This window comes from Nocardiopsis sediminis (genome assembly GCF_042650565.1).
Classification (GTDB): domain Bacteria; phylum Actinomycetota; class Actinomycetes; order Streptosporangiales; family Streptosporangiaceae; genus Nocardiopsis_B; species Nocardiopsis_B sediminis.
Map to the genome: position 1 here is coordinate 262,032 of NZ_JBHSBH010000012.1, position 169,719 is coordinate 431,750.

The following is a 169,719-nucleotide window of genomic DNA, read 5'->3' on the forward strand; positions in this document are numbered from 1 at the left end:
CGCGCTCGCCCCCTCTGCGAGTCGCGCGGGGCCGGCCGGCCGCCTGCACCGGGCCCCGCCCCCTCGACGGGGCCGCGCAGTGCCGGCGGCGTTCTGGGGAACGGGTCGCTCACCCGTCCACGGGACACCCCACGTCGTTCAGGAAGGCCAGCGCGGCGCGGTGGGAGCCGGGCAGCAGCGCGCTCCACAGCTCGGCGGCGTGCTCACGGGCCAGGGTGGCGCGCAGGCCCAGCAGGCGGACGTCGAGGCCGGCCGAGGCCGGCGCCAGCACCGCCACCCGGCTGCGGCTCAGGAGCGCGATCGTCTCCCCGCGGTGGAAGAACCGGCGCAGTTCGTGGCCGAGCACGATCATCCGCGCGGTGCGCCGCCACGGGTCGAGCCGGCGGTCGAGTGCGATCAGGATCAGCCGGTGGCTCGCCGACGGCGGCAGCGACGGCCCGGCCGCCTGGTAGAGCTCGCCCAGCCGGGCCCGCAGGTAGGCGGCGGTGGACAGGCCCGTCAGCGGGTCCTGGCAGTCGTCGTGCGCATGTCCGGCCTCGACCCAGCCCTCGGCGAGGGCCTTCACCAGCGGCATCGGCGGGGCCGGCCAGCGGAGCACGTCGGACAGGGCGGCGAAGTCGTCCAGCGCCGCGCCGATCCCCACCCCGGAGCGGGCCCGGGACCGGCCGAACCGGGCGCACGCGGGCGACATGTCCGCGCCCGAGACCGCCGCCGCGCACACCGCGTCGACGGCAGGGGCCCACCAGTCGTCCGGCGGCTCCCAGCCGGTGTCCCGGCTCCGGCGGCACCACGCCTCGCGCAGCCGGCGGCCGGCCCTCACACCGCTCAGCAGCTCCGCGCCGCCCGTGTCGGATCCGCCCATCGCCTCGCTCCCTCCGTTGCCGTGCCCGCGCCGGGGCCATCGGGCGGACCCGCGCCCCCGTGGAGCGGGCCCGTATCCCGATGCCGTCACCCATTCACGGACTTGGGTGGCGGCTATGACACGAGTGCGAGATATTTTTTTTCGGGATGTTCCCGGAGTGGGACCGCGGGCGGGCCGGACGGCCGCGTCCGCCGGGGGCCGGGACACCGCCGAGGGGCTCCGCCGATGGCCGGCGGGGCGCACAGAGAGGAGGCGGGAGCCGCCATCAGCGGGGGAGGACAGGGGATGAGTGATCCCCAGAATGAGCACGCAGAGCTACTGATCGGTGACGACGAGCTGTTGAGCGCCGTCCGGGCCGGGGAGACCGGGGCGTTCGCCACCCTCTACGAGCGGCACGACGCCGCGGCGCGCGGGCTCGCCCGCCAGCTGGTGCGCGGCGACAGCGAGGTCGACGACGTCGTCGCCGAAGCCTTCACCCGCGTCCTGAGCGTCGTCATGCGCGGCGGCGGCCCCCGCGACGGGTTCCGCCCCTACCTGCTGACCGCGCTGCGGCATGTGGCCTACGACCGCGCCCGCGGCGAGAAGCGCCACGTCGTCACCGACGACATGGAGCGCTTCGACGCCGGGGAGCCCTTCGTCGACCCCGTTCTCGCGGGCCTGGAGCGGTCGCTGATCGCCCAGGCGTTCCTCTCCCTGCCCGAGCGGTGGCAGGCCGTCCTGTGGCACACCGAGATCGAGGGCGTGCGCCCCTCAGAGGTGGCGCCGATGTTCGGCATGAGCGCCAACGGCGTGGCCGCGCTCGCCTACCGCGCCCGCGAGGGCCTGCGCGAGGCCTACCTCAAGATGCACATCTCCGGCGGCGCGCCCGAGGGCTGCCGCCCCGCTCTGCGGCTGCTGGGCTCCTTCGTGCGCGGGGGCCTGGCCAAGCGCGACACCGCGGTGGTCGACACCCACCTCGACCAGTGCTCCGACTGCCGCGAGGTCTACGCCGAACTCATGGACGTCAACGTCGGCCTGCGCGGGATCGTCCTGCCGCTGGTCGCGGGCCCCGCTGCCGCCGCCTACCTCGCCGCCCTGCCCTCGGGGGCGCTGGCGGGCGGCTGGTGGGGGCGCATGTCCAAAAGCCAGCAGCAGGGCGCGGCGGCGGCCACCGCCGCCACCGTCGTCGCCGCGGCGGTCGCACTGGCCCTGGTCAGCGAGGAGGAGGCGCTGCGCCCCCCACTGGGCGACCCGCCCCCGGCCGCCGCGCCGCCGCAGGACCCCGCGCCGCCCGGCGCCGCACCGGCGCCGCCCGGCGGCCAAGACCCGGCCGACCCGCCGTTCGTCCCGGCCCCCGACGAGCCGGTGGTCATCCCGCCGCCCCAGGACCCCGACGACCCCGATGCCCCGCCCGCGCCGGTGATCCCCGGCCTCCCCGCCTTCGCGGCCCGCATCGACCCCGTGGGGGCGCTCGTGCCCGGGCGGCCCGGCATCGTCGTCCTCACCGTCGAGAACCGCGGCGACTCCGCCCCCGATGACGTCGTGGCCGACATCACCCTGCCCCGCGGCGTCCACCTCGACCAGGCCGGCCGCGCCGGGAACGCGGCGCCGGCCGAGCCCGGCGGGGGCGGATGGAGCTGTTCGGCCACCGGCGAGGGCGGCGAATGCGTCCGGGCCGGGCTGGACGCCGGAGCGAACGTCACCGAGTACCTGGAGGTCACCGTCGCTTCCGGCGCCGCCGCGGGCGACCCGCCCAGCGTCCGGGTCACCTCCGGCGACACCGCCGCGTCGGCGTCGGGCACCCGCGGGGTCGACCCCGACGGCACGCCCGCGCGCTACGCCACCGCCGGGCCCGTGCGCGTCGAGACCGCGGGCAACGCCCTGCTGACCTGCGTCGAGCCCGATGACCACGACCACCATCCGAGATGGCCCTGGTGGCCCCCGCACGGCGACCGCGGCGCGGCGCCGTCCGTCCCTGGTGCCGCCGCCGCAGCGGCCGTGTCCCCCACGGGGGCGGCCGGGGTCCCCGGGGTGTCCAGTGCCGCCGACGACCAGCGGGCGCCCTCCGCTGCGGGGGCCGACCTGCCGGACGGGCCGTTCCCGGTGCCGTCCCCCGGAACGGAGCCTGAGACGCCGCCCCTCCCGTCCACCCCGCCGGTGCCCCCCGTTCCGGAGGAGCCGTCCGCCCCCGCCGATCCCACACCGGAACCCTCGGAGCCCCCGGAGCCCGAGCCGTCCGAGGACGCCGAGGCACCGGAGCCGCCGCCCGACGACACCGGGGGCGGGTGCGCCGAGGCGCAGCAGCGCGAGGGCGACCGCCGCGACAACGACCTCTGGGACATGCAGCCGATCGACCTCGACGACGACCCCGCCACCGCCATGTCGAGCTCGGCGGTGTGGAACCTGCCCGAGGGGGGCGAGGTGCGCTGGGCGGGCCTCTACTTCTCCGGGGCCGGCGACCCCGGTGCGGCCTCGGCGCTGCTGCGCGGCCCGGGGGCGGCGGGCTACACCGAGGTCGCCGCCGATGAGGTCGACACCGTCCACTTGCCCGGGTACTCGGCCTACCAGGCCTTCGCCGATGTCACCGAGCTCGTGCGGGAGCACGGCGGCGGCCAGTGGTGGGCCGCCGACATCCCCGCCGAGACCGGGGTCGGCACATACGCGGGCTGGAGCCTCGTCACCGTCGTCGAGGACCCCGGCGCGACCTACAGCCAGGCCATGGTGCTCGACACCGCCGAGACCGTCTTCCAGGACCCCCAGGGGCTGCGGCTGCCGCTGGCCGGGCTGCTCCCGGCGTCGGTGCCCGCCACGGTCGACGCCGTCGCCTGGGAGGGCGACGCCGACCTGAGCGGCGACCGGGTCGAGCTGAACGGCGACCCGCTCACCCCGGAGGACGGCGACCGCGACCCGGACAACGCCTTCACGGGGTCGGCCCGCGGGGCGGTGGGGCCCCCGATGGCGTTCGGCACCGATGTCGTCCGCTTCTCCGCCGTGCTGCCGCGCGACCCCGAACTGCGGCTCACGTCGCGGGGTGACGCGTATCTCGCGGGGGTGGTCGCGGTGACCGCCCCGATGCGGACTTGAACAAGAGCAAGGGCAAGAGAGGGACCATGTCGCGACCCGGCCCGGCGGCCCGGTGCCGAACGGGCCGGACCGGGTCGCGACCGGCTCCGAGGGAACCGAATGGGGCGCCGGACGTGTCCGACTGGGTGGCGAATACCCCCAGCGGAACGGGTTTCGGTCCTCTGACCGGCGGCAATTCGTAGCCGCCTCCCGACCCTGCGTATCGGGAGCGGCACGCAAACCGCCACAGACTTGGCTAGGCTGTGGCGCGGCCTGTCTATATGGCCGAGTGCCGATCGCTGGAAAGTCCCGGTGCGAAACCCCCGCCCGGGTTACCAGGAGAATGGGAAGGGGCGGTGTCGCGTGGATCGCTGCGCGCTGTTCGTAGACGCCGGCTACCTCCTCGCCGACGGCGCGATGGCTGTGCACGGAACCCGCAATCGCGATTCCGTGTCATGGGATTACGCGGGACTCCTACAGCTCCTGAACGAAGTCGCACGCGATCGCACGGGCCTCCCGTTGCTGCGGTGCTACTGGTACGAGGCGACGGCCGACGGCCGCCGCACACAGGAGCAGGACGGCATAGCCGACATCCCCGGCATCAAATTCCGAGCCGCGCGTATCCGTCCGGGCAGACGGGAGGGCGTCGAGAGCTACGTCCAACGGGATCTCACCACCCTCGCGGGCACCGGCGTGCTCTGCGAGGCCGTCCTCGTCAGCGGTGACGAGGACATGGCCCAGGTCGTGGCCGACGTGCAGGACCTCGGGGTCCGCGTCACTGTCGTGCACATCTCGGTCGAGGGCAACTGGACCATCTCGCGTTCGCTGCGCCGCGAATGCGACGACCTCATCGAGATCGGGGCGGGTCACCTGCGCCCCTACGTCAACCTCCTCTCGGGCGCCGGCGGCTCGGCCGACGACACCGGAGAGACCACCACCCCTCTAGGCAACGGCCGGGCACGCACGGGCCCCGAGGTCTCCCGGCAGCCGGTGACCGCCCACCCCTCGTCCCCGCGGGTGGAACCCGCCGGGTCGTCGTCGGGCGGGCTGGAGGCCATGTTCGCCGGGACCGGCGCCCAGCCGGCCATGACCGGCAGCGCCATGGACCAGCTCCGTGCCATGCGCCAGACCCTGGCCCAGCAGCGCGGGGGCGACCACCTGGCGCCGCAGGGCGCGGGCGGCGTCGACACCCCGCGCTCGGGCAACAGCGGGCCCATCGACGTCAACGGGTTCCCGGCGGTCGGCCCGGCGCCGCCACCGGCCCCCACCACGGGCGCGCACACCAGCATGGCGGGCAACCCGCCCACCGGTGCGCACACCAGCATGGCGGCGAACCCGCCCAACGGCGCCAACGCGGGCTACGCCCTGCCCAGCACAGGCCAGGACCCCGGCATGGCCGGCCCGCAGGGCGGCTACGGCGCACCGCCGCAGCAGCAGCCGCGGCCGCCACAGCCACCGCCGCCGCACCAGCAGCCGGCCCTCCCGGTCGCCGGATCGCACCGCGACCCGATGATGGGCGGGGGCAACCAGTACGAGCGCGAGGCACCACCGGCCCGGAGTGCCCCGCCTCCGGCACCGGAACCGCGCTACGGCGGCAACACCGGAGCGAACCCCGGGTTCGGAGGTAACACCGGCCCAAACCCTATTTTTGGGGTCAGTACGGGAACTGAGTCCCGCTTCGGCACCCCCGCCGAAGCACCCACGGACTCACGACCCGGTACTGGCCCCCGCCCCGACCAACGGGTCCAGCACGGGCCCTACACCAACCCCACCCGCACCGTCGGGTACGTCCCCCCGGGATCATCGGGCGCGCGCACGATCGACGACGCCGTGAATGTCGCGCGCCAGGAAGGGAACGACTTCGCGGAGTCCATCGCTCGCGACGCCCCGGCCCTGTGGCTGGAGGCGGTGCTCGTACGCCGGCCCCGCATGCCCTCCGATCTGGAGGCACGCCTGCTCCAGGGGTCGGCGCTGCCGATCGACTTCCTGCTGCGCGACGAAGTCCGCGACGCCCTGCGGCAGGGCTTCTGGAACGCGCTCGAACGCGCACGGAGCTGATGACCGGGTGTGGCGGAGCGATGAGGACCTAGGGAGGGTGCCGGTGACCCGCGTGACGACGGCCGATCTCGACCGGCTGGAATTCCGGGCGGTGCAGTCCGGTGACCATGTCGAGGTCGCGGCGGAGCTCCTCCGCCTGGCCAACCGGGTCGACTCCGACAGCGAGATCTCGCGCGCCGAGCTCTTCGTGCGCGCGGGCGAGCAGTGGGAGATGGCGCAGGAGTTCGAGCGCGCGTCGGCCGCCTACCAGCGGGCGATCGATGACGGCGGCGTGACCATCATCGACGCCCGCGCGCTCCAGGCGGGCGCGCTGTTCGAGCTCGACCTCGCCGACACCGCCTACGCCCAGCTGGAGCGGTTGCGCTCGGAGGGCCCGCGCAACCTGCCCACCTACATCCACATCGCCGAGACCCTCCAGGCGTACGGCGACCTCAAGGGCGCCCACGTCTGGGCCACCCTGGGGGTCGAGCGGTTCCGCCACCAGGACGTCTCGCCCTATGTGCACGACCTCCTCATGGAGCTGCTGCGCACCCGCTACCGGATCCGCGTCGACCTCGGCTTCGAGGAGGACGCCCTGGACCGCCTGATCGACGGCTGAGCGCCGCCGTGGCGGCCTGCCCGCCCGCTTCGTACGGCGGATCGGGCGGTTTTCGTGCTGCGCGGATGCGGACCGGTGCTCCCGCCCTGGGTGGGCTTCGCTTAGCACACGACCGATCATCCTGTCATCCGCGAAACGGCGTGACACACGCTCATATTGCGGTGTTCGACGTCGGGTGCCACTAGATGTAGTATCGCTCGCGCTGGTGGTTCACCGGGGCGCCTCCCCGGTGAGGCAAGAGGGAACCCGGTGCGAATCCGGGACTGCCCCGCAGCGGTGAGCGGGAACGACCGCCGTCAACGAGCACTGGGCGCTGAGCGTCCGGGAAGCGACGGCCAGTAGGCCCGGGCCGGATCCGGCCCACGGCGCCCGCGAGTCCGAAGACCTGCCACCGGTGTGCGCGCACGGCGCGCACTCGCAACGGGGCCTCGAGGGTGGGCCGCCGCGGATCAGGGACCCCTGCCACGGGAACGTCGTGGCCGCCCCCTGCCTGCGTGCCCCCCGACAGCGCCCGGCCGGTTCACGTCTACCTGGTTGGAGCCACGCATGACCCTCGACACCGATACCGCCCCGCTGGGCGCGGCGCCCGCGCCCACTGTGTCGACCGCGTCGGCGGGGGCCGACCCCCTCCCGCGGGCCGCGTCGGTGGTGCGCGAGGCGTGCGCCGGGCTCGCGGGCGTTTCGGCCGAGACCGTCCTGGCGGAGGCCCGGCGCACCGTCTACCCGGGGATCCGCGCCGACGAGCTGGAGCTCGCGCTCATCATGGCGGCCCGCGCCTTCGTCGAGGCCGACCCCGACCACTCCTATGTCGCCGCCCGCCTGCTGCTGGACAAGCTCCGCCGCGAAGCCCTGACCTTCCTCGCGGGGCGGCCCGACGAGGCCGGCCAGTCGCAGATGGCCGGCCGCTACGCGGACTACCTCGCCGACTACGTCGCCCGCGGCATCCGGCTGGAGCAGCTCGACCCCGAACTGGCGTCCTTCGACCTCGCCCGCCTGGGCGCCGCCCTGCGCCCCGAGCGCGACCTGGACTTCACCTTCCTCGGCCTCCAGACCCTCTACGACCGCTACTTCCTGCACAGCGACGGCACCCGATACGAACTGCCGCAGGCGTTCTTCATGCGCGTGGCAATGGGCCTGGCCCTGCGCGAGGACGACCGCGAGGCGCGGGCCATCGAGTTCTACGAGCTGCTGTCGTCGTTCGACTTCATGTGCTCCACGCCCACCCTGTTCAACTCCGGCACCCGCCGCGCCCAGCTGTCGTCGTGCTTCCTGACCACCGCCGGCGACGACCTCCAGTCGATCTTCCACGGGATCAGCAACAACGCCCTGCTCTCCAAGTACTCCGGCGGCCTGGGCAACGACTGGACCCCGGTCCGCGGCATCGGCGCCCACATCAAGGGCACCAACGGCAAGAGCCAGGGCGTGGTCCCCTTCCTCAAGATCGCCAACGACACCGCTGTAGCGGTCAACCAAGGGGGCCGGCGAAAGGGCGCGGTGTGCGCGTACCTGGAGACGTGGCACATCGACATCGAGGAGTTCCTCGACCTGCGCAAGAACACCGGTGACGACCGGCGGCGCACGCACGACATGAACACCGCCAACTGGGTGCCCGACCTGTTCCTGCAACGGGTCGAGGCCGGGGGCGAGTGGACGCTGTTCTCGCCCGATGAGGTGCCCGACCTGCACGACCTCTACGGCGCGGAGTTCGCCGCCGCCTACACCGCCTACGAGAAGGCCGCCGACGCCGGCGAGATCCGGGTGTGGCGGCGGGTGCCCGCCGTCGACCTGTGGCGGCGCATGCTCACCATGCTCTTCGAGACCGGCCACCCCTGGATCACGTTCAAGGACCCCTGCAACCTGCGCTCGCCGCAGCAGCACGCCGGCGTGGTGCACTCGTCCAACCTGTGCACCGAGATCACGCTGAACACCGGCGCCGACGAGGTGGCGGTGTGCAACCTGGGCTCGGTCAACCTGGCCCGCCACACCACCGCCGACGGGCTGGACGCCGAGCGGCTGCGCCGCACCGTCCGCACGGCGGTGCGGATGCTCGACAACGTGATCGACGTGAACTTCTACACGATCCCCGAGGCCGAGCGCGCCAACCTGCGGCACCGCCCCGTGGGCCTGGGCCTGATGGGCTTCCAGGACGCGCTGTTCCGGCTGCGGCTGCCCATGGCGTCGCAGGGCGCGGTGGACTTCGCCGACCGGAGCATGGAGCTGATCTCCTACCACGCCATCGAGGCGTCGGTGGAGCTGGCGGCGGAACGGGGCGCCTACGCGTCGTTCGCGGGCTCGCTGTGGAGCCGGGGCGTCCTGCCGATCGACTCCCTGGACCTGCTGGCGCAGGCGCGCGGCGGCGACATCGAGGTCGACACCACGGCCCGGCTCGACTGGGCCGGCCTGCGCGAGCGCGTGCGCACCGTGGGGATGCGCAACTCCAACGTCATGGCGATCGCGCCGACCGCCACCATCGCCAACATCACCGGGGTCGGGCAGTCGATCGAGCCGATCTACCGCAACCTCTACGTCAAGTCGAACATGTCGGGCGACTTCACCGTGGTCAACCCCTACCTGGTCCGCGACCTCAAGGAGCGGGGGCTGTGGGATGACGACATGGTGGCCCGGCTCAAGCTGCACGACGGCAGCCTGGGCGCCATCGAACGGGTCCCGGCCGACCTGCGCGAGCTGTACGCGACCGCGTTCGAGATCGACCCGTCGTGGCTGGTCGACGCGGCGTCGCGGAGGCAGAAGTGGATCGACCAGGCGCAGTCGCTGAACCTCTATATGGCGGCGCCCAGCGGCCGCAAGCTCGACGAGCTGTACCGCCGCGCCTGGCGCAAGGGCCTCAAGACCACGTACTACCTGCGCTCGCAGAGCGCCACGCACGTGGAGAAGAGCACCCTGAAGGGGACCGACGGCAGGCTGAACGCCGTGGCGGCGGGCCCGGCCGCGGCGCCGCCCGCGGCCGCTCAGGTCGCGGCCCCCGCTGCGGCGCCGGAGATCGATCCGGACGCGGGCGCCGCCTGCTCGATCGACGACCCCGGCTGCGAGGCCTGCCAGTAGCGCCGCCCGCGCCGCCCCCGGGCTCCGCCCGCGGGGCGGTCCGCCCGACGCATGCCGGGCGTCCCTCCGGCTCGCCCATCGAACAGTGCACACCCGACAAGGACCGGATCCGAAGCCATGACCAGTGTTCTCGAACCCGCCACCGGCGGTCTCGGCGCGATCGAGCGCGACGCCGCCCGCGTCAGCGTCGACGACAAGGCGATGATCAACGCGCGCGCCGACGTCAACCAGCTCCTTCCGCTCAAGTACCGCTGGGCCTGGGACAAGTACCTCGCGGGCTGCAACAACCACTGGATGCCCACCGAGGTCGCCATGCAGGCCGACATCGCGCTGTGGAAGTCCCGCGACGGCCTCACCGACGACGAGCGCCTGATGCTCAAGCGCAACCTCGGCTTCTTCGCCACGGCGGAGTCGCTGGTGGCCAACAACATCGTGCTGGCGGTCTACCGGCGGCTCACCAACCCCGAGTGCCGCCAGTACCTGCTGCGGCAGGCGTTCGAGGAGGCGGTGCACACCCACACCTTCCAGTACATCTGCGAGAGCCTCGGCCTGGACGAGGGCGAGCTGTTCAACATGTACCGGGAGATCCCGTCCATCACCGAGAAGGACGCCTGGGCGCTGAAGTACACCCGCAACCTGGAGGACCCCGCGTTCACGACCGGGACCCCGGAGGCCGACCAGGCGTTCCTGCGCGACCTGGTGGCGTTCTACGTGGTGTTCGAGGGCATGTGGTTCTACACCGGGTTCGCGCAGATCCTCTCGCTGGGCCGGCGCAACAAGATGGTCGGCATCGCCGAGCAGTACCAGTACATCCTGCGCGACGAGTCGATCCACCTGAACTTCGGGATCGACGTCATCAACCAGATCAAGATCGAGAACCCCCACCTGTGGAGCGAGGACTTCCAGGCCGAGGTGCGCACCATGCTCACCGAGGCGTGCGCGCTGGAGGTGGCCTACGGCCGCGAGACCATGCCCCGCGGCATCCTCGGCCTCAACGGGGAGCTGTGCGAGCAGTACATGCGCTTCATCACCGACCGCCGCGCCGAGCAGATCGGCCTGGCCCCGATCTTCGGTGAGACCGAGAACCCGTTCCCGTGGATGTCGGAGATGATGGATCTGAAGAAGGAGAAGAACTTCTTTGAAACGCGGGTGATCGAGTACCAGTCCGGCAGCGGGCTCGACTGGGACTGACCCGCGGGCGCCGCAGGGCACCGGGGCGGTGGGGTGCGGGTGCGCCCCGCCGGCCGGTGCCCGCCGAGCGATACGCGGCCGGTGTGTGTCCGATCGGTTGCGACTGTCTATCGTGTCGTTCCGGTGATCGGCGCGCTCTGGCGCGTGACCGGAGCGACCGGTAGAACGGATGTCATGTCGGCGTATAGAAAACAACCCGCCGCCTGGACCCGGATCGACGTTGCGGAAGGGCTCGGCCTCGGCGCGCTCATCGCGGAGACCGACGGGTACCGCCTGGAGGCGAGCGAGACCGTCGCCGACCCCCGAGAACGGTACGCCTGCCGTTTCACCGTCCGTACCGACCTCGCGTGGACGACCCGCTGCACACGGGTGGAGTCCGTGTCCGAGCGCGGCGTGCACACGCTCGAGCTGGCGAGCGCGGGCGGCAAGTGGACCATGGACGGCAAGCGGCTCCACGACCTCGACGGCTGCGTGGACGTCGATGTCGCCGCCACACCGCTGACCAACACCCTGCCGATCCGCCGCCTGGGCCTGCGCCCCGGGGAGTTCCGCGACATCGCGGTGGCCTGGATCGACGTGCCCAGCCTGCGGGTGAACCGGGTCGTGCAGCGCTACACGCGGTTGTCGTCGGCGGAAGGCCGCGAGCGCTACGAGTACCGAGACCCCACCTACGGGGCGTTCGAGCTGACGGTCGACCGCGAGGGCGTGGTGGTCGACTACGAAGGGCTCGCCCGGCGCCTGCGCTGACCCCGGCTCCGGTGCCCCGGCCGCGGCGCGCCGCGGAGCGGGCGCGATAATCCCAGACGTCCGCGAGACGGAAGGGGACCCACCGTGGCCGGAGACGACCCGCAGACCGCCCGCAGCGAGATCATCCGCGAACTGGAGGTGCCGCCCGCCTTCGATGTGCGCGACGAGATCGACCGGCGGACCGCCTTCCTCGCCGACCGGCTCGGGGAGAGCGGCGCCACCGCCCTGATCCTCGGCATCAGCGGCGGGGTGGATTCGATGACCACGGGCCGGCTGTGCCGGCTGGCGGTCGACCGCGTGCGGGCGGGCGGCGGGACCGCGGAGTACATCGCCATGCGGCTGCCCTACCGGGTGCAGCACGACGAGGCCGACGCCGCCCGGGCGGCGGAGTTCACCGCCCCCGACCGCCTCCTGACGGTCGACGTGGCGCCCGCCGCCGACGCCGCGGCCGATGCCCTCGCCGCCGCCGGGATGGCGTACGTGAGCGCGGAGTCGCAGGATTTCGTGCTGGGCAACATCAAGGCGCGGCAGCGCATGATCGCCCAGTACGCGGTGGCCGGCGGCGTGCGCGGACTGGTGGTCGGCACCGACCACGCCGCCGAGGCGGTGACGGGGTTCTTCACCAAGTTCGGCGACGGCGCCGCCGACCTGGTGCCGCTGACGGGGCTGACCAAGCGGCGGGTGCGCGCGATCGCACGCGAGCTCGGCGCCCCCGACGACCTGGTGCACAAGACCCCGACGGCCGACCTGGAGAGCCTGGCGCCCGGCCGGCCCGACGAGGCCGCGCTCGGGGTCACCTACGACGAGATCGACGACTTCCTCGAAGGGCTGCCGGTGGAGGAGCGCGTGCTGACCACCCTGGTGGCCCGCTACCGCGCCACGGCCCACAAGAGGGCGCTGCCGATCGCGCCGTGAGCGCCGCCCGCCGCCGCTCCGTCGGCCCGCATGCTCCGGCGGCCGGGCCGTGGACCGGCGCCGTGCAAGGAGCAGGAGCAGGCGGGCGGCCCGCCTGAAGCGGCGCCGCGGCGCGCTCAGCCGGTCCACAGGGCGCCGCCGGGGCCGCCGACCGGCCGGTTCGGGGTGGCCGGGGTCGACAGGAGCCCGCGGATGTAGTCGGCGAAGCCGCCGGGATCGACCTCCTCGATCACGGTGGCGTTGGCGGGCAGGCCGTGGACGCCCCAGGACATGGCGGAGTAGCCGCGGGTGAGCTCGCCGGCGGTCTCGATGTCGACGTGGTAGGCGCCGCTGCGCCGGACCAGCCCGGGGTGGAGCAGCACGGCGGTGGTCAGGGAGTCGGGATGGGTGGTGCCGTCGATGCCGACGCTGCGGTCGAACTCCAGGGTCGCCGCGCACACCCGGGTGAAGAAGTCCGCCAGGGGTGTGCCGACCGCCGCGATCTCGGCCAGGAGGGACGGGCCGAAGACGGCGTCGCGCAGGGTGAGGGGGTCCCAGGGGACGACGGTGACGGCGAATCCGGCGGCGAAGACCGCCTTGGCCGCCTCGGGGTCGACGTAGAAGTTGAATTCGGCGGCCGCGGTGATGTTGCCGCGCCCGTTGTTGGAGCCGCCCATCACGTACAGCGCCTTGACGTTGCCCGGGAACGCCGGGTCCTTGGCCACCGCGGCGGCGATGTTGGTGAGCGGCCCGATGGCCACGATGGACAGCTCGCCCGGGCGTTCGGCGGCCATCCGCACCAGGGCATCGACGGCGTGCTCCGGATCAGGGGCGTGGCCGGTGTGGTCCACGGTGAGCCCGCCTGCGCCGTCGCCGTGGACGTTCTCGGCGCCCACCCACGGCCGGACCAGGGGGCGGCGGCAGCCGGCGTGGACGGGCACCTCCCCGAGCCGCCCGGCGACGTTGAGGGTGAGGAAGGCGTTGTGCACCTGCCGCCCGAACCCGACGTTCCCGGCGACCATGGTGATGGCGCGCAGGTCGGCGGCGGGGTCGAGCAGCCCGGCGAGCAGGGCGACGCAGTCGTCCTGGGCGGTGTCGGTGTCGATGATCAGGGGGATCGGGGGGACGGTCATGGGGCTCCTCCTGCACGGTCCGGCTCCCGGGCCGGCCGGGCGGTTCCGCAGGGTCGCGGGTGGGTGCGTCACCATCATGCCGGGACGCGACCGCCGCGCGCCGGGAGGAATTCGCGCCTGTGGACAACCCGTGTGACCGGTGAGAGGGGGAGCAGGGGGATCGTGCGCCGGCGGGCGGGCACGCACCACGACGGGTCACGCACCCGCCCGCCGGCCCCGGGGGGTCAGCCCGCGGTGCCGAGCAGCCCGTCGACCACGGGGAACCAGGTATCGGCGATCTTGCGGTCGCCCGCCGCGTTGGGGTGAACGCCGTCGTAGGTGTCGGTATCGGTCTCGAAGCCGGTCCACTGGTCGGCGACCACGACCGGCGACCGGTCGGTGCTCTGCTCCGCGGCCCAGGCCGGGATGGCGGCGTTGAGATCCTGCACGCCCTGCGCGCACGTGCCGCAGCTGCGCGCGGAGTCCATCGGGATGATCTGCGCGACGGCGATGCGCATGCCGGGGTTGGCCGCCCGCATCTGGGCGACGAGGGTGGTGTAGGCGTCCAGGATCGTCGCCGTGGGGATGCCGCTCCAGACGTCGTTGGTGCCGAAATGCACCATGACGACGTCGGGGTCGGTCGCCTCCAGCCAGCCGGTGAGCAGCCCCTGCTGCGCGACGTTGGTGACGAGGAGGCCGGGGTGCCCCTCGTTGTCGCCGTCGTGGTCGACCCCGCAGCCCTGGGGCCCTTGGGTGCCGACGAAGTCGATGGAGGTGCGGCCCGCCTGCTGGAGGTCGTTCCACAGCAGCGCGCGCCAGCAGCCGGGCGACCCGGTGATGGAGTCGCCCAGCGGCATGATGCGGGTCGCCTCGGCGGTGGCGGGTGCCGGGGCCGGGGCGACGGGCTCGGCGGCGGCGGGGGCGGGTGCGGCGAGCGCGCCGATCAGGGCGGCGCAGAGGGCGACCGGCGCGCCCAGGGCTCGGACGGCGCGGATGGGGGATGGGGGCATGGGCGTGGCTCCTCACGCACGGTCCGGAACCGTCCCGGCGGGGGCTCGGGAACGGTGTGGGAGCGCTCCCATTTCAGGTGAAGGTAACCCGCCCGGAACCGGTTGTAAAGACGCGTCCGCCCCGCGGGCCGCCGCGGGCTCAGGGGTGGGGGAGCCGGCGCCGTCCGTCCGAGTGCTCCTCGGGGGTCGCCGGCCGGCACGCCGCACCGCAGCCGTCGTCACGCCGGTGCATGCGGCGCAGTTCGACCAGCGCGCTCAACGGCGACGGGCCCGTCCGCCGCCCCGCCGGTTCCGGCCGGGCGCCCTCGCCGTCGAGGACGGCCTCGGTGGTGTCGAGCACCGCGTGCACGAACCGCCCGCGTGCCTGGCGCGACCGCCACACCAGCAGCCCCGCGGAATCGGGGGTGCCCACGCCGCCGTGGACGTCGGGGAACAGGTAGATCGAAATGTCGACGTCCGTACCCTGCCGGTCGAGTACCCAGCGGAACTCCACCGGCTCGCTGCGGAAGAAGAACCTCTCCCCGGGTAACGGGCCGTAGAGCCCGCAGAGGCCGTGCAGGATGTCGGTGATGGCGTCGGTCGGGCGGTCGGCGACGAACGCCGCGTCGGCCGCGGCGTCGCCGACGGTACAGACGGCCCCGGTCTGCTCCCGGAGTTCCCAGCCGAACGAGAAGTCGTCGGCCGTGCCCGCCGTCTGCTCGGCGAAGTCCACGTTCGAACCTCCCGGGGCAAGGGAATGGTCACGGAGTGCTAGTGCGAGCATGACGGACTGCGCTGGAGCGAACAAGGGGCGGCCGCGCATCGGTTGCACGGGCGACCCGTGGTGCGCAGGGGGCGCGCCCGCCGCGCCCGGGTGCGCGCGGGCCGGGAACGCCGACGGGGAGGGCGGTTCCGGCCGCCGCGGAGCCGCCGCGCAATGGGGACGCGGCCGACGGGCCGGCGTCCTGGCGCAGGTGAGCGGGGGCGTTCCGGTCCTCCGTGAACGCCCCCGGCGGCCGATACCGTCACGCCCGACTCGTCCCGGGCCGTGGCACATCGGCACAACGAGGGGGTGTGCGCGTCGTCGATCGGCTGTGCCGTTTCATTGGTCACGCTCGCCTCCTCGCTCCGCTCCAGCGGTTCCACGAAAGGGCCTCCGGCAATCGCCGTCCCCAGGCTTCGCAGAGGGCGGCCGGCACCCCTCGAGCAGCAGGGATTCCAGGGGACACGGCAACGGGCCCGGCATCCGATGCGGTGCGCCGGATCCGGCCGCGATCGCGCAGTGGCCGGTTCCGGCGCGTCCGGCGGCGCGTCAGGGCCGGTCCGTCGCCTTCTCCGCGGAGAAGGGCGGTGACCCCCCGGACAAAAGGGGCATCACGTCGCGGCCGGACGCCGTTCGGCCCTACAAGATCGGGCGTCTTGCCCGTATGGTTGCCGTCGTGGCGGCTTTCTCCTTTGACGGCTGGTGGTATCCGTGGGGCAGAACGGACCGGATCGCCGCCCACACGCCCGAGACCGGCACCCGGACGAGCGGGGCGCCGGACTCGGTGACCGTCCGGATCCTCCCTCTGCGCCGTACCGCGGCGGAGAGCGAGCGCGTGAAGGTGGTGGCCCGGAATGGGTGACCGGCAGGAGCACGTCGAGCACGCCGACAGCGGCATCTACACCGTCAAATCCGGCCGCGCCTTCCCCGGGGTGGCCACCGAATGCCGGGAGGCGCGGCTATGGGCCCGCGACCTGCTCCGGCCCTTTCCCGATGTGGCCGACGCCGTGGAACTGGTCGTGAGCGAGTTCTTCGGCAACGCCATCGTCCACTCGGCCTCGGGGGAGCCCGGCGGCGAGGTCTTCGTCAGCATCGTCGGCCTGGTCGGCGGACCGCTCCACTTGGAGGTCATCGACCAGGGGCCGCGGCGCGACCGGCCGCGCAGCACCGCCCGGGTCCTCTCACCCGACCTCCGCCGCCGCGACGGCCGCGGGCTCTTCCTGGCGGCCGCGCTCACCAAGGAGTGGGGGCGCCTGCCCGCCGAGGGCGGCCCGGGCTATGAGCGGCGCGGCTACACCAGCATCTTCGTGGCGGGACCGGAACAGCCACAGGGCGACTACATGGGCCCCATGATCACCTGGGCCGACTTCATGACCGTTCACAACCGGCGGCGCCGCGACTGAGACGGCCGGAGCGGATCGGGCCGCCCGGTCACCGGCGCTGCCAGGACGCCGAGCCGTCGGCGGAGAGCAGGGAGATCGCCTGGGGGAGCGAGGCAAGGTGGCCGACCCCGGTCCGCGCGCGGACCGCGCCCCAGCCGGGGCCCGCCGTGAGCAGCCGGCTCCGCTGGCGCGCCGTTGTCTGCGCGCGGTGCGCCGCGGCCAGGCAGGCGAGGTCGGCGGTCTCGGGCGTCTGGCACCAGACCACCACCGCCGAAGGCGCCGTCCGTTCGATGGTGGCGACGGTCGCGGCGACCGGGGTGGCCGCGCCGAGCATGCGCCAGTGGACACCGTTCTCGCTGAGCGCCGCGGCCAGCGCCTCCAGGGCCAGCGTGTGCTGCTCGTCGGGGGTGCAGACGAGCAGCACCGAGCGCTGCATCGGCTCGTGGTCGTAGGACGCGCGCGGCCGCAGCGACCGCCGCAGCACCGACGACACGCTCCACGTCAGCAGGTGCTCCACCTCGATGTTGCGCCGGGTGCCCTCCCACTTCAGGCCCATCCCCACGAGCAGCGGCATGGCCAGGTCCTGCCAGGCGGCGACCGCCCCGCGGGTCCGGAACGCCTCCTCCAGCAGGACCTCCACGGTGTCGGCGTCCATCCGCACGGCGGCGCGCGCGATCCCTTGCAGGGTGGGGCCGGACCGGCCCAGTGGAAGGGTGTTGCCGCCGCCCGGGTTGGTGGCGCGCGACGACGGCCGCGGCTGGGGGATGCGTGCGCTGTCGGACCCGTTGCCGGCCAGGGCGTGTTCGGCGGCGTCGGCGGGGGCGACGCCCTCGGCCACCAGCCGGCACATCACGCGGAGCCGGTCCAGGGAGGCGGCGGAGTAGCGGCGGTGGCCGCCCCGGGTGCGCTCATCGGGGCCGATGCCGTAGCGCCGGTCCCAGCTGCGCAGCGTCGTCGGTGCGACCCCGAGGAGGTGGGCGACGGCGGAGGGCGGCAGTAGTGGTTCGTCCATCGCTCCCCAATCGGTGCGGTCCGGTGCGACTCGTGCCGCACGTCCGGCCGCAGGAAGGTGGTGGTCCTCCCCAGCGAGTGCGGAGGACGCCGAGCGGTCCGGCACCGCGGGTGCCGGCGGGCACGGGGGTCGCCCCGCTGCCCGGTGGGCGCACCGGCCCCGCACGGTCGCGCGCGGTGGGCGGGCGCCTCGCCGCCGATTCGGGCCCCCGGGCGCGGGCACGGCCGTCCCGGCCGCCCCGGGCCGTCACACCGCGCCGTTCCGGCGCCGCGGGACGTCCCGCCTCGACACCCAGAAGTGTCGCTGGAGCGGGCCGCCGGTGTCAGCGATTTCGCCGAATCCATGGCACCCGTGCCGGTCGCGGGTGAAAGCGAGTCCGGACGCCCGGGGCGCACTGTCCGGCTGCCCGGGAGGATCTCCCGTTCCGATCCCGGCCGGAGGGGTGCCGTCGCCGTGGGAGACGCGACCTTCCTGCCACCGGCCCCGCGGGGTTCCAGGGGTCCGAAAAACCGCTGGGCGCCTTTCCCGCGCCGTGCTACGGTGTGCGCGATCGGAGCCGGACGACCGGATGTGAGAGGGAGGTGAGGTCGATGACCGCCGTGAAGGCCGCCGCTGTGCGCCGCTCCCGGACCGACCTCACGTCCCGGACCCCGGTCTGACCCCCGTGTTCGTCGCTCCGCCATGAGGCGGAGGACCGCCGTGTCTCGCCGGGGCCCCTTCCTTCAAGGTGCCTCACGTTGCAATCACCAGCCAATGGCCCTGACCGCCCCTCCGATGGAAACCTGTCCCGTTACGGGTGGACGGCCGATCTCGCCGCCGCCTTCTCCCCCTACCGCGACACCGGCCTGATCCCGGCCCGCATCGTGCGGGTCGACCGTGGCCGGTGCGACACGGTGACCGGGCACGGCGCGGTGCGCGCCGGAACCTCGGCACTGCACGCACCCGAACCGCTCCTCGCCCCGTGCACGGGCGACTGGGCCGCCCTGCGCCCCGGCCCGGAACCGGAGCTGGCCGCCCTGCTTCCGCGGAGCAGCGCGATCGTGCGCTCCTCCGCCTCGCGCTCCTCACACGGCCAGGCACTGGCCGCCAACATCGACACCGTCGTCGTCACCGTCTCGCTGGCCATCCCGCTGGACGCCGGACGGCTGGAACGGCTGATGGCCCTCGCGTGGGACAGCGGCGCCCGCCCGGTCGTCGCCCTCACCAAGGCGGACCTGGCCGCCAACGCCGACGCGGTCCGCGCCGAGGCCGGGCTGCTGGCCCCGGGCGCGGAGATCGTGACCACGAGCGGAGCCGACGGCCAGGGCGTGGACGTCCTGACCGCGCTGCTGAGCGGCACCACCGTGCTGATCGGCCCGTCCGGGGCGGGCAAGTCCACCCTTGCCAACGCGCTGCTCGGCGAAGACCTCCTCGCCACCGGCGAGGTGCGGGAACGCGACGGCAAAGGCCGCCACACCACCGTCCGCCGCGAGCTGCTGCCCCTGCCCGGGGGCGGCGTCCTCATCGACACCCCCGGCCTTCGGGGAATCGGGCTCCACGACGCCGCCGACGGCCTGGAGCAGGTCTTCGGTGAGATCGAGGAGCTCGCCCGAGACTGCCGCTTCGGCGACTGCGCCCACGACAGCGAGCCCGGCTGCGCCGTCCAAGCGGCGATCCTGGCGGGCGAGCTGCCCCGGCGCCGCCTGGACAGCTACCGCAAGCTGCAACGCGAGAACGCCTGGGCGGCCTCGCGCAACGACGCCCGCAAGCGCGCGGAGCGCGTCGACCGCCAGAAGGCGATCACCCGCCACCAGCGGGCGATCTACCGGTTCCGCGGCCCGCGGCCATGAGCGCGCACCCCACGCCGCCCGCGCCCCGCGGCGGCGCCCGAAGCCTGCCTTCCCGACGGCTCCCGGAAGGAGCACCCACCACAGTGGACACCACCCCGGAAGAGACGACCACCGACCCCCTCATGGCGGCCCTCTTCGCCCTTGCCCGGGGCCTGCCCCGGCAGGGGCCCGGCTCCGATGCGACCACCCGCCGCCTGCTGGCCATGGCGGGACCGCTTCCGCCGCAGCCCCGCGTCCTGGACGTCGGCTGCGGTCCGGGACGCTCGGCACTGGTCCTGGCGGAGGAGGCGGGAGCCGAGGTCACCGCCCTCGACCTGCATGGGCCGTTCCTCCGCGAACTGGACCGCGCCGCCGTAACCCGGGGGCTGGACCACCGCATCCGCACGGTCCGGGGATCGATGGCCGACCTGCCCTTCGCCGACGGCGGCTTCGACCTCGTCTGGGCGGAGGGCTCCGCTTACAACATCGGGTTCGATGCCGCACTGGCGTCCTGGCGGCGGCTGCTCGCGCCCGGCGGGGCGCTGGTCGTCACCGAGTGCGAGTGGGCGACCGACGCTCCCTCGGCCCCGGCGCGGGCGTTCTGGGACGGCGTGTACCGGCTGCGCACCGGGGAGGAGAACACCGCCGCGGCGCGTTCGGCCGGGTACACGGTCACGGGGCGCTACCCGCTCCCGGACAGCGACTGGTTCGACGAGTACTACACACCGCTGTCCGAACGCGCCGACGCGGCCGACCCGACCGCCCCGGCCATGCCCGAAGCGGTCGCCGCCACCCGCCGGGAGATCGCCATGCGCCGTGAACACGGCACCGACTACCAGTACACCGGCTACGTCCTTCGTCCGTAGGGAAGGAAGCGCGCCGTCACCGCAGAGCGGTGACGGCGCGCACGCTCCAGACCGCCAGGCCGGCCGCGGCGACGGATGCGCCGCCCAACCAGAGGACGCCCGGCAGGGCCGTGGCGTCGACGATCACGCCGCCCGCGAATGCACCCAGGCCGATCGCGAGGTTGAACATCGACACCCACAGCGCCGATGCGGCCTCCACCGCCTGCGGCGCGGCCTTGATCATCCACGTTTGCAGGCTGACCGACACCCCGCCGAACACCAGGCCCCAGACGATGAGCAAGGTGATACCGCCGGGGGCGGTCAGGCCCAGCAGCGGGAAGAGCAGGATCGCGGCCGCCAGCGCACCGACGATGACCAGCACCGTGCGATGCAGGCGTCGGGCCACCGCCGCACCGGCGATGAAGTTGCCGGCGATGCCGGCCAGACCGAACCCGAACAGGAGCGGCCCGATGAGCCGGCCGTCGACCCCGGACATGTCCTGGAGCACGGGGCTCACGAAGGTGTAGGCGGCGAAGTGGCCGGTCACGATCGCGAACGTCGCGAGGATGCCGGCCCGCACGCCCGGGTTGCGGAACTGATCGGCCAGTTGCCGCGGGCCGACCGGCTGGGAGGCGGCCAGCGGCGGAAGCACGCTCAGCAGGGCGATCAGTACGACGAACGCGAGACCGCTCAGCGCTCCGAACGCGATGCGCCAGTCGGCGAGGTCGCCGAGTACCGTGCCGATCGGCACGCCCAGCACGTTCGCGGCTCCGACACCGCCGAAGATGACCGCGGTGGCCCGCGGCACGTGCGCCGGGGCCACCAGCCGCACGGCGAGACCGCCGGCAACGGCCCAGAACCCGCCGATCGCCCCCCCGACCAGCGCGCGTGACGCCATCAGCACGGGGAAGTTCGGCGCAAGGGCCGAGCCCACGTTGGCGATGGTCATGAGGCCCATCAACCCGACGAGCAGCAGCCTCCGGTCCATCTTGCCGACGAGCACCGGGACGATCGGCGCCGCGAGCCCGGCGACGATGCTGGTCACCGTGACCATCAGCCCGGCCATGCCGACGGAGACCGTCAGCGCCGACCCGACGTCGGTCAGCAGCCCGATCGGTAGTTGCTCGGCGGTCACCAGCAGAAACGTGCCGAAGGTGACTGCGGCGACCGCAAGCCACCGGCTCGGGTGCCGTGTCTCCGTCGGCGTCGTGGGTTCGGTGGTCGTCACTGGTCGATCTCCCGTTCGTCCGTTTGGGAGCGATCGCTCCCAAATATGGGCACACTAGTATGGGAGCGATCGCTCCACAACTCGGCTAGGATGTGGCCCATGGCACGACCGCGGGGATTCGACGCACAGAAGGCGCTGGCCAAGGCGACCGACGTGTTCTGGCGCCTGGGCTACCACGCCACCTCGGTCCGCGACCTGGGCGCGGAACTCCGGCTCACGCCCAGCAGCCTCTACCGGACGTTCAGCGACAAGCACGCCCTGTTCCTGCGCGCGCTCGACCACTATCGGGCGACCGACTCCGCCCAAGCGGAGGAGCGGCTGAGCGGCCGCGGCCCTTGCCGCGAGGTACTGCGGACCTGGCTGCTGTGGCTGGTCAGCGGAGGGGACGACGACGAGGCCCGCCGAGGCTGCTTCGTGGTCAACACGGCCACCGAACTGGGCACCACCGATCCGGACGTGCAGCGACGAACGGAGGCCGCGTTCGACGTGACCCGTCAGGCGATCGCCGGGGTCCTGCGCCGCGGCTGCCGCGACGGGGAGCTTCCGGCCGATCTCGACATCGATGCCGCAGTGGAACTGCTCTTCACCACCGTCCTCGGGCTGCGCGTCCGAGAGCGAGCCGGCCACGACCCCGCCCGGCTGGCCGCGGCGATCGACGCCGCCATCCGATCCCTCGGTCCGGCCCCCGATTCCACCCGCTCACCGTGAGCGCATCCGGCGCACCGCGCGCTGGAGATCTCGACGACGCCCCCCTCGCCAAGCCGGACGACCCGTTCCCGCCGCCCGGGTCCCAATGGAGCCGAGCCCGTGCCTGAAGCCTGCGCATCGTGAATACACGGCCGGCCATGGCCGGCCGACTCACCCGTGGTTCAGGCGTTCGAGCCGGCCGGGGGTGGTGCGGGCGGGAACGGGCCGCCTCTCGGCCACCGGTGAGGCGGCGGTCGCGGTGCGCCGGAACTCGCTCGGGTTGACGCCCCGGACGCGTTTGAACGCCGCGCTGAACCCGAACGCGTCGGAGTAGCCGACGGTGCGGGCGACGTCCGCGATCGTCGCGGCCCCCTGCTCGACCAGCAGGTCCGCTGCGAGCGTCATGCGCCAGCGGGTGAGGTAGGTCAGGGGCGGTTCGCCGACCAGGTCGGCGAACCGCTTGGCCAGCGTCGAACGCGACACCCCGGTGCGCTCGGCCAGCGAGGCGACCGTCCACCGTGCCGCCGGGTCGGCGTGCAGCAGGCGCAGCGCGTCGCCGACCACCGGGTCCCGCTGGGCGGCCCACCAGGCCGGGGGCTCGCCGCCGGGCCGGTCGAACCACTCGCGCAGCGTGCAGACCAGCATCCAGTCCAGCAGCCGGTCGAGGACCACCTGCTGGCCCGGAGTGTCGAGGTCGACCTCGGCTGCGACGTGGTCCAGCACGGCGTCGGCCGTGCCCCCGGCGCCCACGCGCAGCACGACGGGCAGAGCGTCGAGCAGCCGGCGGCTGATCTCGCCGCGCACCGGATAGGCGCCGACGATCAGGGTCGTCGCACCGCGGCCGCCCCCTGCGTCCTCGCCGCAGTCGTTCCAGCCGCGCCGGTGCCGGGTCCCGCCCTGCTCGGGCACCGCGCAGTCCTCGCCGCACGGGATCGGTTCGGCCCGGGTGCCGACCTCGTCGACGAACGTGAACGTCTCAGGGCCGCGCACGACGATCGTCTCGCGGGCGCGAAGCGGCTCGGGCGGACGGTGCTCGGGCACGATCCAGCCGGCCCCGTTGAGGACGGTGCATAGGGTCAGCGGCGCGCCGTCCACGAAGTGCAGGGCCCAGGGCGGGGACAGGGTCGAACTGCCGAACAACGAGCCGTGGGCCCGCACCCCGCGGATCAGGTCACTGAAAGCGTCCACGCCGGCCAGGTTAGACGAATGCACAGGCGATCCGGCTTCCTGCCTATGGGATTGTCCGAACCGGCCGTGTTCAATCGGGGGCATGAGCAACGACACCACTCTCGTCCTCGGCGCGACCGGCAAGACCGGCCGGCGGGTCGCCGCCCGGTTGCGGATGCGCGGCACACCGGTGCGTGCCGCCTCCCGATCGAGCCGGACCCGGTTCGACTGGTCCGACCCCGGCGGCTGGGACGCGGCCCTGCGGGGGATCGCCGTCGCCTACGTGGTGGCCCCGAGTGTGCCGGGCCCGGTGCACGAGTTCGTGGCCCGGGCGGAGGCCGCCGGCGTGCAGCGGCTGGTCCTGCTGTCCGGGCGCGGCGCCGACACCTGGGGCGACTCCACGTTCGGGCTGGACATGCGCTCGGCCGAGGACGCCGTGCGCGGCTCGGCGCTGGAGTGGACCGTCCTGCGGCCGTCGAACTTCGCCCAGAACTTCGACGAGGACGTCTTCCACGCCCCGCTGGTCGCGGGGGAACTGGCACTCCCCGCCGATGCGGTCCCCGAGCCGTTCATCGACGTGGACGACGTCGCCGACGCCGCGGCAACGGTGCTGACCGAGGCCGGCCGGCACGCCGGGCGGGTCTACGAGCTGACCGGGCCGCGCGCGCTCACCTTCGGCGAGGCCGTCGACCTGATCTCCCGGGCATCCGGGCGGCCCATCGCTTACCGGAAGGTCTCCCCCGCCGAGTACGCCGCGACGCTGGTGGAGCAGGGATTGGGCGAGGACGACGCCCACCACGTCGCCGAGATGTTCGTGTTGATGGAACGAGGCCTGATCGCCGCGACAACGGACGACCTCGCCGCCCTCCTGGGACGGGCACCCCGGACCTTCGAGGACTACGTCGCGCGGGTCGCCGCGGCGGGGGCCTGGCAGAAATAAGCACCGACGCCGATTCGCCGACCGCCGCCGACCAGGCCCGTCCGGTGATCCACCCCGAGACCGTCCGTCGTCACCTGCATTGATGCGTGGGTGAACGACCGCCGAACGACGAAGGCCAGGTCCCCGGAATGTCCGGGCTGACCTGGCCTCTAATTCTTTGGAGCGGATGACGGGAATCGAACCCGCGCTATCAGCTTGGGAAGCTGAAGTTCTGCCATTGAACTACATCCGCGTGGCGGGCCGCTGAGGCCGCTTACCGACGAGCACAGTCTAGCGGACGCCCGGCGTGGTGGCTAACCGGTTTGTGGGTGGGGGACGTGGGGGTGGGGTTGCAGCAGGTAGGTTCTGGAGCGTGCTGCTCTCCGATCGCGATATCAGGTCCGAAATCGAGTCCGGGCGGGTCAAGATCGACCCCTATGATCCCGGGCTCATCCAGCCGTCGAGTATCGACGTGCGGCTCGACCGTTACTTCCGGGTCTTCGAGAACCACAAGTACCCCCACATCGACCCCGCGGTCGAGCAGCCTGATCTGACGCGGCTGGTCGAGGGCGACGGCGACGAGCCGTTCATCCTGCACCCGGGGGAGTTCGTGCTGGCGTCCACCTATGAGGTGGTGACGCTGCCCGACGACATCGCCAGCCGGCTGGAGGGCAAGAGCTCGCTGGGGCGCCTGGGGCTGCTCACGCACTCCACGGCCGGGTTCATCGACCCCGGGTTCTCGGGGCACGTCACGCTGGAGCTGTCGAATGTCGCGACGCTGCCGATGAAGCTGTACCCGGGGATGAAGATCGGCCAGCTGTGCATGTTCCGGCTGACCTCGCCCACGGAGACGCCGTACGGGTCGTCGCGGTACGGCTCGCGGTACCAGGACCAGCGGGGTCCCACGCCGTCGCGGTCGTACCTGAACTTCTCTCGCACGGAGGTGTGACCCCCACCCTCAGGGCAGTGTCCCCGCCGAGCCCCTCTCGGCAGCGCCCCCCGGCAGCTCTCGCCGCGCCCGCACCCGGCGGCGGCCGTCCGGCTCAGCCGTAGTAGCCCTGGGGGCCGCCGTAGGCGCCGGCGATGGGGCGGGGCTTTTCGCGTCCCGGGAGGATCCAGGCGGCCGCGAGTCCGCCGATGAAGCCGAACAGGTGGGCCTGCCACGAGATCCCGGACGCCTGCGGCAGTACGCCCCAGATGAGGGTGCCGTAGAAGAGGACCACGCAGATCATGATCACGATGTCGACGGTCTTGCGCTCGACGATTCCCCGCAGCACGGTGTAGCCGAAGTACCCGAAGATCAGCCCGCTGGCCCCGACGGTGAGGGTGCCCGGGCCGGAGAACAGCCAGACGCCGACCCCGCTGACCATCATGACGATCGCGGTGGTCCACATGAACCGGCTCAGCCCGCTGAACGCCACCAGGCAGCCCAGGACCAGGAACGGGACCGAGTTGCCGATCAGGTGGTTGAAGTCGGCGTGCATGAAGGGGGCGGTGGCGACGCTCCACAGGTTGTCCATGGTCCACGACCACAGGCCGAAGGTCCGGTCGAGGGCCCCGGCGAGCACGGTGTCGATGATCTCGAGCACCCACATCGCGGCCAGCATCGCGGCGACCGTGAAGAAGCCGACCATCCGTGAATGTGTCACCCCTCCGACTGTAGGCGAGCGGCCGAAGGCCGACATAAAGCGCCCCGGAGCCGCCCGCGGGGGTGGTCACTCTCCTCGCATGTGGATCTTCGCTGTGTAGCCGTCATGAGCTGGCGCATTGCAGATTTAGTGGCGCAGGTCACTTTCTTGATGACAGTGATGTAAATCACAAATGCTTGCGCGCAAGGTCCTGATATGCGGGTTGCACGTTCGCTTTCGCGTTTTGGGATGTTTAAACGCGTTACCTCGCCGTGACCTCTCTCAGGTGGTCGCCCAGCTTTCCTCGATAAGGTTCCTATCACCATAAATAGGACTAAACGACCAGAGCGGTCATGGGATCGCGCGCCGCCATCCCCTTCGCGGACGCCCGCACGATGCCGCGCGGCCCCCGCCGCTCTCCGGTTCCGTTCGTGTCCCGCGCAAGCGGGGAACGGGGGAGGCCGCCCCGCAGAGGGCCGGCCGCAGAGCCCAGCGCGTCGGGATGGACAGAGCTGAAGAGGAGACCGTGCCAGCAGTACGCGCAAACAAGCTTTACAAGGTGTTCGGCAAGCGTTCCGCCAAAGCGGTGGACCTGCTCTCCGACGGCCGGCACCGCGATGAGATCCGGCAGCTGAACGTCACCGCCGCCGTCATCGACGTCTCCTTCGAGGTGCGGCCGGGCGAGATCTTCGTGGTCATGGGCCTCTCGGGCTCGGGCAAGTCGACGCTCATCCGCATGCTCAACGGGCTGCTCGCCCCGACGGCGGGCCGCGTCGAGATCGACGGGACCGACATCACCGGGCTGTCCAAGTCGGGCCTGAGGAGCCTCCGCAGCCAAAAGATCAGCATGGTCTTCCAGCACTTCGCGCTGTTCCCGCACCGCACGGTGCTGGACAACGCCGCCTACGGCCTGGAGGTCCGCGGCGTGCCGCGCGACGAGCGGCTGGAGAAGGCCCGCCACTCGCTGAGCCTGGTCGGCCTGGAGGGCTGGGAGGCCAAGGTCCCCGGCCAGCTCTCGGGCGGCATGCAGCAGCGCGTCGGCCTGGCGCGGGCGCTCGCCGCCGACACCGACATCATCCTGATGGACGAGGCGTTCAGCGCGCTCGACCCGCTGATCCGCCGCGACATGCAGTCCCAGCTCCTGGAGCTCCAGGAGACCCTGGGCAAGACCATCATCTTCATCACGCACGACCTCAACGAGGCCATGCGGCTGGGCGACCGCATCTGCGTGCTGCGCGACGGGCGCGTGGCCCAGATCGGCACCGCCGAGGAGATCCTGAACGACCCGGCCAACGACTACGTCGCCCAGTTCGTGGAGGACGTCGACCGCACCCGGGTGCTCACCGCCTCCTCGGTCATGGAGCCGCCCATCCCGGTGATCGACCCGTCGCACGGGCCGCGGACCGCGCTGCGCACCATGCGGGAGAACCAGACGCCGTCGGCGTTCGTGGTCCGCCGCAACCGCAGGCTCGTCGGCGCCGTGCGCGAGGGCGTCATCGGCCAGGCGGTGCGCAACGGGGTCACGGAGCTCGACGGGCTGATCGACGCCGACATCGAGCGGGTCCACCCCGACACCGCGGTGGCCGATCTCTTCGCCCAGGCGGCCGAGAGCCCCTACCCGCTGGCGGTCGTGGACGACGACGAACGCCTGGTCGGGGTCATCCCCCGGGTGACGCTGCTGGCGGCCCTGGCCCCCGGGTCCAACGGCACCGCCGATTCCACTTCCACCGGCGACGCCGACACCGCCGATGCCGCCGGCAACGGTGACGCGGCGGAGAGCGTCGCAGCGGAGGCCGCCGACGCCCCCGCCGACGACACCGCCGCCACCCCCGGGAGCGACGCCGTGCCCGCCGCGGCCGACGAGGAAGGGGGGCGGCGGTGAACCCCACGCTTTTCGCGATCACCGTGCCCCGCGTCCCCGTGGGCACCGCCTTCGACTCCGCTATCGAGTGGCTGCGCACCAACTTGCAGCCGGTCTTCGCCTTCATCGGCATGATCATCGAGGCCTGCGTCGAATCCCTGTCCGACCTGTTCAGCGCCACCTCCGCGACCCAGTTCACCCTGGTCGCCGCGGCGATCGTGGCCGGCGGCCTGCTGGCCCGCGGGGTCCACCGCCCCGTGTACATCGCGGTGGGAGTCTGGGCGGTCCTCTACATCGCGGAGCTGGCCGGCGGCGTGGCCGCCGCGATCATCAGCTCGCTGCCCGCCCCGCTGTTCCTGTGGGCGATGAACCTGTTCGGCTCGGAGTACGTCTACCCGCCGCTGGTCCTGGCCCTGGTGCTGTTCGCCGCTCTAGTGGCCATCGGCGCCGCGAAGGTCCGCGACCGGCGCCAGTGGGCGCTGTCCGGCGGGACGGCGGCGATCCTGCTGTTCGTCCTCGTGGCGCACTTCATCGCCGACGTGCAGCTGTCGCTGCTGGTCGCCCCGCTGCTGTCGATCCTCGCGCTGGTGGTGGCGGGCTGGCGGGTCTCACTGTTCAGCCTGCTGGGCTTCCTGCTCATCATCAGCATGGACAAGTGGGACAACGCGATGAGCAGCCTCGCGCTGATCCTCGTCGCGACGGCGGTCGCCGTGGTGATCTCGCTGCCGATCGGCGTGCTGGCCGCCTACAACAACCGGGTCAGCGCCGTGCTCAAGCCCCTGCTGGACTTCATGCAGACGCTCCCGGCGTTCGTCTACCTGCTGCCGGCGATCGCGTTCTTCAGCATCGGCGCGGTCCCGGGCGTGATCGCCACGGTCATCTTCGCGATGCCGCCCGGCGTGCGCCTGACCGAGCTGGGCATCCGCCAGGTCGACAAGGAGCTCGTGGAGGCGGGCGAGGCGTTCGGCGCCCCCGACCTCCAGATCCTGCGGCGGATCCAGCTGCCGCTGGCGCTGGCCACGATCATGGCCGGCATCAACCAGGTGATCATGCTCAGCCTGTCCATGGTCGTCATCGCCGGCATGGTCGGCGCGGGGGGCCTGGGCAACGACGTCTACATCGGCATCGCCCAGGGCAACGTCCCCGTCGGCTTCGAGGGCGGGGTCGCCGTCGTCATCCTGGCGATCTTCCTCGACCGGCTCACCGGCGCCGTCACGCGGTTCTCCCCTGCTGCCCGCGCGCAGCGCACCGCCGCCTGACCGCCGCCCGACCGCACCCCAACCCCCTGTATCCCCGGCCGGTCCCGCGCCGGCCGGGGAACGGAATTCACCCGCACGAACAAGGAGGAGTCGGACGTGAGCGACACCATGCGTTCCACGAGGATCTTCGGAATCGGGGCCGCCGCGGTGTCCCTGACCCTGCTCGCCGGTGCCTGCGGCAGCGGCGGGGGCGTCGCAACGGGCCCCGAGGAGGGTGAGGGCGAGGGCCAGGAGATCACCATCGGCCTCATCCCCTGGGAAGAGGACATCGCCGTCACCCACCTGTGGAAGGCGGTGCTGGAGGAGAAGGGCTACACGGTCAACATCGAGAACGTCGACGTGGCCCCGATGTACGAGGGCACCGCCAACGGCGACATCGACCTCTTCCTCGACACCTGGCTGCCGATCACCCACGCCGACTACTGGGAGGAGTACGGCGACCGCCTGGAGGACCTCGGCACCTGGAACGACAACGCCAGCCTCCAGCTGACGGTGCCCTCCTACGTCGAGGACATCAACAGCATCGAGGACCTCAAGGGCAACGCCGACATGTTCGACGGCCAGATCATCGGCATCGAGTCGGGCTCGGGCCTGGTGCAGACCACCAAGGACTCCGCGATCCCCGCCTACGACCTGGGCGACGAGTACGAGCTCGTCGAGTCCTCGACGCCGGCGATGCTCCAGGAGCTGGAGACCGCCATCGCCGACGAGAAGCCGATCGTCGTCACGCTGTGGCGCCCGCACATCGAGTACTCCAAGTACGACCTGAAGGACCTCGAGGACCCCGAGGGCGCCATGGGCGAGGCGGAGAGCATCCACATGGTGGGCCGCGAGGGCTTCGGCGAGGACTTCGCCGAGCTGAACGGCTGGCTGGGGAACTTCACGCTCGACGACGACCAGCTCCAGGCGCTGGAGACCGCGGTCCTCATCGACCACGAGGGCGACGAGGACGCCGGTGCCCGCGCGTGGCTGGCCGAGAACCCCGACTTCCTCTCCGAGGTCATGGGCGACGACGCCGAAGGGCTGGAGTTCGCCTCCTAAGGCCCGCATACCGATCGACGGCGATGGCCCCTCGCGCACGTGCGCAAGGGGCCATCGCCGTCAACGGGGCCGGCCGGTCCTTTGCGGCGGACCGGCGCGGGACCGGTCAGGCCGGGCCGGAGCCGGATGTCAGCGAGCGGTCGCGCGGCGGGATGCCCGCGGCGCTCATGAAGGCGTCGACCTTGGCGGGCGAGGTGCGCCGGGTCAGCGGCAGGTAGGGGCGGTTGGCGTGGCGGCCCTCCACCGAGGGGAAGATCCGCGGGCGGCCGGTGGTGTCGCACAGCCCCAGCGACCGGGTGCGGCCCGGTAGCACGTAGTAGGAGCCGACGTCGGCGAACGGGATGCGCACGATGTAGCGCCCGCGCGTGTAGCGGAACTCGTCGTCCTCGACCTCCAGGACGGGCACGGCGAGCCGGTACCCGTGCCAGGCCAGCGCCGCCCCGCCGAGGACGAGGAGGAGGCCGGGCAGCAGGTTCACCCAAGATGTCGGGGCCGGCGCGATCACCGCGATGCCCGCCGCGGCAAGGACCCCTCCGGCCCACAGTTCCCCCTGTTTACGGCCCATCGGGCAGATCAAGCGAACCGTTTCGGACACGGGTATGCCTCTCTCACGGAGCATTACGGGGGGTGTGGCTATCGCCGAACGAACCCTATCTCTTCGGAAGGGGGCCCAACGGCGGAACCGGCCAGGATTCGGCTTCCGATCCGCATTCTTTTCGGAGCGCGCAATCCCCTGCCCTGAAGGCGATGCGGGACGCGAGGAGGTCCACGGCGAGACCCCCGCGCGCGGCGGGACGGCGGCCGGACCGCCGCGGCGGACGGGCCGGCTCCGCCGGGCCCGATCCCGGGCCCGATCCGGTTCACCGCGGCGGCCGAAAACGGAGGATCTGGGTTCCCGGAACACATCACGATTCCGGCACCGCCGGCGGCGGGCGCCGCCGATCCCGTGAGTGTGACCACGGGCATTACGGAGGGTGCCGTTTCGACCTGCGAGAACACGCTCCGTTGACGGAACGGCCGGGTATGACCGCATGCGGCCAAAGTCCGGCGGGTCTGGTGCGCTCTGAGAGGATCCCCAGGTTTCGGGGGACCCCATAATGATGCGTTGTGATGACCGAGTGCGCGATCTACAGCGCGAACCGACGCGACCCGGTCGAGGGCGACATCAGCGACTCCCTCGACGCGGCGCTGCTCCAGGACGACAAGGCCTTCTGCTGGATCGACCTGCACGAGCCCACCGGTGCCGAGTTCGAGCTGGCGACCAGCGAGCTGGACCTGCACCCCTTGGCGGTCGAGGACGCCCTCACCGCCCACCAGCGCCCGAAGCTGGAGCGCTACGGCAAGGTCGTGCTGGTCGTCCTCAAGGCCCTCTCCTACGACCCCGAGATGCGCGACGTCACCAGCGGCGAGATCCTGGTCTTCCTGGGCCGCAACTTCGTGGTCACGGTCCGCCACGGCGACGTCGACCCGCTCACCCCCGTGCGCCGCAAGTTCGAGGCCGACCCCGAGATGCGGGCGTTCGGGGCGCCGGTGGTGCTGTACGGCGTCCTCGACGCGGTGGTCGACGAGTACATCGAGATCGCCGACCAGGTCCAGGAGGCGATCACCGAGCTGGAGGAGCAGGTCTTCCTCTCGGGCGGCGCCTCGCCGGGCGAGATCTACGCGCTCAAGCGCGAGGTCCTGGAGATGCACAATGCGACGGAGCCGCTGCTCCCGGTGGTGCGCGCGGTCGCCTCAGGTGACATCGTGCGGGTCAGCGAGGAGGCGGCGCCGTTCTTCCGCGACGTCCAGGACCACGCCATCCAGGTCAGCGGCAAGATCGCGGCGATGAACGACCTGCTCCCGCAGGTGATGTCGGCCTACCTCGCGCAGGTGGGGGTGCAGCAGGCCGAGGACTCCCGCAAGATCGCCGCCTGGGCCGCGATCATCATGGGGCCGACCCTGATCGCCGGGGTATACGGCATGAACTTCGAGTCCATGCCGGAGCTCCACACGGCCTACGGCTATCCGTTCGCCGTCGGCATGATGGTGGTCGTGTGCGTGGTGCTGTTCATCGTGTTCAAGCGCACCAAGTGGCTGTGAGGCAGGGGCCGCGCTCCGCGGGCCGCTCCCGGTGACGCGGCCCGGTTCGCGGCCCCTGCCGGCCTACCACTCGTCCTCGAACCACCCCTCGGGGGCGGGGTCGGACGGCAGCGGCCGCGGGTCCTGGTGGCGCCGCGCGGTGCACTCGCGGAACGGCCCGGTGTCGCCCATGAGGTAGGACATCTGGTAGTCCAGGTGGTCCCGGTACCACACCGCCATCCCGGTCCCGGGCTCCCAGCGCAGCACCTCCCACGCGTGCCACAGGGCGTGGAAGCGCGACACCGCCTCGGGGTGGCGCCACCACTCCTTGCACCACCGGAACTGCCCGCCCTCGGGGCGGGAGTACATCGGCAGGAAGCGGTAGGTGACGAACTCGCCGACGTTCTTGAAGACGGGCTTGTCCTCGTCGTCGTCCCCGGGAACGTCCACGATGCGGTCGTCCGCGCCGTCCGCGCCGTCCGCGCCGTCCGCGCCCGCCGGGCCGTCCACGCCGTCCTCGTCCGCCGGGTCGACCCCGCGGTCCTCGCTGGTGGCGGTCATCGTCTCTGGCGTCCTCTCCTCGTCGTCGATCGGTCCGTCGTCCGGCTCCGCGCTCACAGGGTCGTGCGCCGTTCGTTGTGCCGGGCGGCCACGCGCTCCTCGGCGGTCCGGGTGTTCGCCTTGTACTTGCCGCCCAGGCTCGCCAGGCCCTCGGCGAGGTCGGGCGCCCCGGGGCGGGCGTAGTCGGCGCCGGTGACCACCTTCGCCGGGAGGTCCGCCCCCGAGTCGACGGCGTCCACGAGCTCCCGCCTGGCCTCGGCCCCGCGGCCGGCGGACCCGGCGGTGCGCCGCGCCCCGGCGTCCGCTGTGGTCCGGGCGTCCGCGGCGGGCTCCGGCGGCGGGACGTACATGGAATCCGCGGCGAAGGGGTGGCCGGTCGAGCAGCGGGACACCTCGGTGAACGCCTCCACGGGCGTTCTCCCCGACTCCACCAGGCGGGTGTACTCGGCGCCGATCGCAGGGTTGGCCCCGGCGAGGTGGCCCTCGAACCGGTCGAGCGCCGTCGCCGCCGGCTCCGCCAGCGCCGTGGGGGCGCCGTTCTTGTGGCCGGTGTGCGTGGACCAGGAGTCCACGAGGTCGCGGATCCGGCCCTCGTCGAGGTCGCGCAGCCCCTCGGGGGTGAGGATCCGGGCCCAGTGCTCGGCGATGTTGAGCGGGCGGCTGCCGGGCGGCGGCCCCTCGATGTGGATCGACGCGCCCTCCACCGCGCTGATCCGGTCGTGGGCGCCGGAGTCCAGGTCCAGGTGGCCGTTGCGCAGGCCGGCGTCGACGAGTTCGCGGGTGTAGCGCTCGAAGACCAGGGGCTCCCACGTGAGGACCAGCGGCTCGATGCGCCGCCGCGCGTCTGCCGCCTCCGGCTCCAGTGAGGCGACGGAGCTGATCCAGGCGGCGTTGAGGTGGTCCAGCTGCTGGGCGGTGGGCGCGGTCGCGGGGTCCCAGCCCGCGAAGTCCCGCCACCCGCCCTGCGGTGGCCCGGCGAGCCCCACCTGATCGGGGGTGCCGACCGCCGGGTTGTGGTGGGCGTGGCGCCACGCGTCCTCGAACGACCCGGAGAACCCGAGGCCGGACGTCCACTCCTGCGACAGGCGGTCGATCAGCGCCTCCTGGCGCTTGACGTCGCGCAGCGCCGTCGCAACGTCATCAGGGCCGATCGAGCTGAGGACCGCGGTGATCGCGCGCGCCCCCTCCGGCCCGGCGACGTGGGCCTTGACGTCGTCCGGGACGTCGGGGTGGCGGGCGACGGCGAGCCGGACGGCCTCGGTCAGAGCGGGATCGGCCGCCTCGGCGCGGGCGGTGCGCACGACGGCGATGTGCACGTGGTGGCGCGGCCGCGGGTTGAAGACGTGCACGATCTGGCCGCCCTCGGAGGCGGTGCGCGCGGCCCTGTTGCGCAGGGCCCGCGCCAGCAGCGCCGCCGTCGCCAGGACCGCCATGCGCCCGATGGACGGCCCCACGCGCTTGCTCACCCGGGAATTGCCGCGCAGGAACGTCATCAGTGCCTCGACGACGGCCTCGCCGATCACCGACGGGGTCTGCTGCACCCGGTCGGCGACGGGGTTGCCCAGGCTGCCCCGCATGTGGGGGTCGAGCGCGGCAGCGGCGCGGTTCACCCGGTCGGCCATGGCCGACCGGTCCAATGGCGCTTGTGTGTCGGTCATGTCCCTCTCGCTTGCTGTCGGCGGCCGGGACCGCCGGCGGTGCCGTGCCGGACACGGGCCGGCGGCGGGCCGCGGCGCCCCGGATGAACGGGGGGTCAGGCGCCGTGGGCCTGCGAATACCTGCGCCGGGCCCCTTCGGTGACCGACTTCTCGGACTCCTTGATGGCCGCGCTGACCTCGGCGACGTCGGCGCCGGTGTACCAGGGGCACATCTTCAGCAGGGTCGCCTGGGCGGCGGTGGCGAAGAGCAGCGCCTCGCCCTTGCCGATCTTGCGGATGTCGGCGCCCTCCATGATCTCTTGGCGGCGGAGCTGCACCGAGTGGTTGCCCTTGCCGTCGCCGTAGCTGAACGACGTCGTGGAGACGTCGTGCTGGCCGATGAGCTTGGACAGCGCCTCCACGATCTTGTGGTCGTCGAGGCCGGCGCCGAAGAGCTTGACGGTCGCCGCCGACCACATGGCCTCCATCCCGTTCTCGGTCCAGACCCGCACCCCCTGGCGGTAGCTCTGGAGGATGGTGACCGGGACGATGCCGCGCGAGCCCAGGTGGGAGTAGAGGTCGGGGAGGTCGGCGATCTTGCAGATGTTGGCCGCCTCGTCCAGCACGGCGACCAGCGGCGGGTCGAGCCGGCCGCCCATCCCCTCGGACGCCTCCTCGGCGGCGATGAAGATGGCGTCGGTCATCGCGGCGATGAGCGGCGCCGCGGCCGAGCGCGACTTGCTGAGCAGGTGCAGCGTCTGCCGGGAGACCACGAAGTCGCGGGGGTCGAACTCGTCGACTCCGGTGCCCTCCGGCGGGGTGACCCAGCCCATGATCTCGGGGTCGTCCAGGCAGCGGGCCGCGGTGCGGGCGGTGGTGTAGATGCCGTCCCGCGTCTCGCTCACGATGTTCTGGGTCTCGCGGAGCGCTTCGGCGTAGGCGATGAAGCCGTGGTCGAACAGGATCTCGATCGGCCGCGGCTGCTTGGCGTCGTGCAGCCACTCCCCGACCTGCTCCATGGACTCCTCGGCGAGCGCGGCGGCGAGCATCAGCTGCGAGATCAGCGCCTTCGCGGCGGGACCCCACATGTCCTTCTTGGAGTCCTCGTCGTCGATGGTCAGGACGAAGTGGCTGGCCAGCCGGTAGGCGTCCTCGACGGTGCGGACGTGGCGCAGCGGGTTCCACCAGAAGGTCTGCGGCTGGTGGGTGATGCTGCCGGGGTCGAACAGCCAGACGCGCTCGCCGGTGCGCCGCTCCCGGATCTTGGCGGTGGCCGCCCACACGTCGCCCTTGTTGCTGGTGGCCAGCGCCGGCCCGGGGGCGTTGAGGACGTAGGGGATGGCCAGGGCGGTGGTCTTGCCGGCGCGCGGGGCCATGTAGGCGAGGACGGTGTCCTCCCACGACGCGAACAGCCGTGCGCCGGTCCGGCCCTGGGGCAGCTTGAGGTCGCCGAGCGTCAGCCCGACGTCGCGCTCCTCCAGCGCCTTGGGCTGCTCGCCGGCCAGGCTGGTCCTGCGCAGCCGCACCGCCTTCTCGGCGGCCTCGGGGCGGGCCAGCTCCGCGACGTCGGAGTTGCCCAGGTTGAGCGCCGCCACCGGGTCGCCCTCGTCCCCGAGCCGTCTGCGGACGATGCGGAACCCCCGGACGCCCGCGTAGCCGATTCCGCCCGCCAGCACAGCGGCGAACAGGACGACCAGGGGCGTGGGCGTCCCCGGCCACGCGCTCCCGGTGTTACCGGTGACGAGCCAGAGGGCCCACCGCGCCCCGAACGGGGCCACCTCACCCGGGGTGACCAGGGACGCGAGCCAGGCGGCCACCCACATCAGGAAGACCACGCCGACGATTCCCCACATGGCGAGCACCACGAGCAGCGGGGGTGTGCCCGCCGCCATGGCCCCGCCCCGGGGCTGGAACTTGTTCGTCTTGAGCGCCAACGCCCTCACGCCCTCCGGATCGCCTGGTCGGTGTCGTACAGGTCGAACTCGTCGCCGGTCAGCGTCATCTGCACGGGGATCCCGAGCCGTTCGGCGCCGGTCTTGATCAGGTAGCGGCCGCGGCCGGGGTGCAGGGTGCCCGGCTGCCAGGAGTCGGGGGACGACCACGACGACACCAGCCCCGATTCGGGCTCGGTCAGCGGGGTGATCTGGTTGACCCGCGCCAGCTCGCGCGGTGGCAGCCCGGCCAGGATCATGATCGCGGAGCGGTCGACGAAGCCGCGCGCCTTGGCCCGGTCCTCCTCGTTGGCCAGCGCCTCCAGGTCGCTCAGCGAGTGGGTGACCATGACCGAGGCCATGCCCTTGCTGCGGTTGAGCCGGGTCAGGGAGTCGGCGTACTCCACCAGCCCGGGCGCGCCGCGCAGCGCGCGCCACAGCTCGTCCATCACCCCGATGTAGGAGCGCGGCCGCATGACGCCGTGCTCGGCCAGCATCGCTGCCGCGTCGACCATGCCGAACCCGTAGCTCCACGTGCACAGCATCGCCGCGGTCAGCAGCTTGTCGCCGGCGGCGCCGACCCGGGAGATGTCGACGCTGACCCCGGGCGCCTCCAGGTCGATCGGGTTGGTCGTGGGGCCGTCGAAGACCCCGGCGAGCGACCCCGTGCACAGCAGCCGCAGGGTGAACACCAGGTCGTCGACCCGCTCGTCGTAGCGGCCGTCGTCGTCGGCGCGGGCCAGGGAGCGCAGGCCGTCGGGCCCCTCCTCGATCACCTGGAGCACGTCGACAACGGTGGGCTGGCGGTAGCCGCCGAGGCGCTCGTCCAGCAGGTCGACCGCAGCGCCCAGCACGACCTCCTCGGCGTTGGTGATGCGGTCCTCGCGGATCAGCGTGCACAGCGCCATCAGCAGTGAGATGCGCCGCGAGCGCACCTCCCACCGCAGCTGCTCGCGGTCGGCGGGCGCCAGGTGCGCCAGGGTGGAGCCCAGCGGCCCTGCGTCGAGGGGGTTGATGCGGTCCAGCCCGCGGCCGATCCGGACGACCTGCCCGCCGAGGTACTGGATCAGGCTGGTGTAGTCGGGCTTGGTGTCGCCGAGGATGATGGCCTGCGTGCCGAACGCCACCGACCCGGTGACCAGGCGCTTGACCAGCGTGGACTTCCCCGTTCCGGGCTGGCCGAGCACGAAGCACCCCGGGTTGGTGACCAGCCCGGCGCGCAGCCAGGCCAGCGGGTCCAGGCACACCACCTCACCGGACAGCAGGTCGCGGCCGATCGGGGTGCCGATGGCCGGCGGCTTGCTGCTGGTGACGAACGGGAACAGGCCGCACGCCTGGGCGGTGGTGGCCTGGTACTCCGGAACCGGCGGGATGTTCACCGACGCCCCGCCGCCGCGGTGCGCCCACCCCATGAGCGGCGGCAGCGCCTCGCGCACGTCCATGTCGTAAGAGCTTTCGGCCCCGCCGCCGGGGCCCACGCCGCCGGGGCGTCCCGCGGCCCCCTTGCGGGCCTCGCGGGCGGCGGCGCGGTCGGCCTTGGCGCGGGCGCGGCGCTCCTTGCGCCCGGCGCGCCCGGAGCGCGGGTCGGTCGTGGTTTCGTTGCTGGTGCGGACCATTCCGGCTCCTGGTCGTCAGTTGCGCTGGGCGAGGAAGGGCGGGCACACCCCGAGCGGGAGGGTGGTGGCGAACGCGACGTCCTGGCTGCCCCAGGCCCGGCGCAGCCGGATGCGCGAGGTCTCGGCGGAGGACTCGGTGTGCGAGACCGCGCGGTCGAGCTCCTCGGGGTCGTCGACGGTGACCGACGCGTACAGGCTCATCTGCACCAGGCCGGCGCCCATGGTCTCCTCCTGGGCGGCCTGGCGCGCGTAGACGAGGTCCTGGTTGTCGCGCGCGCTGACCCGGTGCCGCAGGCGGGCCGACATCTCGCTCTTGTACTGCGCGGCGGTGTTCTGGCTTTCGAGCGCGCGCGCCGCGGACGCGGCGGGCCAGGGGCGGAACAGCAGCGTCGTCCGCTTGGTCCACCGGGTGGGCGTGAGCAGCTGCGACAGGACGGTGCTGGTGACGTGGGTGCGCGGCGCCTGCTGCCAGATCCACGCGACGCTGGCCCCGCTGTCGTGGACGTAGTGGTCGTGCATGGCCTCGGCGCCGACCGGGGTGGCCTCGGACCAGTTGGCGGTCTCGATGCCGCCCTCGCCGCCCTCGAGCATCCGCGACATGGTGCCGCGCGACGCCGGGTCGAACGCGCTGCGGACGGTGGCGACCAGCTGCTCGGGGGTGGCCCGGCCGACGACGCTGACCCCGCACCCGCCCAGGCCCGCCTCGATCTGGTTGAGGAAGTTGTTCACCTCTGCGGCGGCCTCCATCCGGCCCTTGGGGGCGGTGGGGAAGCGGCGCGGGTCGAAGGTGACGGCGATCCGGGTCTCGATCTGCGCGCTCACCGCGGGCGCGAGCGCCACGAGGTCGCCCAGGATGCGGCGGGCCGGCTCGGGGGAGGCGGGGTCGACGGCCGCCGTGATCTGGTCGCGCAGGGTCGCGCCGGGGTCGGGGCTCGACTCGACGGTGACGGTGATCCACGGCACCCAGGGCATGTAGCCGAGACCGGCCAGCCAGTTGTGCCAGTTGGCGACCCAGGTGTCGACGTCGCCCTCCTCGGCCAGCCACACCGAGTTGGAGGAGACCAGGATCGTGGCCGTCATGTGGCCCAGCCGCCGGTTCCAGGCGAGGCCGAACCGGCCGCCGCGCCCGTCCTCGGCGGAGAGGAGGGTGATGGGCGCGAGCACTCCGGGCAGCTGGAAGGCGCGGGGGTGCTCGGTGAGCACGCCCGCGCGGTAGCGGGTGCGGCCGCGCACGGTCGCCCACCACCAGCGGATGCGGGTCAGCGCGAAGCTGAGCAGCGACTGGCCCTGGACCGGGACCAGCGCCAGCCCGAAGACCACCACCAGTGGCGGGACGAGGTAGGCGGCGTAGCGCTGGTCGATCGAGGCGACCACCATCAGCACGACGAGGCAGCCCAGCAGCACCATCGTCGAGGTGAAGCCGAGCCCGAGCAGGCCGATGCTGCGCTTGCGGCGCCATCCGCCATAGGTTCGCTGTGCCATTTCCGGGTCCTCTCCGCGCTAGATCGCGCCGTGCGGGTGGTCATCGGGGCCGGGGCCCGCACCGGTGGGCGGGGCGGGCTCGCTGCCCGCGGCCCCGTCGGGCGCGGGAGCATCGGCGGCCACCTCGGGTGCGGGTGCGGCGCCGCCGCCGGCCGGAGCCGCCCCGGACGGGTGCGGCGCCGGGGACCCCCCTCCGCCGCCACTGCCTCCGCCGCCTCCCGGAGCGGGGCCGCCGCTGCGGGAGGCGGTCCCGCTGTGGCCGCCCGCCGGGGCCGCGCCCGACGGCGCCGGGGAGCCCGGGCCGGCGCCCTGCCCCGGTGAGGGGGCCGCCCCGGTCCCGCGGCCGCCGGCCGGGGCCGCTCCCGCGGGCGCCTGGCCACCGGGACCGCCGTACCCCGTGCCCGGGGCGGATCCGGTGCCGTGCGACGCAGCGGGGGCCGCGCCCGACGGCGCCGGAGCGCCGCCGCCCCCACCGGCACCACCGCCGCCGACGCCGCCCATGCCCATGTAGGAGGTTCCGGGGCCGCCCGGAGCGGAGCCGCCTGCACCGGTTCCGCCCGCGCCTGCTCCGGGGCCGCCGGGCTGGGCCGCACCGCTGGGCTGCGCGCCCGGGCCGGTGCCCGTCGGCATGCCTGCGCCGCCCGTGCCGTCGCCGAAGCCCCCCGGTCGGCCCGCGCCCGACGGCACGGCCCCGTTGCCGGGCCCCGCGGTGACGGTGGACCCGCCGCCTCCCGGGTAGGACGCGGCGGAGGCGCCCCAGCCGCCGGGCTGTGCGGCGCCGGCGGGCTGGACCGTCCCGGTGGGCCGGGCCGTGCCGGACTGTGCGCCCGGACCGGTGCCGGCGCCGTTGCCGTCCTGCGCTCCCGGGCCGGACCGTCCCGCCTCGGTCAGCGGCGAGCCGCCGGGCGCGCCCGTTCCGCTGGCCGACGCGCCCGTTCCGCTTCCGCTCTGGCCACCTCCCTGACCGCCGCCCGAGGCTCCCGGAAGCGAACCGCCGGGACCCGCCCCGGAGCCGCCCCCCAGGCCGCCTCCGGAACCGCCCCCGGTGATGCCTCCCGCGCCCCCGGACGCCGAGGCGCCCATGGCCGCCGCCGCTCCGCCGCCCGATGCCGCCATGGTCGCGGCGGGCAGCCCCTGGCTCACCGCGGCCGCGCGGTTGGCCGCGCCCGAGGTGTGCGCAGCGTTGCCGGCGCCGAAGAACCCGCCGCGGCCGCCTCCGCCACCGCCGCCTCCGCCACCGCCGCCTCCCCCTCCGCTGCCGCCTCCGCCACCGCCGCTGCCCGCTCCGGCCCCGAAGGCCACCGCGCCGCCAGTGAGCTTCGAGGCGACCGTGCCCAGCAGGCTCCACAGCATCGGCAGGGCACCCGTGGCGATGAGGATCAGAGCGACCCCCAGGAAGTACTGGAAGATCCCGTCCGGATCCTGGCGGGGCTCGGTGTAGAACACGAACCCCAGGGCGTAGATGAGCACGATGACGGGCTGGTAGAGGATCGACCCGATCAGCCACCCCATGACCTTGGAGAAGATGGTCGTGCCCGGTCCCGGCAGCATCGCGGCGCTCGCCGCGAGCGGCAGCACGGCGGCGCAGATGTAGATCACGCCCTGCGTGTAGTAGAGCGCCACGATCTGGATGGTCGCGCCGACGACGAGGGCGATCCCGATGATCACGCCGATGAGCAGCCGGAACGGGCCGGTCAGGAAGGCGCCCTCGGGGATGCTCATGAGGTCGGTGGCGAGGGCCTCGCCGAAGTCCGCCGCCACGCCTTCGTCGAGGAGGTAGCGCGCCAGCCCTTTGCTGAAGTCCACGAGCCCCTGGAGGATGAAGATCCCCGCGAAGGTCGTGAACACGAGCATCAGCAACCCTTTGACGGTGTCCATCATCGGGTCGAGGCGGCGGTACCAGAGCAGCCGGATCGCGGCCACCATCAGCCCGGCCGTCGCGAGCAGCGTCACGACCGGGAACACGAGGTCCTGGAACGCCGAAATTCCCTCGCTGGCCCCCAGGTCCGTGGTGTTGTCCACCGCGGGGTTCTCCCAGAGGATCCAGAAAATCCCTTCGATCGCGGGCGCGATCAACTCGCCCACGTCTTCGTGTATGTCCTCTAGGGCCATCGTGCTTCCTGATCGTGAAGCCGGCGCCGTCGGGCGCGGGCGCAATTCACCGGAAAAGGGGGAGGGGGATCCGGGGGAATTCGCGGAACGCGTGCTGCGGGAATCGTGGCGAACCCGGGGCCGGCGCTAGACGGGCCGGGAGTCGTCGGTCGGGCCGTCCGAGGGGTCGCCGGTGTCCCGCGGGCTGGGCTCGGGCACGTTCTCCTCGAGGTAGACCTGCCAGACGGACTGCTCCTCCTCGACCTCGGCGCCGCTGAACAGCAGGGCGACGAGCGGAGCCGCCACCAGGAGCAGGACGATCCCCAGGGTGACCCACGGGAGTTCGCCCATGCCGCGCGCGGCGATCCACGGGTCCCCGGTGAAGTTCGCCTGGATCATCTTGCCCGCGATGATCAGGATCGCGATGATCGCGATCACCACGCCCAGGCCCATGATCCAGCCGAGGAGGGTGTTCCCGCACGTGTCCCACGTGTCCTCCGATACGTCGGCCGGGCACGCGCGCGCGGCCAGGCCGAGCGCCGCTTGGATGTTCATGGAGCCACCTGCCGGATCGCGGTCTGCGGGATCATCTGCGGGATCAAATGGGGACGATCCCCGGATCCCCTGGTGAGGGCGGTGCGATCAGCATCATCACGACCGAGGCCGCGATCAGCATGAGGCAGATCCCCAGCAGGGTCCACACCAGGCCGCTGACCCCGTCGGCGGCGAGGTCGGCCCGCCCGCCCCTGGCGGCCACGATCTTGGCCGCGCAGTACAGCACCCCGAGCACGCCCACGACGGCGATGATGCCGCGCCCCCACGCGAGCAGCTGCTCGATGGGCGGGATGACCTCCGAGGGGAGCTGCGGATCGGGGTTCCAGACCACGGCGGCCCGGAGCCCCGCGGCCGCCTCGGCAGCCTGCGTGAAGGCGCTCATCACCGGCATCGATGCGTTCAGTACGTCCAATTCCCCCGCCTCGGCGCCGTCAGATGTCGGCCCCGGTGGCGCCGGGCAGCAGCAGCATGATCAGCGGTCCGGCGATCAGCATCAGCGAGATCCCCAGGACGGTCCAGACGAGGCCGCCCACACCCTCGGCCGCGAGGTCGGAGCGGCCGAACTTGCCGACCGCCATCTTGCCCGCGCAGAACAGGACGCCGACGATGCCGACGACCACGACCACGCCCCGCCCCCAGGAGAAGAGGGTATTGATGGAGTCGACCGCGCCATTGGGGATCTGGACGCCGTTGTCCCAGTCGTAATCGCTGTTGAGCGCCGTATTGAAAATCGTGACCATCGACAATTGGGCTTTGGTGAATCCGGCGAGTAGCAGGCTCATGGACATCCCCTCTTCATTCTGTTCGGTGGGTGCCGCGCGGTTCGCCGTCCGGCCGCGCGTCGCGGATCTCCGCCAAGGCGCGTTCGGCTTTCCTGGGGAGCCGGATTTTGTCCAGGTCCGCGGTATCGGCGTATCTGAGGGCCGCGATGAACGGGAAGCGGACGATCCGGCGCGCCCGGTCCTCGATGAGGCGCAGGCGGACGCTGGCCTCGCGCGGTTCGGGGCCCGATCCGTCGGCCACGACGGTCAGGCAGGCGACCGTCGCCCCGGCGTCGACGACCGCGGTCACGGCCTCGACCGCCCTGGCGACCGCGGGGGCGCTGTCGCGGGACACCAGGATGAGCGGGCGGCCGAACGTCTCGATGCGCTCCAGCCCCGGCGCGTGGCCGCCGAGTTCCCACGGAGTCCCCAGGAGCGCCGCGAGCGTGCTGGTCCCCGCGCCGCCGTGGCAGCCCAGCAGCACGGCGTCGGAGGCGGGGCGCTGCTCCGGCGCCCCGGTCGCACCATCGCGGATATCCGGGTCCCGGGTGAGGCGTCGGCCGAATGCCACGACCATGACGGTCACCTCCTCGGGTAGGCGCGTAGCGCCGTGAATGGGACAGAGTGTTAACGGCCGATTTCGGTAAGTGCCGAATCGGTGCTCCTGGGCAATGCGTATTAGAAGATAGACCTGGATGGGGTCGTTTCCGTCCGTTCCCGAGAGAGAAGAAGTGGCCGGATCCGGCCACTTTTGTTTGGTACCGAAATGGAACGGGACGGGGTTGTCCAGGGGTCGAATGCGATGCCCGAGCCGTCACCCCGGCGGGCACGGAATGCGACCGTCCACCCTTTTCGGTGCGACGTACGCCCTCGTCAGCCGCCCGCGCCCGTTGAGGAGACTTTCGGCCGGCGGCGGATGATCCGAGGAAAGGCGAGCGTGCACGATTTCAACGACACCCCGAAGAAGGCCGTCCTTCTCATCGCCGCCATCGCCATCGTCGCGCTGACCGTGGGTTTCGCCGTGGTACGGCTGTCGGACGACCGCGCCGGACCGGCGGCTTCGCCACCGGGGGAGGAGGGGGCGGGCGACACCGACGTCGCGGCGCTGCTCCCCCACTCGGAGGAGGAGCTCCAGGACGCCGTCGCGGTCGCGGACGACTTCGCAGCGGCCTACTTCGGCGGGTCCGGGGACAGCGCGGACGATCTCGCGGGCCTGGCCACCCCGGAGTACGCCGACCTGCTGGCCGCCGAGGGAGCCGTTCCGCCTGCGGAGGGGGCGCCGTCGCCCCAGGGCGGCGGCGCGGGGAGCGCCGCCGAGACGACCGGCATCCGCGACCTCGCGGAGGGCAGCGTCACCTGCATCGTGCGCGTCGGCACGGCCTCCGGCGACGGCGGTGAGCAGCCCCGCGAGTACGCGGTGGGGCTCACCCTGACCGGCGACGGGTGGCGGGTCAACGGGGTCCAGGACGCGGCACTCGGCGACCCGGGGGCCGCGTGAGAGGCCGCGGCGCCGGGCCCGGCCCGGCCCGCGCACCCGGCCCCGCGCCCGCGCGCGCATGGCGCGCCGCGTGGGCGCGCCTGCGCCGCGCCCGCCTCGGCGACCTGGGGCGCAACGCGCTCTCCTACAGCGTGGCCACGTCCCTGTTCATGGGGTCGACCCTGGTCGTGGTGAGCGGGGAGGAGGTCTTCGACTACCTCGGCCTCTCGGGAGGGGGCGGCGGCTCGGGCGGCTGCGCCACCTCGCTGGGCGGGTACACCGGGGGCGCGGACGCCGACTCGATCCCGGAGAACTTCCTGGAGTACGCCCGGGACGCCGGGGAGCGGTTCGACGTGCCGTGGGAGGTCGTCGCGGGGCTGTCCTGGCGGGAGACCAACCACGGCCGCATCCCCGACACCGCGGCCTACGGCGGCCTGGGCCGGCTCCCGACCGGGATCGTGTACGGAACCGCGAACCCCGCGGGGGCCGCGGGCCCGCTCCAGTTCGGCATCAAGCACCCCGAGACCGGCGCGACCGGCGGGCCGCTCGGCGACGCCAGCAACACGTGGGGCGGGGAGGCCGACCAGCCCGCGGGCGAGCGCACGGCCGCGCCCGGCGCCAACGGGCAGTGGTTCGGGATCGACGGAAACGACGACGGCCGGGTCAACGTCTGGGACCCCGCCGACGCCGTCCACTCCGCGGCGGGGTTCCTCCGCCACTGGATGGACCAGGGCCGCAGCCTCGAATGGGCGGTCGGCCGCTACCACGGTTCGGGTGTGGGCGGCGCCTACCAGGTGGCGGTCAGCGCGAAGGCCGCGCAGTACCGCAGCGGGGACTTCACCGTGGCGCCCCCCAACGGGGTGAAGGGCGACTGCGCCGACCCGGCGGTGAACGGCACCGCCGTCGACAAGGCCATCGAGTACGCCCGCGACCAGGTCGGCAAGCCCTACATCTGGGGCGGCAACGGCCCGGCGGGATACGACTGCTCGGGGCTGCTGTGGCGGGCCTACGAGGCGGCAGGCCTGCCGGCCGAGCACCTCGCCACCCGCTGGACCACGCGCACCCTGTTCGCCATGGACGCTGCCCAGGAGATCACCCTGGACCAGGCCCGGCCCGGCGACCTGATCCTCTCCGGCCGCGGCGGCGACGGCATGCCGTCGCACGTGTCCATGGTCACCGGGCGCCAGGGCGGCCGGCTCACGGTGGTCGAGGCCTACAGCTCCGATGTGCCCCGCGCCGACCAGATCCACGAGCACGAGTTCGATGCCGGCCGGTGGCCGCAGTCGGAGATCCGCAAGGTCATCCGGGTCTCCCACCTCTTCCCCGCCGATGCGGGATCCGGAACAGCAACGCAGCCCACGTAGCGGCCAACGGTCCCGGCGGCCGGGGCAACGGACGACCCCCATTCACACGAGAAGGAGGCAGCGACATGCGGGACCTGCTGGCGCCCGGCCGCGAACGGGTCGTGATCGCGGTCGTCGCGGTCGTGGTGGCGGTGTTCGCCGCGGTCGCCCTGGCGCGGCTGGCCGGCGGGCGGGAGGAGCCGCCCGCCGCCCCCGCCGGACCGGGCGCGACGTCGATGGCCGAGCTGCTGCCCGTCTCCGACGCGGAGTTCCAGGACGCGCTGGCGGTCGCGGCCGAGCACGGGCGGGCCATCGGGACGTTCGACCCGGCGGAGCCGGAGGACGCCTACGCCGACCGCATCGCCGAGACCGCGGACCCGCAGTACGCGGACGTGATCGCCGCCGAGGGTTCGGCCGCCCGGGAGGCGGCGGGCCGGCTGTCCGAGTGGGGCCGCCCGACAACGGGGGAGGCCCAGGCCGTCGAGGCCGTCGCGGTGGGCGCCGAGACGATCACCTTCGAGCTCGCTCTGCGCGCCGAGGACGCGGGAACGGGCGGGCGGGAGCCCCTGGAACTGGGGGCCTTCCACGTCTCGCTCTACCGGGCGGGCGGCGAGTGGCGCGTCGTCGGGGTCACCGACACCCGCGACATCGCATCCATGCAGGGAGAGGGGCGCATCTGACATGCGACGGTTCCGCTTCCCCCGCCTTTCCCGGCCCGGCGACGCCGGGCGCATGGGGCTGGGCGGAGGGATGGCGCTCTCCGCCGCGGCACTGTTCGCCCTGGTCACCGGGGTACAGGCGGCCGACACCTACGGCGCGGGGACCGGGGGCGGCGCCTCGGGAGCGCGCTCGGGCGACATCGCCTACCAGGCGAGCGACATCACGCCCGGCGGCGCAATGGTGCCCTGCGGGCCGGTCGGCCAGACCACCGAGCTGACCTGCAAGGCCTACGAGAGCATCGTCGCGAACTTCCCGGAGTTCGACCGCCCGGACTTCCGCGGCTGCTACCGGGCGGGCCCGCCCGACCACGGCACCGGGCAGGCGTGCGACCTCATGACCAACGTCAAGGGAACCCGGGGCACCGAGGCCGAGAACGCCGTCGGCGACGAGCTCGCCCGCTGGCTGATGACGCACCACGAGCAGATGGGCGTCAAGTACGTCATCTGGCGGCAGCGGATCTGGAACCCGACGGCCGGCGACGCTCCGTGCCCCGACGAGTCCACCGTCGGGTCGGCGCCGCCGACGTGCTGGCGGGCGATGGGCGACCGCGGCAGCAACACCCAGAACCACTACGACCACGTGCACGTCTCGTTCCGCTACTGAGGCGGGATGGACGCCCGGCCCCGCACCGAAGAAGGGGGCGGGGGCGGGGCATGGGAGACGACCGACGACTACGGGGAAGTGACAGGGAGGACCAGGAATGCCCTTACCACTCATCGGCATCGGGATCGGCATCGCCGCAAGGTTCGCCGTCTCGGCGGGGGCCAGGCTGCTCGTCAGGGAAGGCGCGAAGCAGGCCGGGAAGCAGGTCGGCAAGGAGCTGCTCAAGAAGGGCGCCAAGGAGGTGGGGGAGGAGGCCGCGAGCACCGCTGCCGAGCGGTTCGCCGGCGGCGCCTTCGACATGCTGGCCGGTGGCGGCGACACGAAGGGGCTCGCCGGTCCGTCGAAGGGGAGCGGCGGCCTGCTGGGCGGTCTGGGCGGGCTGACCGGCGGCTTGGGCGGGCTCCTCGGGCTCGACGCCGTCGCCGGGCTGTTCACCGCGGCGATCAAGGCCCTCGCGTCGGCCGCCGGGAAGAAGGGGGGCCGCGGCGGGAGCGACAACGGGGAGGTCACCCAGGCGGCGTTCCGGCCGATCGCCCCGGCCACCAGCGGCGACGACAAGAACCCTGCGGCGCGCAGGGACGGCGTCCTGACGGCGTGACCCCGCGGATCCGAACCCGGCGGGGCCGACACCGGCCTGCGACCAGCATGTGAAAGGAGTACACCGTGGCCACAGCGGCACAGTCAGCGAGGTCCATCCTCGAAGAGTTCGACCTGCCCAGCCGGCGCGAGGGCCGGGAGCGCGACGCCTACGCCGACGCCTTCCAGGGCATCGGCGGGGGCAAAGGGGAGATCGAGCCGGCCAACGGCGAGATCGTCCAGGTCAAGGGCAAGGGCGGGCTGGGAGGAGGCAAGCCCCGCAAGGACGCGCCCGACGTCCCGGACGGCAACGGCCGCAACCGCAAGGACGGGAACGGCAACGACCGCCGCCGGGAGTTCGATCTGGACCTCGACAACGGGCAGCAGGACTCCCAGGGTCAGGGACAGTCCGGCTCCAACGGCCTGGCCCTCGCCTGGGACAGCCCCCTCAAGCTCGTGGACGGCCTGGTCAGCGCGTCGTCGCCCGACGGCGGGAGCGCACCCGAACGCCCGGCCTACGGGATGACGATCGGTCACAAGTCGCGCAGAGTGGCCCGCACCTGACCTGGGTGCCGGTGCCCGGGGCCCCCGCCGTGGAGAGGCGGGTGCCCCGGGCCCGCTCCGCCCGTTCGGCTACGCCTCGGCGAACCGGCTGGTGCAGATGTTCTGCGACGAGGCCACCTCGTCCACGCTGAGGACGGCCACGACGGTGAAGCAGTAGTCGAACGCCGGGTTGAGCCCGGTGATCTCGACCTGAGTGCCCAGCGCCTCGGCCTCGGCCATGGTCGCGGGGGTGGTTCCGACCGGGCCGCCCACGATGTGGAACGACGCCCGGCCTTGCGTATTGTCGGTCCACGAGAGGGTCACCGTGTCCAGGGTGTCCGCCTGGATCCGCACGCCTGTGGGCGCCCACCGCGGGTTCTCCGCCGCAGCGGGCGGCACCCCGGAGGAGGGCGACGGCCCCTCGGCGGTCGTCTCGGCGACGGGAGGCTCGCCGGCCCGCGGCGCACTCCACCAGGCCACCGCCAGCGCAACGGCCCCGAGAACGGCGATGACCAGGCTCGCGGCCAGGACAGCGGTCAACACCACCCGCCCGAGCCCGCTGCCGGCGGAGTCGCCGACCGCGGTGGAGGCGCCCTCGGCAGAGGGCGAGGCCGCGGCGGCAGAGAGCGAGTCAGCGGCGGCACCCACGCTCGCCACCTGCGGGGAGAGCCCGGCATCCGCTCCGGCCACCCGAGGGGACACCTCGCGGGGTCCGGCCTCCGCGGTACCGGTCGCCTCGCCTAGGTCGTCGTCGGTAGGCGTCGCATCGGCCGCGCGGTCGTCGCCTCCGCCATGAGCCGCCGAAGTGCGCCCGGTGTCCGGGCGGCTCGGTGCCGCCGTATCGGCGCGCGGGCCGCCCGGGTCGGACAGCGAGCCGAAGGCCCCGGCCGGCGCAGGTCCGTCGCCGCTGGAGAGCGCCGGCGAGAGAGCCGTACCCGGACCCTGCGGAGCGGCGGTCCCGATCCCGGCGGCCGCCGCGTCGACTGTGCGTTCCGCCCCCGCGCGATCGGTCGTGGGGGCGGCGAGCTGCCGATCGACCGGGGCGCCATCGGCGCCCGCCTCCCTCCCGTCCACCCGTGCGTCGCGAGAGCTTGCCGGGCCATGGTCGGCTTCGGGGGAGGCCGATGCAGGGGCCGGTGGGGTGGGCAGCGTTGCTTCTGCTCGGTCGTCGTCGAGTCCGTGGTCCATGCCCATGCCGCCAGAAGGGGCGGCCGGGCCGGTGACGCTCAGCGGGGGGGCGTCCTGCACAGGGGCGGGCGCATCCGCCGCATGGGCGCCGTCGTTCGTCGGGGAGGCCGTCGCCGGGGCGGCCGGGTCCGGAGCGGGCCACGGCGCGGCCGGGGGCTCGTGGCCGGGACGAGGGCCGAGCGGTGCTTCGCTGGGGAGCGGGTCCTCGTGTTGCGTGGTGGGGTCGCTGACGGCGGCGCCCTCGTCGGCAACGGGGTCAGGCCCGACGCGAGGCCAGGCGGTCGGTTCCGCGGAGCCGGAGAACGCCGAGGCAGTCCCCCCGATCACCGTCGTGTCGGCGACTCCCTCGCTCGCGCCGTCCACGCCCTCCACGAGGAAGTCCGCGGGTACGTCCACGGGACTGGGAGCCGAGGGCATTGCGCCCGCTTCCGCGGCCACGGAAGCGTCGGCGTCCGCGTAGGCGGATGCTGCGGCGGATCCCTCTCCCGAATCGGGCGTCGACGCATCGCTGTCGTAGGTCGCCTCCGCGATGGGCGGCTCTTCGGCCATGGGCGCGGCGACCGGCTCGTCGGCGCCTTCCGGGGCGACGGGCGCCGGGGACGTCCACTCGGCCATCGGGGCGCCGGTGGCCTCGGCGGTCGCGCCGTCTTCCCTGCCGGGATCTTCGCGTGCATCCCCGTGGAGGCGCCTGTCAAGGATGGCGTCCGCACTTGGCGTGGCCCCGATGAACCCGCCAGTTTCGGTCGCCTCCGGGCGACCCGTTCCGTCGGCGGCGTCCAGGTCTGCGAGTGCCCGGGCGAAGGAGCCCGCGTCGGCCGGGCGGTTCCGGGGGTTCCGGTCCATGGCCCGGCGCAGGAGCCGGTCCAGCGCGTGCGGCATCGCTGGGCCGGTGGCCTCGGTGGTGGCGCCGTCCGCGGCGCCGGTTGTGAATGCGGCGACGGTCCCGGCCTGGTCGAGGTCGCCACCCTTGCCCGCCGCGTCGCCGGTGGCGACCGCACCTGGGCCGCCGTTGCCGGGCGCGTGCCCGGTGAGCAGTGTCCACATCGTGGACGCCAGCCGGTAGACGTCCGACCGCGGTGTCGCCAGGCCGTTGTCGAACGCCTCCGGTGGGAGGTGTGCGGTGGCCGCCTCGTCGAGGACGAGCGGGGGGAACGGCTTTCCCGAGCGCAGGGCGGGGACGCGGGGCGGCGCGAGTTCGGCGGCGCCGCCGCGGAACAGCAGCGTCCCCGGAGCGATGCCGTTGTGCACCAGCCCCGCTTCGTGCAGCGGCTCCAGTTCGACCGCGACCGCCAGGCCGGCCGCCACGACGCGCTCAGCCGGAAGCGCCCCATGGCTCTCCAGCAGCGCACCGAGGGAATCAGGCCGCTCATCCCGGATGACGAGGTGGGGAACCGGAGCCTCAGAGGCGCCGCGCGGCATGCGGACCAGCACCGATCCGCCCGTCGCCTCCGCCCGCGCCCGGTAGAGGTCCATGCCCGCAGTCCGCCGCAGCAGCTCCGTGATGCGGTATCCGGGGACGTCGGGCGTGTCCCGACCGGCTGTCATCGTCTCCCCCCTTCAGAGGTCCCGCCCACTGGTCACGCTCGCCTTCTCACTCTGCTGCTTCAACGGCCCCGCGGACGGGGCCTTCGGCTAGAGGCGGCGCCGCCTCCGCTCGCTCGTCGGCTCGCCGTTCCGCAGCGGCCGCGGGTCCAGCCACCACGTCCAGCGCCGGATCCTGCCCTGGCCTGCTCGAAGGTCGCGAACGAAGGCGCGGACCTCCTCCGCCGCTTTGACGGCGGCCTCGTCGGTGACGTTCCCCGCCGCGCCGAACGCCACGGCGTTGACGGAACGGTGCAGGTAGCGCAGCCGCCGGGCGCCCCCACCGGTCGGGTCCGCCTGCGCCGCCGACTTGACCACGTCGGTTACGGTGGCACCGTTGCCCGGGCCCGTTCCCGCCAGCGCGAGTGCCTCGCGGAGCTCCTGCCAGGCGCCGAGCACGGAGTCGGGAGCGGGCCGCCCCGGAGCCAGCCGGCGCCGGGATCGGCCCAGGCGCAGGGCGGCGACGATCACCACCGCCAGCACGACCAGGGCCGCCGCGACACCCGCCACCAGCGCAGGCGCGACCGCCCCGCTGTCATCGGGCCGGACGGGGGAGGCGATGTCGTGCGGTGCGCTCTCGGGCTCCTCGGAGACGGGGCCCGGCCCGTCCTCCGTCCCCGCGGGCGCGGAAGGCTCGCCCGGGTCGCCGCCCCCCTCGCGTCCCCCGGGCGTGACGTCGAACGGCACCCAGCCCACGCCGTCGAAGTAGACCTCGCCCCAGGCGATGGCGTCGCCGGTGGCCACGGTGAACTCGCCGTCTGCGCTCTGCGTCCCGGAGTCGAAGCCGACGGCGACGCGGCTCGGCAGCCCGGCCGCGCGCGCGAGGACCGCGAACGCGCTGGCGAACTGCTCGGAGGTCCCGCCACCGCCCTGCTGACCCGGTTCGACCAGCAGGCGTCCGAGGTCGGCGAGCCCGTGCCCGCCGGGTGCCTCCGGATCGAAGGTGTAGCCGGTGCGCAGGTACCGTGCCAGGCTCACCGCGTGCTCGTAGGGGGTCCCCGAGGCGGTCGCCCCATCGACGACGGCGTCCATCTGGGGCGAAAGCTCGCCGGGCAGGTACCGGTAGCGGTCGAAGCCCGGGTCCGAGGGCGGCCGCAGGTCCGCCAGCTCCTCCGGACGCCAGTGCGCGACGTCGCCGCTGACCTCGTAGCTCAACCCCGTTATCTCCCCGTCGAGGGCGATGGCGGTCCCCGACGCCGGGTCGTAGCCCGCGCCGGGCAGGCCGAGGGACCGGGGCGAGCCCACCACGGGCAGCCACGGTCCCGGGAGCGCGTCGATGTCGACCGTCGCCGTCTGCCTGCTCGCGTTCGGCGGGGCGGGATCGGGGTCCGGCAGCAGGCGGCCCGTTGTGCTGTAGGCGGCCTCGGGCTGCCAGGTCGTGCCGGTGAAGTCGGCGAGCGCGACCCAGCGCAGCCGCACGACCCGGTTGCTGCGCACCGTCAGCAGGCGGGTATCGGGGTTGGCCGCCCAGACGGACAGGTACCCGAGCGGGCTGCGTGCGTCGAGGGGCGCGACGGCGGGAACGGCGCCGCTCTGGGGGTCGTAGGGGTCGGCCCGCCACGCGGAGAGGACCGGCGGCGCCGCGGTGGCGACGAGCGCCGCTGCGGCGCCGCAGGCGGCGAGGCGGACGGCCCATCCCCGCCCGCTCACGGTCTCGCGGGAGCGCGTATCCGGTGCGACCCGCACGCCGCTGGTCTCGACGGCGGCGGTGGGGCCGGCGGCCGACGACACCGCCAGCAGGAGTGCATCGGAGCACAGCAGGACCGCCGCGGCCGCGACGCCCGACGGTGGGGCCCCATTCACGGCGGCGGCTCCTGTCAGCAGCACCAGGCCGGGGAGCAGCGCCGCGTGGATACGGCCGGACGCGCAGGCCAGGGCTCCGGCGGCGCCGCCGAGCCAGGTCGCCAGCGCCGGGAAGGCCAGGGTGTCGACCATGACCGGGATCGGTGGCGGGCTGCTCAGGATCCGGCCCCCGGACAGCGGGATGGCCCGGAGCGCGTCGGCGATGGGGCCGCCGGCGGAGCCCGGCGCCCACGCCGCGAGGGCGACCATCCCCAGCAGCGCCATCGGCGTCCCGGCCAGGAGCGCGGCGAAGGAGGAGACGCGCGAGCGCAGCAGCAGGGTCAGCGCCACGCTCGCCGCCGCGGCGAGGAACAACACCGTTCCGGCCCCGAGCGGGGAGGCGTAGGCCGACGCCATGGCGACCCCGCCCGCAGCGACCGACCCGGCGAGCGCCGCACCGGCGACGAGCGGCTCCATGCGGCGGACGGCTGGAGCGGGCAGGGTGGGCGGCGAGGCGGCAGGCCCGGACCTCCGAAGGGTCAGCGTCTCCATGGCGCCTCGTCCCGTGTGCGGGCGATGGGCGCGGCGGCATCCGCGCGCACCGGTCGGTTCGTCGCGGTGGATCCCGTGAGCGTGGCGTGGGCGGTGAAGGTTTCCATGGCGCGGGCGGACCGGGGTTCAGGGCTCCTGAGGGTCAGTGTGTCCATGGGGCCTCGTCCCACGTGTGGGTGAACTCCGCTGCGGTTGGAGCCGACACCACGGTCACTCCGGGCCGGGGTTCGGGGTGAGGGTGGGGGCCCACCAGGGCGGCCACGAGGTGTGTGCCGTGGCCGCCCAGGGCCGCGAACCTCTGGAGTTCGCCGCTGGTGAGTGTGGGGCCGACGAGGACGGTCGCGCCGCCGGCGGGTCCGTGGGGCAGGGAGTGCAGGGCGGCGTCCAGGTTCGCGCCGGAGGTGGGGGAGGCGGCCGCCAGCAGGTCGAGCAGGGCGGGCAGCCCCGACCGGTCGTCGGCGTGGGCGCCGCTCACGAGTGCGAGGGAGCACGGCACACCGGTGTGTACTGCGGTCGCCAGGATGCAGGCCGCGGCCTCGGCCGCCGCGTCGAGCCTTTCGGCGGCGTCGGTGACATCGGCGGTGTTGGCGGCACCGGCGGAAATGTGAGCCTCAGCGGCACCGACGGCCTCAGCGGCATCCGATGTGCCGGCGGCCTCGGCCGCCTCGGCGGCATCGGGCCCGTTGTGGTCGTCCCGGTCGTCGAGGAGGACGGTGATCCGTGACTCGGCCGTGTCGGCGTACTCGCGCACCAGGAGCCGGTCGTGCCGGGCCGTGCTGCGCCAGTGGATGTGCCGGAGGTCGTCTCCGGGGACGTAGCCGCGCAGCGACCGGAAGGTGAGGGTTCCGGTGCGCCCGTTGTCCAGGGCCGCGTCGGGCGCCGCCGCGTGCCGGGCGGGCAGTGCGCGCAGGAGCCGCCAGCGTGGGTGGACGGTGAGGCGGGTGACCGCCCCCTTCGGCCCTCCCGCCGACGCCAGCCCGAAGGGGTCGGTGCGCTCGACCCGGAGGGGGCCCAGCTCGACCACGCCCCGCCGGGACGCTTCGACGCGGTAGGCGGCGTGTACCCGTCCGGCGGCCGCGGGCGCCCCCGCTGAAGGGGTCAGGCCGAGCCACCGCTCGTCGCCGCCCGCGTGCACGCGCTCCCGCAGCAGGAGCGCCCCGCGGCCGGCGCCCTCCACGGTCACCCGCACCGCGACCTCGGTCCCGGCGCCGGTACGTGCCACGGGCAGCGAACGCCGCACCGATGCGTCCGCAGCGGGGCGGCCGATACGGACGGCCGCCGTGGCGGCCGCGACGGCGGCCAGCGCGACCGCGCCCACGAGCGCGATCTCGCGGTAGCCCAGGAGGACCCCGGCGACGAGCAGCGGCAGCCCCGCCGCGGCCACCAGCAGGCCCCGTTTCGTCGGCATCACCACCCCCAGGCGGTGGTGGCCGCCCGGGGCGGCGCGGCGCGCATCAGCGGCTCACCGCCTGCTCCGGCTGCGGGGCGGGCGCCGCGGCGGCCACCTCGGCGAGGATCCCGGCCTCCGAACGCCCGCTCACCAGGGAGTCGGGGGTCAGGACGAGGCGGTGCGCCCACACCGGGGCCACCAGGGCGTCGACGTCCTCGGGGATGACGAACGCGCGCCCCCGGGAGAGCGCGTACGCGCGCGCGGCGTGGGCGAGCGCCGCTGTCGCGCGCGGGGATACGCCGAGCCGCAGGTGGGGGTGGTTCCGCGTGGCGCGCGCCAGGGTGAGGATGTAGCCGTAGAGGGAGTCGGCGACGTGGACGCGCCGCACGGCGTCGCGGACGGCCGCCAGCGCAGCGGCGTCGGCCACGGGCGCCAGGCTCTCGGGCGCGGGCAGGGAGGTCCCCCGCATGATCGCCATCTCGGCCGCTTCGTCGGGGTAGCCGAGTGAGAGCCGGAGCAGGAAGCGGTCGAGCTGCGCCTCGGGCAGCCGGAAGGTCCCGCTCGACTCCACCGGGTTCTGGGTGGCGACGATGAGGAAGGGGTCGGGCACGCTGTAGCGCACGCCGTCGACCGTGACGAGCCGCTCCTCCATCACCTCCAGCAGGGCGGACTGGGTCTTGGGCGCCGCGCGGTTGATCTCGTCGGCGACGACGACGTTGGCGAAGATCGGGCCCGGATGGAACTCGAACTCGCGGCTGGCCTGGTTGAAGACGTTCACCCCGGTGAGGTCGGACGGCAGCAGGTCGGGGGTGAACTGCACGCGGCGGTGGTCGCCGCCGACGCTCGCGGCGAGGGACCGGGCGAGCCGGGTCTTGCCCACGCCCGGGACGTCCTCGACCAGGATGTGGCCCTCGCTCACCAGCGCCACCACCGCCAGGTGCACGGTGCCTGCCGCGCCGGCGACCGCGGAGCCGATGGCGGCGGTGAGGCGGCCGATGAGTGCGCCGTGGTCCGCCGCCTCGGTGGTCGACAGGGTGGGCCCCGCCGCGCCCCTGGAATCGGCGCCGGCGTCGATGGTCGTCACTGGTGATCCCCTTCCGGCCGTGCGCTGTGGCGCACGGGCCGCTCGGCGCCGTCCTCGCAGACGATCCCGGTCCGGTCGCCGGTGAGGCCGGTGCGGCCCGCGGCGTCGGAGGCCTGGACGGTGAAGGAATGGCACCGGCCGCCTCCGCCCTGGAAGACGGCGGTCTGGAACTCTTCGCGGTCGATGGTCACGGGTTCGCCGTGCGGCACGGTCACCTGCTGGAGCCCCGACCCCGCCGGGGACACCAGGTAGTTCGCCGCCCCCGCCACCGGCCGCCAGTACACGGCGATGGTGCCGTCGTCGCGGACCTCGGCCCACGCCCGGTCCGGGGCGTCGAGGTAGGGCAGGGTCACGGCCGGGGCCGCGGCCGCCGTGCTCTGGGCGCCGCCCTCGGTCCGGGCGGCGACGGCGAGCGTGTAGGTCCCGCCCGGTTCGAGCCCGCTCACGGTGATCGAGGTCGCCGAGGTCGCGCGGTAGACCGTGATCCGGCTCCCGCCGGTCGCCGTGTCCGGGACCGCGCCCGTCACGGCGTAGTCGTGGGCGCCGGGCGCGGCGCTCCACGACAGCAGCGCCGACCCGGCGCCGGTGACCGCGACGTCGACGTCCTCCGGGGTCGGCGGCGCCTGCTCGCCGGCCACGACCGCTTCGGAGACGGCCGCGGCACCGTAGCCGTGGGCGTTGGCGGCCTGGACGCGGAAGCTGACGGCGACGCCCTCGGGCAGGCCGTCGATGACCGTGCCGGTGCTGTCGCCGGACACCGTGGTGCTCCCGCCCTCCCAGCTCACCGCGTAGCCGGTGATGGGCGAGGCGGAGTACGCGGGCTGCCACGCGACCGCCACCCGGTCGCCCTCCACGGACGCGGTGACCGGGAGCGGGGCGCCGGGCACCGGGCCGAGGCCCGCCGTGCCACTGGAGCCGGCCGGGGTGCCCGTGCCGGCGGAGCCCGTCCCGGGCACGGGGAGGGGGAGGTCGCCGGGGCCGGTTCCGGGCGGCGGGCCGGAGGGCTCGGGCAGCGCGGGCTCCACGGGGCCCTCGGGCTCGGTTCCGGGGTCCAGATCGGGCGGGATCGCGGGGCGCCCGGGCTCCTCCTCGGGCTCGTCCGCCGCGCCGTCCTGCGGACCCGCCGGCGGGCTTGCGCCGTCGCCGGGTTCCGCCTGCGGCCCCTGCCCCTCGGGCTGCCCGTTCTCGGGCGCACCCGACGGCGGACCGCCGGGTCCCGGGGGCGGCGCGTACTTGTCGATCTCGACGGCCTCCCCGGAGGGGCCGATGACGAGGGCGGCGCCCGACCCGGGGGAGTTGACGAACAGGTGGCCCTCGCGCGCCTCCAGGCCGATGGGGCCCTCGCCGCCGGGGACCTCCAGCGGGTCGGTCTCGGCGCCGTCGGCGCCGAACACGCGGACCCGGTCGTCGCCGCCCGGCAGGTAGACGCGGCCCTCGTAGGGGACCGCGATGCCGGAGCCGATCCCCTCGGCCGGCAGCGCCGCGACCCCGTCGCCGTCATGGGGGCCGGGGAGGGTGAGGACCGTATCGGCACCGGGCACCGTCACGGCGACCAGCCCGCCGGGCATCGTCGGCGGGACCACGGCATCGGACAGGTCGACCGGGGAGGCGACCTCGGCCGTCCGGCCGCCGCGCACCTCGGTGATGGTGTCGTCGGACCGGTTCACCACCAAGGGGCCCTGGTCGCGCACCGTGAGCACGACGTCGTCGGCGGGGTCGGCGACGCCGATCGAGGTGTCGGCGCGAGCGGCGCCATCGGCCGTCCGGATGCCGGTGACGGTCCCCTGGCCGGGGGCGCCGACCCAGAACGTGCCCTGCGCGTCGAAGCCGCCGCCGACCAGCGGCGCGGGCAGCTTCAGCGCCTCTCCCGTCGCGGTGAAGGTCGCGGGGTCGATCGCCCGCACCTCCCCCTCGCGCCGGTCGACGATGATGCCGCGGTCGCCGTCGAGGAAGACGCCGTGGTCGTCGTCCGGGGCGAGGTCGAGCCGCCCGGAGAACGCCATGTCGCTCAGGTCGATCGACGTCATGCGCCCGGTGTCGAGGTCGTGCAGGATGAGGTGGTCGTCGGTCTGGGTGATCTCGACGCTGTTGCCCGCCGATTCCGGGACCTCGGTGGTCAGGTCCACCCGGCCGTCGTCGGCGTCGATCCGCGACAGCTCGCCCACCGGGCTGCTCCACAGCCACACCTGGCCGTCGGAGAGCCGCACCGCGCCGCCGAGTGCGCCCGCCCCGAAGAGCGTGCACGCGAGTGCGAGGGAAAGGGTCGCGATCGTGGTCGTGGAGGCGGTTCTGCGAATTGCAGCGAGCGCCGAGGCGATACGACCGCGCATTGTTCCCCCTCCATGACTCGGCAGCATGCGCCACGGCATGACGACGGTTCGGTGCGGCCGGGTTCGCGCGTGCGCGGCCGAAGGACAGGGAGAGCGATTCCGCGGATGCGGCGCACCGTGTCTGCGGGGAACCCTTGGGGGAGGCGTGTCCTGGGGCCCGGCCGACGGATATCAGATCTTCTCACGGCATTGTGCGGACGGGCACGCCGGTCGGCGGCGGGCCGCATGTGGCCAACGGCGGCCCCCGGCCTTTTCCTGCGAATGTGACGAAGAGTGCCGCCGGAAATACGGTCGCCATTCTTCCGTTCACGTTTCGCCGGTCGCCCGGGGCCCATTTCGCGCGTCCGGGACGCGGGAGGGCGCGTCCGGGGGACGTCGACGAGGGCCCCAAGACGGCTCCCTTCAGGTCCCCGGGTCTTGGCCCGCAGCGGGGTGGTGCCCGCACCACGGCCGAAGCACATCCGCGGACCCTGGCGGCCGCTCCACCCGCCTCCGTACCGTCGTGGCCATGGAGAACGCGCCGACGCCCCGCCCTCACTCTCCGGGCCCGCGCGCCTTCCGCGCCCTCTGCTTCGCCGCCGTCCTGGCGACAGCGGGTGTACTGGCGTCCGCGTTCGTCACCGCCGCCGAGTCCGTCTGCGCCGACCGCGTTGTGCCGCCGCTATCAGCGGCGGCACCACTGGACGGGGCCGTGACGGGGAGGTCCGGCGGTTCCCCGGTGGAGGAGCAGATCAGGACCCCTCCGTGGCCGCCCCGGTGGGGCGGCGGTGGGTGAGGGCCCGCACGCAGGCCGTGCCCGCCATGGTGGCGAGGAGCATCGGAACGGCCCCCTCGACCACCGCGTAGGAGAGCATCCAGGCAGCGGTGCTGTCGAGCGCCGACGGCAGGGTGGCGGCGGCATCGCTCACCATCAGCGGCCAGAGGAAGGCCACGTAGAACGGCACGGCGACCAGCGCCGACCGTCCGGGTGAGGGGACACCGAGCAGCCGCAGCCCGGCCCAGGCCAGCAGCGAGCCGACGACCGGCTGCGCGGCCAGCGCCAGCATGCCCAGCCCGATGTTCGCGCCGACCACGCCAGGCGCGGGGGGCGTCAGCCACACGCCGGCCTGCACGGCCAGAAGGGCGAACAGGCCCGCGGCGCCGCCGGCGACCGCGGCGCGCATCAGCAGGCGGACGAAAGAGGGAGAGGAGGGGGATCCGTCGCGATTCGTCATGCCTCGATCCTCGCCCCGCCGCCGTCCGCGTGCCTGAGCACGCGTACTCATTTCCGCCCGCGAACGTCCGCCGGGCCGCCGCGGCGCCCCGGAGCGACACCACGCGGCGAAAACAGCACCATCCGGCAGCGATGGCTTAGAGTCAGGACAAAGCCACGGAGGGTGTGAAGTGGGTTTCAGGGGGAGGGCTTCCGCGTCCGCGCGGTCCGGAGGACACGCCGAACCCGCAGCAGCCCCCGAACACCCTGTGCACCGCGGGCCGCGGCTGCGCCGCGCGATCCCGCCCCTGCTGACGTGGGCACTGTCCCTCCTCGCACTGCTGTGCGCCCTGCGCGCGCTCCTCCCGGGGCTGCGCGATGCCACGCTGCCACTGGCCGCCGGCGTCGAGCTCGTGGTGGTGCCGGTGCCCGGCAACCTCGCCTACGCGTTGTTTCTTGCGCTCCTCGCCGGAGCCCTGGCCCGGCGCAAGCGCCCGGCGTTCTGGATCGTCGTCGCCTACCTTTCCGTCAACATCCTGGCCGACCTGCTGTACCTGGTCGGAGTGCTCACGGTGCTGCGTCCCGGGCCGCGCCCGCCCTGGGGAGAGGCGCTGCTGTGGACCGTGCCGAGCATGGCGGGCACCGGCCTTCTCCTCGCCGCGCTGCTGCTGGCCCGCGACGAGTTCCGCGCCCGCGTCCAGCGGGCCTCCGCGCGCCGGGCGCTGGGCGTGCTCGTGGCCGGGCTGGCCATCGGGACCGGCCTCGGCTACGCGCTCGTCGCGGCCTTCCCCGGCACCCTCGCGCCCGGCCCCGACCAGTTCACCTGGGCCGCCGAACGCGTCCTCGGCGGCGCGTTCCGGCTCTCCATCCGGCGCACCGGCAGCGCACCCGGCTGGGTGAACCTCGCGCTCGGCCTGTTCGGGGCGCTCGCCCTGTTCGCCGCCGTGGTCACACTGCTGCGCTCCCAGCGCCGCCAGGCCGCCATGGGCGCGGACGACGAGGCGCGCGTCCGGGCCCTTCTCGACCGCCATGGGGAGCGCGACTCCCTCGGCTACTTCGCCACCCGCCGCGACAAGTCCGTCCGGTTCTCGCACAGCGGCAAGGCGGCGGTGGCCTACCGGGTCGTGGCCGGCACGAGCCTGGCCGGCGGCGACCCGATCGGGGACCCCGAGGCGTGGCCCGCCGCCGTCCGGGCCTGGCTGGAGGAGGCGCGGGCGCACGCGTGGACGCCCGCCGTGATGGGCACCGGCGAGACCGGCGCCCGCTGCTACGCGCGTGCCGGGCTCCGGGCGCTCCACCTCGGCGACGAGGCGGTCCTGCACGTCGCGGACTTCACGCTGGACGGCCGGGCCATGCGCGTGGTGCGCCAGGCGGTGCACCGGGTGGAGCGCGCCGGGTACACGGTGCGCGTGCGCCGGCACGGCGACATCGAGCCCGAGGAGATGCGCTACATCATGGACCGGGCCGCCGCCTGGCGCGACACCGAGACCGAGCGCGGGTTCTCCATGGCCCTGGGCCGCCTCGGCGACCCCGCCGACGGCCGGTGCGTCCTGGCGGAGGCGCTGACCGGCGACGGCCGCCTCGCCGGCATCCTGTCCTTCGCGCCCTGGGGAGCCTCCGGGCTCTCCCTCGACCTCATGCGCCGCGACCGCACCGCCGACAACGGGCTGGTGGAGTTCATGGTGGCCCACCTGATGCGCGCCGCGCCCCGGCTGGGCGTGAGCCGGGTCTCGCTCAACTTCGCTGTGTTCCGGTCGGCGTTCGAGGAGGGGGCGCGCATCGGCGCCGGCCCGGTGCTGCGCGCGTGGCGCCGGCTGCTGCTCTTCCTGTCCCGGTGGTGGCAGCTGGAGGCGATGTACCGGTCCAACGTGAAGTTCCGCCCGGAGTGGGTGCCGCGCTTCGTCTGCTTCGACGAGGCCCGCGACCTGCCCACGGTGGCGCTCGCCTCCGGGATCGCCGAGGGGTTCGTGCCGAGCCCGGGGGACCTGCTGCGCCGCGGCGAGCCGCGCCCCGCCCCGGCGGGCCGGGAGCGCGCGGCGGGCCCCGGCGGGGAGCGGCCCGCCCCACCCCCGGAGGGGGTGGCGCCTCCGGCGCCCGAGGGGGCGGTCGCGGAGGGGGAGGGGGTCCGGCCGCCCGAGCAGACCCGGGTACGGCTGGCCAAGGCCGACGCGATGCGCGCGGCCGGCCGCGACCCCTACCCGGCCGCGTTCCCGCGCACCGACACCTGCGCGGCCGTGCGCGGGCGCCACGCCGGGCTCGGCCCCGACGAATGCACCGGCGACGAAGTGGCGGTCGCCGGACGGGTCACCCTCGTCCGCGACCACGGAGGGGTCTGCTTCGCCACCCTCACCGACGGCAGCGGCGACCTCCAGCTGCTCCTCACCGCCGAGGGCCTGGGCCCGGCCGGGATGCGCCGGTGGCGCGGCGAGGTCGACCTCGGCGACCACGTCGGCGTGCGCGGCCAGGTGGTCACCAGCCGGCACGGCGAAGTGTCCGTGGCGGCGCGCACGTGGACGCTGACCGCCAAGTGCCTGCACCCGCTGCCGGCGAAACGGCGGGATCGGCGCGGCCCCTGGGCGCACGGCCACCGCCCCATCGACCTCGTGCTCACGCCCGACACGATGGCGCTGCTGCACGCGCGAAGCGCCGTGACCGCCGCCCTGCGCGCCTCGCTCACGGAGCGCGGCTTCCTGGAGGTCGAGACGCCCGTCCTGCACCGCGTGCACGGCGGCGCGAACGCCCGCCCGTTCACCACCCACCTCAACGCCTACGACCTCGACCTGTACCTGCGCATCGCGCCCGAGCTGTACCTGAAGCGCCTCTGCGTGGGCGGCCTGGAACGGGTCTTCGAGGTCGGCCGCTGCTTCCGCAACGAGGGGGTCTCGCCCCGCCACCACCCCGAGTTCACCATGGTGGAGGCCTACCAGGCCTACGCCGGCCACGACGACGCGCGCCGGCTCGCGGCGGACCTGGTGCGGGAGGCGGCCACCGCCGTGCACGGCACCCCGATGCTGCTGTGGCGCCACCCGGACGGGCCGGCGACGGAGGTCGACATCGGCGGCGCCTGGCCGGTCACGGGCGTGCACGCCGCGGTGTCGGCGGCGGTGGACGAGGAGGTCACCCCGGACACGCCCCTGCGGCGGCTGCGCGAGCTCGCCGGGCGCCACGACGTGGCCCTGCCCCCCGCACCCGGCGGTGGCGAGCGGACAGGAGGGGGAGCTCCGGGCGAACGAGCGGGGGCAGAGCGGGACGAGGGCACGGAGCCGGGCCGTGACGAGGCGCTGGTCGCGCTGTACGAGCGGCTGGTCGAGGCGCGCACCACGGCGCCGACGTTCTACACCGGCTTCCCCGCTGAGGCCTCCCCCCTGGCCCGGCGCGACCGCACCGATCCGCGGCTGGCCGAGCGCTGGGACCTCGTGGTGTTCGGGATGGAGATCGGCACCGGCTATTCCGAGCAGAACGATCCCGTGGAGCAGCGCCGCCGGCTCACCGAGCAGTCGCTCGCGGCGGCGGCCGGGGACCCCGAGGCGATGGAGCTGGACGAGGCGTTCCTGCGCGACCTGGAGTACGCGATGCCCCCGACCGGCGGGCTCGGGCTGGGGGTGGACCGGCTGGTCATGGCGGTCACGGGCCGGACCATCCGCGAGACGCTGCCGTTCGCCCCGGCCCGGCCGGGCACGACGTGACGCCGTCGCGGCGTCCGCCGGACGACCCCTCACCCGGGCCCGGCCGGCGGACGGGCCGGCGCCGGTCGCGCCGCCGGAAGGCGGGTTCAGCCGTCGTCCCGGGCGAGGGCGATCGCGCCCGACGGGCACACCTGGGCGGCCCGGCGCACCGCGTCGGCGGCCCGCGCCGGCGGGGCGGGGTCCAGCAGCACCACGGTGCCGTCCGCGTCGTCCTGGTCGAACACGTCGGGGGCGGTCAGGACGCACATGCCCGCGCCGATGCAGCGCCGGCGGTCCACAGCGGGCTTCACCGGTCGCCGCCGTCCCACGTGACCGGGAGCCGGTGCACGCCGTAGATGTCGGAATCGGTGCGCAGCGGCACGTCCCCGGCCGCGACGGCCAGGCGCAGCGCCGGGAAGCGGACGGCCAGCGCGGGCAGCGCGACCCCCATCTCCACGCGCGCCAGCTGCTGGCCGAGGCACTGGTGGATCCCATGCCCGAAGGACACGTGCCCGCTCGCGTTCCGGCGCAGGTCGAGGACGTCGGGGTCGGGGAACTTCGCGGGGTCGCGGTTGGCGGCCATGACCGAAACGGCGACCGCGTCGCCGGCCGCGATCCGGTGGCCGTCCAGCTCGACGTCCTCCAGCGCCACCCGCACCCCGGTGTGGGCGACGCTCAGGTAGCGCAGCAGCTCCTCCACCGCCCGGCCGGCGATGCCGGGGTCGGTGCGCAGGGCGGCGAACTGGGCGGGGTGGCAGAGCAGGGCGAACGCGCCCAGCGCGATCATGTTGGCGGTGGTGTCGAGCCCCGCGCTCAGCAGCAGCGCCCCGATGACGGCGAGCTCCTCGTCGGTCAGATCGGTGGTCGTGAGGTCGCTGAGCAGGTCGTCGGTCGGCGCGGAGCGCTTGGCCGACACCAGCTCGCCCAGATACGCCTGGACCGCCCCGAAGGCGGCGTAGCCCTCCTCCGGCGTGGCGTTGTTGTCGTTCATCGTCGTCGCGTGGTCCTGGAAGGACGCGCGGTCGGCGGCGGGCACCCCGAGCAGTTCGCAGATGACCAGCGCGGGGATCGGCTGGGCGTAGGCCTGCACCAGGTCCGCGGTCGGGCCCTGCCGTTCCAGGGCGTCGAGGTGCTCGGCGGTGATCTCCTCGACGCGGGCGGTGAGCCGGCGCATCCGGCGGACGGTGAACGCGCCGGTGAGCAGGCGCCGGTAGCGGGTGTGATCGGGCGCGTCCATGTTGATGAACATGCCGGGCGGCGCGGGCGGGACCGGCCCAGTGGCGGCCGTTCCCGGTATCGGGGAGCGCATGAGCTCCTGCCGTGAGCTGAACCGCCGGTCGGCGATGACGGCGCGGACGACGGCGTGTCCGGTCGCCAGCCAGCCGACGTGCCCGTCGGCGAAGGTCAGCCGGCTCAGGGGCTGCCGCTCGCGCAGGCGTCCCAGCTCCTCGGGCGGGTCGAAGGGGCGGCCCGCGGGGCGCTCTGTGGGCAGGGGCGGTGCGGTCTCGGGGAGCGTCGCGGTGGTATCGGCGGGCTGGCCGGGGACGTTGGGGGCCGGTCGGTCGGGCACGGTGTCCTCCTTGCGAGGGGCGAGGGGTGGGTGACAAGGGGGCGGGGAAGCGCCGTCGCGCCGCCGCGGGCGAACACCGCGTGCTCACGCATGGCGTCCTTATGGCGCCATAATGACATCACAATGACGTCGATACAAGATGATGTGGCGCCAAGGTGGCGTCGAGCGATGGAGTGCGGCGGCCCGAGCGGAGGCGCGCAGGCCACCCGGTCCGGGCTCGCGGGCCGAATCACGGAAAGTGACGATTCGGCCGCGCTCGGTGTGGTGAACCGCTAGGGTTCGACCCGGGAAACGCCGTTGCCCCGCCTTCCGCCGTGCGATCCACGACCCGCCCCCTCCCCGTCGCGCCCCCGTCCCGCAACCATCACGAGGCCGACCAGCAATGACCGACACATCCACGAGCGGACCGACCACCCACACCATCAGGCCCTGGGCCGCGCTGGCCGCCCTTTCCATGGGCCTGTTCATGATCGTGGTGGACACCTCGATCGTCTCCGTGGCCGTACCGGCCATGGTCAGCGGCCTGCACACTGGTCTGAACGCGGTCGTCTGGGTGACCAGCGCCTACCTGCTCACCTACGCCGTGCTCATGCTGCTGACCAGCCGCCTCGGCGACCGCTACGGGCCCAAACGGGTGTTCGTCGCCGGGCTCGCGGTCTTCACCGCCGCGTCCCTGGCCTGCGCCCTCTCGGCGACCGTCGAGATGCTGATCGCCGCCCGCGTGGCGCAGGGCGTGGGCGCGGCCCTGCTGACCCCCCAGACCCTGAGCCTCATCGGCCACCTGTTCTCCGACCGCGACCGCGGCCGGGCGATGGGCATCCTGGGCGCGGCCTCCGGTCTGGCCACCGTCACCGGCCCCCTCCTGGGCGGGGTCCTGGTGGAGGTCCTCACATGGCAGTGGATCTTCTACGTGGACGTCCTCTTCGGCCTCATCGCGCTCGCCCTGAGCCTGCGCGTGATCCCCGACTGGCGGCCGGGTCACGCGCGCCGCTTCGACGCGCCGGGCATCCTGCTTTCGGGGGCCGGGCTGCTGCTGATCGTGTTCGGCGTCCAGAACGGGGAGCGCTACCACTGGGGTGCGTTCCTCGGGCCGATCACCGTCGTGGAGGCCATCGGCGCCGGCGCCGCACTGCTCGTCGCCTTCGTCGCCTGGCAGCGCGTCAACCGCAACGAGCCCCTGGTGCCCCTGCGGGTCTTCGGCGACCGGAACTTCTCCGCGGGCACCCTCACCACAGCGGCGCTCGGCTTCGCGCTGACCGGCATGTTCCTGCCGCTGGTCATCTACCTCCAGTCCGCGCTCGGCCTGTCGCCCACCCAGACCGGCCTGCTCGCCGCGCCGATGGCGCTGGTGTCCGGCCTGCTGGGGCCGGTCATCGGCCGCCTCATGGACCGGGTCGACGGCAAGTACCTGGTGATGTCCGGCCTCGCCGGCATGGCGCTGGGCCTGGGCATCATCGACCTCCAGGCCCGCGCGGACATCCCGCCCGCGCACCTCGTCCCGGGGCTGCTGGTGATCGGGGCCGGGATGGGCTCCGTCCTCGTCTCCGTGAACACCGTCGCCATGGGATCGGTCCGGCCCGAGCTGCGGGGCGCCGCCTCCGGCGTCTTCTTCACCGCCCGCCAGATGGGTGCGGTCGTGGGCAGCGCCTCCATCGGCGTCCTGCTCCAGGCACGGATCGCCGCCTCCGTCGCCGACGCCGCCGAGACCGCGGCCGGGCGCCTGCCCGCCGCCCACCGGCAGGAATTCCTGGCGCACATGCGGCTGGCCGCCGAGGCCGGCCCGGGAAACACCGGGCCCGGCACCGGCGCCCCCCTGCACCTGCCCGCGCACCTGGCCCGCCAGGGGCAGTTCCTCGCGGAGCAGGCGCTGCGCGGCGGCCTCACCCAGGCGGTGCGCGAGACCCTCCTCGCGCTGATCGCCATGCTGCTCCTGGGGCTGGTGGCGGCGGCCGCCATGCGCCGCGCCGACCCGCGCCCGGACACCCCGGAACCGGCCGCCGAGCGGGTCGCCGACACCCGGTAGCGGCGCCGGGGGTCATCGGCGCCGGGCTCGGAACGGCGAGCCGACGAGCGAACGGAGGCGGCGCTGCCCCTTGGCCGAAGGCCCGACTCGCGGGGCCGTTGGAGCAGAGTGAGGAGGCGAGCGTGACCTGAGGAGGGGCGCCCGCCGGGCGGAAGGGCGGGCCGTGCCGCGAATGTCGGTTCGCACGCATACCCTTTCCGCGGATCCAGGGGTGATCGGCTCCCCCACCGTCGGCCCCTGCCCCGGACCCCCCTTCTGAGTTTGGAGCCCCATGGAAGACAACGCCCCTGCTCTCGCCTTCCTCACCGAGACGCAGCGCGCCGGAGCGGGAGAGTGGACGCCGGACCGCCGGCTGGTCCTCCGCTTCGAGCCGGGCTCCGCCGTGCCCCTCGCCCAGCTCGGCTGGCGCGACCCCGACGGCGCCGAGTCCGTCGTCGGGTTCGACCCCGGCATGACCACGTTCACGGGCACGCGGATCGCCGCGGACGGCACCTTCTCCGCGTGGCGGGGCCGGCTGGCGGAGCGGCTCACCGACCGCCCCGGCCACCGGTTCCGGGTCGACGGCGGCGAGGGGGCGCACGACGACCTGCGCCTGCTGATCGAGGACGGCGGCGGGCCCGCCGTCCGGGCCACCTGGGCCGACCGCGAGGGGGGCGGCGGCGCGATCGTCCTGCGCACGACCGACCCGGGGTCCGCGGGCGAGGTCACCCGGAAGGTGCGTGAAGTGGAGGCGGACGACGAGTTCAGGGCGAACGGCGAGGTCGCCGTCAACCTGCTCGACGCGACCCACGACAAGTGGCTCTCCCGCCTGGACACCGACCGGCTCGAGTTCACCATGGCCGAACCCGTCCGCGTCCGGCGCTACGTCCTGGTCTCCGCCAACGACTTCTCCGACCGCGACCCCCGGGACTGGGTGCTCAAGGGGTCGGCGGACGGCCGGACGTGGGTCACGCTCGACACCCGCGCCGGCGAGTTCTTCCCCGAGCGGCACTTCGCCCGCGACTACCACGTCACGGGCTCCGCCGCGGACACGCCCTACCCGCATCTGCGCCTGGAGATCACCGGCAACCACGGCGCCCATGAGATCCAGCTCGAGCGCGTCCGGTTCTTCTCCGAGGGCCGCACCTACGAGGCGTTCACCGGGCACCGCTACGCGGCGGGCGGGGCGTCGTCGCCGTACGCGGGGGTCGCGGGCGGCTCCGCGTCCGGCGCGCCGGGCACCGTCGAGGACTGGCGCTCCTTTCTGGCCGAGTACAGCGCCGACATGCTGCGCGTCCTGAACGAGGACGAGCTCGGCCACACCACCGAGGAGCAGGGATCGGCCCCCTGGCTGGGCTACGACGGCGCCACCGAGGAGCGGATCGCGGACCTGGAGATGCGGCTCGGCCTCCGGCTGCCGCCCAGCTACCGCTCGTTCCTCGCCGCGTCCGACGGCTGGGCGAAGATCGGCCCGTTCATGTACGAGCTGCGCTCCACCGCCACCGTCGGCTGGCTGGACGACCTCCGGGACGAAGCCGTGTACGACGAGGCGAACATGAAGGACGACGGGCTGGTCGGACCCCTGCTGCTGGTCTCCGGCGAGGGCGACGCCCAGGACTGGCTGCTGGACGCGGGGGACGTCTCCCCGGACGGCGAGTGGGCCGCCCGCGTGTGGGCCACCTGGTTCCCCGGGCCGGCCGAGCGCTACGCGTCGTTCGCGGACCTCGTCGCCGCCGAACGCGCCTCGTTCGAGAGACTGAGCGGGGCGAACGGGAGCCCGGTACGCGCGGCAGGCGCGGAGGAGCTCCTCGCCCAGGGGCGCCGGGCGGCGCTGAAGGGCCGGGTCGACGACGCGCTGGACGCCTTCCGGCGGGCCGAGGAGAAGGGGTCCGGCGCCGCCGCGTACCTGAAGGCGGTGCTCTCGGCCTTCCTCGACGTCCGCACCGCCCACCGCAGGCTCCCCGGCCTGCTGCACCGGCCCCACGTGGTGGCCGAGGTGGGCATGGAGCAGATCACCTCCGAGGCGGTCCCGCTCTTCCTGCGCAGCGCCGGCCTGGACGAACCCGGCGGTGCGGCCCAGGCGGTCCGCGCCCTCGGCCGGACCGTCCCCGGTCTCCGGGTGCCGTCGACCGGTCCGGAGTGGGACAGGTGGATCGCCGATCACCCGGCGCCGGAGCCGCCCGCTTTCGAGCGCGCCCTCGGCAGGGCGCGGGAGCTGGCGTCCCGCGATGACACGGACGGCGCCTGGGCCGTCATCGAGGAGGCGCTGCCCGCGTGGTACCCGGTGTCGCCGAACCGCATCGCCCCGGTGGTGCTGCTCACCGACCCCGTTCTGCGCCGGGTGGTCACCCCCCGCCGCGCGCGCGAGGCGGTGTTCACCCCGAGGGGCGCGCACGCGTCCGCCTGAGTGCAGGACGGGCGGCCCGGCCGGGTGGCCTTCTCTCCGACCGGGTCGCTCACACGGTCTCGACGCTTTGACCGTCGTCGGGCACCCAGCGCAGGACGTCCCCGGGCTGGCAGTCCAGCACGCGGCAGATCGCGTCGAGGGTGGTGAACCGCACCGCCTTGGCGCGGCCGTTCTTCAGCACGGCGATGTTGGCGGGGGTGATCCCCACGGCCTCGGCGAACTCGCCGACCGACATGTTGCGCCGGGCGAGGTGGACGTCGAGGTCGACGATGATCGCCATCAGACCACCTCGGCCATTTCGGTCTGGAGGTCCATGGCCTTGCGCAGTAGACCGCGCATAAGGAAGAGCAGCATCGCCACGGCCGCCCCCGTGCCGGTCAGCACGACAGCGGTGCCCATCGCCCCGACCGCCCCCATGGCGCCGTTGGCTGAAGGGACGTCGCCCACGGTGAGGTGCACGGCGACCCCGGCCGTGAGCAGCGTCGCCACCAGGGTGGCCCCGATGATGACGTCGACCCAGAGGAAGGCCTTGGGGGTGAAGACCGCATCGCGCCGGAAGACGGCGAGCAGCATCCAGACCCCGACGAGGGCCACCTGGACGCAGGCGACGCCGAGGATCGACAGCGTTATATAGGACGTGGCGTAGGGGGCGTACGGGGGGAAGAGGGCGACCTGCTCGGCCGCCGCGCCCGGGATGACCACGAACTGGCCGAAGAAGCCGATGAGGATCGCCAGGACGGCGGCGCTGCGGAGAAGGAAGATGAAGAATCGATCCATGTATCGATTATCAATAGATACCGATCGAAAATCAATAGGCCGGGGGTGATCGTCCGGGATGTGAGCGGCCGCACGCTCCCCGCCTGGGGAGGCGCGCGGCGGGGGATCGCGGGGGTGCGCTCCGGGGGCACCGTCCCCCTCGTGCGGGCACCGCCGGCCGGCGGCCCGGCGGGTCCGCTACGACGCGGCCTGCGCGATGGCCTGGGCGTGGAGGCGCAGTGCCGACCGCATGAACCACCGCATCACGCGGTTGGCGAAGCGTCCCTTCAGGGCGGTGGGCCAGTCCTTGCGCAGGTGCAGCCGCGTGTGGCCCCCGATCGGCTCGATGACGATCCGGATCGTGTGGCGTGCGCCGGGGGCCTCTTTCTCCCACGTGACCTCACGGCCCGCGACACTGTGCGCGATCCGCTCCCGGGTCGTCCCGTCCCGGCGGATCACCTCCACGGCACCGTCGTCGAGCAGCCGTGACGATTCGATGCCCGGGTCCCATTCGGCCCGGCGCGCGGGATCGCCGACAAGGTCCCAGACCCGCTCGGCCGACACGGGCGCCTCAACGATGTAGGCGGCGTGGTCCCACCCCTCGGCCGACGGTTCGTGGATGCCGGCAGTGCCGCCGGAGGGGCCGCCGTCCACCGCGGGCGGTGCCGGCGTCCCCGGAGCCTCCGGCGTCTCGGCCGGTCCGTCGAGGTCGCGGCGGATGCGGTCGGTGTCCGCGCCGAGCCGGTCCAGCAGCCGTCGTATCCGGCCGCCCTCGTCGTCGATCATCGCCGCGAGCAGGGCCCGGTCGCCGCCGGACCACGGGCAGTCCAAGGCGAGCTCCGCCAGGCGGGGGCCGAGCGGCAGCGATACGAACACGTGCACGGCGGACGAGCCGGGGGAGGCCGGCGGCAGGGGCGCGTCGACCCCCAGCAGGGCCAGATCCTCCCGGAAGAGGTCGTCGATCGCCGCGCGCGCCTCGGTCAGGGTCACCCCGGCGTCCATGAGCAGCCGGGCGCCGGGGCCGCCGTTGACGAGTATCCCCAGCAGCAGATGCTCGAAGCCGACTTCGGTGTGGCCCATGCGCATCGCTTCGCCGCTGGCCAGGCCCTCGATCTCGGCACGTTCGAAGCCCCCGCCGCGGGAGGCCGGTCTCGTCGGCGGGTTCGTCATCTCTGACCTCTTTCGGTCGTCTCGATGTGGCGTAGGCGTTTCGCATATTTCTTGTGGACGGCCTGGCGGGTCACCCCGAGCGCGGCGGCGATCGTGGACCACGATTCGCCCGACCGCAGCGCCTGCTCGACCTGGCGCATCTCCAACGAGTCGACCAGCGTGCGCAGGGAGGCGACGGCCCGCAGGCCGTCGACGGGTGTCGACGTGTCCGACGCCGTGGCCGCCAACTGGACCGCATCCATGGCGTCAACCTAGGTTGCGCGGCCGTCCGGTGTCAACCCGGGTTGCGCGGGTGCCGAGGAGGTCCTGGTCGTACCCGAGGGCGAAGCCCGATGGGGCTGCGCGAGCGCGGCCTCGAGTCCCGAGGCCGCGGCCCGCAGCCGGCGCGCCACCTCGTCCACCCGGGTCACCAGCCGGGACGTCGGTCCGGAGATGTTGACGACCGCGATGAGGTCACCCGCGGGGCCCCGGACCGGGACACCGACCGAGGTCAGACCGATCTCCACCTCCTCGCTGGCGACCGTGTGGCCGCGTTCCCGTTCCGCGTGCAGCCGGTCCAGCAGCTCGTTCAGGTCACGCGGGGCGGCGAGGCCATGGGCCGGGGCGAGCAGGTCGTCGGCGGTGAGGGCCGCCACCAGGTCGTCGTCGGAGTCGAACAGCAGCGCGCGGCCGGAGGCGGTGCAGTGCATGGGCGAGCTGCGCCCCACCCAGCCACCGGCGCGCAGTGACTGGGCCGATTCCTCGCGTAGCACCGTCAACGAGCGGTTACCCCGCTGGACCGACAGGAGCGCGACCTCGCCGGTGCGGGCCACCGCGTTGCGCAGCACCGGGCGGGCGGCGCGCAGCAGCGCCGCATCACCGGCGCCCGCCGCGAGCACGAGCAGCGACCAGCCGAGCCGGTAGCTCCGGGTCTCCGGATCCTGTTCGACCAGCCCGCCGCGTTCGAGCGCGTGCAGCATCCGGGAGACCTGGCTGCGCTCACGGCCGACGATGCGGGCGAGGTCGCTGACCCGGTGGCTGCTCCCCGCGCCTCCCTCGCCGAACGCGAGGAGCAGTGCGGCGACCCGTTCGGCGGACGTCTGCATAACGGCCTCCCTTCGAAAATTCGTTGTCAGGACAGCAACACCGTATCCGTCATCGAGATGTCTTCCCAGCTCAAAAGAGCATCCCGGTTGCTCTGACGACAACTTCCTTGTAGATCGGTGATCTGGGTCGCACACTTCCAGAATCCGCGGACACCGCACCACCACGGCACTTTCACAGGGAGTGTGAGCGATCCATGACCACCGACTCCGACACGACGATTTCCCCTTCCGCAGAGCCGCTCTACGGGCTCCAGACCGAGCTGGGGGTCCGCAACTTCCCGCTCCGGGGCCGGACCTTCGGCGATCTGCCGCCGTTCGTCCGCAACTACGCGCTGGTCAAACTCGCCGCCGCCCGCGTCAACCACGAGCACGGGGTGCTCGATGAGGCGCGCCGGGATGCGATCGTCGCCGCCTGCCGGGAGATCGCCGACGGTGCCCACGCCGGCCAGTTCCCGACCCCGCTGGTCCACGGCGGCGGCGGCACGACCGCGAACATGAACGTCAACGAGGTCATCGCCGCCCGTGCGTCCGCGATCGCCGGGATCGTCGTGCACCCCAACGACCACGTCAACGCCTCGCAGTCCACCAACGACAGCTACCCGACGGCGATGGCGCTGACGGTGCGGGAGCTGGTCGGCGCACCGGCCGCGGCGCTGCGCGAGCTGGCCGCCGCGTTCGACCGCAAGGCCGGGGAGTTCGCCGATACGCCGCACCTGGGCCGTACCTGTTTGCAGGATGCCGTCAGCCTGACCGCGGGCGACAGCCACCGCGGGCACGCCGCCGCCATCCGCCGGGCCGCCGACGGTCTTGAGGCCGCGGCGTCCGCGCTGCGCGAGGTGCCCATCGGCGCGACCGCCGTCGGCACCGGGATCGGCGCCCCGGACGGCTTCGGCGAGCACGTCGCCGCCGAGCTGGCGGCGCTGACCGGGCTGCCGGTCACCGCGGCCGCGAACCGCTTCGACGCACTGTCCCACATGGACGTCTACGCCGCGATCGCCGCGGCCGGCTCGCGGGCCGCGATCACCATGGCCAAGATCGCCGCGGACGTCCGGCTGCTGTCGTCGGGCCCCCAGGGCGGGTTCGGCGACCTCACCATCCCGGCCGTGCAGGCCGGATCGTCGATCATGCCGGCGAAGGTCAACCCGGTGATCCCCGAATACGTCATGCAGCTGAGCCACCGCGTCCGCGGCCAGGCGCTCACCGTCGACTGCGCCGTGGCCGATGGCGAACTCGAGCTGAACGTGATGGAGCCGGTGGTCGTCGACGCCCTCACCACGATCTTCGACGACCTCACCGCCGCCGCCGAGACCTTCGCCCGCCGTTGTATCAACGGCCTCGCCTGGGACGGCCCGCACCGCGAACGCAACCTGGCCGGAGCACTGGACCAGTGGGTCGAACTCGCGGCCACCGATGGCTACGAGAACGCCACCACCCGCCTGCGCGGCACCGACGCCACCAGCGGGGTGACGCGGCCATGAGCGAGTCGACGCGGCGCCACGCCGGCGCCACAGCGGTCGCCTACGAGGACGCCCCCCTGACGGGCTTCCACCTGCGCGTCACCATCGCCGGGACCGGGGGCCAGTTCTCCGACGGGTTCATCCTGGGCATCATCGGCATCGTCATCGCCTCGGCCACCACCGCCCTGGGCCTGACCCCGCTGTGGATCGGCCTGCTCGGCGCCGCCACCCTGACCGGCCTGTTCGCCGGCGCCGTCATCGCCGGGCCGATCGCCGACCGCATCGGCCGACGCCAGATCTTCGCATGGGACATGCTGATCTTCGCGGGGCTCTCCGCCGCGCAGTTCTTCGTCGAGACCCCGGCCCAGCTCCTCATCCTGCGCCTGCTGCTCGGCCTCGTCCTCGGCGCCGACTACGTGGTCAGCAAGTCCCTGGTCACCGAACACGCGCCGCGCCGCTTCCGGGGCCGGCTGATGAGCCTGCTCGCCGTGGCCTGGGCGGCCGGCTACGTCTTCGCCTACCTCGTCGGCTTCCTGCTCTCGGGCGCGGGCGACGACGCCTGGCGCTACATGCTGGCCCTCAGCGCGCTCCCCGCACTGCTCATACTCGGCTTCCGGCTCGGCGTACCCGAAGCCCCACTGTGGCTGTCCAGGCGCGGCCGCGACGACGAGGCCGCCGCCATCATCCGCAGGCACCTCGGCGACGGCGTGCGGCCACCGGCCCGCGCCGAGGCCGCGCCCAAGCGCGGCGTGCGGGCGCTGTTCGGCCCGGAGTACCGCAAGCGGACAGCGGTCGGCGCGCTGTTCTACGTCTGCCAGGTCATCCCGTTCTTCGCCCTCGGCACCTTCTCACCGCAGGTCATGGAGGCCCTCGGAGTCACCGGCGAGCTGGGCGCCGGCGCGCTCTACAACGCGTTCATCCTCGTCGGCGCGATCGTCGGCCTGCTGGTCATCGACCGGATCTCCCGGCGCTCCTTCCTGATCGGCACCTTCCTGGCCGGCGGTGTCCTGCTGGCGGGGCTGACGCTCCTGGCCGACCTGTCACCGGTGCTCGCGGTCGTGCTGTTCGCCGCGTTCGCGTTCGTCCTCGCGGCGGCGGTGAACCTGGAGTTCGTCTATCCGCCGGAGTTGTTCCCGACCGATCTGCGCGCGTCCGGTGTCGGCATCGCCGTCGCGGCCAGCCGGATCGGGTCGGCCGGCAGCACCTTCCTGCTGCCGGTGGTGGCCGACGGCTACGGCATGACCACCGCCCTCGCCGGCTGCGTGGTCGTGCTGCTCATCGGCGCGCTGGTCTGCTGGGCCTGGGCACCGGAGACCAGCGCCGAGACGCTCGGCTCAGAGTAGGCGGGGCCTCAGGGGATCGAACCCGCTCCCTGCGACCCCGCGATCCCGCGGTGTGGGTGTGGCCGGCATAGGGAGATCGAGGGATGTCGGTGGTAACCGTGGGTTAACCGTGGGTCTGGCTGTATTGGTCCCGGTCGCAGCGGCCTGCTGTGGCCGCCCCGGCGGAGCGGCCGCCGGGGCGAGCCCTTGAGGAAGGGAACCCTCCATGTCACGGTTCATGCGCAGAGTCGCCACGGTCGTCATCGGCGCGGGCATCATGTTCGGCGGGGCCAGCGCCGCCGCGTTCGCCGATACCGCGGACGTGCCGGAGAACCCGCCGGGTGTTCCGGGCGGCGTGCCCGGCGGCCCGGCGCACCCGGGCGAGCCCTGGGAGCCGGTGCCCGGTGAGCCCTGGCAGCCCGTTGAGCCGGGTGAGCCCTGGCAGCCGGTCGAGCCCGGTCAGCCCATCGATCCCGAGCCTGGCCAGCCCGTGGAGCCGATCGAGCCCGGCGAGCCCGTTGAGCCCGGCCAGCCCTGGGAGCCGGTCGAGCCCGTCGAGTAGCGACGTTCGGCAGCCTCTGCGGTCGCCTTGAGGGCCTGCCGCCGTCGCCCGCCCATGGCCCGCGGGGCCGGGACCGCCCCGGCCCCCGGGCCGACCGCTCATCGGGCTTCGTCTGACCTGTGAGTTCGTGGTAGGGCCCCAGGGGATCGAACCCTGAACCCGCGGATTAAAAGTCCATTTGATAAATGCCATCGACTGTCGTTCTGTGATGCCGCGTACCGACCTCCCACTGGATGGGTGATTCTTAGTGCCGTCGAATCCCGCCGAATGACCGTAACGTCCGGAACTAACGAGCACCGACGGAGCACGCGGCGCGGTTTCGAAGGCGTCGCCGACGGGACCTTCTTGGGGTGATCACACTTCCCATAGTCGAATGCCACGCGACGAAGGCTTGAATCTCCTTGGGGTCGGATGACTATCGGGAAGGCACTCGACGCACCGACTTCGGCTGCGGTCCCACAGGGAAAAACCTGTCTGAGTTTCGCAGTAAGGATGGCATCAGAATACCGGGGTGCGATCATTCCAGCGCCCACTCTGATGAGACGGCCGTCGTCTCCACATCCTTTGCAGAGTTCTACACCAATGTCGCCACTCTGCTGGAACCCTCGCAATCATATTCCCCATAGGATTCACGCTGAGCAAGCGAAGGAGGAGAATTGTGATGCTGCTTGGCTTACGTACACAGATCGCGGACACGTGCGCACAGACCGCGGACACGATGTGGCTGCGAACTTGTCTTGGCGGTTCCTTATCACGCGCTTGTTAGCGTGCGTCGAAAATACCTTCCACGTTGAGGAACAACATCATGCGAGTGAAGACATCTATTCGGACCGCGCTGGTCGCTTCGGTCGTGGCGGCGCTCGGCGCCGGCGGTTTCGTCAGCCCGGCGGGCGCGATCACCGGTGGCGAGGAGACGGCGGCGCCCGAGTCGTGGGCCGTGTCGCTGCAGGGCGCCGACGGACATTACTGCGGGGGCACGCTGGTCGCGCCGGAGTGGGTGCTGACGGCTGGGCATTGTTCGCTCAAGCCTGACGACAATAGCCCGTGGGTCCCGGAGAGGATGGTGATCGGGAATCTGAGCATCTCCGAGGGCGGGACGGTCGCGCACGCAGAGGCGGTGTATCCGCATCCGACGGCGGAGTTCACCAAGGACGAGAACGGCAACCCCCGCTTTTCGGGCACGGACCTTGGGCTGATCAAGCTCACCGAGCCGGTGGCCGAGAGGCCGGCGCCGCTGAACGAGCACACACCGGACGTGGCCACGGACATGCGGCTACTGGGGTGGGGTTACGCCGGTGACGACGAGAACGGTGAGCCCATCATGCCGGATCGGCTGCGCGAGGTCGTCCTGCCGGTCGTCAAGAGCGGCGGAGACTCGGACAAGATCGGCTTCCAGGACCCGGACGGACGCGGTGCCGGCGCCGGCGACTCCGGCGGCCCTGGTGTTGTCCGCGTCGCGGACTCCTGGGTGCTGGCGGGCGTGGCCTCGAGTGCCGGACGAGACGGACAGGGGGTGACGCACTCGAACTACACCGACGTCGCCAGGCACGTCGACTGGATCAGATCGGTGATCCAGGCCGGCTGAGTCCGTGAACTCGCCAAGCATTCTCGGCCGCGTTCTCCCCGCGCGAGCGGGGGTGTTCCGCTCTGTCGGTGACGGGTGAAATGTGGTTCTGGATCACTTATGGTGCCGAGCAACGGAGCGTGACCGAACCCGCGATCATGAGCGGTCGTGGGTGACGCTCTCCTCCAAGACCTCTGGTTCCACCACGCCGACGGCGTCGCGCTGGACACCATCACCATCACGACCGCGTGACCATCCATGCAGCCACGACCTCGGCCAGGGCAGACTGTCCGTCCTGCGCGGTCTTCCCGACACCGGGCATGCCGGCGACCTCTGCCATCACCACGCTTCCGCCCTGGTCACGGGATGCATTGCCGGGATCCAGGGTCACCAGTAACGCGGCGAGGTCGTCGTGGCGACCGACGAGGACGCGTGGTGGGGCGGGCAGGGTGTGCGACGCCGCGGGGGTCGCGGCTTCACGGGGGTGGACATGGATCGTGAGCCCATCGCGGACGATCCCGGCCTGTACGACCGTTCCATCGACGTCGCCGTCGACCGTGTTGGCCACGTCTTTCGCCCGCCGGGGGCCGTCATCGCGGGGGCTCATATGGGAAACAACGAGGTCTGGGGTGGCGAAAACGCGCTGGCGATGCACGCATTTGAGCTCGTTGGATCGGGTCGATGTGTTGGCATCACCCTGCCGGTCGCGGTATTTACCGCATCCCAATCCACAGGAGGGTGGACTCCGGCGAGGATCGACATGACGGCCGTTATGCCCACCGTTCGCCCCCTCTGATTCGGTGTCGGTGGATCCCGCGGCGTTGGAACGTGGACCGCACTGACCTGCGGTGGCGACGGAGGTGGAACTTAAGAGCACATGCGGAGCACCAAGGGGAGAAAACGCATGATCAACACCTCGGTCAAACGGGGGTCTGACCTGCGAGTTCGTGGTGGGCCCCCAGGGGATCGAACCCTGAACCCGCGGATTAAAAGTCCGCTGCTCTGCCAGTTGAGCTAAGGGCCCGCGAAGGTTCCAGGGAAGCCTGGGGATACTTCGCCGCGGCGAGTCTACCGGAGTGGCCGGGTGGTTGCACGGCGCAGGGATGCCTGGGGAGAGGTGGGTGTGGGGCCCCTGTGGTGGGTGGTGGGGCGGGGGTGAGGCGGTCGTCAGGGTCGGGGTCAGGGGTGGGCCAGGGGCGTTCCCGATGGGAAAGGGGGCGTGGGGCGGGCAGGCTGGAGGTATGAACGAGAACTTCGGCAAGAAGAGCCTCCGTCGCAGCAACAGCCAGCGGATCCTGACCGGTGTCTGCGGCGGGATCGGCGAGTACGTCGGCGTCGATGCCAACCTCGTGCGGCTGGCGTTCGCGGTCTTCACCCTCCTGGGCGGGAGCGGGGTCCTGCTGTACGTCATCGCGTGGCTGGTCATGCCCGAGGGCACCACGGGGACGTCGCTGGTCGAGCACATCATCCGGAACTTTCAAGGCAAGAAGTCGAACCTATGATCAAGGAGGCGAACCCATGATGTGGTCGCTGAGAGCCAGGCCGGGGTATGTGCCGCGACGACCCCCCAACGGCCGTTGCGAGACCGGTGGAGGGCCGAATGGGGGGCCTGAGGCCGCCGGTCAGGAACCTTCCGCCTCGACGGGCGACGCCGGTGCGTCGGCCCCTCCTGCGGGCAAGCGGTCCGACCGCTGATCCCTCGGACCCGCGGTGTCCTCGGGAGCGGCCTCCGGAGGGGCGGCGGGGGCGTGCATGAGGGCGATGGTCCCCGCGGACAGCCGGGACCATGGGACCGCCAGCGCGAGGGCGCCGGCGATGCCGAGGACCCCCGCCGCGGTCACCACCATGTGGGTTCCGGCGGTCTCGGCGAGCAGGCTCGCCAGGGCGATGCCGATGCCCTGGGCCGCCTGGAGGCCCGCGGCGACCAGGCCGAACGCCAGGCCGCGTCCCTCGGAGGGGACGCAGAGCACGAATGCGGCGTTGGCCACGATCTGGTAGGACGCGGTCATCCCGGAGAACGCGAGCAGCGCCACCATCACCCACAGCGGCGGATGCAGGAACCATGCGAGCAGGGGCACCGACGCCGCCACCGCCAGCGGGCCGAGGAGCCGGATGCGGGTGCCGGGGGAGATCAGCCGGGTGAGGACGAAACCGCCCACGACGGCCCCCATGGACGGCCCCGCCATGATGAGCCCGGCCGCCATCGGGCCGCCGCCGACCTCGGCGGCGAGCGGGTTGGCCAGGCCGTAGGGGACCATGTAGAAGCCCGCGAGCCAGGCCAGCAGGCCGAGGGTGCGCAGCCGGGAGTCGCCGAACACCAGGCGGGTGCCGTCGCGCGTGACCTCCCAGAGCGTGGGGCGTTCCCCCCGCTCGCCGGTGGGCGCCGGCCGCGACCGCACCCCCAAGACGATGATCAGCGCGGAGACCACGAAGGTCAGGCCGTTGTACATGACCGCCGGGTTGGGGCCGATGGCGGCGACGACCCAGCCGCCCGCGACCAGCCCGACCAGCGTGCCCGCCTGCGAGGTGATGTTGATGATCGCCGATGCGGCGATGAAGCGCTCCCCCTGCACGATCTCGGTCATGAGCGCGGCGCGCGCCGCGCTGAACGGCACCATGGGCAGGATCGAGCAGAACAGCAGGGTCCAGATCGCCCAGAGCGGGAGCCCGGGGATCCCGATGCAGGCCACCAGCGCCGCCCGCACGAGGTCGCTGACGATGAGGACGCGGCGGCGCGGCAGGATGTCGGCCAGCCCTGAGAGCAGGGGGCCGGCGATGATCTGCGGCAGGAAGGTCAGCGCCATGGTGACGCCGGCGACCAGCGCCGACGCGGTCTGCTGGAAGACCAGCACGGTGACGGCGACGCTGAGGAGGTAGTTGCCGGTCATGGACAGCGCGTGGGCCAGCCACAGGGACTGGAACTCGCGCATGCGCACGACGTCGCGGTAGCCGCGCCGCCAATCGGAAGCGGGGGCGGGCTCGGGATCGGGGCCGGTGGAGGCCCCTGGGGGCTCGGCGGGGTCGGTGTCGTCGGCGGCCCCCCGGGGGAGCGGGGCGACCTGTCCGCGGTTCTGCGAGGGGACGTGGATCTTGCGGCTGCCCGTGCGCGGATCACCCACCCGGCAACTCCCTTACTGGTGTGCACTGGCGCGGCGCGCAGTGGTGTCACTCTCGGTTGTTGTCTGATGACCTACCGTTCCTGATGGAGGGTGTGCTTCGCAAGCGGTTTGGTGAATTTCGTGTCTGATTCGTTGCAGATGGCCTGCATAAGCCGCAGATCGGCCTAACGGGACGTCATGTCACTTCTCGGTATCCGGTGACGATTCCATCCGCCGCGGCAACGACGCCCGCCTCGTTCTGGCACGTCCGAAGTCGGCGGACCGTCAGGACCAGCCCAGTTCGTGCAGCCGGTCGTCGCTGATCCCGAAGTGGTGTGCGATTTCGTGCACGACCGTAATCCGGACCTCTTCTACCACGTCATCGGGTGTCTCGCAGATCGCGCAGATCTCCCGCCAATAGATGAAGATCTGGTCCGGGAGGACCCCCGCGTAGCCGTCTCCCCGCTCGGTCAGGGGGATGCCCTCGTACAGGCCGAGCAGCCCCGGCTCGGGCGGGTCCTCGGCCACGGTGATCACCACGTTGTCCATGAGCCCGGTGAGGTCGGCGGGGATGGAGTCGAGCGCATCGCCGACCAACTCCTCGAAGCGCCTGCGCGAGAGTTCGACCACGCCTCGTATTCTCCGTCATCCCCGCTCCCGCCCGGCGACCGCCCCGCGCCCCGCGGCCGCACGCCCCGTCCCACGTGCGACGAGGCTCTGCGCCCACGCCTCCGGTGTCCTCCACTCGGCACGTTGGGAGCGCCGGGAGCCCGGGCATGATGAAGGCGTGTTCTCTCGCATGAGATCCGCACTGGCCGTCGATCCCCGCCACCTGGCGGCCCGGATCGCGCGCCTGCGCGAGGGCCGCGCCTGGCGGGTCGCGGTGGTGGCCGCCGTTGCGCTGCTGGGCGGATGGCTCGGCCTGGCACTGGGCGGCCAGGTGCTCACCCCCATCGGGCCGGCGGATGTCAGGCTCAGCGTGAGCCCGACCCTGCACGGCGAGACCGTCCTGGACGTGTCCCCGCTGGGCCGTCTCGCATTCGACACCCACCGTGCCCCGCTCCGGTTCGAGGCGGCGATCTCCGAGATCCGGCTGTCGGCGGCCGAGGAGATGTTCGAGAACCCCGAGGCCATCGACCTGATGGCCGACCGGATCGGAGCGGAGGTCCGCTCCGGGGTCATCCGCCTCTTCGCGCAGGCCGCCGTCGCCGCCGTGCTCGGGGCGGCCCTGATGGCGCTGGTGGTGTTCCGGAGCTGGCGGCGCGCGGGCTGGAGCGCGCTGACCGCCCTGCTCACCCTGGCCGCCGCCGGAGGCGTGACGGTGGCGACGTTCAACCCCGGCGCGATCGCCGAGCCCCGCTATTCGGGGCTGCTGGCCGGCGCGCCCCAGGTCGTCGGCAGCGCCGAGGACGTGATCAGCCGCTTCTCCGAGTACCGCGAGCAACTGGCCGGCCTGGTCGGCAACGTCTCACAGATCTACGAGGCGACGTCCGACCTTCCGGTCTACGACGACGACGGCTCGACGATCCGCGTGCTGCACGTCTCCGACATCCACCTCAACCCGGCGTCGTGGAACGTCATCCGGTCGCTCCAGGAGCAGTTCCGGGTGGACCTGATCGTTGATTCCGGCGACCTGACCGACCGCGGCAGCGCCGCCGAGGACGTGTTCGCCGACGACATCGCGCGCCTCGGCGTCCCCTATGTGTGGGTGCGCGGCAACCACGACTCCATGGGCACGCAGCGTGCCGTCGAGGCGCAGCCCAACGCGATCGTCCTCGACGGCGGGACCGCCGAGGTCGAGGGCATCACCTTCTACGGGGCGGGCGACCCCCGCTTCACCCCCGACCGGACCCGCGACGACCCCGACACCGCCGAGGTCGCCGCCCTCGGCGCGGAGCAGGCGGCCTCGCTCGACGACGCCGATCCGCCGGTCGACGTCGCCGTCCTGCACGACTCCGTCCAGGCCGGCGCGTTCAGCGGGCACACCCCTCTGGTGCTCACCGGGCACGGGCACGAGCGGAGCACGGAGATCGACGGCGCCGGGACCCGCTTCATCGTGCAGGGCTCCACCGGCGGAGCCGGCCTGCGGGGGCTGGACGAGGACTCAGGCGGACCGACGCCCTACGAGGCGTCGGTGCTCTACTTCGACGCCGAGACCAAGCGGTTGCAGGCCTGGGACGACATCACGCTCGGCGGCCTGGGGCTGACATCGGCCCAGATCGAGCGGCACATCGAGCCGGAACCCGACCGCGACGTCACCCCGCCCACCGCCCCGCCGGGCACGCCCGCCACACCGGGAACGGCGACCCCCGGCACGCCGACCGACGGCCCCTCGCCGCCGTGACCTCCCCGGGACCGGCGGGGCGGCCAAACCGCTTTGGCACTGTGGGGAAATCTCCCCTATGCTTGTGCCGTCCCCGACGGCATGACGAAGCGGGAAAAGGCGACTCGTTCGTCGTCGAGGCCCCCATCGTCTAGTGGCCTAGGACGCCGCCCTTTCAAGGCGGTAACGCCGGTTCGAATCCGGTTGGGGGTACGGCTCCGGTCCGAGTACTGTCGGCCATCTGGCAGAATGAGGCCCGGAGAACGGAGCGCGGATCACCCGGAACCACCGGAAACCCCGCGCATCCCGTCCACAACAGAATCATGGTCCTGTGGAGCAGCTAGGAGTGCTCGCCACCCTGTCAAGGTGGAGGCCGCGGGTTCAAATCCCGTCAGGACCGCCCCTCATCACACCCACGGGTGTGCCCGGGGCCAGGTAGCTCAGTCGGTACGAGCGTCCGCCTGAAAAGCGGAAGGTCGGCGGTTCGACCCCGCCCCTGGCCACTTTCCACCTCTGTCCAGCGGAGACGCGTAGGCAAGTTCGCTTGCTAGCGTCGCCACAATGCTGGAACAGAGGAAAACTATGGGATCCTCCCAGCGCGCTCCGCGCGCCCCCAAGAACCTCGATGCCGGGGTCCTCGGGGCTCACATCGCCTCCTTCGAACTCCACCTCCACGCGGAGAAGAAGTCCGACAAGACGGTCCGCACCTACCGTGAGGCCGCCCAGTGGATGGCCGCCGCTCATCTGCTCCCCGAGCCGACCATGGTGCCCGCCACCGGTGGTGACGAGCCCGCCGGACTTGGCTGCGGCAAGGACGACTGGGCCGACGTCACCCGCGACGACATCCGCCGCTGGATCGTCTGGCTCCTCGACACCTACAGCGACTCCTACGCCAACAACCAGTTCCGCGCGCTCCAGCAGTTCTGGAAGTGGTGGGCGCAGGAGGAAGACCTCCCCAACCACGCGCGTGCGCGTCAAGCACAAGGAGGCCCGGCGTCCCCTGCTCTGGCTGGGCATCCGGAACCGGCCCCCGATGACGCCCAACGGGATCTATCAGATGGTGGCGCGTCGAGGTAAGGAGTGCGGCGTCGAGGTCCACCCGCACAAGTTCCGGCACAACTTCTCCCACGCCTGGCTGAACCGCAAGGGTTCGGAGGGAGACCTCAAGGAACTCAACGGCTGGTCGTCCGACCAGATGTTGCGCCGCTACGGGCGGTCGGCCGCGGGAGCACGGGCTCGCCGCCACTACGACCAGATCATGGACGGCGCGTAGGTGGCAGGGCAGCTCGCGCCAGTCTGATTTGCGTTGCGCAGGCCCGGCGGGAGGACTCCGCCTCTCGCCGGGCCGGAAGCGCCTAGTTCGCCGCGCAGCAGCTCTTTTCGGGCGTCGCGGGGATGGAGTCGTCAACGGCGGTCGTTGGGGGCTTGCCCTTCTGGTCGCTGTCGCTCGTGACCACGTAGACCTCCCACGGCTCCCTGCCGGGGCCGTGGACCCACACCTTGTCCTGCACGGCGTAGCAGCAGGAGGTGTCGTTCTCCTCGAACGTGGCCAATCCCGCCTCCTTGAGCCGGTCGGTGGCGGCGTCGACCTGAACGGTGCTATCCACCTCGACGCCGAGGTGGTCGAGGCGGGTGTCCTGGCCGGGCTCGCCTTCGATCAGCACGAGCTTCATCGGAGGCTCGGTGACGGCGAAGTTGGCGTATCCGGGGCGGCGCTTGGCGGGCTCGACGCCGAACAGCTTCGAGTAGAAGACGACGGATCCTTCCAGGTCGGCGACGTTCAGGGCGAGTTGGACACGGGACATCGGGGGTCTCCTCGATCCGTTGTATCGATGTTCGTCGATACAACGTTGCGCACTGGATCGAAGTTTGTCAACATAGACGCATGTCGAAACAAGAGATCGGGATGCCCGGTTCGGACGGCACGGTCCAAGGCTGCTGTCCGGGGCTGCTGACGGCGCCGCTGGATGAGGACCAGGCCGTTGAGCTGGCGCGGGTGTTCAAGGCGCTGGGCGATCCGGTGCGGCTGCGGCTGCTGTCGATGATCGCGTCCCGCGCCGGGGGTGAGGTGTGCGTGTGCGACCTGACGCCCGCCTTCGACCTGTCACAGCCGACCGTCTCCCACCACCTGAAGCTGCTGCGCGAGGCAGGGCTGATCGCCTCCGAGCGGCGCGGGACGTGGGTGTACTACCGGCTGCTCCCGGAGATGACCGACCGCCTCGCCGGGATCCTGACCCGCCCCGCCGGGGCGCCGGTCGGCTCACCCGCCGGATCCCAGGCGTGACCGCCCCGACGACACGGGCCGCTCCGGCGGTCACCGGGCGGCTGGGGACGCTGGACCGGTTCCTGACGGTGTGGATCCTGGTGGCCATGGCGGTCGGGCTGGCGCTGGGTCGGCTGGTCCCGGGGCTCGGTGAGCTGCTGGCAGGGGTCGGTGTCGCCGGGGTCTCGCTGCCGATCGCCCTGGGCCTGCTGGTGATGATGTACCCGGCGCTGGCCAAGGTCCGCTACGACCGGCTGGGGGCGGTCACCGGTGACCGGCGGCTGCTGGTGGCCTCCCTGGCCGTGAACTGGGTGGCCGGGCCGGCGGTGATGTTCGCGCTGGCGTGGCTGCTGCTGCCCGACCTGCCGGAGTACCGGACCGGGCTGATCATCGTGGGGCTGGCCCGCTGTATCGCCATGGTGATCATCTGGAACGACCTGGCGTGCGGCGACCGGGAGGCGGCGGCCGTGCTGGTCGCGCTGAACTCGCTGTTCCAGGTGGTGGCCTTCGCCCTGCTGGGCTGGTTCTACCTGGCGGTGCTGCCGGGCTGGCTCGGGTGGGAACAGGCCGCCCTGGACGTGTCGGTGGCCCAGATCGCCGGGTCGGTGCTGGTGTTCCTCGGTGTGCCGCTGCTGGCCGGATACCTCACCCGCCACTTCGGCGAGAAGGCACGCGGGCGCGCCTGGTACGAGACCCGGTTCCTGCCCCGTATCGGGCCGGTCGCGCTGTATGGTCTGCTGTTCACCATCGTGGTGCTCTTCGCCCTCCAAGGGGAGGCGATCACGTCACGGCCGCTGGACGTCGCCCGCATCGCCCTGCCCCTGCTGGCCTACTTCCTCATCATGTGGGCGGGCTCGCTGGCCCTGGGCCGGGCGCTGGGGATGGGCTACCCCCGGTCGGTGACGCTGGCGTTCACCGCAGCGGGCAACAACTTCGAACTCGCGATCGCGGTGGCCATCGCCACCTTCGGCGCGGCCTCCGGCCAAGCGCTGGCCGGGGTGGTGGGCCCGCTGATCGAGGTCCCCGTGCTCATCGGCCTGGTGCATGTCGCACTGGCCGCCCGCCGCTTCTTCCCGGAAAGGCCCACTGCTGATGTCTGAGTCCATGCCGTCGGTGCTGTTCGTGTGCGTGCACAACGCAGGCCGCTCGCAGATGGCCGCCGCCTTCCTCACCCACCTGGTCGGCGACCGCGTCGAGGTACGCTCGGCGGGCTCGGCGCCGGCGGAGACGGTCAACCCCGCCGTCGTGGAAGCGATGGCCGAAGTCGGCATCGATCTCTCAGACGCGACGCCGAAGGTCCTGACCACGGAAGCCGTGCAGACGTCGGACGTGGTGATCACGATGGGATGCGGGGACGCCTGCCCGTTCTTCCCCGGCAAGCGCTACCTCGACTGGGAACTGCCCGACCCGGCCGGCAAGGGGGTGGAGGCCGTGCGCCCTATCCGCGACGAGATCCGCAGCCGGATCACCGCACTGGTGGCCGAACTCCTGCCGACGGCAAGGTAAGACCTCATCCCGACCCGGGCCATCACTGTGGCGCGATCCGATCGACACCTTCAGATGGGGAGTAGACCGGTCCCCAAACACTCCCCGAACGGGCCGCCAGGTGAGTCGGTTGCACGACCGTGTCGCCGCGGTTCGCGATGCTCTCGTCTCCCGTAGCAGCACACCGGAAGTGCGGGAATTCGCCGAGCAGGCGGATGCCGAACTCGGCCTCGGGGTGTGATCTCCTAGGGGCGATAGTGCCGTCCCCGAGGGAGCCGCTGCATGCGCTGGACCGTCCACTCCGAGGAGCAGCTCTACCGAGACCGGTGGCTGGACATCCGCGTCGCCGATGTGGAGATCACCGGCGGGCGGCACCTGGAGCACCGCCTCATCCGGTCGGCGCCGGGCGCCGGCGCCGTCGTCATGGACGACAAGGACCGGGTCCTGCTGGAGTGGCGGCACCGGTTCATCACCGGCACCTGGGGCTACGAGATCCCGATCGGCGGTATCCACGACGGCGAAGACCCCGCGGTCGCTGCCGCGCGCGAAGTCGAAGAGGAGACTGGGTGGCGCCCGGGTCCGCTCCGGCCGCTGATCTACGCCCAGCCATCCAGCGGCATCAGCGACAGCGAGCACCACATCTTCTTCGCCGACTCCGCCGAACACGTCGGCGCCCCGTCCGAGGACTGGGAAGCCGAGCGCATCGAGTGGGTCCCGCTCACGAGCGTGCCCGAGCTCGTGCGCAAGCGCGAACTGGTGTCCGGCACCTCCATGAACGCGCTGCTATACCTCGCCACCGCCGGACGGCCGTCCGCCGGGTAGGACCTTGCACCGCGCGTTGTGAGGGCGCTCTGCAATCGAAGTCAGGTTGTCCGCGGACAATGGAGTGGGCCCGAGGCTGCCTGATGACCTGTGCGCGCCTGATTCAGTTGGCAAAGCGCGCCTTCGCCTGAGCGTAGGCCTTGATTGTGCTGTAGGCGACGGCGGCTCGTGCTCGTCCATCAAACCGGCCCAGATCTCCTCTGCGGTGCGGGAGAAGCCACCCGGGTTGCTCGGCGGTTGTCTGAGGCCACATCCGATCCGGAGCGGTGCCCAGAACCGGACACGGCGAGGACAGGCCGCACACGATAGGACCACCCTGGGGTCCGTAAGAGCGCAATCTCCGCGAGGTAAGAGAGATGAGGGTCTCCATGGGCGACCAGCCCACCCGGCCGACGCCGCCGAGGATCAGGAATGCCCTGCTCGTGCTCGTAATCCAGGTGGTCTACAGTGTCGCCGTCGGATTGCTGATCCTGGCCGACATCGCCGTGCGTATCGATCATCACCAGGAGGTCGGTCTCGTGCCCGGCGTCCTGATAGGTATCTCCGTCATCCTGGCGGCCGCGCTGGCCCTTTGCGCAGTCTTCATGCGCAAGCGGTTCGACGATGCCAGGAGCGCCGTTTTCTTGGTGGAGAGCCTGGCCATACCGGCGGGGCTGGCCGTCCTACTGCTCACCGGTATGGGCTTGGGTGCACTGCCTGGGCTGATGCTCCCCATCGCGGTCATGTTCTCGCTGAGAGGGGACGAAGCCGACCAGTGGTTTGACCGGTAGTTCCGTGTGGTGCAGAACCGTGGCCGCCAGCGGGTGGGTGAAGAGAACAGGTTGGGGCTCAGAGTCCCACCCACTGGCCTACACGCGGTCGGCAAATAGGCATGCAGGTCCTCCTCACCGGCGGGGGACTCGCGGTCAACGTTCCGGCAACTGATCGACGAAATCATCAGGGTTGTAACGGCGGAAGCTCGTGGCTATCGTTCCATCCACATTCCGCCTATAGCGTTCCCGCTCGGATGCGACGTGGAAAGACGCTGGTGGCTACACCGCTCAGGCTGTTAGACCTGAAAAGCGGAAGGTCGGCGGTTCGACCCCGCCCCTGGCCACATCTGATTGCGAATGAAAGCCCCGTGACCTGCCTTGACAGGCCACGGGGCTTAGTCGTTCCCCGATACTCCGGTGGCGCTCAGCGGATGGCTGCGGCGAATATGCGTCCACGTGGGGTCGCGGCGCGGGCCCACGTGGCGGGGTCAGGCGTCCTCGGGGGCGGCGCGGCGGGTGAGGCGTTCGTGGCGTTGGCGGGCGGCCTGGGCGGTGCCGAGGCCGAGGCCGAAGGCGATCTCGTGCCAGGTCATACCGCGGCCCTTGGCCATGTGCAGGAGGCCGGCCTCCATCTGGTCGAATTCGCCGCGCGCCCACGGCACCAGCGTGAGGGCGGCGGTGAGGTCGCTCCGGTCGACCGGGGGCTCGTCGTCCTCGGGCAGGGCGCTGCCCGCTGCGAGGTCGGCGATGCGGCGGACCGCGTCGAAGGGTTCCATGGGCATCCGGCGCTCGTCCCAGCGGGTGCGGTGGTCGCCGGTGGCGTGCCGTTCGGTGATGCGCATGAGCGCCTCGTAGCTGCGGAGGCGGCGCGCGTCCTGGGGGTCGGGCCGGGTGAAGGGATCGCTCTGCGAGTCGTTTCGCGGGTCGGTCTGCGGGTCGTCCTGCGAGGCGTTCTGCTCGTTCTGTGAGGCGTTCCGCTCGTTCTGCGGGTTCTCGGGCATGTCTCGATGATGGGTCTTGAACAGATCGTTGTCAACATAATGATGTGAACGCTCTGTTGAAGACTACGGCGTGGAATGTCCTGGAACCCCCCTTTCGCGGGGCGGGGGAGTCGTTTACAGTCAGGGGCCGGTTACGAAGCGCGGTCAGCGGTGGGGTTCTGCGTATTGGAAAGCGCTTACCTTGACCGCCGTGCCGCGCGGGTATCGACCGGCGACAACACGACCGACACGAGCAAGAAGAGGTGATCACGTGATCATCAGCGAGAAGAGGGATCCCCGCCGCCGTGCGGCCTGGACCCGGCGCACAACAGCGGTCGCCGCGGGCGTCGCTCTGGCCTCCGGCGCCCTGGCCGCCCCGGCTGCGGCCGACGCCCCGGTCGCACCCCTTGCCGCACCCCTGGCCGAGACGTGCGAGGCGTTCGGCACCATCGACCAGGGGTCCTACTGGATCAACAACAACCTCTGGGGCCAGGACGCCGGCACCGGGTCGCAGTGCATCGAGGACACTTTCACCGACGGCGACACCATCGGCTGGCGTACCGAGTGGCAGTGGGAGGGCGGGCCCTCCTCGGTCAAGTCGTTCTCCAGCTCGGTGCTCGGGTGGCACTGGGGCTGGCGCAACAGCGACACCGGCCTGCCCGTGCAGCTCTCCGCCGGCACCTCCATCCCCAGCTCGTGGGAGTACGACGTCCAGCCCGACGACCCGGGGACGATGAACGTCGCCTACGACCTCTGGCTGCACGAGATCCCGAACCCCGGATCCACGGACGACCCCACCGACGAGATCATGATCTGGCCCTACACGTCCGGCGGCGCCGGCCCCATCGGCCAGCGGATCGACACCGTTACCGTCGACGGCCAGGAGTGGGACCTCTACCAGGGCCAGATCCCCGACGCCTGGAACGTCTACTCCTTCGTGCGCACCTCCAACACCGAGTCGCTGGACATCGACATCGCGTCCTTCACCGGCCACCTGGTCGACCGCGGGCTCCTCGCCGAGACCAAGTACCTGTCGAGCGTGCAGGCCGGAACCGAGGTCTTCACCGGGCAGGGCGCCCTGGAGACGCTCTCCTACAGCGCCGTCGTCGGCTGAGCCGACGGCGCATCCGCTGTCCCCCCACCCCTTCCCCGTTCACCACCCCCCACATCCCCACCCCCTGATCCCTCCCCACCCCACGCCCCTGATCCCCGTCCCCACGACCGCCCCGCCCGCCCGGCCCCCGCGCGGGCGGGCGCCCGTTCCCGCAGGCGGAGGCCCCGGGCCGCGGAAAACCGTTCGCGTCCGGACCGTGACGGCGGGCATAGTGGCCTCCCATGGGCCACATCGATGTCGCCGGGGTGGGCTACCGGCTCCCCGACGGCCGCATGCTGCTGGACGACGTCTCCTTCCGCATCGGGGAGGGGATGAAGGCCGTGCTGGTCGGGGCCAACGGCAGCGGCAAGACGACCCTGCTGCGGGTGGTCGCCGGCGACGAGCCGCCGTTCGAGGGCGCCGTGACCCGCAGCGGCAGGATCGGGGTCATGCGCCAGTTCATCGGCTCCCACGCCGCCTCCGCCGCCGAGGGCGGGGCCGACGGCGTCTCCGCCCCGCTATCGGCCGACTCCTGCGTCCGCGACCTGCTCGTCTCGGTGGCGGCGCCCCGGGTGCGCGCCGCGGCGCGGGAACTCGACGCCGCCGAACTCGTGATGATGGAGCGCGACGACGAGGCCGCCCAGCTCCGCTACGCCCAAGCGCTGTCGGACTGGGCCGACGCCGGCGGCTACGACGCCGAGGTGCTGTGGGACGTGTGCACCGTCGCCGCGCTCGGGGTGCCGTTCACCGCCGCCCAGTACCGCGAGCTGGGCACGCTCTCCGGAGGCGAACAGAAGCGGCTCGCCCTGGAGGCCCTGCTGCGCGGCCCCGACGACGTGCTCCTGCTCGACGAGCCCGACAACTACCTGGACGTCCCCGGCAAGCAGTGGCTGGAGGAGCAGCTGCGGGCCACCGCGAAGACGGTGCTGTTCATCAGCCACGACCGGGAGCTGATCGCCGCTACCGCCAGCCATCTCATCACCCTGGAGGGCGGCGCGGGCGCCGGGAATTCCGCGTGGGTGCACGGCGGCGGCTACGCCGGATACCACGCCGCCCGCGAGGACCGCCATGCCCGCTTCGCGGAGCTGCGCCGCCGCTGGGACGAGCGCCACAAGAGCCTGCGCGAGCTGGTCCGCAACCTGCGGCAGAAGGCCGCCTACAACGACGGCATGTCCAGCCGCTACCAGGCGGCGCTCACCCGCCTGCGCAGGTTCGAGGACGCCGGGCCGCCGCCCGAGCCGCCGCGCGCGCAGGCGATCACCATGCGGCTGCGTGGCGGGCGCACCGGCGTCCGCGCCCTCACCTGCCGTGACCTGGAGCTGACCGGCCTCATGCGCCCCTTCACCGCCGAGGTGTTCTACGGCGAGCGGATCGGGGTCCTGGGCTCCAACGGGTCGGGGAAGTCCCACTTCCTGCGGCTGCTGGCCGACCCCTCCGGGGTCGCCCACAGCGGGGAGGCGAAGCTCGGCGCGCGCGTGGTCCCCGGCCACTTCGCCCAGACCCACCACCACCCCGAATGGACGGGGCGGACGCTGGCGGCGATCCTCGCCGAGGAGTACGCCCTGCCCCTTGAGCGCTCGGCGCCCGTTCTCCAGCGCTACGAACTAGTGCACCAGCGCGACCAGCGGTTCGAGACGCTCTCGGGCGGGCAGCAGGCGCGCTTCCAGATCGTGCTGCTGGAGCTGTCGGGCGCCACGATGCTGCTGCTGGACGAGCCCACCGACAACCTCGACGTCGACTCCGCCGATGCCCTGGAGACGGCGCTGGAGTCCTTCGAGGGCACGGTGCTCTCCGTCACCCACGACCGCTGGTTCGCCCGCTCGTTCGACCGCTTCCTGGTGTTCGGTGCGGAGGGGGACGTCTACGTCTCGGACACCCCGGTGTGGGACGAGGGCCGCGTCCGCCGCGATCGGACGTGATCCCCGGGGACGGTGCCCGGTTCCCGTCCGGCGGCGGCCCCGCTGTCCGGATGGACGGAGTGCTCGGCGGAGCCGCTAGAGTTGAAGCAGCGGACGGCGATCCCGTCCGTGTCAAGGTCCTGTGGAGCAGCTAGGAGTGCTCGCCACCCTGTCAAGGTGGAGGCCGCGGGTTCAAATCCCGTCAGGACCGCCCCTCACCACCACCGCCCGGAGCCCCATGGCCCCGGGTTTCTTCATGCCCGGCCCGATCCGCCGGTCTCGCGCGGCGAAGGAGGCGAGCGCCGTGGCCTACCGCTACGCCACCGAGCGGGCCGACCACTCCGACCTCGCGAGCGGATGCGTGCTCCGGTCGGCACCCGGTCGCCCCGGCTTCCCCGTGCGCCTGGCCGGTGAGCTGTTCCAGCGCGCGGCCGCCCATGCGGGGCAGGGCCCCATTGCGCTGTGGGACCCGTGCTGCGGCAGCGGGCACCTGGTGACCGCGGTCGGCCTGCTGCACCGCGACCGGCTGTCCCGGATCCTGGCCACCGATACCGACGACGCCGCCGTGGGCCTGGCCGCACGCAACCTGGACCTGCTGACCTCCGAGGGGCTGGCCGCCCGCGAACGGGAGCTGCGCGCCGACGCCGAGCGGTTCGGCAGGCCGTCCTTCCTGGACCGGGCCGCGGCCGCCCGCCGGCTCTCCGGCCGCCTGGCCGCGATGGGCGGCGACCTGCCCTGCGCCGTGCGCACCGGCGACGCCTTCGCCCCGGAGCCGCCCGGCCGGGTGGACGTGGTGCTCACGGACGTGCCCTACGGCGACCTCAGCCACTGGTCGGGCCGACTCCCTGAGGGCGACCCCGTGTCGGCGCTGCTGCGGTCGCTGGCCGCGGTCCTGCCCGGCGGTGCGGTCATCGCCGTGACCGCCCGTACCCGCAAGGTCCCGGTACCCGCCGGCGTCGCCGCCCTGGAGCGGATGCGCGCCGGCAATCGCGCGGCGGTCCTGGTCCGCGCGGGCGATCTGCACGGCTGAGACGGGGGCGGGCACACGCCGCGTGCCCCGGCGTTCAGCGGCCGCCGTCGAGCCGGGGGTCGGGCAGCGCCTCGGTGCCGACCGTGTTGGCGGTGACGGTCAGCCGCCAGACATCCTCCGGCTCCTCGCCAACGGCGTCGATGGCGCCGTCGAGAATGTGGTCGAAGGTGAAGTGCCGGAACGCTCCGGGGTAGTCGCGGCCGGGGACCGGTGCGGCGAGTTCGTGCTCGACGGCGGCCCCGGGCTTGAGGAACGTGTCGATGAGGTAGGCCATCCATGCGACGGCGCCGTAGAACTTCTCGGCCTCGTTCCACGTGATGGCGCCACCGTCACCGGTGGGCTCCCACTTGCACCACAGAGCGGGCTGGCCATCGGGCGGCCTGTTGTGGTCGAGGACATCGGGCTCCAGGGCCATGCCGGCGTGGCCGCCGCCGTCCACGTAGTACGGGCCCCGGGTGCGGTGCATCCGGCGGGTTCCGGCGAACCGCCGCAGGTAGGCGATCTCATGGATGTTGAGGGGCGGGTGCACGGCGACCCGGCCGGTGAACTCCGTCTCGTAGCCCATTCGAGGCCCTTTCCGGTAGGGGGCATCGGTGCCGAGAACGGCCGCAACCGTACACGGCCCCTCCGACGGTGTGGCGGGGCCGTGATCGCGGGCGCCGCCGGTAATGTGGCGTCGGGACGGTGACCTGCCGGTTTCCCGGCCGTTGTGCCGCGCCGGAGGCGGCGGCCGACCGGGCGGAGGGACGCCGAGAGGAGGGGGCGACCGCATGGAGTTCTTCCCCGCGATGCCGTTGGCGGAGTGGAGCGACACCAAGCGGACCCTGCACCGCTTCTTGCAGATCGTCGGCAAGATCCGCCTGGCGTCGAGTCCGCGCCGCAACCACTGGTGGCACGTGCCCTTCCACCTGACCGGCACCGGCCTGACGACCCGCCCCATGGGCCGGGTCGATGGAAACCCGATCTTCACCATCGACTTCGACCTGGTCGGCCACCGGCTGGTGGCCAGCTCGGTCGACGGCCGCACCGCGTCGTTCCCCGTGCAGGGCCACAGTGTCTCCTCGTTCTACCGGGAGGTTCTGGGCACCCTCGAAGGGATCGGCGTGCACGCGCGTATCGAGATCCCGCGCCCCTACGACCTCCCCGATTCCGGGAGCACCTTCGTCGAGGACACCGAGCACACCGTCTACGACACCGCGGCCGTCACGCGCTACTGGCAGGTGCTGTCGCAGGTCAACCTGGTGATGGAGGAGTTCGCGGCGCGCTTCTCGGGCAAGACCAGCCCGGTGCACCATTTCTGGCACACCCTCGACATCGCCGTGACCCGGTTCTCCGATACCCCGGTGAGCCAGCCGCGCGAGGCCGGCCCGCTGATCCGCGAGGCTTACTCGCGCGAGGCGATCAGCTTCGGGTTCTGGTTCGGCGACGACACCGTCCCCGAGCCCGCGTTCTACTCCTACACCGTGCCCGAGCCCGACGGCCTCACCGGCCGCCCGCTGCCCGACGGCGCCGAATGGGCCACCGGCGGCAGCGGCCACCTCGCGCTGCTGCGCTACGAACGGGTACGCCAGGAGGCCGACCGCGCCGGTGCCGTCCTCGCCTTCTACGAGGCGGCCTACCGCGCCGGGGCGGAGCTGCGGGGGTGGCCGGTCGACGCGCTGGCCTGCGCCGACGGCGTGACCGACCCGTTCCGCCGCAAGGGGGGGCCGTGGACCTGACGATCACCGACGTCCCGTCGGCCAAGCGCTTCGAGGCCCGCGACGGCGATGCACTGGCCGGCTTCGCCGTCTACATCCCCACGGATGAGATGATCGTCTTCACCCACACCGAGGTCCCGCCGTCCTACGCGGGCCAGGGCGTCGGAGGGGCCTTGGTGCGCGGCGCGCTGGACGACGTGCGCGATCGGGGCCTGGCCGTGCTCCCCCTGTGCCCGTTCGTCAAGGCGTGGATCGGGCGCCACCCCGACTACGCGGACCTGGTGTATTCGGCGCCGGAGAGCCGCGTGAGCGACTGAGCGGGCATCGGCTCCCCTCACTCTTCAGCGACCGTGCGGTGACAGGTAACGTAGCGTTGCGAATCGGTGCCTTTTCGGCAACTTCGCCCCCCGTCGTCGCCGCGACCTGCGTCTCGGGGGTAGGGTCGCGCGTCGGCATTCCGCCGGAGCAAAGGAGCACCACGGGCCGTGGAACGACTCGACGCATGGGCCAACCAGATGGTCCTCACGTTCACCGACTTTTACTGGCAATGGCTACTCATCCCCTTCTTGACGATCTTGAGCATCTATTTCACCGTGCGGCTGGGCGGTGTCCAGTTCCGCCTGATCCCGGAGATGTTCCGGATCATGCGTGACGCCCCCGGGACGGCCGAGGACGGCAAGAAGGCGATCTCCTCTTTCCAGGCCTTCTCCATCTCGGCCGCCGCCCGGATCGGCACCGGCAACGTGGTCGGTGTGGCCGGCGCCATCGCCGTCGGCGGGCCGGGCGCGGTCCTATGGATGTGGCTCATGGCGATGCTGCTGGGCGCCGCGAGCTTCGTGGAGTCCACACTCGCCCAGCTCTACAAGGTCCGCGACAAGCAGAGCTTCCGCGGCGGCCCCGCCTTCTACATGCAGCACGGCCTGGGCAAGCGGTGGATGGGCGCCATCTTCGCCGTCACGATCACCGTGACCTTCGGGTTCGTGTTCAACGCCGTGCAGTCCAACACGATCTCCACCGCCATCGCCGGGTCGGTCGAGGCGACCGGCGCGACCGCCCCCGGCTGGCTGGCGCCGCTGGTCGGTGCGGTGCTGGTGGCGGTCTCGGCGGCGGTGGTCTTCGGCGGCGTGCGCCGGATCGCGCGCGTGTCGGAGCTGCTGGTGCCGGTCATGGCGCTGTCCTACATCCTCATGGGCATCGTCGTGGTCGCGCTGAATGTGGACCAGATCCCCAATGTGCTCGCCCAGATCGTGACGGGCGGGCTGGGCCTGCGTGAATTCGCGGGTGCGGCGCTGGGCACCGCGATCATCCAGGGCGCCCGGCGCGGCATGTTCTCCAACGAGGCCGGGCTCGGCTCGGCGCCCAACGCCGGTGCCACGGCGACGGTCACCCACCCGGTCAAGCAGGGCCTGGTGCAGACGCTGGGGGTCTACTTCGACACCCTCGTGGTGTGCTCGGTGACCGCGTTCATCATCCTGGTCAACGACCCGGTCTACGGCGAGGGCCGCGGGCCCGCGCTCACCCAGGACGCGCTGGAGGCGAGCCTCGGCACCTGGTCGCTGCACCTGCTGACGGCGGTGCTGCTGATGCTGTGCTACAGCTCGGTGCTGGGCAACTACTTCTACGGCGAGAACAACGTCGGCTTCCTCAGCCGCAGCACCGGGGTCATGACCGGCTTCAAGGTCGTCTTCCTGGGTGCGGTGTTCTTCGGCTCCATCGGGACCGTCGACATCGTGTGGAACCTCGCCGACACCACCATGGGGTTCATGGCGCTGATCAACCTGCTCGCACTCGCGCCGTTGAGCGGGGTGGTGGTCGCGCTGCTCAAGGACTACGTGGCCCAGCGCAAGCAGGGGATCGACCCGGTGTTCACCCGCGACCGGCTGCCCCAGCTGACCGGGGTGCAGTGCTGGGAGCCCGAGCCCCAGGTCCGCGACGACTCCGTGACCGACAAGGTCTGAGTCCCCGGGCCCGGTGAGCCGCACGCTCCGGGCCTGGTGATGCGGGCGGGTCCGCCGACACTCCGGTGCCGGCGGACCCGCCCGTCGTCGTTCCCGGACCGTGCGCGGTGCGTGTCCGGATCCGGTCGTTCGTCACGAGTTGCCCCGCGGGCCGCCGAAGCGGTGATCTCCGGTGATCGTCTGCGGGTAGGCTCTGCCGACGCCGACCCCCTGCATGTGGAATGGATGGAGCCTGCCCGGTGACCCTGCGAGAACGTGTCCGGGGCGTGGTCGAAGCGCGCTGGTTCCAGACGGCCATCATCTCCCTCATCCTCGTCAACGGGATGATCCTCGGGCTGGAGACCTCCCCCGCGATCATGGCCCGGCACGGGGAGACGCTGCACGGCATCGACCTGCTGGTGCTCGCGGTGTTCGTGGTGGAGCTCGGGCTGCGGATCTTCGCCCACCGGGGCTCCTTCTTCCGCGACCCGTGGGGCTGGTTCGACCTGGTGATCGTCGGCATCGCCCTGCTCCCGGCGTCGGGCCCCTTCGCCGTGCTGCGGGTCCTGCGCGTGCTGCGCGTGCTGCGCCTGCTGTCGGTCATCCCGACCCTGCGGCACGTGGTGACCGGGCTCTTCAAGGCGCTGCCGGGCATGGCGTCGATCTCCCTGCTGGTCGCGCTCCTGCTCTACGTGGCGGCCGTCATGGCCACCAACCTGTTCCGGGCGAGCGCGCCCGAGTACTTCGGCGACATCCTCACCGCGCTGTTCACGCTGTTCCAGATCATGACCGGCGACAGCTGGGGCGAGATCGCGCACACCGTGATGGCGGAGCAGCCGACCGCGTGGGTGTTCTTCGTGGTGTTCATCCTCCTCTCGACGTTCGTCGCGCTGAACCTGTTCATCGCGGTGGCGGTCGAGGCGCTGGAGCACGACAAGGACGGCAGCACCGAGGCGCCGTCGGCCGAGGGCGATGCGGTACTGGCGGAGCTGCGCGCCCTCCGCTCGGAGATCGCGGAGTTGCGGCGGGACACCGCGGTGGCACGGGAGCCGGAGACCGCCGGGGGAACGGTGCCGGCGCGCGACGGCGCCTAGGGTCCGGATATATCCGGCAGGTGACCCATAGCGGCACAGACGGGTGCAAGATGCCCGAGCGAAGGGTGCCGCAGCGCGCGGTGAGTCGCTAGTGTGCTAGGTCACAACCGAGTCCTGTGTCCGAGGGGGTCAGATGACCATCGTCTCGATCGAGCCCGCCACCCCGGATCGGTGGGACGACCTGGAGCGGCTGTTCGGGCGGACCGGAGCCTACGGCCATTGCTGGTGCGCGTACTTCCGCCGCCGCGCGAAGGACTTCACCGCCAGCGTGTCCTGCGCCCCCGCAGAGCGGGGCACCGGCAACCGTGAGGAGCTGCGCCGGCTGACCCTGGAGGGCCGGGTCCCCGGGCTGCTGGCCTACGAGGACGGGCGGCCGTGCGGGTGGGTCTCCGTCGCGCCGCGCGACGACTACGTCCGCCTGTCGCGGTCTCGGTCGCTGCGCCCGGCCGACCCCGACGAGCCCGGCGTGTGGTCGGTCGTGTGCTTCTGGCTGCCCCCGCGCCGCCGCCGTAAGGGGCTGGGAGCCCAGCTCCTCGACGCCGCTGTGGAGTACGCGCGCGACGGCGGCGGCCGGGTGCTGGAGGCCTATCCCGTCGACACCGCGGGCGGGCGCGCCCCCAGCGCCGAGGTCTACACCGGGACCGTGCGCATGTTCCAGAAGGCCGGCTTCTCCTGCTCCGCCCACCCCGCCAGCGGCCGCCCCATCGCCCGCCTGCCCCTCAAGGCCGACTAGCTCGGACCCCTTCGGCGGGCCGGAACCGGTGCCGCAGCGCAGGACGCCCCCGTCGGCCGGATCGTGCCGGCCGACGGGGGCGTCCCCCCGTTATGAAGATCCCTGGGATCAGCGGGTGGAGACGGCCCCGCCTTCGAGCTCCGCGTACCCGGTCTCCTCCTCGTGGTCGGAGAGACCGAACCCGTGGGGGGCGTAGCCCACGTTGAAGGTGTCGCTGGAGTGGTAGCCCGCCTTCCCCTGTCAGGCGGCGGCGTCGACGTCGGCGGAGGCGGTGCCCGCCATGCCGATCAGAGCGGGGACGATGATTGCGGAACCGAGGAGGACGCGCTTCATGTTCTGCATTTCGATCCTTTGCGCTTGTGATGCGAGGGAATTTCGCTGCTGCTTCTCGCTCCGGTGCGATCACTTCTTAACGAGGTGAAGCCTGTGCGGGCCCTGCACGGTGGAAGATCTCGCCACCTGCGGCCGCCCCCAATCACGAACCCGGAAGTGATCCAGGTCACCCGGCGTGCGATTCGGTGGAATAAGGGCGAAAGGCGCTCCCGACTGGTGCAATATCTGGCGACAAAATGCCTTCTGTTCCGCTTGCTGCACGGAGATTTCCCCCGTTTTTCAGGCGGCAGAATAGGTGATTTCCAATCGTGGCCGAATTCGGTCGCTCGGGTGCTTTCCCGGCATGGCCCGGCTGGGGTGGGTCCGGCCCCGGCGGCGGGCGGCTCGGCGTTGCATACCCCATGGGGGTATGGTAATCCTGATGGTGCCGCTGGATGCGGGGCCCGCCCGCAGCGGGCGGCGACGGGCGTGCACAGCGCCGTCGCGAACGAGCACACGAGGAGGCGGATATGTCCGTCGGTACGAGCACGGTCTACGAGGTCGAGGGCATGACCTGCGGGCACTGCGCCCAGTCGGTGAGCCGTGAGGTCGGCGCGGTGCCCGGGGTCAGCGGCGTCGACGTCGACGTCGCGACCGGCCGGGTCACCGTGACCGGTGACGGCCCGGTGGACGCCGCGCTGGTCCGCGCGGCCGTCGACGAGGCCGGCTACACGGTGAAGGGCTGAGCGCGAAGACCCCGGGTGCGGCCCCCCAGGTATGACGACGGCCCCCGCTGCGGCGGGGGCCGTCGCCGCGTTTCGGACGTCCGCGGGGGGCGCACGGTGCGGTGGACGCTGAGTGGCCGTCCGGTTGCGGCACTCCTTTCCCGGTGCGGGCGAACGCGCTAGGGTTTCGACCCGGACATCCCGTCCCGCACGGGTTTCGGTGACCCCGGACCGGGCGGTGGCGCCGATCCGGCTGCCCGAACGCCCACCATCCCCCCGTCCACTTCCCGCCTTCGACCGCCGATGATGAGCGAGGAACGATCCGAGTGACCACCCCTCCATGCCCGTATGCCGCGCTGTACGAGCCCGAATTCCACGCCGACCCTCACACCGTCAACGAGCGGCTGCGCAAGGAGTACGGCCCCGTCATCCCCGTCGAGCTGGAGCCCGGGGTGCGGGGCTGGTCGGTGATCGACTACGCGACGCTGATCGCCTGGTGCCGCGATACCCGCACCTTCAGCCGCGACTCCCGCCGCTGGCGTGACTGGCGCGAGGGCAGGGTCGCCGACGGCTCCGGGACGCTCGGCATGATGATGCGCCGTCCCAACGTGCTCTTCGCCGACGGCGCCGAGCACCAGCGGCTGCGTCGCGCCGTCACCGACAGCCTCGCGGCGATGGACGCCACGGCACTGACCGAGGTCGCGCGGGCCTCGGCGAATCAGCTCGTCGACGCCTTCTGCGAGCGCGGCGAGGCCGAGATCCTGGAGGACTACGCCCGGCTGCTCCCGTTCCTGGTGATCAACCACCTCTTCGGGTTCGAGGAGGAGAACGCCCGGCGCTTCGCGGTCGCGATGCGCGACCTGTTCGACGGGATCGACGTCGAACGGTCCAACGCGGAGCTGGAACGCGTGGCCTCCGCCGAGATCACCCGCAAGCGCAGGCAGCCCGGCAAGGACGTCACCACCGGCCTGCTGGAGCACCGCGCGGAGCTGGCCGACGAAGAGATCCTCCAGCACCTCGTGCTCATCGTGGGTGCGGGCAACGAGCCCACCGCCAACCTCATCGCCAACGCCATGCGCATCCTGCTGACCGACCGCGACCTCGGCGACGACGTCGCCGGGTCGCGCACGAGCATCGAGGACGCGGTCGACCGCGTGCTGTGGACCGACTCCCCGTTGACCAACTACCCCGTCATGTACCCGACCTCCGATATCCCCCTGGCCAACGGACAGGAGATCAAGGAGGGCGAGCCCGTCATGCTCGGCTATGCCGCCGCCAACAGGAGCGTGGCCCATGAGTACGCCGAGAGCATGGGTTCCGCGCCCAACCGCGCGCACCTTGCGTTCGGCGTGGGGCCGCACCGCTGCCCTGCCCAGGACACCGCGATCATGATCGCGACCACGGGCTTGCGCACCCTCCTGCGCCGCCTCCCCGGGCTGCGGCTCGCCGTGGCGCCCGACGAGCTGGAGTGGCGGGTGTCGATCTTCGCCCGGTCGCTGACCCGGCTCCCGGTCGCGTTCGATCCCCAAGCCCCCCTCGAGGAAGGAACGCCGTGGAAACAGTCACCCTCGTCCCCGGAGACCTCCACCGCCAGTCCGGACACCTCCGCGCCCTCGGGCCGGTCGTCCCTGTCGAACTTCCTGGCCAGGTTGATGCGTGGGCGGTGACGCACCACTCGGCGGTCATGGAGGTGCTCACGCACCCCGCGGTCAAGAAGAACCCCAAGCACTGGCGGGCGTGGCGCAACGGCGAGATCCCGCCGGACTGGCAGCTCATCTCGTGGGTGGCCAACGAGAACATGCTCGCCCGCGACGATGAGGACCACACGCGGCTGCGCAAGCTCGTCTCCAAGGCGTTCACCCCGCGGCGGGTCGAGAAGATGCGCGCGCGGATCGAGGAGATCGTCGACGGCCTGATCGACCGCATGGCCGACACCGTCGCGGCGGGCGGCAACGAGGTCGGGCTGAAGGAGGCGCTGGCGCTGCCGCTCCCGCTGACGGTCACCGGCGACCTCTTCGGGGTCGAGGGCGACGACCGTCGCGCCGACCTCCAGCGCCTCATCTTCAACGTCTTCGACCAGTCCATCACCCCCGAGGTCGCGCTCGCCACCCACATGGAGATGCAGCGGTTCCTCGGCGATCTGGTGGCGCGCAAGCGCGCGGAGCCCGGCGACGACATGACCTCCGCCCTTATCCTGGCCCGCGATGAGGAGGACCGGCTCAGCGAATCCGAGCTGGTGTGGACGCTCATCCTCATCATCGGCGCCGGGTTCGAGACCACGATGAACCTCATCGTCAACGCGGTGCGGGCGCTGCTGACCCACCCCGACCAGCTCCGCCTGGTGCTCGACGGCACGCACACGTGGAGCGACGTCATCGAGGAGACCCTGCGCTGGAACACCTCGATCCACAACATCCCGCTCCGCTACGCGGCCGAGGACCTCGACGTCCAGGGGACGGTCATCAGGGAGGGCGACGCGATCCTGGTGTCCTACGGGGCGGCCGGGCGCGACCCGGGCGAGCACGGCGACACCGCCCACCTGTTCGACATCACGCGCGAGGACAAGACCCACGTCGCGTTCTCGCACGGCGCCCACTACTGCCTCGGGGCCAGCCTGGCCCGCATGCAGATCGGGATCGCCCTGCCCAAGCTGTGGGAGCGTTTCCCCGGCCTGGCCCTCGCCCCCGCGGAGACGGAGGACATCCCCTCCATCGTCTCCAGCGGCCTCACCGAGCTGCCGGTCCTCCTCAAGGGCTGAGCACGGCGGCATCGCCCGCAGCGCGCCGAAGGGCTCCGTGGACGGTACGTCCACGGAGCCCTTCGACGCACCGGGGGAACGGACACGGAAAGGCGGCCCCCGGGGACGGACCGGGGGCCGCCACCCGGCGGCGGGCTAGGCCGAGACGCGCTCGGCCGTGCCGCCGCCGGCGTCCGCCCGATGCAGGCCCTCGATCCAGTCGATGACCTGGTCGGCGGTGGAGGTGACGGGGGCGTCGGTGGTGTCGAGCAGCGTCATCGGGGGCGCCATCTCGTGGGCGGTCTCCCGGATCCAGGCGGTGTAGTCGAGCATCTCCGCGATGCGTGGCTCGTCCCACTGCCGCCAGGCCGGCCGGGCGCGCAGCCGTGCGGCGAGCACCTCGGGATCGCACATCAGCGCCAGGTAGCGGATGTCGGAGAACAACGAGCGCTCGGGCAGGCGCTCGAACTCGGGCGGCACGACGGTCCCGCAGAGCACGACCGGGCGGCCGTTCTGCTGGATCATCGACGCCATGCGCAGCCACGTCGAGCGGAACAGCCGGTGCTCGCCGTCGTGGTCGTCGCGCAGGCCGGCGGTCCACAGCAGGTCCTGCTCCAGCACGACGAAGCGGTCGGCGAGGCGCTGGAGCAGCAGGTGCGCCACGGTGGACTTGCCGGTGCCGCTGGGACCGGTGACGCAGTACAGCGGAAGCCGCCGGAAGGGGCGCCGGTGGCCGCACTCGGTGCAGCGGACCACCGGCACTGCGGGCTCCACGACGGGCTCATCGGTGCGCGCCCCGCAGCGCGCGCAGATCAACAGGTTCACAGGGATCCACCGGGATCAGTCGAAGAGGTTCTCCAGGAAGCTCTTGCGGCGTCGGTAGGGGCGGGGGGAGTCGGAGTAGCCGCCGCGGTAGGGGCGGGGGGAGTCGTGGTGGCCGCCGTGGAACGGCCCCGGGGAGTCGCTGCGCCCCCGGTAGCCGCGGGGGGAGTCGGCGTGCGGCCGGCCCCCGCCGTAGGCGGGCGGAGCCGCCGGGGCGCCGTAGTGGCGCTGTTCGGCGCGCAGGATCTGCTCAAGCTCCCCATGGTCGAGGAAGATCCCGCGGCAGTGGGTGCACTGCTCCAAGTGGATCCCCATGCGGTCAAAGGTCGTCATCTGGCTTTGGCACTTTGGGCACATCACGGCGTCATCGTATTCGGCCTCCTGCTGTGCTCCGGGTAAAAACCGTGCGACTCCCGGTGGAGGCCCGATGCCGTCGCCACCGGCCGGGGCGGCCCCGCCCTCGGGCACCCGGCGGCCCGGGACCGCTTCCCGCGGGACGGGGCCGCTTCAGGCCAGCCGGATGAGGAATGTTTCACGCCATCCGGGGTACACCACACCGTTTCGGTGTCGGTGCAGATCAGTGTGGGCCCAGTGGGACCCGTGCCGTCCGGCGCGGCCCCCCGGGGAGCCGGTTCCGGCGCCTCGTGCCGGCCGCGTGCTCATAAAATCGCGTGGGTGGCCCGGACTCGCGGGTGCCGCCCCCACCCGATCTGAGGAACCCTCACGCATGAGCACTGAGCAATCTGAGCCCGGTCGGCTGCTCGCCCGGCGCTATCGGCTGACCGAGCCGATCGGCGAAGGCGGCATGGGCCGGGTCTGGCAGGGTGCCGACGAGCTGTTGGACCGCCCGGTCGCCATCAAGGAGCTCAGCATCCCGCCGCACCTCCCGCAGCACGAGATCGACGTGCTGCGCACCCGGATGCTGCGCGAGGCCCACAGCGCCGCCCAGCTCAGCCACCCCAGCATCATCACGGTCTACGACGTCGTCGAGACCGACGACCGGCCGTGGATCGTCATGGAGCTGGTGCGCGGGCCCTCACTGGGCGACATCCTCAAGCGCGACGGCACGATGGCGCCCGAGCGCGCCGCCACGATCGGGCTCCAGGTGGCGGCGGCCCTGGCCGTGGCCCACGACCGCGGGATCGTGCACCGCGACATCAAGCCGGGCAACGTCCTCATCGCGGGCAAGCGCGCGGTGCTCACCGACTTCGGGATCGCCCGCGTCGAGGGCACCACCAACCTCACCCGCACCGGTCTGCTCGTGGGGTCGCCGGGCTACCTCGCCCCGGAACAGGCGCACGGCAGGAAGGCGACCCCGGCCACCGACATGTGGTCGCTGGGGGTCACCCTCTACCAGGCGGTGCAGGGGGTGACCCCCTTCGGCCGCGACACACCGGTCGCCACGCTCACCGCGATCGTGACCGAGGACGTCCCGCCTCCTGACGCCGCCGGTCCGCTGCGCCCGCTGCTGGAGCGGCTGCTCGACAAGGAGCCCGGCAACCGGCCCACGGTCCACGAGGCCGCGCGGATGCTGCACGAGGTGTCGGCCGCGGCGGCCCCGGCGGGCAAGAAGAAGCCGGCGAAGGCCAAGAAGGAGAAGAAGGAGCGCAAGGAGCGGGCGGCCGCGCCCGCACCGCCCCCCGGTCCCGGCCCCGAGGCCGGCGCCGCAGCGGCGCCGCCCGCCCCGCCGCAGCCGCCCGCCGGCGCCGCCCCGGCCGGGGCCCCGGCCCAGGGCCGATCCGGTGGGCAGGGCAGGTCCATCGCCCCCGTGGTCATCGCCGTCGTGCTCGCGCTGGCCCTCGCCGTCGGGGTCGGCTTCTGGCTGGGGGCCAACGGGGGCACCGAGGCCGAGCCGACCGGGTCCGAGGTCGCGGGCGACCCCGGCGCGGGGCAGGCCGGCGCCTCCCCGAGCCCGTCGGCGGAGGAGGAGGCGGCGGACGCCGGATCCGGCGACGGGGAGGAGGACGCGGAGGACGATGCCCCCGCGACCGCCCGCTACGAGGACGAGACCGGGTTCGCCCTCGACCTCCCCGACGGCTGGGAGCTCGACCGGCGCGAGGGCACCAGCGTGTTCTTCGACGTCCCCGGCGGCGGCTATCTACAGATCGACCAGACCGACCAGCCCGCGGGCAACGCCAAGGACGACTGGGAGCGCCAGGAGGGCGCGATCTCCGGCAACTTCGCCGGCTACGACCTCGAGGGCATCGACGAACTCGACGAGGACTACCTCGACCGCTACATCAGCGCCGCCGACTGGGAGTTCACCTACGACGGCTCCGACGGCCGCATGCACGCGGTCAACCGCGCCTTCCACACCGAGGAGAAGGGCTACGCCCTGTTCCTGGTGTCCCCGGAGGCCGAATGGGACCGCAACCGCGCCCTCCTCGACCCCATGACCGAGTCCTTCGAGCCCGCTTCCTGAGCCGGCGGCCCCGCCCGCTCCGGCCCCCCTACTTCAGCAGCTGGCGGGCCATCACCAGGCGCTGGATCTGGTTGGTGCCCTCGTAGATCTGGGTGATCTTGGCGTCGCGCATCATGCGCTCCAAGGGGAAGTCCTTGACGTAGCCGGCGCCGCCGAGGAGCTGGACGGCGTCGGTGGTGATCTCCATGGCGGCGTCGGAGGCGTAGCACTTGGCGGCGGCGCCGAAGAACGCCAGGTCGGCGTCGCCCCGCTCGGACTTGGCCGCGGCGGCGTAGACCATCTGGCGGGCGGTCTCCAGCTTCATCGCCATATCGGCGAGCATGAACTGGACGCCCTGGAAGTCGGCGATGGCCTTGCCGAACTGCTTGCGCTCCTTGACGTAGGCGAGCGCGTGGTCCAGCGCGCCCTGCGCGATGCCGACCGCCTGCGCCCCGATGGTGACGCGGGTGTGGTCCAGCGTGCGCAGCGCGATCTTGAGGCCCTGGCCGACCTCGCCGACGATGCGGTCGCCGGGGATGCGCACGTCGTCGAAGAACAGCTCGCGGGTGGGCGAGCCCTTGATGCCGAGCTTGCGCTCGGGCTCGCCGAGGGTGAAGCCCTCGTCGTCGTCATGGACGACGAACGCGGTGACGTTGCCGCCGCGCGGGCCGTCGGGGTCGGTGACGGCCATGACGGTGTAGTAGCGGCTGACCCCGGCGTTGGTGATCCACGACTTCTGCCCGTTGAGGATCCAGCCGTCGCCGTCGGCCACCGCCTGGGTGCGCATGCTCGCGGTGTCGGACCCGGCCTCGCGCTCGGACAGGCCGTAGGAGAACAGCGCCTCGCCGCGCGCGACCGGCGGCAGGTAGCGGCGCTTGACGTCGTCGGAGGCGGCGAGGATGAGCGGCATCGTGCCGAGCTTGTTGACCGCGGGGATCAGCGACGACGACGCGCACACGCGGGCGACTTCCTCGATGATGATGCAGGTGGCCAGCGCGTCGGCGCCCACGCCCTCGTACTCCTCGGCGATGTGCGCGGCGTGGAAGTCGGTGGCCCGGAGGGCGTCGTAGGCGGCCTGGGGGAAGGCGCTCTCGGCGTCGGTGGCGGCCGCGTGGGGGGCGATCTTGTCGTCGGCGACGGCGCGTACCGCTGCGCGCAGCTCTTCGTGGTCGTCGGTGGTGGTGAACAGGTCGAAGTCGCTCATGTCGCCCTTCTCTCCGATCGTGGCACTTCGTGCCTTTGTGTGGCATCTCGTGTCACCCTCTAGGGTCAGGGTAGATGGTCGGGGTGGATGTGCGCACGGGTACGGGTGCAGTTCACCGTGGCCGGTATGGGACGGACGAGTCATGGAGGTGGTCGTGGGGCAGACGGTCAAGGCCGAGCGGGGCAGAACGGTCATGCCCGCGCGCGGCGCGGTGGTCGCGGCGGCGGTTCGGCTGTTCACCGAGCAGGGGTATGAGGCCACCACGATGGAGGACATCGCGGCGGCCGCGGGCGTGAGTCGGCGCAGCCTCTTCCGCCACTTCGGCTCCAAGGAGGACGTGCTCTTCGCCGAGCACGACGTGCGGCTGGAGACGGTCGTCCGCTACCTGGAGGCGGCCCCCGGCGACGAGCCGGTGGCCACCGTGCGGGCCGCGGCGCGGATGGTCTTCCAGGGATACGTGTCGGCGCCCGAGACCACCGTTCCCCGCTTCCACCTGGTGCGCACCGTGCCGCGGCTGCGCGACCGGGAGATCGCCATGACCGCCCGCTACCAGGCCGCGTTCACCCACTACCTGACGCGCGGGCAGACCGAGGGCGACCGCGTGCTGGTCGGCGAGGCGGTCGCGGCGGCCGTCATAGCGGCGCACAACCACGTGCTCCGCTCGTGGCTGCGCGACCCCGGCCGCCCGGTGCCGTGGGCGCGGTTCGACCGCGCCATGGAGCTCGTCACCCGGTCGCTCGCCGCCGAACTGCGCGATCCCGGCGCCGAGCGGTCCGAGGCGGCCGTGCTCGTCGCGGTCTACCCGTCCGCGCTGAGCGGCGGCGACGTCCTGCGCCGCGTGCGCGAGGCGTTGGGGGAGGACGCGGACTAGCGTCGCGCCGGCCGGTTTCCCCGGGGCCGCTACCGGCTCCCCGGGGGGCCGCATCCAGCGGGTACGTGACGCCGCGGCCCCTCTGCTGGGGTAGATTCGGCGGGGGAGGCGCAGGTGCGCCTTCTTCGGCATGCGCGCAGACGCCCACCGCCGTGACAGCCGCGCGCCCCAGGCGCCGGACCCGATGAGGACGAGGGCCCACCCCCGGGGTGGGCGAGGAGACGGTACGCCGTGAGTGTGACAGCGGACAACGCCACGCAGAAGGCCCCGGAGGTCGCCGCCGAGGCCGCGCGGCGGCGCACGTTCGCGGTGATCTCCCACCCCGACGCCGGCAAGTCGACGCTGACCGAGGCGCTCGCGCTGCACGCCGCCGCGATCACCTCCGCGGGCGCGGTGCACGGCAAGGGCGACCGCCGCGGCGTCACCTCCGACTGGATGGAGATGGAGCAGGCGCGCGGCATCTCCATCACCTCCGCCGCGCTGCGCATCGACTACGACGGCCGCGTCCTCAACCTGCTCGACACCCCCGGCCACGCCGACTTCTCCGAGGACACCTACCGGGTGCTCTCGGCGGTGGACTGCGCGATCATGCTGCTCGACTCCGCCAAGGGCCTGGAGCCGCAGACCCTGAAGCTGTTCGACGTGTGCCGGGCCCGCCGGATGCCGGTGATCACCTTCGTCAACAAGTGGGACCGGCCCGGGCGGGAACCGCTCGAACTGCTGGACGAGATCGAGCAGCGCATCGGTCTGCGCCCCACCCCCATGAACTGGCCGGTGGGCATCGCCGGGGACTTCCGCGGGCTGATCGACCGCTCCGACGGCGACGGCTACACCAAGTTCCACCGCACCCCGGGCGGCGCCACCAAGGCCGTCGAGGAGCGGCTCACCGACGAGCAGGCCGCCGCGGCCGAGGACACCGCCTGGGAGCAGGCGCGCGAGGAGATCGAGCTGCTCGGCGAGATCGGCGCCGACTTCGACGAGGAGTCGTTCCGCGCCGGGGAGTCCTCGCCGGTGCTGTTCGGGGCCGCGCTGCCCAACTTCGGGATCTCCCAGCTCCTGGAGACCCTGGTGCGGCTCGCCCCGGCGCCGGCCGCGCAGCCCGACGCCAAGGGCGAGCCCCGGCCCATCACCGCCCCGTTCGCCGGCCAGGTCTTCAAGATGCAGGCCAACATGGACAAGGCGCACCGCGACCGCATGGCCTTCGTCCGGGTCGGCTCCGGCCGGTTCGACCGCGGCATGGTCCTGACCCACGCGGCCACCGGCCGCCCGTTCGCCACCAAGTACACCCAGGCGGTGTTCGGCAGCGAGCGGAGCACGATCGAGACCGCCTACCCCGGCGACGTGATCGCCCTCATCAACGCGCAGGCGCTGAGCGTGGGGGACACCCTCTACGACGGCCCCCGCGTGGAGTTCCCGCCGATCCCCAGCTTCGCCCCCGAGCACTTCGCTGTGGCGCGCGCGGTGGACGCCGGGCGCTACAAGCAGTTCCAGCGCGGCATCTCCCAGCTCGACAGCGAGGGGGTGGTGCAGGTGCTGTCCTCCGATGTGCGCGGGGAGCAGGCGCCGGTGCTGGCGGCGGTGGGGCCCCTCCAGTTCGATGTGGTCAAGCACCGCATGGAGCACGAGTTCCGGGCGCCGATCGAGCTGTCGCACCTGGACTACTCGCTGGCGCGCCGCACCGACGCGGCCTCGGCCCCGGTCCTGCACGGGCTCTCCGGCGGGGAGGTCCTCACCCGCCGTTCCGACGGCGAGCTGCTCATGCTCGTGCACAACAAGTGGCGCCTGCGCGTCATCGAGCGCGACCACCCCGATCTCGTCCTCGAACCACTGCTGGCGGGCGGCGTGGAGGCCGCAGAATAACGTTCCCGACGGGGCCGCGACTTCTCTGCTGAGGTCGCGGCCCTTCGTGTTCGCCTTGGGCGAATTTCTCCGCCGCGGTCCGATGGCGACCCGCTGTGTCAGGGCGTGACCTGCGGTGACGAGACCGTGGTCATGTGTCCGTTTTGTGAACGAGCACACCTCGCGTCACAGAGAAAAACCGTCAAAGTTTATGTCATGCTAAAACGAAGACGCAGTTCCTAGTGTGTCGCATGTCACCTGTTCGCGAATGCGTGACAATTGTATGATTTTGCTTCACTGGAGTTTAATGGAATCTGAACAGATTCACTGGTTCACCGGAACCCGGCACAAAGCCCGCGGGCTTTTCCCTGATTCCCCGCACCTCCGCCTGGAAAGGTTGGCTCGGGCATGAGCGACGACGGCAAACAGAGCACGGTAGAGCTGCGGTACGAGGGCGGAACCCAACCGCTGCCGCTGCTCACCGGCACCGAGGGTGAGCACGCCTTCGAGGTCAAGACCCTGCTGGCCGCGACCGGCACGACCACCCTGGATCCCGGGTTCGCCAACACCGCCGCCTGTCAGTCGAAGATCACCTTTATCGACGGCGAGGCCGGCATTCTCCGCTATCGCGGATACCCCATCCAGGAGCTCGCCGCCGGAAGCTCCTTCCTGGAGGTCGCCTACCTCGTCATCCACGGCGAACTCCCCGAGCCCGGCCAGCTGAAGGAATTCTCCGAGCAGCTCCGGGCCAACGCCGCGCTGCCGCCCGAGCTGCGCGCCATGCTCGACGCCTTCCCGCGCAACGCCCACCCCATGACCCTGCTCGCCAGCGCGGTCAACACGCTGGGCGCCTTCTACGCCGACTCCACCGACCCCGGCGACTCCGAGCAGGTCGACCGCGCCACGATGCTGCTGCTGGCCAAGGTCCCCACCATCGCCGCGCACATCTACCGCAACTCCATCGGCGAGGAGCCCGTCGCCCCCGACGAGTCCCTCGACTACGTCGAGAACTTCCTGCGCATGACCTTCGGCGAGCTCAGCGGCGAGGCCGATCTCGACTCGCTGTTCGTCAAGGCGCTCGACCTGCTGCTCATCCTGCACGCCGACCACGAGCAGAACTGCTCCACCGCCACCGTCCGCGTCGTCGGCTCCTCCCAGGCGAGCCTGTACGGCAGCGTCTCGGCCGGGATCAACGCCCTGTTCGGCCCGCTGCACGGCGGCGCGAACCAGGCCGTCCTGGAGATGCTGGAGGAGATCCGCGGCCTCGGCGGCGATGTCGACGCGTTCCTCGACAAGGTCAAGGACAAGCAGAGCAAGACCCGCCTCATGGGGTTCGGCCACCGCGTCTACAAGAACTTCGACCCGCGCAGCAAGGAGATCAAGGGCCTCGCCGCGCAGATCCTGGACCGCCAGGAGAACCCCGACGAGCTCTTCGAGCTCGCACTCAAGCTCGAGGGCAAGGCGCTCGCCGACCCCTACTTCACCGACCGTAAGCTCTACCCGAACGTCGACTTCTACAGCGGCGTCATCTACCGGGCCATGGGCTTCCCCACGAACATGTTCACCGTGCTCTTCGCGATCGGCCGGCTGCCCGGCTGGATCGCGCACTGGCGTGAGCAGCGCCTCGACCCCGCCGCGCGCATCGCGCGCCCGCGCCAGCTCTACGTCGGCCACGCTCAGCGGGCCTACCCCGGTAGCGCCTGACCACAGGGCACCACTCACCCGGCACCGGACGGCGGCCGGGGCGCGGAGACTTCCGCGTCCCGGCCGCCGTCCGTCTGTTTTGCACCAGGTCCGGGTAACGCTTTGACCTGGTCGATCATCGAGACCACCGTCACGGGGCAGGCGTGTAGGTGATCCGTCGACGATCGGGGAAGACATGCTCGACTACCTGGTGCGCCACTGGTGGGTGCTCATCCTGCGAGGGGCGATCGCCATCGTGTTCGGCCTGCTGGCCGTTGTCTGGCCCGCGATCACGCTGGTCGTGCTCGCGATCCTGTTCGGCTTCTACGCCCTGGTGGACGGGGCCATGGCCGGCGTGGCGGCGTTCCGGGCCGGCGACGGCAGCCGCGGCCCGCTGGTCGTCGAGGCCGTGCTCGGGGTGCTCTTCGGCATCGTCGCCCTGCTCTGGCCGGGGTTCACCGTACTGGCGCTGGCCCTGGTCATCGGCGCATGGGCGGTGGTGACGGGGGTTTTCGAGGTAGCCGCCGCCGTGCGGCTGCGCAAGGAACTCGCCCACGAATGGCTCTACGTCGTCAGCGGCGTGCTCTCCATCGCGTTCGGCATCGTGATCTGGTTCATCCCGGGCGTGGGCCTGGCGGCCGTCGCGCTGCTCATCGGGGTGTACGCGATCCTGTTCGGCGCGGTGCTGATCGCGCTGGGCCTGCGCGTGCGCGCGGAGGGGCGCAACCGCGGCATCATCGCCTGACCGTCCCCGCCCCCAGGCCCGCCCCTGCGGGTAGAGTCGCCGCGAAGCGCGGACCGCGGGGAGGGGAGGCCATGAAACGCCTGGCGACCCGGCCCACGGGCACCGCGGCCGACATCGTCCTCGCCGCGGCGGTGGGCGTCGCGCAGATCCTGGCCGAGTTCCCGGCGGCCTGGTTCAGTGGTGCACCGCTGTCGGTGCCCGGTTTCGCGTTCCTGGCCGCCGGAGCGGCGTCGCTGGCGGTCCTGAGCCGGCTGCCCATGCTCACCGCGCTGGCCGTGGGGGTGTGCACCCCGCTCTACTACATCTTCGGCCAGGCCGACGGATGGGCGGCGTGGCTGATGTTCGTCGTCGCCGTGGTCCGGCTGGGCGCCACCCGGCACCGCGCCTCGGCGATCACCGCCACCGTCGTGGTGCTGGCGGTCATCGCCGCCGGCGAGACGGTCCAGTTCGAGCCCGCACGCGCCTTCTACGTCGTCGGCTGGGTGCTGGTCGTGCTCGCCGCCGGCGAGATCGCCCGAAACCGCAGCGCCTACCTGCACGAGGTCGAGCGACGGGCCGCCGAGGCCGAGCGGGGCCGCGAGGAAGAGGCCCGGCGCCGCGCCACCGAGGAGCGGCTGCGCATCGCGCGCGAGCTCCACGACGTCATCGCGCACAACATCTCCCTGATCAACGTGCAGGCCGGGGCCGCCGCCCATGGCCGAGACCCCGATCAGGCCTTCGCCGCGCTCGACGCGATCAAGCGGGCGAGCAAGGACACGCTGCGCGAACTGCGCGGCACCCTCGGCGTGCTCCGCCAGGTGGACGATGCCGCGGCACCGTTGGCGCCGCCGGCCTCGCTGGCCCGGGTGGGCGACCTTGCCGCGCAGACCACCGAGGCCGGGCTCCCCGTCCGGCTGCGCGAGGAGGGCGACGCCGTCCCGCTGCCGGCCCCGGTCGACCTCGCCGCCTACCGGATCGTGCAGGAGGCGCTCACCAACGCGCGGCGGCACGCCGTGGCCTCCCGGGCGGAGGTGACGGTCGCCTACGGCCCCCACGGCGTGTCCGTCCAGGTCGACGACGACGGCCGCGCCACCCCGGGCGCCGCGGCGGCCCCCGAGGGCAACGGCCTGCGGGGCATGCGCGAGCGCGCCACCGCCCTCGGCGGCGACTTCCACGCCGGCCCCCGCCCCGAAGGCGGCTTCCGCGTCCGGGCCGTGCTCCCGGCTCCGGCGGACGACGGCGACCGGATCAAGGATCCCTCGGCCCCCTCCTGAGCCGCCGGAGCGCGCCGCGAGGACGGATCGCCGGGCCGGGAGCGGGCCGTCCGGATGCGGACGAGCGGAGCCGCGGGCCGCACCGGGCGAGCGCCGCCACCCGGTGTAGGCGCCGCGCTACCGGATCGCCCGGTGTCGCAGGGATTTCATGGCCGGACACGGCCGAAGACCGCCCCTCCCCTTGTGACCGCATCCGCGTGGTATGAGACTTTTCCCGTGGCGGGACCCGGCGGACGCTCCGATCCGCCCGCGGGACCAGTGCGGCGCATGAGGGGTGATGCGGCCAGTGCGGAACACTCTGGCGGCGAGTGGGCCGCCCGCGCGCCCGCAAGACGGCCGTGCCGCCCTCCGGTGTGCGGGGCGCGGCCGCGCCGTGCCCGGCCGGGCCTGCGCCGTGCGCGGCGGGGTGCCCCGATGAACCCCTGCACCGACCCGGGCTGCCCGGGCACCGTCGACGGCGGCTACTGCGATGTGTGCGGCATGGCCCCGGCCGGCTCCGAGAGCGTCACCCCGCTCAGCCCGCACGGCTTCGCGCCCACCGGCCCCGAATGGGGCGGCGCCGGGCGCTACGCGTGGAGCGCGCGCACGGACCGGTCGGTGCCCTCCGGCCGCGGCGGCCGCGACCCCTGGACCGCCTCCGAGCCCTCGGTGTGGGACGGCGTGTCCGGGCCGTCCGGCGTCTCCCACGTGTCGGGCCTGACCGGCCTGGGGATCTCCGGCATCATCGACGACGACGCCGCGGCGCGTCTGTTCCAGGACGCTCACGGGGGCGTGGACCACCCCGGGGACCGGGCGGACTCGGCGACCCCCGGCCCCCGCTCCGGCGGCCCCACGGGGCCGCGGACCACCAGCGGCCCGTCGGACCGCAGCCGCCGCTCGCCGTCCTCCGCGCGCGGGATGCTGGGCCTGGGCATGGTGCAGGTACCGCCCGTGCCCTACCGCGACCCCGAGACCGCGGTCATGGCCGACCCGGTCGTCGCGGAGAAGAACCGCTTCTGCGGGCGGTGTAACGCCCGCGTGGGCCGCTCGCGCCGAGGGCGGCCGGGCCGCACCGAGGGGTACTGCCGGACCTGCCGGGCGCCGTACTCCTTCACCCCCAAGCTGAAGAAGGGCGACCTGGTCGCCGGCCAGTACGAGGTCCTCGGCTGCCTGGCGCACGGCGGGCTCGGCTGGATCTACCTGGCGCGCGACCACAACGTCAGCGACCGGTGGGTGGTCCTCAAGGGGCTGCTCAACAGCGGCGACGCGGAAGCGCACAAGACCGCGACCGCCGAGCGGGCGTTCCTCGCCGAGGTGGAGCACCCCAACATCGTCAAGATCTACAACTTCGTCCAGCACCCCGACCCGCGCACCGGCATCCCCGCCGGGCACATCGTCATGGAGTACGTGGGCGGGAAGTCGCTGCGCGACCTGATCGTGGAGCGCCGCCGGCAGGGCGCCGGCGACGAGGCGCTGCCGGTCGAGCAGGTGATCGCCTACGGGCTGGAGATCCTGCGGGCGCTGGGCTACCTCCACCACCGGGGGCTGCTCTACTGCGACTTCAAACCCGACAACGTGATCCAGAGCGAGGAGCAGATCAAGCTCATCGACCTCGGCGCGGTCCGCCGCATGGACGACACGGTCACCTCGGTCTACACCACCCCGGGCTATCGGGTGCCCGAGAGTGAGCTGCGCGGGCCCGGCCCCTCCGTCAGCTCCGACCTGTACTCGGTCGGGCGGTCGCTGGCGGTGCTCAGCCTCGGCCACGCGTTCATCCGTGAGCACCCCCACAGCCTCCCCGAGGAGACCGACGAGCCGGTCCTGCGGCGCTACGAGTCCTACCACCGCCTGCTGTGCCGCGCGACCCACCCGTTCCCCGACCTGCGCTTCCACCTCGCCGCCGACATGGCCGAGCAGCTCACCGGCGTGCTGCGCGAAGTGCTGTCCGACATCCACGGCCGCCCGCACCCGGCGGCGTCGGGGCTGTTCGGCCCCGAGCACTTCCGCGTCGGGGTCATCACCCCCACCGGCCCGGTCGACGGTACCGACCGGCTGCTCCGGCGCCCCGACCCCGCGGTGGTGGCCGCCGCGCTCCCCGTCCCCCTCGTCGACCCCCAGGACCAGGCGGCCCAGCTGCTCGCGGGGCTCTCCTCGGTGCACCCCGAGGAGCTGGTCGCGACCCTGGAAGCGGTCGCCGACCCCAGCCCTGAGACCCGGCTCATGCTCGCCCGGGCGCTCATCACGCTGGGGCGCCCCGAGGCCGCCATCGCCCCATTGGAGGCGTACGGCGTCGACGCCCCCGGCGACTGGCGGATCTTCTGGTACCGGGCACTGACGGCGCTGAGCATCGGGGACCACGCCGAGGCGCACGACAGGTTCGACGAACTGTTCGGGCACCTGCCCGGCGAGGCCGCGCCCCGGCTGGGCCTGGCGGCGGCCTGTGAGGGCTCCGGGCTGCTCGACGCCGCCGCCCGCCACTACCGCGCCGTCTGGTACACCGACCACTCCTACGTCAGCGCCGCGTTCGGGCTGGCGCGGACCCGGCTGGCCCAGGGCGACCGGGCCGGCGCCGTCGACGTGCTCGACACCGTCCCCGACCGCTCCAGCCTCTACCTGACCGCACAGATGGCCGCGGTGGCGGCCCGGGTGGCCGCGCCCGACCCGGGCGAGCTGGAGGAGGAGGCCATCGTCGACGCCGGGGCCCGGCTGGACCGGCTCGGCCTGCGGGGCGAGTCCGGCGACCGGCTGGCGACCCGGGTACTCGAGGCCGCACTGGGCTGGATGCTGGCCGGGCGGTCCCCGGCGGCCGCCACGACCCTGCTGGGCGACCGGCTGACGGAGGCCGGCCTGCGCGGCAACCTGGAGCGCACCTACCGCGCCCTGGCCCGGGTAACGGTCGACGGCGGCGCCCGCCACGGTTTCGTCGACCAGGCCAACGCCGTGCGCCCGAGGACCTGGACATGACCGCCCCCGACGCCGACGACGGCGACCTCCCTCTGCGCCCCGGGCCCTCTCCTGAGCCCAGGCCGGCGCCCGAGCTTCGGGCAGCGTCCGAGTCCCGGGCAGCGTCCGGATCCCAGCCGCCGTCGGGCCGCGGCTCCGGCCCGCCCGCCGCACGCCGAGCGGGCGCGGGACCGGCAGGGACCCCGCGGAAGGCCCCCGGCCCGGCCGGCCGCACGGGAGCCGGCCCATCGGCGGCGCGCCGCAGGAACGACGACAACGGCTCACCGGACCGCACCGCACCCCGCCCCGCCGACACCCCCGCGACGGCGGGCGACGGCGGCCGGCCCTGCGCGCACTGCGGCCGCACGACGACCGGCGACGGGCCCGACTGCGCGGCGGCCCACCCGGCCCCGGGGGACGGCGAGACCCAGGGGCGTGGCCGAGACCATGCTGACGTGCCGGGGCAGGCACCCGAGTGTCCCCGGTGCGGCGCCGCGGTCGCCACAGGCCGTTGCCGCCGCTGCGGGCTGCGCCGGCCTGAGAAGCGCGACCACGTCGAGGTGGCCTCGTGTACCGCTGGGGGAGTGAGCGACCGCGGCCTGCGGCACAGCCGCAACGAGGACGCCATGGTGCTCCTCGCCCCCGGCGCGACCGCCCCGGCGCCGGTCGCGCCCGTCCCCGGCTCGGCCCCGCAGGCTCCTTCGGCACCGGTCTCCCCGGACCGGGGCGCCTCAGCGCCGACCGGAACGGCGGCGTGCGGCGGGAAGGCGGCCCCCGCCCCGGCCGCCGCGACGTCCGCCGACCCTGCGACGGCCGGCGAGGAGGCGGGACCGGGTCCGCAGGTCACGCGCGCCGTCCCACACGGCTCCGCGGCCGTTCCGGACGGCTCCGCCGCCGGCCCGGCGGAAGGTTCCCTCGGCCCGGACGGCGCCGCCTCCGCTCGTTCCACGGTGCGTCCGTCCGGTCCGCAGGCCGTCGTCGCCGTCGTGTGCGACGGCGTCTCCACTTCCCCGCGACCGCATGAGGCGTCGCGGGTCGCGGCCGATGTCGGCGCCGCCGTGCTCGCGGACGGCCTCGCCGCCGGCGGCTCGGCGCGCGACTCCACCGAAGAGGCGATGCGCAGCGCCGCGGCCGCGGTGTCCGGGCTCGCCGATTCCGGTCCGGAGGCGCCGGCGTGCACGTTCGTCTCCGCGGTGGTCCCCGCCGACGGCGGGCCGATCACCCTGGGCTGGATCGGCGACAGCCGGGCCTACTGGCTGGCCGCCCCCGGGGCGGGCAGCCGCTCGACGCTGCTGACCCGGGACGACTCGTGGGGGGAGGCCATGGTCGCGATGGACGTCATGACCCCCGCGCAGGCGCGGGCGTCGGTCCACGCCCACGCGCTCACCGCATGGATGGGCGCCGACTTCGGCCCCGTCGACGGCCACCTGGAGACCGTCGAGGTCCGGGGCCCGGGCGCGCTCCTGCTGTGCAGCGACGGCCTGTGGAACTACCTCCCCCAGGCGCACGCCCTCGCCGCCGCGGTCCCCGGCGCCGCCGACGACCCCCTGGAGGCGGCCCGCACCTTCATCCGCTTCGCCCTCGACAGCGGAGGCGGCGACAACATCACCGCGGTCGTGATCGCGGTCCCCGCCGGTCGCCGCGAACCCCCCTCCGTGGAGGCCCCCTGATGCCGCCGTCCCACGCGACCGACCGCCGGCGCCGTCGCCCGCCGCCGGCCTCACCCGCCCCACCGGCGCCGGCGAAGCCCGGGCGGCCCGGTCGCGGCCGGGGCACGGTCGGCCCTGCTCTTCGCCCCTGCCGTCTCCTCAGGGCGGTGGGACGCGTCGCCGCGGCGCACTCGGGCGGGGCGTCATCCGAGGGAGGGCCGCGGCCGTGCGCGGTCGCGACCGGCGCGATCCACCGGCCGTGGCACAGGGCGCGTGCGGCTCGGCCCGGGGGGCCGGGGGGCGACGGCGGCCTCCGGACGCCAGCCGCCCATCGCACGCAGGCCGTGCGCGGGCCGTGTCCCACCACCCGCCGTGCGGTCCGAGAGCGGGTGCCATGACGGGTGACATCGGGGCGCCGGAGTTCTCGGTGCGGGTCGATCAGAATCGGTTCCTGCCCCTAGGCGGGACGGACGTGCACGCGGTCGTGGAGGTCGCGGCGGCCGGGGTGCCGGACCGCCGGCCGCGTGACGGTGACGGGTCGGACGGGCTCGCGCTGGTGCCGACCGCGCCGGATGCCGCCGAGGTCGTCATCATCGACACCTCCGCATCCATGCGTGGCGAGAAGATCGCCGCGGCCCGGCGTGCCGCCGTTGCGGCGGTCGCCGCGCTGCGCGAGGGGGTGCTGTTCGCGATCGTCGCCGGCAGCGGCGACGCCGCCATGGTCTACCCCGGCGAACGCCGCCTCGTGGCCGCCACCCCCCGCACCCGCGCCGCGGCGGCCCGCGCGGTCGGCGGGCTGGCCGCCGGAGGCGGGACCCGCATGGGCGTCTGGCTGCGCGCGGCCGGTGAGCTGTTCGCCGCGCCGGACACCCCCGCTCTGCGCCACGCGATCCTGATCACCGACGGCCTCGACAACGAACTCCCCGGCGGTCTCGACGAGGCGCTGAAGGAGGTCGCGGGCCGCTTCGTCTGCGACTGCCGCGGCGTGGGCACCTCGTGGAGCGTCGACGAGCTGCGCCGGATCTCCTCGGCCCTCATGGGCGGCATGGGCATCATCGCCGACCCCGCCGACATGGCGGCCGACGTGCGCGCCATGACCGAGGCCGCCATGGGCAAGACCGTCGCCGACGTGGCGCTGCGGCTGTGGATCCCGCAGGCGGCGCAGGTCCGCTTCATCCGCCAGGTCGCGCCCGCCGTGCAGGACCTGCGGCGCATCGGCCGCGGGCCGCAGGTCGCCGACTACCCGCTCGGCGCCTGGGGCGACGAGGCGCGCGACTACCACGTGTGCGTCGCCGTGCCGCCCGGCACGCCCGGGCGCCGGATGCGCGCCGGGTGGGTGCGCGTGGTCGCCGGGGAGCGCGTCCTGGCGTCGGGCGACATCCTCGCCGAATGGACCGCCGACGGCGACCGCTCGGCCCGGATCGACGCCCGCGTCGCGCACTACACCGGCCAGACCCGGCTCGCCCGCGCTGTCCGGGAGGGGCTGGACGCCCGCAGGAGGGGCGACACCGACACCGCGACCGCCCGGCTGGGCCGGGCGGTCGCCCTGGCGCATGCCTTCGGCAACGAGGCCACGGCGGCGCTGCTGCGAAAGGTGGTCGACGTCGTCGACCCCGAGACCGGGACCGTCCGGCTGCGTTCGTCGGTCGCGGAGGTCGACGAGATGACGCTCGACACCGATTCCACCCGGACCGTGCGCACGCGCACGGCCGATCCAGCGGAGGGCTAGACCGCCGAAGGAAGGGCCCACCATGCCGACCTGCTGCCCGGCCGGGCACGACTCGGCCACCGACCGATTCTGCGCCGTCTGCGGCATCCGGATGCCCGCGCCGGCCGCGCGGCTCCACCTGCCCGGCCGGCGGACGCCGCCCGCTCCGGGCGGAGCCGATGAGCGGCCCTGCCCGGAGTGCGGCACCGGACGCGACGGACGCTACTGCGAGGAGTGCGGCTTCGACTTCACCGAGCTCGACACGACCGTCGCCTCCTCGCTCGGCGCGCCCGCGCCCGCCCACCACCTCGTCCGCGTACCGGCGCAGGTGAGCGGCGGCGCCCTTGGGACCGTACCGCCACCCGGCCGCCTCCGCGGCGGCCGGCCGCGCCGTCCGGGCGGCGGCGACCCCGAGGGCAGAGCGGGCCCGGCCGGCGTCTGGCGTGCCGTGATCGGCGCCGATCCGGCTTATTATCAGGCCCTGGCCGACCGCGGCGTACTCGATCCCGCCGCGATCCGCTTCCCCGCACACCCGGGGCTGCGGCGGCTCCCGCTCAACAAGAAGCGCATCCACGTGGGGCGGCGCAGCGCCGCGCGCGGCATCGTCCCCGACATCGACCTCGGAGTCCCCCCGGAGGACCCCGCTGTCTCACACCTGCATGCCATGCTGCTGGCCGTACCCGACGGCGGCTGGGTACTGCTCGACCTGGGCTCGACGAATGGGACCACCGTCAATGGGACCGGCGATCCGATCGCACACGACGCAGCGGTGCCGCTGCACGACGGCGACCGCATCTACGTGGGTGCGTGGACGGTCATCACTCTCCAGAAGGGCTGACCCGCGATGATCAGCGGAGCGACCGGCGGCCCGGCCGTCGCCGATGTGCCCGCTCCCCCCGGGGGGCGCATCGCCCGCTCCTTCCGGCGCCGGCGCATCCTGCGCCGGCTGCGCGGCCCGTACGGCACCCGTGTGCGGATCTGGCTGCTGACGGCCCTGTGCCTGGCGTCGGTGGGTGCGCTGTTCACGGTCACCACGGTGGCGATCTCCCAGGCGCGCGAGGGCTTCCAGGTCATCGGGCACGGCGCCGGACCCAAGGTGGCGGCCACCGCCGACCTGTACTTCGCCCTCAGCGACATGGACGCCCAGGTCGCCAACATCCTGCTGATGGGCGACGAGCACACCCTCGGGGAGGGCCGCGACGCATCGGTGCGCCGCTACGAGCTGCGCCGCGACGAGGCCAACTCCGCCCTGCTGCACGCGGCCCAACTCGCCGGAGGCGACCCCGCCGAGCAGCGGACCGTCCGGGAGGTCCTCAACGGCATGGGCGACTACGAGCAGCTCGTCGCCGAGGCGCGCCTGCTCAACGACGAGGCGGGCTCCGGCCCGGGCCAGCCCACCGCCGGCGTCGTGGACACCTACCGTCAGGCGACCGACCTCATGCGCCTGGAGCTGCTGCCCAAGGCCTACAACCTGACCCTGGAGAGCGGGGCGACCGTCCGGACCACCTACGAGGAACGGCGCTCCGACATCCGGCTGGGCCCGCTGTGGGTCGCGATCTCGGGCACGGTGGCGGTCGGTTCGCTGGTGGCCCTCCAGCTGTTCCTGCGCGCCCGGTTCCGCCGCCGCTACAACCCGGCGCTGGCCGCGGCGACGGTGGGCGTGCTCGCCCTGGTCGGGCTGGCCACCGGGATGCTCCAGAACCAGGCGGAGCAGTTGCGCACGGCCAAGGAGGACGGCCTCGACTCCGTCATCGCGCTGTCGAGCGCCCAGGCGATCAGCACCGGGATGAACGCCGACCAGAGCCGCTGGCTGCTCGACCCCGAGCGCGCCGACACCTATGCCCAGAGCTTCTTCGAGGACGCGCAGACGGTCCTCTACGTCGAGGGACCGGGTGGCGTGGTCCCCGGCGACCTGCTGGCCTACGACAGCGAGGTGGGCGCGCTGGTCGCCGACCGGTCCGGCTACCGGGGCCGGATCCTCGGCTTCCTCGGCGACGAGCTGGACAATACCCGCCTCGACGGTCAGGCGGAGGCGCAGGGCGAGGTGCTGCGCGCCTACGACGGCTTCCTGCGGGCCGACCGCGAGATGCGCGCCATCGCGGGGGACGGGCGGCGGCGCGCGGCCGTCAGCGCCCACATGGGCGGGACGGGGTCGGTCGAGGACGCGTTCGACCGCTACGAGGAGTCGCTGATCAACCTCACCAGCCTGCACCGGGCCACCTTCGACAACGCGGTGAACGCGGGCGACCGCGGGCGGGCCGGGTGGGACGTGCTGCTGCCCGCGTCGACCCTGGCCTTCGCCGTGCTCATCCTCGCCGGTGTCCGCCCGCGCCTGGCCGAGTACCGGTGACCGGCGGGCCGGCCCCCGGTCACCGAGGCGGACCGGCCCCGGAAACGCTCGACGACGCCCCATGACACCGGACCGACCCGATCAACCCGCACAACCCGATCAACCCGGACGACGACCGGACGACCGGACGATGAGGAGACGAGGAGACGGCGATGCGGTTGCGTGATCTCGCACTTCCCCTGGCCGCGGTCCTGGCGGTGTGCTCCTGCACGGGGGCGCTCGGCGAGACCCGGTCGCTGCTGTCCCGCGAGACCCTGCGGATCGGGGTCAAGGCCGACCAGCCGAGCCTGGGCCTGCGCGAGGCCGACGGCTCCTTCACCGGGTTCGACGTGGACGTCGCGCTCGACGTCGCCGACCGGCTCGGCGTCGAGCGCGAGGACGTCGAGTTCGTCCCGCTGACCTCGGCGCAGCGCGAGGAATACCTGATCGAGGGCAGGGTGGACCTGGTCGTGGCCACGTACTCCATCACCCCCGCCCGCAAGACCGAGGTGACCTTCGCCGGCCCCTACTACGTCGCCCACCAGGACATCCTGGTCCGCGCCGAGGAGACGTCGATCGACGACGTCCGCGACCTGGAGGGCCGGCGCCTGTGCCAGGGCGAGGGGTCCAACTCCGCCGACCGGGTCATCGAGGAGCGGGGGATCGGCGCCCGCCTCGTTGAGGCGCCGAGCTACAGCGAGTGCGTGTCCATGCTCGCCGAGGGCGAGGCGGACGCGGTGACGACCGACGACCTCATCCTCGCCGGGTTCCTGCTCCAGAACCGGTCCGCCTTCAAGCTCGTCCAAGCGCCGTTCACCGACGAGAGGTACGGGATCGGCGTCGCCGAGGAGGACGTGTCGGGCTGCGAGGCCGTCAACCGCGCCCTCACCGACATGTACCAGGACGGCACCGCCGAGCGGCTGCTGACCACGTGGTTCGGCGACACCGGGCTGGACATCGTGACCAGCGTCCCGCAGTTCGAAGGCTGTTCCTAGCCCGATGCACCGCACCGGCGTCCGCGGTCCGGGGGCCGCTCCCGAGCCGGTGCGCCGCGGTTCCGCGGCCGCTCCCGAGCCGGTGCGCCGCCCCCGCCCACGGCCCGTGCGGGGCCCGGGCGGGCGGGCCGGCTTCGCCACACGGAACGAAAGGGTGGTATACGAACGTCGGTATGGGGGACACCCCGATGAAGGGAGACCGCTCGGGTGACGATCGTGGAGTTCCTGTTTGCGCGCTTGGACGAGGACGAGCGGGCGGCGCACGCGGCGTCATCTGCCACCGGCGGCCCCTCCCGGGCCCGCGCCGACGTCGACGCCAAGCGGCGGATCGTGCGCGGCTACGTGGTGGCGCATGAGGCGTGCATGAACGGCCTGGGCGCGCACGGCCGCTCCGCCGCCCCGCCCCCGGCCGACGCCTGGGCGGCCCTGCACGCCTGGCGCCGCGCGCTGGAGCACTTGGCGGCGGTCTACGAGACCCACCCCGACTACGAGGAGTCCTGGAGAGGGTGAGCGCCGGCGCGCGCCTCCCGGCACCGGTGTACCGTCGGCGCGGCGGGGCGGGCCCGCGCACCGTCAGAGGTTCAGGGCCTCCACCGCGAGGACGTAGCCCTCGTTGTAGGTGGGGAACTGGGCGATCCCGTCGGTGAGGCGGTCGACCGGGATGGCCTCGCGTACCGCGAGAGCGGCCGTGTGGATGACCTCTCCGGCCAGTGGGGCGACCGCCCAGGCGCCGATCAGTACGCGGCGCTCGCGGTCGGCGAGGACGCCCATGTGGCCCTCGGGCTCGGTGGCGTAGGTCCAGGGGCGGGCCAGTGTCGCGGCCAGGTCGACCTCGGCGGTGATGAAGTCGATTTCGCGCTCGCGCGCCTGGTCCTCGGTGAGGCCGACGACGGCGATCTCGGGGTCGCTGAACACCACCCGGGGCACGGCCGTGTAGTCGGCCACCCGGTCGCGGCCCAGGATGTTGTCGGCGACCACCCGACCCTGGTATTTCGCGACGTGGGTGAAGAGCGCGACACCGGTGACGTCGCCGACCGCCCACAGCCCCTCCGCCACGCGGCACCGCTCGTCCACGGCCAGCCCGCGGGCGCCCACCTCCACGCCCGCCTCCTCCAGCCCCAGGCCCTCGGTGCGCGGGCGGCGGCCGGTGGCCAGCAGCACCACGTCGGCGGCGATCCGGGCGCCGTCGTCCAGCTCCACCACGCTGTCGGTGCCCTCGCGGAAGAACCGCCGCGGCTCGCTCCCCGTTCGGACGTCCACGCCGTCGCGGGTGAGCAGGGCGGCGGTCAGCGCGCCGATGCGCGGGTCCTCGCGGTTCATCAGGAACGGGCCGCGCTGGAGCAGCGTCACCCGGGTGCCCATGCGGGCCAGGAACTGGCCCAGCTCCACGCCCACCGCGCTGCCGCCGACCACCACCGCCCGCGCGGGGATCTCGGCCAGGGTGGTGGCCTCGCGGTTGGTCCACACCGTGACCTCCTCCAGGCCCGGAACCGGGGGCCGGATCGGGGAGGAGCCGGTGGCCACGATGACGTCGCCGGCGGTGAGCACCGCGTCCCCGGCCTCGACCCGCCACGGGTCGCGGCCGGTGATCCGCGCGGAGCCCTTGACGACCGTCACGCCGGTGCTCCGGTAGCCCTCGACCTGCGCCGAATCGTCGAGGTGGCGGATCATGGTGTCGCGGTGGGCGCGCATGGCCTGCCAGTCGGGCTGCGGCGCCGAGAGCCCGGCGACCGCCGCGGCCTCGGCGCGGACCTCCGGCGGGCGCAGCAGCGTCTTGGAGGGGATGCAGGCCCAGTAGGCGCACTCCCCGCCGACCAGCTCCCGTTCGACCACGGCGACCCGTTTGCCCGCCGCGGCCAGCCGCGACGCCGCGACCTCGCCCCCCGGACCCATGCCGATCACGATCGCGTCGTAGTGCCCGTCCATGCGGCCTCCCCTTCCTCGACGGTGCGCGGCGCCGGTGCCGCGCCGCCCGGACATCGTCGCGGCCGGCTCCGCCACGGCGCCAGGTCCTTGCTACGCCACCCCGCCCTCGGGGACACCGCGACGCGCCGACCCTACGCCCCCGGGCTCGGTTCGCCCGGCCCGGCGCCGCCTCAGGGGGTCAGGACCACCTTCCCGGTCGTCTCGCGGTTCTCCAGGGCGGCGTGGGCCCGCGCGGCGTCCTTGAGGGGGAACGCGGTGACGGGCGGGACGAGGCGGCCCGCCGCCAGCTCGGCCAGCGCCCGGGTCTCCAGCGCCCGCATGCCGCCGGCGCGGCGCACGATGTGCGGGCCGATCCCCCAGATGGCGGTGAGCCCGCGTTCGGCGAGGTCGGCGGTTGTGACCTGAGTGGGCGCCCCGGCCGAGGCGGAGTAGCCGTGCAGCACGAGCCGCCCGCCGCCGCCGAGCAGCCCCAGGACGGCCGCGCCGGTCGCGCCGCCCACCCCGTCGAAGGCCACCGTCACCTCGCGGTCGCCGAGCCCGGCGCGGACCCGCGCCGGCCAGTCGCCGTCGCGGTAGTCGACCGCGATGTCCGCGCCGAGCCGCCGCGCGAGCGCGGTCTTGGCGGCGCCGCCCGCCAGGGCCACCACGGTCGCCCCGATGGCGTGCGCGGCCTGGACCGACAGGCTGCCCATGCCGCCCGCCGCCGCCGTCACCAGCACCACGTCGTCGGGGCGCAGCGCGGCCAGGTCGAGCATGCCGATCGTCGTGCGCCCGGTGCCGATCATGGCGACCGCGGTGTCGGCCGCCACATGGCCGGGCAGCTCGTGCAGCGACGCGGCCTCCGCCACCACCTGCTCGGCGTAGCCGCCGGCCCCGGCGGGACCCAGGTGCACGACGACCCTGCGGCCCGCCCACCCCGGGTCGGTGCCGGGCCCCACCGCGCCGACCACGCCCGCGACCTCCCGCCCGGGGGTCGTGGGCAGGCTGGGAGCGGGGAAGGGGCCGCCGACGGGCCCTTGGCGCAGCCGGGTGTCGACGACGTGCACGCCGCTCGCGGCCACGTCGACCCGTACCTGCCCCTCGCCGGGGACGGGGTCGGGGACCTCCTCGTACAGCAGGTTCTCCGCCGGTCCGAATTCGTACAGCCGGATCGCGTGCACGGCCGACCTCCTGGTCGTCGGGCGGGCCGCCGCCCTACCGCGTGCGGCGATCCGCGCGGGTGGCGTTCGTCGTCGACAACGCTAGAACCTCGACCAATGTCGAGGTCAAGGCGCCGCCGCCTGGTATCCGCCGCCGGGTATCCGCAGCGGGCCGCCGGGTTCGCGCGCGCCGCGCCGCCGCGCCCGGCGCCGGAGGCCCGGGACGGCTACGCTGCCGCTGTCGTCCCCTGCGCGGCGGCGGATGCGCGGCCGGCCCGGCCGCCGCGGCAGCCCGGCCCGGAGACCGGGGGCGCCCGGCCCGCGGCGCCGGGCGCCCGCTGCACGCCCTGCGGCCCCGGGAGACGACGACCGTGCCAAGCGCCCGCGATGAACGAGGAGCGAACCCCATGCCCGACACGACCGCCGAGGAACACCAGCGCCTGGACGGGCGCCCCGAGTGGTCGGCGCTCGCCGAACATCGGGACCGGCTCGGCGACATCCACCTGCGCGACCTGTTCTCGGCCGACCCCGACCGCGCCCGCCGCTACACCGTCCAGGTCGGCGACCTGCACCTGGACTACTCCAAGCACCTCGTCACCGACGAGACGCTGCGGCTGCTGCGCGACCTGGCCGCCGCCGCCGACGTCGAGGGCCTGCGCGACGCCATGTTCCGCGGCGAGCGGATCAACACCACCGAGGGCCGCGCGGTCCTGCACACCGCCCTGCGCGCCCCGGCGGACGCGGTGGTCAAGGTCGACGGGCACGACGTGGTCCCCGATGTGCACGCGGTGCTGGAGCGGATGGCCGGCTTCGCCGACCGCGTGCGGTCGGGGGAGTGGCGGGGCTACACCGGCGAGCCGATCTCCGCGGTGGTCAACATCGGCATCGGCGGCTCGGACCTGGGCCCGGCGATGGCCTACGAGGCGCTGCGCCCCTTCACCCGCAACGGGCCCGACACCCGGTTCGTGTCCAACGTCGACGGCTCCGACCTGCACGAAGCCCTGCGCGACCTCGACCCCGCCACCACGCTGTTCGTCGTCGCGTCCAAGACCTTCGGCACCATCGAGACCATCACCAACGCGACCTCGGCGCGGGAGTGGCTGCTGTCCGGGCTCGGCGGGGACCCCGCTGCGGTGGCGTCCCACTTCGTCGCCGTGTCCACCAACGCCGAGAAGGTCGCCCGGTTCGGCATCGACACGGCGAACATGTTCGAGTTCTGGGACTGGGTGGGCGGCCGCTACTCCTACGACTCCGCTATCGGGCTGTCGCTGATGATCGCCATCGGCCCGGCGCGGTTCCGCGAGATGCTCGACGGGTTCCGCCTCGTCGACCAGCACTTCCGCACCGCCCCGCTGGAGGAGAACGCGCCGGTCCTGCTGGCCCTGCTGGGGATCTGGTACGGCGAATTCCACGATGCGCAGTCGCACGCGGTGCTGCCCTACAGCCACTACCTCTCGCGCTTCACCGCCTATCTCCAGCAGCTCGACATGGAGTCCAACGGCAAGTCGGTCGACCGCGAAGGGCGCCCGGTGGGCTGGGAGACCGGGCCGGTCGTGTGGGGCACACCGGGCACCAACGGCCAGCACGCCTACTTCCAGCTGCTCCACCAGGGCACCAAGCTGGTGCCCGCCGACCTCATCGGGTTCGCCCGGCCCGGGGCGGAGCTGGCGCCGGGGCTGGCCGCCCAGCACGACCTGCTCATGGCCAACATGTTCGCGCAGGGGCAGGCGCTGGCGTTCGGCAAGACCGCCGACGAGGTCGAGGCCGAGGGCGTGCCCGTGGACCAGGTGCCGCACCGCACCTTCCGCGGCGACCGGCCGACCACGACCGTCCTCGCCCCGGAGCTGACCCCGTCGGTGCTGGGGCAGCTCATCGCGCTGTACGAGCACAAGGTGTTCGTGCAGGGCGCGGTGTGGGACATCGACTCCTTCGACCAGTGGGGCGTGGAGCTGGGCAAGGCGCTGGCCACCCGGATCGAGCCGGCCCTCAGCGCGGGCGCCCTCGTCCCGGGGCTGGACGCCTCGACCGCCGAACTGGTCCGCCACTACCGCTCCCTGCGCGGCCGCTGACCGGACACGCACGCGCTGACGGTCCCGCCGCCCGGAGAGCGGGCGGCGGGACCGTGGTGCCGGCCGGCTCGGGGAGGCGCCCCGCATGGCCCGCGGAGGAGGGGCGGGCGGAATGTTGTTCAATTTTCAACTGTTCACTAGGGTGCAGGCACGGACCCGGCTGGACAGGAGACCGACATGGACGTGCGTCCCTCAGGCATCCACCACGTCACGGCGATCGCGAGCGACCCCCAGGCCAACGCCGACTTCTACCTGAACGCTCTGGGCATGCGGCTGGTCAAGAAGACCGTCAACTTCGACTCCCCCGAGACCTACCACCTCTACTACGGCGACCGGGCGGGCAACCCCGGCACCATCATGACGTTCTTCCCCTGGCCGGGGTCGCCCAAGGGCCGGCTCGGCGCGGGCCAGGCCACCACCACGTCTTTCAGCGTCCCGGAAGGCTCGCTGGGGTGGTGGCAGCGGCACCTCGCCGCCCTCGGCGTGGAGGCGACCCGGCCCGCCGAGCGCCTCCAGGAGGACGTGCTCACCCTGCGCGACCCCGACGGCCTCGTCCTCGAACTGGTCGCCGCCGCCGACACCCACGACACCGACCCCTGGGACGGCGGCGCGGTGCCCGTCGAACACGCCATCCGCGGCATCCGCGCCGTGACCCTCACCGAGCACGACCCCGAGGACACCGCCGCCATGCTCAACGGGCGCCTCGGCTTCCGGCTCGCCGCAGAGGAGGGCGACCGCCTCCGGTTCCACACCGGCGAAGCGGCGGCCGGCGTGGGCACCGTCGTCGACGTCCTCGCCGCCCCCGGTGCCGACCGCGGGCTGGTCGCGGCCGGCACCGTCCACCACGTCGCCTACCGCGCCCCCGACCGGCCCACCCAGGACGGCTGGCGCCGCACCCTGGCCGACGACGGCATCGACGTGACCGAGATCCGCGACCGCTCCTACTTCACCTCGATCTACTTCCGCGAGCCCGGCGGCGTGCTGCTGGAGATCGCGACCGACGGGCCCGGGTTCGACTACGACGAGCCGCTGCTCCGGCTGGGGCGCGACCTGCGCCTCCCGCCGTGGCTGGAGCCCGACCGCGCCGAGATCGAGGCCCGCCTGCCCGGCCTCGTGGTCCCCGAAGCCGCGCGGGACGGGGCGTGACAGCGGTGAGCGGCGGGCCCGATGCGGCCGCGCGCACCGCGTCGCGACGGCCCGCCGCCCGGCGGGAGCGCTCGGTGAACCGAAGTACGATGACCCCCATGGACGGGGTCAGGTGGCTCGATGCGGACGAACAGCGGACCTGGCGGAGCTTTCTCCGCGCGAACTCGCAGATCGAGCAGGAACTCGACCGCGACCTCCAGGAGCGCAACGGCCTGACCCTGGTCGAGTACGGCATCCTGGTCAGCCTCTCCGAGGCCGAGGGGCGGCGGATGCGCATGCGCGGCCTGGCCGACAGCGTGATCGTGTCCAAGAGCCGCCTGTCGCACCAGATCGCCCGGCTGGAGCAGGCCGGACACGTCCGCCGCGAGACCTGCGCGGAGGACCGCCGCGGCTCCTGGGCCGTGCTCACCGACAAGGGCGCCCGCGTGCTGGCCGAGGCCGCCACGGGGCACGTCACCAAGGTGCGGGCCCGGCTCTTCGACCGCCTCACCCCGGAGCAGTCCGCCGCGCTCGGCGAGATCATGAGCGCACTGGAAGTCGGCGCGCTCGAACCCCGGCCCTGACCCTGACCGCCTGCCCGGCGGCGGCCGGGCGGGTCAGGGCGTGCGGCCGGTGAAGGCGAGGAACCGGTCCTGTTCCGAGGCATCGTCGGGCACCGGCGCCTCGGGCCCGAAGACGCCCGGCGACCGCACCACGTCGCCGACTCCCTGGAAGAGGGCGTGGAACCTGCGGACCTGGTCGGCCGGAAGCGTCTCGTCCTGCCCGGTGGCGCGGGCGATGTCCCAGCCGTGCACGAGCAGGTCGACGCCGAGGAAGCGGTCGACGGTGTCGGCCACGTTCGTCCGGCCGAGGTACCCGTCGTATTCGGCATCGGCGCGTGCGGGGTCCTCCAGCAGCGCCTGCATGGCGTCGCGGGCCTCGGCCCACGCGCCCCGGGGGTCGTCGTCGGCCGACCGGGTCAGGTCCAGCTTGACCCCGGCGTGGCCGGGCATGTTGACGTGGTTGTCCAGCATGTGGCGCAGGACGTCGCGCGCGGTCCAGCCCTCGCACGGCGACGGGTCGTCCCACCGGTCGTCGGGCACGGCCTGGACGCGCCGGGTGAACTCTGCGGAGAGGGCGCGGTAGCGCTCGGAGATCTCGGTCATGGGCCCATGATCACCCCTTGCCGCGGCGGCTGTCGTGTACGGATCGGACATCTTCTCCACACCCTGTGGACTGCGGATATCCGCGTCTCTCGCATGCGCGTTCAACGGCCGACAAGTTCGCTCGGGCTCGACCCGGCGATGGTGCGGCAGTCGCGCGACAGGTGCGACTGGTCGGTGTAGCCCGCTGCGGCGGCGAGCCGCGCGAGGTCCACCGGGGCCGCGGGGTGGCGGGCGATCCGCAGGAACCGCTGGAGGCGCAGGATCCGCCGCAGGGTCGCCGGGCCGTAGCCGAAGGCCGCCGTGCAGCGGCGGTGCAGCTGGCGCTCGCTGAGCCCGGTGGCGGCGGCCAGGCCGGCGACCGTCGTGGCGGGGTCGCGGGACAGCGCGCGGGCCACCGCCATCGTGGCGTCGTCCTGCCGCGGTGCCCCGGCCAGCCAGCCGCGGACGTGCTCCTCCAGGATCCCGGCGCGCGCTTCGGGCGCGGCGTCGCCGAGCCGTTCCGACAGCAGGCGCTGCGCGCGGCCGCCGAGCGCGTCCTCCAGGGGGATCCGGCGGTCGCGGACTCCGGCGGTGTCGAACCCCAGGACGGCCCCGGCCCGGCCGGGGCGGAACCGGACGCCCACCGCCTCGGTGCCCCGCGGCAGCCGGAAGGACCATGCCGCGGTCTCGGGGCCGCACACCACGACCCTGCCGTTGTCGATCCAGAGGACGTCGACGCAGCCGTCGGGGACCAGGCGGTGGGTGCCCTCGATGCGCGCCGTCCAGCCGGTCACCAGGTCCGGCGCCAGATCGGGGGCGACCGGCGACGGCGAGTACCAGGTCATGGGCCCATTTTAGGTCCCCGCCCGAGGTTCTTCCCGGGCGGCCGGAACCGGCCGATGCCGTGCTGAGCGGGGGTGCGGCGTCGGTGCGCACCGGCCGGTGGCCCACACTGGACCCCAGCGCACAGTCACCGCACCCCCCGAGAGGCACCGGGAGCGTACATGGCCCAACCGCACACCGACGACGCCGGCCCGGCCGGACCGCGCCTGCTGGCACTGAGCGACCTGCACGTGTCGCACGCCGAGAACCGGGAGATCGTGGAGGCGCTGCAACCGGGGACGCCGGAGGACTGGCTGATCGTGGCCGGCGACGTCGCCGAGACCGTCGCCGACATCGAGTCGACGCTGCGCCTGCTCCGCGGCCGCTTCGCCGAGGTGGTGTGGGTCCCCGGCAACCACGACCTGTGGACGGTCCGCCACGACGACGTGCGGCTGCGCGGGGTCGAGCGCTACGAGCACCTCGTGGCGCGGTGCCGGGAGATCGGGGTGCACACCCCGGAGGATCCCTTCCCCGTCTGGGAGGGGGCCGGCGGGCCGGTGACCGTCGCCCCGCTCTTCACCCTCTACGACTACTCGTTCCACCCGCCGGGGACCGACAACAAGGAGGACGGGCTGGCCTACGCGCACGGAACGGGGGTGGTGTGCACCGACGAGTTCCTGCTGCACCCCGACCCCTACCCGACCCGCGAGGCGTGGTGCGCGGCCCGGATCGACTACAGCGAGCGCCGGCTGTCGGAGGTGAGCGGGCCGACGGTGCTGGTCGACCACTACCCCCTGGTGCGCCACCCGACCGACATCCTGCGGTATCCGGAGTTCGCCCAATGGTGCGGCACCGTGCGCACCGCCGACTGGCACACCAAGTACGACGCCGTGGCCGTGGTCTACGGTCACCTGCACATCCCGCGGATCACCCACCAGGACGGGGTGCGGTTCCAGGAGGTGTCCCTGGGCTACCCCCGCGAGTGGCGCCGCCGGCCGGCCCCGCAGTACCGCATCCACACGGTCCTGCCCGCCTCCTGACCGCGGGACCGGTGCCCCGACGGCCGTGGCCGGCCGGCGCCACTGCGCCGGCCGGCCACGGGGGACGGCAAAGGGAAGGGCTCGGCTACGTGCCCGATCCGCCGCCGTCACCGCCGCCGGAGCCCCCGGGGTCGCCACCCGCAGAGGAGGCGTCGGAGCCGCCGGCACCGCCGTCGTCCGGGGGCGGACCCGCCGGGGCACCCGCGGCAGGGGCGGCGGGGGCGCCCGGAGTGGCCGCGACCCGGTTCATGTTCGAGTTGCGGTAGGAGAACGCGAAGTACACGACCAGGCCGATCACCAGCCAGATCCCGAACCGCAGCCAGGTGTGCCAGCCCAGGAAGCTGATCAGCCACAGCGAGAACACGACACCGATCAGCGGCACGACGGGCATGCCCGGGGTGCGGAACGTGCGGGGCAGATCCGGGCGCTTGTAGCGGAGCACGATCACCGCGATGCAGACGACGACGAACGCCGACAGGATGCCGATGTTGGTCAGCTCCGCGACCTCGATGATCGGGAAGAACCCGGCCAGGACCGCCGACAGCACGCCCGCGATCCAGGTGACGCGGACCGGCACGTGGTGCTTGCGGTCGGTCTTGGCGAACCACTTGGGCAGCAGGCCGTCGCGGCTCATCGCGAACCACACGCGGGTCGCACCGAGCATGAAGGTGAACATCACCGTGAGGATGCTCAGCACGGCGCCGATGGCGATGACGTTGGCCAGCCAGCCCAGCCCCACCGAAGCGAACGCCGCCGAGAACCCGGCGGTGGGGTCGATCTCGGTGTAGTTCTGCATGCCGGTGAGCACCAGCGACGCCAGGACGTACAGCACCATCGAGATGACCAGCGAGTAGATGATCGCCTTGGGCATGTGCCGCTGGGCGTCCTTGGACTCCTCGGCGGCCGTGCTCATGGCGTCATAGCCGAACACCGCGAAGAAGACGAGTGCCGCACCCGAGAGCGTCCCGCCCACGCCGAACGGGAAGAACGGGTCGTAGTTGGCGGTGTCGATGAAGAAAACGCCGACCACGACGATCACCCCGACGATCGCGACCTTGAGCACCACGAACGCGGTCTCGAACCGGGCGGCGTTCTTCACGCCCCGGGTGAGCAGGAACGCGATGCCCAGGCACAGCAGGACGGCGAACAGGTTCACCTTGTAGCTGCCGTCGGGCACGCCCTCGGGTTCGGTGCCCGGGGCGCCGGACATCCACAGAGGGAGCTCCAGGCCGATCCCGCTCAGGAAGAAGTCGAAGTAGCCGGAGATCCCGATGGCCACAACGGAGACGATCGCGATGTACTCCAGCAGGAGGTCCCATCCGATGAACCAGCCGACGATCTCGCCCAGCACCATGTAGCCGTAGGTGTAGGCGGACCCGGCACGCGGGATGAGCCCGGCGAACTCGGCGTAGGAGAACGCGGCGGCGGCGCTGGCGACGCCCGCGATCAGGAAGGAGAACAGGACCGCGGGGCCGGCCGTCTCGTTGGCGACCGCGCCGGCCAGGGAGAACACACCGGCGCCGATGATGGCGCCGACGCCGATCGCCGTGAGCTGCCACAGGCCGAGGGCCTTGGCGAGGCCGCCGCCCTCGGTCTGCTCTTCGACGCTGTCGATCGGCTTGCGCCGGAATACACCCCTTCCAGGGCTGAGACTCTGCTGACCGGATGCCATATCGATTCCTACCTGCCTGTCACATGGGCGGGGGTGCATGGGACGGCTCCCCGGGGGCGGGCGGTCCGCGGGGCTCACGGGGCTTGTTCGTGCGGCTCCTATCGCCCCCGTGTTCACGGGAGAACCAACCGCCCGCGGCGCCCTGTTCACCGGAAAAGTGCCGACCGTCACTGTTTTCCCCGCACCGTACGCCTGCGAAGGTCGAGATGAGCTGTTCCATTCCACTACAGTTCGGGAACGCCGTTGTCCGATCGGACGAAGAACAACGCCCCGGAGTCGTGTGACTCCGGGGCGTTGTGCGTGCTAGAGGGGGTCGTGGGGATGCCGGGGCCGGGTCCTGCCCACCGTGGCATCCGCGGCTCGCGGCCTGGTCGGACGCCGCTCGGGCGACCTGCGGCGTGCGCGGTGCGCTGCGCCGTCCGGGAGGGTTCGCCGCCCTTGAAGGAAGGATAACGGCGCGTTCCGCGGGCGTTCGGTGCGGAGGGGTGCCTGGTCCGAGCGGTAACCGATTCGATGCTCGTCGTATCTATACTAAAAAGGTAGGTTTAATCTACTATCGGACCGAGGGCCCCGGCCCACCGGTACCGGCCGGACCCTCCGACCCCATCCCCCACCTGCGGCGACGGTGTCGCCGGACGCGAGGTCACGATGAGTACGGACGGCAGCGGCCCCGAGGCCGCCCCGAAGAAGCGCAGGGCCGTGCCCCACGGAATCGGCGAGGACTGGGCGGCGACCATCGTCGGCCTCGTCCTCCTCCTGGTCTCCCTTGTCGGCGTCATCCCCGAAGGGCTGGTGCCCTGATGGCCGACGACACCACCACCCCCGACCCCACCCCTTCCTCCGAGCCCACGCCTTCCACCGGCCCCGCCCCGTCCCCCGCCCCCGGCGCCGGAACCGCCTGGGCGTGGGCGGCGGCCGGCGTCCTGATCGTCCTCGTCCTGGCCGCCGTGACCCGCTACCTGGAGACGGCGGTCCCCGAGGCCACGGCGGGCACCCCGCTGGGCGGGTTCGCCGAGGCCGTCGAGTACCCGGTCTACGCGATCATCCTCGGCCTCCTCGGCAACCTCGCGCTGTCCCTCGGCGGCCTGCGGGACCGGCTCGCGGGGGGCTTCCGCACCGAGTTCTTCATCAAGACGGGCCTGGTGCTGCTCGGCTCCACCGTGCTGTTCGACGTGATCATCCGCGCGGCCGGCCCCTCCATCGTCCAGTCGCTCGCGCTGGTGACCCTCGTCTTCCTGTCCACCTGGTGGATCGGCGGCCGGTTCGGGCTCGACGACCGGCTGCGCGCCCTCATCGCCTCGGCGGTGTCCATCTGCGGCGTGAGCGCGGCGATCGCGGCAGCGGGGTCGGTCCAGGCGAAGAAGGAGCAGCTGGCCTACACCGCCAGCCTGGTGATCCTCTTCGCGGTCCCGTCGATCTTCCTGCTGCCCTGGCTGGTCGGCGTCCTGGGCCTCACGGGCCCGCAGGCGGGCGCCTGGATCGGCGGCAACATCGACACGACCGCGGCGGTCGCCGCGGCGGGCGCGATCGTCGGCGAGGAGGCCCTCCAGATCGCCACCATCGTGAAGTCCACCCAGAACGTCCTGATGGGCGTGGTCGCCGTGGCCCTCACGGCCTACTTCACCTTCCGCGTCGCCCCGGCCGAGCAGGCCGCGGCGGGCACCCCGGGCACCGAAGTGCCGGACCGCCCCGGCCTGCGCACGCTCTGGGACCGCTTCCCGAAGTTCGTCCTCGGCTTCCTGGCGGCGTCGGTCATCGCCACGGTCTGGGCGAGCACGACCGGCGCAGCCGGCGAGCCCGGCCTGGAGACGGCCCGCGCCCTGCGGGACTGGTTCCTCATCGCCGCGTTCACCAGCATCGGCCTGGAGTTCCGGGCGGGCTCCCTGAAGGAGGCGGGCTGGCGCCCCATCGGCGTCTTCGCGATCGCGACGGTCATCAACCTGGCGCTTGGCCTCCTCCTCGCGATCCTCCTCTTCGCCGATTTTGCCGTATGACCCCCCCGAGCCCTCGCCGCCGTGCCCGGCCCGAACCCCCTGGGGCCGGGCGCGGTGCCTCCCCCTCGTTCAGGAGAAGGTCTCCCAGCCCCGGCCCGTGAAGGGCGTGAAGCCGGGTGGGGCCACCCCGTGAAACCGGACGAGTAGCCGGAGGTTGGGCGGCGCGTCGGGCCGAACGGGGGGAGGGCGTACGAACTCCGGCTCCCTCAGAGTTTGCCTTCCATGAGGACGGTGCGATGCCCCCCGAGCGCGCGTGAGAGACCTTCGAGGAAGCCGGGGCTGAAGTCGGGCCAGTCCCAGAACTCGAAACCGAGATACCCGAAGGCGAAGTAGTCATCCGACCAGGTCCACGCAGTCAGGTCACCAGGGCGCCGACAATGCGGGCAGGCGACTGCCGCGCTGCCTGTGTCGCTCCAGTCGCTGATGGCCTCACTGAAGGGTTCCCACGCACCCTCGATCTCCTCCAGCCGGTCGGTGTAGAAATCCGCCCGACCGGCACAATGGGGGCACACGGCGAACCTGGGTTCGCCCTGGCCGCAGTTGAATACGGTGCGGCCGGTCTCGACCCTGAGTCCGTCGCTGGGCTCCCAGTCCTCCTGACCGACCGCCTTGGCCCAGGAGGGACCGGGCGGATGCCCCGACGGCGCCCCGAGAACACAGTCGGTGAGCTCGGCCCGAACTATCCCCTCCCTGACCAGCCAGTCGAGTCCGCTGTCTGCCAGGGTCCGGGCGTCCGCATGCGTGGCGTCGAGATCGACGACGGTCTGGAAATAGTTCCCCATGAGGCAACGGTAGGAGTAGCCACCGACAGCCCGTCACTCACGACTTCGACGCCTACCGGTCCTTCACATCCCCGAATGTCCGGGCCGGCCCGGGGTGCCATGCGTAGGCCGCGACTGAACTCGGCCCAGAATGCTCACCGGCTGAAGCGGCTCCTCCACCTGTAGTGAACGGCCTACCGGCAACTGCTACTGGGGCTTACCGACGCCCGATCGATCGCCCATGCCGGGTCGTCCAGGCCGTCCTCACCCTCCACCTCACCTGCTCAAGCTGAGGTTGGAAAAGGCTCAAGGTTCTGAGCAGGTCCACTGGGTAGTGCCCTCTTCTCACGTGTCGGCCCGCTGCGGTGGTCCGCAGGACCGGGTCTAGGGTGAAACGAGAGGACCGGCCTGTACAGGGAAGGGGACCCCGATGCGCCGCGGTCTACAGATCGTCGTCGCCGTCTTGGCGTTCATCCCCATCGGCACCGGTCTCACCGACGTCCTGCTGGGCCCGTCCATGATCCTCGGCGGGGGTGAGGTCACGCCGAGCGTCGACAGCGCCTTCCGCTTCAACGCCGTCTTCTGGTTCGCCGCAGGCGTGGCCGCGCTGTGGATGGTCCCGCGCATCGAACGAGTGACCACCGAGTTCCGTCTGCTCTTCGGGCTGATCTTCCTCGGCGGGTTCGCCCGGCTGCTGTCGGTCGCCGTGGCCGGCTGGCCGCACCCCGTCTTCGTCGGCGCACTCGTGCTGGAACTCGTCGGTATGCCGCTGCTCATCCTCGCCCAAGGCCGCGTCGCTCGCTCCGCCGCCGATGCCGCCGCCGGTGCCGCGGGCGGCACCGGCGGCGCTTCCGGCGGAGCGGTGTCCGCTGGCTGAGCCCGCGGACACCGCGCACGGCGGAGGGCGGGGCGCCGGGCCATCGCCCGCTGCTCGCCCCCGATGGTGTGTCGTGGCTCAGCCCGCTTCGACGTGGCGAAGAAGGCCCTTGACCTCATAGGCCTGCCGCACGGCGTTGAACAGGGTGTCCAGCTCGCCGCGGACCTTGGAGAACCCGATGGCGCCGCCGGAGATCCCGGTGTTGCCCAGCGAGATGGACGCGGTGACGCTCTGGTCGGGGTTGGCCTGGAGGCCGAGGCTGTACTTGTAGTGGACGGCCAGGGCGCCCAGCAGCATCGCCTTGGCCTTGCTGCCCTTCTCGGCGAGACCCGAAGTGGGGCTCTCCCAGGAGAAGCGGTAGCCGTGCTGCCCGAGCACGTCCAGCAGCACGGTCCGGGCGTCCTCGATATCGCCGGACAGGTGGAATTTCGCGAATTCGGCCATGATCTCTTCTGCTCCCAGTGGGGTGGGGCTCACGGATTGGGGGGCGCGGCTGGACGCGCTGCCACTCGCCCGTATAGGCGTGTGACGAGGGGAAAGATACACGCGACCCCGGATATCGCAACATCCTTAATTCCCATCCCGCGCCGTCCGAATTCGCACTCCCCGCAAAAGCGGTCGTCGGCGGGCGGAGACGGTCACCTACCGGGGGAATCGGTGGCCGTCATCGGCCAAACGGGAACGGGGAGGACGACAAGATCAGCAGAGCGGTCGCGGCACCGTCGCCGAGCGCGAAGACCCCGACCACGGCGCAGGCATGGTGCGCCAGCCGCGGAAGCCGCCGGACGGCGCGGCGGAGCCGCGACGGTCGCCGCATCCGGGTATGGAAGCGGTCATCGGCGTGAGTGGGCCAGTAGTCGCCGGGCCGGTGCCGCCCCGCGGCGATGGCGCGCAGCTCGGCCACGTTGGGACGGGTAACGGCCCGCGCGTCTCGCTGCGGCGATGACGTCGATGATGTGGAACGGAGCGACGACGTCGACGGAGGCAAGGGCGAAGGCAAGATCTCGGGCCTCTTCCTGGAAGAGCTCGCAGATGTCGCCGTCTACCAAGAAGCCATGGCACGGCTGCTCCGGGTAGCGTTGAATCCGTCCGAATCGGTCGATTTCATCGACCGGATCAGCAAGGAGCTGCCGTGATCCGCAAAGACGACCAGTGGCGAACGTCCAGCTACAGCGCAGGAAACGGCAACTGCGTCGAGGTGGCTGACGGCGTTGGCGCCTCCGCCGTGCGGGATTCTCAGAATCGGGGAGTCGGCGTGCTCACCTTCGGGACATCGGAATGGCGCGCGTTCCTAGAGGCCGTCCGGCGGGACGCGTTCTGACCTGGGTTCCGACTCGGGGTGGTGGCGCGGTCGCGGTGGGTCGTCCATGATGGGCTGCCGTGGGCGGAAATGAGATTTCGGGCGGGGCCGACGGCATCACCGTGCAGGCGGGCAAGGTCGAGGGCGACGTGGTCATCCATGCCTTCCGTCCGGCCATCGTCCCGCGGCAGCTGGAGGCGGCCGCGAAGCGGTTCGTGGACCGGGTGGCGGAACGCCGCCGGCTCGATGCGTTCCGGGCGGCGGCCGACAACGACGGTGCCCCGGCCGTTGTGGTGCTGCGCGGGCTGCCGGGGGTCGGCAAGACGGCGCTCGCCCTGAAGTGGCTCCACGAGATCCTCGGCGACTACGCCGACGGACAGCTCCACCTGCCGATCGGCGAGAACGGCCTCGGTGGGGCGCCGGACGCCGAGCGGATCCTCGACCTCCTCCTCCACGACCTCGGTGCGGACGACACCGTTGCGGCGACCCGCGACTTCGACGCCAAGGCGCGGCTCTTCCGGTCCATGACCGCCGACCGCCGCCTCATCGTCCTCTTGGACGACGCGGTGAGCGCCGCCCAGGTGGAGCCGGTCCTGCGCGGCGGATCGCGCGCACTGGTCGTCATCACGAGCACCCGCCGCCTCAACGAGCTCACCCTCGACGAGGCCGACGCCCTGGACGTCGTCCCCATGGACGACACGGCCATCGCCGAGCTGCTGACCGCTGTACTCCCGAAGCGCTGCACCCGAGCGGCATCCGCGGAGGACATCCGGCGCCTGGCGGGGACATGCCACGGATTTCCGCAGCTCGCGCGCATGGCCGCGCGTACGCTGAGTAATGACCCTGAGGAGACGGTCGGGCGGCTCGCCGCACGCATGGACCAGGCCGGTCGGGAGGCCGATGCGATGGACGACGCCGCACGCGGCCCCTCGCTGAGGGGCGAGATCGACGCCTTCGTCCGCAACCTCTCGCCCGCCGCCGCACACCTGTACCGGCTGCTCGGCCTGCACCCCACCGCCGAGTTCGACCGCTGGGCCGCCACCGCCGCCCTCGGCGGCGACGCCGCGGCCGCCCGCAGCGGGCTCACCGAGCTGTGGCGCAACGGCCTGGTGGACCACATCGACGGCACCGGCACCGGAGACGCCGACCTCGGCGACGGTGCCGCCGACATCGACGACAGGGCCGACACCGACGGCCGGTACCGCATGGCCGAGGTCGTCCGCGACCACGCCCGTTCCGGCGCCCACTCCGATATCGGCGCCGACGACGCGCTCGCCGTCCGCCAGGGCTACATCGCCTACTACGTGGCCGGTGCGATCGCCGCCGGCGCCCGGGGAACGCGGCGCTGGATGACGGCGGTCCAGCGCGACGACGCCCCGGACCTGCCGGACATGCCCACCGCGGACGCGGCGTGGATGTGGATGCGCCGGAACCTCGCCGCCATCCTCGCCGTCGCGGAGTGGGCGCAGGACGCCGAGGACCACGACCCCGTGTGGCGGATCGCCGAGGCGTCCGACGGCTTCCTCCGCGAGCACGGCCGCTACACCGACCGGACCGCGCTGATGGAGATGGGGATCCGGTCGGCACAGGCGGCGGGCAACGCGGCCGCCGAGGCGCGCCTGCGCAACCAGCTCGGGCTCACCCTGGTCGAACTCGGGCGCTACGCGGAGGCGGCCGAGGAGTTCTCCCTGGCGCTGTCGCTCTCCGAAGGGCCGGGCGACGGCCGCGGCCAGGCCGCCGCCCTGGAGTGCCTCGGCATCGCCGCGCAGCGGGCGGGCGACGACGAGGCCGCGCTGGGCTACTTCGACCGCGCGCGCCCCTTCAAGGAGGCCATGGGGCGTCCCCAGGCGATGGCGATCCTGGCCCTGTTGCGTTCGCGCTCGCTGATCTCCCTCGGCCGCGGCGGCGAAGCGCTGGACCCCCTCGCCGGCGCCATCGACACCTTCCGCACCGAGGACGACGCGGGCGGATGGGACGTGGTGAACGAGGCGAAGGCGCTCCTGGAGCGCGGTCGCGCCCTCGACGGAACGGGGGAGCCGGAGCAGGCCCGGATCGCGCTCCGCCGCGCGCTGGACATCTTCGCCGAACGAGCTCTGGCCTACTGGCAGGGCCGCGTGCGCGAGGCGCTGGCCCGCGTGGAGCGCGCGGACCCGCAGTCCGACGACGGCGCCGCCTACCGGGAGCACCGGGACGCCGCACGGGACCTCTACCGCGGGATCGGCAACGACGCGGAGGCGGAGCGGGTGGAGCGCGAACTTCCCGGCGAGTGAGATGCGGATGGCACCCTGCTCGCCGGGAAGTCCTCAGCTCCTCAGATCATCATTACTCGTACTCGGTGATCGACTCGGCGATTCCGTCGACGATCTCGACCGAGGCGAGGACGACGTTCCCGTTCGCGAGCGTGGCGTCGAACTCGTCGAAGTCGCACGTGACATCCCCGGTGTCGGGGTCTTGGACGCCGTCGGCGCAGGCGTAGATGCCGGCGGTGATCTGCGTGCTCTCCGCAACGTAGAAGGCCGTGCCGTCGACGATGTACTCGCCCGGGGCCACGTACTCCAACTCGCCCTCAGCGCTTCCGGTGAACCCTTCGGTCCCCTCCGCGGCCTCGTCGCCGCCCTCGGCGGGCGCCTCGGGGGCGGCGGGTGCACTGGCGTCCTGGTCACTGTCCGCGTCGGGCTCAGTGTTGGGGGTGCCCTCTTCGGTGCCGCTGTTCGCATCCGTCTGCGCAGGCTCCTCCGACGACACCGCGGTGAACATGCCCTGGGCCGAGCACCCCACAGAGCCGGCGGCCACCAGGCCGAAGGTCGCGAGGGCCAGGACGGTGGAACGGACGTCGCGCTTCATTATGTCATCTCTTTTCGCGAAAAGGGGTGCGGAATGGCGGGGATGTGGGGTCGGCCGTTGCTCGGAACGGGATTTACAAGAATGATGCGATCGCACGCGTGACTGACGTGGAACGGGTCTCTGGAACTACCGGATGCGGACCATTCCTGTCGGTGTTGTGCGTGCTTCTTGAGAACCTTTATGTGCACTCCGATGCCGGATGGGGCGTTCCGGTTCTATGGGTCGAGGAGATTTTTTTCGGAAGACGGGGCCGGACCCGTCCCCGGGCCTTGAACCTCCCGTTGCGTGAGGTCCTAGCGTTGCCCTCGTGATCGGGAACGACGACAGCGGACGCCGGTGGAGCATCGGCGAGGTCGCGCGGGCGAGCAGGCTGACCGTGCGCACGCTGCACCACTACGACGAGATCGGCCTGGTGCGCGCGAGCGAGCGCACGGCCTCCGGGCACCGGCGCTACACCGGCGACGACCTGCGGCGGCTGTACCGGGTCCGCGCACTGCGGTCCCTCGGCCTGTCGCTGGACGAGATCGACGGGGCGCTCACGGGCGCGCCCGACGATCCGGCGGCGGTGCGCGACCTGCTGGCCGCTCAGCTGCGCGGGCTGCGGGACCAGGCCCGGCGGCTCGACCTGCTTCAGCGGCAGATCAGCGGGCTGCTGGAGCAGGTCGGCACCGGCTCGATGCCCGATCCGGACCGGTTCATGACGACGTTGGAGATGATGTCGGTGTTCGAAAGCACGTTCACGCCGGAGGAGCGGGAGCGGCTGGCCGAGCGCAGAGCCGCGCTCGGGGCCGGGGCCGTCGAAGCGGCGAAGACCGAGTGGGCGGGGCTGGTCGAGGAGCTGCTGCGGCACCTCGGGGACGGCACGCCCGTGGACGACCCGCGGGTGCAGGACCTCGTCGCCCGCTGGGACGCCCTGGGGGGCCGCTTCCACGGCGGCGACGACCGGACCGCCGCGGCGGCGCGGGAGATGTGGGCCGCCAACAGCGAGGAGCTGGGGCGGAACCTGCCGTGGCCCACGGACCGGCTGCGCGATCTCGTCCGCTACCTGGAGCAGGCCCGGAACGCCCGGTGACCGCGTCGCGGTCGCGCCGGCGGGCCGCCGGCAGCGGGGTCACCCGGGCTCGACGCGGAAGACGACGTCCGCCGTCGCGCCCGCCGTGATCGTGAGGCGTTCGCGGCGGGCGTCCAGGGCGGTGGCGCGGCCGGGGCCGGTGAGCCGGTGGTAGAGCACGGCCACCAGCAGGGCGGGGTCGAAACCGGGGACAGGCTCCTCGATGGTGACCACCGCGCGCTCGCCCGAACGCAGGTGCAGGACGCAGCGCCCGGCGTCGTAGGAGGCGGCGATCCGCGCCCCGAGGTGGTGGTGGAAGACGTCCCGGTACCAGTCCCCGTTGGCGGGGTCACCGTCGCCGGGCGGGTCCGCGGCCGGGCGGACGACGGCGTCGGCCAGCCTCGCCAGGCGCGCGTCGGCTTCGTCCGCCCAGGCCATGAGGAACCCGGCGTCGTCCCCGGGCCCCGGCCGGTCCAGCACCGCGGCGGGCAGCCGCCTGATCCGGACCGCCGGGGCCGTTTCCGCCGTTTCCGCCGATCCCGCGGATGAGGCCCGCGCCCCGCCCGGGCCGCGCACCTCCGTCACGGTCGTCCACAGGGCCGGGTGGCGCGGACCGGGCAGGGGAACGGGGGCGGGGACCGCGGCCACCTGCGGCGGGGCCTCGGGCTCGGGAACGGACATCAGCGCGTACATCGTCCGGCGCAGCAGGGCGAGCGAGCGCCCCGGACGCGAGGTCACCCACCGGGAGGCGACGCCGGTGGTCCGTTCCGCCGCCTCGTCGGCCTCCCCCAGGAGGGCACCGATCGGGCGCCGCGGATCGAACGGGACCGCTGCCGCGCCCAGCAGCGCGATCGGGGACTCCGCGGCGACGTCGGCCAGGCCCGCCTGCTCCAGGACGACCGGCCGGCCCAGCGCGGCGGCGTAGTACGCGACCGACCCGTGGTCGCCGATGACGGCGTCCGCGGCGACCACCGCCGCCCGCCACCCCTCCTCCGGCGGGATGAGGATGAGCCCCGCGCGCCGGGCGTCGGCGAGCCAGGCCCTGACCTGCCCGGGGCCGTGGCCGTGCCACACGTTGGGGTGGAGGGCCAGCGCGATGCGGAACTCGTCGCGGGGCAGCGTCGCCAGCAGCCGGCGCGCGAGGAGCGGATGGCGGCCGAAGAGGGAGGCGCGGCCCCAGGTGGAGCTGAGCAGCAGCAGCCGCTGACCGGCCGTCAGGCCGAGGTCGCGGCGGTAGCGGGCGCGGTGGGGGAGGCTCGCGGTGAGGCGGTCGAAGCAGGGGTCGCCCGCGACGACGGCCGCGGGAATCGCCTCGGGGCAGTCGGCGGCCAGGCGCCTGGCCTGTTCGTCGTGGGAGAGGACGATCGCGGAGGGGATCAGCTCACCATTGTGCAGCAGCCATTCCGGGGAGAGGCCGAAGACGGGCCGGGCGGGGTTTTCCTCCGCGCCGCTTCCCGATTCTCCATTTTCCGGTTTCCGGTTTCCGGTTTCCGGTTTTAAGAACTTATTGTAGCCCATTCCATGGGGAAGTCGGACTAATGGTGCACGCACCCGGTGCAGCTCTCCGCCCAGGCTGGTGGTGATGGCGAGGTCGAATTCCCGGCCCACCGCGTCCTCCCAGTCGAGGACGAGCCGGCCGGTCCGGTGCAGGAATTCCTCGACCCCGTGGGTGAAGATCGATGAGCGCGTCCAGGTCACGACGGTCTGCACGCGCGGGTCGGAGTCCAGCGCCTCCAGGACGTCGAGCATCCGCGTCGCCGAGGTGACGTTGTGCACGATCGCCAGCACACGAAGGCCGGCGGCGACCGTCCGCCACTTCTCGGCGAATGCACTGACCCTCTCCGCCGAGGCGGCCGGTCCCGATGTCGGCGCACCACTGAGGGGATCGTTCGTCACAATCGACGAACTCTACCCAAGCCCCGATGAACGGCCGCTTTCACCCCCGAACCGGACGGCCGATCGGGGCTCGGCCACACCGGGGGCGACGGCCTATGCGCCGCCGGGGAAGGGGAAGCAGAGGTGGCCGCCGATCCGGAGCGGGCGTCCCGGCGGGAGCGGCGGCTCCAGCGGTTCGTCCAGCGGGATGCCCGACCAGTCGATGCGCAACGGCCCGTCCTCGGGCTCTTCGGGTATCCGCGCGTTCAGGTCGTACTCGGCGACGGGGCGCCCCGGCCGGTGGATCTGGAGGAGCAGTTCCCCCTCCTGGCCCTCCAGATCCTCCCCCGTCACGAGGGAGTCGAGCTCGCGGTCGACGTGGGCGCGTGCATCGGCGGCGGACGCGAACAGCGAGGACCCGCTGTCCGAGTCGTTGTTGGAGATCATGTGGCAGTCGCGGACCAGGGCGAATCCGTGGCGTCCGCGGCTCATCGGATCCGGCGACGGCCGCTTCTTGGGCGCGGCCTTCAGATACCTGAGGCACGACAGGGCGCACCTGTCTCCCGGATCCCTGTGCAGCGCCTCCCGGTAGGCCGCCACGGCACCGTCGCGGTCGCCCGACCAGGTGAGCGCGTGCCCCAGGTACAGCGGCACGAGGGGGTCGTGCGGGTCGGCGTCCAGCGCCTCCCGCGCGGTCCGGACCGCCTCGTCGGCGAGCGGACGGCTCACACCCTTCGCGTCGTAGCGCTCCATCCCGCCGAGGAGCGTGCCGTCGTTGTCGTCGAAATCGCACGCGACGTCGAAGAGCACGGTGTGCCGCAGGGCGAACGTCGCGGCCACCGCGCGCAGGACGGCGATCGTGGCGGCGGCCTCCGCGTCGCCGGATAGGGCCGCCTCCGCCTCGTCGCAGCAGCGCCGCGCCCCGGCGAGCAGCCCGGGGTTCTCCCGTTCGCCGTCGACGTGCCTGAGCCGGCAATCGACATCGGCGAGGAGGCGATCGGCCCGTGCCAGCCCGGTGTCCGGCCCCTGTGCGCTCATGGGGCCGCACCCTACAGCGGCCACGGGGAACGCCCCGGTCCGCCCGCCGGTTACGAGAGATCGAGATTTCGTGGCGTGCCGGATCGTCGGATGAGAGGTGCCCCTGTGCCCATCGTCCGCTGACCGAGGCCGACGCGGGTCCGGGGAACCGGGCACGGTGCATCTAGACTCCGCACGGTGCACGCAGGCTCGGAGATCCCCCACACCCCCGCCGTCCCCCTCGTCGGTGCCGCCGACGCCCTCACCCCCCGGGTGCGCGGCTGGCTCGGCCGGCGGACCTATGCCGGAGCGGACTGGGACGCCGCCCGGATCCGCCCGCTGAAAGGCGACCTGCGCGTCAGCGTGGTGCTGCCCGCGCGCAATGAAGCGGCCACCATCGGGGGCATCGTCGCCGCGATCGCGGACACCCTCACCGGCGGGCCCCACCCCGTTGTCGACGAGATCCTGGTCGTCGACTCCCACAGCGACGACGCCACCGCGGCCGTCGCCCGCGCCGCCGGGGCCGTCGTCGCCCACCAGGACGCGATCAGGCCCGACCTGCCGCCCTCGCTCGGCAAGGGCGACGCGCTGTGGAAGTCGCTGTTCGCCGTCACCGGCGACATCGTGGTCTTCCTCGACGCCGACGTGCGCGACTTCACCCCCGGCTACGTGACCGGACTCCTGGGCCCGCTGCTGGCCGACACCGGACTGGCCTACGTCAAAGGCTTCTACGACCGGCCCGCCGATCCCGCCGGCGCCGCGGGCCGGGCGGGCGGCGGGCGGGTGACCGAACTGGTGGCCCGGCCGCTGCTGAACCTGCTCGCCCCCGACCTCGCGGGGTTCGTCCAGCCGCTGGCCGGGGAGGCCGCGGGCCGGGCCGACGTCCTGCGGCGGGTTCCCTTCGCGGCCGGCTACGGCGTGGAGATCGGGCTGCTGCTGGACCTGTACGCGCTGGTGGGCCTGGACCGGCTGGCGCAGGTGGACCTGGGGGTGCGCCACCATCGCCACCAGGACCTGGCGGACCTGGGTGCGATGGCCGCGCAGGTGCAGGCGGCGGCGCTGCGGCGTGTGGCGGGGCGTCGGCCCGGCCGCGCGGACGCCGCCCACGAGCAGGTCCGCCCGCTGGTCCAGTACGAGCGCGCCGCCGGCGAACAGCGGCGGGTGCGGGTCCGCGATATCCGCGTGGCCGACCGTCCGCCGCACGACCGGGTGCCGCCCGCGCCGGACCCTGCGCCGCCTGCTCCGGACCATGTGCCACGCGATCCGGACCCTGCGCCGCCCGCCGCCACCGATGCCGCCCCGGCCCCCCGGCCGGTGCCCGGCCCCGGCGGCGCCGGCACCGGCCGGGGCCCCGGACCCGCCCCCGTGCGGTCCGGGGCCTGACGGCAGGGCGGGGACCGGCCCGCCCCGGTGGCCGGTCCGCCGGCGGGATCGGGCCGGCCCGGCGCCGCCGGGCCGCCGCCCTGCGCAGGGGCGTCACGCGTAGGACCGTCGTTCGTCCAGGAACGCGGTGGAGTGCCCGGCCGCCCGGAACAGCGGATCACGCAGGACCGAGCGCAGCAACGGGATGGTGGTGTGCACGCCGGGGCCGCCGATGGCGAACTCGGCCAGGGCCCGGTCCATGCGGTCGAGCGCCTGCTCCCGGTCCGGCCCCCACACGATCACCTTGGCCAGCAGGGAGTCGTAGTCGGGCGGGATCGACCACCCGGCGTAGGCGTGGGTGTCGACCCGGACGAACGGGCCGCCGGGCGGGGTGAACTCCGTCAGCCGGCCCGCGCAGGGGATGAATCCGCGGTCGGGGTCCTCGGCGTTGACCCGGCACTCCACGGCGACGCCGCGGGGCGCGATCCGGCCAGCGGCCGCTTCGACGGACAGCGGGGCACCGGCGGCCACCCGCAGCTGTTCGCGCACCAGGTCCATGCCCGTGACCATTTCGGTGACCGGGTGCTCGACCTGGATCCGGCAGTTCACCTCGATGAAGGCGACGTCGTCGCCGGACACCAGGAACTCGAACGTGCCCGCCCCGGTGTAGCCGACCGACCGCACCCCGCTCAGCGCGTACTCCGCCAGCCGCCGGGCCACGTCCGCCGGCAGGCCCGGGCCGGGGCTCTCCTCGATGAGCTTCTGGTGCCGCCGCTGCACCGAGCAGTCGCGCTCGCCCAGCGCCACCGCCCCTCCGTGGGAGTCGGCCAGCACTTGGACCTCCACGTGGCGCGGGCGCTCCCAGTAGCGTTCCAGGTAGACGCGGTCATCGCCGAAGAACTCCCGGGCCGCCGCCCGCGCCTGCCGGTAGGCCGGGAGGAGGTCGTCGCGGTGGCGCACCACGGTCATGCCGCGCCCGCCGCCGCCCGCGGCGGCCTTGATGATGAGCGGCAGCCCGATCCGGCCGGCCTCGTCGGCCACGGACCGTTCGCCCTGCACGGGGCCGTCGCTGCCCGGCAGGACGGGGACCCCCGCGGCGGCCATGAGCGCCCGCGCCAGGGCCTTGTCGCCCAGCTTCGCCATGACCCCCGGATCGGGGCCGACGAACACCAGGCCGTTCGCGGCGCAGATCTCGGCGAAATCGGGGTCCTCCGACAGGAAGCCGTAGCCCGGGTGCACCGCCTGGGCGCCGCTGCGCAGCGCGGCCTCGATGATGGCCGGCGGGTAGTTGTAGCTGCGCTTGCCCGCCGCGGGCCCGATCCGCACGATGTCGTCGGCGGCGCGGACGGCGGCGGAGTCGGAATCGGCGGTGGAGTAGCCGACCACGCTGCGGATGCCCATCTCACGGCAGGTCCGCACCACGCGCAGGGCGATCTCGCCCCGGTTGGCGACGAACACGGTGTCGATGGCCCGCGGCCCGGCGCCGCTCCCCCCGGGGACGGCCGCCCCGGGCACCGTCGCCTCACCGGCGCTCACCCCTCCTCCAGCGGGTCGAGGACCAGGAAGGGCTGGCCGTACTCCACGGGCTGGCCGTCGTCGACGAGGAACCGGGAGACCCGGCCCGGGCGGTCGGCCTCGACCGGGACCATCAGCTTCATCGCCTCGACGATCGCGACCTGCTGGCCGGCCCGCACGGTCTCGCCGACCTCGACGAAGGGGCGGGCGTCGGGCTCGGGTGCGCGGTAGAGGGTGCCGACCAGGGGCGAGGTGACCCGGTGCAGGCCGGGGTCGGACTCCGGTTCCGCGGGCGCGGCCCCGGCCGGCAGCTGGTGGCCGGCGGGGGCGGAGCCGGCCGCGGCCGCCCCGGCGGCGGAGGGCCACTCGGCGTCGATCCGGGCGGCCCCGAGCCGGACCGAGACCCGGGACGGGGGCAGCGCCGATGCGCGGAGGAGGTCGCCCACCGCGCGCGACAGCGCCTCGAGGGTCTGCCGGTCCTGCTCGGCGGTGTCGCCGGTTTCGTCGATGCGCTGCGGAGCCCACCCGTCGACCGGAGCGGGGCCGTCCTTGCCGAAGCCGATCGCGTCGGTCATTGCGCGGCACCTCCCGTACTCGCACCGGCACTCGCGCCCGCGCCCGTGACCGCCGCGGGTGCGGCCGTGCCGAACCTGCGGAACCGGGCGCGCCGCGCGGCCACCAGCGAGTGGGCGGGGCGCACGGCGAGTTCGCGCAGGGCCGCCACCACGGCGTCGCGGATGTTGAGCGACGCGGTCGTGGGGTCTTTGTGCGCGCCGCCGGGCGGTTCGGGGACGATGCCGTCGGCGATCCCGAGCCGCAGCAGCGACGGTGCGTCGATGTGCAAGGCTTCGGCCGCGGTCCCGGCGAAGGCGGCGTCCTTCCACAGGATCGCCGCGCAGCCTTCGGGGCTGATCACCGAGTAGACGGCGTTCTCGCAGGCGAAGACCTGGTCGGCGACCCCGAGAGCGAGCGCGCCGCCGCTGCCGCCCTCGCCGGTGATGACGGCGACGACGGGGACGGGCAGCCCGCCCATGGTGCGCAGGCAGGCGGCGATGGCGTTGGCCTGGCCCTTCTCCTCGGCTTCGAGGCCGGGGTGGGCGCCAGGGGTGTCGATCAGGGTGACCACGGGGACCCGGAGCTTGCCGGCGAGCCGCATCAGGCGCTCGGCCTTGCGGTAGCCCGCGGGCGAGGGCATGCCGAACCCCCGGCGCGCGAGCTCGGCGGAGGTGTGGCCCTTCTGGTGGCCGATGACCACGCAGGGGCGGTCCTCGATCGTGGCCAGCCCGCCGACGATCGCCGGGCAGTCGCGGTCGGTGCGGTCGCCGTGGAGCTCCACGAAGCGTGCGCCCCACAGGGCGAGGTGGTCGGTCATGGTCGGCCGCTCGACGTCGCGCGCCGCCCGGATCACCTCGCGGACCGGGCGGTCGGCCAGGCGCTCGGGCCGGCGGACGGTGGGGTCGGTGGTCCCGGCCCCCCACCCGGCGGGCGCCGGGCCGGTGGCGGCGAGGAGCGCGCCGATGGCGTGGCGGGTGGCCGTACGCGGCACGACGTCGTCGACCAGCCCGTGGGAGAGGAGGAACTCGGCGGTCTGGAACCCCTTGGGCAGCTCCTGGCGGATGGTCTGCTCGATGACCCGGGGGCCGGCGAAGCCCAGGCGCGCCTTGGGTTCGGCGAGGACGATGTCGGACAGTGTGGCGAAGGACGCCGCCACCCCGCCGTAGGTGGGGTCGGTGACCAGCGTGACGGTGAGCAGCCCGGCTTCGTCCAGCGCGGCCATGGCGTTGCTGGTCTTGGCCATCTGCATCAGGGACAGGGCGCCCTCCTGCATCCGGGCCCCGCCCGACGCGGTGACCAGCAGCAGCGCCGAGCGCTCCGCCAGCGCGATCTCGGCCGCCGCGGTGACCGCCTCGCCCGCGGCGGTCCCGAGGCTGCCGCCCAGGAAGCGGAAGTCCATGATCGCCGCGACCAGCGGGCGCCCCTGGATCCGGCCGCGCACCACCAGGACGGCGTCGTCCATGCCGGTGCGGGCCCGTGCCGTGCGGAGGCGGTCGGGGTAGGGGAGGAGGTCGGCGAAGGAGAGGGGGTCGTCGGCGACGGCCGCGCCGGGGGCGTGCGCGATGCGGAAGTCGTCGCCGAAGAGGTGGCGGGCGCGTTCCTCGGCGGTGAGCGGGCCGTGCCAGCCGCAGTCGGGGCAGACGCAGGACAGCCGCAGGAAGCGCTTGCGGTAGAGGAGCACCCCGCAGCGGCGGCAGGCGATCCAGCCGGTATCGGCGGCGCGGGCGGGGGCGCGGTCGAGGGTCACCATAGCGGCCGCCCGCCCTCGGTGTGGTCGGGGAGACCGGAGGATAAGAGCGGCACCGTCCGGCGGTGCCCCGTGGGGGTGCGCGGCCGTGGCGGGGGGAGGGCCACCGCGGCGGTGCCGGGCGGCGCGGGGTCGGCGGCCGCGCGGCCGGGGAGCGCGGCCCGCCATCGGGCGCGAGTCCTGCGGACTCCGGGGGCTGTCCAAGAACACGGCATCGATGACCTCTCGGTGGATCAGGCGGGGGTCGGACCGGCGACCGGGTGCAGGGGCCGTCCGGCGGGACCACAGTCGCCGCGGCTGCTCGACTCGCGGTCCACTTCTGCTCGATTCACCGCCGACGGCGCCGCGGTGGCCGGGTCCGCGGGAGGAGCCCGCGCACCGCCGATCACGACAGTGCGGCGCGGGCCCGTGCGGGGGCGGGCCGGCGGACGGGGCTCGGCGGGCGCACTCAGGGGCCGAGCCCCGCCCGACACCCGGTCAGGGACCGGGGCCGATCAATAGGCGCGCCCACCGAGGGGCGGGCCGGGGCGGCGGGGATCATGCGGAGGCCAGAGGCCAGAGGCCAGAGGCCAGGGGCGCAGGGCCGAGGCGGCGTCCGCCGGTGTGACCCCGGTGGCGCGCCCCCGAACCCCCGGACCCTGATGGCGCGCCCCCGGACCCCGGACTCCGGGGCCGGGCGGGATCGGCGCACGTCCGTGCCCGCCCGCCTCGGCACCGGGTACGGTCACCCCTTGGCGTGGGCGGCGGTCGTGGCCGCAGCCTCGACCCGCTGGCGGATGACGTCCATCTGGACGCGGCTGGTGCGGTTGAGGCGTTCGGCCATGGCGGCGTCGTCGAAGGGGGCCTCGGGCTTCATCCGGAAGTCCTGCCGCCAGCGCATTTCGACGCCGCCGTCGACCTCGCGGTAGCTCCAGTCGAGGTTCATGTACTCGAAGGGGCCGGTCTCGACACGGTAGGCGGTGACGGTCAGCGACACCGGATCGGGTTCGCGTTCGGAGACCCAGCTCCACGTGCGGCCGTCGTCGTCGGGATGGGTGGTGAGCCGGAAGCGGACCTTGGCGCCGTCTTGCTCCAGGACCTCGGCCTCGGAGTACTCGGTGAAAAGGTCCGGCCATGAAGCGACGTCGTTGGTCATCTCCCAGACGAGTTCGAGGGGCGCGTCGATGACGATCCGGTTGTCGGTCTGTCCGGCCATGGCGGTGATCACCCTTTCGATGTGATCCGTCAGGACGTGCGGGGCGTCCTGCGCGTGCGCCGCGCAGGGCCGGGGGAGGCCCGGATGCGGCATCACCGGGCTGGGTGGTGCCCGGGGCATCCGGCGGCGCGCCGCGCGGCGCGATGGACCACCGGAGGCTGCCGCAGGGTGGCGGCGCGTGCGTGCGTCATGACGGAGAGTATGTGGGCCATCACTCAAGTCCGGCTCAAGTCGGCCTGTAAGGCCCGCCCATAACATCGTCGCAGGTCGTCCCGTGCCCGATCCGGGAACCACTGCTCCGGGTCCCGTCCGGGTAACCGTGCTATCGGCGGGCGTCCGGCGGGCACCGGCGCGCCTATCGTGTGGCCATGGACGTGTTCGACGATCTGCTGCGCGGCGTGCGCGGCGCGGGGGCGGTGTTCGGGCGGTCGGTGCTGTGGCCCCCGTGGTCGCTGCGGTTCACCGACGGCGCCTACCTGACCCTGTGCGTGCCCATGCGCGGGGCGGGATGGATCGTCCCGGCCACCGGTCCGGCGCACCGCATCGGGCTGGGGGACGCCGCGATCGTCCGCGGCCCCGAACCGTTCGTCTTCACCGACGATCCGGGTGCCCCCGCGGGCTCCCCGCTGCACGATGTGCACTGCGACGCCGCCCCCTGCCCGGCCCCCGGTGAGGAGTTCGCCGGATCCACGGTGCTCATGGCCGGCGCCTACGACGTCCGGGCCGAAGTACCGCGGCGGCTGCTCGGGGTGCTGCCCCCGGTGCTCGTCGTCCCCGACCCCGACGACGACGCCTGCGCCGGTCTGCGCGACTACCTGGAGCGACAGGTCGCCGGGGCGCAGCCGGGCCGCCAGATCGTGCTCGACCGCCTGCTCGACTGGCTGCTGGTCTGCACGCTGCGCGACTGGTTCGACCGGCCCGAGGCCGCCCCGCCCGCGTGGTACCGGGCGCTGGGCGACGAGGTCGCGGGCCCCGCTCTGCGCGCCATGCACGAGGACCCGGCGCACCCGTGGACCACCGCGTCGCTGGCCGCGCGGGCGGGGGTCTCACGGACGACGCTCGCGAAGCGGTTCACCGAGCTGGTCGGGGAAGGCCCGGCCGCCTACCTGGCCGGATGGCGCATGGCGCTCGCCGCCGACCTGCTGGACCGGCCGGACCTGACCGTCGCCGCCGTGGCGCATCGGGTGGGCTACGCCGACGCCTTCGGGTTCAGCGCCGCCTTCAAGCGCGTCCAAGGGGTCAGCCCGACCGCCTACCGGCAGGGCCGCCGGGACGGCGAGCACACCGGAGACCGGGAAGCCCCGGCGGGCTGAGGGGGGCCGGTCGCCGGCGTCGGCGCGCCGCTCCACGGCCCGGCGGTGGCGGAGCCCCGCCCCCCTGTGGGGCCCCGCCGCTCAGTCGCGGTCAGGGGCGCCAGGCGCCCGCCTGCACCGCGGCCCGGGCGAATTCCGTGAAGTCGCGCGGCGGGCGGCCGAGGGCGCGCTCGACGCCGTCGGCGATCGGGGCGTCCGCGCCGGTCCGGATGGGCCGCAGGCCGCCGCTCCAAAGGTCGACCTCGTCCTCGGACGCCCCCTGGGCGGCCAGGCCCGCCCGGAAAGCGGCCTCATCGATCGGCGTGTAACGCGCCCGAGGGCCTCCCGCTTCGGCGATCTCCGCCAAGGCCTCGGCGATGGTGAGGGCGCGCGGCCCCGACAGCTCGTACACCTCGCCGTCGTGCCCCGGCGCGGTGAGCGCCGCGACCCCGACCGCGGCGATGTCGTCGGCGTCGATGAACGCCGACGCGCCGTCGCCCGCGGGCAGCGCGAGCTCACCGGCGAGCACGCCGTCGCGGAAGAACCCCTCGCTGAAGTTCTGCGCGAACCACGACGGGCGCAGGATCGTCCACTCCGCACCCGATGCGCGCACCGCCTCCTCGCCTTCGAGGTGGGTGCGGGCGGCGGCGAAGTCGTCGGGGAAGTGGCCGGGAACGTCGGCGCCCCGGGCCGAGAGCAGGACCAGCCGCGTGACCCCTCGCTGCACGGCCGTTTCCACCAGGGCGGGCGTCGCCGACGGTTCGGCATCCAGCGGGACGATGTAGGCGGCGTCCACGCCCTCCAGGGCGGCCGGCCACGTGCCCGGGTCGGTCCAGTCGAACCGGGTCTCCCCCGAGCGCGAGGCGACGCACGCCCGAACCCCCTTCTCCCGCAGCCCGGCCGTGACCCGGCGCCCGGTCATGCCCGTCCCGCCGATCACCAATGTCGTCTTCTCTGTCATAGGGCCAGCCTGTCCTGTGCGTCCCTGCGGTGGCCATGTCCCGGGATCCGGGACGGATGTCCGTCCGTTCGCGCAGTGCAGCGAGTGAGGACCGGCCGGGTCCCGTTCGGCCGGGGCGCCGCAGCCGGATTCCGTTGTCCGTCGACAACGCAATTGCGAGCCAATGCGAAAATGATTCGCCAATGCACGAAATGCGGTAATGGTCGCTATAATCCCACGTGGCAGGGGCGTACCGCAGGGAACTCCGCGCTTTAGAGTGGGCCGGGCGACACCGGTTCGCATCCGGTCGGCCGTGCCGTTCCCTTCCTTAGTCTCCCGCATCGGGCACGAACACCCCGAAAACACCGAGGAAGAATGACCGCCTTCAGCATCCCCGCCGCCGCCCTGGAACCCTTGGCCGCGGCCGACTCCCTGAACCGGCGCGTGCGCGCCACGCGGACCGAACCGGCCGAGGACCCCCGCTTCGAGGCGCTGGCCCTCGCCGTGACCGCGAACCTGCCCGTGCTGTTGTGGGGCGAACCCGGGATCGGGAAGTCGGCGGCCGTGGAACGGCTCGCCACCGGGCTCCGCGTCCCGCTGGAGACCGTCATCCCCGGCGTGAACGGGCCCTCCGACGTCGCGGGGCTGCCGGTCATCGGCGACGACCCCACCCGCTTCGGCGTGTCCATGGCCCCGCCCGACTGGGCGCTGCGCCTCGCCGACGCGGGCTGCGGACTGGTCTTCTTCGACGAGCCGTCCCTCGCGCCCCCGGCCGTGCAGGCGGCCCTGCTGCGCGTCGTGCTCGAACGCCGGGTCGGCGGCCTCGCCCTGCCGGAACCGGTGCGGGTGGTCGCGGCCGCCGACCCGGCGTCCGGCGCCGCCCTCAGCCCGCCGCTGGCCAACCGGTTCGTCCACTTGCGCTGGGCCCACGACCCGCGCACACTCGCCCGCGGCCTGGCCGGCACCTGGCCGTCGCCGCGTGTCCCGCTCATCGACCCCGACAAGGTCCCCGGCGCGGTCGCCCGCGCACGCGGAGCGGTCTCGGGGTTCCTCTCCGCGCGGCCCGACCTGTCCCACCGGCTGCCCGGCGATGCCGATGGCCGCGGCGCCGCCTGGCCGTCCCCGCGCACCTGGGAGATGGTGCTGCGGCTGCTCACCGCCGCCCACGCAACGGGCACCGGCGGCGAGGCGCTGGCGATGGCGGTCACCGGCGCGGTCGGCGACGGCGCCGGCACCGAGCTGCTGTCCTACCTCGACCGGCTCGACCTGCCCGACCCCGACCGGGTCCTCGCCCATCCCGACGCCTTCCCGCCGCCCGCGCGAGGCGACCACCTGATCGCCTTCCTCACCGCCGTCGTCGCCGCCGTCCACGACGACCTCACCCGCGAGCGCTGGGAGGCGGGCTGGACCGTCCTGGCCAAGGCCGTCGACACCGGGGTGCCCGATGCCGCGGCACAGGCCGCCGCCGACCTCGCCGCGCTGCGCAACCCCGACTGGGCGGTCCCCGGCGGCATCGACGCCTTCCTGGACCTGCTGCGGCTGGTCGGAGCGCTGCCCGGCGGCCGTTGAACCGCGCGCCCGGACGGCGCTGAGCTGGGGGAGTGGTGGAGCCGCGCGATCTCGGCCAAGATGGGGCGGCGTGAGCGGCACATCCAACTCCTCCCACGGCCGGGTCTCGGGAACGCTGATCCAGATCGGCACGCTCAACGGATCCCTCTTGGCAGGGGAGACCGGCGGGGAGGCCCCGCGTGAAGTGCGGCTGGTGCCCGCGACGACCTCGGTCTTCCAGAACCGCACCGCCGAACTCGCCCGGCTCGACTCCTGGGCCGAGGCCGCGGCCAACGGCGGAAGCCGACTGTGGAACATCGTGGCCCCGCTGGGGCTCGGCGCCACCGCACTGGCCCTGACCTGGATCAACCGCAACCGCCACCTGTTCGGCGACGCGCAGATCGTCATGGACTGCGGCGGCGGCCTCGGCGAGGGGAGGGGCCGGGGCATCGAGGAGGTCTGCGACCGCTACTTCCGGCGGATCGAGCTGGAGACGGAGGGACGGGCGGCGGGCTCGCTCACCGACAAGATCGAACTCTTCCGCTCCCTGACCGAGGGGCGCTCCGTCGTGCTGCTCCTCGACGACGCCCAATCGGCCGCGCAGGTCCGCCCCTTCCTGTCCAACCTGCCCGGGCTCCTCACCATCGCGACCAGCCGCCACCCGCTGCCCGGACTCGCAGATGCCCGGCCGCGGCGGCTCACGCTGGGCCCGATGCCCGACGACGCGGTGGCGGCGATGTTCACCGACATCCTCGAATCCGCCGACCGGGCCGGCACGGAACCCGACGCCATGGCAGAGCTCATCCGGCTGTGCGCGGGCATCCCGCTCATCGCCGGCCACGCCGCCGGGCTGCTGTACGACCGCCCGGAGCTGACCGTCGCCGAACTCGTGGAGCGGATGGCCGAACGCGGCCGATTGGCCGCGCTGGAGGACGGGCACGAGGACGACATGGTGCGCCCGTCGTCGGTGTTCGACGTCTCCTACGCCGAACTCTCCCCGCACGCGGCCGACGCCTACCGGGCGCTCGGGCTGCACCCCACCCGCGACTTCGATGCGTGGCTGGCCGGGGCGCTGTTCCCCGACGACCCCGGGCGCGGCGAGGCGGCGCTGCGCGAACTCGTCCGCCGCGGGCTGGTCCGCGCGGACCCGGCCGGGCGGTACCTGATGGACGACCTGACCTACGAGCACGCGGGGATCCTCGCCCGCCGCCTGTCGGCCGCCGAGGAGCGCGAACGGGTCCGGCGGCGGATCGCGGACTACTACCTCCACGGTGCCGTTGCGGCGGACACGGCCATGTCCCAGCGCTGGCGGCTCGGCCCGCTGTACGGCAGCCCGTCGCCCTGCCCGCTCCCCGATTTCGCCGCCGCCCGGAACCGCCCCGAGGGCGGCGCACGCCGCCAGGGGGACCCGCCGGCGCCGGGCGAATGGGTCGCCGAGAACCTGGCCGCCATCATGGCCTGCATGGAGCGCTCGGGCCGGGTATGGGACGGCGGCCGCCCCGAGCCCGGCTACAACTGGCAGATGGGCGAAGCCACCAACGCCTACTTCACCGCCAACGGGCGCACCGACGAGCGCGCCACCCTCCTCGCCTGGGCGGAAGAGGACGCGCGCGCCTGCGGCCACCCCGACGCCCTGGCCCGCATCCGCGTTCAGCAGGGCGAGATGCTGCTCGGCGCCGACCGCGTCGACGCAGCCGAGGAGCGGTTCCTGGCGGCACTGGCCGCGGCCGAAACCGGCACGGAACCGCGCGGACAGGCCGCCGCGCTCGAATGGCTGGGCATCACCGAGCGCCGCCGCGGCCGGGCCCGGGAAGCGCTCGTGTACTTCGATCGGTCCTGGCCGCTGCTCGACCCTGAACGCAAGCGCAGCCACGCACTCCACCACATGCACCGCGCCGATGCGTTCGCCGTTCTCGGCGAGCGCGACCGGGCGCTGGAGTGCTACGCCGCGGCGCTCGCATGCTTCCGGGAGCACGCCCGCACGGCGGGCCGCGACAACGCGAACGAAGGCAAGGTGCTGGTCGGCCAGGCGGAGCTGCTGGCGGCGGAGCGTCCGCGCGAGGCGCGGACCCTCTTCGAGGAGGCGCTGGACCTCTTCCGGGCCGCGAAGCGGCCCTACCAGGAGGCCAAGGCGCTAGAGGCACTCGGCGACCTGGCGGCCGACGACGGCGCCGCAGGCGCCGAGTACTGGCGGGCGGCGCTCGCCGTGTACGAGCGCATCCTCAACGCCGACGCCGCCGCCCGCGTCCGGGCCAAGCTCGACGGGGGCGAGGGCGCCCACTGATCGGCCGGGACCAGCCGGTCCCGGATCGGCTCGGCCAGGATCAGCCCGTGGTGACGAGGAACGCCGCTTCGACGGTGTGATCGTCCGCGACCCGGACGCGCAGCGGGCTCAGCGCGGCCACCGCCTCCGGGGTGGGTGCGCCGGTGGCCATCCGTTCGGCGAGCACGGTGCACAGCAGCTCCGCCGAGGCGGGGTGGCCGACCGGGTCCAGGTCGATCCGGATGCGGTCCCCATCGCGGGTGCGCACGCTCGCCCCCGCATCGTCGTGGACCACGGTGAGCCGGGCGCCCGGGCGGTGCCGGAAGGTGTCGGCCGACCAGGTCTCCTCGTCAGCGGGCAGCTCGGAGCGGTGCCGGCTCATGATGTCGGCCATCCCGGCGATGCGGTGGTCGTCTTCGGCGCCATTGGCGATCAGCACCCCGAGGGGCGCGCGGGCGGCGCTCGGAGCGAAGCCCGCAACGGCGGCCGGGACCCGCCGGACCGCCAGGTCGCCGGGGTGACCGCCCCACTGCTCGACGTGCACCCAGCAGGACGGGCCGGGCGCGCCCGGAATCTCCAGGGCCGGGGCCGCCAGCAGCGGGGGCTCGACCGTGGGCGGGGCGGTGCCCATGATCCGGTACGCGACGTCGCGGATCAGCCGGAGCGATTCCCCCGGCGCGGAGCTCACCCACGCGGTGGCGGTGGCATGGGTGCGCGCAACGCGCCGTTCGGCCTCGCGGAGCTGTGGGCGGATCGGGGTCTCCGGGTCGAGTTCGCGGGCGGCCTCGAACAGGCGGCCGAGGCCCGATTCGGGGTCGATGGCCTCGCGGCCGGCGGGGTCGAGCAGGACCGGCCGTCCGACGGCGGCGGCGTAGACCCCGACCGAGCCGTGGTCGGAGATGACGTGGTCGGCGGCGATGACCGCCGCCCGCCAGCCTTCGTCCGGCGGCACGAGGATGAGCCCGGCCCGCAGGGCATCGTCGATCCACAATTCGATCTGCGCGCGGCCGTGAGCTGCCCACGCATTCGGATGCAGGACCAGCGCGACCCGGAATTCGTCATAGGGGAGCCGGGCCATGAGGCGTGGGACCAATGCGAGGTCCAGTCCAAAAAGGGATTCTTCGCGCCACGTGGAATTGACGGTGATGAGCCGCTGCCCGGGAACCAGGCCGAGAGCATGGCGGTGGTCGAGACGGCGGGGTGCGCTCGCGAGAAGGCGGTCGTAGCAGGGGTCACCGGCGATGAACGCGATCGGAAGGGCGTCCTTGCAGCCCTCGGCGAGCCGGTCGAGCTGTTCGGCGTGGGAGAGGCCGATCGCCGCGGGGATCAGGCGCCCGTCGTGCTTGAGAGTGTCCTCGGACAGGCCGAAGACCTCCTTCTCCCTTCTCCCTTCTCCCTTCTCCCTTCTCCCTTCTCCCTTCTCCCTTCTCCCTTCTCCCTTCTCCCTTCTCCCAATACTTATTATATCCATTCCCATGGGGAATCCGGAGAATAGGACAGCGAAGTTCGTGTAGATCGTCCCCGAGACTCGCAGCGACGGCGATATCGAAGTCCAGCGATCGCGCCTCCCGCCATGTCAGTTCCACGAACCCGTGCACGCGGATGAACTCCTCGACGCCCCCGGGGAACATGGCGTCGCTCGTCCGGACCACGAAGAGCTGGATGCGCGGGTCGCGGAACGCCGGGAGGACGTCGGCGATCCGCGTGGCCGCTGTGAGGCTGTGGATGACCACCAGCACACTCAGCGACGTCCCCACCGTCCGCCATCCGGGCAGCAGCGCGCTGATCCGGCGGGCGGCCGATGGGACGGCGCCGTCATCGGCGGCGCTCACCGGGCCGGTCGGCGCGCCGTCTCTGTCCGTCCTGTCCGCATTGTCCGCCACAAGGCGGAAATCCTACTGGTCGGCGTTGCCCTCCGCCGTCGCGGGCTCCGCGGTGGTCAGGTAGGCGACGATCATGTCGCCGACCATGGTGCGCAGCCGGTCGCGGTGCTCGGGCGCGGCGAGGTCGCGGTCGAACAGCACGCCGAACGTGTGCTGGTTGGCGATGCGGAAGAAGCAGAACGAGCTGATCAGCATGTGCACGTCGACGGCGTCGGCGCCGGTGGTGAACTCCCCGCTCTCGCGGCCCGCCGTGAGGATGCGGTCGATCAGGCCGATCACCGGTACGCCCAGGTCGACCAGCGCCTGCGACCTGCGCAGGTGTTCGGCCTGGTGGATGTTCTCGATGCTGACGATCTTGATGAAGTCGCGGTGGGCGTCGTGGTGGTCGAACGTCAGCTCGGCCAGGGTGCGGATCGCCTCGACGGGCGCAAGGTGCTCGACGTCGATGGCCGCCTCGGCGGCGCGGACCTCGGTGTAGACCTTCTCCAGGACCGCGAGGTACAGCTGCTCCTTGCCGCCGAAGTAGTAGTAGATCATGCGCTTGGTGGTGCGCATGAGGGCGGCGATCTCGTCTATCCGGGCGCCTGCGTAGCCGTGCCGCGCGAACTCAGCCTGCGCGACGTCGAGGATCTCCGCCTTCGTCCGCTCGGCGTCCCGCCGGCGCTGCTCCCCCTGGGGCGCCCGTGGTGCGGGTTGCGAGGACATGCGGCTCCAGGGGGTATGGGCTCGGAGATCTGTTTTCATCCTAACCCTCCGGGCGCCGCCGGGTTCCGGCTCCACGGGTGACGCCGTCGTATGCGGTCGAGGCGTGCTGGGCGGCGAGCCGGACGGGGGCGTTCACCGCGCCGTACCCCTGGTAGCCGCCGATGCGCTGGACGATCTCGAAGAACACCCGGCCCACGGTGACCGTGTAGAGGTGCAGGAACTCGCCGTGTTCGTCGCGGTCGTAGAGCAGCCCCAGCTCCCGCAGCTCGCGGTGGCGCGCGGCCCCGAGGTCGTAGCGGGCCTCCAGGTCGTCGTAGTAGTTGTCCGGGATCGGGAGCAGGACGCGGCCGCCGTCTCCGCGGTCGTTGAGCCGCCGGGCCGTGGCGGCGATGTCCTCGCTCTCCAGCGCTATGTGCTGCCACGACGTCTGCGGCGACCCGGGGATCGCCCCGATGTTGAGGACCATGCGGACGCCGCGGCCTCCTCCTTCCCCGCCTCCGCTCGCCCCTCCGTCGCCCTCGCCGTCCCCGCCGCCGGACATCGCCCGGCTGCGGACCAGCCCGTACAGGTCGGCGACCTCCAGGCTCTCGTGCGCCCGCAGGCCGAGGAGGGACCGGTAGAAGAGGGCGGCCTCGTCGAAGTGGTGCCAGGGCTGGGTGAGCGCCACGTGGTCGATGCGGGTGACGCCGATGGGCCCCGGACCGTCGCCGTCCGGGGGTGCGCCCGGCGTCGGCCCGTCGAGGACCCCGCGGAAGTCGTCGGTCCAGCTCGGGTGGTCCGGATGGGCCGTCCGGCAGAAGAACAGGGCGGTGCCGTCGGGGGCAGCGACCGCGTCGAGGGGGACGTCGCGCGGCGCCCGCCGGCGCGGGAGCACCGGCGACAGCAGCGCCTGCGCGCGGGCCACCGAACCGGCGGGGTCGGGGCTCTCCAGCCCGATCGCGGCGAGGTGGGGGCCGGCCGCGCCGGGCCGGCCGTCGCCGCTGTTCAGCAGCAGCCGGGCATCCCCCTGCTCCCAAAGCTCGACCGGCTTGCCGCCGTGCACTCCGGTGCGCGAGAAGCCGAGGGCGGCGAGCAGCCTGCCGAGCCCGCCGGTGTCGGAAGGGACCGCCAGCTCGGCGAAGGCGAACCCGGTCGGGACGACGGGGGCGGGCGGAGTATGCAATATCGCCGGTGACTCCGCGGGCGCGGCGGCCGGGCGGGGCGCCGGGACCCGGTCGGCCCGGTCGCCCGCGAGGAGCGGGGCGGTGTCCTCCTCCAGTGCGATGAGGGAGCGCATCGCGTCGACCGCGGTCCGCCTGGCGTCGGCCTGCCGGAAGACGTCGTTGAAGACCTCCAGCGACAGCGGGCCCCGGTACCCCGTCCGCAGGACGTGGGCGAGCATCCCCGCGACGTCGAAGTCGCCCTGGCCGGGGAAGCAGCGGTAGTGGCGGCTCCACTGGAGCACGTCCATGGCCTTGGCGGGGGCGTCGGCGAGCTGGAGGAAGAACACCTTCTCGCCCGGGATGTCCTCGATCTCCCGCGGGTCGGTGCCGCGGGAGAGGATATGGAAGCTGTCCAGGCAGGTGCCCAGAGCGGGGTGGTCCGCCATCTCCACGATGCGCCAGGCGTGGCGGTAGTCGTCGACGTGGCGGCCCCACGCCAGTGCCTCGTAGGCGATGCGGATGCCGTGGGCCGATGCCCGCTCGGCCAGCAGGTGCAGGTGCTCGGCGGCCAGGGCGTCGTCGCCGGCCGCCTCCGCGGACACGGAGGAGCAGACGAGCAGCGTGGTCGCGCCGAGGCGGTCCATGACCGAGAACTTGTGCTCGGCGCGGCGCAGGTTGGCGGCGAGCGTGCCGGCGGGCACGGCCTCGAAGTCGCGGAACGGCTGGTAGAGGTCGATGGCCAGGCCCAGGTCGGCGGCGCGCCGGCGGACCTCCTCGGGGGGCATGGGGGCGGCGATCAGGTCGTTCTCGAAGATCTCGACGCCGTCGAAGCCCGCGGCGGCGGCCGCCGTCAGCTTCTCGTCGAGCGAGCCGCTGAGCGAGACCGTGGCGATGGACTTCCGCATTCCGTGTTCTCCTCCTCGTTCCACTTCTTCTCTGTCCGGTTCCGCTGGTGCGCGCCGCGCATCACACGGCGACGAGGTCGGCCAAGTGGGCGAGCATCCGGCCGGCATCGGGCTCGATCCCGGTGAACAGCCGGAACGCGTGCGCGGCCTGGTGGACGACCATGCCGCCGCCGTCGAGGGTCCGGCAGCCGATCTCGCGCGCGCTCCGCAGGAGCGCGGTCTCCAGCGGGCGGTAGACGATGTCGGCCACCCACAGGCCGGGGTGGAGGTGGTCGGCGGGCAGCGGGAGGCCGGGGTGGGCGGCCATCCCGGTGGGGGTGGCGTGGACCAGGCCGTCGGCTCCGGCGAGCTCCGCGCCGAGTGCGCCGAGGGGGACGGTGCCGGCGCGGCCGGGGCCGAAGCGGCGCTCCAATTCGGCGGCGAGACCCTCCGCCCGCTCCGGCTGCGCGTCGGCGATGGTGAGACGGCCGGTGCCCAGGGTCAGCAGCGCGTGGGCGACGGCGGCTCCGGCGCCGCCCGCGCCGAGCTGGACGACCCGGTCGGTGGCGGCGTGGGGCAGGCCGCGCACGAAGGACAGGGCGAACCCGGTCCAGTCGGTGTTGTGGCCGATGAGGCGGCCGCCGTCGAAGGTCACGGTGTTGACGGCGCCGAGCGTGGCGGCATCGGGGGACAGGTCGTCGAGGTGGGGGATGACCGTCTGCTTGCAGGGGTGGGTGATGTTGAGCCCGGTGAAGCCCAGCCGCCGGGCCCAGCGGAGGAGGTCGCCGACGGAGTCGGCGTCGGCGCCGGGGGCGGGGGCGGGAGCCGCTTGAGCGCCGGGCTCGGGCGCGCCGATGTCGATGATCCGGTAGAGGTAGCGGAGCCCGTGGAGGTCGGCTTCGCGTTCGTGCAGGGCCGGGCTGAGGGAGGGCCCGATGCCGGAGCCGATCAGCCCGATGAGGTGAGAGGTCATCCTGCGTTTTCTCCCGCGGTGTCGTGTCCGGCGGCCGTGGCGTGCGGCGGCGGGGGCGGCGCGATGGGTGCGCGCCGCCCCCGCTGAGCTAGATAATGTACGAACTGGTACGTTACTTGACCTTAGCCCGGGCGGACCGTGTCCGTCAGCCCGCCGTTGGTCACAGGGCCCTCCGGCGCCGGGATGCGGCCCAGGTCGGCGGTGGGGGTGTGGGCGGTCTCGCGGGCGGTGAGCGCGGCGACGACGGGGATCAGGAGCAGGACGGCGGAGAGCCCCGCGACGCCGACCCAGTTGTCGCCCTCCGGCCCGGCGATCCAGGCGGCGAGGGTGGCGGAGAACCCGGCGATCCCGTACCCGATCTGGGTGCCGATCGCCATACCCGACAGCCGGACGCGGGTGCTGAACATCTCGCCGTAGAACGCCGGCTGGAGGCCGTTGGCCGCACTGCACACGACGCCGAGCAGCAGGATGCCGACCGCGAAGATCAGCGCGTAGTTCCCCGTGGAGATCGCCCACAGGTAGGCGACCATCAGCACGGCGGACCCGGACGACCCGAAGATGAACACCGGCTTGCGCCCGATCCGGTCCGACAGCCGCGCCCACAGCGGGATGGCGATGAGCGCCACGCAGTTTCCGGCCACGGCCACCCACAGCAGCGCCGACCGGTCCAGGCCGACCGTGTCGGCGGCGAACGCCAGCGCCCAGACCCCGGCGATCGTGCTGACGGAGGCGTACAGGGCCGCGGCGGTCACGCGCAGGACGTCGGCCCAGTGGTGGCGGAAGAGGAGGGCGAGCGGCATCCGGGCCACCTTGCCCTCGGCCGCGACCCGCTCGAACTCCGGCGTCTCCGCCATCCGCCGCCGGATGATGTAGCCGACCACGGCGACGACCACGCTGAACCAGAACGGGATCCGCCAGCCCCAGGTCAGCAGCTGCTCGTCGGGGAGGGCGGCGATGGGCAGGAACGCCACGGTGGCGAGGATCTGGCCGGCCTGGGTGCCGTTGAGCGTGAAGCTGGAGTAGTACCCGCGCAGGTGCGCAGGGGCGTGTTCGAGCGTCATGGACCCGGCGCTGGCCTGCTCGCCCGCTGCGGACAGGCCCTGGAGCAGGCGGAGGGTGACCAGCAGGGCGGGCGCCAGGACCCCGACCTGGTCGTAGGTGGGCAGGCAGCCGACGAGGAACGTGGATACGCCCATGAGGACGAGGGTGAAGAACAGGATCTTCTTGCGGCCGAGCCGGTCGCCGAAGTGCCCGAGGACGAACGCGCCGAGGGGACGGGCGGCGTAGCCGACCCCGAAGGTCGCCAGGGAGAGCAGGGTGGCGCTCGCGGGGTCGGATTCGGGGAAGAAGACCCGGCCGAAGATGAGGGCGGCGGCGGTGCCGTAGATGAAGAAGTCGTAGTACTCCAGCGCGCTGCCGACCCAGGCGGCGATGGCCGCTTTCCGGGGCTGGCCCTGCGCGCCGCCGGCCCCCGGAACGGGGGTGCGGGGGGTGTCGGTCACGAGAGGCTCCATCCGGTGTGGTGGTGAAGTTACGAACTAGATAGTTAATTAGCGCGCTGCTACGTATGGTGTGGTGACCCAGGTCACCTGTCAACCCCCCTGGGATGGTCCTTTGCCCGGGCGGACGGCCCTTTCGGCGAGTGGCGGGTCCGGGCAGCGAAACGGGGGGCGCCCCGCGCTCGGTGAGCGCGGGGCGGCCCCCGTGAGGAGCGTGTTCGCGTGGTGGATCAGGCGCGGGCCAGTACCCGGGTGCGGACCGCGCCGAGGGAGTACCAGACGGCCGGGGCCAGGACGATGTGCATCAGCGAGAGCGCCACCCGGGTCGGGATGTCGGCGTCCAGGAGGATCGCCGGGCTTGCGGTCGACAGCAGGGCCAGGGCCGTGCCTGTGATCTGGGCGGTCCGCAGGAAGCCCGTCCACAGGAGCGACAGGCCGATGGCGGCCAGGAAGCCGATGGCCAGCGGCACGGTGGAGCTGATGGCGACGCCTCCGGCGGTGACGGCGACGATCGCCCCCGGGTCAGCAGGGTCGGCGTGGGTCATGGAGGCGCCCGCCAGGTGGCCGATGCCGAAGATCAGCAGGTTGGCCGCCACGCTCGCGGCGACGGCGATGACCCCCGCCTGCCACCACGCCAGCCCCGGGAGGCGTGCGGGCGGTGATGCGGTGTTCGCGGCGATGCCACCGCTCGGCGACTGGGTGGTCATGGGTTCTCCCGAGGTTGTCCGATTTGACCGTATGCCCCCAGGGTCGTACCTCAACCAAAGTTGATGTCAAGTCGGGGGGTCGCGGGCGCGCACGCGGGGGTGTGTCCCGGGTCAGCGCGGGGCGGTCGGCGGCGTGAGCCGGCCGATGCAGGGGAGGAACCGTCCCACCTTCGCGGCGTAGTCCCGGTAGGCCTGCCCGTGCGTGCGCAGCAGGTAGGGCTCCTCCACGGCGCGCACCTGGATCTGGACGGCGGCGACGAGGAGGAGCAGCCCGGCCGCCGACACCGCGTTCGGCACGGCGAGGACGGCCCCCAGAGGTAGGGCGGTCACGAGGGTGAAGATCGGGTTGCGCACCATCCGGAACGGGCCGCGGGTGACGAGCCGCGTGCGTTCGTCGGGGTCGACGCCCACGCGCCAGGAGGAGCCCATCGCGATCTGCGCGATCGGCGTCGCGACGATCGACGCGGCGATGAGGGCCAGGCCGATCCCCGCGACCACCGGGTGCGGTGTCAGAGTGGGGACGGCGACGGGCCCGGTCGTGGCCCCCGCGATGTCGGCTACGGGCCCCGCTGTGCAGGAGAGGAGGGCGGCGATGAAGAGGAGCTTCGCCCACCATTGAGCGGAGCCGGGGCGGGGGGAGATGCGCAGTCCGGTGTCCCCGGTGCGCCGGTACTGCCGCCAGGTCTGCCGGGCGAAGGCCAGGGCCAGCCAGCCGATGTAGGCGCACAGGACGATCCATGCCATGGCGATTCCATTCAGTACAGTGTTTGCTGTATTCACCGTGGACTGAATCATCGATGGACAAACATGTCAACGTTCGTTAGGTTGTTGTCATGTCGACGGACGAGTGTGAACTGCTGTGCATTGACCTCCCGCACGCCGAGGACGTGCGCTCGCGCGTGGCCGCCGAGGAACCGGCGCGGGCGGCGGCCGAGCGCGCGAAGGCGCTGGCCGATCCGACCCGGCTGCGGATCGCCAGCGCGCTGGAGGTCGGCGACGAGCTGTGCGTCTGCGACCTCGCGTGGGTGTGCGGCGCCTCGAAGAACCTGGTGTCCCACCACGCCCGGCAGTTGCGCATCGCCGGCCTGGCGGCGTCGCGGCGCGACGGCAAGCTGGTCATGTACCGGCTCACCGACACCGGCCGCGCACTCCTGTCCGTGCTGACCGCCGCCGCTCCCGCGGCCTTAGGGGAGTAGGCGCGATGTCGGACCTGTGCTGTGGTGAACCGGAACCGGAACCGCGTCCACGGAGCCTGCTGCGCCTGAGATCCGCCCGGACGATGCTCTCCGCCGAGCCCGTTATCTGCGAGTGTGAATGCTGTTCTTCCGGAGACCGCGTCCTCGGGAGCGCCCACCCGACGCGCCACCGCGCCGAGCGAGCGGCGCGAGATTCGGCGGATGCACACGATGCGCTTGATGCACCCGGCCCGCCCCAAGGGGCGGCCGGAGTCGCCCCCACCACACCCACCTGCACCTGCTGCGCCCCCACGCGCAGCATCACCGACGTCGTCCGGCTGACCGTGCGCCCTAGCGCGGCGGAGGCGGGAACCGCCGGCACCCCCGGCTCACCGTCGATCCCCGCCGGGACCGCGACGGGCGTTACGGCCGCGGTCGGCGCCGAGGCGGCCACCTGCGGGTGCTGCGCACCCGAGGGTGGGGTCGCGGATACGGCGGGGGACATGGGCGCTCCCGGAGCGTCCGGAACCGCCGGTAGCGGGACCGGTCGCGCCGACGCCGCGAAATCGGGCGACGGATGTGGTGACCCCACCTGCACCGGGTCCGGCGCCGCCGAGGCCGACGAGCTCGGCGGGCCGCGACCGCTGTGGCGTTCGGCCGCCGCGCGCTGGGCCGGTGCCGCCGGGGTCTTATGGACGGCGGGGCTTGCGGCCGGCTTCCTCGAGGCTGATGCGGTGTCGACGGCGTTGTACGCGGGCGCGATCGCGGCGGGCGGGTGGACGTTCGTCCCGGGCACCTTGCGCGCCCTGGTCCGGGGGCGGCTCGGCGTCGGCACGCTCATGACGGTCGCGATGGCCGGCGCCGTTCTCCTCGGGGAGATCGGCGAGGCGGCGATGCTCGCCTTCCTGTTCTCCCTCGCCGAAGCGTTGGAGGACCACGCCGTCGCCCGCACCCGGCACGGGCTGCGCGCGCTGCTGGAGCTGGTGCCCGCCCGAGCCACCGTGCTGCGCGGGGGACGTGAGGTCACCGTCGCACCGGACGAGCTCGCTCCGGGCGATGCCCTCCTGGTCAGGCCGGGGGAGCGCGTCGCCACCGACGGCGTCGTCATATCGGGGCGGTCCACCCTGGACGCCTCCGCCATCACCGGTGAGTCGGTGCCGGTGGAGGCGGCAGCGGGCACCGAGGTGTTCGCCGGGACCGTCAACGGCGGCGGCGCGCTGGAGGTCCGGGTGACAGCGCGCGTCGCCGACAACTCGCTCGCGCGGGTCGTGCACATCGTCGAGCAGGCCCAGGAGCGCAAGGGCGCCGGCCAGCGGTTGGCGGCGCGGATCGCCCGGCCGCTGGTCCCGGCGATCCTGGTGGTCGCGGCGGCCATCGCGGCGGCCGGCAGCGTTTTCGGCGACCCGGCGGTGTGGATCGAGCGGGCGCTCGTCGTCCTGGTGGCCGCCTCCCCGTGCGCGTTCGCCATCTCCGTGCCCGTCACCGTGGTGGCGGCGATCGGCGCGGCCGGGCGCGCGGGGGTGCTCATCAAGGGGGGTGCGGCGCTCGAAGCCTTCGGGGCGGTCCGCACCGTGGCGCTGGACAAGACGGGGACGCTCACGCGCAACCAGCCCGCCGTGATCGCGGTCGAGCCGGCGGCCGGGCGCACGCGCGAGGATGTGCTTTCGGCCGCGGCGGCGCTGGAGGCGCGCAGCGAGCACCCGCTGGCCGCCGCAATCCTCGCCGAATACCCCGATCCGGTTCCGGCCGTCGACGTGGAGGCGATCCCGGGCAATGGACTGGTGGGCCGCTTGTACGGCCCGGACAGGAACCTGGACGGACCGGAAGAGCGCCGGGACGGGGCGCACGGGTCCGTCCTGCGCCTGGGCCGTCCCGGCTACATCGACCCGGGACCGCTCACCGAGGCGGTCGGCCGCCTCCAGGACCGAGGTGCCACCACCGTCCTGGTCGAGGCGGACGGGCAGGTCATCGGCGCCATCGCGATCCGCGACGAACTGCGGCCGGAGGCCGTCGACGCGGTCGCCGAACTCCACGGCCACGGGGTGCGCACGGCCATGCTCACCGGAGACAACGGCGGCACGGCCCGCAACCTCGCCCGCGCCGCCGGTATCGGCGATGTCCACGCCGAACTGCGCCCCGAGGACAAGGCCGCCCTCGTCACGACCCTGCGCGATGGCGGCCCGGTGGCGATGGTCGGCGACGGCATCAACGACGCCCCCGCACTGGCCACCGCCGACGTCGGCATCGCGATGGGAGCGATGGGAACGGACGCGGCCATCGAGACGGCCGACATCGCCCTCATGGGCGACGACCTGCGTACCCTCCCACAGGCCTTGAGCCACGCCCGCCGTGCCCGCCGGATCATGCTCCAGAGCCTCGCCCTGTCCGGCGGCATCCTCGTGACCCTGATCCCGCTGTCGGCCACCGGTGTGCTCGGCCTGGCCCCGGTGATCCTCATCCACGAGGTGGCGGAGGTGCTGGTGATAGCCAACGGGCTACGGGCGGGCCGGAGGCGGTCACATGGGGGGTTGGTTACAGCTGAGCGGAACGGGCGGCGGTGAGGAAGGCCGCCCATTCGCTGGAGGGGAAGAGGAGATGCCCGGCGCCGGGGTGCTTGGAGTCACGCACAGCGGCGCCGGTGGGGAGGTCGGCTACTTCCACGCAGTTGGGCGCTTGGCCGCTGTAGCTGCTCTTTCGGAATCGAAGCTGGTGCATTGATCACTCTCTAAAATCGGCGGCCACGTCTTGGATGAAATCCATGGATGGAGCGACGTTGAGTGCGATCGCCTGGATATCGTCAAAGGTTGCACTGTAACGCTCGACATCCCCCGGTTCCTCGAAGAAGGCGGAATCCGTGACGGTATCCACGTGGACGATCGACTGCGCCGAATCCGCAGTGAATTCAAGGATGCTGAACGGCGCAACGAGTGCGGCATGCGATCCGATCGCGAATGGAAGTAGGCGAATTTCGATGTTCGGAAGCTGCGCCATGTAGAGCAGGTGGGCCATCTGATCCTTCATGACGGCTGGGCCGCCGATCATGCGCCGAAGAGCGGCTTCATCCATCACAACATTCAACTGTGCAGGATTGAACTTCGTCAGGATGTTTCTACGGGCCATGCGGGCCTCGACGCGTCGAGCGATGTCCTTCGGACCGGCGTAACGCCCTCCTTGGAAGAGTGCGTGCGCGTACTCGGGCGTCTGAAGAAGCCCTGGCACCACAAGTCCCTCGAAGCACCGGATGACGGACGCTTCAGCTTCGAAGTCGGGCAGGGCTTGCGCTCCGAAGACCTCGCGGTACTTAGCCCACCACCCGCGTTCCTTGGCGTCACGCGCCAATCTTTGCATCGCTTCGCGGACTGCGGGATCGGACACCTCGTACAGGTCCAGCATCCGGTCCAGATCCACGGACTTGACCGTCTGGGTCTCTGAGTTCTCGATCTTGCTCAGCTTCCCGGCTGCCCAGCCCAGCTCTTGCACGACCTGTGGAGTCGTCAGTCCGGCG

146 protein-coding genes, 6 tRNA genes and 1 riboswitch are annotated in these 169,719 nt (G+C 73.0%); of the genes, 84 read left to right on the forward strand and 68 right to left on the reverse strand.

Annotation, left to right across the window (positions count from 1 at the left end):
- Nucleotides 1-109 precede the first annotated feature (109 nt).
- A complete protein-coding gene (locus tag ACFOVU_RS19290) occupies nucleotides 110-862 on the reverse strand; it encodes a hypothetical protein (RefSeq protein WP_378535599.1) in 753 nt (250 codons plus the stop codon).
- 285 nt (nucleotides 863-1,147) lie between these two features.
- On the opposite strand from ACFOVU_RS19290, the gene ACFOVU_RS19295 reads away from it, so the two are divergent.
- The 7 genes from ACFOVU_RS19295 (at nucleotide 1,148) to nadE (ending at nucleotide 12,476) form a co-directional block, all read left to right on the forward strand.
- On the forward strand, nucleotides 1,148-3,925 hold the full coding sequence (locus tag ACFOVU_RS19295; protein WP_378535601.1) for a sigma-70 family RNA polymerase sigma factor: 2,778 nt from the start codon (nucleotides 1,148-1,150) through the stop codon (nucleotides 3,923-3,925).
- Between the two features lie 342 nt (nucleotides 3,926-4,267).
- A complete protein-coding gene (locus ACFOVU_RS19300; RefSeq protein ID WP_378535603.1) occupies nucleotides 4,268-5,962 on the forward strand; it encodes an NYN domain-containing protein in 1,695 nt (564 codons plus the stop codon).
- Nucleotides 5,963-6,005: 43 nt separating this feature from the next.
- Entirely contained in the window at nucleotides 6,006-6,560 is a 555-nt protein-coding gene (locus ACFOVU_RS19305) for a hypothetical protein (RefSeq protein ID WP_378535605.1), read from the forward strand.
- A gap of 189 nt (nucleotides 6,561-6,749) precedes the next feature.
- A riboswitch (cobalamin riboswitch) is annotated at nucleotides 6,750-6,967 on the forward strand.
- Nucleotides 6,968-7,106: 139 nt separating this feature from the next.
- Nucleotides 7,107-9,623: a ribonucleoside-diphosphate reductase subunit alpha gene (locus ACFOVU_RS19310; RefSeq protein ID WP_378535607.1), complete on the forward strand. Its 2,517-nt coding sequence runs from the start codon at nucleotides 7,107-7,109 to the stop codon at nucleotides 9,621-9,623.
- Between the two features lie 117 nt (nucleotides 9,624-9,740).
- Entirely contained in the window at nucleotides 9,741-10,814 is a 1,074-nt protein-coding gene (locus ACFOVU_RS19315) for a ribonucleotide-diphosphate reductase subunit beta (RefSeq protein WP_378535608.1), read from the forward strand.
- A 174-nt stretch (nucleotides 10,815-10,988) separates the two neighbouring features.
- Complete coding sequence (locus ACFOVU_RS19320) at nucleotides 10,989-11,561, forward strand: putative glycolipid-binding domain-containing protein (protein ID WP_378535610.1); 573 nt, start codon at nucleotides 10,989-10,991, stop codon at nucleotides 11,559-11,561.
- Between the two features lie 84 nt (nucleotides 11,562-11,645).
- Nucleotides 11,646-12,476 (forward strand): ammonia-dependent NAD(+) synthetase, encoded by an 831-nt coding sequence (gene nadE / locus ACFOVU_RS19325; RefSeq protein WP_378535612.1) that lies wholly within the window; start codon nucleotides 11,646-11,648, stop codon nucleotides 12,474-12,476.
- A 116-nt stretch (nucleotides 12,477-12,592) separates the two neighbouring features.
- Here nadE and ACFOVU_RS19330 read toward each other — a convergent pair whose 3' ends face one another.
- From ACFOVU_RS19330 to ACFOVU_RS19340, 3 genes are all read right to left on the reverse strand, one after another.
- A complete protein-coding gene (locus tag ACFOVU_RS19330; RefSeq protein ID WP_378535614.1) occupies nucleotides 12,593-13,588 on the reverse strand; it encodes a nucleoside hydrolase in 996 nt (331 codons plus the stop codon).
- 224 nt (nucleotides 13,589-13,812) lie between these two features.
- Nucleotides 13,813-14,577: an SGNH/GDSL hydrolase family protein gene (locus ACFOVU_RS19335; RefSeq protein ID WP_378535616.1), complete on the reverse strand. Its 765-nt coding sequence runs from the start codon at nucleotides 14,575-14,577 to the stop codon at nucleotides 13,813-13,815.
- Nucleotides 14,578-14,716: 139 nt separating this feature from the next.
- Complete coding sequence (locus tag ACFOVU_RS19340; protein WP_378535618.1) at nucleotides 14,717-15,289, reverse strand: hypothetical protein; 573 nt, start codon at nucleotides 15,287-15,289, stop codon at nucleotides 14,717-14,719.
- Between the two features lie 884 nt (nucleotides 15,290-16,173).
- Between ACFOVU_RS19340 and ACFOVU_RS19345 the strand changes: the two genes are divergently transcribed.
- Entirely contained in the window at nucleotides 16,174-16,722 is a 549-nt protein-coding gene (locus ACFOVU_RS19345) for an ATP-binding protein (RefSeq protein WP_378535620.1), read from the forward strand.
- A 28-nt stretch (nucleotides 16,723-16,750) separates the two neighbouring features.
- On the opposite strand, the gene ACFOVU_RS19350 is transcribed toward ACFOVU_RS19345, so the two are convergent.
- Nucleotides 16,751-17,713, reverse strand: coding sequence for a MerR family transcriptional regulator (locus tag ACFOVU_RS19350; RefSeq protein WP_378535622.1), 963 nt, complete (start codon nucleotides 17,711-17,713; stop codon nucleotides 16,751-16,753).
- A 737-nt stretch (nucleotides 17,714-18,450) separates the two neighbouring features.
- Here ACFOVU_RS19350 and rsgA point away from each other — a divergent pair.
- Complete coding sequence (rsgA, locus tag ACFOVU_RS19355) at nucleotides 18,451-19,542, forward strand: ribosome small subunit-dependent GTPase A (RefSeq protein WP_378535624.1); 1,092 nt, start codon at nucleotides 18,451-18,453, stop codon at nucleotides 19,540-19,542.
- 83 nt (nucleotides 19,543-19,625) lie between these two features.
- On the forward strand, nucleotides 19,626-20,387 hold the full coding sequence (locus tag ACFOVU_RS19360; protein ID WP_378535625.1) for a class I SAM-dependent methyltransferase: 762 nt from the start codon (nucleotides 19,626-19,628) through the stop codon (nucleotides 20,385-20,387).
- Nucleotides 20,388-20,403: 16 nt separating this feature from the next.
- Here ACFOVU_RS19360 and ACFOVU_RS19365 read toward each other — a convergent pair whose 3' ends face one another.
- Nucleotides 20,404-21,594, reverse strand: coding sequence for an MFS transporter (locus tag ACFOVU_RS19365; RefSeq protein ID WP_378535627.1), 1,191 nt, complete (start codon nucleotides 21,592-21,594; stop codon nucleotides 20,404-20,406).
- A 99-nt stretch (nucleotides 21,595-21,693) separates the two neighbouring features.
- Between ACFOVU_RS19365 and ACFOVU_RS19370 the strand changes: the two genes are divergently transcribed.
- Nucleotides 21,694-22,302, forward strand: coding sequence for a TetR/AcrR family transcriptional regulator (locus tag ACFOVU_RS19370; RefSeq protein ID WP_378535629.1), 609 nt, complete (start codon nucleotides 21,694-21,696; stop codon nucleotides 22,300-22,302).
- 150 nt (nucleotides 22,303-22,452) lie between these two features.
- On the opposite strand, the gene ACFOVU_RS19375 is transcribed toward ACFOVU_RS19370, so the two are convergent.
- Nucleotides 22,453-23,469, reverse strand: a complete 1,017-nt coding sequence (locus ACFOVU_RS19375) for an AraC family transcriptional regulator (RefSeq protein ID WP_378535631.1) — start codon at nucleotides 23,467-23,469, stop codon at nucleotides 22,453-22,455.
- An 82-nt stretch (nucleotides 23,470-23,551) separates the two neighbouring features.
- On the opposite strand from ACFOVU_RS19375, the gene ACFOVU_RS19380 reads away from it, so the two are divergent.
- The gene (locus tag ACFOVU_RS19380) at nucleotides 23,552-24,388 is read left to right on the forward strand and encodes an NAD(P)H-binding protein (protein WP_378535633.1); all 837 of its coding nucleotides are present in this window, start codon (nucleotides 23,552-23,554) and stop codon (nucleotides 24,386-24,388) included.
- A gap of 158 nt (nucleotides 24,389-24,546) precedes the next feature.
- Here the strand turns inward: ACFOVU_RS19380 and ACFOVU_RS19385 are convergent.
- A tRNA-Gly gene (locus ACFOVU_RS19385) sits at nucleotides 24,547-24,620 on the reverse strand.
- Between the two features lie 120 nt (nucleotides 24,621-24,740).
- Between ACFOVU_RS19385 and dcd the strand changes: the two genes are divergently transcribed.
- Complete coding sequence (gene dcd, locus ACFOVU_RS19390) at nucleotides 24,741-25,316, forward strand: dCTP deaminase (protein WP_378535634.1); 576 nt, start codon at nucleotides 24,741-24,743, stop codon at nucleotides 25,314-25,316.
- Between the two features lie 94 nt (nucleotides 25,317-25,410).
- On the opposite strand, the gene ACFOVU_RS19395 is transcribed toward dcd, so the two are convergent.
- Nucleotides 25,411-25,974 (reverse strand): rhomboid family intramembrane serine protease, encoded by a 564-nt coding sequence (locus tag ACFOVU_RS19395; protein WP_378535916.1) that lies wholly within the window; start codon nucleotides 25,972-25,974, stop codon nucleotides 25,411-25,413.
- A gap of 580 nt (nucleotides 25,975-26,554) precedes the next feature.
- Between ACFOVU_RS19395 and ACFOVU_RS19400 the strand changes: the two genes are divergently transcribed.
- The 3 genes from ACFOVU_RS19400 (at nucleotide 26,555) to ACFOVU_RS19410 (ending at nucleotide 30,156) form a co-directional block, all read left to right on the forward strand.
- The gene (locus ACFOVU_RS19400; protein WP_378535918.1) at nucleotides 26,555-27,877 is read left to right on the forward strand and encodes a quaternary amine ABC transporter ATP-binding protein; all 1,323 of its coding nucleotides are present in this window, start codon (nucleotides 26,555-26,557) and stop codon (nucleotides 27,875-27,877) included.
- Nucleotides 27,874-29,115 carry an ABC transporter permease gene (locus ACFOVU_RS19405; protein WP_378535636.1) on the forward strand — a complete coding sequence of 414 codons (1,242 nt, stop codon included), beginning with the start codon at nucleotides 27,874-27,876 and terminating at the stop codon, nucleotides 29,113-29,115. The genes ACFOVU_RS19400 and ACFOVU_RS19405 overlap by 4 nt, the downstream gene beginning before the upstream one ends.
- 108 nt (nucleotides 29,116-29,223) lie before the next feature.
- Nucleotides 29,224-30,156 (forward strand): glycine betaine ABC transporter substrate-binding protein, encoded by a 933-nt coding sequence (locus ACFOVU_RS19410; protein WP_378535920.1) that lies wholly within the window; start codon nucleotides 29,224-29,226, stop codon nucleotides 30,154-30,156.
- 106 nt (nucleotides 30,157-30,262) lie between these two features.
- Here ACFOVU_RS19410 and ACFOVU_RS19415 read toward each other — a convergent pair whose 3' ends face one another.
- Entirely contained in the window at nucleotides 30,263-30,721 is a 459-nt protein-coding gene (locus ACFOVU_RS19415) for a hypothetical protein (protein ID WP_378535638.1), read from the reverse strand.
- 545 nt (nucleotides 30,722-31,266) lie between these two features.
- On the opposite strand from ACFOVU_RS19415, the gene corA reads away from it, so the two are divergent.
- Nucleotides 31,267-32,238 carry a magnesium/cobalt transporter CorA gene (gene corA / locus ACFOVU_RS19420; RefSeq protein ID WP_378535640.1) on the forward strand — a complete coding sequence of 324 codons (972 nt, stop codon included), beginning with the start codon at nucleotides 31,267-31,269 and terminating at the stop codon, nucleotides 32,236-32,238.
- A 63-nt stretch (nucleotides 32,239-32,301) separates the two neighbouring features.
- Here the strand turns inward: corA and ACFOVU_RS19425 are convergent, their stop codons facing one another.
- From ACFOVU_RS19425 to ACFOVU_RS19470, 10 genes are all read right to left on the reverse strand, one after another.
- A complete protein-coding gene (locus tag ACFOVU_RS19425; protein ID WP_378535641.1) occupies nucleotides 32,302-32,778 on the reverse strand; it encodes a DUF4913 domain-containing protein in 477 nt (158 codons plus the stop codon).
- Nucleotides 32,779-32,831: 53 nt separating this feature from the next.
- Complete coding sequence (locus ACFOVU_RS19430) at nucleotides 32,832-34,436, reverse strand: hypothetical protein (RefSeq protein ID WP_378535643.1); 1,605 nt, start codon at nucleotides 34,434-34,436, stop codon at nucleotides 32,832-32,834.
- 95 nt (nucleotides 34,437-34,531) lie between these two features.
- Nucleotides 34,532-36,349 (reverse strand): type IV secretory system conjugative DNA transfer family protein, encoded by a 1,818-nt coding sequence (locus ACFOVU_RS19435; protein ID WP_378535645.1) that lies wholly within the window; start codon nucleotides 36,347-36,349, stop codon nucleotides 34,532-34,534.
- Between the two features lie 5 nt (nucleotides 36,350-36,354).
- A complete protein-coding gene (locus tag ACFOVU_RS19440; RefSeq protein ID WP_378535647.1) occupies nucleotides 36,355-37,962 on the reverse strand; it encodes a hypothetical protein in 1,608 nt (535 codons plus the stop codon).
- Nucleotides 37,963-37,977: 15 nt separating this feature from the next.
- The gene (locus ACFOVU_RS19445; RefSeq protein ID WP_378535649.1) at nucleotides 37,978-39,444 is read right to left on the reverse strand and encodes an SCO6880 family protein; all 1,467 of its coding nucleotides are present in this window, start codon (nucleotides 39,442-39,444) and stop codon (nucleotides 37,978-37,980) included.
- An 18-nt stretch (nucleotides 39,445-39,462) separates the two neighbouring features.
- Complete coding sequence (locus ACFOVU_RS19450; RefSeq protein WP_378535651.1) at nucleotides 39,463-41,529, reverse strand: hypothetical protein; 2,067 nt, start codon at nucleotides 41,527-41,529, stop codon at nucleotides 39,463-39,465.
- A gap of 153 nt (nucleotides 41,530-41,682) precedes the next feature.
- Nucleotides 41,683-42,090: a hypothetical protein gene (locus ACFOVU_RS19455; protein ID WP_378535652.1), complete on the reverse strand. Its 408-nt coding sequence runs from the start codon at nucleotides 42,088-42,090 to the stop codon at nucleotides 41,683-41,685.
- A gap of 43 nt (nucleotides 42,091-42,133) precedes the next feature.
- A complete protein-coding gene (locus ACFOVU_RS19460) occupies nucleotides 42,134-42,472 on the reverse strand; it encodes a hypothetical protein (RefSeq protein WP_378535654.1) in 339 nt (112 codons plus the stop codon).
- A gap of 49 nt (nucleotides 42,473-42,521) precedes the next feature.
- Nucleotides 42,522-42,872 carry a hypothetical protein gene (locus tag ACFOVU_RS19465; protein WP_378535656.1) on the reverse strand — a complete coding sequence of 117 codons (351 nt, stop codon included), beginning with the start codon at nucleotides 42,870-42,872 and terminating at the stop codon, nucleotides 42,522-42,524.
- Nucleotides 42,873-42,885: 13 nt separating this feature from the next.
- Nucleotides 42,886-43,428, reverse strand: coding sequence for a hypothetical protein (locus tag ACFOVU_RS19470; RefSeq protein ID WP_378535663.1), 543 nt, complete (start codon nucleotides 43,426-43,428; stop codon nucleotides 42,886-42,888).
- A gap of 360 nt (nucleotides 43,429-43,788) precedes the next feature.
- Here ACFOVU_RS19470 and ACFOVU_RS19475 point away from each other — a divergent pair, with 360 nt between their 5' ends.
- The 6 genes from ACFOVU_RS19475 (at nucleotide 43,789) to ACFOVU_RS19500 (ending at nucleotide 48,134) form a co-directional block, all read left to right on the forward strand.
- Entirely contained in the window at nucleotides 43,789-44,349 is a 561-nt protein-coding gene (locus ACFOVU_RS19475; RefSeq protein ID WP_378535665.1) for a hypothetical protein, read from the forward strand.
- Nucleotides 44,346-45,692, forward strand: coding sequence for a C40 family peptidase (locus tag ACFOVU_RS19480; protein ID WP_378535667.1), 1,347 nt, complete (start codon nucleotides 44,346-44,348; stop codon nucleotides 45,690-45,692). The genes ACFOVU_RS19475 and ACFOVU_RS19480 overlap by 4 nt, the downstream gene beginning before the upstream one ends.
- Before the next feature lie 65 nt (nucleotides 45,693-45,757).
- Complete coding sequence (locus tag ACFOVU_RS19485) at nucleotides 45,758-46,351, forward strand: hypothetical protein (protein ID WP_378535669.1); 594 nt, start codon at nucleotides 45,758-45,760, stop codon at nucleotides 46,349-46,351.
- A gap of 1 nt (nucleotide 46,352) precedes the next feature.
- The gene (locus ACFOVU_RS19490) at nucleotides 46,353-46,994 is read left to right on the forward strand and encodes a hypothetical protein (protein ID WP_378535670.1); all 642 of its coding nucleotides are present in this window, start codon (nucleotides 46,353-46,355) and stop codon (nucleotides 46,992-46,994) included.
- Between the two features lie 97 nt (nucleotides 46,995-47,091).
- Nucleotides 47,092-47,592 (forward strand): hypothetical protein, encoded by a 501-nt coding sequence (locus ACFOVU_RS19495; protein ID WP_378535672.1) that lies wholly within the window; start codon nucleotides 47,092-47,094, stop codon nucleotides 47,590-47,592.
- A 65-nt stretch (nucleotides 47,593-47,657) separates the two neighbouring features.
- Entirely contained in the window at nucleotides 47,658-48,134 is a 477-nt protein-coding gene (locus ACFOVU_RS19500) for a hypothetical protein (protein ID WP_378535674.1), read from the forward strand.
- A gap of 69 nt (nucleotides 48,135-48,203) precedes the next feature.
- Here the strand turns inward: ACFOVU_RS19500 and ACFOVU_RS19505 are convergent, their stop codons facing one another.
- The 6 genes from ACFOVU_RS19505 to ACFOVU_RS19530 form a co-directional block, all read right to left on the reverse strand.
- Nucleotides 48,204-50,846, reverse strand: coding sequence for a hypothetical protein (locus ACFOVU_RS19505; RefSeq protein ID WP_378535676.1), 2,643 nt, complete (start codon nucleotides 50,844-50,846; stop codon nucleotides 48,204-48,206).
- Nucleotides 50,847-50,933: 87 nt separating this feature from the next.
- Nucleotides 50,934-53,216 (reverse strand): DUF3488 and transglutaminase-like domain-containing protein, encoded by a 2,283-nt coding sequence (locus ACFOVU_RS19510; RefSeq protein ID WP_378535678.1) that lies wholly within the window; start codon nucleotides 53,214-53,216, stop codon nucleotides 50,934-50,936.
- A 142-nt stretch (nucleotides 53,217-53,358) separates the two neighbouring features.
- Nucleotides 53,359-54,624, reverse strand: coding sequence for a DUF58 domain-containing protein (locus tag ACFOVU_RS19515; protein ID WP_378535680.1), 1,266 nt, complete (start codon nucleotides 54,622-54,624; stop codon nucleotides 53,359-53,361).
- A gap of 46 nt (nucleotides 54,625-54,670) precedes the next feature.
- Nucleotides 54,671-55,690 (reverse strand): AAA family ATPase, encoded by a 1,020-nt coding sequence (locus ACFOVU_RS19520; protein WP_378535682.1) that lies wholly within the window; start codon nucleotides 55,688-55,690, stop codon nucleotides 54,671-54,673.
- Nucleotides 55,687-58,020, reverse strand: coding sequence for a fibronectin type III domain-containing protein (locus ACFOVU_RS19525; protein ID WP_378535683.1), 2,334 nt, complete (start codon nucleotides 58,018-58,020; stop codon nucleotides 55,687-55,689). The genes ACFOVU_RS19520 and ACFOVU_RS19525 overlap by 4 nt, the downstream gene beginning before the upstream one ends.
- A 731-nt stretch (nucleotides 58,021-58,751) precedes the next feature.
- Nucleotides 58,752-59,234, reverse strand: coding sequence for a hypothetical protein (locus ACFOVU_RS19530; protein ID WP_378535685.1), 483 nt, complete (start codon nucleotides 59,232-59,234; stop codon nucleotides 58,752-58,754).
- Between the two features lie 247 nt (nucleotides 59,235-59,481).
- Between ACFOVU_RS19530 and lysX the strand changes: the two genes are divergently transcribed.
- Nucleotides 59,482-62,898, forward strand: coding sequence for a bifunctional lysylphosphatidylglycerol synthetase/lysine--tRNA ligase LysX (lysX, locus tag ACFOVU_RS19535; protein WP_378535687.1), 3,417 nt, complete (start codon nucleotides 59,482-59,484; stop codon nucleotides 62,896-62,898).
- An 86-nt stretch (nucleotides 62,899-62,984) separates the two neighbouring features.
- On the opposite strand, the gene ACFOVU_RS19540 is transcribed toward lysX, so the two are convergent.
- Both ACFOVU_RS19540 and ACFOVU_RS19545 read right to left on the reverse strand, forming a co-directional pair.
- On the reverse strand, nucleotides 62,985-63,188 hold the full coding sequence (locus ACFOVU_RS19540) for a ferredoxin (protein WP_378535688.1): 204 nt from the start codon (nucleotides 63,186-63,188) through the stop codon (nucleotides 62,985-62,987).
- Nucleotides 63,185-64,447, reverse strand: a complete 1,263-nt coding sequence (locus ACFOVU_RS19545) for a cytochrome P450 (RefSeq protein WP_378535690.1) — start codon at nucleotides 64,445-64,447, stop codon at nucleotides 63,185-63,187. Before ACFOVU_RS19545 ends, ACFOVU_RS19540 begins: the two co-directional genes overlap by 4 nt.
- Before the next feature lie 382 nt (nucleotides 64,448-64,829).
- On the opposite strand from ACFOVU_RS19545, the gene ACFOVU_RS19550 reads away from it, so the two are divergent.
- Together ACFOVU_RS19550 and ACFOVU_RS19555 are read left to right on the forward strand one after the other, a co-directional pair.
- Nucleotides 64,830-66,470 carry a DHA2 family efflux MFS transporter permease subunit gene (locus ACFOVU_RS19550; RefSeq protein WP_378535692.1) on the forward strand — a complete coding sequence of 547 codons (1,641 nt, stop codon included), beginning with the start codon at nucleotides 64,830-64,832 and terminating at the stop codon, nucleotides 66,468-66,470.
- A gap of 271 nt (nucleotides 66,471-66,741) precedes the next feature.
- Nucleotides 66,742-68,856 carry an SMI1/KNR4 family protein gene (locus tag ACFOVU_RS19555; RefSeq protein ID WP_378535694.1) on the forward strand — a complete coding sequence of 705 codons (2,115 nt, stop codon included), beginning with the start codon at nucleotides 66,742-66,744 and terminating at the stop codon, nucleotides 68,854-68,856.
- Between the two features lie 49 nt (nucleotides 68,857-68,905).
- Here the strand turns inward: ACFOVU_RS19555 and ACFOVU_RS19560 are convergent, their stop codons facing one another.
- The 5 genes from ACFOVU_RS19560 to ACFOVU_RS19580 form a co-directional block, all read right to left on the reverse strand.
- Complete coding sequence (locus ACFOVU_RS19560) at nucleotides 68,906-69,136, reverse strand: helix-turn-helix domain-containing protein (protein WP_378535696.1); 231 nt, start codon at nucleotides 69,134-69,136, stop codon at nucleotides 68,906-68,908.
- Complete coding sequence (locus ACFOVU_RS19565; protein WP_378535698.1) at nucleotides 69,136-69,633, reverse strand: DUF2975 domain-containing protein; 498 nt, start codon at nucleotides 69,631-69,633, stop codon at nucleotides 69,136-69,138. Before ACFOVU_RS19565 ends, ACFOVU_RS19560 begins: the two co-directional genes overlap by 1 nt.
- Before the next feature lie 177 nt (nucleotides 69,634-69,810).
- Nucleotides 69,811-70,782: an SRPBCC family protein gene (locus ACFOVU_RS19570; RefSeq protein ID WP_378535700.1), complete on the reverse strand. Its 972-nt coding sequence runs from the start codon at nucleotides 70,780-70,782 to the stop codon at nucleotides 69,811-69,813.
- A complete protein-coding gene (locus ACFOVU_RS19575) occupies nucleotides 70,779-71,024 on the reverse strand; it encodes a hypothetical protein (RefSeq protein ID WP_378535702.1) in 246 nt (81 codons plus the stop codon). The genes ACFOVU_RS19570 and ACFOVU_RS19575 overlap by 4 nt, the downstream gene beginning before the upstream one ends.
- A gap of 9 nt (nucleotides 71,025-71,033) precedes the next feature.
- Nucleotides 71,034-71,867 carry an IclR family transcriptional regulator gene (locus tag ACFOVU_RS19580; protein WP_378535704.1) on the reverse strand — a complete coding sequence of 278 codons (834 nt, stop codon included), beginning with the start codon at nucleotides 71,865-71,867 and terminating at the stop codon, nucleotides 71,034-71,036.
- A 194-nt stretch (nucleotides 71,868-72,061) separates the two neighbouring features.
- Here ACFOVU_RS19580 and ACFOVU_RS19585 point away from each other — a divergent pair, with 194 nt between their 5' ends.
- The 4 genes from ACFOVU_RS19585 to ACFOVU_RS19600 all read left to right on the forward strand — a co-directional run bounded on the left by ACFOVU_RS19585 (nucleotide 72,062) and on the right by ACFOVU_RS19600 (nucleotide 76,793).
- Nucleotides 72,062-73,345 (forward strand): lyase family protein, encoded by a 1,284-nt coding sequence (locus ACFOVU_RS19585; RefSeq protein WP_378535706.1) that lies wholly within the window; start codon nucleotides 72,062-72,064, stop codon nucleotides 73,343-73,345.
- Nucleotides 73,342-74,667 carry an MFS transporter gene (locus ACFOVU_RS19590; RefSeq protein ID WP_378535708.1) on the forward strand — a complete coding sequence of 442 codons (1,326 nt, stop codon included), beginning with the start codon at nucleotides 73,342-73,344 and terminating at the stop codon, nucleotides 74,665-74,667. Before ACFOVU_RS19585 ends, ACFOVU_RS19590 begins: the two co-directional genes overlap by 4 nt.
- A gap of 205 nt (nucleotides 74,668-74,872) precedes the next feature.
- A complete protein-coding gene (locus ACFOVU_RS19595) occupies nucleotides 74,873-75,208 on the forward strand; it encodes a hypothetical protein (protein ID WP_378535710.1) in 336 nt (111 codons plus the stop codon).
- Nucleotides 75,209-75,998: 790 nt separating this feature from the next.
- The gene (locus tag ACFOVU_RS19600) at nucleotides 75,999-76,793 is read left to right on the forward strand and encodes a S1 family peptidase (RefSeq protein WP_378535712.1); all 795 of its coding nucleotides are present in this window, start codon (nucleotides 75,999-76,001) and stop codon (nucleotides 76,791-76,793) included.
- A 217-nt stretch (nucleotides 76,794-77,010) separates the two neighbouring features.
- Here ACFOVU_RS19600 and ACFOVU_RS19605 read toward each other — a convergent pair whose 3' ends face one another.
- Both ACFOVU_RS19605 and ACFOVU_RS19610 read right to left on the reverse strand, forming a co-directional pair.
- The gene (locus ACFOVU_RS19605) at nucleotides 77,011-77,340 is read right to left on the reverse strand and encodes a hypothetical protein (protein ID WP_378535714.1); all 330 of its coding nucleotides are present in this window, start codon (nucleotides 77,338-77,340) and stop codon (nucleotides 77,011-77,013) included.
- A gap of 380 nt (nucleotides 77,341-77,720) precedes the next feature.
- A tRNA-Lys gene (locus ACFOVU_RS19610) sits at nucleotides 77,721-77,796 on the reverse strand.
- A 217-nt stretch (nucleotides 77,797-78,013) separates the two neighbouring features.
- On the opposite strand from ACFOVU_RS19610, the gene ACFOVU_RS19615 reads away from it, so the two are divergent.
- Nucleotides 78,014-78,274 (forward strand): PspC domain-containing protein, encoded by a 261-nt coding sequence (locus ACFOVU_RS19615; protein ID WP_378535716.1) that lies wholly within the window; start codon nucleotides 78,014-78,016, stop codon nucleotides 78,272-78,274.
- A 120-nt stretch (nucleotides 78,275-78,394) separates the two neighbouring features.
- Here the strand turns inward: ACFOVU_RS19615 and ACFOVU_RS19620 are convergent, their stop codons facing one another.
- Nucleotides 78,395-79,891 carry an MFS transporter gene (locus ACFOVU_RS19620; protein WP_378535718.1) on the reverse strand — a complete coding sequence of 499 codons (1,497 nt, stop codon included), beginning with the start codon at nucleotides 79,889-79,891 and terminating at the stop codon, nucleotides 78,395-78,397.
- A gap of 264 nt (nucleotides 79,892-80,155) precedes the next feature.
- Nucleotides 80,156-80,500, reverse strand: a complete 345-nt coding sequence (locus ACFOVU_RS19625; protein WP_378535720.1) for a metallopeptidase family protein — start codon at nucleotides 80,498-80,500, stop codon at nucleotides 80,156-80,158.
- A 169-nt stretch (nucleotides 80,501-80,669) separates the two neighbouring features.
- Between ACFOVU_RS19625 and ACFOVU_RS19630 the strand changes: the two genes are divergently transcribed.
- The 6 genes from ACFOVU_RS19630 (at nucleotide 80,670) to ACFOVU_RS19655 (ending at nucleotide 83,466) form a co-directional block, all read left to right on the forward strand.
- Nucleotides 80,670-82,214, forward strand: a complete 1,545-nt coding sequence (locus tag ACFOVU_RS19630; protein WP_378535722.1) for a metallophosphoesterase family protein — start codon at nucleotides 80,670-80,672, stop codon at nucleotides 82,212-82,214.
- 119 nt (nucleotides 82,215-82,333) lie between these two features.
- A tRNA-Glu gene (locus tag ACFOVU_RS19635) sits at nucleotides 82,334-82,406 on the forward strand.
- 112 nt (nucleotides 82,407-82,518) lie between these two features.
- Nucleotides 82,519-82,593: transfer RNA gene (locus ACFOVU_RS19640), tRNA-Asp, on the forward strand.
- Between the two features lie 29 nt (nucleotides 82,594-82,622).
- Nucleotides 82,623-82,696 (forward strand) — tRNA-Phe (locus ACFOVU_RS19645).
- Nucleotides 82,697-82,775: 79 nt separating this feature from the next.
- Entirely contained in the window at nucleotides 82,776-83,270 is a 495-nt protein-coding gene (locus ACFOVU_RS19650; protein ID WP_378535724.1) for a hypothetical protein, read from the forward strand.
- Complete coding sequence (locus ACFOVU_RS19655; protein ID WP_378535726.1) at nucleotides 83,251-83,466, forward strand: tyrosine-type recombinase/integrase; 216 nt, start codon at nucleotides 83,251-83,253, stop codon at nucleotides 83,464-83,466. The genes ACFOVU_RS19650 and ACFOVU_RS19655 overlap by 20 nt, the downstream gene beginning before the upstream one ends.
- An 82-nt stretch (nucleotides 83,467-83,548) precedes the next feature.
- Here the strand turns inward: ACFOVU_RS19655 and ACFOVU_RS19660 are convergent, their stop codons facing one another.
- Complete coding sequence (locus ACFOVU_RS19660) at nucleotides 83,549-83,998, reverse strand: ArsI/CadI family heavy metal resistance metalloenzyme (RefSeq protein WP_378535728.1); 450 nt, start codon at nucleotides 83,996-83,998, stop codon at nucleotides 83,549-83,551.
- Between the two features lie 80 nt (nucleotides 83,999-84,078).
- On the opposite strand from ACFOVU_RS19660, the gene ACFOVU_RS19665 reads away from it, so the two are divergent.
- From ACFOVU_RS19665 to ACFOVU_RS19685, 5 genes are all read left to right on the forward strand, one after another.
- On the forward strand, nucleotides 84,079-84,477 hold the full coding sequence (locus tag ACFOVU_RS19665; protein WP_378535729.1) for an ArsR/SmtB family transcription factor: 399 nt from the start codon (nucleotides 84,079-84,081) through the stop codon (nucleotides 84,475-84,477).
- Nucleotides 84,474-85,556: an ACR3 family arsenite efflux transporter gene (gene arsB, locus ACFOVU_RS19670; RefSeq protein ID WP_378535731.1), complete on the forward strand. Its 1,083-nt coding sequence runs from the start codon at nucleotides 84,474-84,476 to the stop codon at nucleotides 85,554-85,556. The genes ACFOVU_RS19665 and arsB overlap by 4 nt, the downstream gene beginning before the upstream one ends.
- Complete coding sequence (locus ACFOVU_RS19675) at nucleotides 85,549-85,962, forward strand: arsenate reductase ArsC (protein WP_378535732.1); 414 nt, start codon at nucleotides 85,549-85,551, stop codon at nucleotides 85,960-85,962. The genes arsB and ACFOVU_RS19675 overlap by 8 nt, the downstream gene beginning before the upstream one ends.
- Nucleotides 85,963-86,223: 261 nt before the next feature.
- Nucleotides 86,224-86,763: an NUDIX hydrolase gene (locus tag ACFOVU_RS19680; RefSeq protein ID WP_378535734.1), complete on the forward strand. Its 540-nt coding sequence runs from the start codon at nucleotides 86,224-86,226 to the stop codon at nucleotides 86,761-86,763.
- A 368-nt stretch (nucleotides 86,764-87,131) separates the two neighbouring features.
- Nucleotides 87,132-87,533, forward strand: coding sequence for a hypothetical protein (locus ACFOVU_RS19685; RefSeq protein ID WP_378535736.1), 402 nt, complete (start codon nucleotides 87,132-87,134; stop codon nucleotides 87,531-87,533).
- 470 nt (nucleotides 87,534-88,003) lie between these two features.
- Here ACFOVU_RS19685 and ACFOVU_RS19690 read toward each other — a convergent pair whose 3' ends face one another.
- Nucleotides 88,004-88,516: a DNA-binding protein gene (locus tag ACFOVU_RS19690; protein ID WP_378535738.1), complete on the reverse strand. Its 513-nt coding sequence runs from the start codon at nucleotides 88,514-88,516 to the stop codon at nucleotides 88,004-88,006.
- 250 nt (nucleotides 88,517-88,766) lie between these two features.
- Between ACFOVU_RS19690 and ACFOVU_RS19695 the strand changes: the two genes are divergently transcribed.
- The 4 genes from ACFOVU_RS19695 (at nucleotide 88,767) to ACFOVU_RS19710 (ending at nucleotide 92,516) form a co-directional block, all read left to right on the forward strand.
- Nucleotides 88,767-89,609 (forward strand): GH12 family glycosyl hydrolase domain-containing protein, encoded by an 843-nt coding sequence (locus ACFOVU_RS19695; protein WP_378535740.1) that lies wholly within the window; start codon nucleotides 88,767-88,769, stop codon nucleotides 89,607-89,609.
- A 221-nt stretch (nucleotides 89,610-89,830) separates the two neighbouring features.
- Nucleotides 89,831-91,507, forward strand: a complete 1,677-nt coding sequence (locus tag ACFOVU_RS19700) for an ABC-F family ATP-binding cassette domain-containing protein (RefSeq protein WP_378535742.1) — start codon at nucleotides 89,831-89,833, stop codon at nucleotides 91,505-91,507.
- A 115-nt stretch (nucleotides 91,508-91,622) separates the two neighbouring features.
- A tRNA-Asp gene (locus ACFOVU_RS19705) sits at nucleotides 91,623-91,697 on the forward strand.
- Nucleotides 91,698-91,790: 93 nt separating this feature from the next.
- On the forward strand, nucleotides 91,791-92,516 hold the full coding sequence (locus tag ACFOVU_RS19710; RefSeq protein ID WP_378535744.1) for an rRNA methyltransferase: 726 nt from the start codon (nucleotides 91,791-91,793) through the stop codon (nucleotides 92,514-92,516).
- A gap of 34 nt (nucleotides 92,517-92,550) precedes the next feature.
- On the opposite strand, the gene ACFOVU_RS19715 is transcribed toward ACFOVU_RS19710, so the two are convergent.
- Nucleotides 92,551-93,081, reverse strand: coding sequence for a hypothetical protein (locus ACFOVU_RS19715; RefSeq protein ID WP_378535746.1), 531 nt, complete (start codon nucleotides 93,079-93,081; stop codon nucleotides 92,551-92,553).
- A gap of 205 nt (nucleotides 93,082-93,286) precedes the next feature.
- Here ACFOVU_RS19715 and ACFOVU_RS19720 point away from each other — a divergent pair, with 205 nt between their 5' ends.
- From ACFOVU_RS19720 to ACFOVU_RS19755, 8 genes are all read left to right on the forward strand, one after another.
- Nucleotides 93,287-94,234, forward strand: a complete 948-nt coding sequence (locus tag ACFOVU_RS19720) for a DUF5996 family protein (RefSeq protein ID WP_378535748.1) — start codon at nucleotides 93,287-93,289, stop codon at nucleotides 94,232-94,234.
- Nucleotides 94,225-94,530 carry a GNAT family N-acetyltransferase gene (locus ACFOVU_RS19725; RefSeq protein WP_378535750.1) on the forward strand — a complete coding sequence of 102 codons (306 nt, stop codon included), beginning with the start codon at nucleotides 94,225-94,227 and terminating at the stop codon, nucleotides 94,528-94,530. Before ACFOVU_RS19720 ends, ACFOVU_RS19725 begins: the two co-directional genes overlap by 10 nt.
- Nucleotides 94,531-94,728: 198 nt before the next feature.
- Nucleotides 94,729-96,171, forward strand: a complete 1,443-nt coding sequence (locus ACFOVU_RS19730; RefSeq protein WP_378535922.1) for an alanine/glycine:cation symporter family protein — start codon at nucleotides 94,729-94,731, stop codon at nucleotides 96,169-96,171.
- A 239-nt stretch (nucleotides 96,172-96,410) separates the two neighbouring features.
- Nucleotides 96,411-97,244, forward strand: a complete 834-nt coding sequence (locus ACFOVU_RS19735) for an ion transporter (protein WP_378535752.1) — start codon at nucleotides 96,411-96,413, stop codon at nucleotides 97,242-97,244.
- A 133-nt stretch (nucleotides 97,245-97,377) separates the two neighbouring features.
- Nucleotides 97,378-97,977 (forward strand): GNAT family N-acetyltransferase, encoded by a 600-nt coding sequence (locus tag ACFOVU_RS19740; RefSeq protein WP_378535754.1) that lies wholly within the window; start codon nucleotides 97,378-97,380, stop codon nucleotides 97,975-97,977.
- 842 nt (nucleotides 97,978-98,819) lie between these two features.
- Nucleotides 98,820-99,035 (forward strand): heavy-metal-associated domain-containing protein, encoded by a 216-nt coding sequence (locus tag ACFOVU_RS19745; protein WP_378535756.1) that lies wholly within the window; start codon nucleotides 98,820-98,822, stop codon nucleotides 99,033-99,035.
- A 305-nt stretch (nucleotides 99,036-99,340) separates the two neighbouring features.
- Nucleotides 99,341-100,681 carry a cytochrome P450 gene (locus tag ACFOVU_RS19750; RefSeq protein WP_378535758.1) on the forward strand — a complete coding sequence of 447 codons (1,341 nt, stop codon included), beginning with the start codon at nucleotides 99,341-99,343 and terminating at the stop codon, nucleotides 100,679-100,681.
- Complete coding sequence (locus ACFOVU_RS19755) at nucleotides 100,678-101,772, forward strand: cytochrome P450 family protein (RefSeq protein ID WP_378535760.1); 1,095 nt, start codon at nucleotides 100,678-100,680, stop codon at nucleotides 101,770-101,772. Before ACFOVU_RS19750 ends, ACFOVU_RS19755 begins: the two co-directional genes overlap by 4 nt.
- Before the next feature lie 135 nt (nucleotides 101,773-101,907).
- Here the strand turns inward: ACFOVU_RS19755 and ACFOVU_RS19760 are convergent, their stop codons facing one another.
- Both ACFOVU_RS19760 and ACFOVU_RS19765 read right to left on the reverse strand, forming a co-directional pair.
- Nucleotides 101,908-102,576, reverse strand: coding sequence for an AAA family ATPase (locus ACFOVU_RS19760; protein WP_378535762.1), 669 nt, complete (start codon nucleotides 102,574-102,576; stop codon nucleotides 101,908-101,910).
- A gap of 15 nt (nucleotides 102,577-102,591) precedes the next feature.
- On the reverse strand, nucleotides 102,592-102,930 hold the full coding sequence (locus ACFOVU_RS19765; protein ID WP_378535924.1) for a TFIIB-type zinc ribbon-containing protein: 339 nt from the start codon (nucleotides 102,928-102,930) through the stop codon (nucleotides 102,592-102,594).
- Between the two features lie 370 nt (nucleotides 102,931-103,300).
- Between ACFOVU_RS19765 and ACFOVU_RS19770 the strand changes: the two genes are divergently transcribed.
- Nucleotides 103,301-104,995, forward strand: coding sequence for a serine/threonine-protein kinase (locus tag ACFOVU_RS19770; protein ID WP_378535764.1), 1,695 nt, complete (start codon nucleotides 103,301-103,303; stop codon nucleotides 104,993-104,995).
- 28 nt (nucleotides 104,996-105,023) lie between these two features.
- On the opposite strand, the gene ACFOVU_RS19775 is transcribed toward ACFOVU_RS19770, so the two are convergent.
- On the reverse strand, nucleotides 105,024-106,178 hold the full coding sequence (locus tag ACFOVU_RS19775) for an acyl-CoA dehydrogenase family protein (protein WP_378535766.1): 1,155 nt from the start codon (nucleotides 106,176-106,178) through the stop codon (nucleotides 105,024-105,026).
- Between the two features lie 193 nt (nucleotides 106,179-106,371).
- Here ACFOVU_RS19775 and ACFOVU_RS19780 point away from each other — a divergent pair, with 193 nt between their 5' ends.
- From ACFOVU_RS19780 to ACFOVU_RS19835, 12 genes are all read left to right on the forward strand, one after another.
- Nucleotides 106,372-107,049, forward strand: coding sequence for a TetR/AcrR family transcriptional regulator (locus tag ACFOVU_RS19780; RefSeq protein ID WP_378535926.1), 678 nt, complete (start codon nucleotides 106,372-106,374; stop codon nucleotides 107,047-107,049).
- A 231-nt stretch (nucleotides 107,050-107,280) separates the two neighbouring features.
- Nucleotides 107,281-108,909, forward strand: coding sequence for a peptide chain release factor 3 (locus ACFOVU_RS19785; protein WP_378535767.1), 1,629 nt, complete (start codon nucleotides 107,281-107,283; stop codon nucleotides 108,907-108,909).
- A 387-nt stretch (nucleotides 108,910-109,296) separates the two neighbouring features.
- Nucleotides 109,297-110,592 (forward strand): citrate synthase, encoded by a 1,296-nt coding sequence (locus ACFOVU_RS19790; protein WP_378535768.1) that lies wholly within the window; start codon nucleotides 109,297-109,299, stop codon nucleotides 110,590-110,592.
- Nucleotides 110,593-110,767: 175 nt separating this feature from the next.
- The gene (locus ACFOVU_RS19795; protein WP_378535769.1) at nucleotides 110,768-111,316 is read left to right on the forward strand and encodes an HdeD family acid-resistance protein; all 549 of its coding nucleotides are present in this window, start codon (nucleotides 110,768-110,770) and stop codon (nucleotides 111,314-111,316) included.
- A gap of 71 nt (nucleotides 111,317-111,387) precedes the next feature.
- Entirely contained in the window at nucleotides 111,388-112,569 is a 1,182-nt protein-coding gene (locus ACFOVU_RS19800; protein WP_378535770.1) for a sensor histidine kinase, read from the forward strand.
- Nucleotides 112,570-112,983: 414 nt separating this feature from the next.
- Nucleotides 112,984-115,512, forward strand: coding sequence for a serine/threonine-protein kinase (locus ACFOVU_RS19805; RefSeq protein ID WP_378535772.1), 2,529 nt, complete (start codon nucleotides 112,984-112,986; stop codon nucleotides 115,510-115,512).
- Between the two features lie 563 nt (nucleotides 115,513-116,075).
- Nucleotides 116,076-117,161, forward strand: a complete 1,086-nt coding sequence (locus tag ACFOVU_RS19810; protein ID WP_378535774.1) for a protein phosphatase 2C domain-containing protein — start codon at nucleotides 116,076-116,078, stop codon at nucleotides 117,159-117,161.
- A 373-nt stretch (nucleotides 117,162-117,534) separates the two neighbouring features.
- A complete protein-coding gene (locus ACFOVU_RS19815) occupies nucleotides 117,535-118,869 on the forward strand; it encodes a vWA domain-containing protein (RefSeq protein WP_378535776.1) in 1,335 nt (444 codons plus the stop codon).
- Between the two features lie 22 nt (nucleotides 118,870-118,891).
- Nucleotides 118,892-119,686, forward strand: a complete 795-nt coding sequence (locus tag ACFOVU_RS19820; RefSeq protein WP_378535778.1) for an FHA domain-containing protein — start codon at nucleotides 118,892-118,894, stop codon at nucleotides 119,684-119,686.
- A gap of 6 nt (nucleotides 119,687-119,692) precedes the next feature.
- Entirely contained in the window at nucleotides 119,693-121,198 is a 1,506-nt protein-coding gene (locus tag ACFOVU_RS19825) for a hypothetical protein (protein ID WP_378535779.1), read from the forward strand.
- Nucleotides 121,199-121,350: 152 nt separating this feature from the next.
- Nucleotides 121,351-122,172 (forward strand): glutamate ABC transporter substrate-binding protein, encoded by an 822-nt coding sequence (locus ACFOVU_RS19830; protein ID WP_378535781.1) that lies wholly within the window; start codon nucleotides 121,351-121,353, stop codon nucleotides 122,170-122,172.
- Nucleotides 122,173-122,379: 207 nt separating this feature from the next.
- Nucleotides 122,380-122,682, forward strand: a complete 303-nt coding sequence (locus ACFOVU_RS19835; protein ID WP_378535783.1) for a DUF6221 family protein — start codon at nucleotides 122,380-122,382, stop codon at nucleotides 122,680-122,682.
- 63 nt (nucleotides 122,683-122,745) lie between these two features.
- On the opposite strand, the gene ACFOVU_RS19840 is transcribed toward ACFOVU_RS19835, so the two are convergent.
- Both ACFOVU_RS19840 and ACFOVU_RS19845 read right to left on the reverse strand, forming a co-directional pair.
- Complete coding sequence (locus ACFOVU_RS19840; protein WP_378535785.1) at nucleotides 122,746-124,098, reverse strand: dihydrolipoyl dehydrogenase family protein; 1,353 nt, start codon at nucleotides 124,096-124,098, stop codon at nucleotides 122,746-122,748.
- Nucleotides 124,099-124,268: 170 nt separating this feature from the next.
- Complete coding sequence (locus ACFOVU_RS19845) at nucleotides 124,269-125,258, reverse strand: zinc-binding dehydrogenase (RefSeq protein WP_378535787.1); 990 nt, start codon at nucleotides 125,256-125,258, stop codon at nucleotides 124,269-124,271.
- A gap of 386 nt (nucleotides 125,259-125,644) precedes the next feature.
- On the opposite strand from ACFOVU_RS19845, the gene pgi reads away from it, so the two are divergent.
- The 3 genes from pgi (at nucleotide 125,645) to ACFOVU_RS19860 (ending at nucleotide 129,015) form a co-directional block, all read left to right on the forward strand.
- Complete coding sequence (gene pgi / locus ACFOVU_RS19850) at nucleotides 125,645-127,306, forward strand: glucose-6-phosphate isomerase (protein WP_378535789.1); 1,662 nt, start codon at nucleotides 125,645-125,647, stop codon at nucleotides 127,304-127,306.
- 177 nt (nucleotides 127,307-127,483) lie between these two features.
- The gene (locus ACFOVU_RS19855) at nucleotides 127,484-128,452 is read left to right on the forward strand and encodes a ring-cleaving dioxygenase (RefSeq protein WP_378535791.1); all 969 of its coding nucleotides are present in this window, start codon (nucleotides 127,484-127,486) and stop codon (nucleotides 128,450-128,452) included.
- Between the two features lie 89 nt (nucleotides 128,453-128,541).
- Nucleotides 128,542-129,015, forward strand: a complete 474-nt coding sequence (locus ACFOVU_RS19860; RefSeq protein ID WP_378535793.1) for a MarR family winged helix-turn-helix transcriptional regulator — start codon at nucleotides 128,542-128,544, stop codon at nucleotides 129,013-129,015.
- A 33-nt stretch (nucleotides 129,016-129,048) separates the two neighbouring features.
- Here the strand turns inward: ACFOVU_RS19860 and ACFOVU_RS19865 are convergent, their stop codons facing one another.
- Nucleotides 129,049-129,597: a TIGR03086 family metal-binding protein gene (locus ACFOVU_RS19865; RefSeq protein ID WP_378535795.1), complete on the reverse strand. Its 549-nt coding sequence runs from the start codon at nucleotides 129,595-129,597 to the stop codon at nucleotides 129,049-129,051.
- A gap of 101 nt (nucleotides 129,598-129,698) precedes the next feature.
- Entirely contained in the window at nucleotides 129,699-130,421 is a 723-nt protein-coding gene (locus tag ACFOVU_RS19870) for a helix-turn-helix domain-containing protein (protein WP_378535797.1), read from the reverse strand.
- Between the two features lie 159 nt (nucleotides 130,422-130,580).
- Here ACFOVU_RS19870 and ACFOVU_RS19875 point away from each other — a divergent pair, with 159 nt between their 5' ends.
- Nucleotides 130,581-131,438: a metallophosphoesterase family protein gene (locus ACFOVU_RS19875; RefSeq protein WP_378535799.1), complete on the forward strand. Its 858-nt coding sequence runs from the start codon at nucleotides 130,581-130,583 to the stop codon at nucleotides 131,436-131,438.
- Between the two features lie 85 nt (nucleotides 131,439-131,523).
- Here ACFOVU_RS19875 and ACFOVU_RS19880 read toward each other — a convergent pair whose 3' ends face one another.
- Nucleotides 131,524-133,110: an amino acid permease gene (locus ACFOVU_RS19880; RefSeq protein ID WP_378535801.1), complete on the reverse strand. Its 1,587-nt coding sequence runs from the start codon at nucleotides 133,108-133,110 to the stop codon at nucleotides 131,524-131,526.
- 648 nt (nucleotides 133,111-133,758) lie between these two features.
- Here ACFOVU_RS19880 and ACFOVU_RS19885 point away from each other — a divergent pair.
- Together ACFOVU_RS19885 and ACFOVU_RS19890 are read left to right on the forward strand one after the other, a co-directional pair.
- Entirely contained in the window at nucleotides 133,759-133,911 is a 153-nt protein-coding gene (locus ACFOVU_RS19885; protein WP_378535803.1) for a hypothetical protein, read from the forward strand.
- On the forward strand, nucleotides 133,911-135,104 hold the full coding sequence (locus ACFOVU_RS19890; protein WP_378535805.1) for a YeiH family protein: 1,194 nt from the start codon (nucleotides 133,911-133,913) through the stop codon (nucleotides 135,102-135,104). Before ACFOVU_RS19885 ends, ACFOVU_RS19890 begins: the two co-directional genes overlap by 1 nt.
- A 206-nt stretch (nucleotides 135,105-135,310) precedes the next feature.
- Here ACFOVU_RS19890 and ACFOVU_RS19895 read toward each other — a convergent pair whose 3' ends face one another.
- Nucleotides 135,311-135,886, reverse strand: coding sequence for a hypothetical protein (locus ACFOVU_RS19895; RefSeq protein ID WP_378535807.1), 576 nt, complete (start codon nucleotides 135,884-135,886; stop codon nucleotides 135,311-135,313).
- Between the two features lie 409 nt (nucleotides 135,887-136,295).
- Between ACFOVU_RS19895 and ACFOVU_RS19900 the strand changes: the two genes are divergently transcribed.
- Nucleotides 136,296-136,742, forward strand: a complete 447-nt coding sequence (locus ACFOVU_RS19900; RefSeq protein ID WP_378535809.1) for a DUF4345 domain-containing protein — start codon at nucleotides 136,296-136,298, stop codon at nucleotides 136,740-136,742.
- Between the two features lie 78 nt (nucleotides 136,743-136,820).
- Here the strand turns inward: ACFOVU_RS19900 and ACFOVU_RS19905 are convergent, their stop codons facing one another.
- A complete protein-coding gene (locus tag ACFOVU_RS19905) occupies nucleotides 136,821-137,186 on the reverse strand; it encodes a hypothetical protein (RefSeq protein ID WP_378535811.1) in 366 nt (121 codons plus the stop codon).
- A gap of 220 nt (nucleotides 137,187-137,406) precedes the next feature.
- Nucleotides 137,407-137,646 (reverse strand): hypothetical protein, encoded by a 240-nt coding sequence (locus tag ACFOVU_RS19910; RefSeq protein ID WP_378535813.1) that lies wholly within the window; start codon nucleotides 137,644-137,646, stop codon nucleotides 137,407-137,409.
- A gap of 52 nt (nucleotides 137,647-137,698) precedes the next feature.
- Between ACFOVU_RS19910 and ACFOVU_RS19915 the strand changes: the two genes are divergently transcribed.
- The 3 genes from ACFOVU_RS19915 to ACFOVU_RS19925 are packed head-to-tail and all read left to right on the forward strand — an operon-like array spanning nucleotide 137,699 to nucleotide 140,312.
- Nucleotides 137,699-137,878: a Scr1 family TA system antitoxin-like transcriptional regulator gene (locus ACFOVU_RS19915; protein ID WP_378535815.1), complete on the forward strand. Its 180-nt coding sequence runs from the start codon at nucleotides 137,699-137,701 to the stop codon at nucleotides 137,876-137,878.
- Nucleotides 137,875-138,063: a DUF397 domain-containing protein gene (locus ACFOVU_RS19920; protein ID WP_378535817.1), complete on the forward strand. Its 189-nt coding sequence runs from the start codon at nucleotides 137,875-137,877 to the stop codon at nucleotides 138,061-138,063. The genes ACFOVU_RS19915 and ACFOVU_RS19920 overlap by 4 nt, the downstream gene beginning before the upstream one ends.
- 59 nt (nucleotides 138,064-138,122) lie before the next feature.
- Nucleotides 138,123-140,312 carry a tetratricopeptide repeat protein gene (locus tag ACFOVU_RS19925; RefSeq protein ID WP_378535819.1) on the forward strand — a complete coding sequence of 730 codons (2,190 nt, stop codon included), beginning with the start codon at nucleotides 138,123-138,125 and terminating at the stop codon, nucleotides 140,310-140,312.
- Between the two features lie 52 nt (nucleotides 140,313-140,364).
- On the opposite strand, the gene ACFOVU_RS19930 is transcribed toward ACFOVU_RS19925, so the two are convergent.
- Nucleotides 140,365-140,886, reverse strand: a complete 522-nt coding sequence (locus ACFOVU_RS19930) for a hypothetical protein (protein ID WP_378535821.1) — start codon at nucleotides 140,884-140,886, stop codon at nucleotides 140,365-140,367.
- Between the two features lie 307 nt (nucleotides 140,887-141,193).
- Between ACFOVU_RS19930 and ACFOVU_RS19935 the strand changes: the two genes are divergently transcribed.
- Entirely contained in the window at nucleotides 141,194-141,958 is a 765-nt protein-coding gene (locus ACFOVU_RS19935) for a MerR family transcriptional regulator (RefSeq protein ID WP_378535823.1), read from the forward strand.
- 39 nt (nucleotides 141,959-141,997) lie between these two features.
- Here ACFOVU_RS19935 and ACFOVU_RS19940 read toward each other — a convergent pair whose 3' ends face one another.
- Nucleotides 141,998-143,833: a hypothetical protein gene (locus ACFOVU_RS19940; protein ID WP_378535825.1), complete on the reverse strand. Its 1,836-nt coding sequence runs from the start codon at nucleotides 143,831-143,833 to the stop codon at nucleotides 141,998-142,000.
- Between the two features lie 93 nt (nucleotides 143,834-143,926).
- The gene (locus tag ACFOVU_RS19945; protein ID WP_378535827.1) at nucleotides 143,927-144,850 is read right to left on the reverse strand and encodes a tetratricopeptide repeat protein; all 924 of its coding nucleotides are present in this window, start codon (nucleotides 144,848-144,850) and stop codon (nucleotides 143,927-143,929) included.
- Between the two features lie 177 nt (nucleotides 144,851-145,027).
- On the opposite strand from ACFOVU_RS19945, the gene ACFOVU_RS19950 reads away from it, so the two are divergent.
- Nucleotides 145,028-146,212: a glucosyl-3-phosphoglycerate synthase gene (locus ACFOVU_RS19950; protein WP_378535829.1), complete on the forward strand. Its 1,185-nt coding sequence runs from the start codon at nucleotides 145,028-145,030 to the stop codon at nucleotides 146,210-146,212.
- 93 nt (nucleotides 146,213-146,305) lie between these two features.
- On the opposite strand, the gene ACFOVU_RS19955 is transcribed toward ACFOVU_RS19950, so the two are convergent.
- The 4 genes from ACFOVU_RS19955 to ACFOVU_RS19970 all read right to left on the reverse strand — a co-directional run bounded on the left by ACFOVU_RS19955 (nucleotide 146,306) and on the right by ACFOVU_RS19970 (nucleotide 151,203).
- Nucleotides 146,306-147,727 carry an acetyl-CoA carboxylase biotin carboxylase subunit gene (locus tag ACFOVU_RS19955; RefSeq protein ID WP_378535831.1) on the reverse strand — a complete coding sequence of 474 codons (1,422 nt, stop codon included), beginning with the start codon at nucleotides 147,725-147,727 and terminating at the stop codon, nucleotides 146,306-146,308.
- Nucleotides 147,724-148,281, reverse strand: a complete 558-nt coding sequence (gene accB, locus ACFOVU_RS19960; RefSeq protein ID WP_378535833.1) for an acetyl-CoA carboxylase biotin carboxyl carrier protein — start codon at nucleotides 148,279-148,281, stop codon at nucleotides 147,724-147,726. The genes ACFOVU_RS19955 and accB overlap by 4 nt, the downstream gene beginning before the upstream one ends.
- On the reverse strand, nucleotides 148,278-150,011 hold the full coding sequence (gene accA, locus ACFOVU_RS19965; protein WP_378535835.1) for a carboxyltransferase subunit alpha: 1,734 nt from the start codon (nucleotides 150,009-150,011) through the stop codon (nucleotides 148,278-148,280). The genes accB and accA overlap by 4 nt, the downstream gene beginning before the upstream one ends.
- 721 nt (nucleotides 150,012-150,732) lie before the next feature.
- On the reverse strand, nucleotides 150,733-151,203 hold the full coding sequence (locus ACFOVU_RS19970) for an SRPBCC family protein (RefSeq protein ID WP_378535837.1): 471 nt from the start codon (nucleotides 151,201-151,203) through the stop codon (nucleotides 150,733-150,735).
- 368 nt (nucleotides 151,204-151,571) lie between these two features.
- On the opposite strand from ACFOVU_RS19970, the gene ACFOVU_RS19975 reads away from it, so the two are divergent.
- Entirely contained in the window at nucleotides 151,572-152,516 is a 945-nt protein-coding gene (locus ACFOVU_RS19975) for an AraC family transcriptional regulator (RefSeq protein ID WP_378535839.1), read from the forward strand.
- Between the two features lie 91 nt (nucleotides 152,517-152,607).
- Here the strand turns inward: ACFOVU_RS19975 and ACFOVU_RS19980 are convergent, their stop codons facing one another.
- Nucleotides 152,608-153,456: an NAD(P)H-binding protein gene (locus tag ACFOVU_RS19980; protein ID WP_378535841.1), complete on the reverse strand. Its 849-nt coding sequence runs from the start codon at nucleotides 153,454-153,456 to the stop codon at nucleotides 152,608-152,610.
- Nucleotides 153,457-153,810: 354 nt separating this feature from the next.
- Here ACFOVU_RS19980 and ACFOVU_RS19985 point away from each other — a divergent pair, with 354 nt between their 5' ends.
- Together ACFOVU_RS19985 and ACFOVU_RS19990 are read left to right on the forward strand one after the other, a co-directional pair.
- Nucleotides 153,811-155,004: an AAA family ATPase gene (locus ACFOVU_RS19985; protein WP_378535843.1), complete on the forward strand. Its 1,194-nt coding sequence runs from the start codon at nucleotides 153,811-153,813 to the stop codon at nucleotides 155,002-155,004.
- A 70-nt stretch (nucleotides 155,005-155,074) separates the two neighbouring features.
- Nucleotides 155,075-157,267, forward strand: a complete 2,193-nt coding sequence (locus ACFOVU_RS19990; RefSeq protein ID WP_378535845.1) for a hypothetical protein — start codon at nucleotides 155,075-155,077, stop codon at nucleotides 157,265-157,267.
- Between the two features lie 40 nt (nucleotides 157,268-157,307).
- Here the strand turns inward: ACFOVU_RS19990 and ACFOVU_RS19995 are convergent, their stop codons facing one another.
- From ACFOVU_RS19995 to ACFOVU_RS20025, 7 genes are all read right to left on the reverse strand, one after another.
- Nucleotides 157,308-158,723, reverse strand: a complete 1,416-nt coding sequence (locus tag ACFOVU_RS19995; protein WP_378535847.1) for a hypothetical protein — start codon at nucleotides 158,721-158,723, stop codon at nucleotides 157,308-157,310.
- Nucleotides 158,724-159,141: 418 nt separating this feature from the next.
- Nucleotides 159,142-159,834, reverse strand: coding sequence for a TetR/AcrR family transcriptional regulator (locus tag ACFOVU_RS20000; protein WP_378535849.1), 693 nt, complete (start codon nucleotides 159,832-159,834; stop codon nucleotides 159,142-159,144).
- A gap of 40 nt (nucleotides 159,835-159,874) precedes the next feature.
- Nucleotides 159,875-161,881, reverse strand: a complete 2,007-nt coding sequence (locus ACFOVU_RS20005; protein ID WP_378535850.1) for a bifunctional sugar phosphate isomerase/epimerase/4-hydroxyphenylpyruvate dioxygenase family protein — start codon at nucleotides 161,879-161,881, stop codon at nucleotides 159,875-159,877.
- Nucleotides 161,882-161,942: 61 nt separating this feature from the next.
- Nucleotides 161,943-162,833 carry a shikimate dehydrogenase gene (locus ACFOVU_RS20010; protein ID WP_378535852.1) on the reverse strand — a complete coding sequence of 297 codons (891 nt, stop codon included), beginning with the start codon at nucleotides 162,831-162,833 and terminating at the stop codon, nucleotides 161,943-161,945.
- A 122-nt stretch (nucleotides 162,834-162,955) separates the two neighbouring features.
- The gene (locus tag ACFOVU_RS20015) at nucleotides 162,956-164,335 is read right to left on the reverse strand and encodes an MFS transporter (protein WP_378535854.1); all 1,380 of its coding nucleotides are present in this window, start codon (nucleotides 164,333-164,335) and stop codon (nucleotides 162,956-162,958) included.
- 227 nt (nucleotides 164,336-164,562) lie between these two features.
- A complete protein-coding gene (locus ACFOVU_RS20020; RefSeq protein WP_378535856.1) occupies nucleotides 164,563-165,039 on the reverse strand; it encodes a DUF6069 family protein in 477 nt (158 codons plus the stop codon).
- Nucleotides 165,040-165,150: 111 nt separating this feature from the next.
- Nucleotides 165,151-165,783 carry a methyltransferase family protein gene (locus ACFOVU_RS20025; protein WP_378535858.1) on the reverse strand — a complete coding sequence of 211 codons (633 nt, stop codon included), beginning with the start codon at nucleotides 165,781-165,783 and terminating at the stop codon, nucleotides 165,151-165,153.
- Between the two features lie 89 nt (nucleotides 165,784-165,872).
- On the opposite strand from ACFOVU_RS20025, the gene ACFOVU_RS20030 reads away from it, so the two are divergent.
- Nucleotides 165,873-166,235, forward strand: coding sequence for an ArsR/SmtB family transcription factor (locus ACFOVU_RS20030; protein ID WP_378535860.1), 363 nt, complete (start codon nucleotides 165,873-165,875; stop codon nucleotides 166,233-166,235).
- 482 nt (nucleotides 166,236-166,717) lie between these two features.
- Nucleotides 166,718-168,775, forward strand: coding sequence for a heavy metal translocating P-type ATPase (locus ACFOVU_RS20035; protein ID WP_378535862.1), 2,058 nt, complete (start codon nucleotides 166,718-166,720; stop codon nucleotides 168,773-168,775).
- Here the strand turns inward: ACFOVU_RS20035 and ACFOVU_RS20040 are convergent.
- The gene (locus tag ACFOVU_RS20040) at nucleotides 168,747-168,929 is read right to left on the reverse strand and encodes a DUF397 domain-containing protein (protein ID WP_378535863.1); all 183 of its coding nucleotides are present in this window, start codon (nucleotides 168,927-168,929) and stop codon (nucleotides 168,747-168,749) included. The two genes, ACFOVU_RS20035 and ACFOVU_RS20040, sit on opposite strands and share 29 nt — an antisense overlap.
- A gap of 3 nt (nucleotides 168,930-168,932) precedes the next feature.
- Nucleotides 168,933-169,719, reverse strand: a 787-nt coding sequence (locus tag ACFOVU_RS20045) for a helix-turn-helix domain-containing protein (RefSeq protein ID WP_378535865.1), incomplete at its 5' end; no start/stop codon positions are given.

Coding starts and splice junctions, on each gene's coding strand:
- ACFOVU_RS19740 (WP_378535754.1), top strand. CDS start 97,378: ATGACCATCGTCTCGATCGAGCCCGCCACCCCGGATCGGTGGGACGAC.
- ACFOVU_RS19430 (WP_378535643.1), bottom strand. CDS start 34,436: ATGACCGACACACAAGCGCCATTGGACCGGTCGGCCATGGCCGACCGG.
- ACFOVU_RS19380 (WP_378535633.1), top strand. CDS start 23,552: ATGAGCAACGACACCACTCTCGTCCTCGGCGCGACCGGCAAGACCGGC.
- ACFOVU_RS19525 (WP_378535683.1), bottom strand. CDS start 58,020: ATGCGCGGTCGTATCGCCTCGGCGCTCGCTGCAATTCGCAGAACCGCC.
- ACFOVU_RS19665 (WP_378535729.1), top strand. CDS start 84,079: ATGTCGAAACAAGAGATCGGGATGCCCGGTTCGGACGGCACGGTCCAA.
- ACFOVU_RS19560 (WP_378535696.1), bottom strand. CDS start 69,136: ATGGCGATCATCGTCGACCTCGACGTCCACCTCGCCCGGCGCAACATG.
- ACFOVU_RS19970 (WP_378535837.1), bottom strand. CDS start 151,203: ATGGCCGGACAGACCGACAACCGGATCGTCATCGACGCGCCCCTCGAA.
- ACFOVU_RS19615 (WP_378535716.1), top strand. CDS start 78,014: ATGAACGAGAACTTCGGCAAGAAGAGCCTCCGTCGCAGCAACAGCCAG.
- ACFOVU_RS19745 (WP_378535756.1), top strand. CDS start 98,820: ATGTCCGTCGGTACGAGCACGGTCTACGAGGTCGAGGGCATGACCTGC.
- ACFOVU_RS19900 (WP_378535809.1), top strand. CDS start 136,296: ATGCGCCGCGGTCTACAGATCGTCGTCGCCGTCTTGGCGTTCATCCCC.
- ACFOVU_RS19595 (WP_378535710.1), top strand. CDS start 74,873: ATGTCACGGTTCATGCGCAGAGTCGCCACGGTCGTCATCGGCGCGGGC.
- ACFOVU_RS19975 (WP_378535839.1), top strand. CDS start 151,572: ATGGACGTGTTCGACGATCTGCTGCGCGGCGTGCGCGGCGCGGGGGCG.
- ACFOVU_RS19350 (WP_378535622.1), bottom strand. CDS start 17,713: ATGGACGAACCACTACTGCCGCCCTCCGCCGTCGCCCACCTCCTCGGG.
- ACFOVU_RS19510 (WP_378535678.1), bottom strand. CDS start 53,216: ATGGAGACGCTGACCCTTCGGAGGTCCGGGCCTGCCGCCTCGCCGCCC.
- ACFOVU_RS19715 (WP_378535746.1), bottom strand. CDS start 93,081: ATGGGCTACGAGACGGAGTTCACCGGCCGGGTCGCCGTGCACCCGCCC.
- ACFOVU_RS19880 (WP_378535801.1), bottom strand. CDS start 133,110: ATGGCATCCGGTCAGCAGAGTCTCAGCCCTGGAAGGGGTGTATTCCGG.
- ACFOVU_RS19815 (WP_378535776.1), top strand. CDS start 117,535: ATGACGGGTGACATCGGGGCGCCGGAGTTCTCGGTGCGGGTCGATCAG.
- ACFOVU_RS19460 (WP_378535654.1), bottom strand. CDS start 42,472: ATGAGCGCCTTCACGCAGGCTGCCGAGGCGGCCGCGGGGCTCCGGGCC.
- ACFOVU_RS20040 (WP_378535863.1), bottom strand. CDS start 168,929: ATGCACCAGCTTCGATTCCGAAAGAGCAGCTACAGCGGCCAAGCGCCC.
- ACFOVU_RS19730 (WP_378535922.1), top strand. CDS start 94,729: ATGGTCCTCACGTTCACCGACTTTTACTGGCAATGGCTACTCATCCCC.
- ACFOVU_RS19580 (WP_378535704.1), bottom strand. CDS start 71,867: ATGCAGACGTCCGCCGAACGGGTCGCCGCACTGCTCCTCGCGTTCGGC.
- ACFOVU_RS20005 (WP_378535850.1), bottom strand. CDS start 161,881: ATGCGGAAGTCCATCGCCACGGTCTCGCTCAGCGGCTCGCTCGACGAG.
- ACFOVU_RS19395 (WP_378535916.1), bottom strand. CDS start 25,974: ATGCTGGCCGCGATGTGGGTGCTCGAGATCATCGACACCGTGCTCGCC.
- ACFOVU_RS19445 (WP_378535649.1), bottom strand. CDS start 39,444: ATGGCACAGCGAACCTATGGCGGATGGCGCCGCAAGCGCAGCATCGGC.
- ACFOVU_RS19995 (WP_378535847.1), bottom strand. CDS start 158,723: ATGGGAATGGATATAATAAGTATTGGGAGAAGGGAGAAGGGAGAAGGG.
- ACFOVU_RS19685 (WP_378535736.1), top strand. CDS start 87,132: ATGGGCGACCAGCCCACCCGGCCGACGCCGCCGAGGATCAGGAATGCC.
- ACFOVU_RS19530 (WP_378535685.1), bottom strand. CDS start 59,234: ATGACGAATCGCGACGGATCCCCCTCCTCTCCCTCTTTCGTCCGCCTG.
- ACFOVU_RS19825 (WP_378535779.1), top strand. CDS start 119,693: ATGATCAGCGGAGCGACCGGCGGCCCGGCCGTCGCCGATGTGCCCGCT.
- pgi (WP_378535789.1), top strand. CDS start 125,645: ATGCCCGACACGACCGCCGAGGAACACCAGCGCCTGGACGGGCGCCCC.
- ACFOVU_RS19770 (WP_378535764.1), top strand. CDS start 103,301: ATGAGCACTGAGCAATCTGAGCCCGGTCGGCTGCTCGCCCGGCGCTAT.
- ACFOVU_RS19415 (WP_378535638.1), bottom strand. CDS start 30,721: ATGGGCCGTAAACAGGGGGAACTGTGGGCCGGAGGGGTCCTTGCCGCG.
- ACFOVU_RS19945 (WP_378535827.1), bottom strand. CDS start 144,850: ATGAGCGCACAGGGGCCGGACACCGGGCTGGCACGGGCCGATCGCCTC.
- accA (WP_378535835.1), bottom strand. CDS start 150,011: ATGGTGACCCTCGACCGCGCCCCCGCCCGCGCCGCCGATACCGGCTGG.
- ACFOVU_RS19895 (WP_378535807.1), bottom strand. CDS start 135,886: ATGGGGAACTATTTCCAGACCGTCGTCGATCTCGACGCCACGCATGCG.
- ACFOVU_RS19345 (WP_378535620.1), top strand. CDS start 16,174: ATGGGTGACCGGCAGGAGCACGTCGAGCACGCCGACAGCGGCATCTAC.
- ACFOVU_RS19700 (WP_378535742.1), top strand. CDS start 89,831: ATGGGCCACATCGATGTCGCCGGGGTGGGCTACCGGCTCCCCGACGGC.
- ACFOVU_RS19370 (WP_378535629.1), top strand. CDS start 21,694: ATGGCACGACCGCGGGGATTCGACGCACAGAAGGCGCTGGCCAAGGCG.
- ACFOVU_RS19800 (WP_378535770.1), top strand. CDS start 111,388: ATGAAACGCCTGGCGACCCGGCCCACGGGCACCGCGGCCGACATCGTC.
- ACFOVU_RS19485 (WP_378535669.1), top strand. CDS start 45,758: ATGCGGGACCTGCTGGCGCCCGGCCGCGAACGGGTCGTGATCGCGGTC.
- ACFOVU_RS19860 (WP_378535793.1), top strand. CDS start 128,542: ATGACCCCCATGGACGGGGTCAGGTGGCTCGATGCGGACGAACAGCGG.
- ACFOVU_RS19465 (WP_378535656.1), bottom strand. CDS start 42,872: ATGAGCCTGCTACTCGCCGGATTCACCAAAGCCCAATTGTCGATGGTC.
- ACFOVU_RS20010 (WP_378535852.1), bottom strand. CDS start 162,833: ATGACCTCTCACCTCATCGGGCTGATCGGCTCCGGCATCGGGCCCTCC.
- ACFOVU_RS19855 (WP_378535791.1), top strand. CDS start 127,484: ATGGACGTGCGTCCCTCAGGCATCCACCACGTCACGGCGATCGCGAGC.
- ACFOVU_RS19830 (WP_378535781.1), top strand. CDS start 121,351: ATGCGGTTGCGTGATCTCGCACTTCCCCTGGCCGCGGTCCTGGCGGTG.
- ACFOVU_RS19765 (WP_378535924.1), bottom strand. CDS start 102,930: ATGTGCCCAAAGTGCCAAAGCCAGATGACGACCTTTGACCGCATGGGG.
- ACFOVU_RS19820 (WP_378535778.1), top strand. CDS start 118,892: ATGCCGACCTGCTGCCCGGCCGGGCACGACTCGGCCACCGACCGATTC.
- ACFOVU_RS19720 (WP_378535748.1), top strand. CDS start 93,287: ATGGAGTTCTTCCCCGCGATGCCGTTGGCGGAGTGGAGCGACACCAAG.
- ACFOVU_RS19490 (WP_378535670.1), top strand. CDS start 46,353: ATGCGACGGTTCCGCTTCCCCCGCCTTTCCCGGCCCGGCGACGCCGGG.
- ACFOVU_RS19425 (WP_378535641.1), bottom strand. CDS start 32,778: ATGACCGCCACCAGCGAGGACCGCGGGGTCGACCCGGCGGACGAGGAC.
- ACFOVU_RS19575 (WP_378535702.1), bottom strand. CDS start 71,024: ATGGATGCGGTCCAGTTGGCGGCCACGGCGTCGGACACGTCGACACCC.
- ACFOVU_RS19930 (WP_378535821.1), bottom strand. CDS start 140,886: ATGAAGCGCGACGTCCGTTCCACCGTCCTGGCCCTCGCGACCTTCGGC.
- ACFOVU_RS19980 (WP_378535841.1), bottom strand. CDS start 153,456: ATGACAGAGAAGACGACATTGGTGATCGGCGGGACGGGCATGACCGGG.
- ACFOVU_RS19630 (WP_378535722.1), top strand. CDS start 80,670: ATGAGATCCGCACTGGCCGTCGATCCCCGCCACCTGGCGGCCCGGATC.
- ACFOVU_RS20000 (WP_378535849.1), bottom strand. CDS start 159,834: ATGTCCTCGCAACCCGCACCACGGGCGCCCCAGGGGGAGCAGCGCCGG.
- ACFOVU_RS19890 (WP_378535805.1), top strand. CDS start 133,911: ATGGCCGACGACACCACCACCCCCGACCCCACCCCTTCCTCCGAGCCC.
- ACFOVU_RS19295 (WP_378535601.1), top strand. CDS start 1,148: ATGAGTGATCCCCAGAATGAGCACGCAGAGCTACTGATCGGTGACGAC.
- ACFOVU_RS20020 (WP_378535856.1), bottom strand. CDS start 165,039: ATGACCACCCAGTCGCCGAGCGGTGGCATCGCCGCGAACACCGCATCA.
- ACFOVU_RS19455 (WP_378535652.1), bottom strand. CDS start 42,090: ATGAACATCCAAGCGGCGCTCGGCCTGGCCGCGCGCGCGTGCCCGGCC.
- ACFOVU_RS19470 (WP_378535663.1), bottom strand. CDS start 43,428: ATGGTCGTGGCATTCGGCCGACGCCTCACCCGGGACCCGGATATCCGC.
- ACFOVU_RS19840 (WP_378535785.1), bottom strand. CDS start 124,098: ATGGACGGGCACTACGACGCGATCGTGATCGGCATGGGTCCGGGGGGC.
- accB (WP_378535833.1), bottom strand. CDS start 148,281: ATGACCGACGCGATCGGCTTCGGCAAGGACGGCCCCGCTCCGGTCGAC.
- ACFOVU_RS19675 (WP_378535732.1), top strand. CDS start 85,549: ATGTCTGAGTCCATGCCGTCGGTGCTGTTCGTGTGCGTGCACAACGCA.
- ACFOVU_RS19515 (WP_378535680.1), bottom strand. CDS start 54,624: ATGCCGACGAAACGGGGCCTGCTGGTGGCCGCGGCGGGGCTGCCGCTG.
- ACFOVU_RS19290 (WP_378535599.1), bottom strand. CDS start 862: ATGGGCGGATCCGACACGGGCGGCGCGGAGCTGCTGAGCGGTGTGAGG.
- ACFOVU_RS19410 (WP_378535920.1), top strand. CDS start 29,224: ATGCGTTCCACGAGGATCTTCGGAATCGGGGCCGCCGCGGTGTCCCTG.
- ACFOVU_RS19795 (WP_378535769.1), top strand. CDS start 110,768: ATGCTCGACTACCTGGTGCGCCACTGGTGGGTGCTCATCCTGCGAGGG.
- ACFOVU_RS19775 (WP_378535766.1), bottom strand. CDS start 106,178: ATGAGCGACTTCGACCTGTTCACCACCACCGACGACCACGAAGAGCTG.
- ACFOVU_RS19310 (WP_378535607.1), top strand. CDS start 7,107: ATGACCCTCGACACCGATACCGCCCCGCTGGGCGCGGCGCCCGCGCCC.
- ACFOVU_RS19650 (WP_378535724.1), top strand. CDS start 82,776: ATGGGATCCTCCCAGCGCGCTCCGCGCGCCCCCAAGAACCTCGATGCC.
- ACFOVU_RS19555 (WP_378535694.1), top strand. CDS start 66,742: ATGGAAGACAACGCCCCTGCTCTCGCCTTCCTCACCGAGACGCAGCGC.
- ACFOVU_RS20025 (WP_378535858.1), bottom strand. CDS start 165,783: ATGGCATGGATCGTCCTGTGCGCCTACATCGGCTGGCTGGCCCTGGCC.
- ACFOVU_RS20035 (WP_378535862.1), top strand. CDS start 166,718: ATGGGCGCTCCCGGAGCGTCCGGAACCGCCGGTAGCGGGACCGGTCGC.
- ACFOVU_RS19585 (WP_378535706.1), top strand. CDS start 72,062: ATGACCACCGACTCCGACACGACGATTTCCCCTTCCGCAGAGCCGCTC.
- ACFOVU_RS19985 (WP_378535843.1), top strand. CDS start 153,811: ATGACCGCCTTCAGCATCCCCGCCGCCGCCCTGGAACCCTTGGCCGCG.
- ACFOVU_RS19660 (WP_378535728.1), bottom strand. CDS start 83,998: ATGTCCCGTGTCCAACTCGCCCTGAACGTCGCCGACCTGGAAGGATCC.
- ACFOVU_RS19315 (WP_378535608.1), top strand. CDS start 9,741: ATGACCAGTGTTCTCGAACCCGCCACCGGCGGTCTCGGCGCGATCGAG.
- ACFOVU_RS19505 (WP_378535676.1), bottom strand. CDS start 50,846: ATGACAGCCGGTCGGGACACGCCCGACGTCCCCGGATACCGCATCACG.
- ACFOVU_RS19570 (WP_378535700.1), bottom strand. CDS start 70,782: ATGACGAACCCGCCGACGAGACCGGCCTCCCGCGGCGGGGGCTTCGAA.
- ACFOVU_RS19690 (WP_378535738.1), bottom strand. CDS start 88,516: ATGCCCGAGAACCCGCAGAACGAGCGGAACGCCTCACAGAACGAGCAG.
- ACFOVU_RS19865 (WP_378535795.1), bottom strand. CDS start 129,597: ATGACCGAGATCTCCGAGCGCTACCGCGCCCTCTCCGCAGAGTTCACC.
- corA (WP_378535640.1), top strand. CDS start 31,267: ATGACCGAGTGCGCGATCTACAGCGCGAACCGACGCGACCCGGTCGAG.
- ACFOVU_RS19320 (WP_378535610.1), top strand. CDS start 10,989: ATGTCGGCGTATAGAAAACAACCCGCCGCCTGGACCCGGATCGACGTT.
- ACFOVU_RS19780 (WP_378535926.1), top strand. CDS start 106,372: ATGCCCGCGCGCGGCGCGGTGGTCGCGGCGGCGGTTCGGCTGTTCACC.
- ACFOVU_RS19875 (WP_378535799.1), top strand. CDS start 130,581: ATGGCCCAACCGCACACCGACGACGCCGGCCCGGCCGGACCGCGCCTG.
- ACFOVU_RS19870 (WP_378535797.1), bottom strand. CDS start 130,421: ATGACCTGGTACTCGCCGTCGCCGGTCGCCCCCGATCTGGCGCCGGAC.
- ACFOVU_RS19655 (WP_378535726.1), top strand. CDS start 83,251: ATGGTGGCGCGTCGAGGTAAGGAGTGCGGCGTCGAGGTCCACCCGCAC.
- ACFOVU_RS19495 (WP_378535672.1), top strand. CDS start 47,092: ATGCCCTTACCACTCATCGGCATCGGGATCGGCATCGCCGCAAGGTTC.
- ACFOVU_RS19335 (WP_378535616.1), bottom strand. CDS start 14,577: ATGCCCCCATCCCCCATCCGCGCCGTCCGAGCCCTGGGCGCGCCGGTC.
- ACFOVU_RS19805 (WP_378535772.1), top strand. CDS start 112,984: ATGAACCCCTGCACCGACCCGGGCTGCCCGGGCACCGTCGACGGCGGC.
- ACFOVU_RS19590 (WP_378535708.1), top strand. CDS start 73,342: ATGAGCGAGTCGACGCGGCGCCACGCCGGCGCCACAGCGGTCGCCTAC.
- ACFOVU_RS20030 (WP_378535860.1), top strand. CDS start 165,873: ATGTCGACGGACGAGTGTGAACTGCTGTGCATTGACCTCCCGCACGCC.
- ACFOVU_RS19790 (WP_378535768.1), top strand. CDS start 109,297: ATGAGCGACGACGGCAAACAGAGCACGGTAGAGCTGCGGTACGAGGGC.
- ACFOVU_RS19905 (WP_378535811.1), bottom strand. CDS start 137,186: ATGGCCGAATTCGCGAAATTCCACCTGTCCGGCGATATCGAGGACGCC.
- ACFOVU_RS19565 (WP_378535698.1), bottom strand. CDS start 69,633: ATGGATCGATTCTTCATCTTCCTTCTCCGCAGCGCCGCCGTCCTGGCG.
- ACFOVU_RS19680 (WP_378535734.1), top strand. CDS start 86,224: ATGCGCTGGACCGTCCACTCCGAGGAGCAGCTCTACCGAGACCGGTGG.
- ACFOVU_RS19550 (WP_378535692.1), top strand. CDS start 64,830: ATGACCGACACATCCACGAGCGGACCGACCACCCACACCATCAGGCCC.
- ACFOVU_RS19330 (WP_378535614.1), bottom strand. CDS start 13,588: ATGACCGTCCCCCCGATCCCCCTGATCATCGACACCGACACCGCCCAG.
- ACFOVU_RS19885 (WP_378535803.1), top strand. CDS start 133,759: ATGAGTACGGACGGCAGCGGCCCCGAGGCCGCCCCGAAGAAGCGCAGG.
- ACFOVU_RS19440 (WP_378535647.1), bottom strand. CDS start 37,962: ATGGTCCGCACCAGCAACGAAACCACGACCGACCCGCGCTCCGGGCGC.